The organism is Prosthecobacter sp. Pr1 (assembly GCF_057652315.1).
Window position 1 is genome coordinate 1 of the sequence record NZ_JBYFBS010000010.1, and the last position, 227,359, is coordinate 227,359.

The 227,359-nt window shown below is 60.4% G+C and carries 208 protein-coding genes, 2 tRNA genes and 1 pseudogene (1 of these 211 cut by a window edge); 108 read left to right on the plus strand and 103 right to left on the minus strand.

Translation table 11 applies throughout. The annotated features are described in order from the left end of the window. Positions 1 to 46 precede the first annotated feature (46 nt). Entirely contained in the window at positions 47 to 703 is a 657-nt protein-coding gene (locus tag AC24GY_RS16590) for a hypothetical protein (RefSeq protein WP_487685297.1), read from the plus strand. Between the two features lie 200 nt (positions 704 to 903). Beyond that, on the plus strand, positions 904 to 1,335 hold the full coding sequence (locus AC24GY_RS16595; RefSeq protein WP_487685301.1) for a hypothetical protein: 432 nt from the start codon (positions 904 to 906) through the stop codon (positions 1,333 to 1,335). 1,115 nt (positions 1,336 to 2,450) lie between these two features. On the opposite strand, the gene AC24GY_RS16600 is transcribed toward AC24GY_RS16595, so the two are convergent. From AC24GY_RS16600 to AC24GY_RS16630, 7 genes are all read right to left on the minus strand, one after another. Then, entirely contained in the window at positions 2,451 to 2,870 is a 420-nt protein-coding gene (locus AC24GY_RS16600) for an ExbD/TolR family protein (protein WP_487685304.1), read from the minus strand. 52 nt (positions 2,871 to 2,922) lie between these two features. Next, the gene (locus tag AC24GY_RS16605) at positions 2,923 to 3,669 is read right to left on the minus strand and encodes a MotA/TolQ/ExbB proton channel family protein (protein WP_487685307.1); all 747 of its coding nucleotides are present in this window, start codon (positions 3,667 to 3,669) and stop codon (positions 2,923 to 2,925) included. Continuing rightward, positions 3,650 to 4,696, minus strand: a complete 1,047-nt coding sequence (locus AC24GY_RS16610; protein WP_487685310.1) for a hypothetical protein — start codon at positions 4,694 to 4,696, stop codon at positions 3,650 to 3,652. Before AC24GY_RS16610 ends, AC24GY_RS16605 begins: the two co-directional genes overlap by 20 nt. After that, positions 4,680 to 5,195: a hypothetical protein gene (locus tag AC24GY_RS16615; RefSeq protein WP_487685313.1), complete on the minus strand. Its 516-nt coding sequence runs from the start codon at positions 5,193 to 5,195 to the stop codon at positions 4,680 to 4,682. The genes AC24GY_RS16610 and AC24GY_RS16615 overlap by 17 nt, the downstream gene beginning before the upstream one ends. A 70-nt stretch (positions 5,196 to 5,265) precedes the next feature. Then, positions 5,266 to 6,606 (minus strand): hypothetical protein, encoded by a 1,341-nt coding sequence (locus AC24GY_RS16620; protein WP_487685316.1) that lies wholly within the window; start codon positions 6,604 to 6,606, stop codon positions 5,266 to 5,268. A gap of 649 nt (positions 6,607 to 7,255) precedes the next feature. Beyond that, positions 7,256 to 9,316, minus strand: coding sequence for a sodium-translocating pyrophosphatase (locus AC24GY_RS16625; RefSeq protein WP_487685319.1), 2,061 nt, complete (start codon positions 9,314 to 9,316; stop codon positions 7,256 to 7,258). Between the two features lie 270 nt (positions 9,317 to 9,586). Further along, positions 9,587 to 10,768 (minus strand): Fic family protein, encoded by a 1,182-nt coding sequence (locus tag AC24GY_RS16630; protein ID WP_487685322.1) that lies wholly within the window; start codon positions 10,766 to 10,768, stop codon positions 9,587 to 9,589. Positions 10,769 to 11,070: 302 nt separating this feature from the next. Here AC24GY_RS16630 and AC24GY_RS16635 point away from each other — a divergent pair, with 302 nt between their 5' ends. Then, the gene (locus AC24GY_RS16635) at positions 11,071 to 11,244 is read left to right on the plus strand and encodes a hypothetical protein (protein ID WP_487685325.1); all 174 of its coding nucleotides are present in this window, start codon (positions 11,071 to 11,073) and stop codon (positions 11,242 to 11,244) included. Between the two features lie 194 nt (positions 11,245 to 11,438). On the opposite strand, the gene AC24GY_RS16640 is transcribed toward AC24GY_RS16635, so the two are convergent. From AC24GY_RS16640 to AC24GY_RS16655, 4 genes are all read right to left on the minus strand, one after another. Then, positions 11,439 to 12,119, minus strand: coding sequence for a nuclease-related domain-containing protein (locus AC24GY_RS16640; RefSeq protein WP_487685328.1), 681 nt, complete (start codon positions 12,117 to 12,119; stop codon positions 11,439 to 11,441). 137 nt (positions 12,120 to 12,256) lie between these two features. Next, positions 12,257 to 12,658 carry a Dabb family protein gene (locus AC24GY_RS16645; RefSeq protein WP_487685331.1) on the minus strand — a complete coding sequence of 134 codons (402 nt, stop codon included), beginning with the start codon at positions 12,656 to 12,658 and terminating at the stop codon, positions 12,257 to 12,259. A gap of 62 nt (positions 12,659 to 12,720) precedes the next feature. Next, a complete protein-coding gene (locus AC24GY_RS16650; protein ID WP_487685334.1) occupies positions 12,721 to 13,521 on the minus strand; it encodes an SDR family oxidoreductase in 801 nt (266 codons plus the stop codon). Next, entirely contained in the window at positions 13,518 to 13,844 is a 327-nt protein-coding gene (locus AC24GY_RS16655) for a nuclear transport factor 2 family protein (RefSeq protein WP_487685337.1), read from the minus strand. The genes AC24GY_RS16650 and AC24GY_RS16655 overlap by 4 nt, the downstream gene beginning before the upstream one ends. A gap of 68 nt (positions 13,845 to 13,912) precedes the next feature. On the opposite strand from AC24GY_RS16655, the gene AC24GY_RS16660 reads away from it, so the two are divergent. Together AC24GY_RS16660 and AC24GY_RS16665 are read left to right on the plus strand one after the other, a co-directional pair. Next, positions 13,913 to 14,287 (plus strand): winged helix-turn-helix transcriptional regulator, encoded by a 375-nt coding sequence (locus tag AC24GY_RS16660; protein WP_487685341.1) that lies wholly within the window; start codon positions 13,913 to 13,915, stop codon positions 14,285 to 14,287. Between the two features lie 170 nt (positions 14,288 to 14,457). After that, positions 14,458 to 14,907 carry a hypothetical protein gene (locus tag AC24GY_RS16665; protein ID WP_487685344.1) on the plus strand — a complete coding sequence of 150 codons (450 nt, stop codon included), beginning with the start codon at positions 14,458 to 14,460 and terminating at the stop codon, positions 14,905 to 14,907. Positions 14,908 to 14,967: 60 nt separating this feature from the next. On the opposite strand, the gene AC24GY_RS16670 is transcribed toward AC24GY_RS16665, so the two are convergent. The 6 genes from AC24GY_RS16670 to AC24GY_RS16695 form a co-directional block, all read right to left on the minus strand. Continuing rightward, positions 14,968 to 15,972, minus strand: a complete 1,005-nt coding sequence (locus tag AC24GY_RS16670) for a peptidylprolyl isomerase (RefSeq protein WP_487685346.1) — start codon at positions 15,970 to 15,972, stop codon at positions 14,968 to 14,970. A 166-nt stretch (positions 15,973 to 16,138) separates the two neighbouring features. Further along, a complete protein-coding gene (locus tag AC24GY_RS16675; RefSeq protein WP_487685349.1) occupies positions 16,139 to 16,495 on the minus strand; it encodes a SpoIIAA family protein in 357 nt (118 codons plus the stop codon). 128 nt (positions 16,496 to 16,623) lie between these two features. Next, positions 16,624 to 17,382, minus strand: a complete 759-nt coding sequence (locus AC24GY_RS16680) for a PRC-barrel domain containing protein (RefSeq protein WP_487685352.1) — start codon at positions 17,380 to 17,382, stop codon at positions 16,624 to 16,626. 565 nt (positions 17,383 to 17,947) lie between these two features. Further along, entirely contained in the window at positions 17,948 to 18,760 is an 813-nt protein-coding gene (locus tag AC24GY_RS16685; protein WP_487685355.1) for a hypothetical protein, read from the minus strand. A 290-nt stretch (positions 18,761 to 19,050) separates the two neighbouring features. After that, complete coding sequence (locus AC24GY_RS16690; protein ID WP_422317735.1) at positions 19,051 to 19,437, minus strand: DUF302 domain-containing protein; 387 nt, start codon at positions 19,435 to 19,437, stop codon at positions 19,051 to 19,053. 191 nt (positions 19,438 to 19,628) lie between these two features. Continuing rightward, entirely contained in the window at positions 19,629 to 19,805 is a 177-nt protein-coding gene (locus AC24GY_RS16695; protein WP_487685358.1) for a hypothetical protein, read from the minus strand. A gap of 245 nt (positions 19,806 to 20,050) precedes the next feature. On the opposite strand from AC24GY_RS16695, the gene AC24GY_RS16700 reads away from it, so the two are divergent. From AC24GY_RS16700 to AC24GY_RS16715, 4 genes are read left to right on the plus strand one after another with little or no spacing between them, the layout of a single operon-like run. Beyond that, positions 20,051 to 21,184 carry an MlaE family ABC transporter permease gene (locus AC24GY_RS16700; RefSeq protein WP_422317731.1) on the plus strand — a complete coding sequence of 378 codons (1,134 nt, stop codon included), beginning with the start codon at positions 20,051 to 20,053 and terminating at the stop codon, positions 21,182 to 21,184. 2 nt (positions 21,185 to 21,186) lie between these two features. Continuing rightward, positions 21,187 to 21,948, plus strand: coding sequence for an ABC transporter ATP-binding protein (locus tag AC24GY_RS16705; RefSeq protein WP_422317729.1), 762 nt, complete (start codon positions 21,187 to 21,189; stop codon positions 21,946 to 21,948). Beyond that, positions 21,945 to 22,955 (plus strand): MlaD family protein, encoded by a 1,011-nt coding sequence (locus AC24GY_RS16710; protein WP_487685363.1) that lies wholly within the window; start codon positions 21,945 to 21,947, stop codon positions 22,953 to 22,955. The genes AC24GY_RS16705 and AC24GY_RS16710 overlap by 4 nt, the downstream gene beginning before the upstream one ends. Continuing rightward, positions 22,952 to 23,527, plus strand: a complete 576-nt coding sequence (locus AC24GY_RS16715; RefSeq protein ID WP_487685367.1) for a PqiC family protein — start codon at positions 22,952 to 22,954, stop codon at positions 23,525 to 23,527. The genes AC24GY_RS16710 and AC24GY_RS16715 overlap by 4 nt, the downstream gene beginning before the upstream one ends. A gap of 72 nt (positions 23,528 to 23,599) precedes the next feature. Here the strand turns inward: AC24GY_RS16715 and AC24GY_RS16720 are convergent, their stop codons facing one another. The 17 genes from AC24GY_RS16720 to AC24GY_RS16800 form a co-directional block, all read right to left on the minus strand. Continuing rightward, the gene (locus AC24GY_RS16720) at positions 23,600 to 24,751 is read right to left on the minus strand and encodes a hypothetical protein (protein ID WP_487685370.1); all 1,152 of its coding nucleotides are present in this window, start codon (positions 24,749 to 24,751) and stop codon (positions 23,600 to 23,602) included. A gap of 84 nt (positions 24,752 to 24,835) precedes the next feature. Then, a complete protein-coding gene (locus tag AC24GY_RS16725) occupies positions 24,836 to 26,413 on the minus strand; it encodes a GMC oxidoreductase (protein WP_487685373.1) in 1,578 nt (525 codons plus the stop codon). Positions 26,414 to 26,427: 14 nt separating this feature from the next. Next, on the minus strand, positions 26,428 to 26,880 hold the full coding sequence (locus AC24GY_RS16730) for a hypothetical protein (RefSeq protein ID WP_487685376.1): 453 nt from the start codon (positions 26,878 to 26,880) through the stop codon (positions 26,428 to 26,430). A 532-nt stretch (positions 26,881 to 27,412) separates the two neighbouring features. Then, positions 27,413 to 27,667 carry a hypothetical protein gene (locus AC24GY_RS16735; RefSeq protein ID WP_487685379.1) on the minus strand — a complete coding sequence of 85 codons (255 nt, stop codon included), beginning with the start codon at positions 27,665 to 27,667 and terminating at the stop codon, positions 27,413 to 27,415. A gap of 15 nt (positions 27,668 to 27,682) precedes the next feature. Then, a complete protein-coding gene (locus tag AC24GY_RS16740) occupies positions 27,683 to 27,979 on the minus strand; it encodes a hypothetical protein (protein WP_487685382.1) in 297 nt (98 codons plus the stop codon). A gap of 82 nt (positions 27,980 to 28,061) precedes the next feature. Next, entirely contained in the window at positions 28,062 to 28,814 is a 753-nt protein-coding gene (locus tag AC24GY_RS16745) for a PRC-barrel domain containing protein (protein ID WP_487685387.1), read from the minus strand. Positions 28,815 to 29,154: 340 nt separating this feature from the next. Beyond that, positions 29,155 to 30,909 (minus strand): PAS domain-containing sensor histidine kinase, encoded by a 1,755-nt coding sequence (locus AC24GY_RS16750; RefSeq protein WP_487685390.1) that lies wholly within the window; start codon positions 30,907 to 30,909, stop codon positions 29,155 to 29,157. Then, the gene (locus tag AC24GY_RS16755; protein WP_487685393.1) at positions 30,906 to 33,620 is read right to left on the minus strand and encodes a chemotaxis protein CheB; all 2,715 of its coding nucleotides are present in this window, start codon (positions 33,618 to 33,620) and stop codon (positions 30,906 to 30,908) included. The genes AC24GY_RS16750 and AC24GY_RS16755 overlap by 4 nt, the downstream gene beginning before the upstream one ends. A 164-nt stretch (positions 33,621 to 33,784) precedes the next feature. Further along, complete coding sequence (locus tag AC24GY_RS16760) at positions 33,785 to 34,228, minus strand: DUF2383 domain-containing protein (RefSeq protein WP_487685396.1); 444 nt, start codon at positions 34,226 to 34,228, stop codon at positions 33,785 to 33,787. 177 nt (positions 34,229 to 34,405) lie between these two features. After that, a complete protein-coding gene (locus AC24GY_RS16765) occupies positions 34,406 to 34,933 on the minus strand; it encodes a DUF4142 domain-containing protein (RefSeq protein ID WP_487685399.1) in 528 nt (175 codons plus the stop codon). A 205-nt stretch (positions 34,934 to 35,138) separates the two neighbouring features. After that, positions 35,139 to 35,870: a hypothetical protein gene (locus tag AC24GY_RS16770; RefSeq protein ID WP_487685402.1), complete on the minus strand. Its 732-nt coding sequence runs from the start codon at positions 35,868 to 35,870 to the stop codon at positions 35,139 to 35,141. Positions 35,871 to 36,215: 345 nt separating this feature from the next. Next, positions 36,216 to 36,788 carry a ferritin-like domain-containing protein gene (locus AC24GY_RS16775; RefSeq protein ID WP_487685405.1) on the minus strand — a complete coding sequence of 191 codons (573 nt, stop codon included), beginning with the start codon at positions 36,786 to 36,788 and terminating at the stop codon, positions 36,216 to 36,218. Positions 36,789 to 36,867: 79 nt separating this feature from the next. Continuing rightward, positions 36,868 to 37,410 carry a DUF3341 domain-containing protein gene (locus AC24GY_RS16780; RefSeq protein WP_487685408.1) on the minus strand — a complete coding sequence of 181 codons (543 nt, stop codon included), beginning with the start codon at positions 37,408 to 37,410 and terminating at the stop codon, positions 36,868 to 36,870. Between the two features lie 62 nt (positions 37,411 to 37,472). Further along, positions 37,473 to 38,348, minus strand: coding sequence for a DUF4142 domain-containing protein (locus tag AC24GY_RS16785; RefSeq protein WP_487685410.1), 876 nt, complete (start codon positions 38,346 to 38,348; stop codon positions 37,473 to 37,475). 100 nt (positions 38,349 to 38,448) lie between these two features. Next, on the minus strand, positions 38,449 to 39,789 hold the full coding sequence (locus tag AC24GY_RS16790) for a sensor histidine kinase (protein WP_487685413.1): 1,341 nt from the start codon (positions 39,787 to 39,789) through the stop codon (positions 38,449 to 38,451). Next, positions 39,783 to 40,322, minus strand: a complete 540-nt coding sequence (locus tag AC24GY_RS16795) for an RsbRD N-terminal domain-containing protein (RefSeq protein WP_487685416.1) — start codon at positions 40,320 to 40,322, stop codon at positions 39,783 to 39,785. Before AC24GY_RS16795 ends, AC24GY_RS16790 begins: the two co-directional genes overlap by 7 nt. Before the next feature lie 140 nt (positions 40,323 to 40,462). After that, a complete protein-coding gene (locus tag AC24GY_RS16800) occupies positions 40,463 to 41,026 on the minus strand; it encodes a DUF3341 domain-containing protein (RefSeq protein ID WP_487685419.1) in 564 nt (187 codons plus the stop codon). Between the two features lie 175 nt (positions 41,027 to 41,201). Between AC24GY_RS16800 and AC24GY_RS16805 the strand changes: the two genes are divergently transcribed. From AC24GY_RS16805 to AC24GY_RS16895, 19 genes are all read left to right on the plus strand, one after another. Then, on the plus strand, positions 41,202 to 41,438 hold the full coding sequence (locus AC24GY_RS16805) for a hypothetical protein (protein ID WP_422320904.1): 237 nt from the start codon (positions 41,202 to 41,204) through the stop codon (positions 41,436 to 41,438). A gap of 125 nt (positions 41,439 to 41,563) precedes the next feature. Further along, positions 41,564 to 41,788 carry a hypothetical protein gene (locus AC24GY_RS16810; RefSeq protein ID WP_487685423.1) on the plus strand — a complete coding sequence of 75 codons (225 nt, stop codon included), beginning with the start codon at positions 41,564 to 41,566 and terminating at the stop codon, positions 41,786 to 41,788. 129 nt (positions 41,789 to 41,917) lie between these two features. Beyond that, entirely contained in the window at positions 41,918 to 42,640 is a 723-nt protein-coding gene (locus tag AC24GY_RS16815) for a histidine kinase (protein ID WP_487685426.1), read from the plus strand. Then, positions 42,630 to 43,772 (plus strand): ATP-binding protein, encoded by a 1,143-nt coding sequence (locus AC24GY_RS16820; RefSeq protein WP_487685429.1) that lies wholly within the window; start codon positions 42,630 to 42,632, stop codon positions 43,770 to 43,772. Before AC24GY_RS16815 ends, AC24GY_RS16820 begins: the two co-directional genes overlap by 11 nt. Before the next feature lie 34 nt (positions 43,773 to 43,806). Beyond that, on the plus strand, positions 43,807 to 45,552 hold the full coding sequence (locus tag AC24GY_RS16825) for a PAS domain-containing sensor histidine kinase (protein WP_487685433.1): 1,746 nt from the start codon (positions 43,807 to 43,809) through the stop codon (positions 45,550 to 45,552). Next, positions 45,524 to 45,940, plus strand: coding sequence for a response regulator (locus tag AC24GY_RS16830; protein WP_487685436.1), 417 nt, complete (start codon positions 45,524 to 45,526; stop codon positions 45,938 to 45,940). Before AC24GY_RS16825 ends, AC24GY_RS16830 begins: the two co-directional genes overlap by 29 nt. Then, positions 45,937 to 46,356, plus strand: a complete 420-nt coding sequence (locus AC24GY_RS16835) for a response regulator (RefSeq protein WP_422320911.1) — start codon at positions 45,937 to 45,939, stop codon at positions 46,354 to 46,356. Before AC24GY_RS16830 ends, AC24GY_RS16835 begins: the two co-directional genes overlap by 4 nt. An 89-nt stretch (positions 46,357 to 46,445) precedes the next feature. Beyond that, positions 46,446 to 47,123, plus strand: a complete 678-nt coding sequence (locus AC24GY_RS16840; RefSeq protein WP_487685441.1) for a response regulator — start codon at positions 46,446 to 46,448, stop codon at positions 47,121 to 47,123. A 61-nt stretch (positions 47,124 to 47,184) separates the two neighbouring features. After that, positions 47,185 to 47,409: a DUF2934 domain-containing protein gene (locus AC24GY_RS16845; RefSeq protein ID WP_487685444.1), complete on the plus strand. Its 225-nt coding sequence runs from the start codon at positions 47,185 to 47,187 to the stop codon at positions 47,407 to 47,409. 61 nt (positions 47,410 to 47,470) lie between these two features. Beyond that, on the plus strand, positions 47,471 to 48,031 hold the full coding sequence (locus AC24GY_RS16850) for a chemotaxis protein CheB (RefSeq protein WP_487685447.1): 561 nt from the start codon (positions 47,471 to 47,473) through the stop codon (positions 48,029 to 48,031). A gap of 80 nt (positions 48,032 to 48,111) precedes the next feature. Continuing rightward, positions 48,112 to 49,293, plus strand: coding sequence for a sensor histidine kinase (locus tag AC24GY_RS16855; RefSeq protein WP_487685450.1), 1,182 nt, complete (start codon positions 48,112 to 48,114; stop codon positions 49,291 to 49,293). After that, positions 49,290 to 49,736, plus strand: coding sequence for a response regulator (locus tag AC24GY_RS16860; protein ID WP_487685453.1), 447 nt, complete (start codon positions 49,290 to 49,292; stop codon positions 49,734 to 49,736). The genes AC24GY_RS16855 and AC24GY_RS16860 overlap by 4 nt, the downstream gene beginning before the upstream one ends. 448 nt (positions 49,737 to 50,184) lie before the next feature. Continuing rightward, a complete protein-coding gene (locus AC24GY_RS16865; RefSeq protein WP_487685455.1) occupies positions 50,185 to 51,750 on the plus strand; it encodes a response regulator in 1,566 nt (521 codons plus the stop codon). Between the two features lie 7 nt (positions 51,751 to 51,757). Then, positions 51,758 to 55,345, plus strand: a complete 3,588-nt coding sequence (locus AC24GY_RS16870) for a hybrid sensor histidine kinase/response regulator (protein ID WP_487685458.1) — start codon at positions 51,758 to 51,760, stop codon at positions 55,343 to 55,345. A gap of 71 nt (positions 55,346 to 55,416) precedes the next feature. Then, the gene (locus tag AC24GY_RS16875) at positions 55,417 to 57,537 is read left to right on the plus strand and encodes a hybrid sensor histidine kinase/response regulator (protein WP_487685461.1); all 2,121 of its coding nucleotides are present in this window, start codon (positions 55,417 to 55,419) and stop codon (positions 57,535 to 57,537) included. 71 nt (positions 57,538 to 57,608) lie between these two features. Then, the gene (locus tag AC24GY_RS16880; protein ID WP_487685464.1) at positions 57,609 to 57,890 is read left to right on the plus strand and encodes a DUF2934 domain-containing protein; all 282 of its coding nucleotides are present in this window, start codon (positions 57,609 to 57,611) and stop codon (positions 57,888 to 57,890) included. A 21-nt stretch (positions 57,891 to 57,911) separates the two neighbouring features. After that, on the plus strand, positions 57,912 to 58,148 hold the full coding sequence (locus tag AC24GY_RS16885) for a hypothetical protein (RefSeq protein WP_487685467.1): 237 nt from the start codon (positions 57,912 to 57,914) through the stop codon (positions 58,146 to 58,148). 47 nt (positions 58,149 to 58,195) lie between these two features. Further along, entirely contained in the window at positions 58,196 to 58,519 is a 324-nt protein-coding gene (locus AC24GY_RS16890; RefSeq protein ID WP_487685470.1) for a hypothetical protein, read from the plus strand. A 9-nt stretch (positions 58,520 to 58,528) separates the two neighbouring features. Next, positions 58,529 to 60,118 carry a Na+/H+ antiporter gene (locus AC24GY_RS16895; RefSeq protein ID WP_487685473.1) on the plus strand — a complete coding sequence of 530 codons (1,590 nt, stop codon included), beginning with the start codon at positions 58,529 to 58,531 and terminating at the stop codon, positions 60,116 to 60,118. 588 nt (positions 60,119 to 60,706) lie between these two features. Here AC24GY_RS16895 and AC24GY_RS16900 read toward each other — a convergent pair. Next, the gene (locus AC24GY_RS16900; protein ID WP_487685476.1) at positions 60,707 to 61,627 is read right to left on the minus strand and encodes a LysR family transcriptional regulator; all 921 of its coding nucleotides are present in this window, start codon (positions 61,625 to 61,627) and stop codon (positions 60,707 to 60,709) included. Between the two features lie 85 nt (positions 61,628 to 61,712). Here AC24GY_RS16900 and metE point away from each other — a divergent pair, with 85 nt between their 5' ends. The 3 genes from metE to AC24GY_RS16915 all read left to right on the plus strand — a co-directional run bounded on the left by metE (position 61,713) and on the right by AC24GY_RS16915 (position 65,583). Further along, positions 61,713 to 64,064, plus strand: a complete 2,352-nt coding sequence (metE, locus tag AC24GY_RS16905; RefSeq protein WP_487685479.1) for a 5-methyltetrahydropteroyltriglutamate--homocysteine S-methyltransferase — start codon at positions 61,713 to 61,715, stop codon at positions 64,062 to 64,064. 335 nt (positions 64,065 to 64,399) lie between these two features. After that, a complete protein-coding gene (locus AC24GY_RS16910) occupies positions 64,400 to 65,311 on the plus strand; it encodes a methylenetetrahydrofolate reductase (protein ID WP_422322426.1) in 912 nt (303 codons plus the stop codon). Positions 65,312 to 65,370: 59 nt separating this feature from the next. Further along, entirely contained in the window at positions 65,371 to 65,583 is a 213-nt protein-coding gene (locus AC24GY_RS16915) for a dodecin (protein WP_461526964.1), read from the plus strand. Positions 65,584 to 65,600: 17 nt separating this feature from the next. On the opposite strand, the gene AC24GY_RS16920 is transcribed toward AC24GY_RS16915, so the two are convergent. Next, the gene (locus AC24GY_RS16920; protein ID WP_487685483.1) at positions 65,601 to 66,023 is read right to left on the minus strand and encodes a general stress protein; all 423 of its coding nucleotides are present in this window, start codon (positions 66,021 to 66,023) and stop codon (positions 65,601 to 65,603) included. 181 nt (positions 66,024 to 66,204) lie between these two features. Here AC24GY_RS16920 and AC24GY_RS16925 point away from each other — a divergent pair, with 181 nt between their 5' ends. From AC24GY_RS16925 to AC24GY_RS16955, 7 genes are all read left to right on the plus strand, one after another. Continuing rightward, positions 66,205 to 66,915 carry a hypothetical protein gene (locus AC24GY_RS16925; protein WP_487685486.1) on the plus strand — a complete coding sequence of 237 codons (711 nt, stop codon included), beginning with the start codon at positions 66,205 to 66,207 and terminating at the stop codon, positions 66,913 to 66,915. A gap of 30 nt (positions 66,916 to 66,945) precedes the next feature. Continuing rightward, the gene (locus AC24GY_RS16930) at positions 66,946 to 67,374 is read left to right on the plus strand and encodes a hypothetical protein (protein ID WP_487685489.1); all 429 of its coding nucleotides are present in this window, start codon (positions 66,946 to 66,948) and stop codon (positions 67,372 to 67,374) included. A gap of 15 nt (positions 67,375 to 67,389) precedes the next feature. Then, positions 67,390 to 67,587, plus strand: a complete 198-nt coding sequence (locus AC24GY_RS16935) for a hypothetical protein (protein WP_422320229.1) — start codon at positions 67,390 to 67,392, stop codon at positions 67,585 to 67,587. Positions 67,588 to 67,590: 3 nt separating this feature from the next. Next, complete coding sequence (gene dps, locus AC24GY_RS16940) at positions 67,591 to 68,085, plus strand: DNA starvation/stationary phase protection protein Dps (protein WP_487685492.1); 495 nt, start codon at positions 67,591 to 67,593, stop codon at positions 68,083 to 68,085. A 15-nt stretch (positions 68,086 to 68,100) separates the two neighbouring features. Further along, a complete protein-coding gene (locus tag AC24GY_RS16945) occupies positions 68,101 to 69,141 on the plus strand; it encodes a zinc-dependent alcohol dehydrogenase family protein (protein WP_487685495.1) in 1,041 nt (346 codons plus the stop codon). Between the two features lie 94 nt (positions 69,142 to 69,235). Next, positions 69,236 to 69,379 carry a DUF3309 family protein gene (locus AC24GY_RS16950; protein WP_422320226.1) on the plus strand — a complete coding sequence of 48 codons (144 nt, stop codon included), beginning with the start codon at positions 69,236 to 69,238 and terminating at the stop codon, positions 69,377 to 69,379. A 26-nt stretch (positions 69,380 to 69,405) separates the two neighbouring features. Further along, positions 69,406 to 69,813 carry a hypothetical protein gene (locus tag AC24GY_RS16955; protein WP_487685498.1) on the plus strand — a complete coding sequence of 136 codons (408 nt, stop codon included), beginning with the start codon at positions 69,406 to 69,408 and terminating at the stop codon, positions 69,811 to 69,813. Between the two features lie 908 nt (positions 69,814 to 70,721). On the opposite strand, the gene AC24GY_RS16960 is transcribed toward AC24GY_RS16955, so the two are convergent. From AC24GY_RS16960 to AC24GY_RS16990, 7 genes are read right to left on the minus strand one after another with little or no spacing between them, the layout of a single operon-like run. Further along, positions 70,722 to 71,501 (minus strand): outer membrane lipoprotein-sorting protein, encoded by a 780-nt coding sequence (locus AC24GY_RS16960; RefSeq protein WP_487685501.1) that lies wholly within the window; start codon positions 71,499 to 71,501, stop codon positions 70,722 to 70,724. A gap of 22 nt (positions 71,502 to 71,523) precedes the next feature. Next, on the minus strand, positions 71,524 to 72,639 hold the full coding sequence (locus AC24GY_RS16965) for an ABC transporter permease (RefSeq protein ID WP_487685504.1): 1,116 nt from the start codon (positions 72,637 to 72,639) through the stop codon (positions 71,524 to 71,526). 1 nt (position 72,640) lies between these two features. Continuing rightward, complete coding sequence (locus AC24GY_RS16970) at positions 72,641 to 73,369, minus strand: ABC transporter ATP-binding protein (protein WP_487685507.1); 729 nt, start codon at positions 73,367 to 73,369, stop codon at positions 72,641 to 72,643. Positions 73,370 to 73,392: 23 nt separating this feature from the next. After that, positions 73,393 to 74,976, minus strand: a complete 1,584-nt coding sequence (locus tag AC24GY_RS16975; RefSeq protein ID WP_487685511.1) for an esterase/lipase family protein — start codon at positions 74,974 to 74,976, stop codon at positions 73,393 to 73,395. Beyond that, complete coding sequence (locus AC24GY_RS16980; protein WP_487685513.1) at positions 74,973 to 75,914, minus strand: fatty acid desaturase family protein; 942 nt, start codon at positions 75,912 to 75,914, stop codon at positions 74,973 to 74,975. Before AC24GY_RS16980 ends, AC24GY_RS16975 begins: the two co-directional genes overlap by 4 nt. After that, positions 75,911 to 77,254, minus strand: coding sequence for a condensation domain-containing protein (locus AC24GY_RS16985; protein ID WP_487685515.1), 1,344 nt, complete (start codon positions 77,252 to 77,254; stop codon positions 75,911 to 75,913). The genes AC24GY_RS16980 and AC24GY_RS16985 overlap by 4 nt, the downstream gene beginning before the upstream one ends. Next, entirely contained in the window at positions 77,254 to 84,954 is a 7,701-nt protein-coding gene (locus AC24GY_RS16990; RefSeq protein ID WP_487685518.1) for an SDR family NAD(P)-dependent oxidoreductase, read from the minus strand. The genes AC24GY_RS16985 and AC24GY_RS16990 overlap by 1 nt, the downstream gene beginning before the upstream one ends. Before the next feature lie 190 nt (positions 84,955 to 85,144). Here AC24GY_RS16990 and AC24GY_RS16995 point away from each other — a divergent pair, with 190 nt between their 5' ends. The 3 genes from AC24GY_RS16995 to asnB all read left to right on the plus strand — a co-directional run bounded on the left by AC24GY_RS16995 (position 85,145) and on the right by asnB (position 87,951). Further along, on the plus strand, positions 85,145 to 85,408 hold the full coding sequence (locus AC24GY_RS16995; protein ID WP_422321383.1) for a UPF0175 family protein: 264 nt from the start codon (positions 85,145 to 85,147) through the stop codon (positions 85,406 to 85,408). Further along, on the plus strand, positions 85,405 to 85,896 hold the full coding sequence (locus AC24GY_RS17000; RefSeq protein ID WP_487685521.1) for a PIN domain-containing protein: 492 nt from the start codon (positions 85,405 to 85,407) through the stop codon (positions 85,894 to 85,896). Before AC24GY_RS16995 ends, AC24GY_RS17000 begins: the two co-directional genes overlap by 4 nt. Before the next feature lie 93 nt (positions 85,897 to 85,989). Then, the gene (gene asnB, locus AC24GY_RS17005) at positions 85,990 to 87,951 is read left to right on the plus strand and encodes an asparagine synthase (glutamine-hydrolyzing) (protein WP_487685524.1); all 1,962 of its coding nucleotides are present in this window, start codon (positions 85,990 to 85,992) and stop codon (positions 87,949 to 87,951) included. 462 nt (positions 87,952 to 88,413) lie between these two features. Here asnB and AC24GY_RS17010 read toward each other — a convergent pair whose 3' ends face one another. Further along, positions 88,414 to 89,184, minus strand: a complete 771-nt coding sequence (locus AC24GY_RS17010) for a hypothetical protein (RefSeq protein ID WP_487685527.1) — start codon at positions 89,182 to 89,184, stop codon at positions 88,414 to 88,416. Between the two features lie 4 nt (positions 89,185 to 89,188). Continuing rightward, complete coding sequence (locus AC24GY_RS17015) at positions 89,189 to 90,472, minus strand: amidase (protein ID WP_487685530.1); 1,284 nt, start codon at positions 90,470 to 90,472, stop codon at positions 89,189 to 89,191. 332 nt (positions 90,473 to 90,804) lie between these two features. Between AC24GY_RS17015 and AC24GY_RS17020 the strand changes: the two genes are divergently transcribed. Then, positions 90,805 to 91,005, plus strand: coding sequence for a YezD family protein (locus AC24GY_RS17020; protein WP_422321377.1), 201 nt, complete (start codon positions 90,805 to 90,807; stop codon positions 91,003 to 91,005). Positions 91,006 to 91,222: 217 nt separating this feature from the next. After that, positions 91,223 to 91,999 (plus strand): M14 family metallopeptidase, encoded by a 777-nt coding sequence (locus AC24GY_RS17025; protein WP_487685532.1) that lies wholly within the window; start codon positions 91,223 to 91,225, stop codon positions 91,997 to 91,999. Between the two features lie 12 nt (positions 92,000 to 92,011). On the opposite strand, the gene AC24GY_RS17030 is transcribed toward AC24GY_RS17025, so the two are convergent. Continuing rightward, positions 92,012 to 92,341: a hypothetical protein gene (locus AC24GY_RS17030; RefSeq protein ID WP_487685535.1), complete on the minus strand. Its 330-nt coding sequence runs from the start codon at positions 92,339 to 92,341 to the stop codon at positions 92,012 to 92,014. A gap of 201 nt (positions 92,342 to 92,542) precedes the next feature. Beyond that, the gene (locus AC24GY_RS17035) at positions 92,543 to 92,950 is read right to left on the minus strand and encodes a PGPGW domain-containing protein (protein WP_487685538.1); all 408 of its coding nucleotides are present in this window, start codon (positions 92,948 to 92,950) and stop codon (positions 92,543 to 92,545) included. Positions 92,951 to 93,233: 283 nt separating this feature from the next. On the opposite strand from AC24GY_RS17035, the gene AC24GY_RS17040 reads away from it, so the two are divergent. Further along, the gene (locus tag AC24GY_RS17040; RefSeq protein WP_487685541.1) at positions 93,234 to 94,835 is read left to right on the plus strand and encodes a hypothetical protein; all 1,602 of its coding nucleotides are present in this window, start codon (positions 93,234 to 93,236) and stop codon (positions 94,833 to 94,835) included. Between the two features lie 46 nt (positions 94,836 to 94,881). Here the strand turns inward: AC24GY_RS17040 and AC24GY_RS17045 are convergent. After that, positions 94,882 to 94,966: transfer RNA gene (locus tag AC24GY_RS17045), tRNA-Leu, on the minus strand. Positions 94,967 to 95,108: 142 nt separating this feature from the next. On the opposite strand from AC24GY_RS17045, the gene AC24GY_RS17050 reads away from it, so the two are divergent. The 3 genes from AC24GY_RS17050 (at position 95,109) to AC24GY_RS17060 (ending at position 99,050) form a co-directional block, all read left to right on the plus strand. After that, positions 95,109 to 97,484 carry an alpha/beta hydrolase family protein gene (locus AC24GY_RS17050; protein WP_487685545.1) on the plus strand — a complete coding sequence of 792 codons (2,376 nt, stop codon included), beginning with the start codon at positions 95,109 to 95,111 and terminating at the stop codon, positions 97,482 to 97,484. Between the two features lie 92 nt (positions 97,485 to 97,576). After that, positions 97,577 to 98,389 (plus strand): toll/interleukin-1 receptor domain-containing protein, encoded by an 813-nt coding sequence (locus AC24GY_RS17055; RefSeq protein ID WP_487685548.1) that lies wholly within the window; start codon positions 97,577 to 97,579, stop codon positions 98,387 to 98,389. Between the two features lie 181 nt (positions 98,390 to 98,570). After that, the gene (locus AC24GY_RS17060; RefSeq protein ID WP_487685551.1) at positions 98,571 to 99,050 is read left to right on the plus strand and encodes a hypothetical protein; all 480 of its coding nucleotides are present in this window, start codon (positions 98,571 to 98,573) and stop codon (positions 99,048 to 99,050) included. A gap of 132 nt (positions 99,051 to 99,182) precedes the next feature. Here the strand turns inward: AC24GY_RS17060 and AC24GY_RS17065 are convergent. The 5 genes and pseudogenes from AC24GY_RS17065 to AC24GY_RS17085 all read right to left on the minus strand — a co-directional run. Then, positions 99,183 to 99,314, minus strand: a pseudogene (locus AC24GY_RS17065) (transposase); the annotation flags it as partial. A 31-nt stretch (positions 99,315 to 99,345) separates the two neighbouring features. After that, positions 99,346 to 99,543 carry a hypothetical protein gene (locus AC24GY_RS17070; RefSeq protein WP_487685837.1) on the minus strand — a complete coding sequence of 66 codons (198 nt, stop codon included), beginning with the start codon at positions 99,541 to 99,543 and terminating at the stop codon, positions 99,346 to 99,348. 56 nt (positions 99,544 to 99,599) lie between these two features. Further along, a complete protein-coding gene (locus AC24GY_RS17075; protein WP_487685554.1) occupies positions 99,600 to 99,833 on the minus strand; it encodes a hypothetical protein in 234 nt (77 codons plus the stop codon). Between the two features lie 105 nt (positions 99,834 to 99,938). After that, complete coding sequence (locus AC24GY_RS17080) at positions 99,939 to 101,141, minus strand: FtsW/RodA/SpoVE family cell cycle protein (protein ID WP_422317411.1); 1,203 nt, start codon at positions 101,139 to 101,141, stop codon at positions 99,939 to 99,941. A gap of 45 nt (positions 101,142 to 101,186) precedes the next feature. Next, positions 101,187 to 101,975, minus strand: coding sequence for an ABC transporter ATP-binding protein (locus tag AC24GY_RS17085; protein ID WP_487685557.1), 789 nt, complete (start codon positions 101,973 to 101,975; stop codon positions 101,187 to 101,189). 87 nt (positions 101,976 to 102,062) lie between these two features. Between AC24GY_RS17085 and AC24GY_RS17090 the strand changes: the two genes are divergently transcribed. The 4 genes from AC24GY_RS17090 to ruvC all read left to right on the plus strand — a co-directional run bounded on the left by AC24GY_RS17090 (position 102,063) and on the right by ruvC (position 104,745). Beyond that, a complete protein-coding gene (locus AC24GY_RS17090; RefSeq protein ID WP_487685560.1) occupies positions 102,063 to 102,893 on the plus strand; it encodes a serine/threonine-protein kinase in 831 nt (276 codons plus the stop codon). Between the two features lie 115 nt (positions 102,894 to 103,008). Further along, the gene (locus AC24GY_RS17095; protein WP_422317417.1) at positions 103,009 to 103,704 is read left to right on the plus strand and encodes a hypothetical protein; all 696 of its coding nucleotides are present in this window, start codon (positions 103,009 to 103,011) and stop codon (positions 103,702 to 103,704) included. Positions 103,705 to 103,714: 10 nt separating this feature from the next. After that, positions 103,715 to 104,191: a DoxX family protein gene (locus AC24GY_RS17100; protein ID WP_422317419.1), complete on the plus strand. Its 477-nt coding sequence runs from the start codon at positions 103,715 to 103,717 to the stop codon at positions 104,189 to 104,191. Further along, positions 104,191 to 104,745: a crossover junction endodeoxyribonuclease RuvC gene (ruvC, locus tag AC24GY_RS17105; protein ID WP_487685564.1), complete on the plus strand. Its 555-nt coding sequence runs from the start codon at positions 104,191 to 104,193 to the stop codon at positions 104,743 to 104,745. Before AC24GY_RS17100 ends, ruvC begins: the two co-directional genes overlap by 1 nt. 16 nt (positions 104,746 to 104,761) lie before the next feature. Here the strand turns inward: ruvC and AC24GY_RS17110 are convergent, their stop codons facing one another. Continuing rightward, positions 104,762 to 105,388: an SET domain-containing protein gene (locus AC24GY_RS17110; protein ID WP_487685566.1), complete on the minus strand. Its 627-nt coding sequence runs from the start codon at positions 105,386 to 105,388 to the stop codon at positions 104,762 to 104,764. A gap of 173 nt (positions 105,389 to 105,561) precedes the next feature. On the opposite strand from AC24GY_RS17110, the gene AC24GY_RS17115 reads away from it, so the two are divergent. The 3 genes from AC24GY_RS17115 (at position 105,562) to AC24GY_RS17125 (ending at position 108,438) form a co-directional block, all read left to right on the plus strand. Then, positions 105,562 to 107,073, plus strand: a complete 1,512-nt coding sequence (locus tag AC24GY_RS17115) for a peptidyl-prolyl cis-trans isomerase (protein WP_487685570.1) — start codon at positions 105,562 to 105,564, stop codon at positions 107,071 to 107,073. Between the two features lie 20 nt (positions 107,074 to 107,093). Beyond that, positions 107,094 to 107,435, plus strand: a complete 342-nt coding sequence (locus AC24GY_RS17120; protein ID WP_422315359.1) for a tetratricopeptide repeat protein — start codon at positions 107,094 to 107,096, stop codon at positions 107,433 to 107,435. A gap of 232 nt (positions 107,436 to 107,667) precedes the next feature. Beyond that, on the plus strand, positions 107,668 to 108,438 hold the full coding sequence (locus AC24GY_RS17125) for an SDR family NAD(P)-dependent oxidoreductase (protein WP_397379338.1): 771 nt from the start codon (positions 107,668 to 107,670) through the stop codon (positions 108,436 to 108,438). A gap of 12 nt (positions 108,439 to 108,450) precedes the next feature. Here AC24GY_RS17125 and AC24GY_RS17130 read toward each other — a convergent pair whose 3' ends face one another. After that, positions 108,451 to 109,158 (minus strand): class I SAM-dependent methyltransferase, encoded by a 708-nt coding sequence (locus AC24GY_RS17130; RefSeq protein WP_487685574.1) that lies wholly within the window; start codon positions 109,156 to 109,158, stop codon positions 108,451 to 108,453. Positions 109,159 to 109,268: 110 nt separating this feature from the next. Between AC24GY_RS17130 and AC24GY_RS17135 the strand changes: the two genes are divergently transcribed. The 5 genes from AC24GY_RS17135 to AC24GY_RS17155 all read left to right on the plus strand — a co-directional run bounded on the left by AC24GY_RS17135 (position 109,269) and on the right by AC24GY_RS17155 (position 112,462). Beyond that, on the plus strand, positions 109,269 to 110,135 hold the full coding sequence (locus tag AC24GY_RS17135; protein WP_422319971.1) for a hypothetical protein: 867 nt from the start codon (positions 109,269 to 109,271) through the stop codon (positions 110,133 to 110,135). Between the two features lie 28 nt (positions 110,136 to 110,163). Continuing rightward, positions 110,164 to 110,643: a hypothetical protein gene (locus AC24GY_RS17140; RefSeq protein ID WP_422319970.1), complete on the plus strand. Its 480-nt coding sequence runs from the start codon at positions 110,164 to 110,166 to the stop codon at positions 110,641 to 110,643. A gap of 25 nt (positions 110,644 to 110,668) precedes the next feature. Continuing rightward, positions 110,669 to 111,238: an anthranilate synthase component II gene (locus tag AC24GY_RS17145; RefSeq protein WP_422319969.1), complete on the plus strand. Its 570-nt coding sequence runs from the start codon at positions 110,669 to 110,671 to the stop codon at positions 111,236 to 111,238. 22 nt (positions 111,239 to 111,260) lie between these two features. After that, entirely contained in the window at positions 111,261 to 112,124 is an 864-nt protein-coding gene (locus AC24GY_RS17150) for a hypothetical protein (protein ID WP_422319968.1), read from the plus strand. A 95-nt stretch (positions 112,125 to 112,219) separates the two neighbouring features. Continuing rightward, positions 112,220 to 112,462, plus strand: a complete 243-nt coding sequence (locus tag AC24GY_RS17155) for a DUF6868 family protein (protein ID WP_487685579.1) — start codon at positions 112,220 to 112,222, stop codon at positions 112,460 to 112,462. Between the two features lie 91 nt (positions 112,463 to 112,553). Here AC24GY_RS17155 and AC24GY_RS17160 read toward each other — a convergent pair whose 3' ends face one another. Then, positions 112,554 to 114,335, minus strand: a complete 1,782-nt coding sequence (locus AC24GY_RS17160; protein ID WP_487685582.1) for a glycine--tRNA ligase — start codon at positions 114,333 to 114,335, stop codon at positions 112,554 to 112,556. Positions 114,336 to 114,439: 104 nt separating this feature from the next. Continuing rightward, entirely contained in the window at positions 114,440 to 115,333 is an 894-nt protein-coding gene (locus tag AC24GY_RS17165) for a LysR family transcriptional regulator (protein WP_487685585.1), read from the minus strand. A 92-nt stretch (positions 115,334 to 115,425) separates the two neighbouring features. Here AC24GY_RS17165 and AC24GY_RS17170 point away from each other — a divergent pair, with 92 nt between their 5' ends. After that, positions 115,426 to 116,715 carry a cation:proton antiporter gene (locus tag AC24GY_RS17170; RefSeq protein ID WP_487685588.1) on the plus strand — a complete coding sequence of 430 codons (1,290 nt, stop codon included), beginning with the start codon at positions 115,426 to 115,428 and terminating at the stop codon, positions 116,713 to 116,715. A gap of 19 nt (positions 116,716 to 116,734) precedes the next feature. Here the strand turns inward: AC24GY_RS17170 and AC24GY_RS17175 are convergent, their stop codons facing one another. Both AC24GY_RS17175 and AC24GY_RS17180 read right to left on the minus strand, forming a co-directional pair. Then, positions 116,735 to 118,300 carry an NAD(P)/FAD-dependent oxidoreductase gene (locus tag AC24GY_RS17175; protein ID WP_487685591.1) on the minus strand — a complete coding sequence of 522 codons (1,566 nt, stop codon included), beginning with the start codon at positions 118,298 to 118,300 and terminating at the stop codon, positions 116,735 to 116,737. A gap of 64 nt (positions 118,301 to 118,364) precedes the next feature. After that, positions 118,365 to 119,639 carry a cation:proton antiporter gene (locus AC24GY_RS17180; protein WP_487685595.1) on the minus strand — a complete coding sequence of 425 codons (1,275 nt, stop codon included), beginning with the start codon at positions 119,637 to 119,639 and terminating at the stop codon, positions 118,365 to 118,367. Between the two features lie 90 nt (positions 119,640 to 119,729). Between AC24GY_RS17180 and AC24GY_RS17185 the strand changes: the two genes are divergently transcribed. Further along, positions 119,730 to 119,948, plus strand: a complete 219-nt coding sequence (locus AC24GY_RS17185) for a hypothetical protein (RefSeq protein WP_487685597.1) — start codon at positions 119,730 to 119,732, stop codon at positions 119,946 to 119,948. After that, on the plus strand, positions 119,945 to 121,225 hold the full coding sequence (locus AC24GY_RS17190) for an NAD(P)/FAD-dependent oxidoreductase (RefSeq protein WP_487685600.1): 1,281 nt from the start codon (positions 119,945 to 119,947) through the stop codon (positions 121,223 to 121,225). Before AC24GY_RS17185 ends, AC24GY_RS17190 begins: the two co-directional genes overlap by 4 nt. Positions 121,226 to 121,243: 18 nt before the next feature. Here the strand turns inward: AC24GY_RS17190 and AC24GY_RS17195 are convergent, their stop codons facing one another. Beyond that, positions 121,244 to 122,491: an NAD(P)/FAD-dependent oxidoreductase gene (locus tag AC24GY_RS17195; protein WP_487685603.1), complete on the minus strand. Its 1,248-nt coding sequence runs from the start codon at positions 122,489 to 122,491 to the stop codon at positions 121,244 to 121,246. Between the two features lie 194 nt (positions 122,492 to 122,685). On the opposite strand from AC24GY_RS17195, the gene AC24GY_RS17200 reads away from it, so the two are divergent. The 4 genes from AC24GY_RS17200 (at position 122,686) to AC24GY_RS17215 (ending at position 127,367) form a co-directional block, all read left to right on the plus strand. Beyond that, entirely contained in the window at positions 122,686 to 123,975 is a 1,290-nt protein-coding gene (locus tag AC24GY_RS17200) for an alginate export family protein (protein ID WP_487685606.1), read from the plus strand. Between the two features lie 75 nt (positions 123,976 to 124,050). After that, the gene (hrpB, locus tag AC24GY_RS17205) at positions 124,051 to 126,594 is read left to right on the plus strand and encodes an ATP-dependent helicase HrpB (RefSeq protein WP_487685610.1); all 2,544 of its coding nucleotides are present in this window, start codon (positions 124,051 to 124,053) and stop codon (positions 126,592 to 126,594) included. 61 nt (positions 126,595 to 126,655) lie between these two features. Next, entirely contained in the window at positions 126,656 to 126,940 is a 285-nt protein-coding gene (locus tag AC24GY_RS17210; protein ID WP_487685613.1) for a hypothetical protein, read from the plus strand. Beyond that, positions 126,927 to 127,367 carry a TA system VapC family ribonuclease toxin gene (locus tag AC24GY_RS17215; protein WP_487685616.1) on the plus strand — a complete coding sequence of 147 codons (441 nt, stop codon included), beginning with the start codon at positions 126,927 to 126,929 and terminating at the stop codon, positions 127,365 to 127,367. Before AC24GY_RS17210 ends, AC24GY_RS17215 begins: the two co-directional genes overlap by 14 nt. 32 nt (positions 127,368 to 127,399) lie before the next feature. On the opposite strand, the gene AC24GY_RS17220 is transcribed toward AC24GY_RS17215, so the two are convergent. The 4 genes from AC24GY_RS17220 to AC24GY_RS17235 form a co-directional block, all read right to left on the minus strand. Continuing rightward, entirely contained in the window at positions 127,400 to 128,476 is a 1,077-nt protein-coding gene (locus tag AC24GY_RS17220; protein WP_487685619.1) for a L,D-transpeptidase family protein, read from the minus strand. A 133-nt stretch (positions 128,477 to 128,609) separates the two neighbouring features. Then, entirely contained in the window at positions 128,610 to 129,968 is a 1,359-nt protein-coding gene (locus AC24GY_RS17225) for an outer membrane protein assembly factor BamB family protein (RefSeq protein WP_487685622.1), read from the minus strand. A gap of 72 nt (positions 129,969 to 130,040) precedes the next feature. After that, positions 130,041 to 131,018 (minus strand): hypothetical protein, encoded by a 978-nt coding sequence (locus AC24GY_RS17230; protein WP_487685625.1) that lies wholly within the window; start codon positions 131,016 to 131,018, stop codon positions 130,041 to 130,043. A gap of 6 nt (positions 131,019 to 131,024) precedes the next feature. Further along, entirely contained in the window at positions 131,025 to 132,275 is a 1,251-nt protein-coding gene (locus tag AC24GY_RS17235; protein WP_487685628.1) for an OmpA family protein, read from the minus strand. 164 nt (positions 132,276 to 132,439) lie between these two features. Here AC24GY_RS17235 and AC24GY_RS17240 point away from each other — a divergent pair, with 164 nt between their 5' ends. The 4 genes from AC24GY_RS17240 to accC all read left to right on the plus strand — a co-directional run bounded on the left by AC24GY_RS17240 (position 132,440) and on the right by accC (position 136,354). Then, positions 132,440 to 133,354, plus strand: a complete 915-nt coding sequence (locus tag AC24GY_RS17240; RefSeq protein ID WP_461528096.1) for a PfkB family carbohydrate kinase — start codon at positions 132,440 to 132,442, stop codon at positions 133,352 to 133,354. Between the two features lie 73 nt (positions 133,355 to 133,427). Further along, positions 133,428 to 134,240, plus strand: coding sequence for a 1,4-dihydroxy-2-naphthoyl-CoA synthase (gene menB, locus AC24GY_RS17245; RefSeq protein ID WP_422318109.1), 813 nt, complete (start codon positions 133,428 to 133,430; stop codon positions 134,238 to 134,240). A 106-nt stretch (positions 134,241 to 134,346) separates the two neighbouring features. Next, a complete protein-coding gene (accB, locus tag AC24GY_RS17250; RefSeq protein ID WP_487685633.1) occupies positions 134,347 to 134,904 on the plus strand; it encodes an acetyl-CoA carboxylase biotin carboxyl carrier protein in 558 nt (185 codons plus the stop codon). A 94-nt stretch (positions 134,905 to 134,998) separates the two neighbouring features. Continuing rightward, on the plus strand, positions 134,999 to 136,354 hold the full coding sequence (accC, locus tag AC24GY_RS17255; RefSeq protein WP_422320607.1) for an acetyl-CoA carboxylase biotin carboxylase subunit: 1,356 nt from the start codon (positions 134,999 to 135,001) through the stop codon (positions 136,352 to 136,354). A 52-nt stretch (positions 136,355 to 136,406) separates the two neighbouring features. Here the strand turns inward: accC and lepB are convergent, their stop codons facing one another. From lepB to lepA, 5 genes are all read right to left on the minus strand, one after another. Next, positions 136,407 to 137,627, minus strand: a complete 1,221-nt coding sequence (gene lepB / locus AC24GY_RS17260) for a signal peptidase I (protein WP_487685636.1) — start codon at positions 137,625 to 137,627, stop codon at positions 136,407 to 136,409. Positions 137,628 to 137,699: 72 nt separating this feature from the next. Next, positions 137,700 to 138,104, minus strand: coding sequence for an ACT domain-containing protein (locus tag AC24GY_RS17265; RefSeq protein WP_487685639.1), 405 nt, complete (start codon positions 138,102 to 138,104; stop codon positions 137,700 to 137,702). Beyond that, positions 138,101 to 139,249 carry a histidine decarboxylase gene (locus AC24GY_RS17270; RefSeq protein WP_487685642.1) on the minus strand — a complete coding sequence of 383 codons (1,149 nt, stop codon included), beginning with the start codon at positions 139,247 to 139,249 and terminating at the stop codon, positions 138,101 to 138,103. Before AC24GY_RS17270 ends, AC24GY_RS17265 begins: the two co-directional genes overlap by 4 nt. A gap of 62 nt (positions 139,250 to 139,311) precedes the next feature. Further along, positions 139,312 to 144,468, minus strand: coding sequence for a beta strand repeat-containing protein (locus AC24GY_RS17275; protein ID WP_487685645.1), 5,157 nt, complete (start codon positions 144,466 to 144,468; stop codon positions 139,312 to 139,314). A 182-nt stretch (positions 144,469 to 144,650) separates the two neighbouring features. Then, entirely contained in the window at positions 144,651 to 146,447 is a 1,797-nt protein-coding gene (lepA, locus tag AC24GY_RS17280) for a translation elongation factor 4 (protein ID WP_487685648.1), read from the minus strand. Positions 146,448 to 146,547: 100 nt separating this feature from the next. On the opposite strand from lepA, the gene AC24GY_RS17285 reads away from it, so the two are divergent. After that, entirely contained in the window at positions 146,548 to 146,853 is a 306-nt protein-coding gene (locus tag AC24GY_RS17285) for a 4a-hydroxytetrahydrobiopterin dehydratase (protein ID WP_487685651.1), read from the plus strand. A 7-nt stretch (positions 146,854 to 146,860) separates the two neighbouring features. Here AC24GY_RS17285 and AC24GY_RS17290 read toward each other — a convergent pair whose 3' ends face one another. Continuing rightward, positions 146,861 to 149,452: an Amuc_1098 family type IV pilus outer membrane protein gene (locus tag AC24GY_RS17290; protein WP_487685654.1), complete on the minus strand. Its 2,592-nt coding sequence runs from the start codon at positions 149,450 to 149,452 to the stop codon at positions 146,861 to 146,863. 130 nt (positions 149,453 to 149,582) lie between these two features. Here AC24GY_RS17290 and AC24GY_RS17295 point away from each other — a divergent pair, with 130 nt between their 5' ends. The 6 genes from AC24GY_RS17295 (at position 149,583) to AC24GY_RS17320 (ending at position 157,368) form a co-directional block, all read left to right on the plus strand. Further along, entirely contained in the window at positions 149,583 to 150,566 is a 984-nt protein-coding gene (locus tag AC24GY_RS17295; protein WP_422320731.1) for a malate dehydrogenase, read from the plus strand. A gap of 93 nt (positions 150,567 to 150,659) precedes the next feature. Next, positions 150,660 to 152,072 carry a DUF1501 domain-containing protein gene (locus AC24GY_RS17300; RefSeq protein WP_487685657.1) on the plus strand — a complete coding sequence of 471 codons (1,413 nt, stop codon included), beginning with the start codon at positions 150,660 to 150,662 and terminating at the stop codon, positions 152,070 to 152,072. Between the two features lie 52 nt (positions 152,073 to 152,124). Further along, positions 152,125 to 152,316, plus strand: a complete 192-nt coding sequence (locus AC24GY_RS17305; protein ID WP_487685660.1) for a hypothetical protein — start codon at positions 152,125 to 152,127, stop codon at positions 152,314 to 152,316. Between the two features lie 4 nt (positions 152,317 to 152,320). Beyond that, positions 152,321 to 152,743, plus strand: coding sequence for a type II toxin-antitoxin system VapC family toxin (locus AC24GY_RS17310; RefSeq protein WP_487685663.1), 423 nt, complete (start codon positions 152,321 to 152,323; stop codon positions 152,741 to 152,743). Between the two features lie 93 nt (positions 152,744 to 152,836). After that, positions 152,837 to 155,965: a DUF1553 domain-containing protein gene (locus tag AC24GY_RS17315; RefSeq protein ID WP_487685666.1), complete on the plus strand. Its 3,129-nt coding sequence runs from the start codon at positions 152,837 to 152,839 to the stop codon at positions 155,963 to 155,965. Further along, positions 155,962 to 157,368 (plus strand): DUF1501 domain-containing protein, encoded by a 1,407-nt coding sequence (locus tag AC24GY_RS17320; protein WP_487685669.1) that lies wholly within the window; start codon positions 155,962 to 155,964, stop codon positions 157,366 to 157,368. The genes AC24GY_RS17315 and AC24GY_RS17320 overlap by 4 nt, the downstream gene beginning before the upstream one ends. A 279-nt stretch (positions 157,369 to 157,647) precedes the next feature. Here the strand turns inward: AC24GY_RS17320 and AC24GY_RS17325 are convergent, their stop codons facing one another. The 4 genes from AC24GY_RS17325 to AC24GY_RS17340 all read right to left on the minus strand — a co-directional run bounded on the left by AC24GY_RS17325 (position 157,648) and on the right by AC24GY_RS17340 (position 166,372). Continuing rightward, positions 157,648 to 159,351 (minus strand): hypothetical protein, encoded by a 1,704-nt coding sequence (locus AC24GY_RS17325; RefSeq protein WP_487685671.1) that lies wholly within the window; start codon positions 159,349 to 159,351, stop codon positions 157,648 to 157,650. 287 nt (positions 159,352 to 159,638) lie between these two features. Beyond that, a complete protein-coding gene (locus AC24GY_RS17330; RefSeq protein WP_487685673.1) occupies positions 159,639 to 164,327 on the minus strand; it encodes a DUF7133 domain-containing protein in 4,689 nt (1,562 codons plus the stop codon). A gap of 123 nt (positions 164,328 to 164,450) precedes the next feature. Beyond that, positions 164,451 to 165,299 carry a phytoene/squalene synthase family protein gene (locus AC24GY_RS17335; RefSeq protein ID WP_487685676.1) on the minus strand — a complete coding sequence of 283 codons (849 nt, stop codon included), beginning with the start codon at positions 165,297 to 165,299 and terminating at the stop codon, positions 164,451 to 164,453. Then, positions 165,296 to 166,372 (minus strand): hypothetical protein, encoded by a 1,077-nt coding sequence (locus AC24GY_RS17340; RefSeq protein ID WP_487685679.1) that lies wholly within the window; start codon positions 166,370 to 166,372, stop codon positions 165,296 to 165,298. The genes AC24GY_RS17335 and AC24GY_RS17340 overlap by 4 nt, the downstream gene beginning before the upstream one ends. Before the next feature lie 66 nt (positions 166,373 to 166,438). Between AC24GY_RS17340 and AC24GY_RS17345 the strand changes: the two genes are divergently transcribed. From AC24GY_RS17345 to AC24GY_RS17375, 7 genes are all read left to right on the plus strand, one after another. Continuing rightward, on the plus strand, positions 166,439 to 167,806 hold the full coding sequence (locus AC24GY_RS17345; protein WP_487685682.1) for an outer membrane protein assembly factor BamB family protein: 1,368 nt from the start codon (positions 166,439 to 166,441) through the stop codon (positions 167,804 to 167,806). Positions 167,807 to 167,866: 60 nt separating this feature from the next. Next, positions 167,867 to 168,238, plus strand: coding sequence for a hypothetical protein (locus tag AC24GY_RS17350; RefSeq protein ID WP_487685685.1), 372 nt, complete (start codon positions 167,867 to 167,869; stop codon positions 168,236 to 168,238). After that, a complete protein-coding gene (locus AC24GY_RS17355) occupies positions 168,235 to 168,639 on the plus strand; it encodes a hypothetical protein (protein ID WP_487685688.1) in 405 nt (134 codons plus the stop codon). Before AC24GY_RS17350 ends, AC24GY_RS17355 begins: the two co-directional genes overlap by 4 nt. Positions 168,640 to 168,641: 2 nt before the next feature. Next, entirely contained in the window at positions 168,642 to 168,899 is a 258-nt protein-coding gene (locus AC24GY_RS17360) for a hypothetical protein (RefSeq protein WP_487685690.1), read from the plus strand. An 11-nt stretch (positions 168,900 to 168,910) separates the two neighbouring features. After that, positions 168,911 to 169,090, plus strand: coding sequence for a hypothetical protein (locus AC24GY_RS17365; protein WP_487685693.1), 180 nt, complete (start codon positions 168,911 to 168,913; stop codon positions 169,088 to 169,090). A gap of 504 nt (positions 169,091 to 169,594) precedes the next feature. Then, complete coding sequence (locus AC24GY_RS17370) at positions 169,595 to 170,968, plus strand: alkaline phosphatase family protein (RefSeq protein WP_487685695.1); 1,374 nt, start codon at positions 169,595 to 169,597, stop codon at positions 170,966 to 170,968. Between the two features lie 12 nt (positions 170,969 to 170,980). Then, positions 170,981 to 171,358: a zinc-ribbon domain containing protein gene (locus tag AC24GY_RS17375; protein WP_487685698.1), complete on the plus strand. Its 378-nt coding sequence runs from the start codon at positions 170,981 to 170,983 to the stop codon at positions 171,356 to 171,358. Positions 171,359 to 171,788: 430 nt separating this feature from the next. Here the strand turns inward: AC24GY_RS17375 and AC24GY_RS17380 are convergent, their stop codons facing one another. Beyond that, on the minus strand, positions 171,789 to 172,415 hold the full coding sequence (locus tag AC24GY_RS17380) for a hypothetical protein (RefSeq protein WP_422319040.1): 627 nt from the start codon (positions 172,413 to 172,415) through the stop codon (positions 171,789 to 171,791). A gap of 179 nt (positions 172,416 to 172,594) precedes the next feature. Between AC24GY_RS17380 and AC24GY_RS17385 the strand changes: the two genes are divergently transcribed. Next, positions 172,595 to 173,371 carry a L,D-transpeptidase family protein gene (locus AC24GY_RS17385; RefSeq protein WP_487685701.1) on the plus strand — a complete coding sequence of 259 codons (777 nt, stop codon included), beginning with the start codon at positions 172,595 to 172,597 and terminating at the stop codon, positions 173,369 to 173,371. Positions 173,372 to 173,780: 409 nt separating this feature from the next. Here AC24GY_RS17385 and AC24GY_RS17390 read toward each other — a convergent pair whose 3' ends face one another. Beyond that, positions 173,781 to 175,472 carry a 4-alpha-glucanotransferase gene (locus tag AC24GY_RS17390; protein ID WP_487685704.1) on the minus strand — a complete coding sequence of 564 codons (1,692 nt, stop codon included), beginning with the start codon at positions 175,470 to 175,472 and terminating at the stop codon, positions 173,781 to 173,783. Positions 175,473 to 175,558: 86 nt separating this feature from the next. Between AC24GY_RS17390 and AC24GY_RS17395 the strand changes: the two genes are divergently transcribed. Further along, complete coding sequence (locus AC24GY_RS17395) at positions 175,559 to 176,818, plus strand: hypothetical protein (RefSeq protein ID WP_487685707.1); 1,260 nt, start codon at positions 175,559 to 175,561, stop codon at positions 176,816 to 176,818. A 73-nt stretch (positions 176,819 to 176,891) separates the two neighbouring features. Here the strand turns inward: AC24GY_RS17395 and nadA are convergent, their stop codons facing one another. Continuing rightward, positions 176,892 to 177,833, minus strand: a complete 942-nt coding sequence (nadA, locus tag AC24GY_RS17400; RefSeq protein ID WP_461527056.1) for a quinolinate synthase NadA — start codon at positions 177,831 to 177,833, stop codon at positions 176,892 to 176,894. A 358-nt stretch (positions 177,834 to 178,191) separates the two neighbouring features. Between nadA and AC24GY_RS17405 the strand changes: the two genes are divergently transcribed. Both AC24GY_RS17405 and AC24GY_RS17410 read left to right on the plus strand, forming a co-directional pair. Further along, positions 178,192 to 178,911 carry a VC0807 family protein gene (locus tag AC24GY_RS17405; RefSeq protein ID WP_487685710.1) on the plus strand — a complete coding sequence of 240 codons (720 nt, stop codon included), beginning with the start codon at positions 178,192 to 178,194 and terminating at the stop codon, positions 178,909 to 178,911. A gap of 64 nt (positions 178,912 to 178,975) precedes the next feature. Continuing rightward, positions 178,976 to 179,050, plus strand: a tRNA-Val gene (locus AC24GY_RS17410). A gap of 53 nt (positions 179,051 to 179,103) precedes the next feature. On the opposite strand, the gene AC24GY_RS17415 is transcribed toward AC24GY_RS17410, so the two are convergent. From AC24GY_RS17415 to AC24GY_RS17440, 6 genes are all read right to left on the minus strand, one after another. Then, complete coding sequence (locus AC24GY_RS17415) at positions 179,104 to 179,460, minus strand: helix-turn-helix domain-containing protein (protein WP_422323478.1); 357 nt, start codon at positions 179,458 to 179,460, stop codon at positions 179,104 to 179,106. A gap of 24 nt (positions 179,461 to 179,484) precedes the next feature. After that, on the minus strand, positions 179,485 to 179,838 hold the full coding sequence (locus AC24GY_RS17420; protein ID WP_422323476.1) for a helix-turn-helix domain-containing transcriptional regulator: 354 nt from the start codon (positions 179,836 to 179,838) through the stop codon (positions 179,485 to 179,487). Positions 179,839 to 179,879: 41 nt separating this feature from the next. Further along, on the minus strand, positions 179,880 to 180,197 hold the full coding sequence (locus AC24GY_RS17425) for a type II toxin-antitoxin system RelE/ParE family toxin (RefSeq protein WP_487685714.1): 318 nt from the start codon (positions 180,195 to 180,197) through the stop codon (positions 179,880 to 179,882). Positions 180,198 to 180,263: 66 nt separating this feature from the next. Beyond that, positions 180,264 to 181,670 (minus strand): sensor histidine kinase, encoded by a 1,407-nt coding sequence (locus AC24GY_RS17430; RefSeq protein ID WP_487685717.1) that lies wholly within the window; start codon positions 181,668 to 181,670, stop codon positions 180,264 to 180,266. Further along, positions 181,651 to 182,325 carry a response regulator transcription factor gene (locus AC24GY_RS17435; protein WP_422315716.1) on the minus strand — a complete coding sequence of 225 codons (675 nt, stop codon included), beginning with the start codon at positions 182,323 to 182,325 and terminating at the stop codon, positions 181,651 to 181,653. Before AC24GY_RS17435 ends, AC24GY_RS17430 begins: the two co-directional genes overlap by 20 nt. 293 nt (positions 182,326 to 182,618) lie before the next feature. After that, a complete protein-coding gene (locus tag AC24GY_RS17440; RefSeq protein ID WP_487685721.1) occupies positions 182,619 to 184,142 on the minus strand; it encodes a DegQ family serine endoprotease in 1,524 nt (507 codons plus the stop codon). A 217-nt stretch (positions 184,143 to 184,359) separates the two neighbouring features. Between AC24GY_RS17440 and AC24GY_RS17445 the strand changes: the two genes are divergently transcribed. Genes AC24GY_RS17445 through AC24GY_RS17455 form a run of 3 tightly spaced genes read left to right on the plus strand, consistent with a single transcriptional unit; the run spans position 184,360 to position 186,021 of the window. Further along, positions 184,360 to 184,509: a DNA cytosine methyltransferase gene (locus AC24GY_RS17445; RefSeq protein WP_487685724.1), complete on the plus strand. Its 150-nt coding sequence runs from the start codon at positions 184,360 to 184,362 to the stop codon at positions 184,507 to 184,509. Positions 184,510 to 184,515: 6 nt separating this feature from the next. Further along, entirely contained in the window at positions 184,516 to 185,277 is a 762-nt protein-coding gene (locus tag AC24GY_RS17450; protein ID WP_487685727.1) for a protein NO VEIN domain-containing protein, read from the plus strand. A gap of 15 nt (positions 185,278 to 185,292) precedes the next feature. Further along, positions 185,293 to 186,021: a DUF4928 family protein gene (locus AC24GY_RS17455; RefSeq protein ID WP_487685730.1), complete on the plus strand. Its 729-nt coding sequence runs from the start codon at positions 185,293 to 185,295 to the stop codon at positions 186,019 to 186,021. 276 nt (positions 186,022 to 186,297) lie between these two features. Here the strand turns inward: AC24GY_RS17455 and AC24GY_RS17460 are convergent, their stop codons facing one another. The 6 genes from AC24GY_RS17460 to AC24GY_RS17485 all read right to left on the minus strand — a co-directional run bounded on the left by AC24GY_RS17460 (position 186,298) and on the right by AC24GY_RS17485 (position 192,194). Continuing rightward, positions 186,298 to 187,731, minus strand: a complete 1,434-nt coding sequence (locus AC24GY_RS17460) for a DUF1501 domain-containing protein (protein WP_487685733.1) — start codon at positions 187,729 to 187,731, stop codon at positions 186,298 to 186,300. 241 nt (positions 187,732 to 187,972) lie between these two features. Next, positions 187,973 to 189,316, minus strand: coding sequence for an exodeoxyribonuclease VII large subunit (gene xseA / locus AC24GY_RS17465; protein WP_487685736.1), 1,344 nt, complete (start codon positions 189,314 to 189,316; stop codon positions 187,973 to 187,975). A 45-nt stretch (positions 189,317 to 189,361) separates the two neighbouring features. Continuing rightward, a complete protein-coding gene (locus AC24GY_RS17470; RefSeq protein ID WP_422315708.1) occupies positions 189,362 to 190,174 on the minus strand; it encodes a hypothetical protein in 813 nt (270 codons plus the stop codon). Positions 190,175 to 190,419: 245 nt separating this feature from the next. Next, positions 190,420 to 190,764 carry a DMT family protein gene (locus AC24GY_RS17475; RefSeq protein ID WP_487685739.1) on the minus strand — a complete coding sequence of 115 codons (345 nt, stop codon included), beginning with the start codon at positions 190,762 to 190,764 and terminating at the stop codon, positions 190,420 to 190,422. A gap of 158 nt (positions 190,765 to 190,922) precedes the next feature. After that, complete coding sequence (locus AC24GY_RS17480; protein ID WP_487685742.1) at positions 190,923 to 191,834, minus strand: DUF58 domain-containing protein; 912 nt, start codon at positions 191,832 to 191,834, stop codon at positions 190,923 to 190,925. Between the two features lie 117 nt (positions 191,835 to 191,951). Beyond that, a complete protein-coding gene (locus AC24GY_RS17485; RefSeq protein WP_487685745.1) occupies positions 191,952 to 192,194 on the minus strand; it encodes a hypothetical protein in 243 nt (80 codons plus the stop codon). A 53-nt stretch (positions 192,195 to 192,247) separates the two neighbouring features. Between AC24GY_RS17485 and AC24GY_RS17490 the strand changes: the two genes are divergently transcribed. Then, positions 192,248 to 192,934 (plus strand): hypothetical protein, encoded by a 687-nt coding sequence (locus AC24GY_RS17490; RefSeq protein WP_487685749.1) that lies wholly within the window; start codon positions 192,248 to 192,250, stop codon positions 192,932 to 192,934. Between the two features lie 13 nt (positions 192,935 to 192,947). Here the strand turns inward: AC24GY_RS17490 and AC24GY_RS17495 are convergent, their stop codons facing one another. Continuing rightward, positions 192,948 to 193,937: an AAA family ATPase gene (locus AC24GY_RS17495; protein WP_422315699.1), complete on the minus strand. Its 990-nt coding sequence runs from the start codon at positions 193,935 to 193,937 to the stop codon at positions 192,948 to 192,950. A 282-nt stretch (positions 193,938 to 194,219) separates the two neighbouring features. Continuing rightward, positions 194,220 to 196,868: a DNA translocase FtsK gene (locus tag AC24GY_RS17500; protein ID WP_487685753.1), complete on the minus strand. Its 2,649-nt coding sequence runs from the start codon at positions 196,866 to 196,868 to the stop codon at positions 194,220 to 194,222. 160 nt (positions 196,869 to 197,028) lie between these two features. Between AC24GY_RS17500 and AC24GY_RS17505 the strand changes: the two genes are divergently transcribed. Together AC24GY_RS17505 and AC24GY_RS17510 are read left to right on the plus strand one after the other, a co-directional pair. Beyond that, on the plus strand, positions 197,029 to 197,463 hold the full coding sequence (locus AC24GY_RS17505) for a c-type cytochrome domain-containing protein (protein ID WP_422319974.1): 435 nt from the start codon (positions 197,029 to 197,031) through the stop codon (positions 197,461 to 197,463). Positions 197,464 to 197,527: 64 nt separating this feature from the next. Then, positions 197,528 to 198,568 carry an SAM-dependent methyltransferase gene (locus AC24GY_RS17510; protein ID WP_487685756.1) on the plus strand — a complete coding sequence of 347 codons (1,041 nt, stop codon included), beginning with the start codon at positions 197,528 to 197,530 and terminating at the stop codon, positions 198,566 to 198,568. Here the strand turns inward: AC24GY_RS17510 and AC24GY_RS17515 are convergent. From AC24GY_RS17515 to AC24GY_RS17540, 6 genes are read right to left on the minus strand one after another with little or no spacing between them, the layout of a single operon-like run. Then, positions 198,565 to 199,614, minus strand: coding sequence for a class II fructose-bisphosphatase family protein (locus AC24GY_RS17515; protein WP_487685759.1), 1,050 nt, complete (start codon positions 199,612 to 199,614; stop codon positions 198,565 to 198,567). The two genes, AC24GY_RS17510 and AC24GY_RS17515, sit on opposite strands and share 4 nt — an antisense overlap. Before the next feature lie 40 nt (positions 199,615 to 199,654). After that, positions 199,655 to 200,473: a bifunctional DNA-formamidopyrimidine glycosylase/DNA-(apurinic or apyrimidinic site) lyase gene (gene mutM, locus AC24GY_RS17520; RefSeq protein ID WP_487685761.1), complete on the minus strand. Its 819-nt coding sequence runs from the start codon at positions 200,471 to 200,473 to the stop codon at positions 199,655 to 199,657. 3 nt (positions 200,474 to 200,476) lie between these two features. After that, complete coding sequence (sufU, locus tag AC24GY_RS17525; RefSeq protein WP_487685764.1) at positions 200,477 to 200,914, minus strand: Fe-S cluster assembly sulfur transfer protein SufU; 438 nt, start codon at positions 200,912 to 200,914, stop codon at positions 200,477 to 200,479. Between the two features lie 2 nt (positions 200,915 to 200,916). Beyond that, positions 200,917 to 202,134, minus strand: coding sequence for a cysteine desulfurase (locus AC24GY_RS17530; protein ID WP_487685767.1), 1,218 nt, complete (start codon positions 202,132 to 202,134; stop codon positions 200,917 to 200,919). A gap of 17 nt (positions 202,135 to 202,151) precedes the next feature. After that, positions 202,152 to 202,478: a hypothetical protein gene (locus AC24GY_RS17535; protein ID WP_487685770.1), complete on the minus strand. Its 327-nt coding sequence runs from the start codon at positions 202,476 to 202,478 to the stop codon at positions 202,152 to 202,154. Beyond that, positions 202,475 to 202,711, minus strand: coding sequence for a hypothetical protein (locus tag AC24GY_RS17540; protein ID WP_487685773.1), 237 nt, complete (start codon positions 202,709 to 202,711; stop codon positions 202,475 to 202,477). The genes AC24GY_RS17535 and AC24GY_RS17540 overlap by 4 nt, the downstream gene beginning before the upstream one ends. 140 nt (positions 202,712 to 202,851) lie before the next feature. Here AC24GY_RS17540 and AC24GY_RS17545 point away from each other — a divergent pair, with 140 nt between their 5' ends. From AC24GY_RS17545 to AC24GY_RS17555, 3 genes are all read left to right on the plus strand, one after another. Further along, complete coding sequence (locus AC24GY_RS17545; protein WP_487685775.1) at positions 202,852 to 206,799, plus strand: PVC-type heme-binding CxxCH protein; 3,948 nt, start codon at positions 202,852 to 202,854, stop codon at positions 206,797 to 206,799. A 113-nt stretch (positions 206,800 to 206,912) separates the two neighbouring features. Next, positions 206,913 to 207,143 (plus strand): hypothetical protein, encoded by a 231-nt coding sequence (locus AC24GY_RS17550; protein WP_487685778.1) that lies wholly within the window; start codon positions 206,913 to 206,915, stop codon positions 207,141 to 207,143. Further along, positions 207,140 to 207,403: a PIN domain-containing protein gene (locus AC24GY_RS17555; RefSeq protein WP_487685781.1), complete on the plus strand. Its 264-nt coding sequence runs from the start codon at positions 207,140 to 207,142 to the stop codon at positions 207,401 to 207,403. Before AC24GY_RS17550 ends, AC24GY_RS17555 begins: the two co-directional genes overlap by 4 nt. A gap of 380 nt (positions 207,404 to 207,783) precedes the next feature. Here the strand turns inward: AC24GY_RS17555 and dnaA are convergent, their stop codons facing one another. Both dnaA and AC24GY_RS17565 read right to left on the minus strand, forming a co-directional pair. Continuing rightward, positions 207,784 to 209,217: a chromosomal replication initiator protein DnaA gene (gene dnaA / locus AC24GY_RS17560; RefSeq protein ID WP_422319983.1), complete on the minus strand. Its 1,434-nt coding sequence runs from the start codon at positions 209,215 to 209,217 to the stop codon at positions 207,784 to 207,786. Positions 209,218 to 209,566: 349 nt separating this feature from the next. Then, entirely contained in the window at positions 209,567 to 210,616 is a 1,050-nt protein-coding gene (locus tag AC24GY_RS17565) for a DUF3500 domain-containing protein (protein WP_422319984.1), read from the minus strand. A 196-nt stretch (positions 210,617 to 210,812) separates the two neighbouring features. On the opposite strand from AC24GY_RS17565, the gene AC24GY_RS17570 reads away from it, so the two are divergent. The 7 genes from AC24GY_RS17570 to AC24GY_RS17600 all read left to right on the plus strand — a co-directional run bounded on the left by AC24GY_RS17570 (position 210,813) and on the right by AC24GY_RS17600 (position 218,277). After that, positions 210,813 to 212,471, plus strand: a complete 1,659-nt coding sequence (locus AC24GY_RS17570; RefSeq protein WP_422319985.1) for a GspE/PulE family protein — start codon at positions 210,813 to 210,815, stop codon at positions 212,469 to 212,471. 48 nt (positions 212,472 to 212,519) lie between these two features. Then, complete coding sequence (locus tag AC24GY_RS17575) at positions 212,520 to 214,184, plus strand: GspE/PulE family protein (protein WP_487685784.1); 1,665 nt, start codon at positions 212,520 to 212,522, stop codon at positions 214,182 to 214,184. Positions 214,185 to 214,307: 123 nt separating this feature from the next. Beyond that, the gene (locus AC24GY_RS17580) at positions 214,308 to 215,588 is read left to right on the plus strand and encodes a type II secretion system F family protein (RefSeq protein ID WP_422319987.1); all 1,281 of its coding nucleotides are present in this window, start codon (positions 214,308 to 214,310) and stop codon (positions 215,586 to 215,588) included. 33 nt (positions 215,589 to 215,621) lie between these two features. After that, positions 215,622 to 216,314, plus strand: coding sequence for a type II secretion system protein (locus AC24GY_RS17585; protein WP_487685787.1), 693 nt, complete (start codon positions 215,622 to 215,624; stop codon positions 216,312 to 216,314). A gap of 64 nt (positions 216,315 to 216,378) precedes the next feature. Next, positions 216,379 to 216,726: a hypothetical protein gene (locus AC24GY_RS17590; RefSeq protein ID WP_397383745.1), complete on the plus strand. Its 348-nt coding sequence runs from the start codon at positions 216,379 to 216,381 to the stop codon at positions 216,724 to 216,726. Between the two features lie 87 nt (positions 216,727 to 216,813). Then, a complete protein-coding gene (locus AC24GY_RS17595) occupies positions 216,814 to 217,608 on the plus strand; it encodes a class I fructose-bisphosphate aldolase (protein WP_422319989.1) in 795 nt (264 codons plus the stop codon). Positions 217,609 to 217,629: 21 nt separating this feature from the next. Then, complete coding sequence (locus tag AC24GY_RS17600) at positions 217,630 to 218,277, plus strand: hypothetical protein (protein ID WP_487685792.1); 648 nt, start codon at positions 217,630 to 217,632, stop codon at positions 218,275 to 218,277. On the opposite strand, the gene AC24GY_RS17605 is transcribed toward AC24GY_RS17600, so the two are convergent. Next, positions 218,274 to 219,137 (minus strand): DUF3108 domain-containing protein, encoded by an 864-nt coding sequence (locus AC24GY_RS17605; protein ID WP_487685796.1) that lies wholly within the window; start codon positions 219,135 to 219,137, stop codon positions 218,274 to 218,276. The two genes, AC24GY_RS17600 and AC24GY_RS17605, sit on opposite strands and share 4 nt — an antisense overlap. Positions 219,138 to 219,203: 66 nt before the next feature. Between AC24GY_RS17605 and AC24GY_RS17610 the strand changes: the two genes are divergently transcribed. Continuing rightward, positions 219,204 to 220,304 (plus strand): aminopeptidase, encoded by a 1,101-nt coding sequence (locus AC24GY_RS17610; protein ID WP_487685798.1) that lies wholly within the window; start codon positions 219,204 to 219,206, stop codon positions 220,302 to 220,304. A 184-nt stretch (positions 220,305 to 220,488) separates the two neighbouring features. On the opposite strand, the gene AC24GY_RS17615 is transcribed toward AC24GY_RS17610, so the two are convergent. The 3 genes from AC24GY_RS17615 to fbaA form a co-directional block, all read right to left on the minus strand. Then, positions 220,489 to 221,130: a histidine phosphatase family protein gene (locus AC24GY_RS17615; protein WP_487685801.1), complete on the minus strand. Its 642-nt coding sequence runs from the start codon at positions 221,128 to 221,130 to the stop codon at positions 220,489 to 220,491. Positions 221,131 to 221,240: 110 nt separating this feature from the next. Continuing rightward, positions 221,241 to 223,964, minus strand: coding sequence for an immunoglobulin domain-containing protein (locus AC24GY_RS17620; RefSeq protein WP_487685804.1), 2,724 nt, complete (start codon positions 223,962 to 223,964; stop codon positions 221,241 to 221,243). Positions 223,965 to 224,417: 453 nt separating this feature from the next. Then, positions 224,418 to 225,449: a class II fructose-bisphosphate aldolase gene (gene fbaA, locus AC24GY_RS17625; RefSeq protein WP_422314495.1), complete on the minus strand. Its 1,032-nt coding sequence runs from the start codon at positions 225,447 to 225,449 to the stop codon at positions 224,418 to 224,420. A 338-nt stretch (positions 225,450 to 225,787) separates the two neighbouring features. On the opposite strand from fbaA, the gene AC24GY_RS17630 reads away from it, so the two are divergent. The 3 genes in view from AC24GY_RS17630 to AC24GY_RS17640 are tightly spaced (each overlapping or abutting the next) and all read left to right on the plus strand, a layout consistent with a single transcriptional unit that may run on beyond the window. Next, positions 225,788 to 226,627, plus strand: coding sequence for a MotA/TolQ/ExbB proton channel family protein (locus AC24GY_RS17630; RefSeq protein ID WP_422314497.1), 840 nt, complete (start codon positions 225,788 to 225,790; stop codon positions 226,625 to 226,627). Beyond that, positions 226,624 to 227,052: an ExbD/TolR family protein gene (locus tag AC24GY_RS17635; RefSeq protein ID WP_422314499.1), complete on the plus strand. Its 429-nt coding sequence runs from the start codon at positions 226,624 to 226,626 to the stop codon at positions 227,050 to 227,052. The genes AC24GY_RS17630 and AC24GY_RS17635 overlap by 4 nt, the downstream gene beginning before the upstream one ends. Then, positions 227,053 to 227,359, plus strand: the beginning of a protein-coding gene (locus AC24GY_RS17640) for a TonB C-terminal domain-containing protein (protein ID WP_487685808.1). The gene runs 566 nt beyond the window's last position; the window shows 307 of its 873 coding nt (coding positions 1-307); it begins with the start codon at positions 227,053 to 227,055; the stop codon falls past the right edge of the window.

Here is a 227,359-nt window from a genome sequence, read left to right on the forward strand (position 1 = left end):
CCCATTCCCCACTTGCCCCCAGACAAACCCCGCGCACACTCCCCGCATGAAGATGCTGCTTCTCACCCTGCTGTTGCTCACCTCCGCCGCCCAGGCAGAGCAATGGCTCGTGAACGGCCGGACCTACAACGGCACCTTCCATAAATTCAGTGTCGACCACACCAAGGTCTATGTCACCTCAGACAGGGACAACTACAAAGGCAGCTGGATCAAAGTCACCGCGCTCGACCCTGCCACCCGCGTCCGGCTCCGTGTCGCCACACCGCAGGAGCAGGCCGCCGTGCAGGCCCAGAGGGAGCAAAAACGTCAGTTGGAAGCCCAGGCTTCAGCCCAGGCTGAGCAAAATCGTCAGTTGGACATCCAGGCCCTGGCCCAGGCCCAGACGGAGCAAAGGCGTCTGATGCAAGCCCAGTCCCAGACATCCGCCAATGCCGGGTACGCAGCCAGCGTTGCACAGCATCAGGTCAATATGCAGCACGTTGAAGACGCCCGCCGCATGGCGGCAGCATACCGCAGGTCATACTCCCCGGTCTACAGCGTCCCGCGCTATTCTCAGTACTACTACTACCCGCGAACCGGATACCGCAACTATTCATCCTACGGCTGCATTCCTCACGCCCACGTGAATCAGTTCCACATCCCCCATGTCCACTCCTCAGGGGGCTTTCACGTGGTGCAGCCCATCATCATCTGGAGCCGTTAACGGCAAAGCCGTCACACCCGCCCGCGGCTGCAACGAGACGCAAGAAGAAGCAGCAGCACGGCAGCGCCTGAGGTTCGCACCAAAAACGCCGCCACATTCTGCTACCACACGCGCCACATCCTGTGTTTAGTGCTGGCCGCGTTCCTCTCCGGCCCCGTCCGCACATGGCGCGCACCACCTCAGCGCTTCCTCCTCATCTCATGAAACACCTGCTTTCCGCCCTGCTGGCCTCCTGTCTCCTCGTCTCCTGCGCTTCCAAAGACCTTGACCGCTGCCCTCCCGGCACCCCCGCCATCAAAGTCGCCCAGGCCGTCGACTGCACTCACAAGGACGGCAAGTTCACCCTCCCCGCCGGCATCTACCAGCCCGAGGCCCAGTCCGCCAAAGGCATCTACTACGTCGCCCCGGAGCGCCTTAAAACCACCGGCATCATTCGCCAGGGCCACGAGCGTGGCGGCCTCTTCATCGCCAACGAAGGCTGGCAGTGGGCCTGGATCGGCCACCCCGGCTTTGAAGTGGACGAAAACAAAACCTCCATCCTCAAAAAGCGCGGCATCCTCATGCCCACCTGCTACAAATTCGAGCCCTACGTGAAGTACACCAAGGTGAGCACCCAAGTGAAGAGCCGCTAAGACGCGCTCCTCACTTCTCACGTCAGGTCACTCCCGGCGCCGTTCATTCTGCCGTCCCGGCTTTCGTGTCCTCCATAGCTCGGAGAGCCAGGGAGGAAGACGGCCCCTTCTTCGTTCGTAGTTCGGGATCGTAGCCCGTTCTGGCTTGCGGCATTCCAATTCGCTGTTCGCTTCGAACTCGCTCAGGATGACACAGCGCATCCAAACACTAAATCCTGCCCCCAATCACTCACCTAGTCTCATTCCCCACTTGCCCCCCCCGCCAATAACCGCACACAGTCCCGGCATGAAGCCCTTCCTCCTCACCCTGCTGCTACTCACCTCAGCCGCCCAGGCGGAACCATGGCTGTTGAATGGCCGCCCCCAACCACGCACCATCCACACATTCAATGCCGACCCAGCCCTCACCGGGGAAAGCAACGGCGGCAGTTGGGTCCAATTCAGCGAGCCAGCCCCCGCCACACAGGGCAAAAAATACAATCCCCCCGGCGTCCCCAAACTTCCCCGTGTCCCAAAGGTGCCCTCTTTACCTAAGGTGCCTCGTGTCCCCCAAGTTCCTCGTGTTCCAAAAGTGCCACGATGAGTTGCGCCGATCATCATCCGGTACAACGAAGACTGCGCGGAACACATCAAACACCGCAGCTGCGCAGCACCTAGCCACGCCCCGGATCTCCGATTCAGAAAGCATGTATCCTCCACTGCTCGAAGAGCCCAGGAGGAAGCCGGCCCGCCTTCTTCGTTCGTAGTTCGGGGTTCGCTTCGCGGCTGCGCAGCAGCCCGTTCTGGCCTGCGGCTTTCTCATTTGCTCCACACCACGAAGCTGCTCAGCCAAATAGCCCCTTAGCCACTAAGGCCTGTTCGCCGCTGCTCCGCCCACAGCACCGCGCTCCGCCACACACCAACCCCAAAGGGGTTGCGTAACATAGCGAAGGGTTGCCGAGCCTCAGCGAGGCTACCCTGGTACCCGCCATCAAATCCGGAAAGCAAACCCAGCACTCCGCCGCACGCCTCGCCCTCCAGCAGCGTCTGCCTGGCGCGCCGCCACGCCCACACACACGTGCTCAAATTGCACGCCACTCCCGCGCTCTTCCACAGCCCGCCCCGCGAAAAAAGCCTCACTTCGCCCGCTGAATCCGCGCCGGCACATCATTGATGCTGTACCCCGCCTCACGCAGCGCGTCCCACACCTTCACCAGGTTCCCCAGCGCCGCCGTCGTGTCCGCCTTCAGTTCCAGCTTCAGCTCGGGCGTCTTTTCCTTCATCGTCGTGATCGCCGCCGCCAGCTGCTCCAGCTCCACCGGCTTCCCGTCCAGAAACACATGCTGCTGCTCATCGATGGTGATCGCCACGCGCACCTCCGGCGTCGTCGCCGCACCGCCCAGCGTCTTCGACTCCGGCAGCGTGATCTTCATCTGCGTCTTGTCCTTCTCAAACGTCGTCGTCGCCACAAAGAAGATCAGCAAGATCACCATGATATCGATCAGCGACACGATGGGGATCGTCGGTACCGGGCGGCGTTTGGGGCGCAGATTCATGGCCATGGCGTGCAGCAGGTGGAGTGATGGAAAAGTTCTCGCTCACGCACACTCAGTGCGCCGGACGCTGCACTTCAAAGTGCTGGTAAAAATGCTGGATCGTCTCCTGCATGATCGACTCCACCCGCACCGCCAGCGCATCCAGCCGCCGGGAAAAATACGTGTGCGCCAGCACCGAAGGCACCGCCACAAACAAACCCGCGATCGTACACCGCAGCGCCACGCCGATCTCATGCGCGATCACCGTCGTGTCCGGCCCGCCACCCGCGCCGAACGCCGAGAACATCCCCACCAGGCCCACCGTCGTGCCCAGCAGCCCCAGCAGCGGCGCCACAGACACCATCACCTCCAGCAGCGGGATCCCGCTCTCCAGCCGGTGGATCTCCTCGCGCGCCTTGATCGCGCACGCATCATGGCACTCCTGCTTGCTCGTAAAGGCCCCGCTGATCGCCATGCTCCCCAGACGCGAAAGCATCGAGCCATCATGCACCAGAAACTCCTGCAGCGGCCGGATGTCCCCCTTCAGCGCATAGTTCGGGATCGCCCTGAGCTGGCTCACCACCGCGCTCGGCATGATCACCTGCTCCCTTAGTTGCAGCCACGCCAAAATCGACGCCCCGATGGCCGACATCGAACAGATCACGATCAGCCCCATCACAAAGCCCCCCGTCGAGAGAAACTCATAAACCAGCTGCAGCCCCGAAGGCGCAACCTTTTCAGTGGCATCCGCAGCAGTGGCGGCAGCAGCTGCAAGCATGGGCGTGGCAGTGGCGAGGAGTTCAGTAAATAAGGGCATCATATTCGATTTTCAGGCGCTCAGGATCATTCTTCGGGAGCAAAGGCATCACTTCAACAGGCATCCGCGGTATGTCCGCATCCTTGATCGCCCGCAAGGTGATTTCGGTGAGAAGCGGGTTCGAGTTCTTCGCATCCACGATCCGCAGATCCTCCACCTTGCCCCTCTTGTTTACGTAAAAAACCAGCTGCAGGAATCCTTCGGTCAGGGCTTCAGGCCGCAGTTTCAGGTAGATGTTCCACTTCTTTTCCACCTGCCCCGTCACCTGCCGGTAGTAGCGGTCCAGTGGCGTCGCGGTCAGCTTCACCGTGGTGGCCTTGCCCTTCGTCGGCGGGCTGCTGGGCACCTTGGCCGCCACCTGCCTATCGTTGCTCTCCCGGGCTTCCGGCTGCATGCCCCACCGTTTTTCCATCAGCTTTTTCGTCTCCTGTCGGATCTCGTCCGGGGCCATCTTCTCCCTGCTGGCAGCCGCACTGCCATCCTTCGTCCGCTCGGCCAGATTGAAACGCAGCCCCAATTCCATCCCCTCCTTTTCCTCCTTCTTGAGAAAAGGGAGCACATCCGCAGGCATTGGTGGGAGCTTCGCATCCTGGACCGCCTTCACGCTGAACCGGGTCAGGACGGGGTCGGTGTCCTTGTTATTTCTGACGTGGATGCGTTCCACCTTGCCCTGCGGGCTGACACAAAAGTTCACAATCAAACTCCCGTAAGCCCCTGCATTCGGAGTCTGCAGATGATAGAATTTCCACTTCTTGTAGATCACTTCTCCCACTCGTCTCACATAGCGGTCCTTCGGAGTCTCCTTGTCAGAAGCAGCCGCAGCAACATCAGCCACAACTCTCTTCGCAGGCGCACTGCACGCAGACAGCATGCCCAGCAGCACCATCACCCCCAGCAGCCGCACCGCGCCCGCCATGCCCACTCGTGCGCAATGACGTCTCATCGTCATCCCGAGCAACAACGCGGCGCCCAGCAAGCTGAGCCCCATCACATCCATTTCGGTGCTGGTGAGGTCAGTAAATGAGTACATTGTAAGTGATTTTGAAGCGCCCTAGATCGGCCTTCGGCAGCAAAGGAATAACATCCGCGGGTATGGGCGGTATCTCCGCATCCTTGATGGCACGCTTGGTGACCTCGGTGAGCATCGGAGTGGACTGTTTGTCGTTGATAACCTTCAGGCCCTCCACCTTGCCCTTCTGATTGACGTAAAAAACGAGCTGCAATTCCCCGGGGGTCCTTGCGTCCGGCCGCAGGAGCAAATAGACATGCCACTTCTTCTCCACCTGGCTGATCACCAGCTTGTTGTAGCGCGTCAGGGGTGTTTCCTCCTTCTGCGCCAGGCCGTTCTTATCCATCTCGGCCAGCTCCTTGTCCGCCTCCTCCAGCATCTTGGTCAGCGGCTTCCTTGGAAGCTCATCATCCGCCACCGGCAGCGCCTTGGGAATGGGCTTCTCCGGTGGCTCAGCGGCAGCGGACATCAGGCACACCATCGCCACGCTCAGCGCGCCTAGCATACGCAGTCTCATCATCCACACACCAGTGGCACCCAGCGCACCCGGAACCACGCCCCCACGGCCGCATCCCACACTGGCAGGCAGGTCAGTAGATGAGGACATTGTAATTGATTTTGTACCGCCCGCCGTCCTCCTCCGGCAGCAGCGGCAGCACATCGGCCGGGATCGGCGGAATCTCCGCATCCTGGATCGCCCGCACCGTCACCTCCGTGAGGATCGGATTGGACTCCTTGTCATCCACCACCCGCAGGCCCTCCACCTTGCCCTTTTTATTCACGTAAAAGACCACCTTCAGGCTCGCGTAGGTCATGCCATCCCGCCGCAGCTTCACGTAGATGTTCCACTTCCTTTCCACCATGCCGCGCACCTGCCGGTCATAGATCCCCAGCGGCGTCATTTTAGCATCCACCGCCTCCTCGTTTCCGCGATTGAAAATGGTGCCCTTCGTCTCCGACTTGCGCGTGTGCGGCGTGAAGGCGTTCGAATCCTGGTTCCTCGTCGTGCGCGTCACCGCCTCATCATCCACCACCGGCAGCGCCTTCGGGATGGGCTTCTCCTGCGGAGTCGGCGGCGGCATGTCCTCCGCCAGCTCCAGCTTCTTCGGTGCGGGCTTCGTGGTGGGCGGCGCGTCAGGCGTCTTCTCCATCGGGTCCGGTTTCTTCACCTCCAGCGGCAGCCGGTTCAGATCCACCTTCGCCAGCTCCTTGTCCGCCTCCTCCATCATCTTGGTCAGCGGCGTCTTTTCAGGCTCCACCTTCGCCATCTTCGGCGTCTCCACCGGCTTCTCCGTTTCCGGCGTGGTCGTTTCCGGTTTCGGCGTCAGCACCGTCAGCACCGTCTGCGGCATGGGCGGCTGCGGCGGTGCGGCGTCCTTCGGTTTCAGGATCGAAGGCGGGGCCTCCGGTGTGGGCGGGGCCGGCGGTTTTGGCGCCAGCATCGCCACCTCAGGCGGCTGCGTCTTCGGCCGCGCATCGTCCTTCAGATCCCCATTGTGGAAATCGCGGTCCGCCAGCTCCTGCATCTTGATCTTGATCCCGTCCATCGAAGGCAGCGGCTCCGTCGCATCCGGAGAGGGGGCCTTCTTGGTGGAAGCATTCGTGTTCCGGTCAGAGATGAACGCCGGATTCTTCGGCGCCACGTCCACGCCCTCATTCTGCGACGTGCGCATGTACATCATGCGCTCCGGCTTCGGTTTTGGCGGGGGTGGCGTCGTCAGGAACTGCTCAGGAAACAGCAGCACCTCCTCCTCCTCCTTTTTCTCCTCCTTCGGCGGCTGGTGTGCCTCCAGCCACAGCCGGTGCGCCGCCTCGCTCGCAAACACAAACGCCAGCAGCACCAGCAAAAGCGCATGCACCACCACCGTGCCGGTGATGGCAATGCGCAGGTTGCTGCTGCGTTGATGGTCGATGGGATAAAAGTCAGTCACAATGCCGGGCCAATTTAGGGAGATACGCCTCCCCCCAATATAGTGCTCTCCCAGTCTTGAGAATCAAATGCTGATTGAGCAGCCTCACACCCCACCTCCCCCTCTCATCCACAGCCCCCTACTCGATCCAATCACCCAGCCCTCCTGCCTTCCAGCCCCCACCGCCTCGCAGCCCCACCGCCTCGCAGCCCCAGCGCTGGTAGGGACGCGTTGTGCGCGTCCCTAGAATCCTTCGCCCCACCGCCCCCAGCCAGCCCACCCGCTCTCCCCCTTTCCTCAAGCCCCCGCTCTCCTCCATCCCTCCATCCACCATTGATTCGCCGCCCTCCCCCTCCGGGCTCACTTCGTTCGTCTATCTCGCCACGCTCGGTCCCCCCCCCCTCCAGTCATCCTGAAATGCTGCCATCCTGTTAATCCTGTCCATCTACACCGTCTCACACTCCACCATTGATTCGCCGCCCGCCCCCTCCGGGCTCACTTCATTCGTCTATCTCACCAAGCTCGGTGCCACCCCCGCAGTAATCCTGAAATGCTGCCATCCTGTTAATCCTGTCCATCTACACCGCCTCGCCCTCCACCGCCCCCTTCTCTGGCCATAAAAAAAAGGACCCCCATCTCTGGAGGCCCTCTCATTGGAATCTTCAGCCCATCACTTGGTGACCGCCTTGAACGCGATCGGGATGATGAGAATCGCCAGGATGTTCACCACCTTGATCATCGGGTTCACCGCAGGACCGGCAGTGTCCTTGTAAGGATCACCCACCGTGTCGCCCGTCACCGCCGCCTGATGCGCAAAGCTGCCCTTGCCGCCGTGGTTGCCTTCTTCGATGAACTTCTTCGCATTGTCCCACGCGCCACCGGCGCTCGTCATCGAAATACCCACAAACAGACCCGTCACGATCGTGCCGATCAGCACCCCGCCCAGCGCTTCCATGCCCAGGAACGACACCGCGATCACAAAGATCAGCGGCAGCAGCGCCGGCACAATCATCTGGCCCAGTGCCGCCTTCGTCACGATGTCCACGCACTGCGCATAGTCTGGCGTGTCCGCACCCGTCAGGATGCCAGGCTTCGCCGTGATCTGGCGGCGCACCTCGCGCACCACCGCACCCGCCGCATTGCCCACCGCGCTCATGCAGAAAGACGTAAACAGGAACGGCAGCAGCCCGCCGATGAACATCCCGATCACCACCCGGTGGTCCATCAGGTCAAAGCTCACCTTGTGCCCCACAAACGCCTGCAAATCTTCCACATACGAGCCAAACAGCACCATCGCCGCCAAGCCCGCGCTCGCGATCGCATAGCCCTTCGTCACCGCCTTCATCGTGTTGCCCACGGCATCCAGCTCGTCCGTGATCTTGCGCACGCCCTCGGGCAGACCCGCCATCACCGCGATGCCGCCCGCGTTGTCCGTGATCGGACCAAACGCATCCAAAGAAATCACAATGCCCGACAGCGACAGCATCGACACCACCGCGATCGCGATGCCATACAGGCCCGCCAGATCATAGCAGCCCCAGATCGCCGCAGCGATCGCCAGCACCGGCAGCAGCGTCGCCTGGTTCCCGATGCTGATCCCCGCGATGATGTTCGTCGCCGGGCCCGTTTCGGAAGCCTTCGCAATCAGCCGCACCGGCTTGTGGTGCGTGCTCGTGTAGTAGTTCGTGATCCACACCACCAGCAGCGTCATCACCAGACCCACCGCCGCGCAGTAAAACAGGTTCGTGCTCGAAACCGCCAGCTCACCGATCTTGATCCCCGCAGGGAAGATAGCCGCCGTGGACCACCAGAACAGCGCCGAAGCCACGATGCCAGACACCGCCACCCCGCACACCAGAGACGCCGTCGCCTCCTGCTTGATGAAGTTCACCCAGCCGATGCCAATGAGAGACGCAATGATCGCCAGACCGCACAGCACAAACGGGTAAACCACCGCCGCCTCCGTGCCCACCGTCAGGTGGCCCACCAGCACGCCGCCGATCAAGCTCACTGCATACGTCTCGAAAACGTCCGCCGCCATCCCAGCGCAGTCGCCCACGTTGTCGCCCACGTTATCTGCAATGGTCGCCGGATTGCGCGGATCATCCTCATTCAGATTCTGCTCATTCTTGCCCACGAGGTCAGCACCCACGTCAGCCGCCTTCGTATAGATACCGCCGCCCAGACGTGCAAACACACTGATCAGCGAGCTGCCCAGGGCCAGACCCACCAGCGAATCGATCGCGTGCTTCGCATGCGCCCCCGTGCCGCGCACCACCAGGTAAAACACACCCACAGAGAGCAGGCCCAGCGCCACGACGAGCAAACCCGTCACCGCACCGCCATTGAAAGCCACCTTCAGCGCCGAATGACTGCTCACCGAGGCCGCCTGCGCCGTGCGCACGTTCGCCCGCACCGCGATCATCATCCCGATGTAACCCGCCGCCAGCGAGCACACCGCGCCCACCACAAAACCCGCCGCCGTCAGGCCGCCGCGCAGCCACCACACCGCTGCAAAAACAACGACCGCGATCAGGCTCACCGCCATCACCTGCCGGTTCAGGTACGCCTTCGCCCCCTGCTGGATCGCGCTCGCGATCTCCGTCATCTTCTCATTCCCCGCATCCGCCCCCACGACCTTTTTGATCAGGATAAAAGCGAAAACAAGCCCCACAACAGAGAGGGCGATGGCAAGGGCGATGCCGTTGGTCAGAAGGAAGGATGGAGGCATGAGTTAAGGTGGGTCGGTTGGTTGGTCCGTGGCGGGTAAAGCCGCGCACTTTAGCAAGTCGCAAATTACAGGCAAGAACTTGCTCCGAGTTTTCTGCCCCCTCCCTTTTTTCTCACCCACCCCCTCCCAGCCCCCTCCCTAAATCCAAATCCCAGCCACCCAGCCCTGCCGTTCCCATTTTTCCTTTGGAGTTGCCATTCTTCCCTTCAACAACACCGCGCTCCTCTTGCTCAGCTCTCAAGCCCGGGCTTCATCCGTCAGACTCCACTCTCACAACCTCCCGAGCTCCACCCCGGCTGGATAAAGATGCGGAAAATAGTAACCTACATAAGAAGCTGGAAAGCCAAGGCGGACCGGGGCAGCGGGTCCGTTTGAGACAAGCACACCATCGGCTAAAAGTTGCCCGATATGCCGCCGGGCGGTTCTCTCCGGCATCTGCAAAATACGGCCCGCTTCTCCACGCGTGACCTCCCCACGCAGAAATAAATCGGGAAGAAGATGGCTTGTTTCCTTGGGTGCTTTTTTTCTGGAAATCAGCAAATCCGCAAAAGCCAGTATGCGCTCATGCATCGCATCCAGATCCAGCAGACGCGTCATGAACTCCACCTGATCAATGGCTGTGGAAAGAAAGAAACGACAGAAATGGGTGAGCCCTTTGTCCGACAAGTTACCACGGCCATCAAAGTCGCTTTGGCGGGGAAGATCAGCCGAGGCAAGCGCCGACAGATAGTCGGTGCTGTAGCGGGCCAGGCCGCGTGAGGCCATCCAGAGGCCGTGTCCTTCCATCTTCACCCGGATGAAATAGGCATTCGTGAACAAGCGGATAACGCGCCCGTTGCCGTCGAGAAACGGATGAATCCATGCCAGACGATGATGCGAAGCAGCAGCACCCAATATACGCTGAACAGGCTCCAGATTGGCCGGCTCATACCGTTGAGCAAAGCGCTCCATGAATTGGGGTAGCGCCGTGAACGTGGGGGCCACATGACGCCCCACTTCCACTTCACATTCGCGCAACTGCCCAGGCTTCACCCAATCCTCTCCGCCATTGCGTGTCTTCACACGGCGAAACTCCTCGGGCATGCGCGCGTAAAACTCCTGATGAAGCCAGCAAATAAACTCAGGAGAACAAATCTTCAGCGTCTCATCATCCCGGAGACGCTGCTCCATAAGTCGCTGCACTTCGATGTGCGCCTGGCTTTCAATTTGCAGCGCATGTTTGTGCGGGTCGGCAGAATAATCTTTTTGAAGTGCCTTCTCAATGTCGACCGGATGGGTATTATGCCCCTCGATCAAATTGGAGTAGTAGCTGTTCATTTTCCGCAGCAACTCGACCACGCTGTCACGGGTAACCGGATGCAAAGCTCCTCCAAGTTCTGCAGACCTGCGGAACAAATCGAAGGCGAGTTCCTTCAACCCACCCGCCTGATCCATCGGGAACAGCGGCTCCATGGAGGTTGTTTTGGTATAGAGCTCTCTCTGCATTTTTAACCATGGTCTTTATTGAGGCTCTTGTCGAGTCATTTGGCCGGTGACTTGGCCGACACTTTGGCCGGTTATTTAACCTTAGTAATCCCCTTATTTTGGCCGGTCGTTTGGCCGGTCGTTTGGCCGGTGCCAAAAACCGCGAATCGGAGGCAGGAACAACGCCTATTCAGAAACGGCCCCGGAGCCAATACCGGATCTGCGCGGCTGGGGCATCCTAGGGCTGTTCCTTGAGTCAGCTCACATTCATTCAAACCCCAGAAACGAACATGAGATCAAGCCGCCACTATTACCTCGAAGCCCTCATCGCTAAAATGTCCAGGGACGATGCCAGAACAAACCGGGAAATGGGCACGCCAGCCGCCCCCAAAGGCGCTCACGCCGGCAAGGAGGTCTCCAACCCCAGCAAGACCGCCGCCGGACGAGAGCCCTCCGCCCGCTAGAACCGAAACGAAAAAGAAGACCTGGCATGCCGGGCGCCCCGCGCAGGACAGGCCGCGTGGTTTTGGGGCAGTTGGTGTCACCAAAGCCACGCGGCAGCCGCGCTGGGAGCGCCGTTTTTGAAAAACAGCTCTGGCGCAGCCCCCTGAAGCACGAAGCTCCAACCTGCTTCATTCCGCGCCTTCGCGGCATTCCATCATCTCCTCCTCACCCCCGCCCGCCTCTTCACACCCGCCAGGTGGTCCCGCCTCGCCGTGCGCTTGTTCGTCCGCGCCGCCAGATGCACCAGCGCCGCATTCGCCGCCGCCACCTCCTCCGGCTGCAGCAGTACTTCTTCGATTCCCGTGATGTACCTCGTCAGGCTTGTGTCGATCACATACTCCGGCAGCTCCGTTTTAAACACCGCCCCGCCCATGAAAAAGATCACGGATCGGAACTTCGACTCCGGCAGCTTCAGCAACTGCGCCAGCGCCCGCAGGTGCAGCTTGTTTTGCCAGATCGGATTCTGAAACGAAAACTTTCCCCCGGAGCCAAACGTCTGCGTCCACTTCGCCTGATGCTCAGAGCCGTAGATCCAGCCCGTGTAGTTCTTCGTCTCGATCACAAAGATCCCAAACGGCGACACCACCACATGGTCCACCTGCGTCAGCCCATCCCCGTCCGGGCGCGGCACATACAGATCGCTGTAGCCCGTGTACAGCGCCTCATCCAGCAGCCGAAACGTCCCCTGCGTCACCAGCGCCTCCCCCAGCGATCCTTTGAAGGACGACTTGAACCGCCGGTACACAAACCTCACCGCATAAAGCACCGCCACCAGCAGAAACAGCGGCAGCGCCGGTTTGACGAGCGTGGTGAATAAAACGTTGGGGTCAGTCATCTGCCCCACTCTCCGCAGCAAACACCCCGCCACAAGCCCGGGCCCCCTCGCTCTGCCCTCATTGACCCCTCAGCTCAGCGTGCGGCCTACGTTGAGGCCGCACGCTTTTAGGCTCATCAAACCACCGCATCAGAAGCCTACTCCCCCGCAAAGCGGTAAAACAGCAGCTTGCGCGACAGCGGCAGAAAGATCTCCTTCGCCGCCTTCAGGTGCACCGGGTTCTCATTGTAGCGCAGGCGCGCGGCTTCATCCTCAAAGCTCAGGATGAAACACACATCATAGCTCGTGTCAGAGAAAGCACCGCCCACCCCGTCCGTGCGGCCCACACAGGCATGCTTCACCTCCGGGATCTTTTTCCCAAAGTCATGCACCGCCTCGATCACCCTCCGCTGGTCCTCCTGGCTTCCAGACTTCTTCAGCCAGACCAGCCCCACCTGATGCAGCCGCCCGCCACGCTGCGGAGCCGCGCAGCCCGCCACCAGCAGCAGGCTCAATGACATAAGCACGACCGCCAGAATCTTAACCCTCATTGTTTTCATGGTATTTTGTATTTCTTAGTATTAGTTTGTGGTTATGTGTTTCTGAAAAAAGACCACCTGCATCACAGCGTCGGAATCGTCCCGCCATCGATGACGTATTCCGCCCCATGGATCGCCGCCGCGCGGTCTGAGGCCAGAAAGGCCACCAGCTCCGCCACCTCCCACGGCCAGGCCGGACGCCCGATGGGGATGCCGCCCAGTGCCGAGAGAATGCCCTGCCGCGCCGTCTCCTCATCCGTGCCGCCGTTCTCCGCCAGCCGCTGCACCATCGCCTCGGCCGCCGTCGTGTAGATCCAGCCCGGGGACACAGACGTCACCCGCACACCCTTCGGCCCCAGCTCCTTGGAGAGCGCCTTGCTGTACGTCGTCAGCGCCGCCTTCGCAGCCGCATACGCCGTGGTCGAATCCGGCAGCGGCAGCTTCCGCTGGATGGATGAAATGTGAATCACCACGCCACTGCCGCGCGCCACCATGTCCGGCACCAGTGCACGGTCCAGCCGCACCGCCGCCAGCAGATTCAGATTCAGCTCCTCCAGCCACAGGTCATCCGTCAGCGCCGCAAAGCCCCCGCCCGGTGCCTGGGAGCCGCCCAGGTTGTGGATCAAAACATCCACCCCGCCGCACTCCTCCCGCAGCACACGCGCCACCACCGCCGTGCCCTCCGCCGTCGTCAGATCCGCAGTGATGAACCGCACAGGCAGCGCCGCATCCGCCGGAGCCGTGCGCGCCGCCGTGATCACCTCCGCCCCCGCCGCAGCCAGCCGGCGCACCATGGCCTCTCCCGCGCCCTTCGTGCCACCGCTGACAAACACACGCTTGCCCGCAAACTCCGTCGCATCTCCCTTGAATGTCGGTGCTTTCATTGGATCACAAGGTGAGAGATTTTGCCGCCATTCACCGTGAACGAATACTCGAGCTGCACCGGGCTGCCCGGAAACGTGCCGGACACCCGGCCCGTGGTCACAAACGCCCCGTCCGCCTCCCGCATGCCGATCACCTCCACCTGCGGCTGATACTTCTGCGTCGTCTCGGCAATCCACGTGCGGATCGCCTCGCGCCCCTGGCGGTCCTGGCTTTCATCATGCACCAGCGCATCCGGCGCAAAGCACGCGGCGGCATCTTCAATGCGGCCGTCATTCGCTGCCGCGTAGTAGTCGGAAAGGACTTGGGGAAGGATCGTTTTCATGGTCTATGTTTTCGATGTTTAGGCGGTCAAAATCTTGACCTCACTCCATCGAACCACGAACTTACAAAATGGCAAGAACCCACAAAAAAGTAAGTAGCTTACCTGAGAAGCCACCCATTCCCTGGACCCGCCTCACCGCCGCTCAGGGCGTGGAGGAGGCCCTCCGCATGCTCGAAGGACGCTGGAAGTTTCTCATCCTCTTCCAGCTCTTTGGCGGCAACGTCATGCGCTTCTCAGATCTCGATCGCGCCATCCCCGCCGTCACACAAAAGATGCTGGCCCAGCAGCTCCGCCAGTTGGAAAAAGACGGCATCGTCCAGCGCACCGTCTATCCCGTCATCCCGCCCAAGGTCGAATACTCCCTCACCCCCTGGGGCCAGTCCCTCTGCCCCGTGCTCGATGCCATCCTCAAATGGGCCGCAGCACGCGAAGAGCTGCAGTAGAAACAGCGCCGCCGAGGAACGACACCCACGCACTCCACACGGCTCGACTGCATGATGGCTCCCATCTCATCTCGGACAATGTTCGGCGAATTCCGCCGGCCCCTTTCGCGCCTCCACTTTAATCTTGCAGCTTCACCCTCCTCACGCTGTCACCTCCTCCACAGCCACCGATGAAAGCCCTCTCCCTCACCCTCCTGACCTTTCTCTGCCTCGCCCTCAGCACTCAGGCGCGCATCGGTGAAAGCTTGGACGACTGCATCAAACGCTACGGCGAGCCCGCCCAGCGCCCCCAGCCCAAGACCCTGCTCTTTCACAAGTCAGGCATCGCCATCACGTGCTTCTTTGTCGATGGCAACTGCGTGCAGATCAGCTACAAAAAACTCGAACCCGCCGCCCGCCTCAATGAACGCGAAGTGGAGATCCTCCGCATGGCCAATGGCAGCAAGTGGCAGCTGCGGCCAGACGACAGGCACAATCCCATCATCCACTGGTCCAATGAAACCTGCGAGTGCCAGTGGGACCGCAACACCGGGCTGCTGCAGTTCGAGGCGCTGGCGGAGAAGAAGCGAAAAGCAGACGAGATCCGCGCCGCTGAGAAGAAGCTCCTCGAAGGCTTCTAGCCCTCCCGCCTCCTCGCATCGCAAAGCCCCGCTTCACCCCGGTGCATCCCGCCCCACCGCTTACACCGGCCCCATCTTCTGAATGTCCGCCGCCTCGCGCAGCCGGCTCAGCCGTTGCTCGATCTTTTCCTTCGCCAGCTCCTCCATCAGCGACAATTTCACGTCCTCCTTCACGCTTTCAAACGGCTTCGGATCCGTATGCCGGATGTCATCCACACGCAGGATCATGAAAGTCCCAGGCTCCTCCAGCACCTGGCTGAGCTCTCCCTTTTGCATCTTCGCGATGACACCTGCCACCTGGTCATTGATGTCAGAAAGCTTCGTCCACGGCCAGGCACCGCCCTCATCCGCACGGCTGTCGGCGCTGTTCTCACGCGCCATCTCCGCAAAGTCTCCTCCGTTCACCATCCGCGTGCGCAGGATCTCCGCCTGACTGCGCGCATTGGGCGTCGTGCTCAGGATCGTCAGCGTGTGAATCTTCACCGACTCCGGGTCGCGCCAGCGCTGCAGGTTCTTCTCATAATGCTCCCGCACCATCGCGTCCGTCACCTCCACTTTGTTCGCGATCTTCGCCCGCACCGCGCTCACGATGATCATCCGCTCCCGCAGTTCACGGTACTTCTCCAAGGACATGCCCACGGCGTCGATCTCCGCCATCAAGGCCGCGTGATCCCCGTTGAATGAAAGCTGCGTCACCTGCTTCTCATCATTTTCGATGTCCTCCTTGTTGATGACACCTCCCAGCCTGAAAAACTCATCCTCCAGCAGCTGGAAGTCGATGAGCCCGTTCAGCGCATTGCGTCGCACATCCGCCAGCTCCTTCTTCAATCGCACCGGATCATTCACCAGCTGGACCGTCAGCATCCGCTCCTGCGCTTTGACCATCGCATCCAGGTCGGAGGCATAAATCGGCATCCCGTTCACCTTCGCCACCACACGGTCCTTCGTTTCCCGCTCCTTCGCCGCATCAGCCCCCTGCGCACCGGACTTGCCAAATCCAGCCAGTGTCAGCAGCAGCCACAGCGCCGCCACGCTCATCAGGCGTGCGTAGTTTTTCGGATCCATTCCACATCTCATGCGCCGCTTGCATCCATCACGCAAGATCACCTGCCGCAGACGATGATCCATGGGTGAGGTCATGTTCATGTGAGAGATGTATATCAGTTTCTATTTTTCCGTCGAGCCGGAATGGATAGGTCATTGCCCTACCCCATCCAAGACTCCGCTCATTTCATTCCAGCCATTTCCGGGCCTCCAGAGCGGCGCTCTGGTCGAAGTATCTGACCTCCGCCTTTGTGAACGGCTTGCAGAAAGTCGCCATGCCCTGCTCCCACTTCGAGTTTCCCACCATCGCCAGCCGCTCGATGCTGTTGAAGTGGTGCAGCGCAAACTTGGTGTCTTCCCACAGGGCGCCCGCTGTCCAGCCGTGGAAATCCGTCATGTCAAACAGCACCCGCAGCTTGCCGTGCAGAGCCGCCAGGCGGTCAAACTCCGGCACAAAGTGATCGTAGTCTTCCTTGACCAGCTTGCCAGTCACGAACACCGCCACCGTGTTCCCATCGTTTTCTTCTTTGAGTTGTATCGGCATATGAGACTCCTTTGAAAAACCTATCGGCTCTGCCCCACCTCGGAGGCTTGTCTAATTCGATTCCAGCCCCGTCCCTGGCTGATTGTTTTTGTCATGCTTTCCCGGACAGACCACCAGCCAACGGCGGTTCAAACACGTTCGTTATCATGCGCCCAGTACCCGTCGCTCCCATAATGCCGGAACAGCCCGCTCTCATACTCGCGGGTCACCAGCGCCTCGTCCGTGTACTCCGGCGATGCCTTCACCGCCTCGCGGCTCATCTTCACGAAGACCTTCATTTCACTCCAGCTCACGCGCTCCATCCATACGGGTGACACCAGCACCTTCTTGCCCGGCCACCAGTGGCCCGTGTCCACCACCAGGTAGCGGATCGCCCAGTTCTCATCATCCATGATGAAATCCACCACATGGCCGATCTCGCCATCCGTCGCCTGAATGTCATGCCCCGTCACCGCGTCCGTGCTGCGCAGGTGCGGATCCCAGGAATGCTCCGTCTCCTCCGGTGCGCTCCAGTTCTCCGGGTCGCGCACCAGGTAGGGGTACGCACCCCACATCAGCGGGCCGCCCCAGTACATCGGCCAGCCATAGTAGCCGTGGTAGTCCACCTCAAACTGGCGCGACACCGGCTTGTCGCTGTCCCAGGACGGGCTGTCCTGAATCTGCTGCCGCGTCAGATTCACCGCGATGGCTTCAGCCTCCTTCACCGCGCCCACCAGCGCATACGGCGAGATCAAAACCATCCGGCCATTGAGCCAGCCGCCCGTGTCCGCCACCAGGTAGCGGATCGTCCAGTGCTGGTCGTCGAAGTAAAATTCGCGGACACTCCCGATCTCGCCATCGAGGCAGTCCAGCTTGAATCCTTTGAGTGCGTTTGCTTTAAGTAACATAGCGTTGGAGTTGTGTGTTGCCAGCCCTTCAGGACGCCTGCGCCAAACCCATCCCTGCTGGATGAATCGTGGCTTCCTTTTCACTATCAATACGCCGCAGGAGGGGCTGTTTGGTTGTGCCAATCTCCGGCCGCGCCAACAACCGCACCATGGGGTGAAACCCCACTATGGGGATTTGCAGCACAGATTGACGTCCTTGTCTTGAAGGCCACCGGCCTTCCGTCTTTCAGCCCAGGGGTGCCGTGTGTCCTACGAGATCGATGAGCCCTGCCTTGCCCCCAATGCATCTCCCTTTCAAGATGACACGGCCTCACCCCCAGAGCGCTGCGCGTGCCTCCGATATGGACTGCGGTTGCGCAGTGAGGCACGAACGCAGCTACCGCTTTCGCCGTGCTGATCGGCCCACCCAGACCACTGGTTATTCGAAGGCGGGAGCCGGTGCACGTCCGCCAGCCCCTCACCCCTCGCACGCCACGAGACGTTCGAAAGCGGCAGCTTCACCCTTTCAGGGTTGCGCAGCCGCACTCCAAAAGCCCTCCGCTCTTCGTGTTACCTCCCACAACCCTCACCCCCGCACATCATCCACACCTTCCGGCACCTCGGCAATGAGCCGCTGCATCGCCGCCACCTTGGCCCCGATGAACAGCACATTCATCAAATCTATCTGCTCGCGCGTGGCACCCGACGTCCGGATCTTCATGTCCCCGGACCCAAAGCCCAGCAGCCAGTGGCGGAAAATATCGTCCCGATGTTTCTCCAGCCCCATGCCCTGCGCGTTGTAGCTGTTGGAGCCGCTGCCAAAGAGCATCTTGTGCGTCAGCTGCCCCGGCGTCACCTCCCAGTAGCTCAGCCGGTCAAAGACAAACACCGTCAGAAACCACGTCAGGAACATCAGCGACGAAAACCAAAAATACGCGCCCATCGAAAGGTGAATCGTCAGGTGCTCAAACCACCGGAACACCTCGTCCCACCAGCCCACATAGGCCAGCACCACCGTCAGCAGCGCAGCGCCCATGATCACCATGCCCGAGGCCAGACCGCGCACCGAAAAATTCGTGATCATGATGATCAGGAACAGCGTCAGGAAGTAGATCACCCCCAGGTTGTTGCCGGGATGCACCCACTCCAGCATCTGCCCCGTGCTCTCCGGGTGCTGCTCCTGCCCATGCAGATAAGTCAGCCCCGCCATCACATACCCCACCACCCACACCGGCCACCAGAACAGCAGCGGCGAGTGACTGTAGATGCGGATGGTCGTCTGCCCCCGGCGCAGCGCCGGATTCGCAGCCGCCGGCACCGGCTGCGTGCGGACCTCCTCCGCGCTGACCGTTTCCAGAGGCGCCGTTGCAGGGACTTCAATTGTATTGTGCTCGTTCATGGTAGTTAGATTTTGTCCTCGTATTTTTCGAAACTTTTTTCCTAAATCGCCCGTGGAGACCTCCTCAGCCATGGCGCTTGCAAGTTATAGAAACGTTCGGTTTGCCGCAGAGGAGCGGAGAGGCAGAGGGAGCAAAGAATGAAATCAATCTCTGCCACCTCTGCTCCTTTGCCCCTCTGCGGCAAACCGAACGTCCAAGACCTCGCCATATCGGAAATCAGTTTTACAACCCGCGACCAGCTCCGTCCTCAGTCCTGCTCCGGCGTTGGATGAAACGGCCTCCCGCACACTCACGCGGCCGCCGCCTCCGTCATGATCTTCACCAGGGTGTCCTCCACCTCCTGCGCCGCATCGTTGAGCTGCGGTGTGTTAAACATCCCCAGCAGAGTCGTCGGCTTCAGGGTGGCCAGCACGGTCTTGCCGCCTTCCTCATACACGGAGATCCGGCAGGGCAGCGCCGTGGAGATGCTCAGGTTTTCATCCAGCACCTTCTTCGCCTGCTCCGGCTGGCACACTTCAAAGATCAGGCACTCATGGTCAAACACCACGCCCTTCTTCCACATGGTTTCCTTGAGATCATGCACCTGCATGACGCCAAACTTGTGGGCTGGCACCGCAATCTGCAGCGCCGCCGCCGTTTCTTTCACTGACTTGTCCGTGTTGAGCTGGATGAGCATAGGGATGGTTGGTTGGTTGGTTAAGGAGTGGATCGCATGGTCGCGGAAAGCGGATTTACTTTTTCGACAGTTCCCGGATCGCCAGCAGCAGCACCACCACCAGCACCATGCCGGTGATCGCCCACGTCCACGTGCCGTCTGCCATCCATCCTTCGCTTGGGTTCATCGTCAGTCATCGGGAGCGTTGCAGCTCACCGGTCAGGGGTGAATCTTGCCGTGGCCATGAAGGCGGCGCGCTTCGCCGTTCGGAAGGAAGCCGTGGCCTCCAGCGTCTTGTTGGATCGTTTGATGGCTTTGTCCATCACATCCACCATGGACGTGGCCGGGGTGCCGGTGGGTTCCAGGAGTTTCCAGACTTGTTCTTGCATGGTCGTGTCTTGGTTGATCCATCACCAGCGCAGGGGCAGCGCCACCCCACCGGCTTTGGGAAACTGAATCTTGTTTATGTCTCCGATTTACCACGGTTCCCCCGTGCATCTCCATGGGGTGAAACCCTACCGCACATGCCACGGCCCGGTGGGTGTTCACCCCATGGCGGAATCCCCCTCTGCACGCCATGCTCGTTCTCCCCTTCCTTCATGTTTTTTGGTGATCTCTGCCTTCGTGCCCTTCATTGACTCCCTCCCCTCATCCGCCCCCCACCGCCGTCTGGCAGCAAGACGGCGAAGGCATGAGCCTGACCCTCGCCGGAGACTGGCTGCGTGAAGGCCCCGCCGTCAGCATCACAGGCACAGCCCCGGATCGCGCGCCCACCCGTTATCAAACAGACGCGCTGGGCACCCATGACTCCACACTGCCCGCATTCATCCTCGCGCATCTGCGCACGCTGAAGGCCCCCGCCGAGGGCGATCCGCAGCCCGCACCGCTGGACGGACTCCCCGACAATCTGCGCTGCCTGCTCCAGCTCGCGCTCGCCGTGCCGGAGGATGGCGGCGCCCATCCGGACACACGCCCGCAGTCTCGGCTGGAAACCATCGGCAATATCACCCTAAGCGCCTGGCAGAGCGGCATCGCGCTGCTGGACTTCATCGGGCAGGCGGTGCTTTCACTCGGCCGCTTGGCACGTGGTCGTGCGCGCTTCCGCAGCTCAGATTTCTGGATGACGCTGCAGCAGTGCGGCGTGGAGGCCCTGCCCATCGTCTCGCTCATCAGCTTCCTCATCGGCCTCATCCTCGCCTTTGTCGGCAGCGTGCAGCTCGCGCACTTCGGTGCGGATCTCTACGTCGCAGATCTTGTGGGCATCTCCATGGTCCGTGAGATGGGCGTGGTCATGACCGCCATCATCATGAGCGGCCGCACCGGCGCCGCCTTCGCCGCCCACATCGGCAGCATGAAGGCCAATGAAGAGATCGATGCCCTGCGCACCTTCGGCTTTGATCCCTTCGACTTCCTCGTCCTCCCACGCATCCTGGCCCTGGTGCTGATGATGCCCCTGCTCACCGTGTACGCAGACCTCGTGGGCATCCTCGGTGGCATGCTGGTCGGTGCCGCCTCGGGCATCCCGCCCGTGCTTTACTGGACGGAGACGGTCGCATCCTTAAACATCACCAACGCCTCCCTCGGTGTTATAAAAAGCCCCTTCTTCGGTGCGGCCATCGCCATCAGCGGCTGCATGCAGGGCATGCGCGCGGGGAATTCCTCCGCCGCTGTGGGAGAGGCCACCACGCGCGCCGTGGTCACCGCCATTACTTCCGTCATCGTGCTGGACTCCGCCTTCGCCGCCATCTTCACCCTGCTGGACATCTGACCATGGCCGCCAAAATCACCGTCCAAGATCTCACCATGGCCTACGGCGACCTCGTGGTGATGCATGACCTCAATTTCGAAATTCAAGACAAGGACATCTTCGTCATCATGGGCGGCAGCGGCTGCGGCAAGAGCACCCTCCTGCGCCACCTCATCGGCCTGCGCGAGCCCGCCAAAGGCTCCATCCTCTACGATGGCAAAGACTTCACCGCCACGCCTCTCGAAGAGCGCGGCCCCTTCTTCCAGCGCTTTGGCGTCATGTATCAGTCCGCCGCCCTGTGGTCATCCCTCACCCTCGCGGAAAACATCTCCATGCCGCTGGAGGAATCCTGCAAGCTTCCGCCCAAAACCCTGCGCGATCTCGCCTGCTACAAGCTCTCCCTCGTCGGCCTCTCAGGCTATGAAGACTTCTACCCTTCCCAGATCAGCGGCGGCATGAAGAAGCGCGCAGGCATCGCACGCGCCATGGCCTTGGACCCCGACATCCTCTTTCTCGACGAACCCAGCTCCGGCCTTGATCCCCTCAGCTCCCGCCGCCTGGACGATCTCATCCTCGGCCTGCGCGATGGCCAGGGTTCCACCATCGTCATCGTCACGCACGAGCTCGCCAGCATCTTCAGCATCGCCAACAACTCCGTGTTTCTCGACACCGCCACCCACACCCAGGGCGCCCTGGGCAATCCCTCCGATCTCCGCGATCACTCGGACAATCCCGCCGTGCGCCTCTTTTTAAATCGCGGCGACACACCTCCACCCACACCATGAGCAAAACCGCCAGCCCCACACTCATCGGCATCTTCACGCTCGTCGGCATCGTGCTCGCCGCCGGGTCCCTCATCCTCTTTGGCGCCAGCCGCTTCTTTGAAAAGACCAGCCGCATCATGCTCTACTTTGATCAGAGCGCCAATGGCCTCCTCGTCGGTTCGGAGGCCCGCTTCGGCGGCGTGCGCATCGGTCGCGTGGCCTCCATCCGTGTCCTGCTCGACTCCAAAGAGAACCGCAAGATCATCCCCGTCGTCGTCGAGCTCTCCGAGAAGGACCTCCGCTTCGTCGGCTCCACCACCGGAGACAAAATCGACTTCACCACCGATGCCGGCGTGAAGTTCGCCGTGGCCAATGGCCTGCGCGCCCGCATGAAGCAGCAGAGCCTCCTCACCGGCCAGCTCTACATCGAGTTCGACATCGCCCCGGACAAGCCCGGCTTCCTCTTCAAACCCGAGAACCCGCCGAGCTTCCCCGCCGTGCCCACCATGGGCACCGAGCTCGATGCCATCATCTCCGGCATCTCGGACGGCCTGAAAAAATTCAACGACCTCGATCTCGCCTCAATCATGAAGGATCTGCGCGATGTCCTCTCCAACACCAAGGAGCAGATCGCCGCGCTCAATCTCAAGGCCATCAACGACAACATCCTCGGCATCACCACGGACGTCCGCGCCCTCACCGGCAACAAAAAACTCGGCCTCGCCATCGACACCCTGGCGACGGCGCTCAAGAGCTTCGATGAACTCGCCAAGAAGGCCAATCTGGGCATCGATCCCCTGCTCAAGGATTTGGAAAAAGTCATGCAGCAGGCCACCGCCGGACTGGAGAAAATCAAGGAAGCCTCCGCCGACATCTCCAACGTCACCAACCCCCGCGCCCCCGTCCTCATGCGCCTGCAAAACGTCCTGGAGGAGGCCGAGCGCGCCTCACGCGCCATCAAGGAACTCGCCAACGAGCTCAAACGAAACCCCAGCACGCTCCTGCGCGGCAAAGACCTCCATCCATGAACACGCGCCTCCTCACCTGCGGCCTCCTGCTGCTGACACTCGCCGCCTGCAGCGTGCTTCAGCCCGTCAAAGACACCGCCACCCAGCACCTGCTGGAGCCTCTGGTGCCAGACCGCACCCTCACCGCTGCGCGCCCCGCCATCGCCGTGGGCCGCCCCTCCCTCCCCGGCTACCTCGACAGCCCGCAACTCGTCACCCGCTCCAAAGGGCAGCTCATGGTCAGCAAACTCGATCTCTGGGGCGAGCCCCTCGACAGCGGCATCTCCCGCGTCATCGCCAGCAATCTCAGCCGCCTCACCGGCTCCATGAACATCCAGCCCGTGGAAAGCTTCACCTCGCTCGATTACACCACCCTCCTCGAATTGAAGATCGCCCAGTTCGAGCCCGACGCTGCAAACCAAATGGTCCTGCAAGGCACCTGGAAACTCCAGCCCGTCAGCGGCGGCGAAGCCCGCACCCACTTCTTCCGCCTCCTTATCCCCGTCCCCCCAGATCCCACCTCCCTGCGCGCCCGCGTCACCGCCATGAACCAGGCCCTCGAACAGCTCTCCCGCCAGATCATTCGGCAGTAATGAGGTGGGGGACACGCATCAAAATTGACGCCATCCCCGCTTCATCAGGAACAAGCTTTTCCCAACCGGCTGCTACGGGGCAAGGAGGTTGATCACGACCACCGGCTTCCCTTCGATCATTTGGTTTTCCACGGACTGAACGACAAAACTCGTTCCGGGCGCAAAGGTGTACTCTGTCTTGTCGCTTTCGTCTGACAGCGGTGTGATGTAACTGGCAGCATCCCAGACTGTGGCCCCCCGGGGGGGATTGGCAATCAGCAGAATGCCGTTCTGATAATGCATGGCATCCGCCGCAGAGTCAGTAAAGCTCCAGATCATTTTCGTGGTGATAGTGGCACCTGGAACGACAAATGTGCTCAGCGCCTCCGCCAGAGGCATTGACAGATTGATTGACGTGGGGCCGGCATTGCCTGGGAATTGGAGAAATTCCGGCGCAAAGTGCTCTGGTCCGAGATTGGAAATGTCAACCTGGCCGCTGAAAAGCTGCGGCTTTGCAAGCACGCTGGTGCGGGGCATCGCTTGAAAAGCTGCGGCGATGAGTCTGTTCTCCGCCTCGCAACACGCCCGCAATCGCTCGGAAACATTCACCAGCTGGGAATACACCTCCTCATACGAGGTCGCTGGCGTCATCATGAACGAGTTCATGTAATCGGGGTCTCCGGGCACATAAGGCGGCCATGACGAGGTCCATATGGCATTGGCGATGCTCGGCAGGTCCAAGGGGCTGCCTGCACACTCAGTGTAGGCAAAAACACGCAGGAAAACCAGCCTGGCAAAATCGGCGGTGGTCCAGTCATAGACCGACATCGCCAGCTGGAAAAACGACGAGCTGAACGGGAAATACTGCTCCCCCAGCGCCTGAATCTGCTGATTGGTTTTGCCGCCTTCAGGTATTTTTTGATATGGCACCAGGTTCTCCACCATCATTAAATCGAGCAGTTCCACATCGTCTGGTGAGACATACGGCAGAGGCAGCAGACTGCCCGACAAGTTATTGCCGTCTCCCGTCACAGAAAAGGTGCTGTCGGCATTGAGTGTTACGCTCAACTCTCCTTGTCCGTCATACCAGTAGGCGTTGCCGTTGATGACAATCTGCCACCAATGGGGGCCTCCTGGCTGATGTCCCACGTCGGTGAAATCAAGAAATCCGAGACCGGTTGCGATCATGCGGAACGAACAGCCCTCAGGCCCGCGCATGGCATTGAGAGGCAAACCGTCGCTCATGCTGACAGCCTGCCCGCCTGGATTGTTGAGTGAAGAAATAGACCACATATGGTTTGTTGTTGGTGCCCTCTGGCCGTGGCGCTGTCACCCTTTGCGCCGCAGGCAGGAAGGGCTGGAATTGATGAATCGCAGGATCATGGCAACCATGGTCAGGGTGGGATTTGCAGCGGGAAGCGTGGGAAGCACGCTGTTGCCAAAGACGAAGAGGTTGCGTGTGCCGAAGACCGTAAAGTTTGTATCCACCACCCCCAGGCTTGGGTCCGTGGCCATTCGCGTGGTGCAGGCGGCGTGGTCGCCACGTTGTGGGTAGGAAGCCGAGGCAACACTCTCACACCCCATGTTGGTCAGCACCGTCTGCACGATGCCCTGATACTCCGCCATGACGGCAGGATCGAACATTGCGTCAGGGGTGTTGATTTGAGAAACCGGGAGATTGAATCGCGTCACGCCACTGGTTGGAGTCACCCGGTTGTTGAACTGAGGGAATGGGGACACATTCCCATACAAGACAAAGCTGGCCTGCGCCGTCGTGGCTGCCATGATCTGGGCGGTCGTCTGCCCCTGGGTCATCAATGTGGCAATGTCGAGATTGGGGGTTTCATAATCCATGGTCATGAACAATTTCCCGGCGGCCTGGCGCTCTGGGCAATCGAACTGCCGTGAATACAGGCTGGGAAAACCAAGCTCCTCCTCAAACGCGTCGGGGTTGGGGGCCATGCCCGACGATTGGAAGAACGGGGTGGCGACGAGGTAACGGCCAACAAGATCATTGTCGTTGCCTATGCCATTGGCCCAATACGGCGCTCCTGATGAATACAGCAGCTTGGGTGCTTCGATCGCCCCGTTGCACAGCATCACATACTCGGCCTGCACCTCGACGGTCTCCCCTGTGGTCATGTCGAAATAGGTGACTCCGGAAGCCACCTGCCTGCTGCTCAAGTTAATTTGTACGACGGGAGCATTGAGTTGAAGCGTGACGGTGCCTGCGCTGGCCAGCGCGTCGAGTGGCTGATCTCCAGTAAAGCGGCCCCGCACCGGGCAATAGTTGCAGGTTCCCGTCGTCCGGCATGGCCCGTTGGGGCCAGATGCAGCCCCATAGCGCGCGATCGGCAGGTGTCCGTAACTGTATTCGAGCCCCTCAAATGCGGAAATGAACGGACCCGCAGAGATCGGAAATGGCGCCGCCCCGTACGGATAAGGCTGGCTTCTGACCGGATTGTTGTCCGTGGAGTCTCCGCTCACCCCCAGATACTGCTCCGCCTGGCAATACCACGGCTCCAGATCGGAATAGGTGAAAGGCCAGTCGATTCCTTGCCCAGTGTTGGTGCAAAGAGCGAAGTCTTCAGGCATGAAGCGCGGCGTCCACCCGTCCCAGTGCAGCGTGGAACCTCCACGACCAAAGATGCGGCCGCCTTCGATTTGCCAGGGGTTGTTGCCGGTGGAGACAAAATCGCCCGCTTGATCATAGCATGCGGAATAGGGAGCCGCCTGGGTCGTGGCACCATTGGCCACAAAATGAAACCATGTTCCCGGGTCCGCCATCGGGATGTCCGGCCCGGCCTCCAGCACCAGCACGGTCATTCCATAGGCCAGCGACAGCTGACTTGCCAGGAGGCTGCCGGCCACGCCGGAGCCGACGATCACCACATCTGCGGCCGTCATTCGATTTTTTGTACTCATAGCTTTGAGCTCTGTGTTGATAGCGCGCGATACGGAGGTGGAACGCTCAGAAACGAACCGCCTCCCATCCAACCAGTGTAGTTCACGTATCCGAACGCCTTGAAACCGCCGAAGGCCACCTGCCACCGCATGAACTCAAAGAGCACATACTGGCCCACCACCGGATTTGGATTTGGCTGTGGATTTGGCTGTGGAGCCAGATTCGCCGAGTACAGAGCCACAAGAGCCTCCTGCTGATTTCCACCATACAAGGAGAGAAAGGAATTGTACTCGCTGACGGCATCCGCGTAATAACCTGTGTATCTTGGATCGAGCTGCGCCTGCCAGTTCACCACATCCACGAATTGAGCCTGCGTCATCGCGCAGGAAGAGGCGTTGTTCCAGTTGGTGCCAATGAAGCCAAAAATGGTCCAAAGTGTATCCGTGTCCAACAGACTGGGGGTGTTCATGTGCAGGTGGTTTGCTTTCATGGGAAAAATTAACAAAAATTAACCCACGCTGTTTTCGTATTTTTTAATACTTAATGTACTTATATGCAAATAACGCTTTAATGGTCAACATTTCGTTTTTATTTATATATTATTAAGCTGTTGTCCTAGCTGATTTATTCTGAATTAAAGTGTCCAAGGACCACCATAGCCCTCAGACGGGTGGTGAAGACGAGTTCGTGGATACTGGAAATGGCAGACACGGCAGGCTCCCTGTTGGGTATAGCGGATGGCAGATTCGTCGCCAAGCGGCAGCCCTTAACCCGGGCTCGTCGGCCAGGAGCACGTCGCAATGGCGCTCGACCAGACGGCCCCGGCACGCGAGATCATTCACGGCACACCTGCGGAATGAACAGAGGCGCATGTGCTTCCTTACAGTTCCCTCGTGGCGGAACTGACCGCAGCTTCACCCCCCCTCGAAGCAAACCCTAATGACCCGCCAGACTTGGTCCGTCTGGCGGGTTAACTCTCAGCATGGCATCGCAGCCCAACCTCAGGCCTTCTTCTTCCCCGCAGCTTTCTTGGCAGCCTTCTTAGCCGCATTTTTCGCCGCCTTCTTCCCATGCTTCAGCTCGCTCAGATCCACACCATTCGCAGTTTCAGCCTCGATGGCACGCTGCTCGCCAAACAACAGCGGACGCATCTCACCGCTCGCACTCAGTGTCTGACCCACGGCCAGACTGAGCGCCCGCGCACCGTGCGGCTTGAGGTGCACGAAGTCCCCCGTGTCCAGCACCGCACCGTTCACCTCGCCATGCAGCGCTTAGTTCAGCTGCTGCACCTTCCCCTTCACCTCGGTCTTCGGTGAGAGCTTCACTGTCTTTCCGCCCACCTTGATCCCCTTGAGGTGGAAGACCGGATGCGCCGCCTCGTCATGCTCATGCAAGGCATCCGCCTTGAGGCTCACCTTGCCGCCAGCCTTCAGCGTGGCAGCCAGCACGACCGCTTCATCCGGCTCAAAGTTCACCTGAACCGCCCCTTTCTTTGTGAGGATGATCAGGGCTTCATAACCTCCCTTGGGACTAAAATTGAAATGAGCGAGTGTTCCTTCGATGTTCATAGAAGCTGGGCTAATGGATGAAGACATCCATCACAAGCAATTGCGGCCCAGGCAGGGAAACACCCCATATTGCCACGCCTCCTCAGTTCGGATCACCCTCATTGCGCCACGCCGCCATCGCCTGCGCATCTGTGGGCGCATGCTGCATTCGTGTCAGCATCTCCCCTTCCCTGTATTCCGGCGAATGCTGGATCTCATCCCGCGTGAGGTTCACCGAGATGTTCGACTCTCCCCAGTTCACGCCTTCGATCGACTTCGGAGAAATCAAAAACCGTTTTCCCGGCAGCCAGTAGCGTGTGCTCACCACCACATGCGCGATCTCCCAGGTCTCATCATCCACGATGAAATCCTGCACATGCCCGATCTCGCCGTCCGTCGCCTTCACGTCGTAGTCCGTGACCTCAAACGTGCTGCGAAGGTGCGGATCCCAGGCCCACTTGCCGTCCACGGCGGAGTTCCACAGATCCCGGTCCCGCATGATGCCGGGATAATTCCCCCACAGCTCCGTGCCGGCCCAGTACGTCGGCCAGCCATGGTGGCCGTAGTAGTCCTCCTCATACTGGCGGGACACAGGCTTGTCACTGTCCAGAGAGGGGCTTTCCTCGATCTGCTGCTTCGTCAGGTTCACGGCGATTTGCTCCCTGTCCGCCCTCACGCCCACCAGGGCATGCGGAGAGATCAGCACCTGCCTGCCCGTCAGCCAGCTCCCCGTGTCCGCCACCAGGTAGCGCACCGTCCAGAAGCGGTCATCAAAGTAGAATTCGCGGACCTTCCCCATGGCGCCGTCCAGGCCTTCCAGTGAGTATCCCTTGAGTGTGGTGGCGGAAATGAGCATGGTCTTGGATAATGGCGTTGAGGATGTGAAAATCAACGCATCCTGCCTGCCCCGCAACCCCTTCGAAATGGGGTGAAACCCCACCTGCACCTTCACGCCTCCACGCTCCGCTATACCACACCTGCGCTCAGCGCTGCCCATGCTCCGGTTTGTTCAAAGCGGCGCTCAGACGCTGCGTCAAAGCGCACCTGCGTGCCGTTCTCCAAAGAAAAGTCTGTCACCACGCCCCGCATACCAGCATCCAGCATCCAGCATCCAGCATCCAGCATCCAGCATCCAGCATCCAGCATCCAGCATCCAGCATCCAGCATCCAGCATCCAGCATCCAGCATCCAGCCCCTCACTCCCCCTTCTTCACACGCCTCGCCCGGCTCACTTCATTCCCCACCGGCACCACCGCACGGATCGTCGTCCCCTTGCCGCGCTTCGACACGATGCTGAACACGCCGTTGACCATCTCCACGCGTTCGCGCATCCCGGTCAGGCCGAGGCGGCGGCTCCACTGCGGGGAGGAGAGCAGGTCCACGTCAAAGGACTTGCCATCATCCGTGATCTCCAGGCACACACCACCGCGCGCAAGATGCAGCGTCACGCCCACATGGTGCGCCTGCGCATGCTTGCCCACGTTGATCAGCGCCTCCTGCGCCACGCGGTAGAGCACCGTGCGCTTGTCGTTGTCCAGCGCCTCCACATCCGGCGATGCGGTGAATTTGATCTCCCGCCCTTTGTGCTTGGGGATTTCATCAATGTAGGTGCGCAGCGTCGGGATCAGCCCCAGCTGGTCCAGCATCGCAGGGCGCAGCTCGCGCGCATAGTCGTGGATGATGCGCACGGACTGCGCCACCAGCTCACGCACCGGAGCCATGGCCTTCTCATCGACCCCCGCCGTGCGCGTGAAGACCGCCAGCCGCACATTGATGCCGATCAGCACCTGGCTGATTTTATCATGCAGCTCATGGCTGATGTCCTTGCGCTGATTTTCCAGGGCGAGGAGGCGCTGGTGGGAGGCCTCGCGCAGCTTTTTCTGCAGCTGGCGTGACTGGTTCAGCAGGTCATGGGCATGCTGCTCGCTCATCTTCAGCGCGGCCTCCACCGCCTCACGGCGGATGATCTCCAGCTTAAGCTTCGCGTTGGAGGCGGCCAGCACTTCCATGCGGCGCTGGGTTTCCTCCGCACGTTTGCGCTCCGTGATGTTGTTGAAAAAGCACACCACGCGGTGGTCGCCGGACGGCAGCGTCACGCGCTGGATCTGCCACTCATACGCCTCCTTCACATGGGTGTCCTTGCGCCGCTCCACAAACTCGGGCGACTGATACGGCTCCCCCGTCTTCAGCGTGTGCCGGAAGCGCCTCTCCGCGGCGTCCGCCACGCGCTTCGGCCACAGCAGGCGGATCACCTCCGCAAAGCAGCGCCCGATCAGCGGCTCGATGTTGCTGAACAAAGGCATCGCCCGGGGATTCACCTGCACCATGCGCATCTGGTCATCCACCACATACACGCCGATGGGCGCCTGACTCAGCAGCGCGGAAAAGAGCGCCTCATTGCGGCGCAGGATGTCCTCCACCTTTGTGCGCGCCGTGATGTCCACCATCACAACGTGGCATTCATGCTCGTTGCTCAGGCGCTTGGCCGCTATGTTCACGATCATCGGCGGCTGGTCCTGGCGCAGCAGCTCAAAGTCGGCGGAGTGCCGCGCATCGTCTTTAAAGACTTGCGAGAGGAAGACATTGAATTCCCGGCGCACTCTGGCCTCCAGCAGCGCGCCAAAGCGCTGGCCCAGCAGGTGTGACCGCTGCACGCCCACGATGGTGGTTCCGGTGAGATTCACCTGGCTGATGGTGCCGTCCGTGCTCAGCGTGAAATATCCCACGGGTGCGAAGTCATAGAGGTTCGTGTACATCTCCAGTCCCGCATCCACCGCCGCCTTCGTGACCTTGAGCTCCTCGTTTTGCAGCTCCAGCTCGATCTGGTGAATCTGCAGCTCCTGCAGCGCGCACTGCGCATCCACTGCATTGGAGGCACGCTTGGTTTTGACAGGCATTTCCCGCAGCCGGCCTTCAGCACGGCGGCGCAGGTCGATGGCTCGTTGTTTCATGATTTGGATTTCCTTTGCGGGGCGGCCGCCCGGCGGCCCTTGGGTTTGCCGAGAGCTTTGTCCAGCGCGCGGCTCTGCTCCGCCGCATGCTGCGTCAGCCGGCGGTGTTGCTCGCGCAGTTCGGCCTCGATTTTCTTCGCTGCGGTGATGTCCGCAAAGGTGATGACCACACCGTCGATGCGGTTGTCCACCGTGCGGTAGGGCATGATGCGCACCGTGAACCAGCGCCCGTCCTGCGTGGCGATGGAGCGCTCGCTGAAGACCAGCGTGCGCAGCACCTCGTGCGCGTCCTTGACCAGCTCGGGATAGAGCAGGTCGGACGCCAGGTCCGTGATGGGACGCCCCACGTCGCTGGGGATGAATTTGATGATCGTCTTCGCCTGCAGCGTGAAGCGCCGCACATGCAGCTCGTTGTCCAGAAACACCGTCGCGATGTCCGTGCTGTTGAGCAGGTTCTTCATGTCGTTGTTCGTGCCGGAGAGCTCGTCCAGCTTCGCCTGCAGCTCCGCATTCACCGTCTGCAGCTCTTCATTGAGAGACTGCATCTCCTCCTTCGAAGTCATGAGCTCCTCGTTCGTGGACTGCAGCTCCTCATTGGTCGATTGCAGCTCCTCGTTCATGGACTTCAGCTCCTCCTGGGAGGTCTGCATCTCCTCGCGCCCCGCCTGCACTTCATCACGCGCATGCTTCAGCTCGTTTTGCAGCTCGCGCTGCCGGGCGCTGCTGCTGGCCTTGCCTTTGGAAAGGTCAGGCCGCAGCTCGGCAGGGACCACGGTTTCAGTAAACACGATGAGCAGCATGCCCGCGAGCTCCTTCGGCTCTTCAATGGCCTGCACCATGATGTCCACCGCGCGCGTGTCCGCCGAGGGGCCGATTTTGATGCCCCGCACGTTGACGCTGCCTTTTTTGCGGATGACCTTTTGCATCGCGTTGGAGAGCTCCGTGCGAAGGCCGTCATGCGCCATGGCGATGACGTTCCAGTTGGCCTTGCCGGCGGCGGGCTCCAAAAATTTTCCCGTCTTGCCGCTGATGTAGAGGATGTCTCCATGCTCGTTCACCAGCACGGCGGGCGGTGCGTAGCGCTGCTGCAGCATCTGGTCCGCGACCGCCTGCAAACTCGGCGCCGGAACTCGCGATGCGACCTGCGATTCCTGGCGGCTCGTGTGCGCCGGCATATACACGGCCGGAAAATCAAGGTGGCTGCCCTGCATGGCGGTCTCGCTGCGCTGAAACAGGCGCTCCTTCAGCGCCAGCGCGGTGAACAGGTGCGTGAAGTTTCCGATGCTTTCTGCACTGCCGAGAAACAGCACCCCGCCCGGATTCAGGCTGTAGTGAAACAATGGGAAGAGCTTCTTCTGCAGCTCCGGCGTGAGGTAAATAAGAAGGTTCCGGCAGCACAGCAGGTCCAGCTTCGTGAACGGCGGGTCCATGATCAGGTTCTGCGGGGCAAAGACCACCATGGAGCGGATCTCCTTGTTCACGCGGTAGCCGCATTCTTCCTTGATGAAAAAGCGCGCCAGCCGCGCAGGCGACACATCCGCGACGATGTTCTCCGGAAACAAACCCAGGCGCGCCTTGTCGATCGCGTCCTTGTCCAGGTCCGTGGCATAGATCTGCAGCGAGATGTTGTCCGTGATCTTGAGCTGCTTCAGCGTCTCCTTGAAAATCATGGCCAGCGAGTAGGCCTCCTCACCGGTGGAGCAGCCCGCCACCCATGCGCGCAGGGTGCTGCCCGCAGGCCGGTCTTTCAGCAGCAGCGGCAGCGCCTTGGCCGCCAGCTGCTCCCACGCGGCCTTGTCGCGGAAGAAATTCGTCACGCCGATGAGCAGCTCCTTGAAGAGGATGCCCAGCTCCTGCGGATTCTCCTGCAAGTAGCGCACATAGCCGCTGATCTTGCCCACCTGATGAATCCCCATGCGCCTCTCCACGCGGCGATAGAGCGTGCTGCGCCGGTACAGCGTGAAATCATGCCCGCAGTGCGCGCGCAGCAGGATGACGATCTTCTCCAGCGCGCTCTGCACCTTTTCCTCCAGATGCAGCTCGGACTTGTCCAGATGCGGCAGATGCCTCCGGTAGGCGATGAGTTTCTCCGGCAGCTCTTCCGCCGTGGCCACGATGTCCGCCAGCCCTGCATCGATGACACTGCGCGGCATCGCATCAAACTTCGCCGTGGCAGGATCCTGCACCAGCACGATGCCCGCCTTCTCCTTGATGGCGCGCAGCCCCAGCGTGCCATCGCTGCCCATGCCGGAAAGGATGATGCCCACGCTCTGCTCCCGCTGATCCTCCGCCAGAGAGCGGAAGAAGAAGTCGATCGGCAGCCGCAGCCCGCGCATCTCCACGGGAGCCAGCAGGTGCAGCACACCCCGCAGCACGGACATGTCGCTGTTCGGGGGGATCACATACACGCAGTTCGGCTCCGCCCGGGTGCGGTCCTTTACCTGCATCACTTTCAGCTTCGTGGCACGCTGCAGCAGCTCGGGCATCATGCCCTTCTGCGTCGGGTCCAGATGCTGCACGATCACGTAAGCCATGCCGCTGTCCTTCGGCACATGGCCCAGGAACTGCACCAGCGCCTCCAAGCCGCCCGCAGATGCACCGATGCCCACGATGGGGCACTCAACGGCTTTCTTCGGCGGTGTCTTCCGTGGTGCAGGAGCGGCTTTGCGCAGGGTGCGCTTCCGCGCTGGAGGTGGGGCTGGCTTTTTCATGAATCAATCACAAGCCCTGTCTTTTGGCCTGGGTGGCGCCTGTGCCTTCAGCAGACTCCACGAACGACTGCTTGTCGAGCACGGTTAGCAGCACTGAGAATAGGAAGTCACTCATGGCGATTAAGATGTGCGCTTAATTTCCCAAGCCGTGCGTGGCAGACTTTTCACTGCCCCAGATCCCGCCTCTGTTGCAGGTCGATGAGATGATCCGAGAGAATCGGCAGCAGCGTCCGCTTGATCAGCGTCTTCGCTGCCACGGACACGTCCTCATTGGCCAGCGCGTTTTCATACTGGCTGATGACCAGTTCCTCGCCCGCCTGCAGGCATTTCAAAATGGGAGCTTCTCCCAGCAGTACCTCCGACTCATTCAGCGCCTCTTCAATGCCGGCCCACGTGCCGCCTGCGGCTGAAGGCTCCATGGCAAGATAAGAAATAAACTGGTTCAGCTCAAAAACGTTCGCCTGATGGTCGGCGCGGATTCGCTCCAGCACCGCGTCGGCGGCTTCGGGGTCGTATTTGTCAATCACCTGGCTGTAGGTCTCAACGGCGGCGTTCTCCAGCGTCAGCAGCGCGTTGCACATGTCATAGGTCGTTTCGGTGGCGCTCATGGTATGGCAGAGTGTGGTATGGGGTGGACTCGGCGGCGTGCGGTCGCAGCGCCGATAAAAAAGAGCTGTGACAGCCGGGCGGGGGGTCGCCTCAACTGCCACAGCTTGTTGCGGTTCAAGGTGCGTCAGGAAATCAGGCAAACGGATTCGCCCTGTTCCCTGCCCCTTTGGCGCAAATTACTTGCCGGCAAGTTCCTTGGCCTGGGAAAGGTGGGCCTTCAGCGTTGGGAGCATCTTTTCAGCCCATGCTTTCAGGTCGCTGTTTTTGGCATCCTTGGCGGCTTCTTCGAAGTTGCTGACGCACTTCTTGTGGGCGCTGACCATTTCGGAGAGGAATTCCTTGTCGAAATCAGCCTTGGTGGCCTTTTCCAGCTTCTGGAATTCTTCCGCATGTTTCGGGCTCATCACGGCGGAGACTTCCACGCCCTTTTCGGTGGCCAGAGCATTGAGCTCCTTGTTCGCCTGGGTGTGGTCTTTGACCAGCATTTCAGCGAAAGCCTTGACGTCGGCACGCTCGGCTTTTTGCACGCCCAGTTCGGCAATTTTCAGTTCAGCATTGCCGGCTGCGACTTCGGTTTTGACGAACTTGACGTCTGCGGCATCGAGGGTGTCCTTCGGTGCTGCATTGCTGTTGGAAGTGAAGAGCATCGCAGCGCAAAGTGCGAGGGTGGATGCGGAGAAGAGAGAGGTTGTTTTCGATTTCATGGTGGTTGTTTTTCTTGGTTTTGAGGACGCAGTTGTTGGTGTCATCAGCAGCATGCTAGAGTTCCCGCGCCGCATTCGCCATGGGGTGAAACCCGACTCTTTTTATTTTTCACCCGGGCTTTCCGTCGCATGCCGCCGCTGCACAAAAAAGCCCTGCATCCGTGTCATGGGATGCAGGGCTGAAACTCGCGCTCTGGCCGCCTTGTTACGGCTTCACTTTGCGCTCGATCGTCGTCGTGGTGGTGGAAGTTGGTGTCGCTTCAATCACAGCCGGTATCGGCAGACCCGTACCCGTGGCCGGCTGCACCTCCACCTTGCTGGCGATGAGTGTGTCCCCCACTTTGGTGTAGAACACACGCACCGGCGTGCCTGGCTTCACGGAGGAAGGCGCCACCGGATTGCCCTGCTGATCCACATAGTTCGTGGTCTGATTATTCACATACTGCACCGGCGTTGATGAAGCACCCGCCACCTTCACCACAAGAATGCCCGGACTCACCTCCGTGAGACTGCCCGCAGAGAAAGGCGCAGGAGTGGCCGGCGCAACAGGCTGCGCCACCACTCGCGTGGCGATCAGTTGGTTCCCCGAGCGGACGTAAGTCACCGTGGCGGGCATCTGGGCGTTGAATTGTTCTCTCGGGATGATGCGCCCTTCGCTGTCGAGAAACACCGTGTTCGGCCCCATCATGAAGTTGGTCGCCGTCCCATTCGGTGCAGCCAGGAGAGAGAAGCCGTCCGCGCTAAAGGTGCTGATCGTTCCACCATACGTGGTGTCCGCCGCAACGCCACCCTGCACAATCACCATGTTCGCGGCAGTGCCGGTTGGTTGCGCCCCCGCGCCTGCGCCAGTGGAAGTTTGTGCCATGCTCGCAGCCGGGCTGGCAAGAAGCAGACTGGCAATGGCAAGGATGTGACGATGGCGAAGCTGAGGTTTCATGAGGTTGAGTCGTGGGTGGTTGGATTGAATGGTAAGCATTAAGGTGTGCATGTTAACAGGCGGCCCCTTTCGTTATCCATGGGGTGAAACCCGATTCATTGGGCGCGCTGCGTGCACGCCATGGCGGGCCGCCGCCGCACAAAAAAGCCCTGCATCCGTTTGGAGGGATGCAGGGCCGATGGATGAACCAACGCAGGTGCTCAGGTGCAGCCGCGCAGCACAAAAAACAGCAGCAGCACGGGAATGGGGATGCCCAGCAGCCACAGCAGCGCCCAGCCGATTTTACCGTCTGTTGTTTTGCGCGTGATCAGTGTTTTCATGGAGTGCCTTTGTGTTTGGGTGGAATTAGGCGCTGGCTTTCTTGCTGCCCGCAGCCGCCTTTTTCGCCGCCGGTTTTTTATCAGCGGCATCGGCTTTGGCCTCGGCGTCGGACTCGTCCAGCGCTTCGTCATTGCTGCGCTCCAGTGCCAGATCAGAGAGGGCGTCGTTCGCGGCCTTCTCCTCGTCCAGGATTTCCTGCAGGATGTCCGCCGCCGCGTCATTGCCCAGTCGCACCGCCCATGCATGCAGGCAGCCATAGGAAGCGATTTCGTAATGCTCCACCTTCTGCGCGGCGGCGATCAATGCGGCGTTGATGGACGGTGAGTCGGCATATTCCTCCGCGATCTCGTCGCCCTCCTCCAGCAGGCCCACCGTGGCCTTGCAGGTTTTGCCCTTGGCTTTTTTGTCAAAGCATTCGAAGACCTGCTCGACCTTCGTCACATGGCCTTTCGTTTCCTCCAGATGCGCAAGGATGGCATCTTTCAAATGGGTGCATGTCGCGGCCTTGGCCATCTTGGGCAAAGCTTTGACCAGCCGGTGCTCGGCGTCATAGATGTCTGCGAGTTCGCCAAGAAATAGATCTTGTAGTGTTTTCATGTTCGTTGGGGGGGATGATTTTTGAAGATTAAAAAAATCCTGCGGCCAGGCTGCCCCGGCCGCAGGAAGGGGGTTCGAATTAGGCCCGGCGATCCGCCACCTCTGGCGTGGCCGATTCACTCGTGGTGCAGATGTCTTCAGCACCAGCGTGGGTGAAGATGTCCTTGGCACGGGTGATTTCGTCGTCGTTCTCCGTGTGCACGGAGATCAGGATGTTGCCTTCCTGAAGCTTGCCTTCATAGCGCTTGGCTTCGAGCTCAGGGATGCCCATACCGATCAAACCACCAGCGATGCCGCCGGCAGCCGCACCGATGGCCGCTCCGCTGAGTGCCGCCATGATTGGACCGGCTGCAATGAACGGCCCAAGGCCGGGAATGGCCAGGGCGCCAATGCCGGCGATCCAGCCCAGCGCACCGCCGATGATGCCGCCGGTGCCCGCACCGGTGACGGCGCCTTCAGGAGCCTTGGTGTTTTTCTCGTGGGCGAAGTCGTGGCTGGTTTCTTTGTCAGCAAACAGCGCCGAGATGTCGTTGTTGGAGAAGTTCGCAGCCTTGAGTTGATCAGCGATTTGATCAGCCTGGGCGCGGGAAGTGGCAATGCAGAAGACAGATTTTTTGGACATATGGGTTGGTTTTGGGGTTGGGTTTGGTTGGGTAAAAAAGGGTGTGTTTAAAAAAGGGGGGATCAGTTGCTGTCGGCTTTCACTTCCAGCTGGTTGGTCACATTCCCGGCCTTGGCCACGCGCTCGGCGATCTCACCGATGATGCGTTTTTCCTCAGCGGAGTTCACCGGGCCACGCAGCGTCACCTTGCCGCCGTTGGTGATGATCTTGACGTTCTTCGCGTTCATCGACATGTCTTTCCCACCGACGATCTCCTTGCGGATCTGCGCCGTGGTGTCGAGGTCAGGCTGGCTGTTGCCCTGGTCCAGCGGAGTCAGTGTGCGCGCATCACGGTCACGCATGTTGCGTTCGGTGTTGTCAGCATTCTTTGTTGTGCTGGTTGTGCTGCCATCCTTCGTTGTGCGGGTGGCAGGGCTGCCATTGAGCTCCTCGGCCTGGGCCAGATGAGCTTGGAGTGCTGGCAGCATTTTGGCCGCCCACGTCTTCACATCATTGTCCTGGCTGTCCTTCGCGGCGTCTTCAAAACGACCCACGCATTTCTTGTGGCCGCTCACCGCGACATCGAGAAACTCTTTGTCGAACTCAGTGCCGCTGTACTGCTCCAGCTTCTGAAACATTTCAGCATGCTTGGCATCGATCACAGCGGACAGCTCCACGCCCTTGGTGGCCGCGAGCTTCTTCAGCTCCTCATTGGCGGCGGTGTGCTCTTTGACGATCATCTCGGCAAAGGTCTTCACTTCCGGGCGGGTGGCTTTCTTCACGCCGAGTCCGGCGATCTGCACCGTCGCCATGCCGGCGGCGGCCTCATGCTTGACGAATTCCACGTCAGCGGTGTTCAGGGTGTCTTTCTCTGCTGCCACACCATGCGGTGTGAGGAGGAACATGCCGCACAAGGCGAGCGTCGTTGTTGACAGGAGTGTGTTAGTTCTGGGTTTCATGGGGGGGTTGTTTGGTTTTCCTGCGAAGTCGTGTTGGACTCGCAGGCCAAACAATTACAGGCCATTCAACTCATATGCGATGGGGTGTTACCCTACTCTTTTATTTTACACTCTTGTTATAGTGCCGTGGCAGCACCACACGAAACGTGGAGCCCGCACCCGGACTGGTCTCCAGTTCCAGGCTCGCATCCAGCAGCTCGCACAGACGTTTCACGATGGAAAGCCCCACGCCCTCTCCGGGCAGTTGACTTGCCGGAAGTGTCGCGGACTGCGCAGGCACCGTGGGTGCGTTGGCCAGATCTCCCGCCGTGCGGTCCTGGGCATGAATGTCATCCGCCGCGTGCGCGGTTTGCGTGGCTTCATAAAGCTGCCGTGCCAGCGGTGCCCCCGGACCAGCGTCCAGTCCGGGGCCGGTGTCCTGCACACAGAACATCCAGTCATTCGTTTCACTCCCCTGGCCAGGTCCCCAGATCACGGTGACGCCGCCGCTCTGCGTGTACTTGAGCGCATTGAGCAGCAGGTTTTGCAGGATGCGCTGGATCTTGGCCCGGTCGCCATGCACCCGCAGGGAGTCCGGTCCCAGCATCTTCAGATACAGTCCGCGCGCCTGCGCCAGTGGCGTGGACGTCAGGCAGAAATCCGCCAGCAGCACTCCCGCATCAAACGCCACCACCTTGCGGGTTTCCAGCCCGGCATCCAGTCGCGCCAGACTCATCAGGTCCTTGAGCATGTCATTCAGAGATGCCACGCCCTTCTGCAGCAAACTGGCAAACTCATGCCGGATCGGCTCCGTCACATTCTTGCGGTCCAGCACGTACGTCGCGCCTGACACCACGCTCAGGCTGCCCTGCAGATCATGCGTGGCTTCACGCCATGCGGCCGCACGCGCCCGGTCCAGATCATTCAGTGTGGCCAGCGCCTGCTCCAGTTCACGCACATGTCCGTTCGCCTCCGCCTGGTGCAGCCGCCAGTACTGCGTGGCGCTGTCGCTGATGCCTTCCCAGCACAGCTGCGCCCACGCGCGCCGTGCCGTCGGCAGGACGGGCGGCTCCAGATGGGGATGCGCCGGCGCATAGGCCTCCAGCTCCTCCATCACCGCCATCTGCAGCTGGCCCCACTCCTGCGTCAGCTCGCGCAGCTGGTAGCCCTGCTGCCAGCGCTGCAGACCATGCTCGATCACCTGGTCCTTTTCATTCTGCTGCGCCTGCGCGCTCTCCACCTGCGGCCACGCGCGCAGCCTCAGGGCCAGTGAATCCAGCACGCCGGGAATGTGGTCGTTGAACTGCAGCCGCGTCAATGACGACGCGATGTCCAGTTCCGCCACATTCTCCGTCGCAGTGCGCCAGCGTTGCAGGATCACCTCCCGCTGCTTTCCCAGGTGGGCCGCCAGCGTGCTCAGCTGCTCACGCGTTCTTGCCGTTGCCTTGGCAGCGGTTACCACTTGATGCGCCCCTGGTGAATTTGATCCTGCAGGCTCAGCTGAGACCACAGATACTCCTCGGTCGCATCAATCATCATCTCATCAATGAAACGATGCATCGTCGTGGAGATGAACAGCGTGGACGCCGCGCCAAACTCCGGGTGCAGGCCTTCAAACTGACGCAGGTGGTAGATCAAAATCGCGCGCAGGTGCATCAGCTCGCGCAGCATTTCAGGCAGTTCATACCCCTGCCTCAGCCGCGTCGCACCGTGCTCCTCCGCATCTTTGAGCGACTTTTCCGCCACGACATCGCTGCCGTAAAAGCGCAGCGTCTTCACCAGGTTCTCAAAAATCTCAGGCAGGTGGTTTTTGAGCGCCACCGTGTTCAGGGTTTCGCTCGCGATAATGGCGGCGTCGCCATGCACTCGCGAAAGCCATTCATTAAGGATCACCTCCTTCTGCGCGCCGAGGTAGTCGGCGAGTTGGACGTTCACACTGGCGGGAGGGCTTTCGGGCGGTGGTATCGTGGGGGCTATCATGGGGGTTTGGCTCATGTCGTGGTTGAAAGATCTCAGGAGTGGATGGCTGGCGGCGCGGCGCCTGCCTGAGTCTCTTTAAAAAGTTAGGTCGCGCGCGCCTCATCTGCCATGGGGTATAACCCGCATCACCTCATGACAAAGCGATGCAGAAGGTCTCAGCCCTGGCCGTGAGCAGCCGGATATGCGATGATCTCCGTGGCCCGGTTTCTCTCTGGATCGGCCTCCTCTCCTCGGGTGCATATCCCCTGCCCTCCTCCGTGGGCAAAGATGACTTCTGCGCACGTGATCTCTGAAGAGTTCTCAGCATGCACGGAGATGAGGATGCTGCCCTCCTGCAGGAGCTCGGTGCCATGTCTGACATCTCGGTCATGGATGCTCCTGCCGATCCATCCGCCGCAGACCGCACCAGACACGGCTCCGATCGCCGTACCCGTCAGCGCGGCCAGCACGGGACTGGCGTCAATGAAATCGCCGAAGCCCGGAATGGCCAGCACGCCGATCCCCGCAATCCAGCCCAGTGCGCCGCCGATGCCCAGACCAGCAACGACTCCCTCAGGCATCTTGGTATGTCGCACCTGCCCAGATTTATGCCCCCCATTCTGATCCGTCAGCAGAGCCGTGATGTCATCGCTGGAGAATCTCGCAGCCTTGAGCTGATCAACGATGTGACCCGCCTGGGCGCGCGAGGAGGCGAAGCAGAAAACAGAGGTCTGAGACATGGTGGTGGAGACTTTAAAGGGTGGTGGCTGGAATGAATTCGCCGCTGAGCCTGCAGGTGGTCGGAACCAAATGCGCCCCGCTGCTCGTCAAGCCACACAATGACCCGCACCCCTCGGTTTCGCCATGGAGTGTTCACCCCATTGGCCGCAGTGGTGATCTCGCTAGTCTTTCACCATGAGTTCCTCCTCCCGATCCGGCTGCCTCCTCACCCTGCTTCAGCTTTTCGCCGTCTACCTGCTCAGCCACGGTCCGGTGATGGCCCTGTATTCCAGCCAGCGCATCCATGGCGACGTCCCTGCTGCGGTCACCACAATCTACCAGCCCCTCACATGGCTGTATGAACACACCCCGCTCGGCACCCCCATGACCGCCTACGATGCCTGGTGGAAGAACCTGCTGAAGAAGTCCTGAGCCCCACGAGGAAATGAAAAAGCGGTGGTTGCCATCCACAGCAACCGCCGACGCCACTCCAAGTGACACTTCACCTGGATTCGGGTTACCCCCCATCGCATTTTTGCATCCCCTGCCCCCAAGACATGAATCACCCACCTTCCCCGCCCCTCACTGAACCACCGCTCAGGTTCAGTGACGAGGCCGCACGCCAGCTTCTGGAGCAGGCGCTGGAAGCCGAGAAATCTGTCGAAGACGCCGAGACAGATCTCGCTCAAAAGCGCGCCATCAATGCCTACACCGGCGCCTCCGCCCTGCTGCCGCCCGAAGTCATCGCCACCGCCGCCCCCGAACAGAGACACTCTAGTTGAACGAATGTCAGCAGGTAGGGTTTCACCCCATGGTTAGTTTTTCAGCGCTGGCCGATAACTGACGCCCAGCAGCCGTACCAGCAAAGGATCAAGCCTTGCTGGCTCGAATGCTGTCCTTCCAGTACAAGCATGAGTGAATCCCTGTTGAGCCAATTGTCCGCCCATTACCTGGCGGCATTGCGCACCCATTTGGAGCAAGGCCGCCAGGCGAGCCTCCTGCCCGCCCATGCACTGGGTACGGAGGCGGTAAACATGGAACTCGAGACACTGGACCTGGCCAAAGTCCACCATCAGGCCCTGGCCGTGCTCATTCCCCCTGATGGCTCGCCCAGCACACGAAGCGAGATGACGCGGCGTGCGGAGGGCTTTTTCACCGAAGCCATCGTCCCCATCGAAAAAACCCACCGCCTGGCTCGCGAGTCCGGCGCCGACTTGCAGCAGCTCCAGGAGCGCCTGGGTCAGCGCACGCTGGATCTCGCAGATTCCCATCGTCACCTCCAGCAGGGCATCACCGAACGCATGACCGCCGAGGCCGCGCTGGAGAACAGTGAACGCACCTCCAGCCAGCTGCTCCTCGAATCCCGCCAGCTTGAGCAGCAGCTCAAGGACATGGCGCGCAAAATCATGTCCGCAGACGAAGTGGAGCGCAAAAAAATGAGCCTCCAGCTCCATGACGACATTGGCCAGTCCCTGCTTGGCATCCACATGCGGCTGCTTACCTTGAAAAAGCAGATGTCCGCCAGGCATGAAGGCATCACCCAGGAAATAGCCACCACGCAGCAGCTCGTGGAGGCTGCCGTGAAAACCATCAACCACTTCGCCCACGAGTTCGGCATTCCCCATGAAATTTAAGCGCACGGATCTTTCGCGTCTCTACCACGCAGCACTGCAGCACTTCTTAAAGGAAGGCCCGGGTGCCAGCATAGCCCCCGCTCACGAGCTCGGACGCCAGGCCATCGCCCTCGGGCTGGAGACGCTCGATCTCGCACGCATGCATGAGGTCGCCCTCGTCTCTCTCGTGCTGCCCGGTTACTCCTCCAGCACCAGCGATGGTCTCATGGGGCGCGCCGGCCTGTTTTTTGCCGAAGCCATCACACCGCTTGAGGAAACTCACCGCGGCGCGCGCGAGGCCAATATCCAGCTCAATCACATGGTCCAGACCCTCAGCCTGCGCACCCAGGAGCTCGCCGCCACCGTGGAGGAGCTCCGGCAGGAAGTCGAACAGCGCAGGGCCATGGAGGAGTCCCTCCGCATCAGCCAGCAGACCTCCAGCGACCTGCTCAAAAAATCCCGCGAATTGCAGGAGGAGCTCCGGCAGCTCTCGCGTCAGCTCCTCACCGCCCAGGAGGAGGAGCGCAAAAAAATCAGCCGCGAGCTGCACGATGTCATCGCCCAGACCCTCACAGGCATCAATGTCCGCCTCGCGGCCCTGAAGACAGACTCCACCGTCAGCAACAAGACACTGCAGGGCAAGATCTCCAGTACGCAGGAGCTCGTGGAAAAATCCGTCGACATCGTCCACCGCTTCGCGCGCGAGCTGCGCCCCTCCGTGCTGGATGATCTCGGGCTCATCCCCGCGCTGCAGTCCTTCATGACCTCCTACATGCAGGACACCGGCATCCGCGTCAGCTTGCAGGCCTTTGCCGGCATTGAGCAGGCGGACGGCGCCATCCGCACCGTCCTCTACCGCATCGCCCAGGAGGCCCTCACCAATGTGGCGCGTCATGCGCAGGCCAGCCAGGCGGACCTGAGCATCCAGAATCCCCACGGCGGCATCCGCATGAAAATCACCGACAACGGCTGCGGCTTCACCGTGAAAGGAAAAAGCAGCGCCAAGAAGAACAACCGCCTCGGCCTGCTCGGCATGCGTGAGCGCGTCGAGATGATCGGCGGCACCTTCTGCGTGGAGTCCGCCCCAGGCAAAGGCACCACCATCCTGGTCGAGATTTCATCCGAGGCCACAGCGCCAAACCCAAGTCAGTGAAACCGTCCTGCGACACCACCTCCCTGGAATGCCCATGAACACTCCGAGTGAATCACCCGCCGAAGTCCCCGCCTCGGCGCATGGCCTGCACCAGCAACGCATGCCCGACTCCGCACCGCCCCAGCTCCATCAGATCATTGCCCTGGCCGGGGAGGCCCTGCGCACCAGCGAGGCACGCTACCTCACCTTGTTTGAGCTCGGGCCCATGGCCATTTATTGCTGCGATGCAGCAGGCAGGATTCAGGAATACAATCTCCGCGCCACAGAGCTCTGGGGCCGCAAACCCGCACTGGGGGACACCGATCAAAAATTCTGCGGTTCTTTCAGGCAGCTTCACCCGGACGGCACTTGCATCCCCTTCGCTCAGTCCCCCGTCGCCGATGTTCTGCATGGCCTGCTTCCCGCCATTTGCGATGTGGAGGTGCTCATCGACCGGCCGGACGGCACTCAGGTCACCGTGATCATGAACATACGGCCGCAAAAAAACGACAGCGATCAAATCACCAGCGTCATCAACTGCTTTTACGACATCAGCGAGCGCAAGCAGACCCTCGCCGCCTTGCAGCTCGCCAACACTGCCATGGAGTCCGCGGGAAACGCCATCTTCATCACCGATCATGGCGGCATCATTCAATACATCAATCCCGCCTTCACCCTCCTCACCGGCTATCAGGCCTCTGAAGCCCTCGGTCAGAAGGCCAGTATTGTTCGCTCAGACGCCCATGACCAGGCCTTCTATCAAAACCTCTGGCAGACCGTTCTCTCCGGCCATGTCTGGAGCGGCCAGATCACCAACCGTCACAAAAACGGAGACCTGTATGTTTCCGATCAAACCATCGCCCCGGTCAAGGACGCCAAAGGCGACATCATCCACTTTGTCAGCATCCAGGAGGACATCACCGCACGCAAGCACGCCGAGGAGGTGCAGCACCGCGCCGAGGTGCTCGCCGCTTCCAATCAAAAGCTGGAGCTCGAAATCCTTCATCGCAAAACCGTGGAGGACGCCCTCCGCACCAGCCAGGCCACGTCCGACGAGCTCCTGGAAACTTCACGTCAGATGCAGCAGCAGCTCAGGCACCTCTCACACCAGGCACTGCAGGCTCAGGAAGACGAGCGCAAACGCATCAGCCGTGAGCTTCATGACGTCATCGCCCAGACTCTCACCGGCATCAACATGCGCCTCTCTCTCCTGCAAAAGGAGAACTGCACCAGCACTCAGGAGCTCCGCGAGAAAATCGCCCAGACTCAGCAGCTCGTCGCAGAGTCGGTGGACACCGTGCATCGCTTCGCCCGTGATCTCCGTCCGGCCATGCTCGATGACCTGGGCCTGATCCCCGCACTCGAGTCCTATTTGAAAGACATCACCCAGCAGACCGGCCTTGAGGTCAATCTGAAAACGGATGCAGGCGTGGAAGAGCTGGGCAGCCCCGGCCGCACCGTCCTCTACCGCGTCGCTCAGGAGGCCCTCACCAATGTCGTCCGCCATGCCAGAGCCACACGCGTTGACATCAGCATTCAGAAGCACGACGGCATCCATAGCATGGTCATCACAGACAACGGCCAGGGCTTTGCCGGAGACGACGCCTCCCCGGCCAAAGGCTCCAGCCGTCTGGGCCTCCTCGGCATGCGTGAGCGCGTCGAGATCATCGGCGGCACCTTCTGCGTCGCCTCCGTGCCCGGCCAGCACACCACCGTCCTGGTGGAGATCCCCGCAGATTCAAACGAACTCATGAAAAATCCCTCCCCCCTCCATGCTCCCCATCACTATCCTGCTGGCTGAAGACCACCGCATCATCCGCGAAGGCCTGCGCGAACTTTTGCTGACAGAATCCGACCTCCACGTCATCGGCGAAGCCGAAAACGGCCGCCAGGCCGTGTCGCTCACCCGCCAGCTCTGTCCGGACGTCGTCATCATGGATGTCTCCATGCCCCTGATCAATGGCATCGAGGCCACCCGCCTCATCATGCAGTTCACCGTCAAGCCCAAGGTCCTGGTCTTTTCCTCCCACTGTGACGACGTTTACATCGCGCAGGCCATGGCCTTCGGCGCATCGGGCTATCTCGTCAAACAAACCGACACCCTCTTCCTGCCTGAGGCGATTCGCGGAGCCCATCATGGCACCGCCTTCTTTTGCCCCAGCAAACTCACCCACGCAGTCCTCTCATGACCCCCATCACCGTTCTTCTCGCAGATGATCACACCATTGTCCGTGAAGGCCTCCGCGCACTGCTCGCCCTGGAGCCTGACATTCAGGTGGTCGGTGAAGCCGCCAACGGTCATCAGGCCGTCGCCTTCGCCAACAAGCTCGCCCCGGATGTCGTCGTCATGGATCTCGCCATGCCCCTGCTCAGCGGGCTCGACGCCATCTCCCGCATTCGCGAATGCACCCCCGCCTCCACCAAGATCATCGTGCTGACCGCCTACGACGAGGAGGCCTACATCCAGCAGGCCAGGGATCTCGGCGCCGCCGGGTACCTCGTCAAGCAAAGCGACTCGCAGATCCTCGCCCGGGCCATCCGCGAGGTTTATCAGGGGCACGATTTCTTCAAGCCCATCCATCACTCGTTGGTGCAAATCCCATGAAGCACCCCGGCTCCAGCCCCCCACCGGCACGGAAATTGAGGTAAGAATTCTCCTCTTGCCAGGCAATCCCGCTGTAAACTGAACTCATTATGAACTCCATCAACGTCCTGCTCGCCGAAGACCACCAGATCGTCCGCGAAGGCCTGCGCGCCATGCTCAATCTGGAACCCGACATCAAGGTCGTCGCCGAAGCCGAGAACGGCCGCCAGGCCGTGGAACTCGTCACCAAGGTGCGCCCGGATGTCGTCGTCATGGACATCGCCATGCCCCTGCTCAATGGCATGGAGGCCACCCGCCAGATCCTCCAGTCCTTCCCCGGCACCAAGATTCTCATCCTCTCCGCCCACAGTGATGATGCCTACGTCGCCATGGTCATGGCCATCGGCGCCTCCGGTTATCTCATCAAGCAGACCGCCGCCCATGTCCTCCCTGAGGCCATTCGCGCCGTTCACCAGGGCAAGACCTACTTCAGCCCCATCATCGCCAAACGCCGCAATCATCAAAAGCAGAAAGCCCGCGATCAGGGTGAGCTCCCCGGCAAGGCCGTCCCCACCCTCAGCGCACGTGAGATGGAAGTGCTGCAGCTCATCGCCGAAGGCAAGGCCAACAAGGAAACCGCCGATGAACTCCACATCAGCGTCAAGACCGTCGAGAAACATCGCCAGAGCCTCATGGACAAGCTCAACATCCACGACACCGCCGGCCTCACCCGCTACGCCATCTCCATGGGCATCATTGAAAACAGCGTCCAGGTGACGATCATCTGATCCCCTTTGGGGTGTAGACCCCATGGCTAAACCGGGGGCCGCATAGGATGGTGTGGATGCCATGACACTCAGCCCCGCACACACCGCGCATCTCCACCCGGCCGCCAGTCACGAGTCCCTGACCCCGCGGCAGCAGCAGGACGTCTTGCCACCCGCCGCCGAAGCGGTCGCACGCCGCGCCTTCCTCCACTTTGAAAACCACGGCGAAGCCAGCGGGCGCGATGTCCAGGACTGGCTCCAGGCCGAGGCAGAACTCAAGGCCGAGTCCCTCTGCAGCGGCAGATGAATCCCCTCCCCCGAGACTCATGACCGCGCCTCCCTGCATTCCCGCCCAGTGCGTCATAGCCATGGCCGCCTCCGCCGGTGGCCTGCATGCCCTCTCAGTCATTCTCGGCGGACTCCCGGCAGACTTCCCCGCCGCCATCGCCATCGTCATGCACCTTTCTCCCGTGCACAAAAGCCTGCTGGCCGAGATCTTGGGCAGCCGCTCCAAGTTGGAAGTACGGCAGGCCCAGACCGGCAACATTCTCTGTCATTCCAGCGTCTTTGTCGCACCGCCCAATCATCACATGTCCGTCGTCAAAGGCGGCCGCATTGCACTGTCCTCAGACGAGGCGGAAAAAATCCATTTTGCCCGCCCCTCCGCCGAGCCCCTCTTCGCCTCCGTCGCCGAAGTTTATCAATCCCATGCCATCGCCGTGGTCCTCACCGGTGGCGATGGCGACGGCTCATTCGGCGTGCAGATCATCAAGGACCGTGGCGGCAAAGTCATCGCCCAGGACCGCCCCACCTCGCAGGATTTCAGCATGCCTCAGAGCTCCATCGCCACCGGCGATGTCGACTTCATCCTCCCCCTGACGGAGATCGCCCCCATGCTCATCGAGCTGATAGTTCCTGGCAAGGCTTGAGCTCCTCTGCGGTCACGCACATTGGCATGGGTAGTACACCCCATGGTTCCTGCCCCCGGAGCAGACACCTTGCTCCCACCATGATTTCACCGACCGCAGCTTCCTCACGGCCTTCCGAGCATGAATCCGCATTGCGTGCCTCGGAGATCAGCTACCGCCGCTTGTTTGAAGCCGCGCGGGATGGCATCCTCATCCTGGAGGTGGATACGGGACGCATCACCGATGTGAACCCCTTTCTGACCGAGCTTCTCGGCTTCACACACGCTGAGATGGGCGGAAAAACCGTCGGCGAACTCAGCCCCTTCAAGGACATCGAGTCCAATCAGGCCATGCTCGAGCGGCTGCAGGAATACGGCTACGCCCGCTATGAAAACCTGCCGCTCGAAACGCGGGATGGCCGCCACATCGCCGTGGAGTTTGTCAGCAACGTCTATCAGGCCGGAGACCACAAGGTCATCCAGTGCAACATCCGCGACATCACCCAGCGCAAACACGCGGAGGATGAAATCCACCGCCTCAATGCCGAGCTGGAGCAGCGCGTCACTGAGCGCACCGCGCAGCTCCAGGCCGCCAACCGTGAGCTGGAAGCCTTCAGCTACTCCGTCTCCCATGACCTCCGCGCGCCGCTGCGGCACATCATGGGTTTTGTCGAGCTGCTGCAGCAGGACGCCGGCCCCTCCCTCTCCGAGAGCAGTCTCCGCCACCTCAGTACCGTCACGCAGGCAGCCAAGCGCATGGGTGCTTTGATCGATGACCTCCTCGCCTTCTCCCGCATCGCACAAACAGCCATGGAAAAGCAGGAATGCAGCCTCGATGACCTCGTGCGCGAGACCTTGGGAGATTTTCACAAAGAAACCATCAGACGAAACATCCACTGGCTCATCCACCCACTCCCGGCGGTGTGGGGAAACCCCGCCCTGCTCCGCCAGGTCATGGTCAATCTCATCTCCAATGCCGTGAAGTTCACCAGTGAATGCGCTGAAACCCGCATCGAGATCGGCGGCTCCAATGTCGGCGAAGATGAAACCGTCATCTTCGTCCGCGACAACGGCGCAGGCTTTGACCCCCGTTACGCCGCCAAGCTCTTCGGCGTGTTTCAGCGCCTCCACAGCCAGGACAAGTTCGAGGGCACCGGCATCGGCCTCGCCAATGTCCAGCGCATCATCCTCCGCCATGGCGGCCGCGTCTGGGCGGATGGCGCGGTGGATGGCGGCGCCACCTTTTATTTCTCCCTTCCCACCCAAACTCACTCAAAGGAATGACCTCACCCGAAACCCTCAAGAGCATTCTCCTGGTGGAGGACGATCTCCAGGATGTGCAGCTCATGCTCGCCGCTCTCGAGCAGCACCATCTCGCCGACCACGTTTTCGTGGTGCACGATGGTGCCGAGGCTTTGGACTATTTGTACCATCGGGGTGCGTATGCTTACCGTCTCCGCGGCGATCCCGTCCTCGTGCTGCTGGATCTCAAAATGCCCAGGCTCGACGGACTCGAAGTCCTCAAGACCATCAAATCCGACGCACTGCTGAAAGCCATCCCCGTCGTCGTCCTCTCCTCCTCCCGCGAAACCACCGACCTCGCCGAATGCTACCGCCATGGCGTCAACGGCTACGTTGTCAAAGCCGTGGATTACCAGGGCTTCATCACCTCCGTCCGCCAGATCGGCGCCTTCTGGGGAAAACTCAATGAACCGCCGCCAAACTGATGTGCCTATCCTTATTAAATGTGCATCTTAGTTCCACGGCTGCTTTCAAAGCAGGAGCATTTAAAGCCTCATTTATGTGCTTCGCATTCTGATTGCCCCGAACTTATCAAACACTCAGGCAACCTTCCTAATGAACCCACCCAACCCCCACCTTTGAGGATTTCCAACCCATTGTAACCAGTAACATCGCCCAGGCGCAAAACAGATGACGCTCAGGCAGGGCACAGCACGCAGACGCGGCGCTCCACGGCACGGACTTGCTGGCCGCACCTTGAGACGGCGCAGGACTTGGTGCCCGGTCTGCCAGTGCCGGACTTTTTTGCTTCCCTCCGAAGGCCCCCCTCATGTACATTGAACGACACCACCTTGTAAACATCCCGCTCGCCGGGGGCTGCCAACTTCATGCCCAGCCCGGCAGCGCGCTCACTTGTCACGAAAAGAGGTCCAAATGAGCCCCCCTCTTCGCATCCTGCACCTGGAAGACAATCCGGACGATGCCGCTCTCATTCTCTACCACCTCAAAAGCGGCGGCCTCTCCTGCTCCGTCACCTGCGTGCGTAACCGCGCTGAATTCGCGGCGGCTCTGGACGGCGGCGGCTTTGATCTGATCCTCTCAGACTACACCCTGCCTGACTTTGACGGCCTCTCCGCCACCGCCCTCGTGCGCGCCAGATGTCCCGATCTGCCCGTCATTCTCGTGTCCGGGACGATGGGGGAGGACTTCGCCATCGATTCACTCCGGAGCGGCGCCACTGATTATGTCCTGAAAATGCGGCTCTCGCGGCTCGTTCCCGCCGTGCGCCGTGCCATGCAGGAAGTCGCGGAGCGTGCCGAACGCCGGCGGCTGGAGGCCCAGTTCATCGAGGCTCAAAAAATGGAGGTCATCGGCCAGCTCGCCGCCGGTGTCGCTCATGACTTCAACAACATCCTCGGCGTCATCATGGGCTACAGCGACATCATGCTCATGAAGCTCGCCGCCACCGATCCCCTGCGCACTCCGGTCACAGAAATTAGGCGCGCCTCAGAGCGGGCTGCCGGGCTCACTCTCCAGCTCCTCGTCTTTGGCCGCAAACAAACCGTGCAGCCCGTCATCACCGATCTCAATGTCATCCTGCGCGATCTGGAGCAGATGCTGCAGCGCCTTATCGATGAAAACATCATCCTGACCCTCGTTCCCGGCACCCAGCCCGGGCACATCATGGCAGACCCCGGCTACATCGGGCAGGTGCTCATGAACCTCGCCGTCAATGCCCGCGACGCCATGCCGGACGGCGGCAGGCTCACCATCGCCACCAGCAGGGTCACGCTGGATGAAAACTTCACCCGCGAAAATCCCGGCGCCACACCCGGAGACTACATGAGGCTCAGTGTCAGTGATACCGGCAGCGGCATGCCCCCTGAAGTCAAGGAACGCATCTTCGAGGCCTTTTTCACCACCAAGCCCGCAGGCAAAGGCACCGGCCTCGGGCTCGCCACGTGTCAGACCATCGTCCAGCAGTCCGGCGGCTTCATCACGGTTCACAGTGAGCTTGGCAAAGGCACCCTTTTCCAGATTCACTTTCCCTGCGTCCAGCAGCCGCCGGCTCTCACCGCCGCAGCAGCCGCTCAATCCTCATCGTCCGCCGGCGGCCCGCTGCCACGCGGCACCGAAACCCTCCTTGTGGTGGAGGATGATCCCTCCGTGCGCCAACTCGCCGTGGAAGTGCTGAAAAACCAGGGTTATCACGTCATCCCCGCCATCAACGGCCAGGAGGGGCTCAACCTGGCGCAGACCCACCAAGGGCCGCCGATCAGCCTCGTCCTCACCGATGTCGTCATGCCCGTGATGGGCGGCAAGGTGATGTCTGAGTGGCTCAAGGTCACCTACCCCGGCCTCAAAATCCTCTTCACCTCCGGCTACACGGATGATGTCATCTCACATCATGGTGTGCTGGATGCTGGTGTGGATTTCCTGCCCAAGCCCTACACCCCCGCCACCCTGTCCCGCAAAGTACGCGATCTCCTGAACGCCTGAAGCCTTCATGCAAGCGCCCCTTTCAGCCGCCAAGCCTGACCAACACCGCTGCGAAGCCCTCGAAGCGGAACTGCGGGAAACTGCGGCCCGCCTCAGCCGGGCGCAGGAGGAGCTGAACTGGAAAAGCGCCTTTCTGGAGGCCCAGGTCAACTCCACCATCGATGGCGTCATCGTGGTGGACTCCCAGGGCCGGAAAATCCTGCAAAACCAGCGCACCGCCGATCTCTTCAAAATCCCCCGCCACATCGTGGAGGACCCCGACGACACCCGGCAAGTCCGGTGGGTGATGGACATGACCCGGCATCCGGACCAGTTCCGCGAAAAAGTGGTCCATCTCTATGCCCATCCGTCTGAAATCAGCCGTGATGAAATTGAACTGACAGACGGCACGGTGCTGGACCGCTATTCATCTCCTGTCCTCGGCAAGGATGGCGCCTTCTACGGCCGGATCTGGACGTTTCGAGACATCACCGAGCTCAAGCAGAGGGAGGCCGCCCTGCGCGAAAGTGAAGAGCGGGTGCGTGCCGCGCTGCGGGCCTCCCACACCGGCACCTTCCGGTGGGACATCCGCTCCAATGAAGTGGTCTCGGATGATGCCATGCATGCGCTCTTCGGCCTCCCTGCAGCACAGACGGTCCGCACCTTGGAAACCTTCCTCGCCACTGTGCATCCCGATGACCTCGCCGGCGTGATCGAACGCTTCCGGCGTTGCGCCAGCGATGGCGCCGATTTTGACATGGAATTCCGCGTCCTCTGGCCGGATGGCAGCCTCCACTGGCTGGATAACAAAGGCAGGACCAGCTTTGATGAAGCAGGCAAACCTGCCTGCATGACGGGCACCTGCGTGGACATCACCAGCCACAAAGTGCACGAGGAGTCCCTGCAAAAACAGCAGGCGGAGCTGCGTGTTCTCTTTGACCTGATGCCCGCGATGATCTGGTTCAAGGACACCCAAAACGGCTTCATCAGGGTCAATCAACGCGTGGCCGAGGCAACGGGCCTGCCCATCGCGGAGATCGAAGGAAAAACCGCCGAGGAGATCTTCCCCAAAGAAGCGGCCGGGTATTACGCCGACGATCTGGAGGTCATCCATTCGAAAACTGCCAAACTGGGCATCATCGAAAAGCTGCAGGGGCCGGAGGGCCAGGAACTCTGGGTGCAGACCGACAAGATGCCGGTCTGCGACAAGGATGGAAAAGTGACCGGCCTCATCGCCATGGTTCACGACATCACCGAGCGCAGACGCACGGAGGAGGCTCTCCGCGAAAGCGAATTCCGCTATCATTCGCTGTTTGAGAACATGCTGGAAGGATACGCGCATTGCCGCATGGTGCATGAGGAGGGCCAGACGCGGGACTTCATCTACCTGGAGGTCAACAGCGCTTTTGAAAAGCTCACCGGGTTGAAAAATGTGGTCGGAAAACCCATCAGCGAAGTCGTTCCCGACTTTTACGAAACCAACATGCCGCTGTTTGAGATGTATGAGCGAGTGGCCTCGACCGGCGAACCGGAGCGCTGTGAGACCCATTTGAAAGCGTTGGGGGTGTGGTTCTCCATCGCCGTTTACAGCCACCAAAAGGGGCACTTCGTCGCCGTCTTTGACGACATCACGGAGCGCAAAGTGGCCGAGGAGGCGCTGCGGGAAAGCGAGGAGCGCTTCTCCGGCGCCTTTGAGCATGCCCCCATCGGCGTCGCGCTGTCCTCTCCCACGGGGCGGTGGCTCAAGGTCAACCGCGCCCTCTGCAAGCTCGTCGGCTACACCGAGGAAGAGCTGCTCACCCGCAGCTTCCAGGACATCACCCATCCCGATGACCTCCCCGACAGCCTCGAGTGCGTGCGCCAGCTCACCTCCGGCGAAAGCCGTGTCTACCAGTCCGAGAAGCGCTACATCCATGCCGCCGGTCATCTCGTCACCGTGCTGCTCAATGTGTCGCTCGTGCGCGACAGCCAGCAGCAGCCGCGCTACTTCATCGCCCAGATTCAGGACATCAGCGAGCGCAAGCGCACGGAGGAGTCGCTGCGCCTGCTGAGCTCCGCCGTGAAGCAGTCGAAGGAGTCCATCATGATCACCGAGGCTCAACTCGACCTGCCCGGCCCGAAAATCATCTTCGTCAATCCCGCCTTCACTCAGATGACCGGCTACACGGCGGCGGAAGTCCTGGGCCTCACCCCTCGTTTGCTGCAGGGACCGCTCACCGACCGCACCGTGCTCGACCGCCTGCGGCGCAGCCTGGAAGCGGGGGACACCTTTTCCGGGGAGATCATCAACTACCGCAAAGACGGCACCGAGTTTGTGCTGGAGTGGCAGATCGCCCCCCTCCGCAATGCCAGGAGTGAAATCACGCACTTTGTGGCCATTCAGCGCGACATCACCGGACGCAAGCGCCTCGAAGCCCAGCTCGTGCAATCCCAGAAAATGGAAACCGTGGGCAAGCTGGCCGGTGGCGTGGCGCATGAATTCAACAGCATTCTGACCGCCATCATCGGCCAGAGTGAGCTGCTCCTCGAAGATCTCCCTTCAGCCAGTCCGCTGGCCGGCAAAGTCACCGCCATCAATCAGGCTGCCGGACGGGCCGCCATCCTGACGCGCCAGCTTCTCGCCTACGGTCGCAAGCAAACGCTGCAGACGGAAATGCTCAATCTCAACTCCGTCCTCGCCGGCATGGCAGGCACGGTGCGGCATCTGGCGGGGCATGACATCGACATTCGCAACATCCCCGAGCCCGGGCTCCGCCTGGTGAAGGCGGATGCGGGGCAGATCTCACAAGTCATCGTCAACATCGTCATGAATGCCTGTGATGCCATGCCCGGCGGTGGCAGGCTCACCCTCGAAACAGCCAATGTCTCATTTGATCAGGCCAGCGCGGAGCGCCATCCCGACCTCAAGCCCGGTGACTACGTGATGCTCGCCATCTCCGACACCGGCACCGGCATGAGCCCCGCAGTCCAGGCCCGCGTGTTTGAGCCCTTCTTTTCCACCAAAGGCGTGGGCGAAGGCACCGGCCTCGGCCTCGCCACCTGCTACGGCATCATCAAGCAGAGCGGCGGGCACATCTCCGTCTACAGCGAGCCCAATGTGGGCACCACCTTCAAAATTTACCTGCCGCAGGCCGCCGCCGCCTCCGGCCCGGTTCCTTTACGCACCACCGTCCCCGGTCTGCCTCATGGCACTGAAACCATCCTCCTCGTCGAGGACGACCCCGCCCTGCGGGAGATGGCCGGCGCCTTGCTCCAGCGCCTGGGCTACACCGTGCTGGCCGCCGCCAACGGCATCGAAGCCCTGGGCTTGCAGGAGGCTCACCTCCCCGGCCAGATCGATCTCTTGTTCACCGATTTCGTCATGCCGCAGATGAACGGCAGGGAGCTCGCGGAACGGGTGCACGCCACCAGTCCGCACACCCGCACCCTCTTCACTTCCGCCTTCACCGCCAACGCCATCTCCCATCAAGGCGTCTTGAACCAGGGCACGGCGCTGCTGCAAAAGCCCTTCACCCCCGCCGCTCTCGCGCAGAAGCTGCGTGAAGTGCTCGATCAGCCCCCGCCTGCATCAAAACCGGAAGCCGCAATCTCTTCCAATGGGGCAAACACCCCATAACAATTCCACTCCATCGCCCCGAGTGTGCGCCGCGACATCTCCCACACATGGGATGTCTTCACGGAATCATCATGACCACACTCCCAAGGCCCGTTCCCGCCACCGCCACACCTGCCCCCCCATCCCCCGCAAGCGTCACCGAACGCCTGCACAATGATGTCTTCTTGAAGACCGGAGCCTTGCAGGACGCCATCCTCAACAGCGCCAATTTCTCCAGCATCGCCACCGACGAAAAGGGCGTCATTCAAATCTTCAACGTGGGCGCGGAGCGCATGCTCGGCTACGCCGCCGCTGATGTGCTCAACAAAATCACCCCGGCGGAAATCTCCGATCCGCAGGAGGTCGTCGCCCGTGCTGCAGAGCTCAGCCTGGAGCTTGGCACCACCATCGCCCCCGGTTTCGAGGCCCTCGTCTTCAAGGCCTCACGCGGCATCGAGGACATCTATGAGCTCACCTACATCCGCAAGGACGGCAGCCGCTTCCCCGCCGTCGTGTCCGTCACCGCTTTGCGTGACGTGCATGACCACGGCAGCATCATCGGCTATCTCCTCATCGGCACGGACAACACCGTGCGCAAACAAGCCGAGGCCGAGCAGGAAAAGCTCGACCAGCTCCTCCGTGATCAGCAGTTCTACACCCGCTCCCTCATCGAATCCAACATCGACGCCCTGATGATGGCCGACGCCTCCGGCATCATCACCGACGTCAACAATCAGATGGAGACCCTCACCGGCCGCTCGCGCGAAGAACTCATCGGCGCCGCCTTCAAAAACTACTTCACCGATCCCGCCCACGCCGAGGCCGCCATCAAGCGCGTGCTCAGCGAAGGCAAAGTCACCGACTACGAACTCACCGCCCGTGCCAAGGACGGCACCGAAACGGACGTCTCCTACAACGCCACCACCTTTCATGATCGTGACGGCATCCTTCAGGGCGTATTTGCCGCTGCACGTGACATCACCGAGCGCAAACGCTGGGACAAGGTGCTGCAGGAAAAAACCGTCGAACTGCAAAAAGCCAAGGCCGTCGCCGAGAAGGCCAATCTCGCCAAATCCGACTTCCTCTCCAGCATGAGCCATGAGCTGCGTTCGCCGCTCAATGCCATCCTCGGCTTCACCCAGCTCATCGAGTCCGACACACCACCGCCCACCGCCTCGCAGAAGGCCAGCATCGATCAGATCCTCCACGCCGGCTGGTTTCTCCTGGAACTCATCAATGACATCCTCGACCTCGCCGTCGTCGAGTCCGGCCGCCTCTCGCTCTCGCTGGAGGCCGTCTCTCTACCCGAAGTCCTCATCGAATGCCAGGCCATGATCGAGCCCCAGGCGCAGAAGCGCGGCATCAGCATGTCCTTCCCCAAATTCGAAGCGCCCTGCTTCATCCAGGCTGACCGCACCCGCCTCAAGCAGGTCCTCATCAATCTCCTTTCCAACGCCATCAAATACAACCGCTCCGGCGGCACCGTCGTCGTGGACTGTGATCACACCCTGCCCGAGCGCCTCCGCATCAGCGTCAGAGACACCGGCGCCGGACTTTCGCCAGAACTGCTCGCGCAGCTCTTCCAGGCCTTCAATCGCCTCGGCAAAGAAGCCACCGGCGAGGAAGGCACCGGCATCGGCCTCGTCGTCAGCAAACGCTTGGTCGAACTCATGGAGGGCACCATCGGCGCGCACAGCACCGTCGGCACCGGCAGCGTGTTCTGGATCGAACTCGGCTCCGCCGTGGATCCCCACATTGATTTCATCAAATCCGTCAGCACCACGCTCACCGCCATCCCCGAGGGCGCTGGCAAGCGCACCCGCCTGATTCTCTACGTGGAGGACAATCCCGCAAACCTGAAGCTCATCGAGCAGCTCATCGCCCGCCGTTCGGATCTCCGCCTGCTCACCGCCCAGAATGGCACGGACGGCATCAGCCTCGCTCTTGGCTACATGCCGGACGTCATTCTCATGGACATCAATCTTCCCGGCATCAGCGGCATCGAGGCCATGAAGATCATCCGCCTTGATCCCACCACCGCGCACATCCCCATCGTCGCTCTCAGCGCCAATGCCATCCCGCGCGACATCGAAAAAGGCATCGAAGCCGGCTTCTTCCGCTACCTCACCAAGCCCATCAAGGTGAACGAATTCATGGAGACGCTCAATGAGACGCTGGCCTTTGCCGAGAAAAGATTGCTCCATGCCGCCTGAAAACGCGACTCACTTTTGGGGTGAAGACCCCATGGCATCTGCGTGACTGACTTTGGAACATGGGCCACCCCATGAAAACCAATAAAAGCACCCCGTCCGCCAAAGCCGCTCCAGCGGCCAAAGCTTCCAAGAGCCTCAAAGCCGCCACCAGTTCCGCAAACGTGCCAGTGCCGCAGGAGGCTCAAACCCCTCAGGCCAGCACCACACCGCCTCCCGCCCACTCCGCGGATGAAGTGGCCCTCAGGGCCTATCACAACTTCCAAAAACGCGGCTCGGCAGACGGCGATCATCATGGCGACTGGCTGCAAGCCGAAGCCGAACTCACCGCTGAACGGCTTCTCGTGCACGCATGACCTCCACCTGACTGCACCGCCATGAACAGCCGCCGTCCCAAGCTTGACTGCACCATGACGTGCTCTCTTCACAACAGTGCCCGGTGCGTGTGCAATCTCATCGCTGTCTACAACGAAAACTCGCCCATCTCTCACGGCCTGCGCATCGGCCTCGGCCACTACTATGGCAGTCGTTCCCTGCCGCCCTGCGTGCGTGGCACACTCGGCTCATCCTATTGGTCCACCACGGCAGAAAGCAGCGCCGCCATTCCGGCTTAGTCTCCCGGCAGCACAGCCGGACGGGACCTCGCATCCGTTGACAAGGCATGCCCACGCCTGCCGAATATGATGCCCAGCATGAATGGCGCTCACTTGAGGAGGAGTGCCGTCATTCGTTTTCGCAGTCTCCCGGCAGCGCCAAGCCCAGCACTCATGCGAACGCGACAGCGTCTTGGAGTGCGGTGGCAAGCCTGGGCGCGACGCCGCTTTCGCAGGCCGGATGGCAAACTCAGGCCAAAGAGCCTGCAATACCCAGCGAAAGCGGTGTCGCCGATGCAGGCTTGCGCCGTGCATCTCTGCCACCGCACTCCAAGACGCTGTCGCGTGGCTCGGGTGCCTCAGACATTCAAACCTCACGCCCCCTGACCTGAGCGCCATTCATGACCAGTGCTGACATCTTCGTGGGCCTGCTGCTGGCCATCGTCATTCTGGCGCTGGTCGCACGCAGACTGTCCCTTCCCTACCCCATCTTCTTCGTCCTCGGCGGTCTGGCTCTCAGCCTGATCCCGAAGCTCCCCGAGGTGCGGCTGGATCCCCAGATGGTGTTTGAGTTTTTTCTCCCGCCCCTGCTCTTTCCCGCCGCGCTCTTCACCTCATGGCGGGACTTCCGGGCCAATCTCCGCCCCATCACGCTCCTCGCCGTCGGACTCGTCCTCTTCACCACCGGCGCCGTCGCCTTGCTCGCGCATTACTTCATGGGCCTGCCTCTTGCCGCAGGCTTCGTGCTCGGTGCCATCATCTCACCGCCAGACGCCATCGCTGCATCCGCAATTGCGGACAACTTGAAGATCCCGCGCCGCATCGTCACCATCCTCGAAGGCGAAAGCCTCGTCAACGACGCCACCGCCCTGGTCGCCTACCGCTTCGCCGTGCTCGCCGTCATCACCGGCTCGTTTTCACTCCCGCATGCAGGCGCTCGTTTTGTCATCATGAGCCTGGGCGGCATTGCCATCGGTCTGCTCATCGGCTGGCTCGCCGAACACTTTCACAAGCACGTGGATGACGCCCCCATTGAAGTCACCGTTTCACTGCTCACGCCCTTTGTCGCCTACCTGCTCGCAGAAAAGCTGGAACTCTCCGGCGTCCTCGCCGTCGTCATTGCCGGACTGTACCTCGGCTGGCGCATGCCCGAACTGCTGAACTTCAAAACGCGCCTTCAGGGCGGCCCCGTCTGGGAGATGGTCGAGTTCCTCCTCAACGGCTTCGTCTTCATCCTCATCGGCCTGCAGCTCCCTGAAGTCATCGAGGCCCTTTCAGTCCAGGCCATCCCCACTTCCCGGCTCGTGCTCTATGCACTCACGATCAGCCTCACCATCATCCTCGTTCGCATCCTCTGGGTCTTCCCCGCCATCTATCTGCCGCGCTGGTTTTTGCAAAACCACGCCAGAAACAATCCCACGCCCCGCTGGCGGCATGTCATGATCATCGCCTGGACCGGCATGCGCGGCGTGCTCTCACTCGCCGCCGCGCTCGCCCTGCCCATCACCCGTCAGGATGGCACCCCGTTTCCAGGCCGTGATTTGATCCTCTTCCTCACCTTCACCGTCATCATCGTCACCCTCGTCGTGCAGGGCCTCAGCCTGCCCCCGCTCATTCGCTGGCTCGGCATTAAAGAAGACAGCTCCTCCGCCAGCGAGGAACGCAAAGCACGCCTGAAGGCCAATCAGGAGGCCTATGCCAGCCTCCAGGAGATCGATGAAAAAGATCCCGCCAAAGCAGATGCGCTCCAGCGTCTCCGCATGGAATACGAAGACCACATCCGCCAGGTGGAAGGCGCCGCCTCCGCCACTGCCAGCTCCCCGCTGCGCCGCTTCTCCACCGAGTACGAGCGCCTCTCTCTCGCCGCACTCCTGCACGAGCGCCAGACCATCCTCCACCTGCGCAATGAAGACGTCATCAGTGACGAAGTCCTCCGCCGCATCCAGCGCGACATCGATCTCGCCGAAGCCCGCCTTGAGCACCACCAGTGAAGCAGCAGCACATCGAACAGTTTCCGAAACATATTTCCTGAAAACGAGCGTGGAGCCCCTCTGCGGCAAACCGCCCCCCAAGCTCTCCATTCCGAAAAAATCCTGAAATTCTGTGAATCCTGTCAAAGAATTCACCGCAGGCCTTTGAGGAAAAGTGAGCAGAGAATCAACTCAATCTCTGCCACCTCTGCCACCTCTGCCTCTCCGCCCCTCTGCGGCAAACCGAACTTCCCCAAGTTCTCCATTCCGAAAAAATCCTGAAATTCTGAAATTCTGTGAATCCTGTCAAAGAATTCACCGCAGAACCTTTCAGGAACCGGGAGCAGAGAATCAACTCAATCTCTGCCACCTCTGCCTCTCCGCCCCTCTGCGGCAAATCGAACTCCCCCAAGTTCTCCATTCCGAAAAAATCCTGAAATTCTGAAATTCTGTGAATCCTGTCAAAGAATTCACCGCAGGACCTATGAGGAAAAGGAAGCAGAGAATCAACTCAATCTCTGCACCTTGACTCCTCTGCGGCAAACCGAACTTCCCCAGGCTCTCCATACCGGAAATGAGCTCTGCAAATCGCCATACCACACCGCCTCATCACACCTCATCCACCGGCGCGATCCCCTTCAGACTGTCAAAGCTCACCTTCTTCATCGTGGCGATGAACTCCCTCATATACGCCGTCCCAGCCAGCGCTCGCGTGGTCGCCGCATTGAGATTGGAAAACAGCCCGCTCTTGCGCACCGGCCGCTGCGCCACATAGCGCCGCTCCAGGTACGGCTGCACCGCCCACCCCGGCATCGCCGCGATGCCACGCTGGCTCGCCACCAGCTGCAAGATCGCCACCGTCAGCATCGCCGTGCGCCGCACCGGATTCACCCCCATCGGCCCCAGCACCTCCCGCACCACATCGATGCGATCATCCGGAATCGGATACGTAATGAGAGTCTCCTTGGCAAAATCCTGCGCGGTGAGGAATTTCTTCTTCGTCAAAGGATGCTGATGCGCCAGCAGCGCCAGCACCTCATAGCGAAACAGCGGATGATACACCACGTCCTTGCGCGGCGGTGCTTTGGAAACAATCACCAGATCCGCCTGATCCTCGATGAGCAGCCCCGTGGGATCAGGTTGAAAGCCGGACACAAGATCCATCTCCACCTCCGGCCATGCGATGCGAAACTCATCCATCGCCGGCATCAGCCAGTCAAAGCACGAATGGCACTCCACCGCGATGCGCAGCTGCCCCGCCTTCCCTTCCGCAATGCGCGCCACATCCCGCTCACACTGCCGCATCTGCTTCACGATCTCATGCGCCGTCCCCAGCAGCCGCTCACCCGCCGGGCTCAGCCGCAGCGGGCTGCTCTTCCGCTCAAACAACGGCACCCCGAGATGCGTCTCGATGCTCTTCACCTGATGCGACAGCGCAGGCTGCGACAGGTGCAGGCGCCGCCCCGCTTTGGAAAGGTTCCCCGTCTCAGCGAGGGCGATGAGGGCATGCAGATGGCGGATTTCAATCATGCCTCCATCATAACCATTTTCGATGATGATCCACAAAACTCTCTGGATTGTGAATGCTCCATCCAGCGATAGTTATTGCGTCGCTATGAGCGACAACATCATTCACACACACAATCTGGGCTACCCGCGCATCGGCGAGCAGCGCGAACTCAAGAAAGCCACCGAAGCCTTCTGGCACGACAAACTCTCACGCGAGGAACTGGAGGCCACCGGCCGCCGTCTGCGCCGCGACAACTGGGCCAAACAGAGCGCCGCAGGCATCGACCTCATCCCCTGCAACGACTTCTCGTTCTACGATCAGATGCTCGATTTCTCCTGCCTCATCGGCAACGTGCCGCCACGCTTTGGCTGGAAAGGCGAAGACGTCGACCTCGACACCCTCTTCCTCATGGCGCGCGGTTCACGCGGTGAAGGCCACGAGGGCTGCACCCATGGCTGCAGCACGCATGAGGCCGCATTTGCCTGCGAGATGACCAAGTGGTTCGACACCAACTACCACTACATCGTCCCCGAGTTCCGCGCCGACACCCAGTTCCAGCTCGTCGGCAGCAAAGTCTTCCGCGAATTCGCCGAACTCAAAGCCCTCGGCCTCCGCGCCAAGCCCGTGCTGCCCGGCCCCGTGACCTATCTTTCCCTCGGCAAAGTCCAAGACTCCCAACATCCCGACTTCGACCGCTGGTCACTGCTGGACAGATTGGTGTCAGTCTATGAAAAAATCCTCCAACGCCTAGCCGAGCAGGGCGCCGAGTGGGTGCAAATCGACGAACCCGTCTTCGCGCTCGATCTCTCCGCACAGCAACGCGATGCCGTCGTGGACGCCTGGCGTCGCCTCGCTGCCGCCGCCCCCGGTTTGAAAATCATCGTCGCCACCTACTTCGGTGCCCTGCGCGAAAATCTCCCGCTCTTCCTCTCGCTCCCCGCGCACGCCTTCCACATGGATTGCGTCCGTGCTCCGGCAGAGCTCGATGAAGTGCTGGAACATCTGCCGCAGGATAAAACCCTCTCCCTCGGCGTCGTCGATGGCCGCAACATTTGGAAAAACGATTTCACCAAATCCCTCAAGCTGCTCACCGCCGCGAAGGCCACGCTCGGCACACAGCGCCTCTGGGTCGCCCCCTCCTGCTCGCTGCTGCATTCGCCCGTCACCCTCGCCTCCGAGCCCGCGCTCGATGCGCAGATCGAAAACTGGCTGGCCTTTGCCGATGAAAAACTCACCGAAGTCGTCACCCTCAGCGCCCTGCTGCGCGGCACCTCCCGCAGCGGAGTTCTGGAGGCCAATCAAGACGCCATCCACAGCCGCGCCACCAGCCGCCGCACGCACAATCCCGAAGTCCGGGCACGCCTCGCGCTCATCACTGATCAAGATGCCCGCCGCCACTCGCCCTTCCCGCAGCGCCAGCTCTTGCAGCAGTCCCGTCTTGCCCTGCCCGAGTTCCCCACCACCACCATCGGCTCCTTCCCACAAACCGCCGAAGTCCGCTCCATGCGCGCCCGCTGGAAGAAAGGAGAGCTCACCACCGCCGAGTATGAAGTCTATCTTGAAAACGAAACCCGCGCCTGCGTCGCCTTCCAGGATGAGATCGGCCTCGACATGCCCGTGCATGGCGAGTTTGAGCGCAATGACATGGTCGAGTACTTCGGCGAGCAGCTCGACGGCTTCCTTTTCACCGCCAATGGCTGGGTGCAGAGCTACGGCACCCGCTGCGTGAAGCCCCCCGTCATCTACGGCGATGTCAGCCGCCCCGCCCCCATGACCGTGCGCTGGGCCAAATTCGCGCAATCCCTCACCCCACGCCCCATGAAAGGCATGCTCACCGGCCCCGTCACCATCCTGCAGTGGAGCTTCGTGCGCGATGACCAGCCGCGTTCCGAGACCACACGCCAGATCGCCCTCGCCATCCGCGATGAAGTCGTGGACCTCGAAGCCGCCGGCATCGCCGCCATTCAGATCGACGAGCCCGCCATCCGCGAAGGCCTGCCCCTGCGCCGCATTGACTGGGCTTGGTACCTCGACTGGGCCGTCACCGCCTTCCGCCTCAGCGCCAGCGGCGTGCGTGATGACACCCAGATCCACACCCACATGTGCTACTCCGAGTTCAACGACATCATCGCCGCCATCGCAGACATGGATGCGGATGTCATCACCATCGAAACCTCCCGCTCCAACATGGAACTCCTCGGCGCTTTTGTGGACTTCAAGTATCCCAACGAAATCGGCCCCGGCGTGTACGACATCCACTCCCCGCGCGTCCCCTCCGTCAGCGAAATGGAAAACCTCATGCGCAAAGCCGAGGCCGTCATCCCCCGGCGCAATCTCTGGGTGAATCCAGACTGCGGCCTCAAAACACGCGGCTGGGCCGAGGTGAAAACCTCCCTCATCCACATGGTGCAGACCGCCAAAAATCTGCGAGCCACACAGCCGCAACATGCCGTGTAGTACCACGATCTATTGAAAACAGGTCTGTTTTTCTCTGCCGTGATCGCCCTTCTTCGCAGCAACCCCAAAGGGGTTGCGTAGTTGAACCCAGGGTCAGCCGAGCCTCAGCGAGGCGACCCTGGGTATGTCAGACAATCCGGTCAGCAAACCCAACGCTCCTCACCACCACGCCAGGTTCCAGCAGCGTCTGCAACGCACCCCGCCGCACGTCTCTCACGCGGGCAACCATTCACACCATCGTTCGATTAGCCGCCTCTGAAAACCCACGGCAACCGCCCTCAACAAACGGCCATTCATTTCAGGCCTGTCTTCAACGACTCTGAATCTAATCCGCCATGCACATCCAAGACATCCTCTCCGCCACTCGTGGCACCACCGCGTTCTCCTTCGAGTTCTTCCCGCCACGCACCCCCGTGGCGGTGCACACGCTGCAAAGCACGCTCGATCTCCTCGCGCCGCTGCGCCCCGCCTTTGCCAGCGTGACGTACGGCGCAGGCGGCGGCACCCGCGAGCTCACTCAGAGCCTCGTGTCAGAGCTGACGCAGAGCGATGTCTTTGATCCCATCCCGCACCTCACCTGCGTGGGTCACAGCGAGTCTGAAATCATGGCTCTGCTCACACGCTACGCCGCCGCCGGAGTCAGCAACATCCTGGCTCTGCGCGGCGATCTCCCTGCGGGCAAATCAGACAGCGGCGTCTTCACCCACGCCGCCGAGCTCGTGCGCTTCATCAAGCAGTTCAACGAGCGCGGCCTGCACCCGCACCCACGCGGCTTCGGCATCGGCGTCGCCTGTTTTCCCGAAGGCCATCCCGCCACGCCCAATCGCATGACCGAGATGGATCACCTCAAAGCCAAGGTCGATGCCGGAGCCGACTGGCTCTGCACCCAGGCCTTCTTCGACAACGCCACTTTCCACGACTTCCGCGACCGCTGCACACTCGCAGGCATCACCGCGCCCATCCTCGCCGGCATCCTCCCTCTCACCACCGCCACCGGCATGCAGCGCATGGCCGCACTCGCCGGCGGCATGCACTACCCCGCCCGCCTCATCCGCGCCCTCAACCGCGCTGGCGATGATCCCGAAGCCTTCCGCCGCATCGCACTCCACCACGCCACCGAACAATGCGCCGACCTCCTCGATCACCACGCCGACGGCATCCACCTCTACACACTCAACCAAGCCCAGCCCGTCCTCGGCATCTTCTCCAGACTCGGCCTCTGCCGTAGTGCAGCCGCAATCGACTAGGACTGGAGTAGGTGTACACCCCATCGCGCCCCCGCTCTCCAGTGCCTAGTTTTGTGACCATGAAAGACCCCGTCTACAAAACCATCGAACTCACCGGCACCTCCTCCACCACCATTGAAGACGCCGTCAACAAAGCCCTCAAGCGCGCCCACAAAACCATCAAGGGCCTCCGCTGGTTCCAAGTCATCGAGACGCGCGGCAGCATCGACAAAGGCCAGGTGCACCAATGGCAGGTCTCCCTCAAAGTCGGATTCGAAATCGAGGACAAGTGATCCCGTCGTCTCAGCCCTCACGCAGCACGTCTCTTTTCAGAGCACACACGGCTTCGCTTCGGCATGACAAGACTGAACACGCAGGCCCACACGGCGCTCAGTCCGCCGCCCATGAGGCAGCCTTCCACCGCGCCCATCATCCAGGCCACCATCGGATCGGGCACCATCAGCGGGCCCGCCCCTTCGTGTTGAAAAAACGTGGAGCCCGTCAGCCAGCCCCACACCCCGCCCCAGAAAGCTCCCAGGCCTCCCCAGCACTTCACACGCCCCAGCGTGCTGAAGCCACCCACCCCCGTCTCACCCGCTTTGCGTTCACACCCGGCGAAGGAGAGCTGCTTCATCTCACACACGCAGCGCTGAAAATGCCGCGTGCTGGCTGCGTGTTCATCATGCGAATTGGAGACCGTTACAGCGGCATCTTGAGGAGGCTTGGGCTTCATACTCTTGCAGGGGGGCTTGTTTCATCGGCACAAGCCAAACTTTAAGCCTCACACGCATCTCTTTCGATGGGGTGTTCCCCCCATTTTTTGGCCTCGCCTCCGTTGCAAAGCTTACCCTTATGCAAAGTAGGTTTACACCCCATGGCAGCGATCCGCCCTCAGCGTGCAAAATGATCCTGCCATGATGACGCACAGCAAAACTCACATTCTCGCCCGTCTTGAAATCGGACTTCGCACCGACTCCAAACGTTTGACCAAACTGGAGGACGAATTGATGCAGGTGCTTCAGCGCGGCCGTGGTCTCGGCACCGAATACGGCTCTCCCGGAGACTGGAGCAATGCCTGGGGCCATCACTGGGATCTCGTGGAGCGCATTCTGTGCAGCATCCACGACCTTGTCAGTGAGGTGCAGGACGGCATCCAGAGCCACGATACAAATCGGCATGAAAAAGCCCTGCAAACCTGGACCCGGCTGCAAATCGAAGACACCCGGCTGGAGCAGACCCTTCAAGCCCTGCAAGGCCAGGCGGTCGGTCTCAATGCCGCAGCCCAGTCCGAATGGGCCGCCATAGCCCGGAGTCTTGAGGCGCATCTGCATGTCATTCACAACTGTGCCGATGCCATGCGCATCAAGCTCGAACTGCTGAAGAATAACTCCAGTGCGGAGGTCGATGCGCAGGTGCAGAAGCTCCTCCTCCGCCTCTCCCGCTCCCCTGACAAACCAGGCGGCAGCCTCATCGACAGCAACGAGGAGTACCAGCACGCCGCCGTCGAACTCCAGCAGGAGAAAAACAAATTCATGGGCTTCGTCGATCTCGTCAAATGCATGTTCCTCTGGACCGACTCCACCCAGGAGCGCGCCGACAAAAACAGTCTGCAGGAATCCTTCTGACCCGCCCCTGTTCGAAAAAAACCTCCCCTCATGAAAATGAACATCGGCCTGTGGATCGATCATCGCAAAGCAGTCATCGTGCTCGAATCCATCGCTGGAAAGGAAATCCACATCATCCAGTCAGACGCAAACCGCCAGCCGGGCCGCATCGCTGGCACACACTCCACCACCTCGTTTGAAGCTCAGAAGGTCAAGGCCGACGACGTCGCTCAGCGCAGGTTCACCGCAGATCTCCACCATTACTACCAGGAGGTGGTGGCTCTCGTGCATCATGCCACATCCCTGCTGGTTTTCGGCCCTGGAGAGGCCAAGGGTGAGCTGGTCAGGGAACTCGAACCTGCCATGCCCAAAGGCTTCCCCGTGGCCGTCGAATCCGCAGACAGAATGACCGACCGCCAGATCACCGCCCACGTCTGCGATTTTTTCAAAGAGGCAAATTCCGTCGTCCCTCTGCATTAGTTTCATCCTCTCCGCATGAATCCATTTTCTCAGCCTGAGATCACCGCATCGAGAGCTGCGGAAGTCTGGCCTCCTGAGACCGTGCTGGCCATCAATGTCTTCCTGCTGCAGCATCCTTCCTTGGACATGCAGCCCTGGTTTGAAGAGCAGGTCGTTTTACATTTGGGGTGTTCACCCCATGGCAGGCGCGTGGATTCCTCATCTATCGCTTGAGCCATGAAACTCAAGCTCAGGCACACCCGCAACAGCCTCCCGGAAAAAACTCGGATCGAAATCACCGCGCTGCTTCAGGAGCGCCTGACCGAATCCATCGACCTCATGATGCAGGCCAAGCAGGCTCACTGGAATGTGAAGGGCCACAACTTCATCGCGCTGCATGAGCTCTTCGACAAAGTCTACACCGACACCGGCACCTACGTCGATCTCATCGCCGAGCGCATCGTCCAGCTCGGCGGCATCGCCCAGGGCTCCATTCGTGTCGTCGCCAAAAAATCCAGCCTGCCCGAATACCCGCTGGACATCACCAGCGGCAAAAAACACGTCGCCGAACTCGCCCACGCCATCGCCTTCTACGGCGAGCTCATCCGCAAGGCCATCGCCACCTCCACGCAGCTCAAGGACGCCGACACCGCAGACATCTTCACCCAGGTCTCACGCGGCTCCGACATGAACCTCTGGTTCGTCGAAGCTCACGAACAGCCCGAACATTAACCCACCCCCGCTGACATGAATGCTCTCGTTTATCATGGCGTGGGAAAGAAAGCCCTGCAGGACATGCCGAAGCCGGCCCTTCAGGAGGCCTCGGATGCCATCGTCCGCATCACCAAGACCACCATCTGCGGCACCGACCTCCACATCCTCAAAGGAGACGTGCCCACGGTCACCGAAGGCCGCATCCTCGGCCATGAAGGCATCGGCATCATCGAGGAGGCAGGCACCAGCGTCACCCGCTTTCACAAAGGGGACCGCGTCATCATCTCCTGCATCACCTCCTGCGGAAAGTGCGAGTACTGCCGCCGTGGCATGTGCTCCCACTGCGAGCAGGGCGGCTGGATTCTTGGCAACACCATTGACGGCACCCAGGCCGAGTTCGTCCGCATCCCGTGGGCGGATACCAGCCTCCACCACATCCCCGAAAACGCAGACGAGGAGGCCATGGTCATGCTCAGCGACATTCTCCCCACCGGCTACGAATGCGGCGTGCTCAACGGCTGCGTCAAACCCGGAGACACCGTGGCCATCATCGGCGCCGGCCCCATCGGCCTCGCCACCCTGCTCACCGCAAAGCTCTACACACCGGCGGACATCATCATGATTGATGTGGACGAACACCGTCTCGATGTCGCCAAACGCCTCGGCGCCACCAAGCTCATCGACAGCAGCGACGGCCGCGCCATGGCCAAAATCATGACCATGACCTACGGCCGCGGCGTGGATGTCGCCATCGAGGCCGTTGGCATCCCCTCCACCTTCGAGCTCTGCCAGTCCATCATCTCCCCCGGCGGGCACATCGCCAATGTAGGCGTGCATGGTCAAAGCGCACCGCTGCATCTCGAAAGACTCTGGTCGCAAAACATCACCATCACCACCCGTCTCGTGGATGCCGTCACCACGCAGCTCCTGCTCAAGACCATCATGTCCGGCAGGCTCCTCCCCAGGCAGCTCATCTCCCACCGCTTCATGCTGGGAGATGTCATGAGCGCCTACGAGACCTTTGGCCATGCCGCGCGCGATCAGGCGCTGAAGATCATCCTCACCAGTTCCTGACCTCAGGCACGCACCGAACGGGGTGAACACCCCATGGTTCTTCATCAGCATCTGTCCCAAGATACATCTCAATCCATCCACCTCCCTTCTCCTAATGAACATCATCGTTATCCTTCTCATTCTTCTGCTTCTTGGAGGCGGTGGCTACGGCTTCAGCTCCGGCAACCATTTCATCGGCGGCGGTGCCAGCCTCATCGTCATCATTCTCATCGTCCTTCTCGTCACCGGGCGTCTTTAAAGATTAACGTCCCAATCTATCCCTTTATGAAACATCTCTCATTCCTTCTCATTCTCCCCCTTGCCCTCACCCTCGGCGTCTCCTCCTGCGTGGACACCGGCTACGCGGGCGGCGGTGGTTACGGCCGTGGTTATGGCGGCGGCTACGGTGGCGGCGGTTTCAACACCTACTCCACCCTGCCCCGCAACTACAGCGGCAGCGCCTACAACCACAACGGCCGCTACTACTCCGGCGGCCAGTATCAAACCGGCAGCTACAGCTACCAGGGAAGGCCCTACACCAGCCGCTACTCCCACAACGGCCAGCACTACTACGGCGGCAGCCATCAGCACTACACCCCGCAGCACAACAGCGGCTACAATTCCAACCTGCGCGTCAACACCCCCGTCCTGCAGACTCACTCAAACAGCCAGTTCATGCAGGGACGCCGTTAATCAACGTCCGGCATGCGTGCGTGTGTGTAATCCACACTCACCTCATTCCCTCAACAGGGGCAGGTCTAACCACCTGCCCCTTCTCGCATTCAATGCTTCGATGAATCTTCTGAAATGGGGACCATTCTTTTGAGGCTTGCATAACAAGGCTGACATCATTGCCTTGAAGGCCAGCGGCCTTCCGTATTTCAGCCCACGGCTGCCGAGCTTCAGCGAGTGCTCCCCCGGGTTCTGCCAGCCACTCCGGCAGCAAACCCAGCACGCCTCCACACGACGCCGCGTCCCAGCAGCGCCTGCTCCGCCATTGCGCCGCAGGTCGCCTCTTTTTATCACAAAGGTCAATCTCATCGCGGCCTCCCGGAGGGAGCAGAGAAATGACATCACGATCCGCTGAAAACAGGTCTGTCTCTGAGGGCTTTTGAAAAGGGGGCATGCGATGTGGCAGCAGCCCACGATGGGACGAAGGATTTCAGGGACGCGCACAGCGCATCCCTACCATCCAGAGCAGCGCGTGCCGCAGGGCTGGTAGGGAACCGCTGTGCGGGTCCGAAGTTTCGGGTCTATGGCGTCGCGGGCGCTCAAAAAGATGCGCCGTCCATGGAATGTGGAAAGGCAGTCGATGTGGGCCGTTGCCGCGATGGTTCCAAGTGTGATATAATGCCACAATCGTTGGAAAGCAGCTCAGCCTCTCAGCTTGAGGCTGCATCAAGACTCCTTTTCAACTGCTGATGGTATTAGCCGGTGGTGAAGCGAAGCGGTGCAGCGTGAACCACCTGACTCCGCCATGAAACAATCCCCCTTCAGAATCGCCTGCCGAAGGTAGGCGAGAAGCATTCCGCCTCCCAGCGCAAACGAGAATCCCTCGCACGCTTCTCTCACACCACCACGACACCTTTCCGAACTCTCAATCAATCCGCACCCGCACGCACCGCTCCTACCTCCATGAACCCAGCGGGCGTAAACTCACGGTCACTAAAACTCACCCCATGCTTCACACTCGCGCCATTCACCTCAGTCACGCTTCCCTGCCCTGCCCCGCTCACCGTGAGGTTCGCCGGCACGGCCTGCTTCTTGTCATTGCTCGCCACCCGCGTCGTCTCAATCCTCCGCACCAGCTTCCCTGACGCACTGTACTTCTCCACACGCAGCGGCACATCACGTCGGCGGTCCACCCACGTCCTCACGCTGCCATAATTTGAACGCTCCCCTTTGCCAGGCTTCGATTCCAGCACGTCACAGCTCACACGGTTCACCATTTCCGCACCCACAATCGCCTGCTGCTTCCAGAGAAAAAAGTTCTCCACCACATCCGCATAACTCAGGTCACTGCCCAGCAGCGCATCCTTCATCTGACTGCCATCGAGGCTCCGCACCGTGTTCGGCGGTATAAAAACCGTCCCCGTCGCGCCCCCATCGCCCATCTTGCGCAGCAGCACCGCCTCGCCAGCTCTCTCCTTCGGCCACAGCACCTGATACACCACTTCCGTGCCCGCACTGCTGCGTCGCTGCTTGATCTGCAGTTGCAGCGTGGACTTGCTGCCTCCCTGCACCTCCATCTTCAGCCGCACCACAGACGCGCCATCCTGCTGCATCGCTCCCAGTTTAGCAGCAAGAACACTCCCGGCTTCATCCGCATGGGCGGACACCGCCAGCAGTACCGGACAGATCAATCGAAGAAGAGTTTTCATAAATAGGTATCGTGTTAAAATTTCAGCCCTGCATCGCAAGGCTCGGTGTCAGTCGTGAACTCCGCCATGCTGGATACAGCCCGCTGATGACGCCCACCACCACGGCCAGGCCGACAGCCACCGCCATCAGTCCCGCGTTAAAATCCGGCTCCAGCATGCCGTGGATCGCCGGCAGCGTCTCCAGCACCTTCACGCCAATGGTGCCGATGATCACTCCGACGATGCCGCCCAGAAATCCCAGCAGGGCCGACTCCCACAAGATCATGCGAATCACGCGCCCCGGCTTCCAGCCGATGGCCAGCAGGATGCAGATCTCCTGCTTCCTTTCAAAGACCGTCATCAGCATCGTGTTCATCACCCCCAGCACCCCCACGATCACCGCCAGCAGCGAAGTCCCCCAGCTCATCGCGCTGATGAAACGAAACGCCTGGCTGTTGCCCAGATGCTCCCCCGCCACCATCGCTCGCGCCTCGGGCGCGGCGGCATTGATCTTGTCGCAAAGCTCCTTCATCTGCTCCTCGCTCAATCCCGGCGCGGCACGGACGTCGATCACGTTGATCCGCCCCTCGTTACCCGTGATGCTTTGAAACAGCGCCAGCGACAGAATCACCGATCCATTCTCCACCATCGCACCGCCATCCACGATCCCCGTGACGATCAGCTCCTTCGTTTCAATCTGCAGCGTGTCGCCGACTTTCTTCTTCAGCGTCTCCGCCGCCGTCTGCCCCAGCACCGCCGCCAGCTCCATACCATCATGTGGCATGCGCCCGGAGATCAGCTTCAGGTTCTGCCAGGAAAATCCGCCCCACTCACGCGCAGACACCACCATCATCGAGGCATCCTCCACGCTCGTCAGATCCGCATAGATGGAGCAGGCCTCCGCCACCTGCGGCAGCTTCGCGATGCGGTCCCGCACCTCGGAGCTGAACGGTTTCGGCGCCAGCGCGTTGCCCATGTTGCTCACCACGATGTCCGTGCCGCGCACCTTCATGCCCGTCGCCCAGCTCGCTTCAAAACCGCGCGAGATGCCGACCAGCGCCACCACGGCGCCGATCCCGACGGAGATGCCCACCAGCGTCAGCCCGGTGCGCACAGGGCGTCGCAGCAGGCCGCGCACAACAATGGAAAAAAAGTTCATATCAGGCTGCGGATTGGGGTGTTTGTTGATCAGCCACGATCAGGCCGTCCTTCATCTCGATGGTTCGGGTGGCCATGCGCGCAATGTTCAGATCATGCGTCACCAGCACCAGCGTCATGTTTTGCTCACGCCGCAGCCGGATGATCAGCTCCAGAATGTGCTTCGAGTTTTCACTGTCCAGATTCCCCGTGGGTTCATCCGCCAGCAGCACCGCAGGGCCATTTGCCAGACTGCGGGCGATCGCCACCCGCTGCTTTTCACCGCCGGAGAGCTTCGCGGGAAAATGATCCAGCCGATGCCCCAATCCCACAGACTTCAGCAGCTCCACCGCCCGCTCAGTTCGCGTGCCTGCAGGCCGGTCCGTTTCAAACATCGGCATCTGCACATTCTCCACCGCAGTGAAAGTCGGCAGCAGATGGAAGGCCTGGAAAATGATGCCGATCTCACGCGCACGGTACGCCGAAGGGTCCGGCATCTCCGCCATCGAGCTGCCGCGATAATGCAGGATGCCCGCGCTCGGCACATCCAGCGCGCCCAGCATCTGCAGCAGCGTCGTTTTGCCGCAGCCGCTCGGGCCGATGATCACCACAAACTCTCCCTGCGTGATGCGAAAGTTCACCCCGCGCAGCGCCTGCACGCTGCCCTCATCGTATTCTTTTTTCAGACCGCGCGCCTCGAAGACGTGCGCGGCTGATGCGGTTGCATGGGATTCTGTTAAAGGAGCTGTCATGATTTCTTGGGTAGGACCGTCGTTCATCGAATACCGGCCAGGATCTTCGTCACGGCCTGGACCGTTTCCGCTTTCGCCGTGCAGCGGTGTGAGTAAGGCACGAGGGTTTCCGAATCCGCTCCATCCAGATGCGCGCTCCAGTAGGGCACGATCCCGTCGCTGCTCGCGCGGCAGTCCGCCGCACGGCGTGTGGCGATGATGGAATGAAACGGCACCACCATGGGATGCCGCGCCAGCGCTCGTAAAAAAGGATGCTTCGCCGCCAGGTTTTCCACACCTCCCACGCCCCAGGCATGAAAGTCCCGTGATGCGGGATGAATGAATGATGCCGGCAGCGCCATGAGCGCCTTCACCTGCTCCGCTGCCGTCTTGGGCAGAAACAGCGCCGTCCGCACCAGCGTCCGCAGCACACTGTTGTCAGCCAGCACGCTGCCCTGATGCGGCGTGCTGATGAACACCACCGTGCCGATGTCACTCCGCCGCTTGAAAAAAAACGACTGCTGCAGCATGTGCCGCGTGGTCGCATCCACTTCTCCCTCCACGCGCTCCGGGCTCACGTCAAAAAAGGCGTGCCAGAAGTCCTCGCCTGAATCAATGACCTGCATGCGTGCCAGCAGGCCGCCCATGCTGTGCCCTACCAGCACCATGCGGCCAAACCCGGCATTCTCGTGCCGTGCATCAAACCGGCTGCGCGCCTGCGTCAGCAGCTCCCTGAGCCGTGCCGCCGAGGCAGGAATCGGCAGCTTGCTGGGATAGCTGAAACACACCGGCTGGTAACGACGGCGCAGGCCCTCATCCGCATACATCTCATTGACGCAGTTTTTCCAAACATCCGACCCCGCCAGCATGCCATGCACAAAGATCACCGGCACCTTGCCCTTGTCATAGCGGCTGAGGAAAAACAGCCGTGAAGCACGCTCACCCGAGGCGGAGACGGCCTGCTCTCCCGCCCCTTTTTCTTCCACACGCGCATCCGTCAGCGTGCCCTGCAGGGCCGCCGTGAGGTTTTCTGCCAGCGGCTGGACTTGTCCGCCCACCGCGATCTCCGACACCGCCAGCGGATTGTAAAATCGCAGCCGTGCCTCCGCTGCATGCCCCGGCACATCAGCCGGAAATTCCAGCACCGCCGTGGCGGAAAGGCATTCGCCTTGCGGCGGCTGAAACCACCGCTGCGCACGCACCGCATCATCCTGCACCAGCACCACCGGCACGCCAATGCCGTCATGCGCCACCACACGGTCAAATCCATGCAGCCTCACCTCAGCCGCAGGCCGGCAGTGCGCGAATTCCGCCAGCGCCAGCGTGCGTGTTGAATCAGATGGCACAGGCGCATCAAACGTCAGACGCCATCCTCGCATACCCGCGATGTGCATCTCCTTCCCCCATGCCGCCGTCCCTTCCCGGGCGCGCAGGCACTGCACCACCTGCGCCACCGCGTGGTCATACTTCAGCAGCGCCGTTTGCGCCTTCACTGTGCCGGGCTTTTCATGCTGCATCACCAGCCACGCCTCGTGCGCCTCCTCCAGGCTCGCACTCTGCAGCCCCTGACAGGCCGCCAGATTGAATACAGATGCAATGACAATGGCGAAGGTGAGCATGCGCGTCATGTCTGTTTGGCATTCCCATGCCATTGCGCACCCACACGCGGATCACGCAGGCTGCGGAGCACATCCAGCATCGCATGCCGGTAGCTTGGAAAAGGCGCACGCTCATCAGGTGTCTTCGGCAGGATCTCATCCTTGCGGTGCGGCAACTCAGCGTGCGGTATGCCCACATGCAGATGATGCACGCCATGATAGGGCTCATGCAGCAGCGTGAAGGCCACGAGCCGCCCAGTCCAGCCCTCGGCCACGATGTGCCGAGTCGCGCTGTTCACCGTGCTGCCCGTCAGTCCCACATGCTCCACATACTTGCGCCAGCTTTGCAGGTTCCCGGCGATGAATGCCGGAGCCAGATACATCCACACAAAGTAGCGCCACACCTGCCAGTATGAAACGGCGGCGAAGATCACGATCCACACCACCACCATCAGCGCCAGCTCCGCCCAGATACGCTTCCGCACCTTCGGGCTGCGAATCGGCGAGCCCTTTCGGAGAAAGGAACGCAGAAACAAAAACGGCGTGTACACTATTCCGCAAGTCAGCTCGAGAAATGCCACCAGCACCCGGCTCCACCGCGGTGCCTTCGTGAAAACAAACGGCCACAGCTCCTCATCACGCTCCGTGGCAAAGTACGCATGGTGCGTCTGATGCGCCGCGCGGTACAGGCTGAAGCTCATGAAGCTGAAGACCCCCAGCAGCACACCATCAAATTCATTGAAGCGCCGGTTTCTCCGCAGCAGCCCATGCGTCGCCTCATGAAAGCCCACCGCCGCCCCGTGCATGAAATGGCTCGCCACCAGCACCAGCGGCAGCGCCCACCAAAGGGATGCCCCGCTGTGCAGCACCGCCCACAGCCCGATTTCGGCAAACAAAAACAAAAACACCACGATCTGAAATGCCGAGCGGCTCACCCAGTGCGGTGTGATGGAGGGTTCAGTTTTCATCGCAATGTCGTCATCAGTGCAGCTGTTAAAATTTCCGGCGACTGGCACACTCCGGCGAGCACATCGAGATACATGCGCCCCACCTGCTCAATGTCGGCCAGTGAAAACTGGTCTGCGTGAAACAGCCACGCGACCTCCATTGCCTCCCCTTCCTCGTTGATCTCACACGCCAGGTTGAATCGCGCCGTGCCCGTGCTGCGCATGCGCAGTTGCAGCGAAAGCCCCGGCACCGCCACATCAGGAATCGGATGATTCTGCAGCGCAAACCGCACCTCAAAAATCGGGTTGTGCCCCGGAGGTGTCGATCCTCCCAAAGCACGCACCAGTTCCGCAAAGGGGATCGCATTCGCAAACGACTCCACCGTCGTCTCATGCACCGCATGCAGACTCTCGGCAAACGACCGCGTGCGATCAATCTGCCCGCGCAACGGCACAATGCCTGAGCAGTAGCCCATCGTCTCGCGCGCCGCCTGCGTGCTGCGATTCGCCACCGGCGTGCCGACGACGATGTCATCCTGCCCCGTCCACTTCGACAGCGCGATTTGAAACGCCGTCAGCAGCGTGGTGAAAAGCGTCGCGCCATTGCGTCGCGCCAGTTCGCGCACCGCGCGGCCAAGTTCGCCAGACACCTGCGTCACGCAGCGCTTCATCTCACCACTCACGGCGATGTTCCAGAGTCGTGGCGCTCCAGCCAGATGCGTCCTCCAAAACTCCAGCCGTGGTGCCAGCACCGCAGGCTGCCAGAAAGCACGCTCAGCAGCGCCCCACTGCGCATACGTCTGCGGCACTGGCGGCAGTGCCGCGTGATTTCCCCGCACCCCCTGCATGTAGGAGGCAAACAAATCTTGCACAAACACCCCCAGCGTCCAGCCATCCGCAATCGCATGATGAATCACCAGCACCAGCACATGCTCATCCGCAGAGCGCCGAAACACTTCCGCGCGATACAGCGGCCCTTGCACCAGATCAAACGGCCGGCTCGCAATCTCCCGCGTCAGTTCCTCGATGGCCTCCGGTTCTTGCTGCTCGGGTGACAGCTCGTGAAAACGCAGCGCAGGCACCGCCGTCCGGCGGATCATCTGCATCGGCTGCACCTTGCCCGGCAGGATCGAAAGCCGCAGCACCTCCTGCCGGTCCACCACTTTTTGCAGAGCCGCCTCGCTCCCTTGTGGCGTCAGCAGTCCGCGCACCTGAATCAGCGCGCAGATGTTGTTGGACACATCCCCGGCCGGCACAGGCGCCGCCTCCCACAGCTCGCGCTGCGGAAAGCTCAGTGGCTGCAGGCGGATTTCTCCGCTCGCCAGCCATTGCTTCAGGCGTGCTCGATTGTCTTCAGACATCAGGCTTGAGCCTTCAGCGCCTGGGGTTTCTCATCCTCGATGTCGGCATCATCCAGCAGCCGGTCAATCTCTTCATCACTCAGCGCCTCCAGATCCACGTCCTCCGTTGCCACGGGTTCCGCAGGCTCTGCAGGTGCTTGGGGTGCAGCCGCTGCTCCCATGTGTTCAGAAATCAAGGTCGCGATCTGCCCGATCGTGCGCGCACGCATCAGGCTCGCCGGTGGCAGCGCCACTCCGATGGAGCTCTCGATCGAGTTCTCGATCTCCACCGCCATCAGTGAATCCAGCCCCAGGTCCGTCAGCGGCTGGTCAAAGCGCAGCCCCTCAGGTTTCACCCGCAGCACAGAGCCCACCACATCACGCACCGCCTGGCCGATCACATCCGCACGCTCCGCAGGCGCGGCAGATTCAATCTTGCGCCGCCAGTCGCTCTTCGCGCCGCTCGCTTCCGGAGCGTCCACACCGGCCGCATAGATGCGCTCCAGCAAAGGACTCTCCTGGCTGCCACGGAATGACTGCCGCCACTTCGACCAGTCCACTCGCATCGCCATCGCCTGCGTGGCTCCTGAATTGAGATAAGACTCCGTCAAAAACACCACCTCACGCGGCAACAGCGGCGTCGTGCCCTGACGCGCCAAATATTCAGCCACACGTTCATTGCGCGCCACATACCCTTCCCCGCCCAGCGCACCCCAGTTGATCACCAGCGCCGGCAGCCCCATGGCCGCGCGATGATGTGCCAGTGAATCCAGGAACGCATTCGCAGACGCATAGTTCGCCTGCGCCGAATTTCCAAAGATGCTCGAGACAGACGAGAACATCACAAAGCAGTCCAGGCTCATGCCCAGCGTGCCTTCATGCAGCATCCACGCACCGTGCGCCTTCGGAGCCAGCACCGTGCGCATCCGCTCACGTGTCAGCGCCGCCATCGGCGCATCATCAATCACCATCGCCAGATGAAACACGCCCTTCAGCGGGATCTTCGTCGTGGCGATGTCCGCCAGCAGTCGCTGGATGTCCTCCGGCACACCGGCATCTGCCAGCACCACCTTCACATCCACACCACGTGCGCGCAGCTTCTTGAGGAAGTCTTCCGCCACAGGCGTGCTCGGCCCGCTGCGGCTGCTCAGCACCAGGTGCTTCGCGCCACAGTCGGCCAGCCACTCGGCCAGCACCTTGCCAAATCCACCAAACCCACCCGTGATCAGGTAGCAGCCGTCCGCCTTCACCGCAAAGGCCGGCGTCAGCGGCTCGCCACGTCTCACCACAAACGGCTCGGGGAATGACACGATCACTTTGCCCGTGTGCCTGCCCTGCGCCATCAGGCGGAAGGCCACATCAATGCGGCACGCCGGGAAGGCGCGGAACGGCAGCGCATGCAGCGCCTTCTTCTCCACCAGTTCGGCAATCGTTCCCAGCAGCTCGCGCGTCTGTTCTTCGTCATCGCTGAAGATCGCATCCATCGCCACCACGTGGAATGAAGCGTTCTTCCGCAGATGCCACAGCGGGATGCGGCTGTTTTGATAAATGTCCCGTTTGCCGATCTCAATGAACCGGCCCGACTGCGCCAGACAGGAAAGCCCCATCGGGATGGCTTCAGCAGCCAGTGCGTTCAGCACCACATGCACGCCTTTGCCATGCGTCAGCTCCATCACCGCTTCGGCAAAGTCGCCACGCCGTGAGTCGATCACATGCTTCACCCCCAGGACAGACAGCAGCGCGCGCTTCGCCGGACTCCCGGCACTCGCGATCACTTCCGCCCCCAGATGATGCGCGATCTGAATCGCCGCCATGCCCACGCCGCCCGCACCCGCATGAATCAGGATGCGTTCACCCTTCTTCAAATTCGCCGCCGTCTTCAGCGCATACCACGATGTCATGAAGACCACCGGCAGCGTCGCCGCTTCTTCAAACGACAGCCCTGCAGGAATCACACGCACATCAGCCGCACGCGCCATGGAGTACGTCGCCAGGCCAAACACCGCCAGGCCAAACACACGATCGCCCGTCTTCACATGCGTCACACCGCTGCCCACTGCCTTCACGATCCCGGCCACTTCATCTCCAAAGACCCGCGCATCCGCCGTTTCGGCAGGATACAAAGCCAGCGCCTTCAGCACATCGCGGAAATTCATCCCCGCTGCCTTCACTTCGATCACCACTTCGCCCGCACCACACGGCGGCAGCTCAAAGGGCACCAGTTTCAGCGCATCCAGCAGACCGCGCTCCCGCGACTCCAGTCGCAGCGGCACGCTCGCATCCAGCACCTGCTCACGCGGTTGCAGCCCACGGTTGATGCGTCGCACATAGCGCGCCTCACCACGGTAGGCGATCTCACGCTCCGCATCCTCCTGCTGGAGTTCCGTCCACAGCATCCCGCAGTCTGCGGCGCTTGCCTCAGGCGGCAGGTCAATGCCACGGCACGTGTAGTTGCTGTGCTCATTGGCAATCACCCGCATCAGGCCGATCGACGGCCCCTGCGCCAGCGCCACCTGGTTGTTACGGCCCACAGCTTGCGCACCACGCGTCACCACATCGATCCGCAGCTTGGCCGCCGGATTCAGCAGCTCCAGCGCCTGCGTCAGGTGAAACAATCCATCCGTGCCCATCATCGCGGCATCCTTGCCGGCCACAGGTTCCTTCTCATCCAAACTCCACAGATAGACAAACCGCTCCGGCACTTCGTCCGCGCAGGCTTTCAGCAGCAGCTGCCAGTCTTCCAGCGACTCCGCACGCAGGGCAAAGGCATCCGTGCCCTCCGGCTCAAAGGCATTGCCACGATGCGCCACCCGGCAGTTCACTCCGCTCGCACGCAGTTGCACCGCCAGCTCATCTCCCAGCCCACCCGCATCCGCCATCACCAGCCACGATTTCTCCACCGGCACTTCCGCCAGAGCAGGCTCGGCATGCACCGCCTCGCTCCACGGCTTGCGTGCCATCAGACCGATCAAGCTTTCGCCGCCTTGGGAGCGGATCAAACCGGAGAGCGAAACCGTTTCGCTGAATCCCGTTTCACCCAGCACCTTCTGCCATTGCTCACGCTCCAGCAGCGGATGATTCGGGCGCAGATCGCGGTCCGTGAAACGCCACCAGCCGCTCGTCAGTCCAAAGACCGCGTTCAGCCACAGATGCGGCGTCGCCACATCCACAAACATCAGGCTCCCGCCGGGAACCAGCAGCTCATGGAGATTACTCAGCGCGCTGCGCACATCGCTCACCGCATGGATCACATTCGTGCCAAGGATGATGTCAAACGAGCCCGCCTTGAATTCCTGCTCAATGCCGGGCTTCTCCAGATCAAAGACCTGATACTCGACTTCGGAAAAGCTGTTCAGCTTCTGCTTCGCCGCAGGAAAGAAGGCTGGTGAGACATCGCTGAACACATACGTATGCACACCACGCTCCAGACCTGGCAGGACCTGCGAGGCCAGTCCGCCCGTGCCTGCGCCGATTTCCAAGATGCGCAGCCCGCGTCCTTCCGGAAGCTGGCGTGCCGCTTCACTCACCGCACTGCCCATCGCCGCCAGCCATGGGCTTGTCACGAGTCCGTCGCCGTAAAACTGATCCAGCAGATCCGCGCCACCGCTGGCAAACAAGACCTGCACCGCCTCCTTCTCACCACGCATGATGGGGCCCAGCTCCGCACAGGTGGCCCCGCACAGCAACGCTTCCGGCAGATGCCCCGGATACAGGCCGATGCATGAACTCAGCAGCGTCACCGCCGAATCCGCCGCCTTCTTGAAGGACGGTGTCGTCTGGTACCCCGCACCTTTTTGGATCAGCAGCTTTTGCTTCACCAAGTTGTTCATCAGCTGCACAAACGAGCGCTGCATCGAGTCGCTCACGCCGAGTGATTTCGCCGTGAATTCCCCTTCCGCGCCCATCGCACGCAGACCGCTCGCCACTTGCGCGGCGGTCAGTTCATCACCTGCTGCGCTCGCCGCATCCAGGTTGTTGCGCCCGCGCATGTCCAGCACTTCATCCAGCGCGCTCTGCGCCGCTGCATGCAGCCGGCTCAGGGCCACCGGAGCCGCAGCCGCAGGTTTGTTTCCCAGCGTGCGCTCCTCCCAGGCGATGTGATACGTCACATCCCGGCCCTTGCCGTTTTTGCCTGTGCGCCGTGAACCTTCCACGCTGATCGCGCGGAATCCGTCAATGCGCACACACGGCCGACCCGCCTCGTCATACAGGTCGATGCCGCCTTCCACGAATTCATCATTCGCATCCTTCACGCCCGCACACACCCGGCTCGAAGCCCCCGGCGTGCGCAGAAACAAGATGCGTGAAAAGCGCACCGGCAGCCGCAGTCCCGCCGTGCGTCCTTCCACCGTCGCCGCACCTGCGGAGAAGATTTGCAGCGCGCCATCAAACAGCACCGGATGCAGCGGATACTCCGCCGCACGCGCAGCTATCCCAGCACTCAGCGCCACGCGTCCTGCCGATTTTCCGGCACTCGCGGACAGCTCACGAATCGGGCGAAACTCCTCACCATAGCGCAGGCCCATGTCACTCATGTGATCATAGAAAGTGTCCAGCCCCACCGCAGGCAGCTTGGAGGCCTCCCAGGTCGTTGCAGCGAAGGACGACTCGGTGCGCTCACCGCGCATCGCACCCACCACATGCGTGGACCACGAGGCCCCGCTTTCAAACTTGCTCTGAATGGAGAACGTGCGCTCCGTCAGATCATACGTCAGCTCCATCAGCAGCCCGGACGGCGGATCAGGCAGAATGAGAGGCTTGCGGATTTCAAAGTCTTCAATGACGAAGGCCTTGCCCTCAAACAACTGCACCCCGGCCTCCAGCGCCATTTCCACAAACCCCGCTGCCGGAAAGATGATGAGGTTCTCCACACGATGATCCTTCAGGAAAGCCATGTGCCGGTTGTCCAGCCGTGTGATCCACGTCGGAGTGGATCGCGCGAGGCGGATGTCCAGCAACCCCTTGCCTCCGGGAGCCAGCCGTCCTTCGCGCATCTCGGCAGATTCATTCCACCAGCGGCTCTTGTCCCACGCATAAGTTGGCAGCGTCAGATGCCGCCGCGATGGCGTTAGCGCCTTGAAGTCCAGCACCACTCCCGCCAGATGCAGATCCAGCGCCGTCTCCAGCAGAGACTCATGCTCGCGCTCACGGCGTGCCGAGGCCAGCACCGTGGCTTTGCCTCCATTTTCACCCAGGCATTCCTGCATGGAGCGCACCAGTGCGGGATGCGCGCCGATCTCCAGCCACACATCCGCTCCAAAATCCGCCACCGCAGCAATCGCCGTCGCAAACTCCACCGGCTGCCGCACACCGCGTGACCAATGGCCTGCATCACAAGAAGCACCACTCAGACGCCTGCCCGTCACCGTGCTGAAAAAAGGCAGCTTTTCAGCCTGCGGTTTCAAATCTATCAGCGCCGCCTTCAAGGCATCCGCAGCGGATTGCATCATCGCATGATGGAAGGGATGGCTCACCTGCAGGAAGCGCGCAAACACACCCTTCGTTTCCAACTCGGCCGCGATGGCCTCCAGCGATGTCTTCAAGCCCGACAACGTCAGCGAGCGCGGCCCGTTGAAGGCCGCAATGCTCACCGCACGGTCATGCTTGGCGATCACCGCCAGCGCTTCATCCGGGCTCATCCCCACCGCCAGCATCGTTCCGCCTGCTGCGGCGCATTCGTCCATGAACTTCCCGCGCAGCACGATGATCTTCGCCGCCTGCTCCAGCGTGAGGATGCCCGCGATGCACGCTGCCGCCACCTCGCCCACACTGTGCCCGACCACCGCCGCAGGCTGGATGCCCCAGGACTGCCACAGCGCCGCCAGTCCCATCTGCATGGCGAAAATCGCCGGCTGCGAGATCGCCGTCTGCTGCATCTTCGTCTCCGCCTCGGGACGATTGAGTTCATCCATCAGGGAAAACTTCACCCACGGCTTCATCGCCTTGTCACAGGCTTCGATCATCTTTTGAAACACCGGCTCATGCTTCATGAGCTCGCAGCCCATGCCCTGCCACTGCGGCCCCTGGCCGCTCATCACAAACACCACGCGTGCCGCATGCTCGGGCCGGGGCGTGAAGGAGCTGCGCATGCGCGGCCCGGGTTGACCCGACGCAAACGCGCTCAGCTCCTGCACCACTTCGCCCAGTGTCCGCGCAGTCAGCGCCAGACGGTATGAGTGATGATTGCGCCGCGCACCCAGCATGTAGGTGAGGTCTTGCAGCAGAGGCGAGCTGCCATTGAGCTTCGAGTGATCATCCACCCACGTGCTCAGCTGCCACGCGGCAGACTGCAGCGCCTTCTCAGACCGTGCGGAAAGCGTCAGCGGCCACGCGCGGTTGTTGCTGGGAGTCACATGAACACGCGCTGCCTGCTTCGGTGCCTCGGACAAAATCACATGCGCATTGGACCCGCCAAAACCAAAGGAGTTCACCCCCGCAAGGCGCAGCGCTCCAAGCTCCGGAAATTCTTCACTGGCCACCGGCACGCGCAGCTTCAGCGCGTTGAAATCAATGTGCGGATTCGGCGATTCAAAATGCAGGCTCGGTGGAATACGACCGTGCTTGAGCACCAGCGCCGCCTTGACCAATCCTGCCACACCCGAGGCGGTTTCCAAATGCCCCAGATTCGTCTTCACCGATCCAATGATCAGCGGCGAATCCTCCGCACGCTCCGCACACAGGGCCTCGGCCAGGGCATGCGCTTCGATCGGATCTCCCACCGCCGTGCCCGTGCCATGCGCTTCCACATAGCCGATCTCTGCGGGCATCACGCCCGCCAGCACACACGCATCATGCACCAGGTTGGCCTGCGCTTCCGGACTCGGCAGCGAGATGCCATTCGTATGCCCGTCTGAATTCACTGCGGAGCCAATGATCACCGCATGAATCGGATCACCATCCGCGATGGCGTCAGAAAGTTTTTTCAGCAGCACCATGCCAGCACCTTCACCGCGCACGAATCCGTTCGCCGAGGCATCGAAGGCCTTGCATTTGCCTTCAGGCGAAAGCATCCCCGCCTGTGAAAATCCGATGAATCCATCCGGTGTGATCATCACCGTCACACCGCCAGCCATCGCCGTTTTGCAGCGTCCATCCAAAATGTGCTCACACGCCACATGCACCGCCGTCAGTGCTGATGAGCAGGCCGTGTCCATCGCAATGCTCGGCCCTGTCAGATTCAAACAATACGAAATGCGGTTCGCTGCGATGCTGTGCGCGCTGCCCGTCGGCGTGTGCGCGCTGATGCCCGCGCGATCCGTCGAGGTGTGCTGCAAGCCCTGGTAATCATTGTGCGAGATGCCGACGAACACGCCGATGTCCGTGCCCTTGTCGAGATCCAGCACCAGCCCTGCATCCTCGATCGCCTCATACGCCGTTTCCAGCAGCAGCCTCTGCTGCGGATCAATGTAAGGCGCCTCACGCGGCGAGATGCCGAAGAACTGCGGGTCAAACTGGTCGATGCCATCGATGAAGCCGCCGCGCTTGGCCACGGTCTTGCCCACGATGCCCGGCTCTGCGTCATAAAAACGCTCCACATTCCAGCGGTCCGCCGGCACTTCACACACCGCATCACGCCCTTCCTCAAGCAGCTTCCAGAACGCCTCCGCATCATTCACCCCACCAGGGAACCGGCAGCCGATCCCGATGATGGCGACACTCTCCTTGTTTAAGATTGGAAGCGGGGGCGGCAGTGACGAAGCGGATTGATTGAGTGTGGGCATGTGTGTGATAAAAGGAAAAAAGTTTACGGCCCCGCTGCATGAGTCCGTCTACTCCGCTGACTTCCAGCGGCAGTGCCTTCCCTTAGTCCCTCCCACCCCATACCCACCATGGGGTAAAACCCTACCCTGACTGCTGAACGCTCGAACAAGTGCCCCCTTGCGGTCAGTTCCAAAAAAGGTAATTTCCGGCATGACCATTGTCCTCGAACTACCCGATGCATGGAAGCGTCTGCTCGGCCTCGACACGGCTGACGCCGCCGGGCGCGCGCGTGAAATGCTGATCACCGAGAGCTATCGCGAAGGCAGGCTTTCGCGCGGTCAGGCTGCAGAAATGCTGGGGCTGGGCTTTCATGAGGCGGAGACCTTTTTCAAGCGGCAGGGCGCAGAGCAGCAGCCCTCCTGGGAGGAGCTTGAAGAGAGTTCTGCAAAGTTGCGTTCATTCTTGCAGGCATGAACTCGACCGGCGTGGTCGTGGCGGACACCACCCCGCTCAACTATCTCATCCTGATCGGACGCACCGACATTCTTGGCTCGCTCTTTGGAGAAGTCTTGATCCCCTCGGCTGTGCTCGCGGAACTTCGTCACCCCAAAGCTCCTGAAGCCGTGGAGCGCTGGCTCCAGGCACCTCCGTCTTGGCTGCGGGTCATGCAGGTCCGTCATCTGGATGAGACTGTACAGCTCGGCAAAGGTGAAACGGAGGCCATCAGCCTTGCTCTGGAGCAAAGGCTGAAAGTGGTCCTGATGGACGAACGCCGCGGCAGGATGGCGGCGGAAACACGCGGCCTGCTGGCTGTTGGCACGCTCAACTTGATTGACCTCGCAGATGAACGCCGGCTCTGCAATGGCATCGAATTGCTTGAAGATCTGCGGCAAACAACCTTCCGCGCCGATGCCGAACTGCTGAAGCGCTTTGAAGCCCGGATGCAGGCGCGGTGGAAATGATCCCGGCAGGCCCCGCCCCCATATGGGGTCTATCCCTACCTGACCAGTTAACGATTGCTTCACCCCCCCATACGCAGCGATAACGTTCCACATATGTGTGGCATTGCTGGTATCATGGATCTGGCCGGAAGGCGTTCGGTGTCTGAAGGTGTCGTCGAACGCATGGCTCGCGCCTTGACTCACCGGGGCCCCGATGAAGAAGGCTTTTTCAAGCGCCCCGGCGTCTCCCTCGCTTCCCGCCGTCTCAGCATTGTCGGTCTCGCCGATGGTCAGCAGCCCATGTGCAATGAAGACCAGAGCGCTTACACCGTTTACAACGGCGAGTTCTTCGACTTCCCCGAAAAGCGCGCCGAGCTCGTTTCACGCGGCCACGTTCTTCACACCCACTGCGATACCGAGATCATCCCGCATCTCTGGGAGGAAAGTCACGAAGCCATGTTCGAGCGCATGCGCGGCCAGTTTGCCGTCGCCTTGTACGATGTCCCGCGCCATCAGCTCACCCTCGGGCGCGATCGCTTCGGCATCGCCCCCTTGTATTGGACACGCCAGGGCGACTGGCTGCTCTTTGCCTCCGAGATCAAAGGCCTGCTGGCTTCTGGTATGTTCACCCCGCAGGCTGACCGGAAGGGCATTGATCACATCTTCACCTTCGGCGCCATGCCCGGACCGACGACGTGCTTCGCCGGCATCCATCTCCTCCGTGCCGGCCACTACCTGCAGATCACCCCCGGTGAGGCAGAGCCCATCAAGGAGCACACTTATTGGGAAATGGATTTCCCCAATCAGGGCGATGAAGACCCCACGACTGATCCCACCAAGCTCGTCGATGAGTTGGAGAGCCTTCTCCTTCAAGCCGTGGACAAACGCCTCCGCGCCGATGTTCCCGTCGGCGCCTACCTCTCCGGCGGTCTCGATTCCAGCATGATCGTCGCCATGGCCTGCAAGCTCAAAGGCGAATCCATCAACACCTACACCATTCGTGTCGATGATCCGAAGCTCGATGAACTCAGCGCCGCCCAGCGTACCGCCAAGCACATCGGCACCAAGCCCCCCATCGTTCAGGACTTTCGCGCCAGCGATGCCCTGGACATGTATCCCCAGCTCATCCACGCCGCCGAAGCACCCGTCATCGACACCTCCTGCGCTGCGCTGCTCATGCTCGCACGCCGCGTCCACACCAATGGTCAAAAAGTCGTCCTCACCGGCGAAGGCGCAGACGAATGGCTCGCAGGCTATCCCTGGTACAAGATCGCCAAGATCTTCGGCGCTCTTGATGCCATCCCCGGCCTGCGCCTCAGCGACATGGCACGCCGCGCATTCCTCCGCCTCAACAAAGTCCCTCACTATCCCGCCACCAGCCGCAAGATGTGGGAGGACGCCGTCGGCGGCCCCAATGCCTGGATCGACAGCTATGGCGTGCTCGCGCTCTCCAAACTCCGCTTCTACGGTGAACCCATGCGCGAAGTCCTCGCCACCGCCCGCCCTTGGGACAGCCTCGGCATGAATCTCGAGCGCGCCAAGCACTGGACCCCGCTCAATCGCAGCCTCTGGGTCGGCGCACGCGTCACCCTCGCCGGTCATCTGCTTCAGGCCAAAGGAGATCGCGTGGCCATGCACTCCTCCGTCGAAGTCCGCTACCCCTTCCTCGACGAAGACGTCTTCGACTTCACCTCCAAGCTCGCCCCGCAGTGGAAGCTCAAGGGCTTCCGCGACAAACACCTCCTGCGCCTCGTCGCCGAACGCTGGCTCCCGAAAGAAATCGCCCGCCGGCAAAAAGTCATCTTCCGCGCTCCGCTCGACAGCTTCCACATCGACCCCGAGCCCAAGTTTGTCAGTGAACTTCTCAGCGAAGAATCCCTGCGCCGCACCGGCTACTTCGACATCGCCCAAGTCCGCCACTGGCGGAAAGCCTTCCGCGAACTCCGCGCCGGCTCCCTCCCGCGCCTCTCCGTCGAAATGGGCCTCGCCGCCGTCGTCGCCACCCAGCTCTGGCACCACACCTTCATCGACGGCACTCTCGCCGATCTCCCCACCTCCGCGCCCGGCAAGGTGTAGCAGCCATAGCAATCTGCGGAGCGCCGACCTTTCCGAGCCCGTCCCAGGCTTCGTAGCTTTGGCGAAAAAGCCAGCACTCCGCAAACACCCACAGCATGAATGGCACTCAGTTAAGGCGATTTTTTCTGCGCTTTGACCTCTTTCGACGCATCGTTTGCCGCTCCCGGATTCCCTTGGCAAACAGGCGTCATCTTCCCCCACTCCGCTCTGCCACACGCCAGCCCTGAAGGGGCTGCGGAATTTAGCCCAGGGTCAGCCGAGCCTCAGCGAGGCGACCCTGGGTTGGCTGTGCCACGACCGGGAAGCAAACCCAGCGCATCGCCGCACGCCAAGCCCACCAGCAGCGTCTGCAATGAACCCCGCCGCGCTAAGAGCGTGCGGCTGGCTCCCTAGCCCTCGCTTTCCCAAACCCTGCAAGCTACAAAGTAATATAAAGTGTCATTCAATCTCTCCCCACCCACTTCAAGGCAGCTTCGCCAGCTCCGCACGCCCCAGCGCCTTCACCTCTGCATCATCCTTCTCCATGTCGGGCATCGTCAGCCCCTTTGTGATATACTTCCGCGCCTCCGCATTCCTCCCCATGTGCGCAAACGTCCGCCCCAGCTCAATGAAATGCCGTGGGCGCCGCGGGTTGATCGCAATCGCACGCTCAAAGCACTTCACCGCCGTCTCATTCGTCGTCGTCGGCAGCTTGCCGTAGATCAGTCCGCCCAGCAGATGTTTCAGCGTACCCACATTGGCCAGCACCTGATGCCACCTCCCCAGCACATGCCAGGCCACATCATTGCGCGGATTCAGGGCGATCGCCCGGTCCGCCCCCGCTTTGATCAGCGGCGTCGCCGCCACCTGCTCCTTGTTCCCCTGATACGGCAGCATGCGTCCGTAAGTGATCGCCGGTGAGATCTGCGCGTCCGAATCATTCGGCCCCAGCTTGGCCGCACGCTTGCCATAGTCCAGCGCCACCGCGCCAATTTTGAGCTTCTCCGCCCCCGTGCCCGCGTCAGACATCAGATGCCGGTACTGCCGCGCGATGCGCACCAGCAGGGCCACATTCGCAGGCTCCAGCTTCTCCGCAGGCAGATAGTACCGCAGCGCATCATTGGCCTTAAATTGGACATCATACACATCACCGCTCTGCATCAGCTCAGTCGCGCTTTGCGCACGACTGGTTGTGCAGGTGAGCAGCAGCGCTGCGGCATAGAGAGTGGTTCGGCAGAGGGAGGATAGGTACATGGTGTTAGTTTTGGTGTTCAATCAGTCGGCCCGCATTCAGGAGTGCGGCCTCGCTCAGGCGCGGACCCACCAGTTGCAGGCTGGTCACGGGAGTCGTCTTGCCCTGGGGCGGCATCTGGATCGGAATGGCCAGCGCGGGATTGCCCGCATAGTTCACCGCCACCGTGTTCTGCATCTCAAACACCCGCAGTTCAAACACCACATCAGATCCCCAGTACGGCATCTTCGGCGGCAGTCCCTGCAGCGTCGGCACCGCGATGAAATCCACCCGCTTGAAAACCGACCTCAGTTCCCGCTGCCAGGCCGCCTTGCGCTTCACCGCCCCGGCATAGCCAAATTTGTAGTCCAGCTCGCCCTTCGCCAGCACCAGCTTCGTCAGCAGGCTCACGCCTTTTTGGTTCGCGTACTTCTGGTCGTTGTACCACGCATCCCCCAGCGCCACCACCTTGCCGTCCTTCTCCGCAGCACGCCATTTCTTCTCGAAGTCCTTGCTCAGCCTCACGATCTTGAAATGCCGCGCCGTGAGCTCTGCGTCGATCGCCTTGTCGATCGCCGAATCCGTCCCGTTCAAATACAGCCTGCCGATCGTGATCTGCCGTGCCCGTGGTTTGTCAGCCACCGCCTCCCGGTACTTCCCCGCAAACCCACGCTGCAGCAGGTCCATCCCCTGCGCCAGATCGCCAATGTTTCGTGCCAGCGGCCCCACCGTGTCCAGATGCTTCGGCGAGATCGGAAACACACCCTTCGTGGAAACCAGCCCAAAGGTTGTCTTCAGCCCATACACACCGTTGCAGGCCGCAGGCACCCGGATGGATCCGCCCGTGTCCGTGCCAAACGCCACATCCGCCATGTGCGTGGCCACGGCCACCGCCGAGCCGCTCGAAGAACCACCTGGGATCACATCGCCTTTGCCATCCAGCCGGCTTTTCGGCGTGCCAAAAAATCGGTTCTCGCCGGACACCGTCACCGCAAACTCCGTCAGATTCGTTTTGCCCACGATCTGCACATTGCGTTCCCGCGCCAGCGCCAGACACGGCGCATCACGCACCGCCGGGGCGCTGTGCTTCGCCACATACTCAGACCCCGCCGAAGTTACCCGCCCCTTCATGTCAATGTTGTCTTTCACCGCCAGCCGCAGCCCCTCGCCCTGCGCAGATGCCGGCCAGTAGCTGATGAAGGCATGCTCACGCGCCTGCTTCAGCCGCCGCTCCTGCGGCGAGACACAGCCATCGAGCACCATCATCACCAACCCGCCAAGAACAAGACCCCACACACGCTTTTTTATCATATTGACCCCCAGCATGCCCCCGCACCACCGCCCCCACAATGGGGTGAACACTCCATAGCGCGGCTGACAAACCCATCACATTCCCCGCACCTTTCATGGAAAGCATGTGCCGCAAGCAGGGCGGCACGCGCTGCATCCACAGCTTCTCAGGCGTTGTTTTCGCAAACTGCGCACACCGCTTCAAAGCGAAACCGCCGCCCTTGCCACCGATGCCCGCAAAATTTACTTATTCCTACTTGCTCGATGTATATTTAAGTATAATACTTTCCACGCATTCATCCCGCCCCCCCTCACGCAGTCATAACCCCGCACCAACCACCCATCCCCGCGCCATGTCTCAGCAAACCCCAGAAGCCGAAGTCGAGTCCTGGGTCGACATCGTCAAACAGAAGGTCTCTGCGCTGCGCTTCGGCTCCGTTCAGATCATCGTCCATGAAGGCCGCGTCACGCAGGTCGAGAGCACGGAAAAGACCCGCCTTGCAGTGGATCCCCCGGCCACTCAAGCCAGAAGATTGTTCCAAGCTGCCAGCTGACCTCAGTTCCGCTTCACGAATTCTAACCATGTCATGCCACTCCAACATCGTTGAAACTATGGGCCGCACCCCGCTCCTCAAGCTCAACCGCCTCAGCACAGGCGTGCACGCCGCGATCGCTCGGAAGATCGTCACCATGGGTTGTTGCACCGGTGAACGCCACCACTCCGCCGCCCTCGCCCACGCAGCCCGCAACCCAGTTGGATCCTAAAACGCCATGTCAGCCTTGCCTTCACCTCTTATCTACACCGGGGACAGCATCCCCCGCCCTCTCATCCGCCGCCGTCATTTCGTGCTGCGTGAGCCCACGCCCGAGATCGAGCGCGGCACCTTCATCCCAAAGATCATCTCCAAGCCGGTCAATCCCGGCTATGGCTTCAAGTTCGCCATCTTCGCCGGCATCCATGGCGATGAAGAAGCAGGCACGCTTGCCGCCTTTGATCTCATCCGCTGGGCCTCCGAGCAGCCGGTGGAGCTCCACGACTACGAGCTCCACATCTATCCCGTGTGCAATCCCACCGGCCGCCGCTCCCACACCCGGCACTCCGGCAGCGGCATTGATCTGAACCGCCAGTTCTGGAATGAATCCGACGAGCCTGAAATCCAGTACCTCGAAGGCGAGCTGCGCCGTGAAAAATACGACGGCATCATCTCCCTGCATTCAGATGCAGACAGCGATGGCGTCTACGGCTTTGTCGGCGGCTCCTTCCTCAGCGAGCATCTGCTGAAGCCCGCACTGCGCGCCGCATCCAAGATCCTGCCGCGCAATGACTCCCAGGTCATCGACGGCTTCCTCGCCGACAAGGGCATCATTCGCGAAGGCTACCTCGGCATGCTCACCGCACCTCCCGGCCAGTCCTCCTCAGCCCTGGAGATCGTCTTTGAAACCCCGTCTCTGGCGCCCATGCCCCTGCAGGTCTCCGCCACCGTCGTCGCCGTCAAAACCATCCTCGCACGCTACCGCCAGCTCCAGTCCTACGCCCCGAATCTCTAACCCTCTCTAGTTTCATTCCGCGTTTCTCACGCTTACTTCGTCAATAGGGATGCTTGCCCCTGGATTTTCCAGAGTGGCGGGGAACGCCTGGAAAAGGGCCGTGTTTGATGGGATCTTTGAGACAATCTCCTCATCAAGTGTGACCTTGGGCCGCTGGGGCTCCTCCCTGCCGACGATGTGGCTGTGATCCTTCTGCAGGTCATAGAGCAGCGGCACGCGCACGTACCACCAGCCCATGTCTTCATATCGCATACCACGCGATTTCCGCTGAGCCAGCCATTGCTGCTCGAAGGCTTTCGTCGCTTTGAAGCTGGCCACTGCCGGGATTTGCTGGCTGGCCATCTCCCATCGTTTAATGAGCTTCCTTTACTCCCAGTGAAGCATGGTCTTCATCTCCTCGGCGGTTAACCGGACCTCGAAACCCAGCCCGTCCTCGGCATCTTCTCCAGACTCGGCCGCTGCCACGGCTGACACGCCGCCAATGCCCATGGTGCAGGTCTCCCCCCCCAGCGCCCCACCCGCCTTCCCGTGCCTGGGGTGGCCTTAGGTAAACCAAATCCACATGGCCACTGCCGCAACCATGAACAACGCGGCTGCGCAGGCAGCCAGAAGCACGCACTTTACAGTTCCCGCCTTTTTGCAGATCTGCCGCATTTTCTGCATCAGCCCGGCCCGGACTCTATCTGTACGGTCCAGCACCCGGGCGACCTCCATGGATTCCGCCGCCAGCATCATCAGCCCACCGGCCAGCAGGACAGTCCCCGGCCCCGGCAAAGGCAGCGCCACCACACCCAGCAAACAGATGACGATGCCGGCGATCACAAACCCATGCTTTCTGCCCGCGCTGGAGTCACCTTGTTTGGCCTTCCGCCGCTTGTGGACCTCCTGAAACCGGCGCCCCGGAGGGCTGCTGAGAAACAAGTGCCACTGCTGTTTGAGAGTCTGGATCATTGGAGGCCTGACAGATGCCACGAATGGGAACCAATCACTGCCGCCACGGCAATCGAAGCATTTTTAGCAATGGCTGTGTTGCCCGGCACAAGGTGATGATGATTCGCATCTCACCCAAAACCCCGGATGGCATCCGCAGGCAAATGAACCACCTGTCCCGTGCACATCAGCAATGTTACGACGCGTGGAACTAGCTTCAGGCACTCAGAACGGTTCAGGCGCGTCACACTTTTTAGATTGTTGGCTTATTCAATCATAAGCACCCCACCAATCCATTACTAACATGCCTCACAATGACGTCTCCTTCCTCGCCTTCGGTCAGGATCACCGCAACGCAGATGCTCTGCGGGATATCACCGCCAGGATCAAAGAGCTGCATGCGGCAAACGTACCCGTCGTCATCTGCATTGAGCACAGTCCCGGTGTCACGGCAGAATCTGAACTCAAGTTGTTGCAGTACAGGGCCGCAGTAGGTGGCTATTTCGATCAATGCCTCAAAAATCTGCAAAGCAATCCGCCCGGCCCAGGTCCCGACAAAGCCAGTTTTAACAAGGCAACCGAACACGTCTACGGCAGCGTCCTGGAACAGGGAGCCGACTTCTACAGGTATGTCTCCAGCGTTGATTTTCAGACCAACTGGGAGGCGAATGAATTATGCGGCAGGTCAGCCGCTACGGCCGCCGAACTCGAATTGATGGAGTTTGCCATTGCCAGCGGCATCCCGGTCAAAGGGCTTGATCTCCCCAAGAAAGAGGTCCTCTACCGCACACAAGGGGCTGACGCAGCAGAATTCAGGCGCATTGACCACATGGCTGATCAAGCCCTTGAGCACATGCAGTCACTGGCCGATGACAAGGGTGGCGTAGTCATCGCCCTCAACATGGGTGCCAGCCATGTGGGAAACCTTGAGGCACGGCTGCTGGAAAAGGTCTCTGAGTCCCAGCTCTCCCAGCAGGCCAATATCCAGGTGCAGTCCTGCGTGATGCTCGATGATCCTGAAAACGGACCAGCCGTTTCCATCGTTGGCCACGAGGCAGCGCAGGGCTTGCAGCTGATGCAAGATGGGGCGCAGAGAATCGAGCGTCATGCCGAGAAGATGGCGAAAAACATGACCTTGGAAAACTTACAAAATGACCTGGGCAGGCAGGTTAACGGCGTCCAGAAATGCCAGGAAATCCTTGAGGCTCTTGAACAGGCTCAGCTCCAAAACCTCGCCGATCTCAGGGCAAACATTGAAACCATCCACGGTGAACCATTTGACGATGCAGCTGATTTTCAGGACCACCTGGCTGATATGGTGGATTCGCCGGGGTGCAGTTCGTTCGCAGCCTTGCTGAGCAACCCGCTGGGCGATGACCTCACCCAATACCCGCTGGCGGAAGAGGACGCAAAACTCATCCTCAATGATCAGAAACAGACAGTATCCAGTTGGATTAAATCCGGTAAAGAGATGCAGCAGAAAACCGGGCATCAGATCGATCGATTCAAGGCCGGTGTCCCGCACGAGGGGCGCGATGACTGGCAGTTTTCCCAGCGGGCCAAAACGCAAATAGGCAGCAAGATTTCCGCAGATCCCACCCCGTTTCTCCGGCCAGACAAAGGCAGCTACGCAGCGGGACTGAATGCACAGATGGCACCGGTGCTGCAGCGCCACGCTCCCTCCTTGCCAATCGCGGCGGACATTCTCCCCGCACCAGCGCCCCCTGTCCCAGTAGCCCCGGTAAAGCCACCTTTGGAAGATGTCCGGGCCAGCCTCCAAAAAAGCGAACTACGCCAGCGAAAAGTGTCTCACCTTCCTCACACTGTGGGTGGCGACGCTCCTGAGCTGGCTGCGCCGGCACGTGCCCCTAGAGTCATTCCCCCCGGCAAATTAAAAACAGACTGATCTGCCTTCACCAGTTCTCAATATCAACTCTTTGTACTTCAAAGAGTGGTGCTCGGGAAGGGACTCGAACCCTTAAGCCTTTCGGCACAAGATCCTTAGTCTTGCGCGTATACCAATTCCGCCACCCGAGCAGGTGTGAAAAACAGGGGCCGCGAATATAGACGCTTCAGTTTTTATGCAACCACTGTTTTGCATTTTCGTGCACTTTTATGCGCCGATGGAAAAGACGATCACTCTTGCCTTCGCACCGCGTTTTGACTGTCATCCCATCTCATGCGCACTTCCCTGCTCCTCTGCCTGCTGCCGTCCCTCCTCTTCGCGGCCTCGCCCTACCCTGAAAAGACCCCCGACACCCCGGGAAACAGGCTCATCGACCGCTACTTCGCCGAGCAGACGCGCGAGATCACCGCAGACAACGGCCTCGCGCAGATCACCACCGCTGCCGACTGGGAAGCCAAAGCCCCCGAGTACCGCCGCCAGCTCTTTGAGATGCTCGGCCTTGATCCCCTGCCGGAGAAGACCCCGCTGAATGCCACCAAAACCGGCGAGCTCAAAGGCGACGGCTACATCGTGGAAAAAATGCACTTCCAGTCCATGCCCGGACTCTACGTCACGGCGAATCTCTACCTGCCCGAGAAGGTGGACAAACCCCTGCCCACCATCCTCTACGTCTGCGGCCATGCCGTTGTGGTCAAAGACGGCGTCAGCCTCGGCAACAAGGCCGGCTACGAGCACCACGGCGTCTGGTACGCCCGCCACGGCTACGCCTGCATGATCATCGACACCGTGCAGCTCGGCGAGATCCGTGGCGAGCACCACGGCACCTACAGCAAAGGCCGCTGGTGGTGGTTCTCACGCGGCTACACCCCCGCAGGCCTCGAAGCCTGGAGTTGCATCCGCGCGCTCGACTACCTCGAAACCCGCAAGGAAGTGGACAAGACGCGCTTCGGCGTCACCGGCCGCAGCGGCGGCGGTGCCTACTCCTGGTGGATCACCGCGCTGGATGAGCGCATCAAAGCCAGCGCCCCCACCGCCGGCGTCACCGACATGCAGAATCAAGTCATCGACGGCTGCGTCGAAGGCCACTGCGACTGCATGTTCTTCGTGAACACCTACCGCTGGAATTTCGAGCGCATGGTCGCCCTCGCCGCACCCCGCCCGCTCCTCATCGTCAACACCGACAAAGACAGCATCTTCCCCATCGACGGCGTCTTCCGCATCTACCAAAACGTGCGCAAGATCTACACCCTCCTCGGCAAGGAGGGGAACATCGGCCTCCAGGTCGCCGAAGGTCCGCACAAAGACCTGCAGCCGCTGAACATGGGCGCCTTCCATTGGTTCGAGCGCTTCCTCAAAGGCGCAGATTCCATGGCCGTGCTCGATGAAGGCGCCAAAAAAACCATCCAGCCCGCCTCCCTGCGCGTCTTCACGGAGATCCCCAAGGACGAGATCAACACCAAGGCCGACGAAACCTTCGTCCCCATGGCCAAAGCCCCCGCTCCTGCCACCAATGCCGCCGATTGGTCCAAGCAGAGCGACACCTGGATGAACGACCTCAAAGACAAAGTCTTCGCGGGCTGGCCCAAAGACATCGCCTCCGTCAATCCGCAGAAGGAAAGCAGCGCCGAAGTCGATGGCATCCGCATGACCGCCTACGACTTCGACAGCCAGTCCCCCTTCCGCCTGCGCCTCTACATCGTCCATCGCGATGGCCTCCGCGCCGAAGACCTCCAGCTCGTCGCGCTCAACGTGCTCGATGAAGCCGGCTGGGATGAATTCTGCGCCACCTACCACAGCCGCTTTGGCAAGCTCATCGAAGTCTTCCCCGGTGCCCCGAAGGACGACGCCGCCTTTGAGCAGGAAAAGAAAATGTTCACGAACTTCAAATGGGGCATGGCCTACATCTGCCCGCGCGGCGTCGGCCCCACCGCCTGGACCGGCAGCCCCAAAGCCCAGACCCAGCGCCTCCGCCGCTTCTACCTCCTCGGCCAGACCCTCGATGGCATGCGCGTGTGGGACGTCCGCCGCACCCTGCAAACCATCCGCGCCATCCCCGGCTTCGGCGAAACCCCGCTGTGGATTCAGGCCCATCGCGACATGGCCGTCGATGCCCTCTACGCCTCCCTCTTTGAAGACAACATCAAGCGCCTCGACCTCCACGACATGCCCCTCACCCACAACGGCACCGTCACCGGCGATCCCAATGCCGTCGGCCCCGCCATGCTGAACGTCCTCAAATACCTCGACATCCCCCAGGCCACCGCCATGGCCGCCATGCGCAGCAAAGTCGTCGTCTACGCCCCCGACAAAGCCGCCTGGGACTACCCCGCCACATTGACCAAGAACCTCGGCAAAGAAACCCAGTTCCAAGTCCGCGTCCCCGTGAAGCCCGAGGAGGTGAAGGAAGAGCCGCAGAAGAAAGAGGAGCCCAAGAAACAGCCAGCTGATGCTCCCGAGAAATCCGGCGATGCTCCGAAAAAATCCGCCGCCCTCTCGTCCGCCCCCACTCCAGTGGTGATCTCCACCCTCCCCAACATCCCCTTCGCCAGCCCACCACCACGCCGGGACATGCCCAAGAAGGACACCATTAAAAGAGACACCATCAAGAGAGACCGCATCAAAAGGGACAGCCCCACACGGCGGAAGTGAACATGTGAAAGTGATCCTCTGTTTGCCTCACTTGCTTGCGAGGTCTAGGATATTTAGAATTTCCTCAGCCTCAATTCGCAAAACAAAATAACATGGGCAACTCCGTTTTAGTTTTCGTCAGTCACTCATCCGAAGACAAAGAGCCGTATATTGAGCCAATCGTCGCCGACTTGGAAGCTTGTTTCATCAACGTCTGGATCGACAAACGCCGAATCATGCCGGGTGATAATCTTCGCAAATCCATCTTCAGGGATGGCATAGATAAAGCCGATGTTGCATTGATTTTCTTCACAGAAAAATCTCTCAAATCATCATGGGTAGATCGAGAAATTAAGCACGTTTTGCGAGAGGAATCAAAGAAAGGAAATCAGTTTGATCTGAACAAAATCATCTCAGTTTTTGATTCCAAAACCACGTATGAAGCAATCGCAGAACGTTATCCAGAATTGACTGATGACCTGCTTCACTTGATGCCGCCCGATTATGACAAGGTTAAACTCAGCCAACTCGTATCTGCAATCTGGTCAAAGTACTTGGACCTCCAAGGAGGCGATGTTGAAACACAGCGACAACTCTTAGCAAAGGACAAAGAAATTTTTCAAAAGACGAAGGAAAACACTGACCTTGCGAACGCTTTAAAAGAAGAAAGAAGTAAATCAAAATCCTTTTCGCAGGAGGCTGAATTTGAACTGTTTTTCAAGTCGAACAAATTGAACGAATTTATAGCGAATAAGAATCTACTCCTCCAAGGATCTGACGACCAAATCGCTAGCATGTGCAATCCCGCAGAAGCTGCGGCTTTTGGGCTGGCCAAACCTATTAACGGTTATATAACCCTCACTGAAAAAGGAATCGATTTTTTTCGATGGTATATCCTAATGAAGGAAACCTCGTCAAAACGATAGAGCGATGAATCTGTGATTTCAGCAAATTTCATTTCATTAAATAAGCATGGCCTTCTTCGATTTCCTTCATCCCCGCCCACATTTACAGCGGGAGCATCGAGTCCACACCGCATCCTGAACCAACGACTGTCCCAGCGAACACGCAAAAATGATCCCATGCGCTGATCCTCCCCCTCACCGCATGAAAACCCTCCTGTCCATCCTCCTCGTCTGCACCCTCAGTTCCTGCGGCCCGACACCGCAAAAGAGGACCCGCGCCGAAATCACCGGCCCCCAATCCGAGCGCGTCACACGCGCCACCGCGATCCTTGCCAAATACGCCACACTTCCCGGCCCGCTCCTCGATGCCCACATGGCAGAAGACATCGCCGACAACAGCGGCGGCATGGTCCCCGGCCCATCTGATGTCTACCTCTCCGGCGTCATCACCTTCCCCGCCGCAGACCTCCCCAAGTGGCAGAAACTCCTGGCTCCATCCATCCCCGCCGTCGCTTCTCCCCAGTTTCACAGCATCCTCCCCGCCCCCACCTGGTGGCCCGCAGCAGCCGCCTTCAAAGACTGCGAGTATTACGAGCCAAAAAAACTCACAGGCCGCACCTTCGGCTTCGTCGCCCTCTCGCCTTCCACTGCGGCCATTTATTTTTCGACCGCCTCAAACTGAACGCCGGCCTGTTCGATCCTTCTTCCCAAACCGTGGCGTTCTAAATCAGGCGCTGCATGCACAGTCGTAGGATGGGTGTGGCGACAGCCCGCCCGTCTGCGAGCGTGTGGAAACGCCCATGGCTCGGTGCGTTCATCCGGGCTGCAGCCGGATGAACCGCCACACGGATTCCACCAGCGCATGCCGCAGCCGGGGATTGCCATGTTTATTAATGCCGCCCTGCCTGCGTTTGCCTCCGCTGCTGTGCTCGCTGGGACACAGCCCGGTGAGCCGAGCGGAGCGAGACAGCCAGCCGCTAGGCTGCCCCGAAGGGGTGAGCGCAGCGAAGCAACCTGCTGGCCTGCCGCCGGTTGTTGAACCGGGTCCAGTCGAGCACTTCGTTTTCGATGATGCGTTCGGTGAGCGCTCCGAGCCCCTTGGGCCGCGACGTCGCCGCCGTGGCCCGCGCTTCGATCTCTGCCTCGCGCTGCGCGATGAGTTCATCAAGCTTCACGAGCACCTGCACCAGCGGCTCCAGCAGATCTTTGAGATGCTGCGGCAGCCGTTTGCTCAGCGCACTCCACGCGCCCTTGCGCCACCATTTCCTGCGGCTTCATGCGCTGGGCGGGCTGCACGGTGGCGGCGTCGGTCTTGCGGCAGACCACGTGCTGGCGCAGACTGCGCGGCCGATGTTTCCGGCTTCACCGCGATGCTTGCGGCAGCCGGCTCCTTGCTGCTCAACGTCGTCTTCGCCGCTTGGCCGCTCTTGTTTGTCTTGATGCTTTGGGTGGTTTGCTTGGCCATGTGGGTGGTGTGTTCAGGGTTGCTCAACACTCCCTTCTTATCACCGATCCGCTTCGGTGACTCCGCCCACATGGTATCTACGGCCCGGAGTGCCGCGCCTGCAATTTAATCCTCGTCATCGTCATCACGGGGCCCGTTCACAGAGCGTTTCTTCTTCACAGCGGAGATGTTGCGGTGAACCCAGACGCTTTGCACCATGCCCATGAGGAAGAGCGTCACGACGACAAAGGTACCACCGTAGCTGATGAAGGGCATGGGCAGACCGATGACGGGCAGCATGACGAGATTCATCCCGGCATTCTGAAAGGTGTGCACAAAGAACATGGCCACCACGCCCACGACAATGAGCCGCCCGAGCTGATCGCGGGCGCAAAAGGCCACGAAGACGCTTTGCAGCAGCAGCAGCGCCATGCCTGAGAGCAGGAGCACCGAGCCGCGGAAGCCAAACTCCTCCGCGATGACGCCGAAGATGAAGTCATTGATGGATTCGTGCGGGAAGAAAGTACGGTGGATGGAGGCCTGATCGGGAACCTTCTTGGACTCAGGCCCCTTGCCTTCAAGGCCTCCCGTCGAAACGGCGATCTGCAGGTGCTTGGCCACCCAGCCTTCGTTTTGCAGGTCCACCTTGTCGAGCTGGTTGGTGGCCATGTACCAGGTGGAATTGATACGAGCCTGCTGGTAGGGCTTGAGTGCAAAGACATAGACCAGCGGCACCACGCTGGCGACACCGAGCAACATCGTGATCATGTAGCGAAAGGGGATGCTGCCGACGAGCATCATCGACAGGAACACGGGGCCCCAGACGAGACCGGAGCCCAAGTCTTCCTTGATCACCATCATGGCGGGAATGCCAGCCACCATCCCTGCGGCCATGATGCGCAGCCATGGACGGCGAAAGACCGGTATCATGCGCGGCAGCTCACCAAAAATGACGCCCAGAATCAAGATGCCAGACATGATGGCAAACTGCGAAGGCTGCACCATCATGCCGCCCACTTTAATCCAAGCTTTGTTACCCCCGATCTCCACCCCGAAGGCCAGCACCGCCACCAGACCACCGATACCGGCGATGTACATCGGCACACAGGCCCAGCGCACCCACTTGTAGTCCAGCAAGGAGGCGGCAAAGAAAAACGGCAGGCCGATCATCACCCAGCGGATCTGATCACGCCACTTGAGCGCCAGATCCGCCTCGTCCTTGTAGGCCGAGGCATTGAAAATGGCGTACACACCGAAGACGATGAGAGCGGCGATGTTGAGCACCAGCAGCCAGTTCATGCCGAGGAACTTTTTGAAAAGAGGAGTCATGGGGTCAGAACAGGAAAAGATTGGGTCGAGTGGACACCACTCGCGCTAGATGAGCACGGGCACGGCTTCGAGCAGCTTCTGGGTGTAGTCGTGACGCGGGTTCTCGCAGATCTCGTCCGCATTCCCCTGCTCGACGATCTTGCCGTGATGCATGACGACGATGTGATCGCTCATGTGGCGGACGACCGCAAGATCGTGTGCGATGAAGAGCAGCGTGAGATCAAGCTCCGCCTGAATGTCCTTGAGAAGATTGAGAATCTGGGCCTGCACGCTGACATCCAGAGCACTGACGGGCTCGTCACAGATGAGGAAACGCGGCTTCACCGCCAGTGCGCGTGCGATGCCGATGCGCTGGCGCTGGCCACCGCTGAACTCATGCGGGTAACGCTGCAGCGCATCTTCCGGCAGTCCGACTTTTTTGAGCAGCCCGGCAGAGACTTCACGGCGCTGATCACGGGAGAGTTCCTTGAAGTGAATCTGCAGCGGCTCGCCGAGAATGGACTCGACGGTCATGCGTGGATTGAGCGAGCCGATGGGATCCTGAAACACCATCTGCATCTCCTTGCGCAGGGGGCGGAACTCGTTCTCCGTCATCGGCAGCACTTCCATGCCGCGATAGTTCACGCTGCCCGAGGTGACCGGGGTGAGCTTGAGCAGGGCACGGGCCACGGTGGACTTGCCGCTGCCGCTCTCACCCACCAGACCGACGGTGCTGCCTTCCTCCACTTCGAAGCTGACTTTGTCCACGGCCTTGATGACATCCTTGGTACGGCCAAACCAGCCCCCGCGCACGGGGAAGTGAATTTTGAGGTCTTGAACGCGGAGCAGCTGCATGGTGGAAACCGAGATTTTAGCACAGCTGGTAAAACGCGCTAAAGTTTCATTGCGTGAAAGCTTGAAAGTGTCAGCATCCCTTCCCTGATGAACGAACGCTATGAATTGCTGGCTCCCATCGCCGAAGGAGGCCTGGGGGCTGTTTTCAGAGCACGGGACCTCCAGCAAGGCCGCGAGGTGGCGATCAAACGGATTCTAGCCAACAAGGTGGGTGGCTGCGGTACGGCCGTGGACGCCCTCATCCGCGAGGCCCGGAAGCAGTCGAAGGTGCAGCACCCGAACGTCGTGGCCGTTTACGATTTCGGCGTGGATACCGAAGGTGGGTTCATCGTGATGGAACTGGCCCAAGGCGAGACTTTGGAGGACGTCATCCTGCGCGGTGCTTTGACGGCGGATGATTTTGACACCCTGGTGCGCCAGACGCTGGACGGGATGAGCGCCGTGCACGCGAAGGGCATCCTGCACCTGGACCTGAAACCCGGAAACCTGATGATCCAGCGGCTGCGGAACGGTGGCCTGCAGGTGAAGATCCTCGATTTTGGCCTGGCGAAAAGCACCCCGCGGGTGGGAGAGCCAGATCTGAAAGCCTGCGAAGGGCTGCTCGGCTCCATTCATTTCATGGCTCCGGAGCAGTTTGAACGCGCCCCCGTGGATGCGCGCACGGACATCTATGCCCTTGGCTGCATTTATTACTATGCGCTGACGCAGAGACATCCCTTCGACGGCGAGACCAAGCCGCAGGTGATGGCGGCCCATTTGCACCCCCGGACACCGCCGCTGGGCACACTGCGGCCGGACCTTCCCGCCCGCACCGTGAAGTGGGTCGAATGGCTCATCAACCGTGCCCCTGCCAACCGGCCGGTCTCCGTTGCCGAGGCGCTGCGGGTTTATGAGGAAGTCACCAAGCCGGGTGCATGATTCCCCGCCCCGACAAAGCAGGTGGGCCATCCCGGAAGTAATCACGCCGAAGACGAAAGCCTCTTGCCATCGCACGACGTGCCGCCATCATGATGAAACCTGTTTCTTGCTCCCCATGTCGCGTGTCCTCACTGCCCTTCTTTTTGCCGCCGCCAGCTTCCTGCTCTGCTCCTGTGGCATGATCAAGAAGATCATTCCCCCGATGCCCAAGCTGCCAAAAATTGGCATGCCCAGCCTGCCGAGCCGAAACACCGTGGCCAAGCTCGTCCCGGGCATGTCTGAGACGGACAAGGTGAATTCTGAAGATCCGGATGTTCCATTCAATTCACGCGGCACCCTGGGCTTCGGCCACACCGTGCGGCTCGAAATTTATGAAGGCACCCGCAGCCCGGACCGCATCTACCGTGGCATTGAGATGATCAACACCGAAGGGCTGCTCCCACTCGGCAAGGTGGGCAGTGCGCGTGTCGGGGGCCTGACTCTGCCCAAGGCCGCAGAGGCCATCGCCACGGTGTTCCGGCTGGCCGGACGCAACACCCGGGAGATCACGGTGCAGATCATCTCCGTGGAAAACACCCCGGTCCTATTCCTCAACGGCGATGTGATGGAGCCCGAGTTTATTCCGGTCTTCAAAGACATGAGCGTGAGACAGGCCGTCACCGTCACCGGCGGTCGCAAGCCCGGCTCCACCTCCCGCGGCTTCTACATTTCACGTCACGGCCAGCGTCACTTCTTCACCTCACTGGAAGCAGCGGATAAAAACTGGCAGCCGCAGGCTGGTGACATCATCACACTTTCTCCCGACATCTGATTTTCGCATCATGCTCGAATACACCGGCAGTGGTCCTGCCACTGCACAAAGCCCCCTGAGTTCTCTTTTTCAAACCGCCGCCATCCTCCGTATCGGGACCGGATTGCTGCTCATGACCCGCTACGGCCTCAATGCCGTGCAAAACGCCTACCATTTCTTCTTTCAGGAGAAGCCCTGGGCCTGGGTGCCTGCGTTTCATGAGGCGGGCATGCCCTACGCCCATCTGCTGGCCCCGGTCGTCGCCCTCCTCATCGTCGCCGTGGCCTTGAGCTGGATCATCGGCTTTTTAACCCGGCTGTTTGCCTTCATCTTTCTGCCGGTGGTCATCACGACGCTGGTGGTGCTGCACAACACCGACTCCCCACGGGTGGAGGCTGCGTGGCTCTACCTGATCATCACCGTGACGCTGCTCCTGTTCGGATCGGGCACCGTTTCCGTGGACCAACTCTTCCGCCTCGGCCAGAGCGGGCCTAAAAAACGCCGCTGATGGCCCGCATCGTCCGCAGTTCCGACGCTGCCGCCGTGACTCCCGCTGTGGAGCGCGTCCTGGCCATCGACCCGGCGCTGCGGAAAACCGGCTGGGCGGTGGTGGAATGCGCCGCCGGGCAATTGCGCGCGATTGAATGGGGCGTCATTCACAACAAAGCGGCCCTGCTTCCCTCCGGCTGCCTCGTCGCCATCCGTGCCGGATTGCTCGATGTCATCGCCCGGCATTCACCGACGGTGTGCGCCATTGAGTCCACCATCTTTGTGCAGAGCTACAAGACGGCCATCGTGCTGGGCACCGCACGCGGAGCCTGCCTCATAGCCGCAGCCGAGCACGGCCTGCCGATCTACGAATATGCCCCGCGTGAAATCAAACAGGCCGCCGTGGGGCGTGGTGCGGCGCAGAAAGACCAGGTGGCCTTCATGATCCGCGCCCAGCTCCGCCTGCGTGAAACGCCGGAGGCCGACGCCGCCGACGCACTCGCCGCCGCCATCACCCATTTTCAAAACAGCGCCGCCGCCCGCGCAACGGAACGTGAAGCGCGGCGGGTGTGAGGGAACGGGACGCGCGCTACTTTTTCTTCTTGGTCAGCGTCTTTTTGGCCGAAGTCTTCTTCGCTGAGGTCTTTTTGGCTGACGGTTTCTTTGCAGACGCTGTGGTGTTCTTCGCCTCGGCGAGCTTCAGCCTCTTCTTTTTGATATCTTGCTCAGCCTTCTCCATCCTCTTCAGCAGCTTCGGCCACTGCTTTTCCTCCACGATGAAGCCGACACAGCGGTCGGCGCCGCAGCGGCAGGGATGCTCGTCCCAAGTGTCCACGTCAAAACCGTAGTTGTAGGTCAGCTCCTCGCCGGCCTTGATCTCGCGCAAGGAATAGATCCAGATGCGGCCGCGGATGATGTAGGCTTCGCAGTTGGGGGCGCAGGAGTGATTGATGTAGCGTGCGGGGTTTTTCCCTTTGGCGCCATCAATGTCGTAGCGCTGGTTCAGGGTGAACACATAAACGGCGGCGCCACCGGTCTTCTTGGACTTCTCGACCAGCGCCTCACCACGGCGGGTGGACTCCGCCTTGGTGATTTTTTCACCGATGTATTCGATGATCGGCGCATCATTGGGAATGTCACAACGGGCAAAAATGCCGCGGTTATGGATGGAGGAGGAGCGAACGGTCCAGTAGCGTTTCGTGGGAGCTTGGGGCATGAGGGCAGGCGATCAACAGAAAATAGGAGCGCATGAAGTGTGCCGGGTGCCTGCAATGTCAAGGGATGAGGCCGAATGTTTCCCAGAGGCGCCAAATGAGTGAGCTCCACTTTCCGGTTGCTGCCGGGGTGCGGTGGGGCTTATTGCGCGCCCTTCAACCGACCTGACTTCCCATGCTCGAATTTTTCCGCCGCCACCGTGGTGCCTTCCTCATCACCCTGACGATCTCCATCATCATCTCCATGTTTTACTATGGAGTTTCCCAGACAACCGCAACTCATGAGAAAAAGCTGCTCCCAACGGACGTCGCTCTCACGGTGTTTGGCAAGGATTACAGCGTGGCCGATGTCCAGCGTGCGCAGCGCTCCGTGCAGTTCACCCAGTATTACCTGCAGGCCGATGAGCTGTCCTCGATCCTGAGCATCATCCCTTCCTCGGGCGGTCTGGAAGCTTTCGCCAATTTCTTTGTGGCACGTCACATGATGGAAGAACTCGGCATCCGCCCCAGCAATGCCGAAGCTCGTGCCGCACTGGACAAACTCCCCGCCCTGCAAAACAACGGCAAGCTCGACGTCTCCCGTGGCCAGATGCTGGAGCAGCTCGCCTCCTCCATGGGTTTCGACAGCGAGGCCCTGCTGGACATCATGAAGGACATCGTCGGCCTGCGGAAGCTGCAGGAACTCGTGACCAAGAGCTACACCGCCTCCCCTCTGGCCGCTGAAAAGCAGTATGCCAGCAGCTATCAGACCTTCAAAGGCTCCAAGATCACCTTTGAAACAGAGACCTTCAAAAAGGGCGCCACCGTGACCGATGACGAGATCAAGAAGTACTACGAGGAAAAGAAAGAGGAATACAAGACCGTGGAAAAACGCGCAGTAAGCTACGTCTTCTTCGAAAACGCCAAGGATCTCGAGAAGAAGCCGCTGGAAGAGCGCCAGAAAGCGCAAAACGCCATCGTGCAGCGTGTGAATGCCTTCAATGATCTCACCGTGAAGGAACACAAGAGCTTTGCCGATGCGGCCAAGCAGACGAAGGAAAAAGTCGAAACCATCCCCGCTTTTGCCCAAAGCAGCCCTCCTGACGCACTCAAGTCCGAAAGCGATGTGGTCGAACAGATCTTCGCCCGCCCCAAGGATTCGAAAGCTCCTGCGGAAGCCGTCGAAGGCATCAAGGGCTGGTACGTGTTTGACGTGACCCAGATTGAAGAGCCCAAGCAGCAGACGCTGGCCGAAGTGACTGGCAAAATCAAAGAAGTCCTGCTGGGACAGAAAGCGGATGAAGCCCGCACCAAGGCTGTGAATGAAGCGCGTCTGGCTTTGAGCGAAGGCTTGAAGGCGGGCAAGAAGATCGATGAACTGGTGAAGGCTCAGAAACTCACTCTTGAGCCCCTGCCGGACATCGACATCGCCAACCCGCCGCAGGAAGTCCCCAACAGCTTCTACATCGCCCAGGAGGCCGCGAGTACCGCCGTCGGCAGCGTTTCTCACGCCGTGGATGTGGACAACGGCAAAGCCACCGTGCTCGTCTACGTCAGCGCCAAGGAACTCCGCAAGCGCCCTGACGCCGCCGAACTGCGCAAGAGCCAGGTGGACTCCCTTTCTGATCAGGAGCGCCGCAGCCTCTTCCAGGCCTGGTTCAAGAAGCAGCACGAAGCCGCCCACATCTCCTACGCCAAGCTGGGCTGAGGCACCACCTATCGACGCGCATGAGCCACACGCCATCCAGCGTCGAAGAACTTTACGATGAAGCCAGCGGGCACGTCGCCCTTGGCGAACTGCCGGAAGCCATCGCCCTGTACCGGCGCTGCGTCGCGCTGGAGCCGGACCATTTTGAGAGCTGGCACGCCCTGGGCATGGCGCTGCTGCGCAACGGTGAGGTGAAGGAAGCCATCGGTGCCGGACTCATGGCGACCACCCTCCAGCCCAACGACCTGCTGGCCTGGACCGCTCTCTCGCAGATGTATGTGACCAACAAGCAGATCGCCGAAGCTGAGGACGCCAAAGGCAAGGCACGCATCCTTTCCTTGGGCGGCAAGGTGGTGAAGTAGTCACATCGCGCACCTGCGCCTGTGATTTGAAACTTCGACCATCAAAAATCGATTGTTCGACAATCGTCAATCCTCTGGCGTCCGAGTGTCCTGGGCGTGAGCGATTGACGATTGATGAACAAGGATTGTCGGTTTTTGAAGTGTTCAGCACGCGCCAAACACAACCAACCTACGACCACCTGCCATACGCTTTCCACTCGCGCAGGGCAGGCACGCATGCTAAACCGCGCGCATGTCCTCCCCACTTTTCAATCTCTCTGGCAAAGCAGCACTCGTCACCGGCGGCAGCAAAGGTCTTGGCAAAGCCATGGCCCGTGGCTTCGCCGAAGCCGGCGCGGATGTCTTCATCTCCAGCCGCAACGCCGAGGAACTCACGGCCGCAGCCGCTGAAATCGGCGCGGGATTGAACGTCAAAGTCGAATGGATGGTGGCCGACATGGCCGACCGCGCAGCCGTGAAGGCACTGGCCGTGGAGGCAGAAAAGCGCCTCGGCAAGATCGACATCCTCGTCAACAACGCCGGCATCAACAACCCGCAGGCCATCGACGAAATCACCGACGAAGTGTGGGACCGCAATGTCGAGGTGGATCTCACCGCCGTGATGTCCCTCACCCGCGCCGTGGTGCCCGGCATGAAGGCGCGCAAGTGGGGCCGCATCATCCACATCTCCAGCGTGCTCGGCGTCGGCGGCCGTTTGAAGCGGAATGTCTACTGCGCCTGCAAGGCCGCGCTCATCGGCCTCGCCCGCGCCAGCGCGCTCGATCTTGGTCCCTTCGGCATCACCGTGAACTGCCTCTGCCCCGGCCCCTTCCTCACCGACATGCCCGGAAAGCTGCTCAATGACGAGGAGAAGCAATACTTCGCCGATCGCACGGCCGTGAAACGCTGGGCAGCACCCCGCGAACTCGCCGGCCCTGCCTTGATGCTGGCCAGCGAAGCCGGCAGCTACATCACCGGCCAGGGCATCGTGGTGGACGGTGGGGCTGCGGTGAACGTGCTTTAAGACGGCAGCCTTTTACTTCGATAGCGCGGGCGCTGCTTTGGCAGCGTCCTGCTCCGCTTTGCCAAAAAACATCAGATGCTGCCAAGGCAGGCCGTCGTATTCGCGCACGAGTTTGAAGCCGTTGGCGTTCATCTCCTTGTTGATCTGCGCCTTGGTCATTTTGTGCTCGGGCTTGATCGGCACACTGTCGTCTTCGGCGCGAAATTCCACCAGAACGAGCTGGCCGTCGGGCTTTAAGGCGGCGCGCATGCCGGCGAGCATTTGCACGGGATGGGAAAATTCGTGGTACACATCGACGAGGAGGATCATGTCGCAGGTGTTCGGGGGCAGCTTGGGATCGTGGTAGAGGCTGTTGATCGGGACGATGTTTTTCAGGCCCTTGCTTTCGATGTTCTGCTTGAGCATCTCGATCATCTCCGGCTGCACGTCCACGGCATAGACCTTTCCCTTCTCGCCGACCATTTCGGCCAGCGGCAGGGTGTGGTAGCCATTGCCACAGCCCATGTCACACACCACCATGCCGGGCTTCACGTGCAACTGCTCGCGCATCTGGGAGGGGCCTTCCTCCGCCTCCCGGACGCGGCGCATCAGCCACTCGGCGCCCTTCCAGTGCATGGTTCGCGCAATCACGCGGCCCTGGTATTCCGTCAGCGCTGGAGGAGCCTCCTGGGCGGGCAGGTGGAATGCAGTGAGGAGGAGCAGAGGGATGAGCAGGCGCATGGTGAAAGCAATGAACGGTGGAAATCGTGCAAATGTAGCGAAATGCACTCTTAAAGCTTTTCCAGACTCGCACTGGAAATACCGGGGCGACTACGTATCCTCTCCGCACCATGACTCGTCGTTTCATCGCCCGCCTGCTGCTGCCCGTGCTCGGAGCCGCTGGCATTGCTGTGCTCAACGCCCAAGATGCAGCTCCGGCCTCACCGGAACGCACGCCGGAGAAGAACCCCATCCCGGAGGATGTGGTGGGTGATGAGCATGTGCGTGAGGAATACGGGGTGAACCAGTTCACCACGCCCTCCATCCGCAAGCTCTTCGACATGCTGAACAACGTCGGCAAGCTGCGATTTGACGACCTGAAGCGCCCCTTCACCGACAAAACACCCGCCGACCGCGTCATCGTGGCCATGGGCCTGGGCACCCTGATCGCCGATGGATTCCTCATCGTGCAATGCGAACGCGTGGAAGAAATGGAGGCCGTGGGCCGCGCCATGATCAAGTACGGCAAGGCTTTGGGCGCGGGCAACCGCATGAACAAGCACACCGGCAGCCTGTTTGAATACAGCCTCAAGGGCAACTGGAAGGACCTGCGCGTGGAACTGGCCAAAACCCAGGCCGACGTGGAGGCGGAGATGGTCATGCTGCGGGATGTGGACATCGCGCATCTCATCAGCCTCGGCGGCTGGTTGCGTGCACTGGAGATCGCCACCAAGAGCATCAGCGACAACTACGCGGAGGAAAAGACCCGCCAGCTCACGCGTCGTGACATCGCCGAGTATTACATGATGAGCCTCGACAGCCTGCACCCGAGCATCATGAAAAACCCTGCGCTGCAGGAGCTCCGCAAAGGCCTGGAGTCCATGCTTCCGCTGCTGGATGTGCCGGAAGGCAAGGCCCTGACTCTGGAAGAAGTGAAGACGCTGCACAAGAAAGCCTCCACACTCTGCCACATCATCACCGACAAGATGAACGGCTGAAGCCGTTCCCGCTACGTATCCCTTTCTCATGGCCAATCTCACTCCACAGCAGCGTCAACTCGTCGAACAATGGGCCGCTGAAGGTGCCAATCTCAATCAGATCCAGGACCGCCTCCGCAGCGAATGCGACACCACGCTGACCTACATGGAGACGCGCCTGCTCATCATGGAGCTGGGTGTCAAAATCCAGGACAAGCCACGTGAAGTCCCGCCCGAGGAAAAGCCTGCCCCACCGCCGCCTGAACCTGCGGCGGATGGCGAGGCAGCCGTGGCTGACGAAGCTCCTGCGGGCGGTGCCTTGAAGGTAAGCGTGGATGAAGTCCCGCCTCCCGGCGCCGTCATCAGCGGCAGGGCCACCTTCAGCGATGGCGTCACCGTACAGTGGTTCATGGATGAGCAGGGCCGCTTTGGCATGCGAGGCCCCGCCCCCGGCTACCAGCCACCCGCCGCTGACATCCCCGCCTTCCAGGCTGAACTCGACAACATCCTCCAACTCCGCGGCTTCTGACCCGCCCTGACTGCCTGACGCTCCCATGCTTCTCATCATCGACAACTACGACTCCTTCACCTACAACCTCGTCCAATACTTCGGCGAGATGGGAGCCGTCATGGAAATCCGCCGCAACGACCAGGTGACACTGGACGAGATCGAGAAGCTCAAGCCCGACCACATCTGCATCTCTCCCGGCCCCTGCACGCCGAAGGAAGCCGGCATCAGCTGTGCGGTGATCGAGCGTTTTGGCAAATCCACCCCGCTCCTCGGCGTCTGCCTGGGGCATCAGGCCATCGGCCACGTCTTCGGCGGCGATGTCGTGCGTGCCGGACGCCTCATGCACGGCAAGACCTCGATGATCAATCACAAGGGAGAGTCCGTCTTCAAAGGTCTGCCGCAGCCCTTTGAAGCCACGCGCTACCACTCGCTGCTCGTCAAACGCGACACCCTGCCCGACTGCCTCGCCATCACCGCCACCGCCAGCGATGACGAATCCGAGATCATGGGCCTGCGCCACAAGGAGCTTCCCATTCACGGCGTGCAGTTTCATCCCGAATCTATCCTCACGCAGGAAGGCAAGAAGCTGCTGAAGAATTTCTTGGAGATGTGATTCTGGGTTGAGGTGTGAAGCCATGAACGACGAAGAACATCTCCGCCGTTTTGAGGATCACTCTCTGCCAAAGGAAGAATGGACTCACCGTGCCCACCTGAAGGTGGCCTACCTGTATCTGATCCGTTTCTCCCAGCCCGAGGCCTTGGAACGGCTTCGCGTTGGCATCCAAGCCTACAATGCCGCTCAAGGCATCCAGGACACACCCACCGGTGGCTATCATGAAACGATGACGCAGGTCTGGCTGCAGCTCGTTTACACCGCGCTGCGCCAGTTCGGCCCCGCAGACACGGCTGATGCGTTCTTTGACGCTCAAACCCAACTCTGCGACAAACGCACTCCCCTGCTCTTCTACTCGCGCAATCGCCTCATGTCGCCCGAGGCAAAACACTCCTTCGTTGCACCGGATCTCGTGCCGCTGCCCAGGCCACCAGCCCACTCATCACCTGCCACAGCCAACACTCCAACCACCCGTTCCCGCTCCGCATCACTTCCACGACCGCCATCCGTTTCCAACGCCATTCACCTGCTTTGGCTGTCACTCGCCCTTACTATTCCAAACCTCTGGATCAACTGGCCTCAAATACGGTCAACGGCACACCTTGAATTCGGTTTTTTAATTCTTTTTGTGACGCTCGTTTTTACGATCTGGTTGATCACGATGATCGATGAAGGTTATCACTGGGTGCGCGTCACTTTCTTGGTTCTCCTTGTCATCGGTCTTCCTGACGGACTGATGGATATGATTAAATGCTTCGGCGACTCCTTCATTTCTGGTATGCTCAACCTCACCCAGGCAGTCCTGCATGTGACAGGAGTGGCCTTGCTGTTTTCCGCCGGTTCCCGCCCATGGTTCGGTCGATCGGAGACTCCCCAAATGGAGTAACCGCATGTTTGACACGCAGCGTGGCAGACAGACCTCCTCCGACGCCGTCCGCCACAAAGCACCTGACAAACTTGCAGTTGGGCAGATGCTTCCGCATGAGCATCGAGACCACCCGCAGCTTTTTTTGGGGATGCCTCGGCATCAACTACGGCATCCTCATGCTGTGGTTTATTGCCTTCACCGTGGCCCACGATTCACTTTACCGCCTGCATGCCCGGTGGTTTGGGATTTCGGTGGAGCAGTTTGACGGCGCCCACTACATTGCCATGGCGATCTACAAGATTGGCATCCTTCTGCTCAACCTAACACCTTATCTCGCGCTGCGAATGGGGGCCTAGAGGAGAGGGATCACCTTGATCCCTCCACGCGCCAAATCATTCAACGCTTCCAAACTGGGGGGATCAAGATGATCCCCCTCCTGGACTTGCCTTACGAGACCAGCGGCAGAAGCTTGCCGAGGAGATCACTGATCTTCACGCGCTCTTGCTCTCCGCTGTCGCGATGGCGCAGGGTCACGGTATCCAGCAATTCGGGGCCTTTTTCGCCGAGGGAGTCGAAGTCGATCGTCACGCCAAAGGGCGTGCCGACTTCGTCCTGACGGGCGTAGCGGCGGCCGATGGAGGCGGTTTCGTCGTAGAAGCAGTTCATGTGCTTCTTGAGCAGTGCATAGACCTCACGCGCCTTGGCGACAAGTTCAGGCTTGTTCTTCAGCAGTGGGAAGACGCCGACCTTGATCGGGGCCACACGCGGATGCAGGTGCAGGACGGTGATGATCTCCTTCTTGCCCTTCTCATCCACCTTTTCGGTTTCAGAGAATGCCTTGGCAAGGACGGCGAGCGCCATGCGGTCGAGACCAGCGGAAGGCTCGATAACGTGGGGGACGTAGCTGCCTTTGAAGAGGCGCTCGAACCAAGCACGCACGGCAGGCTCGGGCATCGGCTCGCCCTTGGTCTTGGCGGCTTCAGCGGCGAGGCGCTTCTGGATGAGGGCTTCCTTCTGCTCGTCGGTGAGTTTCGCAGCGGCGGTCTTGAGTTCTTCGTCGAAGATTTCCTGGGACTTCGTGCTGGCGGTTTGATGCGCGGACAAATCGAAGTCGCCACGGGCGGCGATTCCTTCGAGTTCTTCGGTGCCGAAGGGGAACTCGCAGAGGATGTCCACGCAGGCGCGAGCGTAGTGGGCCAGATCTGCTGGCGTCTGCCAGTAGTATTCCAGAACGTCGCCGAGGCCGATGCCTTCGTAGAACTTGGTGCGCTGATCGACCCAGTAACGGTGCCACATCTGCCAGCCCCAGTTGGGCTTTGGCTCGCTGAGGTCCGCGCCTTCGCTCCAAGCGGCAACTTCGCCGCTGATGATCTCGACGGCTTCGTCGGGCTTGATGAAGAACTCGAGCTCCATCTGCTCAAACTCGCGACTGCGGAAGGTGAAGTTCTTCGGTGTGACCTCGTTGCGGAAGGCCTTGCCGATCTGGCCGATGCCGAAGGGCACCTTGACGCGGCTGGAGTCGAAGACGTTCTTGAACTGCGCGAAGATGGCCTGCGCGGTTTCGGGGCGCAGGTAGGTCACGTCAGCCTCGGTCGCTGTTGGGCCAAGGTAAGTCTTGAGCATGAGGTTGAAAGGACGCGCCTCGCCGAGAGCACCGCCGGTTTCCGGGTGGAAATCGACACTGCCGTTCACGGCGTCGATCTTCTCTTCATTGAGCAGTTCGATCTCCTCGGGCTTGCCAGCGGATTCACCGGCGTTCTGCGCGATCAGGGCGCGGATGCGTTTGCGGAAGCTTTCGATGTGCTCGCCATTTTTCAGCAAAGCGGACACCGTGCGGTCCCAGCGCCAGCCTGTCGGAGAGGTGGCGCCGCTGTATTTCATGACCACGCCGTCCTGCGGCTCCACATGGTCCGCACGCACGCGCTTGTTCGTCAGCGAGCACTCACGCATGAGGTCGGCAAAGGTGTCCACGTGGCCGCTGGCCTTCCAGATGGCCGGATTCATGAGGATGCTGGCGTCGAGGCCCAGCACGTCTTCACGTTCGCGGGTCATGGTGTTCCACCAGGCGCTGCGCAGATTGCGCTTCAGTTCGGCACCCAGCGGGCCGTAGTCCCACACGCCGCCGCAGCCGCCGTAGATTTCGCTGCTTTGATAGATGAAGCCGCGGCGCTTGCAGAGGGAAACGATCTTCTCCATTTGCGCGATAGAGTTCTTGGCGTCGGTAGACATGGTAGGTGGGACGATTGAGGGGTATGAGGTGTGCCGAATGACTGGATTGCCACCGGCGAGGGGGGCGCGAAAGGAGCACCAGCGGGGCTGTGGTGCAACGCATTTCAGCCCCACAACTCTCCTGCGCGCAGCCATTCTTTCACCAGATCCCGAAACGCCAGCACCGCCGGATCATCCCCTTCCTTGGCCCACACCATCACCAGCGGGATGGTCTGCTGCGGCTTGAGGGGGATCAGGGCGAGGCTCTTGTTCGCCGTGCTTTCCGGCACGATGCCGATGCCAGCCCCCGCTTCGACGTATTGCAAGACCGTGCCGATCAGACTTGGCGTGTGCTTCACGCGCGGGGCGAAACCCGCTTCCTCAAAGGAGGCATGAATGGCGTCATGGGAGCCCGCCCCCTCCCGCCGCGCCAGCAGGATGAGCGGCTCTCCCGCGAGCTTCTTCCAATTCAGCGAAGTCAGCTTCGCCCAGGGATGATCGAGCGGCACGGCGGCGCAGAATTTCTCCTCCCGCAGCAGCAGCGTCTGCAAACCCAGAGCATCATGCGCAAACACGGGGCGGGTCAAACCGACCGACAAGCGGCCCTTTGAAACCATTTCCCACACACGCTCCGGCGTGCGTTCCTCCAGAATCACGGTCACACGTGGGAAGCGCTTTCCATATTCTTTGAGCAGCCGCGCGAGAAAAGGCCGTGTCGGCGGGCCGATGTAGCCCAGCCGCAGCTCGCCCTCCTCTCCCTTGGCAGTGCGGCGCACGCGGCGCAGGGCATCGTCCAGGCGTTCGAGAATCAAGCCCGTCTCATGCAGCAGCACGGCCCCGGCCGGAGTCAACCGTGGCGAACGCCGCTCTCGCTCGATCAGCTGCGCGCCCAACTCGCGCTCCATCTCCTGAACCGCGCGGCTTAATGCAGGCTGGGCTATGCGGAGCCGACGTGCGGCGCGTGAGAAGCTCAGCTCCTCGGCCACGGCTTGAAAATATCGCAGATGACGCAGTTCCATAATCGGTGCTAGTTATACCGTATCGGCATCAAACACATAGCGAAAGTCTATTTTCGTTACCGGCTCACCTGCGACATATATGCTGGATATTCATGAATAACGTCTCCCTTGCCGTCCAGTTTTTCCTTCAAATTGCCGTCATCCTGCTCGCCTGCCGCGCTGTGGGGGCCATTGCGGCGCGCTTCGGCCAACCGCAGGTCGTTGCAGAGATGATCACCGGCGTATTGCTCGGCCCTTCCCTCTTTGGCGCTCTGGCCCCTGAATGGCAGCAGTGGCTCTTCCCCTGGGACAAGACGCAAAAGCTCCGTGACACCTCCTGCTATCTTTTTCCAGCGTCGCAGCTCGGGCTGGCGCTCTACATGTTCATCGTCGGCATGGAGTTCCGCGTGGACATCGTCGCCAAGCGCTTGAAAAGCAGTGTCGCTGTCTCGGTTGCCGGAATGGTCACGCCGTTTCTTCTTGGTGCCGGGCTTGCCTGGATTCTCTTCCATCATACCGAGCTGTTCCCAAAAAAGACCTCGATCATGGAGGCCATGCTCTTTTTGGGTGCCTCCATGTGCATCACGGCATTCCCGATGCTGGCCCGCATCATTCACTTCAAAGGACTCGCCGGCACCACCATGGGCACCGTGGCCATCGGGGCGGGTGCCATCGATGATGCCACGGCCTGGATTCTTCTCGCCGTCGTGCTCGCGAGTTTTGACAACAACATCGGTCACGCCCTCTACAACATCGGCGGTGCCATCGGATTCGTGAGCGTCGCGCTGCTCATCATCCGGCCATTGCTCGCGAAATTCTCCACGCTGCTGATCAAAGACGAAAAGCTCACCGATGCCGGACTGGTCATTGGCATCGCCATGATGTCCCTGGGTGCGTGGTTCACCGATATGATCGGTCTTCACGCGGTGTTCGGCGCTTTCATCATGGGCGCAGCCATGCCGCGCGGCCTTATGGTGCGCGATCTGTGCGCCCGCATTCAACCGCTGGCCGTGGCGCTGCTGCTGCCGCTGTTCTTCACCTATTCCGGCCTGAACACAAAGATCGGCCTGCTCAACACCTGGTACCTCTGGGGCATGTGCCTCGCCGTGCTCGTCGCTGCAGTGATGGGCAAATGGCTCGCCTGCACCTTGGCAGCCCGCGCCACCGGCATCTCCGCACGCGAATCGATGGGCATCGGCATCCTCATGAACGCGCGCGGATTGATGGAGCTGATCATCATCAACATCGGCCTGCAGCGCGGCATCATTTCGGAAGGCTTGTTCGCCACGCTCGTCATCATGGCCGTGGTCACCACGCTCATGGCGTCACCGATTTTTGAACGCCTCGTGGGTTCCGGCACTTACAAGCCGGAACCGGATGGAGACGAACAACTCAGCATGTAGTAGGCTGCCCCGCTGCATCTCATGCCATCGCAGGTGTGGCTTTTGTCTGCGATGGCAGATGTGATGCTGCGACATCTTCAGCAGTTTCACCCCAGCTGCGCCAGCCTTCACGGATCTCCAAAATGACCCACTCGGCCAGCATGCCAAAGAGTTTGATGGCATCGTTGCGGTGTATCTTGAAGCCGGTGATGAGGCTGCGCTTGTTGCGATTCGCCTTACCGAGCTCCTTGGTGCGCCTGCGGCGACGAGCGATCTGTGCAAAGCGCCGGTTGTAGGTGCTCATGAGCTTGAACACAAACCCCTGCCCCGTGGCGAAGGGCGGTGTGTGTAGCGCAGTGGCCCCTTGCTCAAACGGATGCCTCACCACACCCCAGTAGTAGAGCCCCAGGTCGAGGCGGTAAGCCAGATCCATGAGATCAAACTCGCCCATGTACTCATACTTGTCTTTGTACAGAGACAGGAACCAGCAGCGGTGGCTGGTGGAGAAGGTGTGATTGTACTGCGGCACCAGCTCGGCCATAGATGCCCCCTTTCGCTGCTGAGTGATCAGATTCGCCGCGCTGCTCGTGGTGTAGGAAATCCAATCCATGCCAGGGCTGTAAAACGGATCCATGAACGCGGCGGCATCCCCCGCCAGCACAAAGCCGTCTCCGGCAAAGGTGGTGCTGTAATAAGCGAGGTTTTTGCGCCAGTGCACATCGCTCTCATCATACTGCGCATCTGCCAGCAGATCGCGGGCGACGGGATGCTTCATGAGGAAGTTCTTCAACCGATCGCCCACCTTGCCGCCCTCCGTGGGGAAATCGACAATGCGCTGATCAAAGACGACGCCCACGCTCATGTCTCCACCCTTGAGAGGAATCCACCAGCTCCACCAGCCATCGCCAATGACGTGATTCGTCGCCGTGCCGCGCACACAGTAGAGCGCGGCGGACCATTCGGGGTATTTTTCTGCCAGTTCGCGGCCGTCCCAATCCTTCACCCCTTTCCAGCGCGACCATGCGGCGGTGGTGGGATGTTCGAAATTGGACTTCCACCAGCCATTCTTGCGGGAGATCAGCGCAGCCACACCTGAAGCATCCACGATCCAGCGTGCCTGCACCGTGTGAGTCATGTCTCCCTGTTTATAAGTGACGGTCTGCATACTACCCTCTGCGAGCTGCACACTGGTGATGCTGACAGGGCGCAGCAGCGTGGCTCCTGCGGCACAAGCACGGCGCAGCACCTCCTCATCAAAAGTGGAGCGGTCCAGCTGGTAAGACGGCAGCTTGACCTGATACTTGGAACCCAGTTCACTCGCCTCGGCGATGGATGCCACCTCCTTGTTGGCAAACCAGAATCGCAGCCCCTGCTTGCAAATGTGGTTCTCGTTCAAGTACTGCGTCAGTCCCAGAACTTTGCCCATGAAGAAGGCGCTGACTTCGACCGTCGCCTCGCCCACCCGCCGCCCCAGCTGCTCGTTTTTTTCCAGGATCAGGACACGGATGCCCGGATTGTGGCGCAGCAGCAGAGTGGCGGTGGCCGCTCCGGAGAGCGCGCCCCCCATGACAACCACATCGTAGGTGGCGGTGCTTTCAGAAATCATTGAATCCATGCGTGTGGTCTTTCCAAGGGCTAAGAGTGCGAGGGCAAAAGCTGAGATTGGGAATTTATGCTGGAACCGCTTCAGGCCCCAGTGCTGGCTGCCTGCTGCCGAAAAGCGTGAGCAGAGGTCCGGTCATCATCGTGGTAACCAGGGCCATGATGACCATCATGGTGAAGATGCGCGGTGAGAGGATGCCGAGGTCATAGCCCATGTTCAAAACGATGAGCTCCATCAAGCCGCGAGTGTTCATCAGCGCACCCAGTTGCAGCGATTGGCTCCAGCTCATGCCGGTCCAGCGTGCGGCGATGGCGCTGCCACCCAGCTTGCCCAGCGTGGCCACTGCAATGATGCCCAGGCACAGCAGCCAGCCCTGCCAGTCATTCAGCAGATTGATCTGCGTCCGCAGGCCCACGAATGCGAAAAACAGCGGCAGCAGAAACACAGAGCTGAAGTTTTCCACGCGCACCGCGAGCTTCTTCCGAAAGCCGCCAGCATCAGGCATGATCGCTCCCGCAAGGAAGGCACCAAAAAGAGCATGAATGCCGATGATCTCCGTGATCAGGGCTGCCGCCATCACCAAGCAAATCACAAAGGCCAGCACACCTTTGGGCGGATCTTCACACTCCAGATTTCGGGTGCCGATCATGCGGGGCAGCATGGGCCGGACGATCAGAATCATGAAGGAGATAAAGGCCGCCACCAACACAAGATTCACGATTGAAGCGGCCATGCTGGTGGCGCGTACAATCGCCACGATAAAGGCAAGCACGCTCCATGCCGTGACATCATCCACCGCGGCACAGGTGATGGCCGTGCTGCCGAGGAAGGTGTTCGTCAGGCGACGCTCCTGCAAGATGCGGGCGAGAACCGGGAAAGCTGTGACGCTCATGGAGATGCCCATGAACAGAGCGAATGCGTTAAACGTGGTGCCAGTCTGCGCCAGGCTTGTGTAAAGAAAATAGGCCAGCAGCACACCGAGAAAGAATGGAATGACCATGCTGGCATGACTCACCATCACGGCTGTGTGGGCCTTTTTGCGCACGTGTCCGGTGTCCACCTCCATGCCCACGGAGAAAAGAAACAGACAGACCCCGATCTGACTGAGCATTTTCAGCGTGCCAAGTGAGGTGGCTGGAAAAACGAACTGATAGACGTCAGGTGACAGCCAGCCAAAAAGTGACGGCCCCAGCAGGATACCAGCCGCCATCTCACCAACCACCGCAGGCTGTCCAAAGCGAGTGAACACAGCGCCCGTCAGACGAGCAGCCACAAGGACAACCAGCAATTGCACCAGCAGGCGGCTCACGGGTTCATTCGCGTTCACGCGCAGACCATCCATGACGGCTGAGAAAGTCGAACTACCAGCCGTAATCCCAGATGAAGCCGCAGGCTTGGCAGCAATGCTTTCCGCTTTCGCTTCCAATCGTGCATGCGCTGGAAACGGCAGATCGGCGCCAAAATGCAAAACGGCAAAGATTCCCAGGCCTACAATGAGCAGGGTGCAGAGATAAAAAGAGACATTTCTTTTCATGGGATGCAGTGGAGTGATGTGGCTGTGTTTTTTGGTTTGCAGATTGCTTGTGAAGTTGCGCCTTCATTGCGCTTGCGTGAGAATGGCGGTTCACCCTCAAAGTTGTTTACTGAATGAGCGCGCCTGTAACTCCGGCTTCCACAAGCCCATCCTGGGATGTCATTGTCATCGGCGGCGGCCCTGCCGGCTCCACAGCCGCCACCACGCTGGCCAAGGCTGGAAGGCGTGTGCTGGTGCTGGAGAAAATGAAGTTTCCGCGTTTTCACGTCGGTGAATCGCTTCTGCCCTACAACCGCAAGATCTTCGATGAACTCGGAGTGTGGTCGAAGATCGAATCCGGCGGCTTCATGCTGAAGCGCGGCGCGCAGTTCCTGATGGCCAATGGCAGCCGAAAGGTGCGCCTGGATTTCTCCAAGGGATCGTTCACCGAATACCCGACAGCCGTGCAGGTGGAGCGCTCGAAGTTTGACAAGATCCTGCTCGATCATTCGCAGGAGTGCGGGGCGGATGTGCGTGAAGAAAGCACCGTGATTGAGCACACGGTGCACGACACCCACGTCACCGTTCGATACAAGGACGCTGCAGGGGCCGAGCAGACCGTCAGCGCCAGTTTCCTCGTGGACGCCAGCGGCTTGTCCAACTTCACCGCCAACCGGGCCTCGATGAGGAAGTATTATCCCGGCCACAAAAAGATCGCCATTTTCAACCACTACCAAGGTGTGGACATGCCGCAGGGCGAAGAACGCGGAGACATTCTCATTGTCCGCCGTGAAAACTCCTGGTTCTGGATGATCCCGCTGGAAGACAACAAAACCAGCGTGGGCCTGGTGATGGATGCCGCCGACTTCAAGGCACTGGGCGTGGAACCACAGCAGGCCTACGACGACGCCGTGCGCACGACCAAAGTCGTGAGCGAGCGGTTCGTGAATGCGGTGCAGATGACTCAGGCTCATGTGGTGACTGACTTCTCGTATAAAAATGATGCTCTCGTCTCACACCGCGTGCTGCGTGCGGGTGATGCCTCGGGTTTTATTGATCCTATTTTCTCCAGCGGAGTTCTGCTGGCGATGACCAGCGGGCAGCAAGGCGCGCAGGTCATTGATGAAGCCCTGCGTCTGCAGAAGGGTCTGACGCCCGCCATGCACACCTACGAGAGAGACACCCGCGCCCGCATCGGCCAGTACTGGGAGTTCATCGAAAAATTCTACAAGCTGTACTTTGCCCAGATCTTTTTCCAGCCCACGCAAAAGATGAAAATCATGTGCGCCATCAACTGCGTGCTCGCAGGCCGCACCCGCCTCTCCTTTGCGGCAAAGTGGCGGCTGCGCCTGTTTTTCTTTATCGTGTGGATGCATAAGAAGGTGGGCATCACTGAGCAGATCGCGATCGAATGAGGAAACCTCGATGGCGTGTCACGCCGCCAGAGGTTCGCCATAGGGCAAGTCTTCGGGCAGAGGTACAAACTCGCGGATCTGGCTCCAGAGCACGCTGAAGTCCTTGTTCACGTCGCCAGACAAACAGTCGGTGATGGCACCGCCCGCATCAGGGAAGCGTTTGATGACTTCGCGGAAGGAGAAGTCAGGATTGTAGAAGGCATAGACCAGCTTGCGCATGTTCTCCACGCCCTGACGGATCGTCGCGCCATAGGCGGTGAAGCGTTCGGGAGAGAGATCCCCTTCGAGAATGCCTTGGTGAATCGTCTCACCGGAGAGCACGCCGCATTTCAGCGCCAGCATTACCCCGCTGCTGAAGACGGGATCAAGAAACGCAAAAGCATCTCCCACCAGCAGCAGCCCGGGACCGGCGCAGTGCCTGGCATGATGCGAGTACTCGCTGGTGAGTCGATACTCGCCATTCGAGGTGCCGGTGCTGAGGTGCTCTTTGATCCACAGATTTTCCTCCACTTCACGATTGAAAATTTCTTTCGGGTCCTTCACGCCGCCGCGTGTGAGGTATTTGCCTTCAGCCACCACGCCCACGCTCACCATGTCATCGTGCTGAGGTATGTGCCAAAACCAGCCTTTGTCAGGGATGTAGGCGACCATTGTCTGGCCTTCGTCGATGCCGGGTTCACGAGTTGATCCCTTGTAGTAGGTCCACACCGCAACCTTGTTCAGATAGGGGTCGCGCATGCGCCAGTTGTTGCGTGTCGCGCTGAAGGCTTCCTTGCCTGTGCAGTCGAGGGTGATCTTGGCGCGGTATTCAGTGACGTTGCCATCCTTGTCCTTGGCACGTGCGCCGACGACACGGCCATCCTCCTTGATCAGCTCCTGCACGGCCGTCTCCTCTTTCACCTCTGCACCTTTCTCACGTGCATGGTCCAGCAGCATCTGGTCAAACTCGGAGCGCAGCACCTGCCAGGTCTGCGCCACGCTCTCGCGATCGTAGCGATTGAAAAAATAGAAGGGCTGGGAAGCCTTGCCGCTCGGCTGCACAAAGGCCACGCTGTACTTTTTCACGAAGTGCGACTTCTTCATCTTCGGGATCAGCCCGAGGCGCTCCAGCGGCCCATAGGTGAAGGGGATCAGCGACTCGCCAATGTGGTAGCGCGGAAATTTCTCGCGCTCTAAAATGAGCACCTTGTGGCCGTATTCAGCCAGGATGGCCGCAGCGCTGGAACCCGCAGGTCCGGCACCGATGATGAGCGCGTCGTAGTTCATGAGAGTGGGAAGGCAGGATGTCCGTCACTCATGAATACCCGGATACGCGGCATAACGAAAATCCCATTTCGCTATCGTTTTGATGCCGCATCGGCATGGCAATTCAGAAGCCCGCCAACCATAACGCACCAGCATGAAAGCCATACCGAAAGTCTATTTTCGTTGCCGAAGTGTCTGCGACACAAATAGAGCTCATGCGCCTCCCACTTCTCTTTCTCAGTCTTTGCGCCTTCCCTGCTTTGGGCGAAGGCATCGCCGAACAGCTCAAGTGGAACTTCCAGGCGCGCACCCGGGGCGAGACACGCAACAACACATACGACTTCGACTCCAGCCACAACGCGGTGACTGATGACACCTACCTGCTGGCACGCATGCGTCTGGGGGTCGAGTGGCAGCCGGATGAGTTTGTCAAAATCGCCGTGCAAGGGCAGGACGTGCGCGAGGCTTTCTCAAAGCGCGCCAATGTGCCGCTGCAAAACGGCGCGGAGGGAGATGACAGCTTTGACCTGCGCCTGGCCAGCATCGAACTCGGCAACCCAAAGCACCTCAGCTTCAAAGCAGGCCGTCAGGTGCTCAGCTATGGCGATGAACGTCTCGTGGGCCCGCTGGAGTGGCAGAACTTCAGCCGCACCTTTGATGCGGTGAAGCTGCACTACCAGACCCCCACCTGGTGGCTCGACGCCTTCACCTCCAGTGTTGTGCGCATCCGCCGCTCGCAGTTCAATCAGTCCGACTGGCTCAATGATGCAGCCACGCGCAATCAGTTCTTCAGCGGCCTCTACTTCAGCAGCCAGTTCCTGCCATTTCAGACCACGGACCTGTACGCCTTTCATCTGCATGAGGAAAACCCCACGGGCGTCTCCAACTTTGTCACCTTCGGCACGCGGCACAAAGGAGACCCCGCCAAGCTGAAGGGCTGGGATTATACCGTGGAACTCGTGGGTCAGACGGGTCAGCTGAATGGCCAGCCTCTCAGCGCCTATGCCTACCATCTGGAGGGCGGCTACAACTGGCTCAAGCATTCATGGAAGCCACGTCTCGCCCTCGAGTACAGCGCGGGCAGTGGCGACAGCGATCCCAATGACGGCCGCGTGCACACCTTCCAGAATCTCTTCCCCACGAATCATCCGCCCTATGGCTTCATGGACACCTTCTCCTGGCAGAACATGCAGAACGTCGTCCTGCGCCTCGCCGCGCAGCCGCATTCGAAGGTGAAGACCACGCTCGATTTCCACTCCTTCTGGCTCACCACCACGGGGGATGCCTGGTACCGCGCCAACGGCACCACCCGCGTCCGCGCCATCAATCCGAACGCCAGCAGCCACGCTGGCTGCGAGCTCGACTTCACCATCAACACCAAGCTCACGCCGCATCTCGACATGCTGATCGGCTACTCGCACTTCTTCGCGGGCGCTTACCTCGCTGCCACCGGGCCGAGTGATGATGCTGACTTCGCCTACTGGATGATGACGCTGAACTATTGAGCGCTCACGGAAGGCGCTGATCAGGCAATTTTTTCGTGTATTTCATGGGTTTCGTGGGCCACACCATGGGTGTCCATGTCCAACCCTGCCACGCTTCCCATCTTTGAACTCCGCCAGACCTTCACCGCCGCCCTGCTGGATCCGGCGCTGCCGAATCTGCTGATCAAAGCGCCCACGGGCTCCGGCAAATCCACGCAGATCCCGCAGTTCGTGCTGGATTCCGGCCTGCTGGCCGAGGGCAAACGCTGCATTGTGCTGCAGCCACGCCGCATCGCCGCGCGAATGCTGGCACAACGTGTGGCGCGTGAGCGCAATGCACGCCTCGGTGGCGAGGTGGGTTATCAAGTGCGGTTTGAAAACATCACCAGCAAGGAGACGCGCCTGAGCTATGTGACGGAGGGCGTGATGCTGCGGCAGATGCTCGAAGATCCGCAGCTTGAGCGCGTGGGCTGCATCTGCATCGATGAATTCCACGAGCGGCATCTGGATGGTGATCTTGTGCTCGCCTTTGCGCGGCAGCTGCAACGCACGCGGCGGCCGGATTTGAAGATCATCGTCATGTCCGCCACACTGGTGCCGGGACCGCTGGTGGATTTCATGCAGCCGTCCAAGCTGCTGGAATCCGAAGGCCGCACCTTCCCTGTGGAAGTGCGCTATCAGGCCCCCTTGCAGCTCAAGACCGGCTACCCGGAGCCCATCTGGGATCAGGCCGCACGCGCCTGCGAGGACCTCGCCCTTTCACCCGGATTCTCCGGCGACATGCTTGTCTTCATGCCGGGAGGTCATGAAATTCGCAAGACCATCGCCGCGATCCAGGGCCGCAGCTTTGCGCGTGGTCGCCGCGTGGTGCCACTGCATGGCGAGCTGACACCGCAGGATCAGGACGCCGCCGTCACGCCCGGCGAGCAGCCGAAGATCATCGTCAGCACGAACGTGGCGGAAACCTCCCTCACCATCGAAGGCGTCCGAGCTGTGGTGGACGGCGGTCTGGCACGCACGGCCTCATATGATCCGCGCCGTGGCATCAACACCCTCACCGTGCAGAAAATCAGCCGCGCGTCTGCTGAGCAACGTGCCGGACGCGCGGGCCGCCTCGGCCCCGGCATCGCCGTGCGTCTGTGGACACAACGCGATCACCTGCTGCGTCCTGAAAGCGAACTTCCCGAAGTCCAGCGTCTCGATTTGAGCGAAGCCCTGCTGGCACTGCGTGTGCTTTCACGGGAGCCTTTTGATTGGTTTGAAGCGCCGACGCCCGCCTCCATGTCGCGCGCAGAGAATCTGCTGCACGATCTCGGCGCGCTCGATCACGAAGGCCGCATCACCACGCTGGGCCGGCAGATGAGCCGCTTCCCGTTGCACCCGCGCTTTGCGCGCATGCTGCTCGCCGCCGCGCAGTTTGGGTGTTTGCACGAGGCCACACTGTGCGCCGCCGCGGCGCAGGGGCGCGACATCTTGCTCGTCGGCAAAAACAACGCCTCACACAAAAACGAGGACCTGTGGGAACACGATGACGTGACGGAGTTCCAGGCCATCCTCCGCGCCTTTGCCCGCGCTGAAGCGATGAACTTCAACCCCGATGAATGCGCCCGCTACGGCATCCACGCCAATGCCTCCCGCGAAGCTGCCCGCAGCGCCGATCAGTTCCTCCAGCTCGCCAAACGCTCCGGTCTGCCCATCAACGACGAAGTCGCCGATCCCACCGCATTAGCAAAGATGCTGCTCGCTGCGTTCAGCGATCACCTCGGCGTGGAGACCAGCACCGGCAGCCGTATTTACCGGTTGGCGGGTGGCTACAGCGGCCACCTTGGCAAAGACGCGCACATCCGCCCGCCGCGCCTCATCGTCGCCGCCGAGATCGTCGAGGTGCAGGGCAAGGCGCTCACCGTGCAGCTCAACAACTGCACACGCATTGAAGAGGACTGGCTGCGCGAGCTCTTCCCCGAAGACTTCACCACCGCCTCCCGCGCCGCCTATGACGCCGTAAACCGCCGCGTCATGAATCTGGAAGAAGTCCGCTTCCGCAGCCTCGTGCTCAGCAGCCGCGAACGCGGCGAGCCCGATGAATCCACCGCCGCCAGCCTGCTCGCCGCCGAAGTCATCGCCGGACGTCTCCAACTCACCAACTGGAACGACAAAGTCGAGCAATGGATCACCCGCGTGAACTGCCTTTCCAAGTGGATGCCCGATCTCGAAATCCCCGCCATCGGAGAGGAGGACCGTCACCTCATTATCGAGCAAGTCTGCACTGGCTGCATCGCCTACCGTCAGCTCAAGGACAAAGACATCTTCCCTGCCCTGCACCAATGGCTCAGCCACGCGCAGCGCGAGATGCTCGACAAATACGCCCCCGAACGCTACCCCCTCAAAAACGGCAAGACCGCCCGCATCGTCTATGACGAAAAGCAGCCGCCGAGTGTGAGCGCCGTGCTCCAGCACATGTACGACGTGAACGAAAACCCCAAAGTGGCCGCAGGCCGCATCAGCGTCACCGTGCATCTGCTCTCACCCGCACAGCGCCCCATCCAGACCACCGGAGATATTGGAAGGTTTTGGCGCGAGGGATACCCGGCAGTGAAGGCGCAGTTGCGCGGAAGGTATCCGAAGCATGAGTGGCGGTGAGGGGCGTTGGGTGGCAATCAACGTCTTGACATTAAATTGATGGAGCTGGACAATTGCATGCATGACCAAGACACAGATCCAAGTACCTGAGGAGTTGTTTCGTGAACTCCGCAGTTTCGCCAAGCAACGCGAGTGGTCCCTGGCGGAAACCTTCCGTCGCGCTGCCGAGTTGTTGCTGCAAGTCTATCCCGAGCCACCCGAGCAGCAGACCACAGCCTGGGCCCCTCCGACTTCCGGCAAAGTCGGTTGGAAAGGCCTGAGCGCAGCCCAGCTTCGCGACGCCACCTTTGCTGACGCCGATCCACGACTGGCCAGATCACCCAAAACGCGCCATGCTCTCGATTGATACCAACCTCCTGCTTTACGCCTACAGCGAGGCGGCCCCCGAGCACGACCGGGCTCTTGCATTCATCACCTCCATGTCGGCAAGTGAAAGCGTAGCCCTGAGTGAGTTTGTTCTTACCGAGTTCTACCTTCTACTGCGCAATCCGACTGTGTTAAAGAAGCCTCTCAACGCGCCTGATGCTGTGCGTGTCATCCAGAGTTACCGTCAGCATCCTCGCTGGAAGATCCTCGGCTTTCCGCCCACCAGCCGCGAGGTGCACGCCGATCTCTGGCATCAAGTTGCAACACCTGGCACCGCCCGTCGCCGCATCTACGACACACGCACCGCCCTCTGCTTACGTGCGTTCGGCGTCACTGAATTCGCCACGGCCAATGTAAAGGACTTCGAGTGCTTTGGATTTCAGAAAGTGTGGAATCCACTGACATAAACCTGGCCCATCGCCGCAGCGCATCACTGCTATCACGGCAGGATCAAAACCCGTGCCCCTTTGCTCACCCAATCGTGAACCTGAAGCAGATCGACCTTTCGCAAACTCAGGCAGCCCCAGGTGAGGTGGTGTTTGCCGTCGGGCCAGTCGCTGATCCAGCCATGAATGCCGATGCCGCCGCCCAGTGCGGTATCGGTCGGAGCTAGAGAGCCATTGAGCGCTGCCGCGGCTATACGATCGCGCTCTTTCTTGGTGATTCGCTTTTCGATCAATGCTGTTCGGGCATCGTTGGCGTTCGGATAGTTCAGCCGCAACCATGCGGCGCCGAGATAAGCGCCGTATTCGCCATCGAATGGTCCCCTGGCCTTCTGCGTGATCCGGTATTCGCCCACCGGGGTGCGGTTGTCGCCGTCAGTTGTTTTTCGCTGCCTGCCGTCCTGCCCTAGAGCGATGGGCAGCGTGTGTTTGACTTGTCCTTTCTCGCAAAAAGAAATTTGATAGTCATGCTTCACCGCAATGAGAAGACGCTCCTCCTTCGCGGGCACCAGCAGACGTCTGTGGCTGCGAATGAACGTGGCCACACTCTGAGGCCAGGTGGCCGCTTCGGCGTAAAGGAGATGCCGCAGTGTGACCGTGAGCTGTGCCTGGGTGCCATCTGCTCCGGCAGCTATCTGAGCGATGCGCTGACGGCGCTTCACCACGTCGCCGGGCTTGAGAGTGCATGAATGGATGCCTGCATAGCCGGCCAGTACTCGCTGGGGTTGTCCATTGTCGAGAAAGCGGTGCTCCAGCCAGACCTCGCCGTCTTTCACGTCACTGACAGTACCGGCGGCCAATGCGTAAACGGGTTGATTTGCATCCGTGTCACCACCGCCACTGCCATTCCATGTTTCGTGCGCCTCAAGTCCCAGCGCATCGATTACGGACTCGCTCACGCTCCATTTCTTGTACCAGCGTTTGGTGGCCAGATCTTTGTAGCCCGCCGATCCGTCCGCTCCGCCTACGGGAAAGTCGAAGCCGTCAGCGAGGTCTGGAGCGAGGATTGAACTGAGATCCTGAGCTGAGAGTGTGCAGGCCATGAAGAGCCATGGCAGAAAACGCAGGCTCATGCGTAATGCGGGGCGCAGTGTGAGTTCAATGTCGGCGGAAGCATGCCTCGTTTTATCGAAAACGGCATTCTTCAGCAAGAGCGAACACTGGACAGCCAATCGCAAAATTCATTTCTCTGATCCTCCACAACAGTCACTCCCCAATGCAATACAGCGTCTTCGCCGACCTCAGAAACAACTGCCCATTGCTGATCGCCGGAGTGGCGCTGTGATCGGAGGTGTCGCCTTCAATTTTGTTGCGGGAGATGACTTCGAACTTGGGGCCAAGTTTGATGACGAGGACTTCGCCGCGTCGGCTCACGTGGTAGAGGTGACCGTTGGCGGCGACGGGGGAGGCGTAGTCGCCACCACCCATGCCACCACCACTGCGACGTCCACCGCCTCCGCCACCAAAGCCCTGATTGCCGCCTTGAGGTGGAGCGGCGGCGGTGGCAGCGTCGCTGGGCTCAATGCGTTCGCTGTAGACCTCAGCACCCGTTTTGGCATCGCGACAGGTGGCGATGGAACCGCTGATCCAGTAAAGGCGATTTTCCCAGAGAATGGGAGTGGCGATGCGGGAACCGTTGGAGCCGGTCCAGAGAGTGTGGGTGGCGCTGACATCGCCTTTGCCGCCGGATTTGATGGCGACGGAGCCGCCGCCGCGCTCGCTCATGGCGAAGACGGCGCTGCCGTCGGTCACGACGCTGTTGCAGACGGAGTCGCTTTGCAGCCCGGTGGCGTACCAGCGCAGCTTGCCGGTGTCGGGATTGAAGCCCCAAACCTCGCTCGGCACGGCGATGGCGAGATCGGCGCGGCCTTCGACTTCAACAACGATAGGCGTGCCCCAGGTGCCGGCAAAGCCTTCGGAGGGGGCTTTCCACAGTTGTTTGCCGGTGGTTTTATCGAAGCCAAACAGCGCCTGGCTTTCAACAAGCGCGGGAACGATCAACACATCGCCATGCAGAATCGGGCTGGAAGCAGAGCCCCAGCCACGGCGGTCATCCCAATCACCCACATCAGCCTGCCAGAGTGCCTTTCCTTCGAGATCAAAGGCGAGCACACCGGACTTGCCGAAGAAGGCGAAGACGCTTTTCCCATCCGAGACAGGCGTGTGGCTGGCGTAGCCATTCTGGGCAAACATGCCGCCGTAGCGCTCCTCCGGCTGCTTGGCGGGCACGGAGCGATCCCAGAGGATTTTGCCGGTGGTGCGATCCACGCAGATGAGATGGCGCTTCAGCGCGGTGATGTCTCCCGTGCCCTGCTGCCCATCCGTGGCGTAGCCGCTCCAGCAGGTGACGAAGATACGATCTCCCACGACAATGGGGCTGGAGGAACCCGGGCCGGGCAAAGCGGTCTGCCATTTGAGGTTTTTCGTGGCGCTCCATTCCACCGGCACCGGCTTGTCATCCGGCGCGATGCCGCTGCCATTGGGACCACGAAAACGCAGCCAGTCGGCGGCGCTGGCGGCGAGAGACGAAGACAGCAGTACCAGCAAAGAAAGGCGCGTGATCATGAGCGCATCCAACCCAGCGATGCGGAGGCGGTTGCGCAATGAATGCGCTTCATCGGCGGAATCCGAGCCAGCTCAGACAGTGGCCGGCGCAGCCACCAGCTTCCTGGCCTGCTCCACCCAGCGCTCACGGTAGATGCGGTCTTTGAAGGCGAGACGGGCGGAGAACTCTTTGACTTGATCTTCATCCCAGGCGGCGATCTGCGCATGGGTGTAGATGCCGATGTCGTGGAGACGCTGTGCGAGCACCAGTGAGATGCCTTCAATCTCGGTGAGGTTGTCCACGTTTTCAGGCTGGGTCTTGTAAATGAGGCCGAGCTTGGGATCGAGTTCGGAATCGGACTGGGGTTCGAGCTTCAGTTCGAGCTGAGGTGCCGCTTCCAGTTCAGGCAGAGCAGGCAGCAGGAGTTCGGTCAATGAGGGGAGGCTGTCGGCAAGCACCAGACCTCCAGGTGCAGCATGTGCATCCACACCGTTTTCAGCCCCTTCGCTGGCATGCGGGGCCGAAATGATGTCGGCGAGGGGCGAGGCGTGTGGTGCAGGCTGCGGCAGCTCGGAAGCGGAAGATGTGATGCCCGTTGGGGAGGATGCGGCGGGCGGCGGCTCCGTCGGCACTGCGGGAGGCGGTTCCGGCGTCAGGACACTCTCCGGAGCGGTGGCTTCCACGGGCGGCGGGTCTGACTGAGGGGCCGCGGCAGGCAGATCAATGTCGCGTTTGGCAATGGTTCCTTCTGTGACGGCCGGCACAGTTTCGGCGGCAGGCGTGCCCTCTTTTTTGGGCATGTGAATGGTCTCGGTAGCCATCGCGACAGCAGGACCGGACAGGATGGAGTGATCGCCCACTTTACGTTTCAAACTGGCAATTTCATCCTTCAGGGAAGAGGCCTCGCCGAGCAACTGACGCGTCTGGCGCTTGTAGCGGCCCCAGGTCGCATAGCCAAACAGCATGCCGATGACGAAGAAGATGAATCCCAGCACACAGACAAAGGCACCGCTGTGCATGAGCATGTAAAACAGCGGCTCGGAAGAGAGGGATTCAAAGTCGAATTTCATAGACGGCTATTTGATAAGGAGTTCGACACAACGCGGGCTGGCAGGGGCCGCAGGCGAACCGGCGGGCACAGGATCAAACACCACCGCATGAATGTCTGTGGTGGGTGCGCCCTGCTCCACAAGGAAGGACAGCACGGCTTCAGCGCGGGCTTTGCTGATGTCTTTTTCGGCCTTCTCGGGGCCGGCGGGATCTGGATGTGCGCCGATGACCAGCCCCAGACTCGGACCTGCGGCGAGCAAGCTGGACGCGAGGGTGGCGAGCTTGATCTGCTCCTGCGGTGGAATTTGCGCCGAGCCGGGATCAAACATGATCACACAGTCCCGCAAGACCTCGCGCAGTGAGTCAAGGGTGTCTGGCGGCAGCTTGGACTGAATCTGATACCCGGGAAAATGATACAAGGAGGGCACCAGCGTGAACTTCGCATCCACCTTGGCAGCGCCGGTGACGGGCCGTAACAATGCCAGCCAAACACTCTCAAGCTGCCGCGTGGCCATCCCGGTCAAATGCGGGATGCCATCGCTCTTGATGTCGAAGGTGCGCGGCGGAGGCAGGGAGAAAAAACTGTTCACAAAGGCCGTGAGCAGTTGTGGTTTGGCAAAGGCGGCGGGCAGCACATGCGGGCTGGCCTGGAGTGCGGTGGGGTCCACCACCCGCGCGCCCGCCACTTCCGCGAGCGCGGCCACCAGCTCCTCCTTCAATGCGGTGTCTGGCAGCAGTCCGCTGAGCACGATGGCATCGCCTTTGGCCCTGATGTGCAGCTCCGCAGGCACACGCAGGGTGTCGATGATCGGCTTGAGCAGCGGGCTGCTGGCCGTGAACGGCGGCCTCAGGCCCTCCGGCCAGTTCACTTCGGGGGAGGTGTGCAGATCATCGGCATTGATGACAAGATCGGGGCGCAGATCGGCGAGAAGGCGGCGCACATTGCCCGTTTCGTCCCCTTCAGGAAACCAGCCACTGAGGCGGAGGGTGCCCTGGTCCAATCTGGCGCTGAGACTGGCCTTCACGTGAATATTCTCCGCACCGGGCTTCAAACGCAGCGGCACGAGTCTGCGGATGGCCACCAGCGCCCGCTCACGGGCGGACGGGTCCGGTGCCTCGCCGCTGACAGCAATGTCGAAAAAGCGCACGTCCACGACGGGATCCCGCACCCCGGCGGCCTTCAGGCGCGCCACGGCCTCCTGGGTGAGCGGGGGGAGATTGTCACGGCAAAACAGCCATGCATGCACCCCCGTCGCCACGGGAAGGAGGATCAGCATGAAAAAGCAAAGACTGAGACGCATGAAAGAGTGTGCGGAGTGGCAATTGACACAACGGAGGTGGAACCGATAATCCGCGTCCCCGCTGGCTGCTGTACCGTTAAAGTCCACCGCCTGCGAGGCAAGGACTAACTATTACACCTTATCTAACCAAATACACGCTCATGTCAGTCGTCATCGCCGGAACCGTCGCCCTCGACAATGTCAAAACCCCGCAGGATTCGCAGGAAAACCTGCTCGGAGGTTCCGCCAGCTACGCGGCACTGGCCGCCAGCATCTTCTGCCAGCCGATCCATCTGGTGGGCGTGATTGGTCATGATTTCCCCAAACCGCATCTCGACATGCTGGCCTCCCACGGCATCACGCTGGAAGGCCTGGAGCGCAGCGATGGTGAATCCTTCACCTGGACCGGCGAATACCATGAGGACATGAACAGCCGCACCACGCACAAGGTGGGCCTCAACGTGCTGGAGCAGTGGCAGCCCAATCTGCCCGCCGCCGCCAAAGCCGCCAAGGTGGCCGTGGCCGCGAACATGAGCCCTGACAACCAGATGCAGATGCTGGACCAGATCCAGGCCGACTTCGTCACCGCCGACACGATGGACCTGTGGATCAGCATCGCCAATGAGCGCCTGCATGAAGTGCTCAAGCGCATCGACCTCCTCGTCATCAATGACGGCGAGGCCAAGGAATTCGCCGGCACCACCAACCTCGTGGAAGCCGGGCGCAAGCTGCAGGCCAAGGGCCCGCGCTTCGTCATCGTCAAGCGTGGCGAACACGGCAGCTTCCTCTTTGGTGAGAAGCCGGAGGAATTCTTCGCCTGCTCCGCCTACCCCCTGCACAGCGTGTTTGACCCGACCGGCGCCGGTGACTCCTTCCTCGGTGGTTTGTCCGGCTGGCTCGCCGCCAACGGCAAGACCAAGCCGACCTTCGAAGATCTGAAGACCGCCGTCGTCCACGGCAGCGTCACCGCCAGCTACACCTGCGAAGCCTTCAGCACGCACAAGCTGCAAACGGTCACGAAGGCTGACATCGCCGCACGCATTGCCGAACTGCGCACCTTCACGAGCTTCGCCTGAGGCTGAGTTGACGATTGTTTGCCCAACCATCGTCAACAACCGTAAACCACCGTCAACTCCCCCTCCCTTCCCCATGTGGACTTCGATCAAAACTTTCAAAGACATCAAGCTGGAGAAAACCAGCGATGGCATCGCCAAGATCACCATCAACCGTCCGAAGGTGCGCAATGCCTTCCGGCCGCTGACGGTGAAGGAGATGCTGGAAGCGTTTGAAATCGTGCATGAGGACCGGAGCGTGGGCGTGATCATCCTCTGCGGCGAAGGGCCCCTGGCCTTCTGCTCCGGTGGCGACCAGAAGGTGCGCGGAGATGCCGGTTACATCGGCGACGACGGCGTGCCTCGGCTGAACATCCTCGATGTACAGCGGAAAATCCGCACCCTGCCAAAGCCTGTGGTGGCCATGGTGGCCGGGTATGCCATCGGCGGCGGCCACGTTCTCCACATCGTGTGTGACCTGACCATCGCCGCAGACAATGCGCGTTTTGGCCAGACAGGCCCAAAGGTCGGCAGCTTCGACGGCGGCCTCGGCTCCAGCTACCTCGCCCGCATTGTAGGGCAGAAGAAGGCGCGTGAAATCTGGTATCTCTGCCGCCAGTACGATGCGAAACAGGCGCTGGAAATGGGCCTGGTGAACACGGTCGTCCCGCTGGACCAGCTGGAAGAAGAGACGCTCAAATGGTGCCGTGAGATGCTCCAGCACTCACCGCTGGCCCTGCGCTGCCTCAAATCCGCCCTCAATGCGGACTGCGACGGCCAGATGGGCCTGCTGGACCTCGCCGGAAACGCCACGCTTCTCTATTACATGAGCGAAGAAGCGAAAGAGGGCAAAAACGCCTATGTGGAGAAGCGGAAGCCTGATTTTTCCAAATTTCCGCGTGTTCCTTGAAAGTTAGGGAAAGATTCGAACTTAAAAGTCAAGGATGCCTTTGTGGTTGCCACATCTGGTGGAGTTTGTATGATCGCCTTCCGTTCGTTGACACACTCTCCCCGACATGGCCAAACGTACCACTACCAAACCAGCAGCCCCCGCCGCCCCTTCGTCCTCAGCCTACGACCTCAAACAGATCCGCGAAATCGTCGGACTCATGGCTGAGAACAACCTGACCTATTTCCACAGCGAGCAAAAAGGCGCCAAACTTGAACTCCGCCGTGGTTCTGATCTGGAGGCCGTCAAAGAACTGCTCCAGAGCATGCCTGTCTCCTCCGGTTCACACGTCTCCTATGCCTCCGCCCCGGCTCCAGCCGCTGCTGCACCCGCTCCAGCCCCTGCCGCCTCCAGCTCCCCGGCTCCAGCCGCCGCTTCCGAAGCCATGGGACCGACCATCAACTCCCCGATGGTGGGCACCTTCTACCGCAGCGCCGCTCCGGGAGAAAAACCCATCGCCAACATCGGCGACAGCGTGGGTGAAAACAGCAATGTCTGCATCATTGAGGCCATGAAGGTCATGAATGAAATCAAGGCTGACACCCGTGGCACCATTGTCCGCGTCCTCGTGGAAGACGGCAAGCCCGTCCAGTATGGCCAGCCCCTGTTCGAGTTGAAAGCCTGATTGCCCACCCTGCCCCTGTCTTGACGTCCGGGCCCGCAAATTCGGGCCTGCAGACGGTCCAGCCAAGCAGACTTCCACTACCTTCTGATCACTCATGTTCAAAAAAGTCCTCGTTGCCAATCGTGGTGAAATCGCTCTCCGCGTCATTCGTGCCTGTAAAGAACTCGACGTCAAAACCGTCGCTGTTTATTCCGAAGCCGATGTCGATTCGATGCACGTTCACCTGGCCGATGAAGCCATCTGCATTGGCCCTGGTCCTAGCTCCGAGAGCTACCTGAAAATGAGCCGCATCATCAGCGCGGCGGAAATTGCCAACGTGGACGCCATCCACCCCGGCTACGGCTTCCTCTCTGAGAAGGCTGAATTCGCCGAAGTCTGTGCGCAGTGCAAAATCAAGTTCATCGGCCCCTCCGCCCGCGTCATCAGCATGATGGGTGACAAGAACGTGGCGCGTGAAACGGCCCTGAAGGCAGGCATGCCCATCACGCCCGGCTCTGACGGCATCATTCACACAGAAGAGGAGGCCCTCGAGTGGGCCCGCAAGATCGGCTACCCCGTCATGGTCAAGGCCAGCGCCGGTGGCGGCGGCCGCGGCATGCGCCCGGTGCTCAATGAAGCCACTCTGCGGTCCAGCTTCCAGGCCGCTTCCTTGGAAGCCATGAAGTGCTTCGGTGACGGCTCCATGTACATGGAAAAGCTCGTCGAAAAGCCCCACCACATCGAGTTCCAGGTCGTGGCCGATTCCCATGGCAACGTCGTTCACCTCGGTGAGCGCGACTGCTCCATGCAGCGCCGCAATCAGAAGATCATCGAAGAGTGCCCTTCCCCAAAAATTTCCCCCGAAATGCGCAAGCGCATGGGTGAAGCCACGGTGAAGCTCTGCAAGGAGATCGGCTACGAGAACTGCGGCACCATCGAGTTCCTCGTCGATAACAAGTGCGAGAACTTCTACTTCATGGAGATGAACACCCGCATTCAGGTGGAGCATCCCATCACGGAAGAAGTGTATGGCTGTGACCTCATCAAGGAGCAGATCCGCATCGCCGCCGGCCTGCCGCTGAGCGAGCACGTGGTGGACGCCCAGCCTCGTGGCCATGCCATCGAGTGCCGCATCAATGCCGAGGATCCTGCCCGCAACTTCGCCCCCAGCCCCGGCAAGATCAATCTCTGGTACACCTCCGGTGGCCGCGGCGTCCGTGTGGACACCCACGTCTATTCCGGTTACTCCGTACCGCCGTATTATGATTCGATGATCGCCAAGCTCATCGTTACCGGTGCCACGCGTGAGATCGCCATCCGCCGCATGCGCCGTGCACTTGGAGAATTCACGGTCGAAGGCATCAAGACCACGATCCCGCTGCAAAGCCAGATCATGACCACCTCCGACTTCCAGAACGGCCAGTACGACATCACCTGGGTGGAGAACTTCCTCCGCCAGGAAGGTCTGTAAGACTAGACTGGTCTTCGACGCGGGGGGACGCCCCCCGCGTAAATCAACACGACTACCGGATCAGGCCCCAGTTACGTCCCAGCGGGAAGTAGCAGAACAATCCTGGCCCGACGAGATTGCGCTCTGGCACGGAGCCCCAGTAGCGGCTGTCGGAACTGTTGTAGCTGTTGTCGCCCATGGCCCAGTATTCGCGAGTGTTGTCACGATTGATCAACTCGCGCACGGTGCCGTCTGAGAGGAAGCCGAAGTTGCCGTAGCCTTTGTACAGGCCCTCCATGGCCCCCACGCGCTTCATGCCAAACTCCTCTGCGGGCTTGCCATTTACCCACAGCACGGGTGATTTGACTTCGAGCCGGTCTCCGGGCACACCCACGAGCCGCTTGATGTAATGCTGCGAGCCTTCTTCAACGCTCACCCGCATGTAAGGGCTGCGAATGTTCTTGGTGGTGAAGACGAACACCTCGCCGCGAGTGGGGCGGCGGAAGTTGTAGGCGAATTTGTTCACCAGCACGTGGTCCCCGGTGTCCAGAGTGCCACGCGCCAGCAGCTGCCCTTCGGTGACATAGGTCCCGCCTGATTCCCCGAGCTTTTGCTCCACCCGCGCATCCGGGGTGATGTTCTGACCATCTGCGCGCACAGGAAGATTCAGGTAACGCTGCATGCCCAGATTAAAGCCATCCGGATCGGTGGCCAGCTGCCGCATGGGCGCCCAGATCCACTGCGTGCCGCCATCTTCAAAATGCAGGCGGCAGTGCGCGAAAAAGCCGAGGTAGCTGTGCTCCGTCAGAGGAGGCCCGTCTTTACGCAGGAAACCTGAACGAGTGGCCAGGACATTGTAGTAGCTGCGACCAGCCACCCAGTCCTTGCACCGCACAAAAAGATTCGGCGTCACGTCCTGCTCCGTATGATTCGCGACCAGACCATAAAGAGTCGGCTGCATGGAGCCGGTGGGAATCTTGAACGGCTGCGCGATGTAGCTGCGGATGCCCAGCGCGATGACAATGGCGACAAAGAACACCTCCACATTTTCGCCGATGTCCGAATGCTCCACGTGTGGCAGCGCTTTTTCACAGGCCTTGTTGATCTCGTCGTTCAAGGCGCTGATGCGCGCCTTGTCCTTGGCGCGCATGGCGTCCTCCAAATTGCTGCGCAAAACCGTGATCTCCTCCAGCTTGGCCGGCGGCAGGATGTCACGCTTGTAGTTGATGAAGCGCGTCACGCCCTTGTGCAGGAGCTTGGCATGCTTGAGGTAGCGGGGGGTGAGGAAAAACATGGGGGCGGGTATGAATACTAGAAGGGGGCAGGCAATGCTCAAGTGCTGTGATCGACCCAAACCGGAATTGATTCAGCTCCGGGGCTCCACCACCAGCACGTCTCGCAGAACCTCGGCAGCCAAGGCATTGTCTGAACAAACGAGGCTGGCAGTGGTGCTGGATGCCTCGCGACGCAGGATGTGCATGGAACGCAGGTCCAGTCCAGCATCCCTCAACCGCAGGGCCACGGCGGCCAGCGCCCCCGGCTTGTCCTCCAGCCTCACCAGCAACGTGTCCTGGGTGATGACGCGGAAACCGTGATCGCTGAGCGCCCGCAGGGCCTCGTCATAACGGTCCACACTGAGCACGACGATGCCGTGGTCCGCCACGCTCTCGACATCGATCTCCTCGATGTTGATGCCTCGTTCGGCCAGGCAGGTGGTGAGTCTGGCAGCGATGCCGAGCTCATTGGGCACAAGGACGGTGAGCTGTTTCATGGCGACGGGTTCTGTTTCTCGGGTTGCAGTGCAGCGGCGAAATCGCTGACAAAATCGTCAATGATGTCACGGGTCACATGCGGCATGACGATCAGGTGGCCGATGTTTTTGCGCGGTGCGATGATCCACTTCTCCATCATGGAAGGCGGCGGCTTGGGAAACACGACGGTGACGGAATTCGGGTGCCGCCAGGATTCGATGCCATGGGCGCACAATTGCTGCACGGCATATTCGGCATTCGCCAGGCAAGCTTGTACCATATTCCGCAATCCGGCGTCTCCAAGCGTGCGCAGACGGTGCCAGAGCAGCAGCGGAGAAAACGCACTGCGGGAGCCAGCAATGGTCGTGTCCAGCGCGCCGATGTACTCGATTGAGCGGGCGATTCGGTCCACATGCGCCTTCCGGGCGATCACCACGCCGCAGGGCACCGGAGAGCCGAGCATCTTGTGGCCGCTGATGGAAATGCTGTCCGCACCATCGGCGAAGTTCCATGGCTGCGGGTTGTCCACAAAGGGCAGAATCATGCCGCTGAGCGCCGCATCGGCATGGATGTAGGCATTGGGGATAGCGAGATCGTCCAGGATGGCCCGGATCTTGGCCAGATCATCCACTGCTCCCTTCATCGTGGTGCCGATGTTGGCAAAAAGGATTGGCGGCACATCACGGTGAATGCGCAGCGTTTCCCGCAGGTCGGCGTAGTCCATCTGACCATCCGGCTGGCTCTTGATCATGATGTTGCGCGTGTGCTGGAGGCGCAGGACCTTGGCCACGCTGTAGTGCGTGTCCTCGCTGAAGTAGCAGATGCCCTCGGGGAATAGCTCACGCGCCACATAAAGGCCGTACATGTTTCCCTCCGTGCCGCCGCTGGTCACGTAGCCCCACCATTCACCCTCAGGAGCACGTGTGAAGCGGGCGAAGTCCGTCAGCACCTCGCGCTCAAACTCCATCGTGTTGAGACGGTAGTTCGTGCGGTGGAAGGGATCCCCCACGTTATTGATGCTGAATTGCAGAAAGCGGAACAGCTCCGAGTAATCAAATGCCTGGTTCGTCGGATATCCGACATTGCGGGCGCTGCACGCCCGCAGCCGCTCGTAAAGCTCATCGAGCCGCTGCTGGTCTGCGGGACTGAGGTTGGAGAGAGTCACAGCAACAGAATGGTCTCAGATTTCCCGCCGCGATGCAAGCCTTCCAGGTCCAATACGGAAGCTCAAGGCGGAGCCGTCACCTTCAGATGCATGAAGCGGTGTCCGGCGCTGCCGGCGGGCAGCGTCGCCTTTACCTGCTGCACGCTGCCGTTGTCGGACAGGATGGCTTCGCTGACTCCCGTGCTCTGCCAGTCATTGGCCAGTGTATCGCTCCACTCCACGGTGAAGACGGCACCGGCATTCAGCGCCGTCACGCTGCGAGTGTAGGTGAACTCAAGGTTCGCACCATTGCGCACCGCGCCGGCAGGCGGAGGGCTGGCGGTGGTCGGGTTGAGATTGCAGGCCCATTCGATGAGATTGGGCAGCCCGTCCTTGTCAAAGTCGAAGCTGTCCGCCGCGTTTCCGGTGTTGGTGGTGATGCCGAAGTACTGCTGCCGCCAGGTCTCGACGACAGCCAGCCCCGTTCCGCTCAGGTAAATATCAAACGGGTTCCTCGCACCGCTCACATTGCTGCTGATGCGAAGGCCCCCGCTCTTGATGCCACCGGCACCGGGTGTGAAGGTCACTGTAAAAGTCACGCTGCTGCCGCCGACGGGGACAGTCGTGCCACTTAAAGCACTGGCGACAAAATCGCTGCCACTGCTGGTGATGGTCAGGCCGGTGAGATCCGCCAGGCCTGTGTTGGTAATGGTGAAGGTCTTTGCGCTGCTGCCGCCGAGCGTCACGCTGCCAAAATCCACCGCGCCTGTCCCATCCTTGAGGACGCTGGCTTGAGTGATGACGATGTCGGGCTGTGGGAATTCATCCGAACCAATGCTGGGCGTGGCAGTATTTCGCAGTTCGCCATCATAGTCATCCGTAACTCCGGAAACAGGAATGCCGGTGGTATTGACCAAAGAATCACCGCCGGGGACCAAGTGCAGGTCACCACTCGCAGCATCCGCAAACATGGCCGAGGTGAAGCTGCCGCTGCCGGCGATGCCGCCCTGCGAGTTTTGATCTGCGCCGTAACTCTGCCAGGTGGCAAAGCTCATGGGCTGGCCGTTGAGGGCCATGAAATTGGCCGCAGTTGTCCCGGTGCCGGCATAGATATTGTTGCTGATGGCGGCGTAAATATTAGGCTTGAGGTTGAGACTGCCAGCGAGTCCGGAACGGAGATTCAGGAACACGTTGTTGCGGAGGATGCCCGAGTACGCGCCCAGGTATGAAGCCGCCCACGAACTGCGCACGCCGCTTTCGCTCCCACCGATGACGACGCTGTTGTAGTAGCAGTAGGCAAAGTAAAAATTGCTGAGGACGCCGGTCGTGTCGCAATAGAGTCCATACAGGTTAGCGCTCGTCGGAGCCGCAGGAAAGAGCGTGATCTGATTGTTCACTACATTGAGCACCCCCTGGGGGCTGCTGAGTGCGTAGATGCCATGGATGGATGTCGTGGCCGAATTCACCGTGAGAGCGGTGATGCGGTTGTGTGTGATCGTGGCACCCGTGAGGCCGGTCAAACTGATGCCTTTGCTCTGAGCTGACGTGGTCAGCAGATCGTGGATGAAGTTGCCAGTGATGGTGTAAGTGCCACCGCCCAGGATGGAAATGCCAGCGTTGTTGCTGGTTGCTGGCTTCACTTCGTGGATGTCGTTGCCGGAGATCGCCCAAGGGCCGTTCCCCGATGAGGAAAAGCGGATGCCCTGCAGGTTGAAATTGAACAGGTCATTGTTCGAAAGGGTGTTGCCCGAGTTGGCAGCGGCGGAGCTGCCGGAGGAGCCAATCAGCGTGTTCGGCACACCAGTGGCAGTGCTCAGGTCGCGCACCTGGCAGCCGGTGATGATGTTGTTGTCATTGCCCGTGACCGTGCCAGCGCCGAAACTGATGACGCCGAGCGTGGTGCTGGTGCTGGCACCTTCCACGACGCAATTGCGCACGGTGTTGCTGCTGGCGTCATTGATAAAAAGCAGCGTGCTGGCCGAGGTGCCGGCACTCAGGTTGCTAAAGGTCAGGTAGCGCCCGCTGCCCCCGAAACTTCCATCGATTGTCATGCCATCGGCTCCGTTGAGCTTGATGAGCGCTGCGTTCACATTGCCTGAGATGGTCCGCATCGTCGCGCTGTCTGGCTGCAGGGTCAGGGTGTAGCCACCTGCGCCTTCTTCCAGCCATGGGTTCAAAGCCATACTGCCGTCCTCGGTGACGTCACTCGTCAGTTTGACGATGAGATTGCCGGTGAGCACGCCGCCATTGATCGCGGCAAAGAGTCCGCCTGCACCGCTGAGGCTGGAATAATCGCCGCCACTGCCCACGGTCTTCGTACCGCCGAGGGCGGGAACGATGCTGAAAGAATTCACTCCAGCGCCGGGTTTGGCACTGAGGTTTTGGACCTGCGGATTTGCCGAGGCAGCTGCTGCCGCTGGGCCGGAGCCGAGGTTGTTCGCAGTGTCTTGCGCCACGACGAAATACTGCACCGTATCACCCGCTGTGACGCCGCCCCCCGTGATGAGGGAATAATCGATGCTGAAGCTGAAGGGACTGGTGCTGTTGGTGGCCGTGACGTACTTCCAACCATTGCCGCTGGCGTCGTTGGACACACCAAACGCATCTGCATCCGTGCTTTTTTTGAAGTATAGGCGCGGGGCATTCGCACCGCCAGAAACAGCACCGCTGTTGTCCTGAATAATGGCCCAGCCGTTGAGAACACGGTTGGCGGAAGAAGCGCTGCTGAGCAGTGGATAGCTGATGCCAGGTGAGTAGATGTCGCCGCTTGATGAGGTGAAGGTTCCGGCGTCCGCGCCGATATCAGCGGGTGTGAGCGTGCTGCGTGTCTGACCATCGAAATCATCAGTGACGCTGGCAGAGGCTTGGGTCAGGGCGTCGATGAGCGGGGTGCCGCCCCCTTCCGCTGGATTGCTGGCCTGCAGGTGCAGATTCACCGAAGCGGCATCGCCAGTGGGATTGATGAAGAGCGGGTCCAGCATGACGCTTGCACAATCCTGCCCGGTCGCGGACTGCCATAGGACGAGGGTGGCGCTGTCAGCGCCGTTGAACTGGCCAAGCATGCCGCCCGCACCCGTGGCGAGGAAGATATTGCCACCAGCCTTCAGGCCGGTGGAGTTGGCGACCATGCCACCGTAGCGGACGGCGTAGTGCCCGCCGGTGCCGCCGTTGTTGCTGCGCTTATTGGCGAAGATGTTGTTCTGATAGACGCGGGCATTCGTCACGCCAGTGGCGCCATCGAAAGCAAAGGTGCTGGCAGTGCCGGAGGTCTGGGTACCGCCGGCATAGACCGAGTTGTGGTAAAAGTTTCGGCCCGCAGTCGTGCCATTGTCATAGATGCCGCGCACGACGGATGCTCCCGCCGTTGCGGCCCCGCTCGAATCAAGACCGACGCGCACCCAATTGTTCTGCGCGGTGAAAGCTCCATCAAAGAAAGACATCCCATTCAACTGCGACGATGCACTCGTGGATGAGACCGCGAGGCTGTGCACCAGATTCCGTGAGATCATGCCGCCGTTGGCGTTGCCATCGTAGTAAATTCCGGTCACACACACTGCGGCCGAAGCTGCCGTGTTCGCCAGCGAATGCACGACATTTTGCGATACAATTTGTCCTAGAGTGCCAGTGTCAATCATGATGCCGCACACTGACTGCAAGGTGGTGGTGTCGGTGCTTTGGCTTGTCGTGGAAAAGTGGCACACCACATTCCCGGTGATGGTATTGGCTCCAGAGTAGGTTTGGACGCCGATCGTATATCCAGCACCAATGGAGTTGTTGTTGAGACCGGCCACGGTGTTGTCCGCGATAACGGCACCGTCAGTGGAACACAAGATGCCGGTGACGTGCTGCCCGTAAGTGGAAGAAGTGGCGGCGCTGAGGCTGGCCGCCGTGGTGAGGCTGCCCACGACGTTGTTGCGGATGGTTGGCGTGCCGTTGAGGGCATAGATGCCAACGAGCGAGGTGCCCACATTGCTGGCGGTGCTGTTCACCGTCATGGAGCCAATGGTGTTGTTGGAGATGCTGATGGTGTACGACTGATCTGAGGCGATGCCGAAAATGGTGCCGCCACTTCCTGCGTTCGTCACAGACACCGACCCCGTACCAGTGCCACTGCCGATGGTGTTTCCCATCACGGTGCCCACATTCACGGTACCTCCCACCACAAAAATTCCGCACCACACGCCGGGGTATGAGATCGAGGGATAAGAACTGGTCCAGACGAAATTCTGGATGGTATTTCCCTGCACGCTGCTCGACGTGCTGGAGCCGACAAACAGCCGAATGCCCTGAAACTGATATGCAGCCGCAGTGCCGGTCGTGGTCCAAGGCGTGCCACCGGCGTTCGGCGCGCTGCCGCCGATAAAGTTCCCACTCACGACGAAATTGTTGACTGACGCATCATTGAGGCCGGCGTTAACGTAGCTGAGGTAAATGGCCCGGACATTGGCCCCTACGGCCGCACGGCTGGCGGTCTGGTAGAAGCTGTTGCCGGTGAGGGTCCAGCCAGTGCTTCCGCCATCGAGACGCACGCCCGCTGCATCTACGGCGGTGGCGGCATAGAAATTGAAGATATTGCAGTTGGAGACGGTGTTGCCGTTGTTGTTCTGCGCTGCGGTGCCGGTGGAGCCGAGCGCGTAGAGGCCGTTGGTGGGAGTGGTCGCGCCGTCGCAGATGTCACAATGGTCCAATGTGTTGTTGTCGTTGCCATTCGCACCCGTGGTGGTGCTGAAGAGGACCGTGCCGCTGGTGGCGCTGGTGTTCACGCCGCGGAGCGTGATGTATTGGATGACGTTTCCGCCAGCCTCGTTGATGAAGCGCAGAGCCACGCCGGATGTGCTGGTGTTGGCGATGGTGAGCTGTTTCACCGTCCCCACGCCACCGGGCCGTCCGTCAATCGTCACAAACTGCGCGCCATTCAGATCCACCGTGGCCGCCGTGGTATCCGCGCTGGAGATGGAGAGCGCTGCAGCGCCGGCCTGCGGACGAAGGGTCAGCGTGTTTGTGGCGGTGGTGCCGAGATTGGTGAAGACAAGCGGGAAGGTCTCACCCGTGCTCACGTAGCTGGCCTGCAACTCCAGCACCATCGGCCCTGAAAGCCCGTTGGTTTGAATGGCGCTGAGAGCCTCACCGATGCTGGCATAATCCCCCCCAGGTCCAACGGCATAAGTGCCAGAGAGCATACCTGCCTGCACAGGCAGTACAAACAGCAGGGCATAAATCCATATGAAGAGCCTGGTCATGACATCATTTGAATCTTAAAAAGACGACACCGACATCATCAGATAAAGACGCGCCTGACAGTGGATCGGGTAGCTATGGATGTTTAACGATGCGATCGTCTAATCACAAGCAGATACTGATAACCAAGCTTTTCACCTATTCAATATCGTAAATATCTTTAGTTCCGCATGTTTCGAACCAATCAGTTCGTCTTCAAGACTTCAATGAAGGCCTCCTGCGGGATGTTCACCCGGCCGATGGCTTTCATCTTCTTCTTACCTTCCTTCTGCTTGTCGAGCAGCTTGCGCTTACGGGAAATGTCACCGCCGTAACACTTGGCGGTCACGTCTTTGCGCATGGCGCTGATGCTCTCACGGGCGATGATCTTGCCACCGATGGCGGCCTGAATAGCGACAACGAAGAGCTGCTGGGGAATGACTTCCTTGAGCTTGGCGCAGAGCTGGCGGCCACGGCTTTCGGCCTTGCTGCGGTGAACAATGCAGGAGAAGGCATCCACAGGCTCGCTGGCGATGAGGATGTCCATCTTGACGAGTTCCGCCGGCTGGGTGCCCGCGTGTTCATACTCCATGCTGCCGTAACCACGGGTCATGGACTTGAGCTTGTCGTTGAAGTCCACGAGGATCTCGTTCAGTGGCAGGACGGTGTGCAGAAGCACGCGACGGTCGTCGAGGGTTTCGGTGTTGTTCACCACGCCGCGCTTGTCCATGACGAGCTGCATGATGTCTCCGATGTTCTCGTTCGGGATCATGATGTTCACCTTCACGATCGGCTCACGGATCTCGTCGATCTCCGCCTGCGACGGCAGGAAGGTGGGATTGTCCACCTTGAGCTCGGTGCCGTCGGTCTTCCTCACATCATAAATGACAGACGGATAGGTGGAGATGACATCCATGTCGAACTCACGGCGCAGGCGCTCCTGGACGATCTCCATGTGCAGCAGGCCGAGGAAGCCGCAGCGGAAGCCGAAGCCGAGAGCGGCGGAGCTTTCCGCCATGAAGGTGAAGGCGGCGTCATTGATCTGGAGCTTGCCAACGGCGAGCTTCAGCGCCTCGAAGTCGTCGGTGCTGACGGGATAGATGCCGCTGAAGACGAGGGGGTGGATCTCCTTGAAGCCGGGCAGTGGCTCAGGGGCGGGTTTGCGGCTCTCGGTGAGCGTGTCGCCAATCTTCACGTCAGCGGTCGTTTTGACGTTGGCGATGATGTAGCCGACATCGCCAGCCTCCAGCTTTTCACAACTCGTCATCTTGGGCCGGAAGATGCCGACGTCCTTGATTTCGGAGTCGTTGCCTGAGGCCATCAGGCGCACCTTTTGACCACGGATGATGGTACCGGACATGACGCGGACATAACTGACAACCCCGCGATAGGGATCGAAGATCGAATCGAACACTGAAGCCCGCAGGTAGCCGTCGCCTGGATCTGTCGGCGGCGGGATGAAGGCGACGATGGCCTCCAAAATGTCCTCAATGCCAATGCCCATCTTCGCACTGGCAGGCACGGCCTCGTCGGAAGAGAGCTGCAGGATGTCCTCAAGCTGGCGCTTCACCTTTTCGACGTCGGCGCTCGGAAGGTCGATTTTGTTGATGATGGGGACGACATGCAGGTTCTGCTGCAGGGCCAGGTTCAAATTCGCGACCGTCTGCGCTTCGACACCCTGTGAAGCATCCACCAGCAGCAACGCGCCCTCACAAGCGGCGAGCGAACGGCTGACCTCGTAGCTGAAATCGACGTGTCCGGGGGTGTCGAGCAGGTTGAGCTTGTACATCTGCCCGTCCTTGGCCTTGTAGTTCATGCACACCGGGTGCGCCTTGATGGTGATGCCGCGTTCGCGCTCCAGATCCATCGAATCAAGCAGCTGATCCTGCTGCTGCCGGACGGTGATGGTTTGCGTGAACTCCAGCAGACGATCAGAGAGCGTGGTCTTCCCATGGTCGATATGGGCGATGATGGAGAAATTGCGGGTGCGGGAGATGGACATTCAGTTGGCTTGGCGGGGGGGCGGAGTATTTAATGCAGCGGCGGGAAGAAAGCAATTCCGATGCTTGATGCCATTGACCTGCCGCCGGATACTGTCGCCCATGAAACCGGAGCTTTTGAGCGAATCCGCCGTCCAGCAGCAGGTGGCTGCCCTTCCCGGCTGGCAGGTGGAAGGCACGGAACTGGTGAAAGAGTTCCGGTTTGCGAGTTACCTCGAAGGCATCGAATTCGTCCGGCGAGTCGCGGTTTTTGCCGAAAAGATGAACCACCATCCGGACCTGCTGGTCGGCTGGCGCAAAGTCACCGTGCGACTGAGCACCCACAGCGCAGGGGGATTGACCGGGCTGGATTTCGCACTGGCCGGTCAGATCGCAGCGGCCGAAGCCGCCGCCTCAAACCTCACCTGAGGCAGGTTCACTGCGCCACGGCAGCAGTGTCGCGATTGACCCTGCGGCCGGAGGGGTCCACCACTTCCACGGTGACGAAGATGATGACGTTCTTGGTGTCCGTCTGTTTGGTGTTGCTCTTGAAGAGCCTTCCCACAAAAGGAAGATCTCCCAGAATGGGAACCTTGTCTTCCACCATGGTGCGATTCTCAATCTTGACCCCACCCAGCACCACCGTTGCGCCATCGTACACCTTCACCGCCGTGGTCACTTTCTGCACTTTGAAGACGGGCTGCAGGATTTTGTTGGAAGTGATCAATTCATCAGGCGCGCTGAGAGGAACGTAGCCCGAAGAGGTATCACCGTTAGGCAACAGCACCGAGAAGGGCAGAACGCTGAGGCTTGCAGGCACATAAATCGGCGAGCCGTAATTCACAAAGCCTTCGAAAACAGTCATTTCTGGCGCGATCGTGAGTTCCACGGTGCGGCCATCTTCTGAAATCACGGGTTCGACCTCCACCAACACGCCCGTTTTTCTCATTTCAAAGGCCGTGGGCGTTGTCGGCGTGGCGATCATCTGCTGAGAACCTCCTGTTTGAATACGCCCACCGCCCTGCGGCAGTCTGGGCGGATCAAACTCCGTCGGGTAAATGAACTCCTGCGTCACCTCCGCGATCGCTTTGAGACCACTCTTAGTTGTCACGCTGGGGGAGGCATTGACATCAATTCCCTTTTTCTGCGAGAGTGCGCGCAGCACGGATTGAAACTGAGGATTGGTAAACACTCCCGCAACTGACAGAACACCAGGCGCCACGTTATTTGTACCCGTGGTAGAACCCGTCTGAAGCAGTTTATCAAGGGAATTAGCAGTCGTCGCAAAGTCGCCCGATCGGAGACCCGAGGTGAGGGGCCCGCCAGCGTAGGGGAAAGGTGCATTGGTGCCCGTAGGAACCGGGCCCGCAAAAGCCCCCGAAACTGGAATCGCAGGAAACACCTCGCTACCATTCACAACAAGAGGAGGGACGACGTAAGGCGTGTTGAATGCGTAGTTGCCTGGATTGGTCGGTGTTCCATTTCCCGAACTGCCACCGCCAACGAAAACATTATTATTGAGACCGGCACCGCCCATGAGCCAGTCAAAACCCAGTTCTTCGAGGTTTTTCTGGTTCACTTCCAGCATTCGCACATGAATCACGGCCATCTTCGGCGTGGCCTTCGTCGATTGCTCGACGATCATTTCAACCGTCTCCATGTTGCCGATCGTGTTGCGAACGGTCAGCGTGTTGTTCGCTGCGCTGTAGTTGGCGCTCGTTCCATCAGGGAAAGTAACCCCGCGTGCTTCGAGGAACTCCTTGGCCCCCAGACGCCGGATGATCAGCCCTCCGCCTGCCGGAGCCTGCTTGGCGAAAGGATCTGTCGGCGCAGCGGCAGCCGCGTCCCCCCCGGGAGAGTTCTGAATAAAATCGGGTGGCACCCGGAAGGAGCGCGTGACGATCGCATTGTTGCGCTCGCTGATGGATACAAAGATCACGGCGTGCTCATCCACCTTGTAGGCGACTCCGCACATCTCGCTGACGTAGCGCAGCAGCTCCTCCATGGGCACATTGAGAAGATTCAGGCTGACCTGCTTGTCGCGTGCCTCAGGCGGCACACTGACGACAAAACTGATGCCCTTGCCTTCGGGATCCAGGTCGCGACTGCGAACTCGCAGCAGTTCCACCACTTCGACCAGTGTGGCACCGTCAAACTCCACCTTGGGAAAAGTGATGGTGCGCAGTTTTTGTGTGATTTTGTCACTCCCGCTCAGTTGGTTGACGAGGGAAGCCGCACCGGCCCCAAACAGTGAGCTGCGATCCACGTCAGTCAGCGGCACCGGGTCTTCCCATGACCGGGTGACCTCGCCCAGCATTTTGGCACGATGCTGGTCATAAGCGCTCTTATAATACTTCTGCTTTTCCCGCTCCACACTTTCCATGCCACGCCGTGCGGCACTGTTGGTGGGATCAATCCTCAAAACGTCTTGAAAAGTCGAGATGGCCTTGTCCAGATCACCGATCTGAAGGAACGAGTTGGCCTTGATCAGCAGCGTCTGCACCGCACCCACATTGTCCACGTGCTTGGCGGTCAGCGAGGGAGGAAAGCGGTCTGGATCCGCGAGGCGTTTCTTGAGCGACAGCACCCGCTCGTCTTTCGGCGCCACATCAGGCGCGAGGAGCTTATCCAGCACTTTGCCCGCAGCGGCAAGATCACCTTTGGCCGCGTATTCCTGGGCCATCAGGCAGCCTGCCACCACGTAGCCGTTACGCGCAGCCTGCCGTGACTCCTGGGCAAGGGGAACATCTGGCAGGGCCTTGTAGGTTTCCTCAAACAAGGTCAGCGCTTCAGCCGCCTTTTGCTGATCGATCAACTGGTACCCACGCTCGATTTCAGCATTCAGCGTGTTGATTTGAGTGGCTCGGCGGCGAGTCTCGGCCTGGGCCATGGCCGAAACTGACTGCGCACTGGCTGTCATGACCGCATTTCCACCCAGAATGAGCATCAGGCAGGCAGCAGCGCCGCGAGCGATCAGGCGGCTTGGCAACACGGATTCAGGATGTTTCGGGAAGGGCTGCAGGAGCATCAAAGTTGGGGAAAATCGAATTTATAACAGGACTCCGTCTTTCGCCCAAGCATTTTCTGCCATGAATCTCAGCCCGCAGTTGCCCTCCCGCCGCATCTTGCTCTGATGACTCCCCCATCCCCAATCATCCATGGCCAAAGCACCCATCAAAGTCGCAGTCACCGGCGCCGCCGGTCAAATCGGTTACGCCCTCCTTTTCCGCATCGCCTCCGGTGCCATGTTTGGCCCGGATCAGCCGGTGATCCTCCAGCTCATTGAAGCTCCTTTTGAAAAGCCTCTGGCCGCCCTCGCTGGCGTCGCCATGGAGCTCGACGACTGCGCCTTCCCGCTGCTCAAGGGCATCGTGCAGACCTCCGACCCCGCCGTGGGTTTCAAAGACGCCAACTGGATCTTGCTCGTGGGTGCCAAGCCCCGCGGCCCGGGCATGGAGCGCGCCGATCTGCTCAAGGACAACGGCAAAATCTTCATCGAGCAGGGCAAAATCATCGACGCAGTGGCTGCGGATGACGCCCGCGTGGCCGTCGTTGGCAATCCGGCCAACACGAACTGCATGATCGCCGCCTCCCAGGCCAAGCGCCTCACGCCGGACCGTTTCACCGCCATGGTGCGCCTGGACCAGAACCGCGCCCAGACCCAGCTCGCCCAGAAGGCCGGCGTGGATCTCACCGAAGTGAAGGACATCTTCATCTACGGCAACCACAGCCCCACGATGTTCCCGTCCTTCGCGCACGCCACCATCGGTGGCAAAGCCGCCGCCGACGTCATCAATGACAAGGCCTGGCTGGAAGGTCCTTTCCTGGAAACCGTGGGCAAGCGTGGTGCGGCGATCATCGCCGCCCGTGGCGCCTCCTCCGCTGCCTCCGCCGCGAACGCCCTTGTCGATCACGTCCGCTCCCTCGTCACCCCCGGTGCGATCCACTCCATCGCGGTGAAGAGCAACGGCCTCTACGGCTTCGATCCAGAAGTCTGGGCCGGCATGCCCGTGCGCACCACCACCCCGGGTGCCTACGAGGTCATCACCAGCTACGAAATGGACGACTTCGCCAAAGCCAAGATCGCCGCCACCAACAAGGAACTCGTCGATGAGCGCTCCTTTGTGGCAGAGATGCTGTAATTGAGATTCCTCAAGCTTGAAGCGGCACCTTCGCGGGTGCCGCTTTTTTGTGCCTGCGTGAAGAATCCCCCTCCCTGCCGACGTTAAGGCAGCATGTTTACTTCCCGCCGCGACTTCCTCCAGACCACAGGCTGTGGCTTCGGCTACCTAGCTTGGCAGGCCATGGCGCAGAGTCAGGCGGCACTGGCCAATCCGCTTGCTCTCAAAAAGCCGCACCATCAGCCGAAGGCCAAGCGCGTCATCTTCCTCTTCATGCAGGGCGGCGTGAGCCACGTGGATTCATACGACTACAAGCCCCGCCTCTTTAAAGACGACGGCAAGATCATCGACGTGATGGATTCCCGCGCCATCGCCAAAACCGGCAAAGGCGCGCTGCAGCGGGTGATGAAACCGCTGTGGGACTTCAAGCAGCACGGCGAAACTGGCCGCTGGGCCTCCAATCTCTTCCCGAACATCAACCAGCATGTGGATGACCTCTGCTTCCTGCATGGGATGCACACGGAGGGCGTCGCGCACGGTCCGGCCACGCTGTTCATGCACACCGGCACCACCAGCAACATCCGCCCGAGCATGGGCTCCTGGGTGATGTACGGTCTCGGTGCGGAAAACGAAAATTTGCCCGGCTTCATGACGATCAGCCCGAGCCTGGGCAACGGTGGCCCGCGCAATTACGGCAATGCCTTCCTGCCCGCTGTTTTCCAAGGCACGCCCGTGGGCCGCTCCGGTCAGCCCGCGAAGGAATCCAGCATCAAAAACATCACCAATGCCATCTGGACGCCCGAGCAGCAGCGCAAGCAGTTCGGACTGCTCAGCGCGCTGAATGCCGAACAGGCCGCCCACGCGATGCCCGGCGATACGGACATCGACGCGGTCATCCGCAGCTACGAACTCGCCTGGCGCATGCAAAACAAAGCGCCTGGCGCCATGGACATCAGCGATGAGTCGGAAGCCACGCTCAAGCTTTACGGCATCAACGAGAAGCCCACCGACAACTTCGGCCGCCAGTGCCTCATGGCCCGTCGCATGGCCGAGCAGGGCGTGCGCTACATCCAGGTCAATTACGGCGACAACTCCAACAACCCCGCCTGGGACCAGCACTCCAACCTGCCCAAGCACGGCGACCACGCTGCCGCCGTGGACAAACCCATCGCCGGACTGCTCGCCGATCTCAAACAGCGCGGTCTGCTCGAAGACACCATCGTCTGGTGGGGCGGCGAATTTGGCCGCACGCCCTACGCCGAGAAAAACGGCACGGGGCGCGACCACAACCCGCTCGGTTTCACCGTCTGGGTCGCCGGCGGCGGCTTCAAATCCGGCTTCGCCCATGGCGTCACCGACGATCTCGGCCACATGGCAGTGGAGGACAAAGTCCACATGCACGATCTGCATGCCACCATCCTCCACCAGCTCGGCCTTGATCATGAAAAACTCACCTTCCGCCACGCTGGCCGCGACTTCCGCCTCACGGATGTGCATGGGCATGTGGTGAAGGAAGTGATCGCTTGAAGTACGGCAAAGTTTCAGTGGTCAGTTTTCACCGGTGCTTTAAATTCAAACCATGAGCACGAAGATGCTGGAACAAAAACTGGCCGAGCTGCAGCAGCGCGTGGAGACCCTGGAGGCAAAAGTAAAGCCTGCGGCGAAGTCCGATTGGAGCGAAGCATTTGGCGCAATGAAAGATGACGATCTTTCCCGCAAAGCCGCGCGGCTCGGGTCCGCATGGCGGACGCGGGAGAACAAGCGCCGCTAAGGACATGTTCGTTGTGCTTGATGCCAATCACTTCACCGAGTTCGCCAATGGCACTGCATTCGGCAAGCAGTTGATGGCACGCATTAAACAACACCATGCTGATGTCTTTTCCTGCATTGTAGCCGCCGAAGAATCATTGAGGGGTTGGATGGCCTTGGTTCGGAGCCGATCGAATGGCTTGAACCAGCTTGAGCCTTACGCGCGTTTACTCATATGCATCGAAACTTTGAACAAGTTCGCCATCCTGCCATTTGATCGCGAGGCGGCCCTGAAGTTTCATCAATTGCAGAAAGAGCATCCTCGCACCGGCACCATGGACCTCAAGATTGCCTCCATCTGCCTCGCGCATGATGCCATGCTGCTGACACGCAACCTCTCGGACTTCAAGCATATCCCCGGTTTGCGTGTCGAGAACTGGCTGGATTGAGGCTTCAGGAAACTCACCTTCCGCCACGCCGGCCGCGATTCCCGCCTCACGGATGTGCACGGGCATGTGGTGAAGGAAGTGATCGCGTGAGCCATGAGCTCTGATAAAACACTGGCCGAGGCCCGTGTATTTAGCATGTGCATTCGCCACATGCTTCCCGCTTGTTTCATCATGCTGCTCTGCGGCATGAGCGCGGCCAGGGCGGTGGAAACGAAGCTGGACTTCAACCAGGACATCCGACCGATCCTTTCCAACAAGTGCTTCCGCTGCCACGGCTTTGATGAAAAAGGCCGCAAGGGGGACCTGCGCCTGGATAAGCGCGAAGATGCCATCGCTTCCCGTGATGGAAAGTCGGCCATCGTTCCCGGCAGGCCGCAGGAGAGCGACCTGATGCAGCGCATCGCCACGTCCGACGCCGACGACCTCATGCCGCCACCGGATTCGAAGCTCTCGCTCAGCGATGAGGAGAAGAACACGCTTCGACGCTGGATTGCGGAAGGGGCCGAATACGAGGCGCACTGGTCTTTGATCCCACCTGCAAGTGCAACATCGCCGGAGGTCAAACAAGCGAACTGGCCGCGCAATGAAATCGACCGCTTCGTTCTCGCACGACTGGAGAAGGATGGCATGACGCCAAGCCCGGAGGCCTCCCACGAAACTCTGCTGCGCCGTGTCAGCTTTGATCTCACCGGACTGCCGCCCACGTTGCAGGAGATGGATGCAGCCCCAAGTGCGGAAGCCTATGAGCACACTGTGGATCGGCTGCTGGCCTCCAAACACTTCGGCGAACGCATGGCGGTGGAGTGGCTGGACGCGGCGCGCTATGCGGACACGAACGGCTACTTTGGCGACAAGACGCGCAGCCTGTGGCCGTGGCGGGACTGGGTGATCGACGCCTACAACCGCAACCTGCCGTTTGATCAATTCACCATCGAGCAGCTAGCGGGAGATTTGATTCCCCATGCCACAACGGCTCAGCGCATCGCCACAGGCTTCAATCGCAACCACATGGCGAACAACGAGAGCGGCATCATTGATGAGGAATACCGGGTGGAATATGTGGCGGATCGGCTGGAAACCACCGGCACCACCTGGCTGGGACTCACCATCGGCTGCGCGCGCTGCCATGATCACAAGTACGATCCCATCACGCAGCGTGAGTTCTACCAGCTCTTTGCCTTCTTCAACAACGTGCCCGAGTCCGGGCTGATCAAAGCTGACAACCCACCGCCTGTGCTCAGCGTGCCCTCAGCACAGCAAGAGCTGGAACTCAAACGCCTCGCCGCAGACACGCAGCAAGCAGAGCGGGAGTTTCAGCCCTTCACGGCGGCTTTGCGGCAGCAGATCACCGATTGGGAAAAAACGGCGGCGACATCCCTGCCCCCATCTCCTACTGCTCAGCTCAAAGCGCACTTCTCCTTCGATGGCCAGATCGATGCCAAGCACTTCGGCACCAGCGATGTGTTTCAAGACGGCATCCTGGGGCAATCGGCCAAGTATGATGCGACACAGCATGCGGAGTGGGTGGGAGCCTTCGACACCGACGCCGCATGGACGGTCGGCCTCTGGCTCATGGCAGACACATCGCTGAGCGGTGTCTTTTCCAAGATCGAACCCGAAGGCAGACGACGGGGCTTTGAGGTGATCTGGCAGAAGGGCCGCTTTCAGATCAATCTGGTCAGCAAGTGGGGGACGGATGCCATCGAGCTCGTCACGCAGGAACCCGCCTCTTCCAAAAAATGGCATCATCTGGTAGTCAGCCATGACGGCACCCGTCGCGCTGAGGGCGTGCGCGTCGTCATCGACGGCCAGCCTGTGGCGACGAAAACCATGAATGATACGCTGAAAGGCCCCACGGCCTGTAGCGAGCCTCTGCGCATTGGCAGGCGGGATGCGAACCTCGGATTCTACGGCCAGCTCGATGAACTGCGCCTGCTGCAACGCCCCGTGACGGCGCAAGAGGCGGAGTCATGGTTTTGGAGCGAGCGCCTGCGCGGGATCGCCACCACACCAGCGGCGAAGCGGAGCACCGCAGACGCAACGCTGTTGCAGGACTGGTTTGTCGAGCATCATGCGAACCCGCAAACGCTCGCTGCACACAAGCGAGTGCGCGAAGCCAAAGCGGCCGAAGCCCGCTTGCGCGAAAGCATCCCAACCACGCTGGTGATGCAGGAGATGCCCAGCCCGCGCAAAACGCATCTGCTCACACGCGGGCAGTATGATCATGCTGCTGAAGAGGTGCTGCCCGGGGTGCCTGCGTCATTGCCCAAGTGGCCGGCAGACGCGCCGTCCAATCGCCTGGGTTTTGCCAAGTGGCTTGTCTCGAAGGAGAATCCGCTGACGGCCCGTGTCGCGGTCAATCGTCTCTGGATGCAATGCTTTGGCGAAGGACTCGTGCGCACCGTGAACGATTTCGGATCTCAAGGTGAAGCGCCCAGCCACCCGGAGTTGATCGATTGGCTGGCGGTGCGCTTCATGCAAAGCGGATGGGATGTGAAGGCGATGCTCAAGCTGATCGTGATGAGCGCGACGTATCGGCAAAGCTCGCAGTTCTCAGCGCGTGATCCTTCGAATCGTTTGCTGGCACGCGGCCCGTCCTTCCGACTGAGCGCCGAGATGGTGCGGGATCAGGCGCTGGCTGTGTCAGGCTTGCTGGTGCCGAAGATCGGCGGACCCAGCGTGAAGCCTTACCAGCCACCCGGATTGTGGGAAGCTGTCTCCTACAATGGCGAAGAAACCTATGTGAACGACACGGACGCGGGACTGTGGCGACGCAGTCTCTACACGTTTTGGAAACGCCAGTCGCCGCCCCCTGCCCTGCTCACCTTTGATAGTCCCACGCGTGAAAAGTGCGCGGTGCGCCGCGCCCGCACCAACACGCCGTTGCAGTCGCTCGTGCTGCTCAATGACGAGACTTACATCGAAGCGGCACGAGTCCACGCTGCGTGGGTGCTGGCACAACCAGGTTCCGAGTCTGAAAAGCTCTCGCTCGCATTCCGCCGTGCCACCTCCCGCACACCGGATGCCGAGGAACTCCGGCTGCTGAGCGGCTTGCTGAACAGGCAGCGTGCCCATTTTACTGCCGACCGCGAAGCAGCAGTGAAGCTCATCGCCGCTGGCGCATCCGCCCATGGCAAAGATCTCAATCCCGTCGAACTGGCCGCGTGGACGCTCACGCTGCACGCGTTGCTCAACCTCGACGAAACCATCACCCGCCGATGAATCCCGCTTTGACCCGCCGACAGCTTTTTGGTCGTGCCTCCGCAGGCATCGGCACCGCAGCGCTGGCCTCGCTGCTGGGCGAGGGCCGGGCCTTCGCTGCGCCGCACTTTGCGCCGAAGGCCAAGCGTGTGATCTACCTCTTCATGCACGGCGGGCCTTCACAGCTCGATCTGTTTGATCACAAGCCTGGCTTGAAAAAAATGCATGGCCAGGAGTTTCCAGCCTCTGTGCTGGGAGATCAGCGCCTCACCGGCATGACGAGCGGGCAGAAGAGCAAGCCGATCACTTCCTCGCTCTTCAACTTTCAGCAGCACGGCCAGTCCGGCGCGTGGATGAGCGAGCTGCTGCCCAATCTCGGCCGCGTGGCCGATGAGATGTGCATCATCCGCTCCATGAACACGGAGGCGATCAATCATGATCCCGGCGTGACGCTGCTGCAGACGGGGCATCAGCAGCCGGGACGCCCCAGCTTTGGCGCCTGGGCCAGCTATGGGCTCGGCAGTGAGAATGCGAGCCTGCCTGCCTTCGTGGTGCTCATTTCACGTGGCAGCGCCGCGCGTCCGGCGGACCCGTTGTATGCGCGGCTGTGGGGCTCCGGCTTCCTGCCTTCGAATCATCAAGGCGTAAGCTTCCGCAGCAGCGGCGATCCCGTTTTATATCTCTCCAATCCACCGGGCATCAGCGCGGCCGCACGGCGTGATGAGCTGGATGTCATCCAGGCGCTGAACCGCAAGCAACTCACGCAGCAGCTCGATCCCGAGATCGAGACGCGCATCACGCAGTATGAAATGGCCTACCGCATGCAGACCAGCGTGCCGGATTTGATCAGCCTTAAAGACGAAAGCGCGGCCACGTTTGAAGCCTATGGGCCACAGTCACGCGTACCAGGCAGCTTTGCCGCGAACTGCCTGCTCGCGCGCCGCATGGCGGAGAGCGGCGTGCGCTTCATTCAGCTCTACCATCGCGGCTGGGACCAGCACTACAATCTGCCCAGCGATCTGCGCCTCCAATGCGGCGACATCGACCAGCCTTGCGCCGCGCTGATCAGCGATCTGAAACAGCGCGGCCTGCTCGATGACACGCTCATCGTCTGGGGCGGTGAGTTTGGCCGCACCACCTACTCCCAGGGCAAGCTGGAACCCACCAACCATGGTCGCGATCATCATGGCCGCTGCTTCACCATGTGGCTGGCAGGCGGAGGCGTGAAGCCCGGCCTGCAGTTCGGCGAAACGGATGACTTCTGCTTCAACGTGGCACGCGATCCCATGCATGTGCATGATCTCAATGCAACGCTGCTGCACCTGCTGGGTATTGATCACGAACGCCTCACCTACCGAGCTGAAGGCCGCGACTTCCGCCTCACCGACGTGCATGGGCACGTGGTGAGGAAGGTGATCGCATAGAGCATTTGAAATAATTCTAGCCTCTTAACCTTGCGCGGACATGAAGCGGATCCCCTCTCCCCACCGATGACATGGCAATACCCAAGACGTTCTTGGGGGAACCGTAGCGAAGCGGAGATAGACGAAGTCAACGGGAAGGGTGAGGGGCATTCCATGCAGGAGAAGGCGGGCTGTCGTCACCTCACCCCGGCCCTCTCCCCGGAGAGAAATATGGGTTGCCGTCCTGTGTCTGGGGCGGGGAGAGGGAGAGCCGCTTTCCTGCTCCCTCCCCTGTGGAGATCAGCGCAGGTAGTAGTCTTTGACGCGCTGAAAATCTTCTTCAGGCAGAGCCTCCGCACGGCCGTCGTTGCGAATGACCACGCGTGTCTGCTTGCCGCCGGAGCCTTTGGTCACTTCAGGGGCGGCCAGCACGATGGTGATCCCCGGGGACTGGGGCGTCAAAGTGCTGTCGTAGAGCCAGGGCTTGGGTTCAGCCCCCGGCCCGGAGGCCACGGTCAGCAGTTCCGGTTTGGTGAGGGCGCCCGAGTTGATCAACTCCTGCAGCTTCTCCGGGTATTTGCCGCCGTTGCCTGCGGCATGTGTTTTCAGGGCGATGAGCACCTGGCGGCCATTGCTGAGCGTTTTCACCTGGGCGCCGCGCTGCTGCATGGTGGTAAACACCGGGACGGCCAGGGACGAGAGCACCGCCAGGGTGGTGATGCTGGAAAAGGACCCGGGGTTCATCGTGGGGATGCTGCTGTTGCTCACGCTCAATATGCCATCCGGCTGATTGGCGAAGAAAAATGCCTGCGGATAGCGGGCATGAATTGCGATCATGTTGATCAGAGACATCGCCATTTCGCTGCTCGCCTTGTCCTTGCCGGTGGCTTTTGCAACGGAGGCTGTGCCCTCGGCCTTGATGCCATCGAACACGGCCGTCATCAGACGCTTGGAGAGAAACAGGCAGCCGTTGCCTTCCGCAGGCATCCCCTTCCACACGCGGGCAAAGTCTGGCTGGCTGCTGAGCTTTTCGCCCTTCGCCATCACGGTGTCATAGTAGCCCGGACGTGTCGCGATGATCAGGCGGTCGCCTGCCGCATCCAGCATGAAGACCGGCTGAAAATCCATCGGCGGCGGCCCCATCGGCCCGCGAAAGCGGCCCACCAGGGCGCCATTGACTTCCTGCACCTCCACGGGTGAGCCCGGCGACTGCAGCATGGGCAGCACCTGCGCTTTCAGCACGTCTTTGATCCAGCCGAGCTTGTCGATCACGATGGCGGCGTTCACCCCCGGCAGGCTCACGCGGGCTCCCGGCCCGGACAGGCTCTGCTCAGGCATCATCGTGGCAAAGAGGGCCACACGCACGGAGAGCTTTTCCGCCATCTCGCGGTAGGACATGCCCAGCGCCGGCTGCGGGGCGCTGGCCATCGCCTCCAGCATGGCCCGCTGCTCCTTCGGGGTGGATTCCAGAATCACCGGCCAGGCCTCCGCCACGAGATCCTTCAAATGCAGCGGAAACTCCAGAGCGAGATCCGTGTCCTGCGGGGCGAGGGCGGGCGCCAGCAAGGGCTCCGCCGGTCCTCCGGTCAAGGTGAGGAAGCCTTTCCGCCCTTCAGGCGTGTAGGCAAAGCTGCGGTGGTGGTTCAAGCCCTCAGACACCTTGCGCGAGCTCGTGCCGCCGGCCTTGATCGAGTCCAGCCCGGTCATGTTCATCATCTTCTTGAAAGAGAAGTTTGGCGGCAGCTTGGCCTTTTCCCCCTCGGGCATGTTCTTGAAGATCTCCTCAAAAAAGGTCCCCATCAGTCCCATCACATTTTCCTCCTCGGCATACGTGAAGGAAGCCCCACCCACATCCAGCTTGGAAGCGACGGCTTGGAAATGCGGTGAGCTCCCTTCCGTGACAAGAGTCACGCCCGGGCTTGTCGCCACAGCCACAGGAGCAGCGCTTTTGTTACACTGGGCAAGCCCCAGCACGGCAAGAATGGGAAGGATTCGGAGGTACATGCGGCAGGAGAATGGCAAGGGCATCAGCAGAATCAATTCCAGAACTGAGGCAAAAATATACTGATCCCAAACCATCAAAGCACTGATGACGAAAACTCATCGCTCATACAGGCAGCGCGGCGTTCAGGCGTAGGTTGGGTGTGTTTGGCGTCGATGGTGTTTCATGCGCCATCACCTCCTTCGCCAAACCGCCCGACTGCGAGGACTCTCCTACGCCATGGTGTTTTCAGCACGCTCACAGACGGGCGGGCTTTCGCCACAACCGTCCTACAGCACCATGCGTCGCACTACTTCTTGGCCAGCGACTCCAAGAAATCGAGCAGGCTGGCGAATTCATGGACGGTGAAGTTCGTCATCAAGCCGGGCGGCATGATGGAGATGGGGAGCTTCTGGCGGCTCTTGATGTTCTTCACGGCAAAGGTGAATTCCTGGGAGGCGACATTGCGCAGCTTCACGTTGTCAGCGGACTCCAGGGTGATGAAGCCCATCTGCTGCGTGCCGTCGTTCATCGTGATGACTTCGCTGGCGAAACCCTGCGCGATGGTCTTGTTCGGATCGAGGATGTTCTGGGCGAGATCGGGGCGCTTGTACGTTTGCGCGATGTTGCCGAGATAAGGGCCTTTCTGCGCTTCAGATTCCTTCGTCGTGTGGCAGGCGATGCAGGTGGCCTTGGTGAAAATCTGCTCACCGATGGAGACATCGCCCTTAGCTTTGATCACGGCGGCCAGAGCTTCCTCGGGCTTGAGGGTGCCGACCTTCGGCGACTTGTCCTCGCCCTTGGCCACGAGCTTGAGGCTCTTCACGGCGTTCTGCGCGGCCTTGGAAACGCTGGCATCAGCGTCCGTAGTGGCGGCCAGGATTTTTTCATCGACCACGTGGCTCTTCGTCTTCACGGCGGCGTTGATGATCTGCACGCGGCGCTTCGCATCCGCCCATCCAGCATCCAGCGCCTTCTGCGACATCTCGCGTGCCTCGGGGCTGCCGGTCTTGCGTGCCGCGAGGCTGAGCAGCGCGGCTTCCGCCCAGGCGCCGGTTGGCGTTCCCACCTTGGTGGCTTCGGTTTCAAAGGCCTGATGCACGTTCTCCAGCTTTGGTGCGCTGAGGAAGGCCGTCCTGCCAGTGTCCTGCTCTTTGCCGGAGCCCTGCTGCGCATCCAGCGTGACCAGCGCATTCAGCGCCGCCGTCCAGGCCTCGGCACTGTCGGTCTTGGCGATGGCCGTCAGCGTGTTGGCCAGCGTCGCCGCCGCGCTCTGGGGATCGAGTTCCTTGCTGTTCGCCGCAGCAATCAGCAGCGGAATGCCATCCGCAGGAATCGTCTCCGCCGTGGCAAGCTGCGCCACTGCATCCGGGATCACCTTCGCATCCTGCTTCGCCAGAACGAGGATGCGCTCCAGTGCATCGCTCGACTGGATGCGGTTGCGGTTCATTTCTTTGACGAGGAAGGCGGCTTCTTCGGGCGTGGCTTTGGCCAACGCGTCCTTCAAAGCCGCCGCGATCTTCGGCGTCTCGCTCCATGCCTCCGGTTGGTAGTAGGGCCCGCGTGTGTCTGGGCGCGTGCCCCAGGAATCGCCCTTCCATTCGCCTTCGTGGAAATGGAGGCGGCAGAGGGCGGCGAGGATGCCCTGGCGTAGTGCGGGATCGGTGGCTTTGCCGAGGCGCTCAATGAGGCCGGTGACGACTTCAGGGGTGTGCACTTTCCTCAAAGCAATCAGCATTTGAGAGTGCCTCTCCATTGATTCAAATGCTCTCTGAACTGCCAGTTCGTAAGTCTTCTGCGTTTTTGCAGTGAAGGCATTTCGATCGTTAATCGCGTACTTACGATACTGTTCATGGTTGGTGCTCAAAGAGAATCCATCATTGGTTTTGATTTGAGACATCAGCTTAACGAAACCCTCGCTTGGTTCACTTTGAGGTTCATCCAAGCTCTCTTTGGTCAATCGCTGCCCCAGCTCTCGAAACTTTGACAGCTCATTCAATAGATCGGCTGCCACGTTTGCCGCCGTGTGAGCGACAATAGGGTCGTCACTGAGCATCGCGCCAACAACAGCATTCCAAAGAGAATCTGTGATTGGCTCTAAACGTACCAATGTTGAAGCTGTTCTAAGTGCCGCGACCTGGGATCTTGGGTTTTTGCTCTTGATGCACGATTCCAAAAAGCGCTGCTCAATTTCGGAGATGGTCCACAGTTCGAGGGGTTTATAGTTATACATATTTTCGCGCATTCCATACCTGACTCGAACCCAAGTCTCATATTTGGTCCCAGCGGGAAACACGGGAGTGGGATACATTCGTTGAGCCATCCAAGGGGCTAATTCACTTTCTGCATTCAAGGCCACAGGGGGGGCCACGCGCCCCACATCATCTCCCTCGCTTCGCACAGCACCCAAGGCAGCGATTCGTGCTGTGATAGGTTTGCTAGAGTCATTGAAAACATCAGAGGCAACCTTCTGGATCACTTTATTAGGTAATGATTCAGCAAGGTTTCTTCTCAACAATTCCCGCTGCGCATCCAGCCTGCGGCGATGGCTCGCTGACTCCAGCGCCTTCACCAGCTCCGCATCACTCGCCTTCGCAAAATCCGGTAGCGGTTCTGCTTTGAAACCCTTCGGCTTCACCTGCACGATGTAGCCGACATCGGGGCCTTCCCAGTTAAACGTCGCGCCTTTCCAACTGGCGCAATAGACGCGGCTGTTGCCATCGACGTCGGCGTCGGTGGGGCGGGTCATTTTGATGAAGGGTTCGGGCGGGCGGGTTTCTTCAAAGGTCGCGCCTTTGGGCTTCACCTGATGGTGCCAGAGGGCGCCGGTGCCCCAGTCGCAGGTGAAGGGAGCGTTGTTCCATTTGCCGAAGCCGGGTTCGTCGATGTAAACGGCACCGCAGCCGCTGCCGCCGCCGTAGTCGGCGAGGGGCTGGATGCACTCGTCGTTGAAGTTTTTGTAGAGACGCGGGTAGCCGTGATCATCGAGGCCGGTGAAGTGGTGGAAGCGCACGTTCCAGCCGCCGCCGTCGTTGGTGTTGTCGCGGGCGAAGATGTCCATCAGAGGGCTGATGGCGACTTCGAGGATGTTGCGCGTGTCGGTGCTGTAGATTTCCAAACCGGTGCCGTCAGGGCGCACGCGGATGACGCCGCCGCCGCGATGCTGCAGGTGCTTCCCATCCGTGCCTTCGGCGTCCATGAAACCGAAGTCGCCCCCGGCGATGTAGAGCCAGCCGTCGATGCCGAGGCTGAGGCCGTTGGTGGTGTGGTCGGCGGGGCGGTCCTTGTAACCAAAGGCGATGTTCTTAACGAGCACCTTCTCCTCATCGGCCACGCCGTCGCCGTCTTTGTCGATGTAGGCGCTGAGGTGCGGCGGGTGCACGAGGTAGAGGCGGTCTTTGTCCCAGACGAGTCCGCGTGGAGCATCCACGTCTTTGACAAACTCCTTCACTTCATCGGCACGGCCATCGCCATCATGATCCTTCAGGCGCAGGATGCGGCCACGGTGTGGATTGCGGCCAAGCGAGCCGTTGCCATCGCTGCTGACGTAAAGCGTACCGTCCGGAGTAGCGGCGATAAAGACGGGATAGTTCGCCGACTGCGGCGGCGCGAAGAGCGAGACCTCAAAGCCTTCCTGCACCTTCACATCCTTCAAGATGGCGGCTTCCTGCTCGGGCGTGAGCTTCACGATCTTCGGTGCCACGTTGCCCTGGTCCTTCAGCGGATCGCTGGCTTTGTCGTATTCCTTCTTCTGCGCCTCGCTGAGCTTGGGGGCAACGGCTTTGATGTTGGGGCCCTTGAGCCGCACCTCACGGATGCTCGCCCAGCCGCCGCTGGTTTTGGCCAGCGCGTGGATCTTCACAAAGCGGATGCCTTCCACCTTGGCGAAGTCGTTGGAATAAGGCGCGTTCTTCGTGTTGGCGCTGCCATCCACGAGCGTGCTCCAGGCTTTGCCATCGGTGCTGCCTTCGACTTTGAACTGATAGACTCCGCCGTTTTCCCAGGTGGTCTGGATGCCGGTGAGCGTCTGCGGCTTTTCGAGCTCAAGCTGGAGCCACTGCGGGTAGGAGGCATTGGAGGCGCACCAGCGGGTGTTCTCGTCGCCATCCACGGCTTTCCAGGCGTAGTTGCCCTTGCCGCTCTCTTCACTGCTGGCGCTGGCTTTCACCGGCAGGCCGTCTTTCGGCAGCACGGGCGGCTTCGGAGCTTCCACGGGCTTCGCAGGCACAAAGGTGATCTTGTTCTGTCCCTTGAACGGCGTGAGGTAATCCGGCGTGAGCTTGTTCATGGCCCACAGCAAGCCGCGTGTGACGAGGTCCAGATAGCGTGCATCCGCCACGGTGTCGTTGTTATGGCCGATGGTGGTGCTGAAGCTGCGAGCGCCCACTTTTTCATTCGTCCAGGCCACCACGTAGTCCACGTCCTTGCCTTTGACGACCTGCTTGCCCATGGCCAGCGGATGGCCGTCGAAGATGTTCACGTTGTTGTAGAGCTCCTCTTTGATCGTGGTCCAGTCGGCGAGCGGCTTGGTGATCGGGTGCTCCTTGTCCACAAAGGTGATGGCGATCGGCTCCTGCGGGCCGTGCGAGGCGGACTGGATGCCGAGGTGCTTGAACCACGCATCCGTGCCGGTGCGGAAGCTGTGCATGGCGCAGTGCAGATGCACGGCGGGGATGGTCTGGTGCACATCCAGGATGCGCTTCACCAGCGCCATGTCCTTCACGCCGGCGGCGCATTCGTCATGGATGATGATGTCGTAGCCCTTGGCCCAGTCCGGATTGTCATACAGCGGCAGCGGCGGGGTGACAGACTTGTCGTCCGTCCACACCACATCCACCTGCACATTCGCCCGCGCCTGGATGCCCTGGCTCAGAATGATATGCTGCTTGGCATAATCATGGCAGCAACCACCGGCCACGAGGAGGGCTTTGAGCGGCTTGGTTTCGGCATGGCCAACGGAGGCTGCGGCAAGGAGGAACAGGAGGGCTAAGGAACGCATGTGAAAATGGGGAACGCAGAAGCCGCACAAAAAGCGGGATTTCTATCAGAAAAGTATTGAGAACAAAGTTGGCCAGTTGCGCCGCAACTGGTCTGGGAAAACTCCAGTTGCGGCGCAACTGGGCTACTTCCCAAACCGCGCCTTGATCAAATGACTGCCCAGGATCCACACCTTGTGCAGCTTGCTGAGGCGGCAGCGCTTGGTGAAAACGGGGTAGCGCTCGCGCTTGAGCTTTTCGAGAATGCGCGAGTAGATCGCGGCCATGATCTCGGAGGCGACCATGTTTTTACGGTCTTCCGGCGGCAGCGCCTTCTCGGCGGCGGCATAGTAGCTGCGCGCACGGGCATACTGGAAGTCCATCATCTTGATGAAGCGCTCGCTGGGGCGGGCGTCGAGGATCTCACTTTCCAGCACGCCGAACTTCCGCAGCTCGGCCTGGGGGATGTAGATGCGACCGGTGTCCCGCGCATCCTGGCCCACGTCGCGGATGATGTTCGTGAACTGCAGCGCGTAGCCCAGATTGATGGCGTAGTCCTTGGTGGCGGGATTTTGATGCCCGAAGATTTGGATGCTCACCAGCCCGACCACGCTGGCGACTTTGTAGCAGTAGCCCAGCAACTCCTCAAAGGTCTCGTAGCGCGTCTTGGTGATGTCGCTGGCCACGCCGTCGATGATCTCGCACAGCCAGGCGCGCGGGAAGCCGTACTTCTCTGGCAGCAGGAGCATCTCATCCAGCACGGGATGCCCCGGCGGCTGGCCCTGCTCCACGCAAAGCTTCCAGTGGTTGAGCTCTTTCTCCTTGTCCGCTTCGCTGACATTCGGGTCGTCGGCGATGTCATCCACCACACGGCAGAAGGCGTAAAACGCGATCATGTCGCGGCGGCGTTCCTTCGGCAGGCAGGCGAGCGCGAAAGCGAGGTTCGACTTCGCCCGCCGCACGATCTGTTCTGGAGAAAGCGTGCCGCTGGTCATGCGGAAGGGGAACGTGAAAAGCCAAAGCGCAGCATGAGAAGTAGGGCCGTTAGCAATAGCCAGCAATCGAGCATGGCAAGCACCAAAGCACTTAGGGGGTGCTCGATCATGCGCCAAAATGGCGATCCGGCACACCCGGCACGCCCCATTTCCACGGCGTAGAGCACGAGAATGAAGAGGAAAAGGGAGGTGATGGCGAGCATGACCAAAGGCACCGCCGCACGCCACAGGATGCGCAGGGCGGCGGCTCCCTGATGCCAAAACGGGCCGGAAACTGCCGCCACCGCGACCGGCAGAGCTGCAAAGAGGAGGAGAAGCTCGATCCACCACCACGCTCCTATGCTCTGCGGCGTGTTCATCTGCCACCAGCGCCAGCTCATCCACAGCAGATCAAATCCGGCGAGAAACGCCACGCCCTGCCAGCGCGCAAAGGCATGCTCCAGCGCAGCCGCGGCATCGCCACCGGCATCCGTATTCTGCGGTCTTTCCCAGGCCATGACAAAGCGCACCAGCCACACCTGCACCCCCGCAGCAGCCAGGGCGGTAAAAATGTAACGAAGCCCCAGTTTCAACATTTCCACCGACTCAGGCAGCATGCGCCGCATGCTGGAGCCCTCCAGCCCCAGCCAGGCAAACGCCAGCAGCGTGACAGCCAGCAATCCAAGCTTCTGCTCCAGGCCGGGCCTGCGCTCGCCGTAGCGATAGGGCCAGCGCCAGATGCGGATCGTCAGAAACACGAGCACCAGCGGCACCCCGCAGGCCAGCGGCCACGGCGGCATCAGCGCATGCGGCAGCACGGCCATGTGCGCCAGCGCATCACGCGCCAGCGGCAGGATGATTTCCCGCCAGTCGGTGAGCTGGGACAATGAATAGGGCACATGCGCCGCCTCGCCAAAAACCCCGGCCAGCAGCAGGGCCCCGGCGGTCAGCAAGATCAAAGCCGGCCGCAGCCGCAGGCAGTCCCAGGCATCCGACAAATGCCTGCGCAGCGGATGCCAGCGCAGATGCAGCACCAGCCCTGCGGCAAAGCCGAGGAGAGCGAGCGCTGTCGTTTGCCAGTGGTTCAGATTCAAAGTTAACGATCAATTCGCGAAAACATCTCGACATGCCAGTGCGTATTCGCTTCTCTCCCTTTCGCCATGAAATCACCCGCCGCCCTCCTGCTCGCCTGCCTGTCCTTCTCTTCTGCTGCTCTCGCCGAAAACTGGCCGAGCTGGCGCGGGCCTAATCAAGACGGCTCCTCGGGAGAAACCGGCCTGCCGGCAAAATTCAGCACCACGGAAGGCGTGCGCTGGGCTGCGGATGTGCCGGGCATCTCCGCCTCCGTCCCCGTCATCTGGGGCGACAACATCTTCATCACCGCTCCGATTGATGCGGAGAAAAAGCTCGTGGGTCTCTGCTACAACAAGCAGACCGGCCGCGAAAAATGGCGCACCACCATCAGCGAAGGCTCGGAGATTCAGTGGGATGACAAGAGCAACCTCGCCAGCCCTTCCGCCGTGACGGACGGTGACCGCGTTTACTTCCTCTTCGCCAATGCCATCGCCGCCGCGTGCGACTTCGAAGGCAAGATCGTCTGGAAGCGCGACTTCAAGGAAACACACGGCGCCTTCGCCACGCAGTGGACCTATGGCAGCAGCCCCGCGCTGGACGGTGGCAAGCTCTACATCCAGGTGCTGCAGCGCAACGAGGCCTTCAAGTTTCAGGACAAGTTTGAAAAAGGCACCGCAGGCAAGGACATGAGCAGCTACATCCTCGCCATCGATCCCGCCACCGGCAAAGACCTCTGGAAGCACATCCGCCCCAGCCTCGCCAACACGGAATCGCTGGAGGCTTTCAGCAGCCCCATTTTCGCCACGCACAAAGGCAAGCGCCTCATGCTCATCTCCGGTGGTGACACCCTGACCATCCACGACGCCGCCACCGGCAAGGAACTCTCCCGCATCGCCACCTGGAACCCGCCGGGCGAAGGCTACAACAAGTTCTTCCGCCTCGTCCCCTCCCCTGTCACTGGCGACGGCATGGCCATCGTCTGCGCTCCGAAGAACTCCCCCATCTTCGCCATGCCCCTCGATGCCAAAGGCGAAACCAAACCCGTGTGGCAGACCGAGCCGAAGGGCGTGACCAGCGACGTGCCCACGCCCGCCTTCTACAAGGGCAAATTCTACGTCCTCGACGGCGGCAAGAAGACCCTGAGCTGCCTGGAGCCCAAGACCGGCAAGGTCGTGTGGACCGGCGAACTCGGCGGCAAGACCAAATTCGAAAGCAGCCCGACCGTGGTGGATGACAAAGTGTACTGCATCAACTTCTGGGGCGAAGTCTATGTGGCCAAGGCGAACACGGACTCCTTTGAACTGCTGGGCATGAATGAAATGGGCAACGGCTCCAAGCCCAACGGCAACGCCGCCAGCGTGCGCGCCAGCGTCGCCGTGAGCGATGGCTGCCTCTTCATCCGCTCGCAGGACAAGCTGTACTGCATCGGCAAGAAGGTCGTCGCAGCGCCTTGAGTGCGGATTGAAGTACCCGCTGCTTGACGGGAGAATCTGCGGCGCAGAGAGTACCCGCGTGTGCGAAACACTGCCGTTTCGCTGCTGCTCATGATTCTGGCTCTCGACAAGCACCACGCGCTTTTTGTCTTCTCCTCCATCGCGGAGGCAGAAGTGCATCTGGAGGCGTGGGATGTGCAGCAGGAGGCCATCGAGTTTTGTGATGCTCGTGGTCAGCGCTACCTGCCCAGCTATACCATTCCACCGAGGGAGTCACACCTGGGGCCGCTCCGCACCATCGACATCGGTGCGTACCGGCTGGTGGCTGAAGGCCTGCCCGACCCAGGACGGCCCGAGGCGTTTTTGAAACGCGCGGCGCATCTTGAGCATTCGTCTATTTCTGCGATCCACAGCATCGAAGAGGCCGGGGTGGCGCTCAGCCAATACGCATGACTCTTTTTCGATCTCATCCTGTGGGGGCCACGAAAAAGCGTTCAGCGCGATTCGACGCCATCCTCTCCATCCTGTTACTGCTCGGTCTGGCGGTGCTCTTTTATACCATGCGGTACGGTCCGCTCCCCTTCACCCAGCAAATACGAAACTTGAAGGCCGCTGAGCTGCACGCCCCCGCTTTGCAATCCCGGCTCAATCAGGATGCCCGCTACGCTGGATTGAAAGCGGGGATCTGGCCCGGTGAGGGCGGATGTCTGTCCGTTCATGGCGTCTTGAACTCCGAAGCAGAGCTTCCCGAATTGAAAAAGCTCGTCATGGCGAGCAAGCCACCCGTGGGCGTTATCTATCACCTCGAACTGCCGACCGGAGAACATTTGGGCGGGTGGCAGCCTTTGAAATGAAGATGTTTGTTCGAATCATCATCGTCCTAGCTGCGGTGCTCATGCTCATATCCGTGACCGCAGGCATCTGCGTGCTGTACTTTGTCCAGCCCACGGATCTAAGGTCAGACTGGCAGAAACCGGTGGAACAGCACATGGCCAGGCACCTGCATGATTTGCAGCGTGACCGTGACGCCCTTTTGAGATCATTCCGCAGCGCCAAACCCCACACGACACTCAGGCCTGAATCCCTGCCAGAGTCCCTCCGTGTCCCGGCCTGATCTATGCGCTGGTGCAGCGAGATCACCTCACGCTCATCCTGTATCATTCCCCGGACACGGACTCAGGCTTTCGCATCTGGAAATCGGGCATGCCCGCAGATTTTGCCGATCAGGCCACGTCCATTCCCTTCGTCACACGGTTCACCTACTGTGACGACTATCCCGCCTCCCCCGGCAACAAGCTGGAATGACCTCAGGCGGGAGCCACCCCGCCGTCCGCCGCCTTGGTCCAGGATCAGGATCAAATCGTGATCCTATTGGGATCACGATCCTATCAGGATCACAGGATCAGTACCTATATATAGGTACTGATCCTGTGATCCTGACACCAGAGGGTACACCAATGGGTAAAGAAACAAAACCCCTCCGGGTGTTTTCGACTCCGCTGGAAGCATCATGTAGCATGGAGTGGTATGATGGTGCAGGTTTCCCCCACGCGTCGCCGGTCTGGTGTCAGGCTCAGCCTGGGATCAAAGCAGGCTCATGAGCCTGTGATCCTGCCGCCAGGATCACGGGCGAAGGAGGTGCCAAACCGGTGCCTTTGGGCTCTGATCCGGGTTTGGCATCATGGTATCAAACCACCCCCAGACAGGATCTCCAATGGGTTCCAAAGATCTTTCCAGCCCGCAGCCCCACGTACTTCCGCTTGGCAGACAGGATTGACGCCCACCGCCCGTAGATAAGGCTTCCTCTTTATGCTTTCCCGCGCCCTCGCCCTTCTCGTCACCGCCGCTTCCTTTGCCCACGCAGCCCCTGCGGAGCACGTCATCCTCATCAGCATTGATGGCTGGGCGCATCAGTACTTTGATGATCCCAAGTGCCACATGCCCGCCGTGAAGGCGCTGGCGGCCAAGGGCGTGCGGGCCAAGCGCATGGAGTGCTCCTTCCCCACCGTGACGTGGACGAACCACACGACGCTGGTCACCGGCGTGCATCCGGGGAAACACGGTGTGCTGGCCAATGAGTACTTTGACCGAGCCACGCGGAAGAAGGTGCCGCTGATTCCTGACCCGATCTTCAACAAGGACGAGATCGTCAAAACACCGACCATCTACGACGCAGCCAAGGCGGCCGGTTTGACCACCGCCGGAGTGATCTGGCCTGCCTCACGCGGGGCAAAGACGCTGGACTGGACGGTGCCGGATGTGTTTGATCAAGCGCTCTTCGAGAAATACGGCACCCCTTCCCTGCTGGAGGAGGCACGCGCCGCCGGCATCCCCATCGAGAAGCAGAACGAGTGGTGCAAGCTGGGCAATCCGGGCAAGGCGCAGCGGGATTACATGTACTCGCAGCTGGCCCAGCACATCATCAAGAAGCACAAGCCGAACTTCCTCGCGCTGCACCTGGTGAGCCTGGACTCCTTTGAGCATGCGCATGGCCGTCAGGTCTCGGAGGCCTACTGGGCGGCGAATGATTCGGACAACCGTGTGGCGGACATCGTGCGTGCCACGGAAGAGGCGGGCATCCGCGACAAGACGACCTTCGTCATCACCACCGATCACGGCTTCGTCACCTACACCAAATCCATCAATGCCAACGCCGCCCTGCGGAAGGATGGCTTCGTCAAAGCCGTGCTGGGCAAGAGCCTCGCGCCCGATTCCCAGGTCTTCGCCATGGCCGAAGGCGGAGCGTGCTTCGTGTATGTGCTGGATGATGCCAATCGTGACAGCATTTTGAAACAGATCACGCCAACGCTCGCGAAGCTGGAAGGCGTGGAGGGCGTGGTCGAGGCGAAGGATTTCGATGCCAAGCTGCATCACCTCACCGCCGCGAAAGATGGCCGCGAGCCGGATCTCGTGCTGCTGGCTGCCGATGGCTATACCTTCACCGATTCGCTTGCCGACACCAACGTCATCATTCCAAACGATCCGCCGAAAGGCGCCCACGGCCACTTTCAGCTCGACCCCAATCTCTACGGCGGCTTTGTCATCAGCGGTGCCGGTGTGAAGCAGGGCGTGGAGCTCGATGAGATGAAGAACATCGACGTGACCCCCACGATGGCCAAGCTCCTCGGCATCCCCTTCCCTGGCTCGGATGGCAAAGTGCTGGAGGAAGCGCTGGTGAAGTAATCGCGCGAAATCATGGACAAGACCCGCCGAACACGGTCCAATCAACGCCTGCGCAAGGTGTTGGATGACCGGCCACGGCGGATTCAAATGCTGCTGGAGCGGGGATTGATCAAAAATGCATCGGAGATTCCTGCCGATGCCATTCCGATCGATCCTGAGCTTTCAACGAAGGCCGGTCTTTGCATCCCGGCTGTTTGCTACCAAGACATCGAATTTGTCTGCACCGGGTGCGGCCGACCTGATTTTTGGTCCGCCGGTTCACAGCAGCATTATTTCGAGGTTTCGAAAGCATCCCCCTACAAGCAACCCAAGCGCTGCTATGATTGCAGACAGAAAAAGCTGGCAAGGAAGCAGCAAGCGAGAGCCGACTCCGGACATACGCCCTCTTGATCTGATGCCTGCAGATGAAAAGCAAACGAGCCGCGCGGTGCTCAAGCGGTAGGTCGGTCGTGTTTGGCGCGCAAAGCATTCGCAACCACATAAAAGGACCTCCGCCAAACCGCCCGACTGCGAGCGTTCCCACACGCCTTGGGACTTGCGTTGCGCCATGGCGTCCTACCATGAGCTAGACCGGTTCTCAAAAAGATTGTCATTTTGATCCGGCGAGCGCAGCGGCCCCAGTGGCAAGGAGAGTGCGCCGCCTGCTATTTGGAAATAACAGGCAAGCACACGACGCAGCCAATGGGGCCGCTCCGCCGCCCGGGCAATGTGACAAGATTTTTGAGAATCGGTCTAAGGGGACGTTCGCACGCCAGGGTGTTTTTCACCACGCTGATGGACGGGCGGGCTTCGCCACGACCGTCCTACCTTCCTCCTTTTCCTACAGCATGCCCGGCGTGTAGCGCGGGCGGTCATCCACACCCGCACCGATCTGCTGGCGCATGCGGGTGTCATCCAGGGCGCGGTCCACGCAGTCCTGCAGCGCGCGGGAGGTCAGTTCACGCAGGACGGGCACGGGCGAGCCGCTGCCGGGACGAAAGGCGTTGCTCTGGCGCTCGCCTTCATAGACGTGGGTGAAAAGCACGCGGCCCGAGGTGGCTTCCACGACGTTCACGCGGATGCGCGCATAGCCATAAGGATGCACCAAAAGCTGCGAGCGCAGATCCTGAATTTCCCCAGTGAGGATAAAGCGGCCCTTCACATCGGTGGCCAGCATGCCACGTGATTCCAGCGCGTAGCCAAAGGCATTGCGCACGACATCGCTGACGGGCAGGCGGGTCTGGATGGTATCGACCGACGGGCCGATGGGCAGGCGCACATGGCCGAGCGTCTGGGACTGCTCGCCGCGCTTGTCCTTGAACTCACCGACGGCAAAGTCCGGTGTGCCCCGCAGCATCCGGCCGTTCTGGGGAACGTAGTCGAGACTGATGACCGAGGAATTTCCACACGAAGTGAGGTTGAGGCAGGCTGCGAATCCGAGAATGACTGAAAAGCACCGAAAGTTCATGGAGGCCATCATTAGAACACCTTGGACGCGAATCAATGTGCTAGATTCAGCCAATGCGGGCCCGCAGGCAAAAAAACAACCCTGCCGGAACTCGGAGCTCAGGAAAAAAACCCCCAAAACCTGAATCCAATTAACCCGGCAGGGTTGATTTAATGAATATATTCGGAAACAGCTTCGCCATGCAATACCAAAAAGTTCTTCATCGAAAAAAGACACTCCTTATCACGCTGCTGGGCATCGGCATTTCCGCCCTGTGCCCTTCGGAGTCTCACGCACAGCTGGGTCGTGGGGTACGCCAGGTGATCGTTTCCCAGGCGGCCACCTGGAATTCAAACACCGCCACGATGCAGTGCTACCAGCGCGCCTCCGCCGGGGCTCCGTGGCAGGCTGTCTTTGAAAAGCCCGTGCCGGTTTTGCTGGGCAGAAAGGGACTGGCCTGGGGCCGTGGCGTCTTCAATGCCCCACGGAACGGCATTCCCGCCAAGGTGGAGAAGGACTGGCGGGCGCCCGCAGGTGTGTTTCAGCTGGGATCACTGTTTGGCTATGCCCCCACCCCGCCCGGCGGTGCCCGCTGGCCCTACATCCAGGTCGGCCCCTGGGACGCCTATGTCGATGACTCGACCCTGCCGCAGTATTACAACCGCCATATCCGCATTGATCCCCGCCAGGGCATCCCGCCGTGGTTTGAGAAACAAAAAATGCGCCTGGGAGACGCCGCCTACAAGTGGATGCTCGAAATCCGCCACAATCAGCAGCCCTCCGCCCCGGGCTATGGCAGCGCCATTTTCTTCCACGTACGCCGTGGACCCGACAAGCCCAGCGCCGGCTGCACCACCATGGCCGAGGGCGACCTGACCCGCCTCCTGCGCTGGATCGATCCCACCGCTTCACCGCATTACGTCCTGCTGCCAAAAGCGGACTACGCGGCGCTGCGTGGGGCCTGGGGACTGCCGTGAGCACAGAACGGCTAATCCCTTCTCATGCCTTAAGCCCAAGTGAATGCCAGCCAGCCGTGAACGTCATTTGATTAAACTTCCAGCAACGTCCCGGCAGGTGCCTACGCGAGCGCGACAGCGTCTTGGACTGCGTGCGGCAAGCCTAGGCGCGACGCCGCTTTCGCAAGCCGGACGGCAGGCCAGGGCCGAAGAGTACAGCTTATCCCGCGAAAGCGGTGTCGCCGATGCAGGCTTGCGCCTTGCATCTCTGCCACCGCATTGATTCGCTGCACTCACCCTTCGGGCAGCCTGCGGCTGTCTACCTCCGCTGCGCTTCGGTTCCAAGACGCTGTCGCGAGGCTGAAAGTCCAATGCCAAACAAACGCGATGGTGGATTTTCCGGAACCAGTTGCGGCGCAACTGGGCTACTTTACCGCCCCGTGCTCTTGATCGCCTTCTTGAGCCACTCGCCTTCTTCTTTCCAGGGTGAGGCGTTGCGGAGCTCTGCGACGGTCATCGGCAGGCGGGCGCTCCAGTTGCTGTCGGCGGCGATGCCAGGGACGTTGAAGCGGTCTTCGAGGCCGTAGAGGTCCGTGAGCATGAAGGCGGCGTAGCGGGCGTTGCTGGTGAGGAGGGCCTCCAGCAGAGCGTGGCGGATGTGGGCGTCGTATTCAGGCCAGCCTTCGGAGGAGAAGCGCAGGCCGGCAAACTCCGCGAGATCGCCCAGTTCCTTGTCACCCAGGGCACGCTCGGCTTCATCGCTGCTGGCGGCATCACGGCGGCGGTGCTCCCAGTGGGTACGCATCGGCTCATGGTCATGCGTGGCGTAGGTGGTGAAGGCGCAGTTGTCATAGGTGCTGCCCATGACGACGCGGCCCTGCTCGTCGTGCTCCCACTGGCAGACTTTGAAGCCGGGAATGTCGAGGCTGAGCAGGTGCGGGCGCACGTAGTCAGGCACGGTGCCCAGGTCTTCGGCCACCACCTCGGCTTTGCCAGCAGCGGCATCCAGGATCATGCGCAAATATTTGTCACCATTGGCGAGATTGGCGGCCTTGTGCTCGGGCGTGTCGTCGTCGTTTTCGATGAAGTGCGGCAGGCGCCCGTCAGTGAGAGCTTTGGCCTCCTCATCACTGAGGTAACAAAACTCCGCATTGCGCGTGGGACGCCACGGGAAGCTGTAGATGCGGTAGAAGCCCAGCACGTGATCAATGCGGAAGATGTCAAAGACCTCCGTCAGCTTCTGCGTGCGCTGCCGCCACCACTGGAAGCCGCCCTGCTCCATGACATCCCAGCGATAAAGCGGAATGCCCCAGTTCTGGCCCCAGTGCTGCACAAAGTAGTCGTCCTTGAAATAGGTCTCCGGCGGAGCGCCGCCGCACCATTCGAGGTCAAACTGCTCCGGCTTGAAAAACACATCCGCGCTGCACCAGGAGATGCCAAAGGGGATGTCCCCCATGAGCTTCACGCCCTTCCCGTTCGCATAGGCGCGGAGTTCCCCCCACTGGCTGAAGCAGAGCCACTGCACGTAGGCATGGAAGAGGATGCGGTCGTCGATCTCATCCCCCTGCGCATCGCGCCAGGCGCGGGCTTTGCCAGCCGTGTTCAGCTCCTCGGGCCAGTTCGTCCAGTCTTCATGCCCGTGCTCCTCCATCAGGACTTTGAAGAGGCAGAAATCATCCAGCCAGGAGGCTTCCTTTTCGCAAAACGCCTCAAACAGCGCCATGCGCCCGGGCTGGGATTCGATCTGGCTGAAGGCGCGGCGCAGCAGTGTGTTTTTCAGGCGGCGCACCTTGGGGTAGTTCACCGAGCCATGCCGCAGAAGATCCACCCGCAGGATGCCGGTGATGGTGCTGTAGAATTTCTCGTCCAGCTCAGGCACCACCGCCGGGGAGAGATCCAGCGTGAGGTAATCCAGCGCGACGGAGCTGATGGCATTGTAGGGGCTGCTGTCGCTGCCGGTGGCGTTGATGGGCAGAAATTGGACAAAACCGATCCCCTCATCCGAGGACCAGTCGATGAGCTGCCGCACCCCGCTGATGTCGCCAATACCAAGGTCCTCAGGTGTGCGCAGGGCGAAGACGGGGATCAAAATGCCGGCACGGCGTGGCTGTAGGGTGGGCATGAGGGAAAGATGGTTACCGGAATACGGATTGGCAATTGTTTGTGGTTGTCTGCTGCGATTTGGGTAACATCGCAAGCGTATAGAGCATGATGCGTTCCCGATTCCTGACGATGCTGCTGTTTTTAGCAATCTCCGCCGCCCCGGCAGCGGAGACGAAGGAGCCACGCATCATCGATTTCAAAGGGCCGCCGCATTCCTACCTCGAATGGAAGCCGAAGGACCGCTTTGCCGAGCTGCAGGAAAAGGCGCAGAAGGGGGAGATGAAGCTGGACACCACGAGTGACAAGGCCTTCCTCGCCAGCCTGCTGGCGGCGCTGAACATCCCGGTCAGCTCGCAGATCATGGTGTTCTCCGCGAGCTCGCTGCAAAGTGAGATCATCAATCCGCGCAACCCACGCGCCCTGTACTTCAATGAGGACACCTACATCGGCTGGGTGCCCGGCGGGCTGGTGGAGATCATCGCCGCAGACCCGGAGATGGGCCCCATGTTCTATGTCTTCGACCGCCTGCGCCCCGGCGGCCCGGTGCCGAATGTCACGCGCTCCACCAAGTGCATGAACTGCCATGCGGGCAATGCCACGCGGAGGCTGCCAGGATTGATCGCGGAATCTCTGCTGGTCTCGCGTGCAGGATCAAGCCTGGAGACTTACCGCCGGGATGTGCAGGGGCATCAGATCCCGCTGGAGGACCGCTTCGGCGGCTGGCATCTCACCGGCCAGCACAACATCGCCAACAACCGGGCGAACGTCATGGGCATCCCTAACAACGGGAAAAACGAGATCACCTCCGTGAATCCCGGGCAGTTCTCCGACCTCAGCCTGCACCTGCTGCCCACGAGCGACATCCTGCCGAACCTCACGAACGAGCACCAGATGGGCTTCGAAAACCGGCTGGTCTATGCCATCTACACCGTGCGCCAGCTCAAGAGCGAGGGCAAAGGCATGCTGGGCGCTGCGGCGAAGGCGGAGATCGAGGAACGTGCCCAGGAACTCGCGCGCTACATCACCTTTGCGGATGAAGCCAAGTTCCCCGCCAAAGGCATCGTGGGAGATCCCGCCTACGTGCAGGATTTCCTGCGCGACCGCAAAGTGTCGAAGACCGGCCTGTCGCTCAAGGATCTCGATCTGAAGACCCGCATGTTCAAACACCGCTGCAGCTACATGCTCTACACAGACACCTGGAAAGCCGCCCCCAAGGAGCTCAAGGAGCGCGTCTACTACCACATGGCCCTCTACCTCCGCGAGCAGCCCGATGCCCAGCACGCCCACCTCCCGCCTGCCGAGCGCGTGGCCATCCGCAGCATTCTCAAGGACACGATGACGGATTTGCCGAGCTGGTGGCGTTAAAGTGATGCAGGCACTCCTGCCTTGCAAAGAAGGCTCTCAACAGCGGGCAAGAGTGCCCGCATCACTTTTCCCCTTACCGGCTCAGCTCCAGCATCCGCAGAATCGGCTTCTCCGCACGCTTGCGCAGGTCTTCCGGCATCTCCACCTGCGGCGTCAGATCGCGCAGGCAATCGTGCAGTTTTTGCAGGGTGTTGAGCTTCATGTAGCGGCAGTCAGCGCAGGCACAGTGACCCGTTGGGCCGGGGATGAATTTCTTGCCGGGCACTTCTCGTTCAAGGCGGTGCAGCATGCCGCTTTCAGTGACAATGATGAAAGCACTCGCGGGGCTGTTGCGGCAGTAACCCACCATCTTCTCCGTGCTGCACACTTCATCCGCCAGAATGCGAACGGCGTAGGTGCATTCAGGGTGAGCCACGACCTTGGCATCCGGGTACTCGTCTTTGATCTGCTGGATGCTGTCGCGGGTGAACTCCACATGCACGTAGCAGGCGCCTTTCCACAGGTCCATCTTGCGGCCCGTGCGCTCCATCACCCATGAGCCGAGGTTCTGATCCGGCACAAAGAGGATCGGGCGGTCCTTTGGAGCGGCCTCCACGATCTTGTCGGCATTGCCGCTGGTGCAGATGCAGTCACTCAGCGCCTTCACGTGGCCGCTGCAGTTGATGTAGGCGATCACGTAGTAGTTCTTGGCGGCGTTCGCTTTCAGGAAAGCCTCAAGCTGCGGCCCCGGGCAGCTCTGCTCCAGCGAGCAGCCGGCATTGGCATCCGGCAGCACCACGATCTTGCCGGGGTTCACGATCTTGGCCGTTTCCGCCATGAAATGCACGCCGCAGAAGACGATCACGTCCGCCTCGGTCTCCTTCGCCTTGTAGGCCAGGCCGAGGGAATCCCCCACAAAGTCGGCGATCTCCTGGATGGCCTTGTCCTGGTAATTGTGCGCCAGGATCACGGCATTGCGTTCTTTTTTGAGACGGAGAATTTCTTCGGTAAGGCTGGGGGCGGTGGTGGCGACCATGGAAATGTGTGGAAGGAGAGCGTAAAACGGAGCGGAACGAGGTCAAGAGAGCTTCGCGCACGCTCGTCCTCGATCATGGAACGCCCGCTGGCCAATGCGGAATCGAGAAACTGAAAACTGCGAACTGGGAACTGAAAATTGCAAATTGGTCAGAGGCGGAGTGGTGTATCGTGCATTCTCTCCTTGATCGTATCTCCAGGCCATCCCCCTCCCGCTCCGCCAATTTTCAGTTTCCAATTTTCAGTTCCCAGTTTGCAGTGATTGCTCCCCGCGTTCGCCATGGCCGAGAATGGAGCGCCAAGATCGAGGACGAGCCCATTCCGTTCGACATTCCACCTTCATCATTCCACAGTTCCCCGTGACCCAAAAACAGCCTCACCCCCTTCTCGATCTCGCACTCACCGTCATCCTGCCGTCCATCGCCTTGGAAAAACTCAGCGCGCCGGACCGGCTGGGTCCGCTGTGGGCGCTGATCGTGGCGCTGCTGCTGCCGCTGGGCTTTGGCATCTGGTGCTTCATGCAGAAGCGCGGGCTGAACTTCTTCTCCGTACTCGGCCTGATCGCCGTCATCATCACCGGGGTGCTGGGCCTGTGGAATCTGAACGCCGTGTGGTTTGCCGCCAAGGAGGCCATGTTCCCCATCTTCCTCGGCATCGCCTTTCCGCTGAGCCATCGCTGGGGCAAGCCGCTGATCAATGAGATGCTGCTCAATCCGCAGGTCATCAACCAGCACGCCCTGCATCAGGCGCTCGACACCCCGGAGAAGCACCACAGTTTCGCGCAACTGCTCAAAAAAGCCTCCTGGGGCATGGCTGGCACGATGATGCTCTCCTCCATCTCCAATTTTGCCCTCGCCATCTACCTGCTTGGAGACAAAGCCCCCGGCAGCGAGGAATACACCAAGGCCATCGGCCGCCTGAACTGGAGCGGCTTCCTCGTCATCGGCATTCCCCTCATGGGCGTGACCTTCGGCCTGCTGCTCTGGCTGCTGCGTTCCATCACCCGGCTCACCGGTTTGGAGCGGGACGATTTGATGAATCAGGGCACCACGGTGCGCAAGCAGGTGAACAACAGTTGATTTCCTTGCCAAAAACCGTTTGCCCAATCCTCCGAGGCCGTTTATAGACTTCGCCCCCGGACTCGCGCGATTAGCTCAGTGGTAGAGCATTACCTTGACATGGTAGGGGTCACAGGTTCGAACCCTGTATCGCGCACCATCTTCGATTGAAGATTAAAGTCCAAAATCCCTCGGCCTCACGAGCTGATAAACTCAAGCCGCAGAACGCGAGGTTCGAACGCCAGCGGGCTTGGCATTGCGCAACGGAACAAAACGAATTTCGACGCGACGATGGAATGCTGCGGCAATGCGGTTGAGCATCGCCAGTGAATGCCCCTCGTAATCAGCGTCTTCCAAGCGGCAGATGACGGAAGCGGTGGTTCCCACCAGTTTCGCAAAAGCTCGCTGAGAAAGGCCCGCCTGAACGCGCAGATCATGGATTTTGCGTGCGACGGCATCATCGGCGCGAATCTGCTCCAGTTCGGCCATTCTTTCCGGCTTGCCCGCCACTAGACGGCGATGCAGAATTTCAACGGCATCGCTGGCGCGTTGATGTGGCTTCTTTTTCATATCGTGATTCCCGCTTTGGCAGAATCAAGCCGCAGACTTTGAGACGCGCTTTGCTGGAGTACGCATCGGTTTGACGCTCATGCGCAGGCCCATGGAGCCGAGGACATTTTGAAAGGTCCGCAGGCGTGGATTTCCCTGCGGTGAGAGTGCTTCGTGCAGGGCTTGGCGGCTGACATCGGTTTTGCGTGCCAGGGAAGCCAGACCGCCTTGGGCCTGCGCGACAAGGCGCAGCACATTGAGCAGCAGATCGACATCGTTGTCCTGCTCGAATTCTTCCAAGGCGAGTTTGATCGCGTAATTGGCGCGCTTGGGGTCGCTCAGGTGTTTTAACCACACTTCATCGTGCGGAATGTAATCAGTTTTGTTGATCGTTTTCATGGGGGTTGGCATGGGTGGTTGCTGTCGTTTGACGTGTCGGTTCATAGCAAGCTCTCCAAATGCATTCGCCAATATTCCTTGGCCTTTTTGATGTCTTTGCTTTGCGTCGATTTGTCCCCTCCCGCGAGAATGATGACAGTCTTGCCATCGTGCTCTCCAAAATAAACGCGATACCCAGGACCAAAGAACATACGCAGTTCATACAAACCTGAGGCAATCGATTTGCAGTCACCGAACTGACCTGTTCGCATGCGCTCTACTCGCAGCAGCACACGTTGCTGAATCTTCCAGTCCAACGAGTCCACCCATTCGCGGTAGGGCGGCAAAGTCAGTATTTCGTACTTTCCAGGCTTCAGCATGAAGACGACATCGTTAATTCCGCAATGTGTAAACTATACCATACACATTGTCAACCCACGTCCCCCTCACCCCAGCGGGATCTGCGGCACGGTGATGACAAACTCCGCCCCCTGCCCCGCGTCACTTGTCACTGCCACGGTTCCTTGGTGCGCTTCCACAATGGCTTTCACCAAGCTCAGCCCCAGGCCGAGGCCGCGCTGGGTGCGGCTTTTGTCACCACGATAGAGACGCTCCCAGATGTGCGGCTGATCGGTGACGGGGATGCCCATGCCGGTGTCGCGAATGGTGACCGTGACGGTGTTCTCAGCCGCCCGGCAGGCCAGATGCACCTTGCCTCCCTCGGGCGTGTACTTGAGGGCGTTGTCGAGGAGGTTGGCGAAGGCCTGGCTCATGCGGGTGGGGTCCACGGAGGCCTGGCAGTCGGGCGCGAAGTCGGTGGTGATGCTGATGTGTTTCTCCTCGATGATGAGGTCGTACATCTCGATCACCTGCTGCAGCAGCGCAGGGATGGACGTCAGCTCGCGGTGCAGCTTCATCATGCCGGCCTCGGCTTCGCTGATGTCCATGAGCGCCTTGAGCATGGTGAGCACGCGGTCGGATTCTTCGACGCAATCGGCCAGCGCCTCGCGCGCGACGGGATCAGGCGTGGTCTGCACGGCGGCCTCGGCGGTGCCGCGCAGGCGGGTCAGCGGTGTGCGCAGGTCATGCGCCACATTGTCCAGCGCATGACGCATGCCTTGAATGAGCGACTGGTTCTTGTCGAGCAGGCGGTTGAACTCGGTGGCCAGTTCCTCCAGTTCGGCCTGACTGGCGTAAGCGGTCACGCGGGCGGAGAAGTCCCCAGTGTCTGAAATGGTGCGCGCCGTGGCCACGACCTCCCGCACCGGCTGGGTGGCACGATGCGCAAAGTAGGCACCGCCCAGAACGGCGAGCAGCAGCGTGGGCGTCATCACCAGCAGGAAGTTGCGACGGAAAGGCTGCAGCACGGTCTCGCGGCTGTTGGTGCTGCGACCCACCTGCAGGATGGAGCCATCGTACAAACGGGCGGTGGCGACGGTGAGATCCCTCTCGTCATCTTTGGGAATGCGCAGCCAGTCAGAGCGCTCGTTGTCGTTCTGCGTTTGCAGTGAAGCCGCATCCGCCTGCAGCCAGTCGTTGGGAACATTCACAAACAGCACGCTACCCAGATTGCCCGTGACGCGCACAAAGAAGGACTTCGATTTGCTTTCATCCGTGCTGTTGAGTTTCACCAGATTGCGCAGCGCAGACAGTCCGCCGCTGGAATACACGGCGGCGCATTCCTTCAGCCGCGCGTCGATGACCTCGCGGTCCTTGCGCTCCAAAGCAGAGGCCAGCAGCACGTAGAGCAGCCCAAAGAGCACGACCGCGCTGAGCGTGAAAATCACCGCATAGCCGAGCGTCAGCCGCACGGCGAAGCTGCGCCCCCAGTGCTTAAACAGGTTTGAGGACATAGCCGACTCCGCGAATGGTTTGAATGAGTTTCACCTCAAAGTCCTTGTCCAGCTTGGCACGCAGGCGATGCACCAGCACGTCCACCACATTCGTCTGCGGATCGAAGCTGTAGTCCCACACATGCTCCAGAATCATCGTCTTGGTGACGACGCGGCCCGGCGTGCGCATCAGCAGCTCCAGCAGGGCAAACTCCCGGCTTTGCAGCTCGATGCTGCGTCCCTCGCGCCTGACTTCACGCGACAGCAAATCAAGGGTAACCCCCGCGGCGCTGAGTGTCGTCGGCTCGACCACATGCGTGGCGCGGCGGATGAGCGCCTGCACGCGGGCCAGCAGCTCGGAAAAAGCGAAGGGCTTCGTCAGGTAGTCATCGCCACCGGCCTGCAGGCCCTTCACGCGATCATCCACCGTGGCCTTGGCACTGAGGATGACCACCGGCGTATTGACCTTCTCTTTGCGCAGCTGCCGCAGCAGCGAGAGGCCATCGAGCTTGGGCAGCATCAGGTCCAGCACGATGCAGTCGTAGGTCACGGTGCAGGCCAGATCCAGCCCCTGCTCGCCATCGGCGGCAGCATCCACCCCGAAGCCGTTTTGCTTCAGTCCGTTCACGATGAACGAGGCGATCTTGCTGTCATCTTCGATCACTAAAATGCGCATGGCAGGCGGGGGAGTGCTTATGATTGATTAGCTGTGATGGGTGGGGTTGTCCACTGATGCGGCGCAGGCCGTACTTACTTCAACAATCAACAATCCTTGTTCGACAATCGTCAATCACGCACGCCCAACACGCCATCACCCGGAAAATTGACGATTGTCGAGCAATCGATTTTTGATTGCTGAGGTTCAGTTCTGCGCAGCATGCTACGCTGCAAATCCACGCATGTTTATTCGGAAAAAAAACCCGCCCCAGCACTTTCGCACCAGGGCGGGCTTCCTCGATTCCACACACATCAGCCGGCCTTGCTTTCATCCACGACGATGAAGCGGGTGCCTGCACGGCTCCAGACCTTCACCAGCGTGACTTTGGTCGCAGGCTTTTCGCACAGGGCGGTGGCCTGCTCGGCGTTCTTCACGGGCTGGCGATTGATCTCGAGGATCACATCGCCCTGACGGAGGCCCGCATCATAGGCCACGGAATCTTCCTCCACAGAGGCCACCACGGCGCCTTTGATGTGGGAGGGCACCTTGAGCTGCTCACGCGTGGCCTGGTCGAGGTCAGCCACACCGACACCATGCAGGGCGTCATCCTCATTGCCTGCGGCAGGAGTGGCGTCCGCCAGCTTGTCGCCGGGCAGTTCCTTGACGGTCACGGTGAGAGTCACGGTCTTGCCATCGCGCAGCACATTCATGGGCACTGCGGCACCGGGGGTGGTGGAGCCCACCTGCAGTTTCAGATGACGGCTGTCGGTGACGGGCTTGCCATTGAAGTCGGTGATCACGTCGCCGCTCTTCACACCCGCTTTTTCGGCAGGGCTGTCAGGCGAGACGCCGGACACCAGCGCACCTTTGGCAGCGTCCAGCTTGAACTGCTGCGCCAGCTGCGGAGTCAGGTCCTGAATGTTCACGCCCAGGAAACCACGCTCCACGCGGCCTGTGTTGACGAGGCTTTCCATCACCCAGCGGGCCAGGTTGGTAGGCACTGCAAAGCCGACGCCTTGGTTGCCACCGCTGCGGCTCAGGATGGCCGTGTTCATGCCGATCAGGCGGCCTTCAACGTCCACCAGCGCACCACCGGAGTTGCCGGGATTGATCGCTGCATCCGTCTGGATGAAGTCCTCATAGTCGAGGCCCAGAGTGGCGCGACCTTTGGCACTGACGATGCCGCTGGTCACCGTCTGGCCGATGCCAAACGGATGCCCCACGGCGAGCACCATGTCACCGACTTCGATCTTGTCGCTGTCGGCAAAAGCCATGGCAGGCAGGTCTTGGGCCTCCACCTTGACCACAGCCACATCGGTCTTCGGATCGCGGCCGATCACCTTGCCGTTGAACTCGCGTCCGTCGGTCAGGCTGACTTTGATCGTGCTGGCGTTATCCACCACGTGGTTGTTGGTGAGGATGTAGCCGTCCTTGGTCACGATGATGCCGGAGCCCACGCCCTGTTCTTTGGGCATGTGCCGCTGCTGCGGACCGCGCTGCTGCTGGAATTCCTCAGGCATCAGGAAGCCCGGGCCGAAGAAGCGGCGCAGGTCGAAGCCTTCGGGCATTTGCATCTGGCTGACCTTGGCCTCGCTCGAGACCGAGATCTTCACCACGCTGGGTGCTACGGCTTTCACAATGGGCGCAAAGCTCGGGAAGCCCCGGGCTGCGGTGGACAGCGGTGCATCGCTGACCTGAATGCGAAGCGGCTCCGCCTTGGTGCCCGCCCCGTCTTTCGCAGACGTGAAGGCCACCAGCGAAGCGCTCAGGACACACACAGAACCGAGTACGGCCGTGCGCTTCCAAAACGACTGGTTGGAGGATGAAGTTTTCATAGGAGTATCAATGGGGTTCATGGATTTGTGTTAGGTGGATCGATTTCCACCGCCATCAAAGCACCCCACGCATGCCCTTTGTGTTACTGGAGCATTACAAGCGTGTAAGGTTTGTGGGGGGAGGCAGGTCCGACGCCCGGACGAAGAACAGCCGACGGAAGTTGCCTAGATGCGATCCGCAGTTGTCATATGAGGCTGCCTGCGTCAGGATCAGGTCATGCCAAAACGCGCTGCTGAGTTTTTCGCCGGGATCGGCCTCATGAGAATGGGGCTGGACAAAGAGGGCTGGACTACGGTCTGGGCCAATGACCTTGATGAAAAAAAGTGGGAGATGTATCTCGATAGTTTCAACGAAGGAGTCTTCTAAGAGCAGATGATTCTGAATCCGAATCAAATTGGGTCGAGGGAAAAGCAAGTCCTAGCGGGCTTGTTCCTTTCCAAATTCGATCAAACCGCTCTCACATCCCTCGGATTCGACAACTTTACTGAAGCATTTAATGCTCTGGGCTATGGCTTGGGAGGACGCCCAGCATCCATCAAGAACTACCGTGATGAGTTTGATCCAATTTTCCCCAACGCTCGAATTGGTTGGCGAAACCGCAAACGCCGAGATTACTGCATGAAGCTGGAAGAGCAGTACCGCGACTTAGCTCTGGGGGATTTCGCTAAACTCGTGGCAACCTTTGTAGGTACGTCTGAATCAGACACCGACAGCAGCCAGCGCAATGAAGAAGACTTGACTCCAACAAGCTTCGCAAAGCGCCTGATTACAGGCAGAGCCGCCGAGCAATATTTCCAGGCAAAGCATTCAACACTGGCAGAGTTCGAAGATTGCGAACTGGAGGACACTACCACCCACGGCTGCGGTTATGACTTTCGCCTTTGGCCTAAAACGGGAGACAAGTTTAAAGCTGTTGAAGTCAAAGGCATGGCCGATCAAAGCGGCTGGCTTTCACTAACTGACAAAGAGTATGAAACCGCCATCAAATTGAAGGATCGATTCTTCCTCTTTGTAGTGAAGAACTTTCGAGAAAAGCCCTTCCACGAAATACACACCGATCCCATCGCAGGACCGCTGTCATTTGAACGCAAGGAACGGCTTGTGCCACAAGTGTCATGGGCTGCAGCCGCTTAACACCCATCTAACGCCATGTTGAACCTGCGGATCCACCTGCCCTTCGATGCAGTGACCAGCTTGTCTATGGGAGGAATTGATCGTGTTGCCAACGTGACGGCCTCAATTTTAAAGCAGCACGGGATCCATCAGTCATTGCTCAACGAGGATGAAATGCAGGCAATGCGCCGAGTGGAGGATTTGATTATCCATGGAGTAAGGTTCCAATACGACGAAGAAAAATCCGTCGCAGCCAATCTCTCCGACATCTTTGAACAGGCGGCGGATATTCAGAAAAACTCGGGTGGTGCAAACTTTGTTGGGGCAATGCTTCAGCATTTGGTCGGGGCCAAACTCGACATTGTTCTAGGCACGGGAGTGGCATCGCACCACGGTTTTTCCGTGGCCGACCATTCCACAGATCGAGTGGCAGACTTTGAAGTCAACGGTGTGGCCATCCATGTCACAACGCATCCTTCCGAGGCTCTGATTCGGAAGGCAGCCAAGAACATCCAGGCAGGGCTCAGGCCTCTCATCGTCACTCTTGCGGATGGAGTTGAAGGGGCGGCTTATCTTCTCAAGAACACTGAATGGAAAGATCGCATGGACGTGATTGATGCGACCCAGTTTCTCACGGCCAATGTTTACGAGCGCAGCTTCTTCAAAGCGGGCGAGTGCAAAGCCACGCTGGTGTCCATCCTGACGCGATACAATGAGATCGTGGCTTCATGCGAGACTGATCCTGTTTTGAACATTCGTTTCTAGCACCGGCAAGCGCTCGGAAATCTATATTGAGTCCTTTATGTCTCCGATTGACCCACCAAATTCGAAGAATCAGCCGCTTCTTCGCCTTCATGCGGAGGAGAATCAGCTTGTCGAAATGAACTCCACAGGGCCAGCCATTTTCACCAATCGCTGGACCGGAACGTTTACGCTGCCTGAAGCTGATCCCGAAGACGTTCGGCTTTCTCACATTCTGACGAAGTATGATCGGAGCAACCAGGAAGAATCCTGATTAATAGGAATAGTCTACCGCCCCCCTCACGCTAAAATCTCACTCACCACCCGCGCCTGCGGATTCTCTACGAGCACCTGCTCGGTGCCGTTGCGGCGGTAGCTGAGCTGCTTGGCGTCGAGGCCGAAAAGGTGGAGGAGGGTGGCGTGGTAGTCGTAGTGATTGACGATGTCCTTCACGGCATGGTGGCCGAAGTCGTCGGTGGCACCGTGGATGTGGCCAGCCTTGAAGCCGCCGCCGGCGACCCACATGCTGAAGCCGTAGGTATTGTGGTCGCGACCCACGGTGCTGCGGTCCTTGGAACCGGAGCGGTTTTGAATCACGGGCAGTCGGCCCATCTCACCGCCCCAGTGGACGATGGTGGTATCCAGCAAGCCGCGCTGCTTCAAATCGATAACGAGCGCGGCGGCCCCTTGATCCACATACTGGCAGGCGGCAGGCAGAGCGGTGCGGATGTTTTGATGGTTGTCCCAGGTCTGGTTCCCGGTGAAGAGCGAGACGCAGCGCACACCGCGCTCGACGAGGCGGCGGGCGATGAGGCAGCGCGTGCCGAACTCGGCGGCGGCGGGATTGTCGAGGCCGTAGAGCTTCTTGGTGGCGGCGCTTTCCTGATCGATGTCCAGCGCTTCCTTGGCCGCCGTCTGCATGCGCGCGGCGAGTTCAAAGCTCTGGATGCGCGCTTCGAGATCGGCCTCGCCGGGACGGGCTTCGAGGTGCTCCTTGTTCAGGCGCTGCACGAAATTGAGGTAACGGGCCTGGGCATCGCCCTTGAGGCTGAGGGGGGCATCAAGATTCGGAATGCGCGGCTCCTTGGGACGAATGACGGTGCCCTGATACAGCGAAGGCAGCCAGCCGTTGCTCCAGTTGTCCACGCCGAGCACAGGCAGTCCGCGAGGATCGGTGAGAGCCACGTAGGCGGGCAGGTCCTGATTTTCCGAGCCGAGTCCATACGTGAGCCAGCTCCCCAGTGTGGGCCGGCCACCTGTGACCTGGCCATTGAGCAGGGCGTAGATGGACTGGCCGTGATTGTTCACGCCCGTGTGCATCGAGCGGATGAGCGTGACGTCATCGACGATGTTGGAGAAGTGCGGCAGCAGTTCGCTGACATCCATGCCGCTCTGGCCGTACTTTTTAAACTTCCACGGGCTGCCCATGCACTCGCGGCTGGCGCCGGCGGCATCGTCGTACTTCACTTCGCCGGGAAAATCCTTGCCGTCGTACTTGGTGAGCTCGGGCTTGGGATCGAAAAGATCCATGTGGCTCGGCCCGCCCTGCATGAACATGGAGATCATGGCCTTCGCCTGACCAAAGCCGTGCGGCATCTTGGGCTTCAAATCGAAATGCTTGGGCCCGAGTTGCTCCGGACTGGCAAGCAGGTTCTGGTCCCTCAGCAACGTGGCCAGAGCGATACCGCCGATGCCGTAGGCGGAGCGGTGAAGAATGGAGCGGCGTGAGAGCATGATCTACCTACGCAGCGACTGGGGCGATTCTTCCCCGGTAAGAAGCACAGATTTTTACACCGCAGAGGCTGGAACGCCGCAGAGATCTGTTCTGAAGAAACTCTGCGGCGAAGCAAAGTACTCACGAACTTTAGTTCGTTCTGGAAGGCGCGGAGCTTCCCAAAGTGAGCTAAAGCTCACGAGTACTTTCTCTGAAGACCTCTGCGGCGTTCCTAACTCTGCGGTGGAAATCTTTTCTTCCCTACTCCTTCACCACGCTCCTCACCGTCCCCTGCGCCAGCCGCGTCAGGATCTCATCCCCCGGCTTCACCTCAGCTGCATCCTTGAGTACTTTCCCCTCCACATTCGTAGCGAAGGAAAAGCCACGGGCGAGCACGGCCTGCGGGCCGATGTGCTTCAGCAACTCGGCGCGTGATTGCAGCCGGTCCGCCAAACGGTCCAGCCGATGCTGGAGGCCCTGCTGCAGGCGGCGCCCACTCGTTTCCGCACGGTGCACGGCTTCGGTGAGCTGCACGCGGGGATGATGCGCGGCGAGAATATGCTGCTTCTGCGTGAGGTCATCGGTCCAGGATTGCAACTTCTCGCGCAGGGTTTCACGCAGGCGCGCTTCGTGGTCGTCAATGTTTTGCTCCGCCTGCTGCAGCAAACGGTCCGGCGCATGCAGCAGCGGGCCTTTGGCCGTGAGCTCGATCACGTGCTGATGATGCTCCAGCAGGGTGCCCACGCGGGCTTTCAGGGTGCGGGCGATGCTGTCGAAATGCCGCTGCAATTCGGTGCTGTCAGGCGCGAGGAGTTCCGCCGCCGCGCTGGGAGTGGGCGCACGCAGATCCGCCACGAAGTCGGCGATGGTGAAATCGATTTCATGCCCGACGGCGGAGATGACGGGGATGGGACAGTCGGCGATGGCACGGGCAAGCACCTCCTCATTGAAGCACCACAAATCCTCCAAGCTGCCGCCGCCACGGCCCACGACGATGGTGTCCGGCACCGGGAGGCCAAAGTTTTCGGCATCGCCCAGGACTTTGAGCGCCCGCACGATCTCCATCTCGGCCCCCTGCCCCTGCACGCGCACAGGAAAGACAAGCACGCGCACCCACGGTGCACGCCGGGTGAGGATGTTCAGCATGTCCTGAATGGCCGCACCCGTCGGTGAAGTGACCAGCGCGACGATGCGCGGAAAGCGCGGGATGGCACGCTTGCCCTCCGCATCAAACAGGCCCTCAGCATGCAGCTTGCGCTTCAGCGCCTCGAACCGCTCCTGCAGCGAGCCCTTGCCCTTCGCCTGCACTTGTTTGACGACCATCTGATACTGCCCTCGCGGCTCATACACGCTGATCTCGCCATGCACCTGCATGAGCGCGCCGTCCTGAATGCGGGCGCTGCTGCGTGCGGCGGCTCCGCGAAACATCACGCAGCTGAGCTGCGCGCCGGCATCCTTCAGCGTGAAGTATTGATGCCCGGAGGATTGCAGGCGGTGGTTGCTGATTTCCCCCTCCACCCACACACTGCCGATGCGGCTTTGCAGCACGTCGCGGATTTCGCGCGTGAGCTGGGTCACAGAGAGGACATCAGGATCTTCAGGCATGGGCAGCGTTCATTGACCGAAAAGCGGGCAAAGTCCAGCCGCAGCTCAGAACACCAGATGCCACAGCCAGCCGACCATCCCTGATGCCACCGACCACCAGCAGCGCGCCACTTCCATGAAACCCAGGCCGGGTGCAGGAGAGGAGGCGAGAAACAGCGCGATCAGCAGGAAGGCATTGATGAGAAAGATCAGCATCATGGAGAAGAACTCGCCATTCCGCTTGAGGTCCCCCTGCTCGGCGATCACCGTTTTGACCGTGTAGGTGGCGTGAAAGCACCACGTCAGCCCGACCAGCGCGTAGAGAAAGCGCATGGGCTTCAGGTGCACCGTCCATTTCAAGAGATGCACGTCATGCGACTGCTGCATGTCCAGCGCCAGCCCCACCAGCCCGAACACCAGCATGATGATCAGCGTGTAAAAAGGGATCAAATAGGGAGCCAGCGTGATCCAGGTGTTGGACTTGTCCGTCTCCACGTAGCCGCCCTCGGCGCTGACCTTCCAGTCAAAGATGCGCCCGCCAAACATCCGTGCCGTCATGAGGTGGCTGAGTTCATGGCCAAAGACATACGCCGTCACCGGCCGCACCCCGGCCAGATAGGCCACGGCCCAGACGATGCCGCCAAAAGTGAAAAAGATGAACTCCTCGGACTTCAGGAAGTCCATGCGGGAGACCGCGCGCCAGAGCATCATGATCAGCGTAATGGCCGTCACCAGGCAGGCCGGAGCGAGCACGGCACCACCAATCCAGCGCTTCAAAAGCAGCAGGTAGCGATCCCGCTGCACATCGCGCCGGTTGTTGATCCCGGCGGGGCGATTGCGGGTCTCATGGAGATGTCTGCGCAGGTTCGCGGTGGACATGGGAATGATGAGTTGCTTAACATTTGTTAAACATCTTCACAATTTAAATGTGAATATGTGAATAATAATGTGCCGTTCTTTTCACAATTTCCAATAAACGACAGCAGCGATTAGAACGAAAAAACCGATCCCAATCGCCTCCCATGAGTCCGAATCGGGCTTGTAAAAGCCCAAGCTGAGCAGCCGGACAGTCCAAGATCCGAGATCGCCGAGGCGTGCCCCCAAAAAGCTCTCCGTGAAGCGGGTCACTTGCGGAAAATGAAGTACACCGCCCCGCACATGCAGAGGGCCGCCCAGAGGTAATCCCACTTGAGGGACTCCTTCATGTAAAACACCACAAAGGGTACAAATACCATCAGCGTGATCACCTCCTGCATGATCTTGAGCTGCGGCAGCGTCAGCGCCGTGCTGCCGATGCGATTCGCAGGCACCTGGAGCATGTATTCAAAAAACGCGATGCCCCAGCTGATGAAGGCGGCGATGAACCAGGGCTTGGCCTTCAAATCCCGCAGGTGCGCATACCAGGCAAAAGTCATGAAAATATTCGACCCCACCAGGAGTCCCACCGCTTTGATCACAGGCCAGTTCATGCGTGCATGAGAGCATAGGAATGACGGTTGCCAAGCGCGGGAGGATAGGCCTCCGGCCTGACTACGGCCTGGGGCGTCTCGCCTCAGTTCTGATCTGAATCAAAGGCGGGACGCCTCGATCCATTGACAGGCCAGAGGCCTATCCTCCATCCATGCGATCACGCCCCGCCCGCCAGCGCCGAACCACGCACGAGCAGGTCCAGGAAGCGCTCCTCAAAGGCCTCGTCACTCGTCACCTGCATGAAATCCACACTGTGGCTGGCGCATTCACTGGCGAGGTTGCCCACGAAGGCGTCAAAAGTTTCCACATAGCGCTGCACATCGCGCTTGGTCAGCCAGAAGCGGCGGCGCTCGCCGGTTTCGACCTCGGTCAGCTCCAGTTCGCCCTCGATCCCCGGCTGCCTTTCATCGGGGTGCACGATCTGCAGAAAGTGGTTTTCCCCCGGCCATGCCGCCACGCGGGCTACAGCCTCCGTGGCGCTGCCGATCTCGCGGCCAAAGAAGTCGCTGATGATGAAGATAATGCCGTAGCGCTGCTTGCTGGGGCGGAATTCCTCAAAGCAGCGCTTCATGTCGGTGAGGCCGTCAAACTTCAGCTTCAGCACCGCCTGGATCACTTTTTCAATGTTCCCCTGCCCGCGCAGAGGCGGCAGTTCCTGATGCACACCGCTGCTCATCGAGTACAAGCTCACGCGCTGCTGCGCACTCAGCGCCAGATAGGCCAGCGCCACCGCGAAGCGCAGCGCCTGCCGCCGCTTCTCCGGAAACGGCTGCGCCATGGAGGTGCTGGTGTCCAGCATGATGTGCAGGTTCAGCTCCTGCGTTTCTTCGTAGAGACGCACAAAGAGCTTGTCGAGCCGCGCATACAAACGCCAGTCGATGGCCCTGTAGTCCTCACGCGGCGTGTAGTGGCGGTAGTCCTTGAACTCCCGCGTGAAGCCCGTGGCGGAGGTCGATTGCGAACCCCGCCGCATCAACTGCCGCCGTTTGCGCAGGCGCAGCGCCAGCACCCTCAGCCGGTCCAGAAAGGAGGCATCAAACAAGTCTTCGCGGTCGAGGGTGTCGGGCATTCGAGGGATCAGATCAGGCAATCTTAACGAGAAGTGTGCTCCACGCTCGCGATTGCTGCAAAGATACTCAACGGAATCAACAGGACAAAAATACGCAGCAACCACAGCAGAATGTCATCATGATGATAATGGAAAAATTGTAGCGGAAGATTCTGAAGCGCCTCCGCGCAGCACATCGTCCTCGATCTGCTGGATGCTCATGCCTTCCGTCCCAGACATCGGGCGTCCTTTGTCGAGCAATGGCTGGCTGAGGTAGTGATTGCTGTCTGCTTGAGTCCAGTCATTGGCCGTCGCGGGCGCTGATGAGGAGGTGTTCATGAGAAATACAGCAGCAATCTTGAAGCAGATTTTTTCAGGCATGACAAGAATATCCCTTGCACTGTCTAAGATTATTTTGGAAAGCAGATACCTGCATGAAAATCCGCTCTCTGCACCGCCCGGCGGGCTTCACCAGCCTGGGCTTCCTCGGTTACATGGCCATCCTGGCCCTGCTGATCATCGGCGGCCAGGGTGTCTATGTGGCGCTGAAGAACCCAGAACCGCTGGAGATCACGGTGGCCGACTACCTTGCCAAGAAGCCCAATGCCGAATGGATGACGCTGAAAGACGCGCAGATAAGTCTGGTGGAGGCGGCCTACAAGGCACGGCTGGGAAGAGTCGCTGAAGTTTTTATTCCCATACGGCCCATCGGAGAATCCAGGGATGCACCGGTCCACATCCTCCTGTCCACGGAGGATCAAGCCGTCGCGTCCGCCTTGAAGGCCCTGAGCAAGTCGGCGGCCCCGATAAAGAAGAAAGTCGATGTCGCTTCACAGCAGGCGGACAAACTGTTCATGCGGCAGGACATCACCGGCCTGACCCGCTACGGCATCCTCTACGACCTTTTCATGCGGGCCCGACTGGCCAAGCTGAACATGAATCTGGCCGAGGATTTTGTGATTTTGAATGACGGTGAGGCCCCCAATTTCACGGTGAATGTCTGCATGGTGGGCGCAGGTCTGCTGATCTGGTTTGTCATGCTGTGCAGCGCGATGAGTGACGCCCTGTGGCGCTGGCGCAGGCGGCGGGCGTTCTACCGCCAACAAAGATCGCAACAGTGACAACCCGCCTTCCTCACGCTGCCTGCTGAGCCGGTGTCTTCACCTGATCGAGCAGCTTGGTGATGATGTCGTCCACCTTCACCTGACCGGCTTCGCCTTCGAAGTTCAGGATGATGCGGTGGCGCAGTGAGACGTGGGCGATGGCGCGGATATCGTCCGTGGAGACGGCGGTGGCGCCTTGGATGGCGGCCCAGACGCGGGCTCCACGAATGAGGGCCTGCAGACCGCGCGGGCTGGCTCCGTAGGAGACATAGCGCTTCACTTCAGGAAGCGCATCGGGCTGCTCGGGATGGCTGCTCAAAATCAACCGCGAAGCGTAATGGGCCACAGGATCGGCCACAGGAATCTTGGAGAGCATCTGCTGCAGTTCGATGAGCTTCGGCCCGTCGGTCATCGTCGCCAGCTTCGGCTCGGTGAAGCCGGTGGTGCGGCGGGAGATTTCGACGAGCGAATCGAGATCTGGAAACGGCACCTTGATCTTGAACATGAAGCGGTCGAGCTGCGCTTCGGGCAGCGGGTAGGTCCCTTCCATCTCCATGGGGTTTTGCGTGGCCAGCACCAGGAAAGGCTCCGGCACCAGATGGCGCTCGCCACCCGTCGTCACGCAGCGCTCCTGCATCACCTCCAGCAGCGCGGCCTGCGTCTTGGGTGTGGCACGATTGATTTCATCCACCAGCAGCAGGTTCTTGAACACCGGGCCTTTTTCATACCGCAGCGTGCGGCGGCCCTTCTCGTCTTCACCGACGATGTGAGTGCCGAGAATGTCCGCCGGCATCAGGTCGGGCGTGCATTGCACACGACCGGGCTCCAAGCCGACCACCTGCGAGAGCGTACGCACGAGGTAGGTTTTGCCGAGACCCGGAACGCCTTCCAGCAGCACATGCCCACCGGAGAAGATGGCGACCAGCACATCGCTGAGGAGTTCATCGTAGCCGACGATGGCTTTTTGCATCTCGGCCTTGAGGCTGGTGAACAGGGTGCGGAAGTCTGCGTGGTCAGGCATGGGTCGATTCTCGCCAGCGGCCCGGATTGCGCAAGGGTGGTTCGCGCGATGGGCGAAAAGATTGGCCTGTAGCCATGTCGGCCGATTCAGACAGGATTAACAAGATGAACAGAATGAGACAGGATTAAGGCGCCGTGATTCGAGATCGCGTCCTCAAAGCCGAGTCGTTTAGCCGATGCAGCGGATTGGGTTAATCCTGAAATTCTGAAATCCCGTTAATCCTGTCCAAAATTCGCCCGAATCCACCCACCGCCACCCCACAGTCATTGAGGCACTCCGGCCTCAGTCCATCTGCACCAGAATCTCACGCGGCTTGGCACCTTCACCGGGGCCGATGATGCCGCGGTCTTCGAGGATGTCGATCATGCGCGCGGCTTTGCCGTAGCCGAGGCGCAGGCGGCGCTGCAGCAGGCTGGTGCTGGCTTTCTTTTCCTGACGGATGACTTCCAGGCACTTCTCCAGGCATTCCTGTTCGTCGGAGCTGACGCCGTCTTCACCCATGTCATCGTCATCACCAAATTCGCCGCTTTCGTCATCGACTTTGACATCGAAGACCGGCTTGCCCTGCGCGACGCAATGCTGCACCAGCGCGTGAATTTCATCATCCGTGACGAGCGCGCCCTGGCTGCGGATCGGCTGCGCACCGCCGGGCGGCACGTAAAGCATGTCCCCTTTACCCACGAGATTCTCCGCGCCTTTGCGGTCAAGAATGACGCGGCTGTCCAGCGCCGAGGACACCTGGAACGCGATACGAGTCGGGATGTTCGCCTTGATAACGCCGGTGATGACGTCCGCACGCGGTGTCTGTGTGGCGACGATGAGGTGAATGCCGGCGGCACGCGCCATCTGGGTGATGCGGGCGATGGCCACTTCGATGTCCGCAGGCGCGGTCTGCATCAAATCTGCCAGCTCGTCCACGATGACGACGATGTAGGGCATGGTGTCAGGAATGATGACCTCCTGCTTGCGCGGCGGTGGCGCCTGGGAGTCACCCAGCCAGGTGCCGCTGGCATCGCGCAATTCGTTGTTCTCGTTATCTCCGTCCACGGTACCGACCTCAGCGGTCTTCGGCGCTTCGTTTTCCTGCGCAGCCTCCTCGGCGAAAGCAGCGGAGACACGGGCGTCATCCACTCCGGCCTTGGTCTTCGCCTTGGCAGAAACGGTGGCTGCAGGTGGAGCTGCGGCGGCAGCGGCATTGCGCGCGGCACGGGCGGCGTCTGCCTCGGCCTTGCGTTTGATATTGCGGTTGTTGAAGGCTTCGAAGTTACGGCAGCCTTCCTGTGCAAAGATCTGGTAGCGGTTCTCCATCTCCTTGACCACCCAGCGCAGGGCCAGCAGCGCCTTCTTGGGATCTGTCACCACCGGCAGCGCCAGATGGGGCAGCTCCTCGTAGTTCTGCATTTCCACGACCTTCGGGTCGATCATGATGAAGCGCAGCTCATCCGGCGCAAAGCGGCAGATCAGGCTGGTGATGATGCTGTTGATGCACACGCTCTTACCACTGCCCGTGGCACCTGCGACGAGCAGATGCGGCATGGCCGCGAGATCGCCGATGATCGTCTTGCCATACACGTCCTTGCCAAGGGCGACGGGCAGCTTGGACTTGCCGTTGACGAACACATCGTCCTCCAGCAGTTCGCGCAGCGGCACGATGGTCTTCTCCGAGTTGGCCAGCTCGATGCCCACGGTGTCTTTGCCAGGAATTGGCGCGAGGATGTTGATGCGCTCGGCGCGTGTGGCACGGGCGATGTCCGCATCCAGATTCGCAATGCGGCTCACGCGCAGACCATCGACGGGACGCACTTCGTAGCGGGTGATGGCCGGGCCACGGGTGATGTCCCCCGGCTCCACGCTGATGCCGAAACTCGCCAGCGCTTTGACGATGGTGGCCTGGATGCCAAGCAGCTCGCTCTTGTCCGTGGGAGCACGGTGCGTCTCCTCAGGCCATTTCAGCAGCTCCATGGAGGGCAGCTTGTAGTCCTTGAACAGCTTGGTGAGATTTCCCAGCGAGCCATGCGGCGCCTGCTCCATCTTCTGCGCACGCTTCTGCTCCCACACCTCGGCCAGCTTCGGCTTGTCGCTGCGGTCCTCATGCGCACGGGACACGGAGGAGTCGATGATTTTCGGCGGTGGCGGATCAAACTTGAGCGGCAGCTCCATGTTGGTGGCCGCAGTTGCAGGAGTGTCCCCGCGCAGCTCCGTACCCTTGTCCTTTTTCTTCCGGCGCAGCCCTTCCGGCACGGGCGTCACGGTGCCAGGAATGGTGTTCGCCGCTTCCTCTGCCAGCTTTTCCTGGATCAGGCGCTGCGCCTCACGCTCAGCCTTCCAGCGTGTCAGTTCCAAACGAATGTTCTGGATCACCGTCAGCGGATGCTGGCCGGTCACAAGGAAGAGTCCGCCCATGTAAACGGTGCCGAGAACCAAGGTGGCCCCCACTTTGCCAAGCAGATGCTTCAGGAAGGTGCCGCCGATGACATAGCCCAGCCCGCCCGAACCGCCCAATGGGGTGAAATGATCCCGCTCACTGAGCAGGCTCTGCACTTCCAGCAGCGCGGCACCGCTGATGATCATGACGGCCACGCCCAGCCAGGCGGCGCGGGTGATCTTCATCTTGGAGTGCAGTTTGCACACGCCAAACCACGTCATGCTGAAGGGCAGCAGATAGGCCGAAAAGCCCATGAGCCAGAGCATGTGCCCCGCCACCAGCGCGCCAATGCGGCCGACAAAATTATGCGTCGTGTCCCCGGAAGATTCCGACAGCGCGAGGAAGGACCAGGACGGCATGTCGCGTGGATCATACGAGATCAGAGCCAGCAGCAGCATGGCCGCCAGCATCAGCAACAGGATGCCGAAAACATCATTCCACGGGCTTTCCTTCTCGTCCGTAGATCGGGCGCGAGGGGGGCGGGAGGCAGCAGCGGCACGACTCATGACAACAATCTGGTAATTGTGGCAGACGAAATTATTTAAGGCTACCGAAATATTTACCTTGCCTCACTTTTGTGAATCGGCTTCGATCCATTCCGGGTTGCTGCTTGACCGCAAAAAATCCCGCGAACATCTTTGTCCGTTGCTACGTCACACCACAATCATGAAAAACACCCTCGCCCTCACCCTTGCCGCCGTGCTTGCCCTCGGCGTCTCCGTCACCTCCACCACCAGCGCCCAGGACGCCGGCAAAGTGGACTTTGAAAAGCAAATCCTCCCCATCCTGAAGGAGAGCTGCTTCAAGTGCCATGAGAAGGAGCATGAAGACAATGGCAAGATCAAGAAGCCCAAAGGCGGCCTTCGCCTCGACAGCGCTGCAGCCATCATCAAAGGCGGCAAAGAATACCCGGATGAAAACGTCGTGGCCGGCAAGCCTGACGCCAGCTGGCTGGTGAAGACCATGGCCCTCCCTGACACCGACGACATGGCCATGCCTCCTGAAGGCAAAGGCGATCGTGTCACTCCGGCCAACATCGACCTCATCAAGAAGTGGATCACCGAAGGTGCCAGCTTCGGAGCTTGGAAAGGCGTTGAGTAAATTTTAGTCACCACATCTCACCACGAAGGGCGGAGCCTTGGCTCCGCCTTTCTTTTTCCCATTCATGAACACACCTTTTCGTTTCACCACCTGCCGGGCCGGATCTGAAGCCACGCTCAAGCGAGACATCGCCAGCCACTTCGTCGGTGAACTCACGCCTGCGTTCATGAAGCCGCAGTTCATCACTTGGAAGGTGAAGCATCCAGGCTTCAGCCCGCCCAAGAACCTGAGCCACTTTGCGCGCGTCAGCGGCATCTCCCTCGGCCTGTGCAAAACGCTGGCCGAACTGGTCGAGCACGCCCGCAGCCCCGGCAGCAAGCCCCTGCGCCTGCACGTCTTCCCGCGCATCACGGCGGAGGACGGCGTGGAAGCCGCCACCTGGCAGCGCATCGACGCACTCACCGCTGAAATCACCGCCGCACTTGCACAAGCAGGCATCGCCCTCGAAACCGCCCCTGCCATCGCTCAAGGCGATCTGATTCTCGATGTCATCGTTGGCGAGACTCCGGAAGAACCTCTTTTCCTCGGCTGCCACGAGCACCAGCCCGGCATGCACACGCATCCCGGCGGGCTGCCCCGCATCGCGCTGCCTGCCGATGTCCCCTCACGCGCCTGGCTCAAGCTCGAACAAGCCCTCGCCTGGCGTGGCTGGGATCAGCTTGATCTGAGCGGGCAGACCGCCCTCGATCTCGGCTGCGCTCCCGGCGGCGCCACCTATGCGCTGATCCAGCGCGGCATGAACGTCCTCGGCATTGATACCGGTGAAATGGACCCGCGCGTGCTCGATCTGGCCAAGGCCAAAGGCGTCCGGTTCGACCACTGGCGCACCGCCGCAGGCCGGCTCAATCTCACCGCCCTGCCACGCGAAGTGGCCCTGCTGCTGTGCGACATCAATCTCGCCCCGCCGCTGGTCATTCCCGAGATTCAACGCATTCAAGACGCGGTGCAGGCACGGCGGCTGATCCTCACGATCAAGCTCAACACCCCTGCCCTCGAAGACCGCGCCCACGAGTTCATTGACACCATCCGCGACTTCGCCCCGGCTCCCGTGTTTGCCACGCAGCTTGCTGGCAACCGCCGGGAGATTTGCATCTGCGCCGGTTAAGCGCGGAGCGGCACCACCTTGCGGTCCAGATCATGCGTGGCGTGAATGCGGCGCACCGTGCCGCTGCGTGAGCGCATCAAAATGGAATGCGTTTCCACGCGGTGCCCGACGAGACGGCAGCCGGGTAGCAAAGGGCTGTCGCTGATGCCTGTGGCGCAAAACAAGGCGCTCTCTCCCACGATGAGTTCATGCACGCGGAAGACCTGCTCCATCTCAGCGGCAGGCGTGTACGCGGCGACTTCGGCGCGGTGGGCTTCATCGTGAAACCACATGCGCAGCTGCATGTCGCCACCGAGGCATTTCAGCGCGGCAGCGGCCAGAATGCCTTCGGGAGAACCGCCCATGCCCACGTAGAGATCACAGTTGGATTCCGGCATCGAGGGCGCGACCGCCGCAGCAATGTCACCATCCGTCACCATTCTCAATGCAGCGCCTGAGCGGCGGATCTCCTCGACGATCTCATGATGACGCGGACGATCCATGGTGGAAACGACAAGGTCGCGTTCACGCTTGCCCAAGGCCTGGGCCACAAAGCTGATGACCTCATGCAGCGGCATGTCGAGGAAGCAGCGGTCTCCGCCGCCCTCCAGCGCCTTCTTCACCGCCGGCCCGTAGGCGATTTTGTGGCTGTAGAAGCTCGGAATGCTTTTCATGGCGCACGGCGCACCGTCAGGAATCTGCGCCGCTGCGATGACGGAAATGCTGTTCGGCAGGCCTTTGGCGATGTTGCTGGTGCCGTCGATGGGATCGAGGGCGATGTTGAAGCGCGGTGTGCCATCGCGCCAGGTGCCCAGGTGTTCGCCAACGAAGATGCCGGGCGCATTGTCCTTGATCCCCTCTCCGATCACCACCTCGCCACGAATGTCGAGGATGTCGAAGACGCCATAGATCGCGCTGCAGGCGGCCCCGTCCGCGAGCTCTTTTTCACCCCGGCCAAGCCAGTGAATGGCCTGCAGGGCCGCGTTTTCCGTGGCACGCACGAATTCAAATTCGAGGATGCGTTCCAGATCGTGAGTGCTGCGCAGCGGTGGTAAGGACGTGGACATGGCTGGTGGTAAGGCAGCAATGCCAGAAGGCCGCAAAAAGTCACGATCCCTTTTGGCATTTCGGGCAGAAGAACGTCGAGCGCTGCCCCTGGACGATGCGCTTGATCTCCGTTTTGCAGACGCGGCAGGGCTCGCCCGCCCGATCATAGACGCGCAGCGTCAGCTTGAAGTAGCCGGGCTCGCCGCTCTCGTTCACAAAGTCCCGCAGCGTGGTGCCTCCCATTTCGATGGAAGCCGCCAGCACCTCGCGGATGGCCTTCACGAGTTTCCCAAGCTTCGGCTTCGTCACCTTTCCGGCTGCCTGCCGTGGATTGATGCCGGCCATGAACAAGGCCTCGCTGGCGTAGATGTTGCCCACGCCCACCACGACATGCGCATCCATGATGACCTGCTTGATCGCAGCCGTCTTGCCCTTGCAGGCAGCCTGCAAATGCTCTGCCGTGAATTCATCCCCCAGTGGTTCAGGACCGAGGTCTTTAAGCAGCGGATGCTCCATGGGATCCCCCTCAATCCAGAGCGCGGCCCCAAAACGACGCGGATCATGCAGGCGCAGTTGCTTGCCGCCCTCCAGCGTGATGGCCAGATGATCGTGCTTTTTAAACGGCGTGTCCGCCGGCAGCACCCGCAGATTTCCCGACATGCCCAAATGCAGCAGCAGCGTGCCTTTGGCGGTGCCAAACAGCAGGTACTTCGCCCGGCGCGTGCCCGTCTCAATCCGGCATCCTTCCAGCTCATGAATCGTGTCCGGCACCGGCCAGCGCAACCGCTTGTCCCGCACGATCACCTCCCGAACCCGTTTGCCGATCACGTACGGCGACACCCCGCGCAGAGCGGTTTCAACTTCGGGGAGTTCAGGCATGGCCTATTTGCTTTCCAGCGCCTGCTCCAGCGCACGCCACGCCAGCATCGCGCACTTCACACGCTGCGGAAATTTTTGCACGCCTTCGAGGAGGATGAGTTCGCCGAGGGCGTCTTCATTGGCAGGGGTGCCGTCACCCATGACCACGCGGCGGAAGTCTTCGCGCACGGCGGCGGCTTCGTCCTTGGACTTGCCTTTGATCTTCTGCGTCATCATCGAGGCGCTGGCCTGGCTGATGGCGCAGCCCTGGCCGGTGAATTTGAGGTCGTCGATGTTGCCGTTGTCGGCCACCCGCACCCAGACGTCGATCTCGTCGCCGCAGGAGGGATTGTCGCCATGGGCGTGCAGGCAGGGCGGCGGGAGTTCGCCGTGATTGCGCGGATTCCGGGAGTGATCAAGGATCACCTGCTGGTAGAGGTCGCGGAGGTCGTCAGAGAGCATGGTCAGGTGAAGAACTTACGCGCGAGGAGCAGTACTTCGACGAGGCGATTGATCTCTTCGAGCGTGTTGTAAAAATAAAAGCTGGCGCGGGTGGTGCCGGGCACCTTGAAGCGCTTCATCAGCGGCTGGGTGCAGTGATGCCCGCCGCGCATGGCCACGCCGTGGCTGTTGGCGAACTCGACAAGGTCGTGCGGATGCGCAAAATCGAGATGGAAGGCAACGAGCGCGCCACGGTGGCCGTTCTGCGGGCCGAGGATGCGGATGCCGGGCACTTCGCTCATGCGCTGCACGGCGTAGTTGGCCAGATTGTGGTCGTGGCGCTGGATGTTTTCGAGGCCGATGGCCTCCAGATAATCAATGGCGGCACCGAGACCGATGACCCCGGAAATGTCGGGTGTGCCCGCCTCGAAACGATGCGGCGGCGCCTTGTAGGTGCTGCTCTCCATGGTGACCGCCAGAATCATCTCGCCACCGCCATGCCAGGGCGGCATGGTTTCCAGAAGGGCCATGCGGCCATACAGCACACCGATGCCGGTGGGGCCGCACATCTTGTGACCGGAGAAAACGAAGAAGTCGCAGCCCAGATCTTTCACATCGATGGGCATGTGCCCCGCACTTTGCGCGCCATCCAGCAGCGTCACCGCGCCGAGGGCCTTGGCCCTGGCAAGGAGTTCCTTGGCGGGATTGATGGTGCCGAGAGAATTGGAAATATGAACGAAGGCGAAGAGCTTCACCTGCTCTGTGAGCAAGGTTTCGATGGCGGCGGAATCAAGCGTGCCGTCATCCAGCACCGGGATGTATTTGAGCGTCGCGCCCGTGCGCTGGGCGAGCAGCTGCCACGGGACGATGTTGCTGTGATGCTCCATGCCGGTGATGAGGATGACATCCCCTGCCCTCAGATTCTGAGTGCCCCAGGTGTTCGCGACGAGGTTGATGCCCTCGGTGGTGCCACGGGTGAAAATGATCTCGTCCTCCGACGCCGCGCCGATGAAACGTGCCACTTTTTTCCGCGACGCCTCAAAGGCCTCGGTGGCACGGTTGCTCAGTTCGTGCAGGGCGCGGTGGACGTTCGCGTTGTCACGCTCGTAGTAACGCGAGAGCGTCTGGATGACCGCACGCGGCTTCTGGCTGCTGGCCGCACTGTCCAGATAGACAAGCGGGTGACCATTCACCTGCTGATCAAGGATGGGGAAATCAGAGCGTATGCGGTGCCAGTCCATGTCTTCCGACCCAGACACTAGCGTGCCACCACACTCTGTCGAGTCGTAACGCTGACGGGGGCCGCCTTGCGGGCTGCGTAGATGCCGCGGCTTTCGACCTTTCTCGCACGATCTTGCAATGAACCAGGTTTGCCGTCTGCTGGCAGATTGTTCTCGCCCAGCATGTTCAGCATGGAGGCTCCGGTTTGATCAAACGCTTTCACGGGAGCGCAGTTCTTTAAAGCTTCCCACGTTTGGCAACTGGTCAGACCGGTAGAAAGCAAAATGAGAAAACTGAGACGGGCGAATTTCATTAACTTCGTGTTTATCATGACGTTGCGATTCTGTAAACAAAAGATGCTCATGGCTTGAAAGCCATGTGGGAACTGGAGCTAGCAGCCGCTGGACGGATTTGGCGATCTCCCCTGGCCTGCACCTCGCGTCCGCGCATCTCCAGCGTCTTGCTGGCAGTCGTCCCCTTGCCATTCTCGTCAGCTAACATCAGGGCATAAGGAGCCAGACGCAATGCCGTGCCGATCAAACCACAATTGCTCAGCAAGAGGGTGGCGGCGAAGGCAAAAATCAGACGGGATTTCACGGGCATTTGTTGTTTTTATCACAACCGCCTGTGAGAGTAAACATATATGATGCCCTCGGCCCGGGGCGAAACTTGTGCTTTGTCTGGCAAACATTGCCGCTGCAGGCCCGTATTCCACTGCCCTTCCGTTTCCAACCCACATGAAGAAACTGCTCACCATCCTCCTCGCCCTCACCGTCTCGCTCCAGGCTGAGATCGAACTCAAGCAGGGCGACAGCATCGCCATTCTCGGCAACGCACTGCCTGACCGCTCGCAATATTCCGGCTGGCTGGAGACGATGCTGACCCAGGCCAATGCCGGCAAGGACCTCACCTTCCGCAATCTGGCCTTTTCCGGCGATGAGGTGCAGACCTGGCACCGCATCGACAACTTCGGCACACGCGACGAATGGCTCACGAAGGTGAAGGCTGACGTCATTTTCGCCTTTTACGGCTACAATGAATCCTTCAAGGGCTACGAGGGCATTGAAGACTTCAAAAAGAACCTCGCCAAGTTCATCGACGACGCGAAGGCGCAGAACTACAGCGGCAAAGGCGCGCCGCGCATCGTGCTGTTTTCGCCCATCGCCCTGCAAAAGCTGGCCAATCCAAGCCTCCCGCCGGTGGAGGAAAAGAACACCAACATCCAAAACTACGCCGCCGCGATGAATGAAGTCGCCACCGCGAAAGGCGTGACGTTTGTGGATCTCTTCCAGCCCAGCGCCAAGGGCCTGCCAGAGGGCTCCACACTCGACGGCCTCTACATTACCGACAGCGGGGAAAAGGCCATCGCGGAAGCCGCCTTCAAATCCCTCACCGGCAAGGATGCACCGCAGGTGAATGAAAAACTGCGCAAGGCCATCAACGACAAAAACTGGGAATGGCACCAGCGCTACCGCACCGTGGACGGCTACAACGTCTATGGCGGCCGCTCCGGCCTCGCCTACGCCGCTGGAGTGGGTGGTTTCAAACAGAACGAGCGCAATCCCGAGAAGCCCTACATTTCCAATTACCAGGTGATGATGGAGGAAATGGCCCAGCGCGATGTGAAGACGGCCAACCGCGACAAGCGCGTCCACGCCATCGCCAAAGGTGGCGATCTCGAAGTCAAAGACGACAACCTGCCGCCCGTGGAAAAAGTCCCCACCAACATGCCCAACCCGAAGGAGGGCAAGGAGTTCAACAAGGTGCCGATGACCGGCATGACCTTCACGCCCGAAGGGCTTGTAGCTTTCCCTGACGCCAAGGAGGCAATGAAAAACATCCAGGTCGAAGCCGGACTCAAGATCACGCTCTTTGCGGATGAAAAGAAATTCCCCGAACTCGCCAAGCCGGTGCAGATGGCCTGGGACACCCGCGGCCGCCTGTGGATCAGCGCCTGGCGGAACTACCCCGAGCGCACCCCCACCAGCACCAAGGGCGACAGCCTGCTGGTTTTTGAAGACACGGACGGTGACGGGGCAGCGGACAAGATGACCGAGTTTGCCGACAATCTGAACTGCCCCACCGGATTCAATTTCTACAAGAACGGTGTCATCGTCATGCAGTCGCCCAATCTCGTGTATCTCGAAGACACCGATGGCGACGGCAAAAGCGACAAGCGCACCATCCTGCTGATGGGCCTCTGCGCCGCCGACTCCCACCATGAAACGAATGCGCTGAGCTACGACTGCGGCGGCGCCCTGTATCCGAGTGACGGCGTCTTCCACCGCACTCAGGTTGAAACACTCTACGGCCCCGTGCGCAATACGAATGGCTGCATCTACCGCTTTGACCTCAACCGCCGCACGCTGGAGCGCTTCACCACAGACGCCACAGTGAATCCCCACGGCAAAGTTTGGGACCGCTGGGGCAACGCCTTCTTCACCGACGCCACCGGCAACGTGAACACCTTTGCCGAAGCCTCCTCCTGCTACCTGCCACGCGAAGGCGGCGGCAGCGCCAAACTGCAGGAGTTTTGGAAACGCCCCGCACGCCCCGCCGCTGGCAACAACCTCATTTCCAGCCGCCACTTTCCGGACGACTGGCAGAACAATTTCCTCAACTGCAATGTCATCAGCTTCCAGGGCATCTGGCGCGTGCCGCTCATGCCGGACGGCTCTGCCTTGAAGGGCGAAGTCAGCAACGAACTCGTCAAGGTCGATCCCGCCGTGTATCCCACCTTCCGCCCGAGCGCTGTCAGCGTGGGCCCGGATGGCGCGCTGTATTTCTGCGACTGGTCCAATGCCATCATCGGCCACATGCAGCACCACCTGCGTGATCCGAACCGCGACCACCTGCACGGCCGCATCTACAAGCTGACCTATGAAGGCCGTGCGCTGCTCAAGCCGGCCAAAATCTATGGTGAGAGCATTGAGCACCTGCTCGAAAACCTCAAAGCGTGGGAGGACAACGTGCGCATGCGCAGCAAGATCGAACTGGCCAAGCATGATCCCGCCAAGGTCGCCGCTGCAGCAAAAGCCTGGGCCGCAAAGCTCGATACGAGCGACAAAGAGTACGAGCACCATCGTCTTGAAGCGCTGTGGACGCACCAGTGGGTCGATGTCGTCGATGTGGATCTGCTCAAAGCCGTTTTGAAATCTCCCGAGCCTCGCGCCCGTGCCGCTGCAACGCGTGTGCTTTGCTACTGGAAGGACCGCGTTCCAGGCGCGCTTGATCTGCTCAAGGTTGCCGTCAACGACCCTGCCATGCCGGTGCGCATGCACGCCGTCCGTGCTCTCAGCTTCTACCAGCCCACGCCCGATGCGGAAAAGGCCCTCGAAATCGCCTACGACGTGCTCAAACAGCCCACCGACTATTACATCGACCACGTCTTCAGCGAATGCAGCAAAGGCCTGCAGTCCGTACTCAAGACCAAGGTCCTGCCGAAAGATCCCGGAGCGCTGGCCGAGTTCATCTCCAAGACCACCGATGCCGACTTGAAGGGCCTGCCCGATCTGGAACCCGTGCTCATCGAAAAACTCACGCGGCCAAAACTCACCGCCGACGTCCGCGCGAAAGCTCTCGAAGAACTCGCCAAGACCAGTGGTGACGACGCGCCCGTCGTGCTCGTGAACATGCTCAAGCGCATCGAAGCCGCCGACGGCAAACTCAACGCCACCGCAGACGACCTCGGCAAGCTCCTGCTCGCCCAATCCCCCGGTATGCTGGCCCGTCACGGCACGCTCATCAAGACCCTGGCCCAAGATGCGAAACAGGCCCCGGTGAAACGCGCCTGCTACGCCGCCTACATCGTCGGAGACAAAACGCCGGACAACCTCTGGAAGGCCGTCACCGACGGCGGCGAGCGCAACTATCTCATCGAAGCCATCGCCCTCATCCCCGCCAACGAAGCCGCCCTGCGCGCCAAGTTCCAGCCGCACCTCACCGCCCTTTTGGGAGATGCCAAGCTCGATGGCGGCCGCCTTCGCGCCGTGCTCACCGCCCTGCCCCTCATGGGTGCAGACAATGCTGCCGCGAACTTCCAGATCGTGGCACAGCACCTCATCGACGGCAAAGAGCGCAACGCCGCCGCCAAGGCCCTCATGAAATTCCCGAAAGCCAGCTGGGACGCCGCCAAAGCGAAACCCGTCACCGACGCCGTCCTCGCCTACGGCAAGACGGTGAAACCCGCCGACCGCAGCAAGCCCGAGTATGTCGAGATCATCGCCGCCGCCAAAGAAATGGCCGCGCTGCAGGGAGACGCTGGCAAAGCCACCCTCGCCGAACTGAAGACCATCAGTGTCGATGTCTTCGTCGTCCACACTGTGCACGAGCAGCTCCGCTTTGACACCACCCGGATCGAAGTCACCGCCGGCAAGCAGTTTGAAGTCATCTTTGAAAACGACGACGTCATGCCGCACAATTTCGTCATTGTCCCTCCCGGCAAGCACATGGAAATCGGCACTGCCGCCATGACCATGACGCCCGACAAGCTCGACAAGCAAGGCCGCGCCTTCATGCCCGCCGCCTTTGAGAAGCAAATTCTCGCCGCCACCAAGCTCCTCGAACCCGGCCAGAAAGAAACCATCAAACTCAAAGCCCCCTCACAACCCGGCGACTACGAATTCGTCTGCACCTTCCCCGGCCATGCCGTTCTGATGTGGGGAACGCTGAGCGTGGCGAAGTGAGGCAGCGAACTTGATTCAGCAGTTGGTTAATGCCCCACGGACGAGATGGAATGTCCGTGGGAGGTGGACATCAACATGGTTGTCAATGATCCGCCATCCATTAAACTCCCCCCATGACAGCAACCTTGGAAGCCGATCACAAGCTCTCTCTCTCTGAAGACGTTCTTGCCCAAGGACGATTCAAGGACGGCATGGAATTTCGCGTGAGCGTAACGCCTTCAGGCGCAATGATCCTGAGACCCAACCAGCCGCGCCGAAAATCTCTTGTGGAACACTTGCGTGGACTGCAAGGGCTGGAGCTTCCTCCGAACCGCGAACCTCTCGGCCCGCCTGCTGATCTATGACCTACCTGCTGGACACGAATGTCCTGTCCGAAGGCATGCGCCCACAACCTGACGTTAAGGTTATCGAGTGGCTGGATGCCCATCAGGAACAATCAGCCATCAGCGCACTAACGCTTGCAGAACTGGCCCGAGGAGCAGAGTGGGCAGTTGATGGAAAACGGAAAAACGAGCTGCTGCGACGGCTCCGCTTCATGCAGGAAGATTTCGCGGATGCCATTCTGCCTTTTGACGATGCTTCAGCCTGGGAATGGGCTCGTTAGTGCAAACGAGCCAAAGATGACGGCCATTCGGTGACCGTGATTGACAGTCTGATTGCCGCCACGGCTCTCGCGCGTATGGACTGACCATAGTCACGCGGAATGTCGCAGATTTTCCAGGGCTGGCTGTCCTTGATCCGTTCACAACGTCTTGACCAAGGGGCTGCCAGATCGGCTTCGAGGTAAAAGACGCATGAAACCCCAAGCTGTAATCACCAGTTCAAGCGGCATCAGCCTTCAACGCGCCAATGTTTAGAAATGCGCCGGTTCTCCGGCGATTGCGGTTTCGAACGTCCACCGGCCCACGCAAGGCTCCAGAGGACTGGAGCACTCCAAGACGCTGGCGCGTTCTTGAGGCTCCAGACCACGCATGGAAGCGTGGTTCAGCTCTCGCGGATTTTCCCGGCGAGTGAATCCAGCGTACGCTTGAAGTCGTTGGAACCATTGACGAGGTTCGTGACGACTTTGCAGGCGTGAATGACGGTGCCGTGGTCACGACCACCGAATTCATCGCCAATCTGCACCAGCGGAAGCTTGGTCAGGGTGCGCGTCAGATACATGGCCACCTGGCGGGCTTCGGCGATGTTTTTCGGACGACGCGGGCCGGTAAGGTCGCTCACCCGCAGATCGTAATGCGTGGCGATGATGCGCTGGATACGGTCCACGGTGACGGTCTTTGACGGATCTTCATCGATCACATCATGCAGCATCGTCGCGAGCGCAGATTCTGTGGGGACGGTGCCTTCGAGCGAGACATGAGCGGCGACGCGCATGAGCGCGCCTTCCAGCTTGCGCACGTTCACACGGATGCGCTGCGCCATGAAGTCGAGGATCCATGGGTCGAGAGACACATTGAAGTCGCTCTGCTTGCGGCGCAGGATGGCGATGCGGGTTTCAAAGTCCGGCACCTGGATCTGCGTGGCAAGGCCCCACTCAAAGCGTGAGACGAGGCGGCTTTCGAGATTTTTGATCTCGCTCGGCGGGCGGTCGCTGGCCAGGACGATCTGCTTCGCGTTGTTGAAGAGCTCGTTGAAGGTGTGGAAGAACTCCTCCTGCGTGCTGTCCTTGCCCTCGAAGAAATGCACGTCGTCGATGAGCAGCACATCCACCTTGCGGTATTTCTGGCGGAACTGGCTGAAGGTCTGGCGCTTGATGGCGTCCACGAACTCGTTGGTGAACTGCTCGGAGGTGACGTAGCGCACGTTCGCACGTGGTTTGCGCGCCAGCACTTCCTGGCCGATGGCCTGAAGAAGGTGCGTCTTTCCAAGCCCCGTGGGGCCGTAGAAGAACAGCGGATTGTAGATGCGGCCCGGCTTTTCAGCCACCGCCTTGGCAACAGCCACGGAGTAGCTGCTGTTGGGGCCGATGACGTAGCTGTCGAAGTTAAACTTGGCGTTCAGTCCCGCTTCGCTGAAGAAACGGATCGGAGCCTGGTCACCGGCGTTGACACGCGCCGCCTTGAGTTCGGGCATGGGCGCGTAGGAAACGGGGGTCGGTTCCGTCGCCACATGAAACTCAATGACTGCAGGCACTCCAGTGACTTCAGCCACGGCATCGGCAACGGCCACCGTGTGATTGCTCTCGATCCAGAGCTGATGGATCGGATTCGGCACGGTGATGATGAACCTGCCGTCATCTGCCAGACGACCCGAGGTGCCGCTGAAGCAGCGCTGAAAATTATCCCCGCCCAGACGCTTCACCAAAACTTCGCAGACCTGGTCCCAAACCGTGGGAACAGGTGTGAACAATTCGGTGTGTGCATGGTGAGCCGAGCCATTGAGGGAAGAGTGATTCGAGTTTTCATCGTTGCGCGCCATGATGAGTGTTTCTGGGAGAATGAGGTCGGGATTAGGTTGGTAAGATGCGTCGGCAGGTATTCAATTGGGAACAATCAGGAGGCCATCGAATATCTTTTTAAACGACCATGCTTTGTATGTCGAAACCGACACATGAAACAAGCTCTTCTTCGATATATTTTTTGAAGTTTCCATCCAAACGAACAAAACATTCAAAATTAATTTGCATTAAAATGTGAAGATCTGTGCAAACAGCAGCGAACAAGCTGTGAACAGTTTGCGAATAGCTGTGCGCAACCAAAACAGGCACACAAAATGCGTGCCTGATCTCATGCGGGAAAAGATCATTCCCGCATGGAGCAAGCCGGCATCAATGAGCCTTCTTCACATGCTCGCCGAGGAGATCACGGCCAAAGTCGCCGTCAAAGCTGCGCCAGACACTATGCACATGGTTGGCATCGTTCTGGGTGTTGTCATACTCGAGCAGGAAGGTCTTGCCCTGCACACGGTAGTAGTGCGGTTCGCCGCGCTCCTTGCCACCAGCCCAGGCGAAATAAATCGGACCGCTCTCTTTAAACTCGGCGCGGGCGGCTTCAGCAATTTCGGGACGCATCCGGTCAATGTACTCCGAAATGATGCGCGTGAGCATGTCCTTCTGCTTCGCGTTGAGTTCCGAATCAACAAGACCGGCAGGTGACAGCGGGTTCACCTTGTGCTCCGCTGCAGTGATCATTTCCTTGGGGGCTTCCGTGGCGACAAAGGCCGTCTTGAACTGCTCAGGCGTCAGCGACTTGACCAGTTCACGGCCCAGTTCTTCCTCGACTCCCAGCACACGCAGTCCGGTGAGCGGCCCCTGGCGGATTTCACCTGGATTCGTGCCCATGAAAGCGGGAGTGGCACGGAGCATCTGGCCGTCTTTGATGGTGAAATTCAAGGACAGGTGATGTCCTTCCACACGCCAGCCCCAGGCACCCTTGTCAGCGGGTTCACCGAAAATTGAGACAAAGTATTTTTCTGGATCGCGTTTTTCGCGGACGGCGGCGCGCTTGGATTCATCGGCACCTTCCATCTGATAGAGCACTTCTTCGAGACTCATGATCGTCACCGCCTTGGCGGAGCCACGGAAGCTGAGACCGGTATTTAAGAGAGCATGGGCGAGAAGGCGCTGCTGCGGCGTCATTTCCTTGAGGGGCAGCCCCTTGCGCTCACGCGGGATGAAGTGCCAGTTTTCGCGCTCCTCGGCGGCAAACTCGAAGCAAGCCTTCGCTTTTTGTTCCGGAGTCAGCGCAGCCAGAAAGACCTTGGCAATGGCGGACATCTGCGTGCCCGCATCGTGCGCCCCCACCTTGCTGGGAGTGAAGCTAGAAAGGGCAAGGCAGATGCCGAGAAACGGGACAGAAAGGCGCTGAGCGAGGTGCATGATGGTGGTTGTGAGTCGTCTTGATTGGTTGGCAGGGCAAGTCGAACGCTCATTCTGGGAGAGGTTTGTCATTCATTGTCATCATTTTTCACGTTGCGAGCGCCGAGACGTTGACACTTTCCTGCGCGAGGTTGTAGTCTGATGATTATCGTAAAATACCGTTTTCACGCATCACCCGCCAAGCAGATCCGAATTCATGTACTCCAATGAAGCATACCTCCTCGAACAGCTCCTGGAAACCGGCCAGCTGTCCGAGCGTGACATCCAGCATGCAAAAACAGGTCTGAAGCCTGGAGAGAGCGCCGTTGCCATCCTGGTTAAAACAGGCACGATCACAGACGAGCAGATCGCACGCACGGTTGCCGTCAGCTCCGGCATGGAATACGTCGATTTGAATGGCTTTGAAGCCCATCCAGGCCTGAAGGGACTCGTTCCTGTGGATGTGGCCAAGAAATATAAAATTGCGCCGCTGGGGATAAACGGGAGCACCTTGCAGATTGCAGTATCCGACCCGTTTGACTTCGAAACGCTGGATGCTCTGCCACATGTGCTGCAGCCGGACATCGAATACTACTGCTCCACCCCGGGTCTGATCAAGACAGTGCAGTCCAATATCTATGGCAATGAAGCCATTCTTGGCATTGAAACGAAGGGTGCAGACGCTGGCACTTCCTCAGACGCTGACGCCCCGGTCATCAGGCTGGTGCAGAACATGCTGATGGAGGCCTTCAAGCAGAAGGCGTCTGATATTCACGTGGAGCCGCTGGAGAAGGACATCCGCATCCGCTACCGCATGGATGGTGTCCTCGTGGACGTGGAGCATCACCCCAAACGCCTGCATTCCGCGATCATCGGGCGTCTCAAAATCATGACCGGCTCCATGCAGCTGGATGAAAAGCGCATCCCGCAGGACGGCCGCATCCAGATGAACTTCAATGACAAGGAGATCGACATGCGTGTGTCGATCATCCCCACCAACAATGGCGAAAGCGTCGTCATGCGTGTGCTCGACAAGAGCAGCCTGAAGCTCGGCCTCGTGGACTTGGGATTCCTGAGTGATGACCAGGCCTCCTTTGAGCAGCTCATCACCCTGCCTGACGGCATCATTCTGGTGACCGGCCCCACGGGCTCCGGCAAAACGACCACACTGTACGCCTGCCTCAATTTCATCAACCGTCCTGACCGCAAGATCATCACAGTGGAAGACCCGGTCGAATACGAACTCGCGGGGATCAACCAGGTCATGGTGAAGGAAGATGTCGGCATGACTTTCGCCGCTGCACTGCGCGCCATGCTGCGTCAGGCGCCCAACATCATCATGCTGGGGGAAATTCGAGATTTGGAGACGGCCTCCATCGCCATCCAGGCATCACTCACGGGTCACTTGGTCTTCAGTACGCTGCATACCAACGACGCACCGAGCGCCGTGGCTCGTCTCACGGACATCGGGGTCAAGCCCTTCCTCACCGCCTCCGCCGTTCGCGCGATCGAAGCTCAGCGACTCGTCCGCAAGCTCTGCCCTGACTGCAAACAACCCGGCAAACTCTCCAATCACGAACTGCGCTCCCTCGGCCTCGAAGCCGCCCAGATGGCGGAAGCCACCATCATGAGCGCCGTCGGCTGCTCCAAATGCCGCCAGCGCGGCTTCCGCGGTCGTATGTCCCTTGTGGAGATTTTCAAAATCAACGACGAAGTGCGCAGCATGATCAACCAGCAGCTCACCACTCCCCAGCTGCGCAAACGAGCACGCGAACTGGGCATGCGCACCCTGCGTGAAGACGGCATCCGCAAGGTGCTTTCCGGCCTGACCACCGCCGACGAAGTGATCGAAGCCACCATGTCTGACGCCGATTGATCCTCACTCCCAGACTTCCCCAACGAACTTCATTTCTTACAGACGACTATGACTCCCCATAATGTGGTAGAGATGCTCAAAAGCCGGGGCGTGATCGACAAAGGTCTCGCCTACGACATCGAGCAGGATTCCGTGCAAAACGGCAAAGACATTGTCCAGGTGCTGCTGGCCTACGGCATCTACACCAATGAGGATGAATTCTGGGCGCAGGTGGCCGATGAACTCGGCGCCGACCACTTCGACCTCGACAATTTCGAACCACCGCCCTCCGTCATCGCGTTGATTCCGGCAGGCATGGCACGTCTCTACGGCGCGTTTCCGATCACGCTGGATGCGCAGGGACTGCACGTCGCCTTCACCGATCCGCTCAATCCCCAGCTGGTGGAAGACCTGCGCTTTGGACTCGAAAAAACGATTGTGCCGGTGGTCGCCCGCCGCAGCCAGGTGCTGACCTTGATCGAGAAGTTTTATGGCGCTGGCGCACCCAGCATTGAGGAAATCTTCGGCCAGCTCGGCAAGAGCGGCAAAGACGGCATCACCGCTGAAGCAGAAGCGAATTCCGCGCCCATCGTCAAGTTCGTCGACCTGGTGATGCAGCAGGCCATCAAGGAGCGAGCGAGCGACATTCACTTCGAGCCCTTTGAGCGCGAGTTTAAAATCCGCTATCGTGTGGACGGCGCGCTGTATGAAATGGCGCCGCCGCCCATTCACCTGGCCACTTCGATCATCTCCCGTATCAAGGTGATGTCGAACATGAACATCGCCGAGCGCCGCATCCCGCAGGACGGACGCATCATGACCAACGTCGGCGGCAAGCCGGTGGACATGCGCGTCAATTCCCTGCCCACGCAGCACGGTGAGTCTGTGGTGCTTCGTGTTCTTGACCGCTCCTCGATCAACATCGAGCTCGATGCGCTGGGCATGCAGCCCTTCCTTCAAGACTACATCGTCGAGACCATTCACAAGCCCAACGGCATCTTCATCGTCACCGGTCCGACCGGCGCTGGCAAGACCACCACCCTCTACGCCTGCCTGCGCAAGATCAACACCATCGACTGCAAGCTGATCACCGCCGAAGACCCGGTGGAATACGAACTCGACGGCGTCATGCAGGTGCCGATCAATGACGCGGTGGGTCTGACCTTTGCCAAGGCCCTGCGCTCCTTCCTGCGTCAGGACCCTGACCGCATCATGGTGGGAGAAATGCGTGACCTTGAAACCGCCCAGATCGCGATCCAGGCCTCCCTCACCGGCCACTTGGTGCTCAGCACCCTGCACACCAACGACTCCGCCGGGGCCGTCACCCGTCTGGTGGACATGGGGGTGGAGCCCTTCCTCGTCTCTGCCACGCTGGAGGGAGTGCTCGCCCAGCGCCTTCTGCGTACCATCTGCAAAAGCTGCCGTTCACCGTATGAACCGAGCCTGAGCATTCTCAATCAGCTGGGCCTCACACCGGAAGATCTCGGTGGCAAGCAGTTCTACACCGGCTCGGGCTGCTCTGTCTGCGGCAACAGCGGCTACAAAGGCCGAAAGGGCCTCTACGAGCTGCTGGATGTCACCGATCCCATCCGCGAGCTCATCACCGGCCGCGCGCCCTCCATTGTCTTGAAGCAGAAAGCCATCGAACTCGGCATGGTCACCCTGCGTGAAGACGGTCTGCGCGGCATTTACGATGGATCAACGACCATCGAGGAAGTGCTGAAATACACCTGATCTCCGCAACGCCAGACGGCGCCCCCTGCCGAGTGCAACCCTGTACATTATTTGATGGACAGAACACCCGCCGTCCCGGTATTCTAAAATTACCCTGAACAAACGCCGCCACGATACGCCCCTATGCCCACGTTTCATTACATCGCCCTGGATCAGAACGGACAGGAAACCGCCGGAGATCTTGACGCTGCCTCCGAGGCAGATGCCATCAATCAACTGCGCCAGACCGGCCTCTATCCGACCAGCGTCGCCGCCGAAGGCCAGGGCCAGGCGGCTGCCATCAAGAAACGCGTCAAATCCACCTCCAAGGGCAAGGCAAAGACCGTCAAAGTCGGCGCAAACGCCAAGGTCAAGAGCAAGAGCCTGATGATTTTCACACGTCAGCTCGCCACGCTCATCGATTCCGGCCTCCCCCTGCTGCGCGGTCTCACCGTGCTGGGCCGTCAGGAGCCCAATCTGGTGATGAAAGGAACGATCACCACGCTGGCGGACAATGTTCAGACCGGCAGCACCTTCTCCGAAAGCCTCCAGCAGTACCCGCGCATCTTCAACAAGCTCTACATCAACATGGTGAAAGCCGGTGAACTCGGCGGTGTGCTTGAGCTCGTGCTCAACCGTCTGGCCGAGTACCAGGAAAAGGCCCAGAAGCTCAAGAACAAGATTGTCGCGGCGATGGTTTACCCGATCATCGTCATGTTCATTGCCGCAGCCATCATGGTCTTCCTCATGCTGGTCATCGTTCCACGATTTGAGTCCATCTTTGATGACATGATCCCTGGCGGCAAAGAAAAGCTGCCGGCGTTGACGAAATTCGTCATCGGCTTCAGCCGCACCATGTACGACTACATCTGGTATCAGGTGGCCGGTCTGGCAGCGATCATCGCCGGCTGGCGCATGATGGCCGCCACCAAAGGCGGACGCCGGTGGATTGACCGTACCAAGCTCAAGCTCCCGCTCTTCGGCGATGTGCAGAGCAAAACCGCCATCTCACGTTTTACCCGCACTCTGGGAACGCTGGTGACCTCCGGCGTGCCCATCTTGCAGGCCCTGAACATCACCCGCGACACCGCCGGCAACACAATCATTTCCGACGCCATCACCAAGGTGCATGACGCAGTGAAAGAAGGTGAGTCCATGGTGGCGCCTCTGGAGTCCAGCGGAGTCTTCCCCCCGATGGTGATCTCCATGGTCGACGTGGGTGAGGAAACCGGCCAGCTTCCTGAGATGCTTCTCAAAATCGCTGACGTCTATGAAGACGAAGTGGACAATTCCGTCTCCGCCCTCACCTCCATGCTGGAGCCCCTGATGATCGTCGTGCTCGCCCTCGTCGTGGGTGTGATCGTCATGGCCCTCTTCCTCCCACTCATCGACGTGATCAAAAACCTCAGCGGCGCTGGCGGCTAGGACAGGACACCACCCCCAACCAACCTTGGAGTCATGAAATCAACCCGCTTGTCATTCCATTCACGTACGCGTGCCTTCACCCTGGTGGAGATGCTCATCGTGGTCACCATCATCTCGCTGCTTGCCGCCCTGACCATGGGCGGGTACACCTTTGCCATGCGCTCCTCGAAACGGCGCCTGACCACAGGAACGTTTGAGGCGATCAAACTCGCGCTTGAACGCTACAACACGGAATTTGGTGAATACCCGGAGCCGGCCAACAGCAATCAAATGGTGCAGTTTCCTCCCGGCCTGGCCACCTATGACACCTCCGGGGCTTCATGCCTCTATCAAGCGCTGACAGGTGACGGTTACGACCAAATCAAAGGGGTCACTGGCGATCCTGCAGGAGGCGGATCAGGCGGCACGTCAGATGGCAAAGTGGAAGGCGCGGCCGAACTCAAAAACAAGATGTTCGTCGAAATCCCACAGACCATCTACACCCGAAAAGGCAGCACTTACATGCTGATTGACGGCTTTGGCCACCCCTTTCAGTACCTCAAAGCAGCCATCCCCACCACCACGACGACCGGTGCTGGAAGCGGGGGCAGCACCACCACTCCCACCACCATCAACACAACGTATGATCTCTGGTCATACTCAGAAGATGAGCAAAACACCACCAAGCAAAGCATCAGCACTTTGACGGACCCAACCGTGTCCGCAAAATGGATCAAAAACTGGTAAATTGCGGCGGCTGCTTCTTCTGAAAACGACATCTTGCGTGTTTCCGGGCAAAGTTTGATACAGTATGCCCATCGGTCTCGCCATCGCCTCCATTCTTGCGTTGTTCGTCAGTTTCTGGGCATTGAACATCGCACGTGACCCGAGCGTCTGGCGACTCTGGTGGATGGATTTGCTCGGAGTGCTCGATGTGGATTCCAATCGGGATCAGCGGCGCAGCCAGGAGCGCCAGATGTCCTTCATCTGCTTCACGCTGTTCCTGCTCCTGCTCTCCACCGGCCTCAGCGGAGCCTTCTGGACGGTCGACTTGGTGCGGGATCACAAACGTGACAAAACACGCTTTGAGCGCGCAGAGGAGAGCTCCAACCGAGAAATTGAGAAGGTCAAAAGTCAGCCTCAGAGAATTGCCCGCTGAGGATGCGGCCGGCCTGATGGGGTGGATTTTGGTTTGCACGGGGCGTGCATCGCTGCGAAGAAACGTCTCATTCCCCATCCCGACCCCATGAACCGCCAGGAAAATCTCGAATCCCTCTTTCGCAACGGCAAGACCGTCATCCTTCCCATTGACCACGGTTGCGCCATTCCAGTGCCTGGCTTGGAAAACCCCTTTCAGCTCATCGATCAGGTCAATGAATTCGTCGATGGCTACGTCATGAACCTCGGTGTCGCCCTGCGCGCTGCCGACAGCCTCGCCGGCAAGGGCATCATCCTCCGCACGGACGTCTACAACACACGCACCACAGGTGAAGGCGCCGGCAGCATCGGCGTCTTCGGCGTCGAAGAAGCGGAAATGGTCGGCGCCAATGCCGTCATGAACATGCTCTACCCCTTCTCCGCCTATGAGAAGGCCAATTTCCAGGAGTGCGCCGACCTCATCCGCCTCAGCCTCGACACAGACATTCCCGTCATCCTGGAATCCCTGCCCTACGCACTGGGCGCTCCGGAAAAATACACCGTGGAAAATGTCAGCTTCGCAGTCCGCCTCGCAGCCGAACTCGGCTCGGATGTCGTGAAGTGCCCGTACCCGACCAATGGCACGGTGGACGACTTCCGCCGCATCATCGGCCAGAGCTTCGTCCCTGTCATCATCCTCGGCGGTGCCGCCATGGGAGACGACGCCGGCCTCCTGAAGATGGTCGAAGACGCCATGGATGCCGGTGCCGCCGGCGTGGCGATCGGCCGGAACGTCTGGCAGCACAAAAACCCTGCCGCCATCGCCCGCAGCATCGCGGCCGTCGTGCATGAAGACGCCTCCGCGCTTGAAGCCCTCGCACTGCTGAAAGAACCGGTGCGCTGAGTCAGTTTCGTTTTCCCCGCCATGAAACGACTGCTTCTTGCCGCCAGCCTGTTCGCCACCTGCTCTCTTCACGCCCAGCAGCTGCAATCTTTCGAGATCAAGGCTGACGACTGGGCCGATGGCGAGCCGCCAAAGGAAGTCTTCATCGTGGATGGCACCATCAAGATCGCCGCGCGCGATGGCAGCAAGGCCATCGTCATCGATCCCAATCCCGTCACCGACGCCAGCGCCCAGCTGGCCGTCTCCGCCAGCGGCAATGCCAGCATCGAAGCCAAAATCCTCGCCATCAAGCGTGGCCGCAGCACTCCGCGCTTCGGCGTCAGCGTGCATGGCATGAGCGGCCACCGGCTCATCGTCAATCCCGCCAAAAAATCTCTCGATCTCGTCAAAGGCGACCAGACGCTTGTCACCGTCCCCTTTGCCTGGACCAGCGAAGCTTGGGTAAAGGTCAAACTCGAAGCCAAAAAAGGCGCTGGAGACGCCTGGACCATCACCGGCAAAGCCTGGCCTGCCGATGCCGCAGAGCCTGCCGAGCCCCTCATCAAGCACGAGGACACCAAGCTCAAAGGCCAGGGCAAATGCGCCATCTGGGCCACCCCCTTTTCAGGCGAGCCCGTGTTCTTTGACGACATCAAAATCAGCGTCGAAGCAGCTGCCGCCGCTCCTTAAGGCGCAGGCGGTGCTTTGACCGTGATTCGGTGAGGCAATGAAGCCGTCGCTTCTTTGCCGCTGAGCGTTTCGAACTTCGTCAGCCGGGCAAACATGAAGCCGACAAAGACGCTGGCATTCATCTCAATGGGAATGCGCAGCTCATCATCGGAAACCCAGATGGTCGCCGTCTTCATCTTCTTGTAGGCGCTGAGGGCCAGCGTGGTGCGGTCGATTTTTCGAATCTTCAGCCCCAGCTTGATGCAGGGGCGCTTCTGCCCGCCATATGTGATGGTCTCGCGTCCCTGCACCTCAAAGGTGGTCAGGTAGGGCGTATCCCAGGGCTGCACCACCCGTGTGATTTTTTGCCCGTTCTTCAGTTCCAGGCTGCGCACATACAGGATCACGGAAAGAATGTCATCCATGGGGCCATAGGCGCACACGGCGGTGGAGGTGGACGGGGATCCCTTCACCGGCTGCACCTGCGTCTGCGTGATCACACGGTGCCGCTCAAATGCCACGCGGTAGCGGCAGGTCTCTTCACTGTCCGTCTCACGATGCTGTAGAAAGTGCGCCCGCAGATCCCCCCGATGCATGATGGAGGACATCTCACAGTCGTACTTCCATAGCGTGCGGGCCAGCCCTGTGCTCGCGGCGGAGGCATCGGCACGCCAGTACTCACCCGCTTCACGCACGGTCAGCGTGGCCTGTCCCGCCGTCATCACATGGCTCCAGCCGATGTCAAAAGTCAGCTTGCAGGGCGGCACCTTCCTGTGAGTTCCTGCCGTGCCAGGCGTCAGCTCTTTGACCCACTCCGGCGTCTGCGCACAGGTCATAGAATGGCTCAGCACACCCAGGAGGAAAACGAGTAGAAAGCGCATGCGCCCACTATTCCCTCAATTTTCCCTTTTGCCAGTCTGTGTCTTTTCCGCCACAGTCCCCTCATCATGCACGACCCCCGAATTGACGCCCTCTCACGCCAGCTTGTCCGCTACTCCACCAAGGTTAAAAAAGGTGACCTGGTCTGGATCGACCTCTTCGACGTGCCGAACACCGTCGGCCAGAGCCTCATCCGTGAGGTCGTCGCCGTCGGCGGTCTGCCCATGGTGCGCATCAATGACGCCGTGCTCACCCGCGAGCAGATGATTCATGCCAATGAAAAGCAGTACGACATCATCGCGGAAAACAACCTCGCCTTGATGAAGCAGACCGACTGCTACATCGCCGTGCGCGGCAGCCACAACATCACCGAAGCCGCCGACGTTCCGCCGGAGAAAATGAAGCTCGTCATGGCCAAGCTGCGCCCCGTGCAAAACGAACGCGTCAACAACAGCCGCTGGGTCGTCCTGCGCTGGCCCACCGCCTCCATGGCCCAGCAGGCGGGCATGAGCACCCAGGCCTTTGAAGACTTCTTCTTCCGCGTCTGCCTGCTGGACTACGCCGCCCTGCTGCCGGCCATGAAAGCCTTGAAGCAGCTCATGGACAAAACCAAGCACGTCCACATCACCGGGCCTGGCACCGATCTCAGCTTCAGCCTCAAAGGCCTCAAGGCCATCGCCTGCGGCGGCAATCACAACATCCCCGACGGCGAGGTCTTCAGCGCCCCCGTCAAAGACAGCGTCGAAGGCGTCATCAGCTACAACGCCCCCACGATCTACCAGGGCATCGCCTTCGACACCGTGAAGCTCGAGTTCAACAAGGGCAAAATCGTCAACGCCACCGCCAACAACACCCCTGCCATCAACAAGATCCTCGACAGCGACGAAGGCGCCCGCTACATCGGCGAGTTCGCCATTGGCTTTAACCGCGAAATCAAAGAGCCGATGCGCGACATCCTGTTCGACGAAAAAATCGCCGGCAGCTTCCACTTCACCCCCGGCCAGGCCTACGAAGGCGTCGCCGACAACGGCAACCGCAGCCAGGTGCACTGGGACCTCGTCAACATCCAGCGCCCGGAATACGGCGGCGGCGAAATCCGCTTCGACGGCAAAGTCATCCGCAAAGACGGCAAGTTCCTCCTGCCCGAGCTGAAGCCGTTGAATTACTAACGGCTCGGCAATGGAGCGCGGAATTTATTCCGCAGCACGTCGCTCGTGCTCGGCGTGGGTAATCCACGCTGAGGGTCGCAATCAGAGAGAATCTTGGGTTTCAAGAAAACGGCAGAACAACATCGGCACTTGGGGTGTCCGCGGAGTGCTGCGGAATAAATTCCGCGCTCCGCGTAGCTTCCATTCAAGCAACCGGCGGCTGAAAGTTCAGCAGCTCGATCTCCACCGCGTGCTTCCGCTCCGGCAGCAGTTCCACCAGGCTGATGCTGCCGTACTCGATGTTGAAAAAGGCCATGTGCTTCAGCGGCATGTCCAGCAGGAGCGCGATGATCGCGCGGATGATGCCGCCGTGGCAGTAGATGGCCACCTGCTGATGTGGGTGCGCATGGATGATCTGCAGCAGGCACTCGCGCACGCGTGACATCAAAGCGTCGATGCTCTCGCCGTTCATGATGCCGTTGTTCTCGATGATCTCCAGCCAGTCAAAGGCGCTCTGACCAAAATTCGACTGCACCTCGTCCCAGCGGTGTCCAGTCCAGTCGCCAAAGTCGATCTCGCGCAGTCCGGGCAGCAGTTCCGCCTGCAGGCCGCGCTGTCTGGCCAGCGGTGCCAGCGTCTGCTGCACCCGCAGCATGGGGCTGGCATACAGCGCATCGATCTTCGTGTCCTTCAGCCACGCCGCCACCGCCTCTCCATGCTTCAAGCCCAGAGGTGAAAGCCCCATGTCGATGCGCGAGCCGCCAAACACCTTGTGATACTTCTCCTCCACCTCGCCGTGGCGGATGAGATAGATCTGCATGGGATGATTCGGAAGATGAGATTTCACAAACCGTCTATGATGCAGTCCGCAGGTGGCCGCAAGCCAGGAAAAAGGAAGGGGCGTCAGAGGGCGCGTGCAGGCGGGCGGCGCATTCCATTTCAGCTAGGTCCGCCGCATCATCCGCCGGGCATCGACACCCTTAGACGCAGGAAAACCTGATTGGAGGCGGTGGGCGTGCAGGTGGCGGTGCAGTCGATGCCGTTGTACTTCGTGGTGACTCCGGTACCGCTCCACGTCTTGAGATCGGTGCTGGCCTCGACCATGTAGCTGACGTCAGTGCGCAGCGCGCGGAAGGTCATCATTAAAGTGCCGCCGGAGAATGTGGGCTGCAGCGGCCATGGAGAACTCGGAATCGAAGGGCCTCCAGCGCTGGCCACCGGTTCGAGATTGAGGGCGTATTTGATCAGGTTGGGCGTACCTTTGCCGGTGGGGTCGGCCAGCGGGCCGGCGACGCCGGGGTCGGCCAGTTCCGTTTCGGTGAAACGGTTTTGCTGCCAAAGGGTGAAGGTGGTGGCGGGCAAAACCGTGAGATTGGCATAGCCGGTGGCGGTGCCAAACGCATTGCTCACGACCACCGCGTAGCTGCCACTGTCGGAGGCCTGCACACTGCGCAATGTGAGCGTGCTGTCAGTGGCTCCGCTGATATCGCTGCTGCCGGCGACGGACTGCCGTCTCCATTGGAGGCTGATGGGCCCGGTGCCATCCACATCGACATGGAAGATCACATCGTGGTTCAGGTTGGTGTAGGCACTGTAAGGGCCGCCGAGGATGATGGCCGGCCGGCCGGCGATGACCACAGTGTGCATCCAGCCCGCAGCGAGCGCGAGTGTGCGGCCCTGCACGGTGGTGGGGATGGTGGACTGCCCGACGCTGTCGTCGCCCCAGGCGACCAGGGTCTTGTCGTTTTTTCTGACCACGGTGTGGTAGCGGCCACCGGCGGCGGCAACGGTATCCGAGAGGCCGGAGGGAACGCTCGACTGGCCGTAGCTGTCGTCACCCCAGGCAATCACGGTGCCGTCGGCCTTCACAGCAATGCTGTGGTAAAAGCCTGCCGCGATGGCAATCACATCGGTGAGACCCGCCGGGACCGTGGACTGACCGTGACTGTCATCCCCCCAGGTGGCGACGGTGCCATCGCTTTTGAGAGCAAGGGCGTGGTACATGCCGGCGGCGATCGCAGTGACGCCCGTCAGCCCAGAGGGCAGGCTCGAACTGTTGTTGCCCCAGACCACGACGGTTCCATCGTTTTTGAGGGCCAGGCTTTGAGCCCCGCCTCCGGCGATGGCGACGACGCCGGAGAGGCCGACGGGGAGATTGGTCTGGCCGTCGGCACCGTTGCCCCAGGCGAGCACCGTGCCGTCTGACTTCAATGCGAGGCTATGCCCCTGACCGGCCGAGATGCCGATGACTCCGGAGCCGGCATCAGCCGGGACGGTGGTCTGGCCGGAGGTATTCCAACCCCAGGCGAGAACGGAGCCATTGGTTTTCAGCGCAAGGGTATGTCCCTGACCAGCGGCAATGGCGATCACGCCGCTTTTGGCGGCCTGTGGCACGTTGGATTGGCCGAAAGTGTCATCGCCCCAGGCGATCACCACACCGGGAGGTATCACCGGGGTGACGGTGAGGTGGCCGGGGGCGCTCAATGTCATGTCAGTACAGTTGCCCAGCTCGACCGTGTAGTCTCCAGCGTCGGCCACAGTGAGGCTGGACACCGTGAGCGTGGCGGTAGTGACGCCGGAGATTCGGACACCATTGGCAAGAAGAACTCCGTCCTTGTACCATTGATAGCTGTAGGGTGGAGTGCCAGAGGCGGAGACGGTGAAGGCCGCAGTCTGGCTGGTGAGGCGCGTCTGGTCGGCGGGCGGGATGAGAACGGTGGGCGGAACGGTGACCACCGCCAGCGAATGGCGCAAGCCACCGCCGACGGCCAGCACACAGCTCTGTGCGGACGTGGAAATGGTGGTCTGACCGTCTGAGTTGCTGCCCCAGGCGACGATCGTGGCATCGCTTTTCAGGGCAAGCGCGTGGTGTCTGGCAGCCGCGATTTGGACTGCATCGTTCAGACCGGCGGGCACGTTGAGCTGGCCCTGACTGTTGTCACCCCACGCCACGACGGTGCCGTCGCTCTTCAGCGCCATCGAGTAATACTCGCCCGCCGACACCTGCACCACGTCGGTCAGGCCGGCCGGCACGTTAATTTCCCCGTAGGTGTTCTGTCCGCCCCAAGCCACAACGGTCCCGTCAGACTTCAAGGCGAGGCTGTGATACATGCCGCCTGCGGCTGCAACAACGTCCGTCAGCCCGGCGGGCACGTTGAGCTGGCCGAAGTAGTTGCTGCCCCACACAACGACAGTGCCATCGTTCTTGACCGCAATCGAGTGGACTGTTCCACACGCAACGCCGACGACATTGCTCAGGACTTGCCCGCCGAGAGTGACAGGATTCGCCGAGGTAATCCCTCCCCCGGGCATGCCCGTCACCTCTCCGCCAATGTTGTAGCCCCAGGCGGCAACCTTGCCATCGCTCCGGAGAGCCACGATGTGCTCGACGCCAGCAGCGATGGCGGTGATATTGTTCACGCCTGACGGAACCGCGATCTCGGCGGGGTTATAGCTGTCCCCCCATGTGACAACGGTGCCATTGTCCTTCAGTGCGGCGGAAAAAGAATCACCTGCGGCAATGGCGATCACACCATCCGTCGCGCTGACAGGTACACTGATCTGTCCGGCGTTGTTGCTGCCCCAGGCCACGACCTGCCCCGGTGCGGTGGCACGGGCGGCGTGGGGAAAGAAAGCGGCGAGCAGGCCGAAAAGGAGACCGAGGCAGGAGCGAAATGTCACGAAGCGCATCGGCAGGAGCGGTGGAGGGGGGGGCTGGGAGAGAACGGCGATCAAAGATGGAATGATGACCGCGGCGGGAAGAAAGAAAATGCACCGGGATGTCTTGCAAACGGCCATCCCGGGCGATGATGGCAGCTCAATGCGCGGTTGATGGCGGATTGGAGATGCGCCTGAGCATAGTTCCGCCGCGCGCTATGCCAAGAGTTTTCGGCGGCGGGTGTTTGCGCCAGATGCCAGGGATTGAAGCTGCCTTGGAAGGGGAAATGGCATCCGGCGAAAGCGTCAGTTTGAAAACATCTCAAGGAACTCAGCGAAAACGGCACCCTGAAAACTTCGTGACACACATCAGGCAACCATGCCATGCGCCCTTTCAGGATCGAAAAAAGGGCCATGCATCGCATGGCCCTCATGGAGATTCAGTGATTGCTGAACGGACGGATAAAAATGTCCGTCTTACACCGTCCCAAAAATCGTCTTCCCAGTGCTCAGCAAATCATTGCAGGCTTCCTTCATGCGGTCGCAGAGGCCCTGTTCGCCCTTCTTGAGGTAGGAGCGCGGGTCGTAGGTCTTCTTGTCGCCCACTTCGCCGTCGATCTTGAGGACGCCGGCGTAGTTCTTCATCATGTGGTCCACGATCGGACGGGTGAAGGCATACTGGGTGTCGGTGTCGATGTTCATCTTCACCACGCCGTAGCCGAGGGTTTCGCGGATTTCTTCAAGGAGGGAGCCAGAACCGCCGTGGAAGACGAGATCCATCTCAGCCTTGGCGCCATGCTTGGCGGTCACTGCGGCCTGACCATCACGCAGGATGGTGGGCTTGAGCTTCACAGCGCCGGGCTTGTAGCTGCCATGCACGTTGCCAAAGGTGGCGGCGAACATGAAGCGGCCGATGCCGCTGAGGGTCTCGTACACTTCCACCATGTCTTCGGGGGTGGTGTAGAGCTTGTCGGCGGCGACACCGCTGGTGTCGTGGCCGTCTTCTTCACCACCGACGACGCCGGCTTCAACTTCGAGGATGATCTCGTGCTTCACGCACTCGGCCAGGAGCTCCTTGGAGAGGCGCATGTTTTCAGCCAGCGGCAGTTCCGAGGCGTCGAGCATGTGGCTCTGGAAAAGGTTGTTCAGACCGGCGGCACGGCGCTTGGCGGTTTCGGCGATGAGGGGCTTGAGGAAGCTGTCCACCTTCTTCGGCTGGCAGTGGTCAGTGTGCAGACCGACGAGGATGTTGTACTTTTCTGCCAGACGGTGCGCGGCCTCAGCGAGGACGATGGCACCAAAGGCCTGATCTTTGAGAGCGGTGCCGGAGGCGAATTCACCGCCGCCCGTGGAAACCTGGATGATGCCGTCAGACTTGGACTCTGCGAAGGCCTTCAGCGCGCCGTTGATGGTCGTAATGGAGGTGACGTTGATCGCCGGATAGGCATAACCACCCTTCTGGGCGGCATCAAGCATGGCACGGTACTGGGCGGGTGTGGCTACGGGCATCTTAGGAGTGTGTTTTTGAGTTGAGAGGTTGAGGGAAGCAAGAAACGGGCCGGGTGCAAGAAGCGCTTCATATCTGGCGGGGGTGGCCGAGGAGCGAGCTTAGCTGATGGTTCCCATCCTCATTCGCCTGGATGCGAACTGAGACGGCTGTCAGCAGGCTTCCCGCCGATGTACACTTGGGACCGCCGGGAGGACACTGGCGCACGAAATAGAAGATCAGGCCTGGGCCCCCCACGTTCTTGCAGCTGATTCCCCGCCATTCTCCTCTCACTCCCCGGTTGACGCCCGACTATTAAGGTCTTTTAACTAGCAGCAACTCCTTCTACGCAATGCCGCCCATGGAATCCTTTCTCTCGCCCGGCCTGCAATACGGCCTCGAACACAGCACTCTGACCTGCTGGATCATCTGCGGCTTCCTCGCGCTTTTCTCCATTACCAGCTGGGCGGTGATCCTCAGCAAGCACTTCCTGCTCTCCCGGGTGCACAAGGCCAACCTGTCTTTTCTGCGCGAATACCGCGAGAGCAATCATGCCCTGGAACTGTATCAACAGCGCGAGCCCCATGAGTTTTCCTCCTTCTACCACATCTACCACGCAGCCTGCCGCGAGATGTCCTGGTACCTTCTGGGTGAGGACGAGCCTGGCACCACCTTTGCCGCACGGCTGCAAGGCGCGGGCCGCATCACGCCTTCCCAGATGAATGCAGTGCAGGTGGCCATGGAACGCAGCGTGGCCGAGGCGGCGCTGCGTCTCGAAGCGCGCATGAGCTGGGTGGCCACCACCCTGAGCAGCGCTCCGTTTCTCGGACTGCTGGGCACCGTGTGGGGCATTCTGGACACCTTCAGCACGATGACGTCTGCCAGCAGCACCGCCACTCTCGCCACCCTGGCACCGGGCATCACCACCGCGCTGGTCACCACCGTGCTGGGCCTGCTGGTCGCCATCCCGAGCATGATCGGTTACAATGCGCTGGTGAACCGCATCCGCGGCATGGTGGTGCGGCTGGACAACTTCGCCAGTGAGCTCAACGCGGGCTTTGACCGCACCTTTGTGGACCATCGTTTCACCAATGAAGCCCTGCCCAGCATGAGCGCCCTCGGCAGTCCGTCCATGCCCGCCTTCAGCGGCAGCTCCTCCCCCCTGCCCTCGTCGATGCACGCCTTCCACGCCCGCGCATGAAACGCCACTCCAACAGGCATCAGCTCCGCCTCATCACCGAAATCAGCCTCACTCCGCTGATGGATTTGGTGCTGGTGCTGCTGTTTGTCTTTCTGCTGGCAGCTCCCCTGCTCAAGGCAGACAAGACCATGCTGACCGCGACAGCCCCCACACCTGCGCCCGCCCCCGCCAGCGCTTCTGCTCCGACTGAAACCATCACGCTGCTGGTGAACAGCGACCAGTCCGTCACGCTGAACGGAGCCATGCTCGCGCGTGCGGATCTGCCCGTCTCTTTGAAACAACTCGCCCAGCGCAAACCCGGCATCGGCATCGAGGTGCGCATGCATCGCGACCTGCCGGTCCAGCAGCTGGTGGAAACGATGCAGCTGCTTGAAGCAGCGGGCATCCAGAAGACCGCCGTCACGACTCATGCCGAGGCCCCCTGATTGAAGACGAACCGTAAACGTCCCACGACGCTGGAGCCCATTTCAGCAGCGGTGTTTGTCATCGTTTCGCTGCATCTGGGTGCTGCCTTTGGTGTCTGGTGGTGGTGGCAGAATGTCGGCAGCCTCAAGCGCGACGCCAGAATCTCCCAGCTCGCCTGGATGAATCCCGGTGATTTCAAATCCCAGGTGACAGCGTCCTCCGCTGTGCCTCGGACCAAATCGATGGCCTCCTCCCCCAAGGCTGACAAAAAGCCCCCGGCGGCCCCACCCAAGCCAGCGGCAGAGCCCCCGGTGCAGAAAGCCACTC

What these genes read in the sequence shown, in the direction of transcription:
- AC24GY_RS17225 (WP_487685622.1), bottom strand. Translation starts at nt 129,968, where the DNA reads ATGATCACGCGCCTTTCTTTGCTGGTACTGCTGTCTTCGTCTCTCGCC.
- AC24GY_RS17080 (WP_422317411.1), bottom strand. Translation starts at nt 101,141, where the DNA reads ATGACTCCTCTTTTCAAAAAGTTCCTCGGCATGAACTGGCTGCTGGTG.
- AC24GY_RS17230 (WP_487685625.1), bottom strand. Translation starts at nt 131,018, where the DNA reads ATGAAATTCGACTTTGAATCCCTCTCTTCCGAGCCGCTGTTTTACATG.
- AC24GY_RS16745 (WP_487685387.1), bottom strand. Translation starts at nt 28,814, where the DNA reads ATGCTCATTTCCGCCACCACACTCAAGGGATACTCACTGGAAGGCCTG.
- AC24GY_RS16995 (WP_422321383.1), top strand. Translation starts at nt 85,145, where the DNA reads ATGACCATTGTCCTCGAACTACCCGATGCATGGAAGCGTCTGCTCGGC.
- AC24GY_RS17430 (WP_487685717.1), bottom strand. Translation starts at nt 181,670, where the DNA reads ATGTCCTCAAACCTGTTTAAGCACTGGGGGCGCAGCTTCGCCGTGCGG.
- AC24GY_RS17175 (WP_487685591.1), bottom strand. Translation starts at nt 118,300, where the DNA reads ATGATTTCTGAAAGCACCGCCACCTACGATGTGGTTGTCATGGGGGGC.
- AC24GY_RS17185 (WP_487685597.1), top strand. Translation starts at nt 119,730, where the DNA reads ATGCGCTGGAAACGGCAGATCGGCGCCAAAATGCAAAACGGCAAAGAT.
- AC24GY_RS16845 (WP_487685444.1), top strand. Translation starts at nt 47,185, where the DNA reads ATGACACTCAGCCCCGCACACACCGCGCATCTCCACCCGGCCGCCAGT.
- AC24GY_RS16675 (WP_487685349.1), bottom strand. Translation starts at nt 16,495, where the DNA reads ATGCCGATACAACTCAAAGAAGAAAACGATGGGAACACGGTGGCGGTG.
- AC24GY_RS16630 (WP_487685322.1), bottom strand. Translation starts at nt 10,768, where the DNA reads ATGGAGCCGCTGTTCCCGATGGATCAGGCGGGTGGGTTGAAGGAACTC.
- AC24GY_RS16785 (WP_487685410.1), bottom strand. Translation starts at nt 38,348, where the DNA reads ATGAAACCCAGAACTAACACACTCCTGTCAACAACGACGCTCGCCTTG.
- AC24GY_RS17190 (WP_487685600.1), top strand. Translation starts at nt 119,945, where the DNA reads ATGAGCGCGCCTGTAACTCCGGCTTCCACAAGCCCATCCTGGGATGTC.
- AC24GY_RS17025 (WP_487685532.1), top strand. Translation starts at nt 91,223, where the DNA reads ATGTCAGCCTTGCCTTCACCTCTTATCTACACCGGGGACAGCATCCCC.
- AC24GY_RS16650 (WP_487685334.1), bottom strand. Translation starts at nt 13,521, where the DNA reads ATGAAAGCACCGACATTCAAGGGAGATGCGACGGAGTTTGCGGGCAAG.
- AC24GY_RS17495 (WP_422315699.1), bottom strand. Translation starts at nt 193,937, where the DNA reads ATGCCTGACCACGCAGACTTCCGCACCCTGTTCACCAGCCTCAAGGCC.
- AC24GY_RS17130 (WP_487685574.1), bottom strand. Translation starts at nt 109,158, where the DNA reads ATGCGCCTGCTCATCCCTCTGCTCCTCCTCACTGCATTCCACCTGCCC.
- AC24GY_RS16990 (WP_487685518.1), bottom strand. Translation starts at nt 84,954, where the DNA reads ATGCCCACACTCAATCAATCCGCTTCGTCACTGCCGCCCCCGCTTCCA.
- AC24GY_RS17535 (WP_487685770.1), bottom strand. Translation starts at nt 202,478, where the DNA reads ATGAGCATCTTTTGTTTACAGAATCGCAACGTCATGATAAACACGAAG.
- AC24GY_RS16750 (WP_487685390.1), bottom strand. Translation starts at nt 30,909, where the DNA reads ATGAAACAACGAGCCATCGACCTGCGCCGCCGTGCTGAAGGCCGGCTG.
- AC24GY_RS17550 (WP_487685778.1), top strand. Translation starts at nt 206,913, where the DNA reads ATGACAGCAACCTTGGAAGCCGATCACAAGCTCTCTCTCTCTGAAGAC.
- AC24GY_RS17295 (WP_422320731.1), top strand. Translation starts at nt 149,583, where the DNA reads ATGGCCAAAGCACCCATCAAAGTCGCAGTCACCGGCGCCGCCGGTCAA.
- AC24GY_RS16820 (WP_487685429.1), top strand. Translation starts at nt 42,630, where the DNA reads ATGAAATTTAAGCGCACGGATCTTTCGCGTCTCTACCACGCAGCACTG.
- AC24GY_RS16900 (WP_487685476.1), bottom strand. Translation starts at nt 61,627, where the DNA reads ATGATTGAAATCCGCCATCTGCATGCCCTCATCGCCCTCGCTGAGACG.
- AC24GY_RS17000 (WP_487685521.1), top strand. Translation starts at nt 85,405, where the DNA reads ATGAACTCGACCGGCGTGGTCGTGGCGGACACCACCCCGCTCAACTAT.
- AC24GY_RS17050 (WP_487685545.1), top strand. Translation starts at nt 95,109, where the DNA reads ATGCGCACTTCCCTGCTCCTCTGCCTGCTGCCGTCCCTCCTCTTCGCG.
- AC24GY_RS16825 (WP_487685433.1), top strand. Translation starts at nt 43,807, where the DNA reads ATGAACACTCCGAGTGAATCACCCGCCGAAGTCCCCGCCTCGGCGCAT.
- AC24GY_RS16800 (WP_487685419.1), bottom strand. Translation starts at nt 41,026, where the DNA reads ATGTCTCAGACCTCTGTTTTCTGCTTCGCCTCCTCGCGCGCCCAGGCG.
- AC24GY_RS16805 (WP_422320904.1), top strand. Translation starts at nt 41,202, where the DNA reads ATGAGTTCCTCCTCCCGATCCGGCTGCCTCCTCACCCTGCTTCAGCTT.
- AC24GY_RS17055 (WP_487685548.1), top strand. Translation starts at nt 97,577, where the DNA reads ATGGGCAACTCCGTTTTAGTTTTCGTCAGTCACTCATCCGAAGACAAA.
- lepB (WP_487685636.1), bottom strand. Translation starts at nt 137,627, where the DNA reads ATGTTTTTCCTCACCCCCCGCTACCTCAAGCATGCCAAGCTCCTGCAC.
- AC24GY_RS16975 (WP_487685511.1), bottom strand. Translation starts at nt 74,976, where the DNA reads ATGACGCGCATGCTCACCTTCGCCATTGTCATTGCATCTGTATTCAAT.
- mutM (WP_487685761.1), bottom strand. Translation starts at nt 200,473, where the DNA reads ATGCCTGAACTCCCCGAAGTTGAAACCGCTCTGCGCGGGGTGTCGCCG.
- AC24GY_RS16710 (WP_487685363.1), top strand. Translation starts at nt 21,945, where the DNA reads ATGAGCAAAACCGCCAGCCCCACACTCATCGGCATCTTCACGCTCGTC.
- AC24GY_RS17135 (WP_422319971.1), top strand. Translation starts at nt 109,269, where the DNA reads ATGACTCGTCGTTTCATCGCCCGCCTGCTGCTGCCCGTGCTCGGAGCC.
- AC24GY_RS17095 (WP_422317417.1), top strand. Translation starts at nt 103,009, where the DNA reads ATGTCGCGTGTCCTCACTGCCCTTCTTTTTGCCGCCGCCAGCTTCCTG.
- AC24GY_RS16850 (WP_487685447.1), top strand. Translation starts at nt 47,471, where the DNA reads ATGGCCGCCTCCGCCGGTGGCCTGCATGCCCTCTCAGTCATTCTCGGC.
- AC24GY_RS16870 (WP_487685458.1), top strand. Translation starts at nt 51,758, where the DNA reads ATGCAAGCGCCCCTTTCAGCCGCCAAGCCTGACCAACACCGCTGCGAA.
- AC24GY_RS16770 (WP_487685402.1), bottom strand. Translation starts at nt 35,870, where the DNA reads ATGAAACCTCAGCTTCGCCATCGTCACATCCTTGCCATTGCCAGTCTG.
- AC24GY_RS16760 (WP_487685396.1), bottom strand. Translation starts at nt 34,228, where the DNA reads ATGAGCGCCACCGAAACGACCTATGACATGTGCAACGCGCTGCTGACG.
- AC24GY_RS16590 (WP_487685297.1), top strand. Translation starts at nt 47, where the DNA reads ATGAAGATGCTGCTTCTCACCCTGCTGTTGCTCACCTCCGCCGCCCAG.
- AC24GY_RS17090 (WP_487685560.1), top strand. Translation starts at nt 102,063, where the DNA reads ATGAACGAACGCTATGAATTGCTGGCTCCCATCGCCGAAGGAGGCCTG.
- AC24GY_RS17165 (WP_487685585.1), bottom strand. Translation starts at nt 115,333, where the DNA reads ATGGAACTGCGTCATCTGCGATATTTTCAAGCCGTGGCCGAGGAGCTG.
- AC24GY_RS17425 (WP_487685714.1), bottom strand. Translation starts at nt 180,197, where the DNA reads ATGCTGAAGCCTGGAAAGTACGAAATACTGACTTTGCCGCCCTACCGC.
- AC24GY_RS16890 (WP_487685470.1), top strand. Translation starts at nt 58,196, where the DNA reads ATGCCCACGCCTGCCGAATATGATGCCCAGCATGAATGGCGCTCACTT.
- AC24GY_RS17020 (WP_422321377.1), top strand. Translation starts at nt 90,805, where the DNA reads ATGTCTCAGCAAACCCCAGAAGCCGAAGTCGAGTCCTGGGTCGACATC.
- AC24GY_RS17145 (WP_422319969.1), top strand. Translation starts at nt 110,669, where the DNA reads ATGCTTCTCATCATCGACAACTACGACTCCTTCACCTACAACCTCGTC.
- AC24GY_RS17605 (WP_487685796.1), bottom strand. Translation starts at nt 219,137, where the DNA reads ATGCGCTTTCTACTCGTTTTCCTCCTGGGTGTGCTGAGCCATTCTATG.
- AC24GY_RS17440 (WP_487685721.1), bottom strand. Translation starts at nt 184,142, where the DNA reads ATGAAAACTTCATCCTCCAACCAGTCGTTTTGGAAGCGCACGGCCGTA.
- AC24GY_RS16615 (WP_487685313.1), bottom strand. Translation starts at nt 5,195, where the DNA reads ATGATGAGACTGCGTATGCTAGGCGCGCTGAGCGTGGCGATGGTGTGC.
- AC24GY_RS16865 (WP_487685455.1), top strand. Translation starts at nt 50,185, where the DNA reads ATGAGCCCCCCTCTTCGCATCCTGCACCTGGAAGACAATCCGGACGAT.
- asnB (WP_487685524.1), top strand. Translation starts at nt 85,990, where the DNA reads ATGTGTGGCATTGCTGGTATCATGGATCTGGCCGGAAGGCGTTCGGTG.
- metE (WP_487685479.1), top strand. Translation starts at nt 61,713, where the DNA reads ATGAGCGACAACATCATTCACACACACAATCTGGGCTACCCGCGCATC.
- AC24GY_RS16680 (WP_487685352.1), bottom strand. Translation starts at nt 17,382, where the DNA reads ATGTTACTTAAAGCAAACGCACTCAAAGGATTCAAGCTGGACTGCCTC.
- AC24GY_RS16780 (WP_487685408.1), bottom strand. Translation starts at nt 37,410, where the DNA reads ATGTCCAAAAAATCTGTCTTCTGCATTGCCACTTCCCGCGCCCAGGCT.
- AC24GY_RS16885 (WP_487685467.1), top strand. Translation starts at nt 57,912, where the DNA reads ATGAACAGCCGCCGTCCCAAGCTTGACTGCACCATGACGTGCTCTCTT.
- AC24GY_RS17140 (WP_422319970.1), top strand. Translation starts at nt 110,164, where the DNA reads ATGGCCAATCTCACTCCACAGCAGCGTCAACTCGTCGAACAATGGGCC.
- AC24GY_RS16960 (WP_487685501.1), bottom strand. Translation starts at nt 71,501, where the DNA reads ATGAAAACTCTTCTTCGATTGATCTGTCCGGTACTGCTGGCGGTGTCC.
- xseA (WP_487685736.1), bottom strand. Translation starts at nt 189,316, where the DNA reads ATGCCTGAAGATCCTGATGTCCTCTCTGTGACCCAGCTCACGCGCGAA.
- AC24GY_RS17200 (WP_487685606.1), top strand. Translation starts at nt 122,686, where the DNA reads ATGCGCCTCCCACTTCTCTTTCTCAGTCTTTGCGCCTTCCCTGCTTTG.
- AC24GY_RS17565 (WP_422319984.1), bottom strand. Translation starts at nt 210,616, where the DNA reads ATGCACCTCGCTCAGCGCCTTTCTGTCCCGTTTCTCGGCATCTGCCTT.
- AC24GY_RS17290 (WP_487685654.1), bottom strand. Translation starts at nt 149,452, where the DNA reads ATGCTCCTGCAGCCCTTCCCGAAACATCCTGAATCCGTGTTGCCAAGC.
- AC24GY_RS17120 (WP_422315359.1), top strand. Translation starts at nt 107,094, where the DNA reads ATGAGCCACACGCCATCCAGCGTCGAAGAACTTTACGATGAAGCCAGC.
- AC24GY_RS17475 (WP_487685739.1), bottom strand. Translation starts at nt 190,764, where the DNA reads ATGAACTGGCCTGTGATCAAAGCGGTGGGACTCCTGGTGGGGTCGAAT.
- AC24GY_RS17485 (WP_487685745.1), bottom strand. Translation starts at nt 192,194, where the DNA reads ATGCCTGAAAAAATCTGCTTCAAGATTGCTGCTGTATTTCTCATGAAC.
- AC24GY_RS16705 (WP_422317729.1), top strand. Translation starts at nt 21,187, where the DNA reads ATGGCCGCCAAAATCACCGTCCAAGATCTCACCATGGCCTACGGCGAC.
- AC24GY_RS17125 (WP_397379338.1), top strand. Translation starts at nt 107,668, where the DNA reads ATGTCCTCCCCACTTTTCAATCTCTCTGGCAAAGCAGCACTCGTCACC.
- AC24GY_RS16690 (WP_422317735.1), bottom strand. Translation starts at nt 19,437, where the DNA reads ATGCTCATCCAGCTCAACACGGACAAGTCAGTGAAAGAAACGGCGGCG.
- AC24GY_RS17595 (WP_422319989.1), top strand. Translation starts at nt 216,814, where the DNA reads ATGAACCGCCAGGAAAATCTCGAATCCCTCTTTCGCAACGGCAAGACC.
- AC24GY_RS16670 (WP_487685346.1), bottom strand. Translation starts at nt 15,972, where the DNA reads ATGGATCCGAAAAACTACGCACGCCTGATGAGCGTGGCGGCGCTGTGG.
- dps (WP_487685492.1), top strand. Translation starts at nt 67,591, where the DNA reads ATGAAACTCAAGCTCAGGCACACCCGCAACAGCCTCCCGGAAAAAACT.
- accB (WP_487685633.1), top strand. Translation starts at nt 134,347, where the DNA reads ATGGCCAAACGTACCACTACCAAACCAGCAGCCCCCGCCGCCCCTTCG.
- AC24GY_RS17240 (WP_461528096.1), top strand. Translation starts at nt 132,440, where the DNA reads ATGTCAGTCGTCATCGCCGGAACCGTCGCCCTCGACAATGTCAAAACC.
- AC24GY_RS17470 (WP_422315708.1), bottom strand. Translation starts at nt 190,174, where the DNA reads ATGTCCACCGCGAACCTGCGCAGACATCTCCATGAGACCCGCAATCGC.
- AC24GY_RS17635 (WP_422314499.1), top strand. Translation starts at nt 226,624, where the DNA reads ATGAAACGCCACTCCAACAGGCATCAGCTCCGCCTCATCACCGAAATC.
- AC24GY_RS17530 (WP_487685767.1), bottom strand. Translation starts at nt 202,134, where the DNA reads ATGGACTGGCACCGCATACGCTCTGATTTCCCCATCCTTGATCAGCAG.
- AC24GY_RS17375 (WP_487685698.1), top strand. Translation starts at nt 170,981, where the DNA reads ATGGACAAGACCCGCCGAACACGGTCCAATCAACGCCTGCGCAAGGTG.
- AC24GY_RS17600 (WP_487685792.1), top strand. Translation starts at nt 217,630, where the DNA reads ATGAAACGACTGCTTCTTGCCGCCAGCCTGTTCGCCACCTGCTCTCTT.
- AC24GY_RS16810 (WP_487685423.1), top strand. Translation starts at nt 41,564, where the DNA reads ATGAATCACCCACCTTCCCCGCCCCTCACTGAACCACCGCTCAGGTTC.
- AC24GY_RS16915 (WP_461526964.1), top strand. Translation starts at nt 65,371, where the DNA reads ATGAAAGACCCCGTCTACAAAACCATCGAACTCACCGGCACCTCCTCC.
- AC24GY_RS17075 (WP_487685554.1), bottom strand. Translation starts at nt 99,833, where the DNA reads ATGGCCAAGCAAACCACCCAAAGCATCAAGACAAACAAGAGCGGCCAA.
- AC24GY_RS16685 (WP_487685355.1), bottom strand. Translation starts at nt 18,760, where the DNA reads ATGAACGAGCACAATACAATTGAAGTCCCTGCAACGGCGCCTCTGGAA.
- AC24GY_RS17160 (WP_487685582.1), bottom strand. Translation starts at nt 114,335, where the DNA reads ATGTCTACCGACGCCAAGAACTCTATCGCGCAAATGGAGAAGATCGTT.
- AC24GY_RS16835 (WP_422320911.1), top strand. Translation starts at nt 45,937, where the DNA reads ATGACCCCCATCACCGTTCTTCTCGCAGATGATCACACCATTGTCCGT.
- AC24GY_RS17590 (WP_397383745.1), top strand. Translation starts at nt 216,379, where the DNA reads ATGCCCATCGGTCTCGCCATCGCCTCCATTCTTGCGTTGTTCGTCAGT.
- AC24GY_RS17220 (WP_487685619.1), bottom strand. Translation starts at nt 128,476, where the DNA reads ATGAGCCTGCGTTTTCTGCCATGGCTCTTCATGGCCTGCACACTCTCA.
- AC24GY_RS17030 (WP_487685535.1), bottom strand. Translation starts at nt 92,341, where the DNA reads ATGGCCAGCCAGCAAATCCCGGCAGTGGCCAGCTTCAAAGCGACGAAA.
- AC24GY_RS16640 (WP_487685328.1), bottom strand. Translation starts at nt 12,119, where the DNA reads ATGACTGACCCCAACGTTTTATTCACCACGCTCGTCAAACCGGCGCTG.
- AC24GY_RS17325 (WP_487685671.1), bottom strand. Translation starts at nt 159,351, where the DNA reads ATGTACCTCCGAATCCTTCCCATTCTTGCCGTGCTGGGGCTTGCCCAG.
- AC24GY_RS17010 (WP_487685527.1), bottom strand. Translation starts at nt 89,184, where the DNA reads ATGTACCTATCCTCCCTCTGCCGAACCACTCTCTATGCCGCAGCGCTG.
- AC24GY_RS17330 (WP_487685673.1), bottom strand. Translation starts at nt 164,327, where the DNA reads ATGCGTTCCTTAGCCCTCCTGTTCCTCCTTGCCGCAGCCTCCGTTGGC.
- AC24GY_RS17040 (WP_487685541.1), top strand. Translation starts at nt 93,234, where the DNA reads ATGCCTCACAATGACGTCTCCTTCCTCGCCTTCGGTCAGGATCACCGC.
- sufU (WP_487685764.1), bottom strand. Translation starts at nt 200,914, where the DNA reads ATGCTCTCTGACGACCTCCGCGACCTCTACCAGCAGGTGATCCTTGAT.
- AC24GY_RS17455 (WP_487685730.1), top strand. Translation starts at nt 185,293, where the DNA reads ATGTTGAACCTGCGGATCCACCTGCCCTTCGATGCAGTGACCAGCTTG.
- AC24GY_RS16910 (WP_422322426.1), top strand. Translation starts at nt 64,400, where the DNA reads ATGCACATCCAAGACATCCTCTCCGCCACTCGTGGCACCACCGCGTTC.
- AC24GY_RS16755 (WP_487685393.1), bottom strand. Translation starts at nt 33,620, where the DNA reads ATGAAAAAGCCAGCCCCACCTCCAGCGCGGAAGCGCACCCTGCGCAAA.
- AC24GY_RS17545 (WP_487685775.1), top strand. Translation starts at nt 202,852, where the DNA reads ATGAAGAAACTGCTCACCATCCTCCTCGCCCTCACCGTCTCGCTCCAG.
- AC24GY_RS17345 (WP_487685682.1), top strand. Translation starts at nt 166,439, where the DNA reads ATGAAATCACCCGCCGCCCTCCTGCTCGCCTGCCTGTCCTTCTCTTCT.
- AC24GY_RS17480 (WP_487685742.1), bottom strand. Translation starts at nt 191,834, where the DNA reads ATGCCCGACACCCTCGACCGCGAAGACTTGTTTGATGCCTCCTTTCTG.
- AC24GY_RS16830 (WP_487685436.1), top strand. Translation starts at nt 45,524, where the DNA reads ATGCTCCCCATCACTATCCTGCTGGCTGAAGACCACCGCATCATCCGC.
- AC24GY_RS16935 (WP_422320229.1), top strand. Translation starts at nt 67,390, where the DNA reads ATGAATCCATTTTCTCAGCCTGAGATCACCGCATCGAGAGCTGCGGAA.
- menB (WP_422318109.1), top strand. Translation starts at nt 133,428, where the DNA reads ATGTGGACTTCGATCAAAACTTTCAAAGACATCAAGCTGGAGAAAACC.
- AC24GY_RS17380 (WP_422319040.1), bottom strand. Translation starts at nt 172,415, where the DNA reads ATGAACTTTCGGTGCTTTTCAGTCATTCTCGGATTCGCAGCCTGCCTC.
- AC24GY_RS16645 (WP_487685331.1), bottom strand. Translation starts at nt 12,658, where the DNA reads ATGAAAACAATGAGGGTTAAGATTCTGGCGGTCGTGCTTATGTCATTG.
- AC24GY_RS17450 (WP_487685727.1), top strand. Translation starts at nt 184,516, where the DNA reads ATGATTCTGAATCCGAATCAAATTGGGTCGAGGGAAAAGCAAGTCCTA.
- AC24GY_RS17320 (WP_487685669.1), top strand. Translation starts at nt 155,962, where the DNA reads ATGAATCCCGCTTTGACCCGCCGACAGCTTTTTGGTCGTGCCTCCGCA.
- AC24GY_RS17360 (WP_487685690.1), top strand. Translation starts at nt 168,642, where the DNA reads ATGTTTGTTCGAATCATCATCGTCCTAGCTGCGGTGCTCATGCTCATA.
- AC24GY_RS16840 (WP_487685441.1), top strand. Translation starts at nt 46,446, where the DNA reads ATGAACTCCATCAACGTCCTGCTCGCCGAAGACCACCAGATCGTCCGC.
- AC24GY_RS17510 (WP_487685756.1), top strand. Translation starts at nt 197,528, where the DNA reads ATGAACACACCTTTTCGTTTCACCACCTGCCGGGCCGGATCTGAAGCC.
- AC24GY_RS17235 (WP_487685628.1), bottom strand. Translation starts at nt 132,275, where the DNA reads ATGCTGATCCTCCTTCCCGTGGCGACGGGGGTGCATGCATGGCTGTTT.
- nadA (WP_461527056.1), bottom strand. Translation starts at nt 177,833, where the DNA reads ATGGTCGCCACCACCGCCCCCAGCCTTACCGAAGAAATTCTCCGTCTC.
- AC24GY_RS16860 (WP_487685453.1), top strand. Translation starts at nt 49,290, where the DNA reads ATGACCTCACCCGAAACCCTCAAGAGCATTCTCCTGGTGGAGGACGAT.
- AC24GY_RS16875 (WP_487685461.1), top strand. Translation starts at nt 55,417, where the DNA reads ATGACCACACTCCCAAGGCCCGTTCCCGCCACCGCCACACCTGCCCCC.
- AC24GY_RS17305 (WP_487685660.1), top strand. Translation starts at nt 152,125, where the DNA reads ATGAGCACGAAGATGCTGGAACAAAAACTGGCCGAGCTGCAGCAGCGC.
- AC24GY_RS16815 (WP_487685426.1), top strand. Translation starts at nt 41,918, where the DNA reads ATGAGTGAATCCCTGTTGAGCCAATTGTCCGCCCATTACCTGGCGGCA.
- AC24GY_RS17505 (WP_422319974.1), top strand. Translation starts at nt 197,029, where the DNA reads ATGAAAAACACCCTCGCCCTCACCCTTGCCGCCGTGCTTGCCCTCGGC.
- AC24GY_RS16880 (WP_487685464.1), top strand. Translation starts at nt 57,609, where the DNA reads ATGAAAACCAATAAAAGCACCCCGTCCGCCAAAGCCGCTCCAGCGGCC.
- AC24GY_RS17575 (WP_487685784.1), top strand. Translation starts at nt 212,520, where the DNA reads ATGACTCCCCATAATGTGGTAGAGATGCTCAAAAGCCGGGGCGTGATC.
- AC24GY_RS17060 (WP_487685551.1), top strand. Translation starts at nt 98,571, where the DNA reads ATGAAAACCCTCCTGTCCATCCTCCTCGTCTGCACCCTCAGTTCCTGC.
- AC24GY_RS16725 (WP_487685373.1), bottom strand. Translation starts at nt 26,413, where the DNA reads ATGACGGCCGCAGATGTGGTGATCGTCGGCTCCGGCGTGGCCGGCAGC.
- AC24GY_RS16730 (WP_487685376.1), bottom strand. Translation starts at nt 26,880, where the DNA reads ATGAACACCCCCAGTCTGTTGGACACGGATACACTTTGGACCATTTTT.
- AC24GY_RS17300 (WP_487685657.1), top strand. Translation starts at nt 150,660, where the DNA reads ATGTTTACTTCCCGCCGCGACTTCCTCCAGACCACAGGCTGTGGCTTC.
- AC24GY_RS16955 (WP_487685498.1), top strand. Translation starts at nt 69,406, where the DNA reads ATGAAACATCTCTCATTCCTTCTCATTCTCCCCCTTGCCCTCACCCTC.
- AC24GY_RS16775 (WP_487685405.1), bottom strand. Translation starts at nt 36,788, where the DNA reads ATGAAAACACTACAAGATCTATTTCTTGGCGAACTCGCAGACATCTAT.
- AC24GY_RS16605 (WP_487685307.1), bottom strand. Translation starts at nt 3,669, where the DNA reads ATGATGCCCTTATTTACTGAACTCCTCGCCACTGCCACGCCCATGCTT.
- AC24GY_RS16655 (WP_487685337.1), bottom strand. Translation starts at nt 13,844, where the DNA reads ATGAAAACGATCCTTCCCCAAGTCCTTTCCGACTACTACGCGGCAGCG.
- AC24GY_RS17115 (WP_487685570.1), top strand. Translation starts at nt 105,562, where the DNA reads ATGCTCGAATTTTTCCGCCGCCACCGTGGTGCCTTCCTCATCACCCTG.
- AC24GY_RS16765 (WP_487685399.1), bottom strand. Translation starts at nt 34,933, where the DNA reads ATGAAATCGAAAACAACCTCTCTCTTCTCCGCATCCACCCTCGCACTT.
- AC24GY_RS17435 (WP_422315716.1), bottom strand. Translation starts at nt 182,325, where the DNA reads ATGCGCATTTTAGTGATCGAAGATGACAGCAAGATCGCCTCGTTCATC.
- AC24GY_RS16795 (WP_487685416.1), bottom strand. Translation starts at nt 40,322, where the DNA reads ATGAGCCAAACCCCCATGATAGCCCCCACGATACCACCGCCCGAAAGC.
- AC24GY_RS16660 (WP_487685341.1), top strand. Translation starts at nt 13,913, where the DNA reads ATGGCAAGAACCCACAAAAAAGTAAGTAGCTTACCTGAGAAGCCACCC.
- AC24GY_RS16930 (WP_487685489.1), top strand. Translation starts at nt 66,946, where the DNA reads ATGAAAATGAACATCGGCCTGTGGATCGATCATCGCAAAGCAGTCATC.
- AC24GY_RS17100 (WP_422317419.1), top strand. Translation starts at nt 103,715, where the DNA reads ATGCTCGAATACACCGGCAGTGGTCCTGCCACTGCACAAAGCCCCCTG.
- AC24GY_RS17110 (WP_487685566.1), bottom strand. Translation starts at nt 105,388, where the DNA reads ATGCCCCAAGCTCCCACGAAACGCTACTGGACCGTTCGCTCCTCCTCC.
- AC24GY_RS17155 (WP_487685579.1), top strand. Translation starts at nt 112,220, where the DNA reads ATGAGCATCGAGACCACCCGCAGCTTTTTTTGGGGATGCCTCGGCATC.
- AC24GY_RS17570 (WP_422319985.1), top strand. Translation starts at nt 210,813, where the DNA reads ATGTACTCCAATGAAGCATACCTCCTCGAACAGCTCCTGGAAACCGGC.
- AC24GY_RS17395 (WP_487685707.1), top strand. Translation starts at nt 175,559, where the DNA reads ATGATGCGTTCCCGATTCCTGACGATGCTGCTGTTTTTAGCAATCTCC.
- AC24GY_RS17630 (WP_422314497.1), top strand. Translation starts at nt 225,788, where the DNA reads ATGGAATCCTTTCTCTCGCCCGGCCTGCAATACGGCCTCGAACACAGC.
- accC (WP_422320607.1), top strand. Translation starts at nt 134,999, where the DNA reads ATGTTCAAAAAAGTCCTCGTTGCCAATCGTGGTGAAATCGCTCTCCGC.
- AC24GY_RS16945 (WP_487685495.1), top strand. Translation starts at nt 68,101, where the DNA reads ATGAATGCTCTCGTTTATCATGGCGTGGGAAAGAAAGCCCTGCAGGAC.
- AC24GY_RS17170 (WP_487685588.1), top strand. Translation starts at nt 115,426, where the DNA reads ATGAATAACGTCTCCCTTGCCGTCCAGTTTTTCCTTCAAATTGCCGTC.
- AC24GY_RS17515 (WP_487685759.1), bottom strand. Translation starts at nt 199,614, where the DNA reads ATGTCCACGTCCTTACCACCGCTGCGCAGCACTCACGATCTGGAACGC.
- AC24GY_RS16665 (WP_487685344.1), top strand. Translation starts at nt 14,458, where the DNA reads ATGAAAGCCCTCTCCCTCACCCTCCTGACCTTTCTCTGCCTCGCCCTC.
- AC24GY_RS17150 (WP_422319968.1), top strand. Translation starts at nt 111,261, where the DNA reads ATGAACGACGAAGAACATCTCCGCCGTTTTGAGGATCACTCTCTGCCA.
- AC24GY_RS17310 (WP_487685663.1), top strand. Translation starts at nt 152,321, where the DNA reads ATGTTCGTTGTGCTTGATGCCAATCACTTCACCGAGTTCGCCAATGGC.
- AC24GY_RS16635 (WP_487685325.1), top strand. Translation starts at nt 11,071, where the DNA reads ATGAGATCAAGCCGCCACTATTACCTCGAAGCCCTCATCGCTAAAATG.
- AC24GY_RS17355 (WP_487685688.1), top strand. Translation starts at nt 168,235, where the DNA reads ATGACTCTTTTTCGATCTCATCCTGTGGGGGCCACGAAAAAGCGTTCA.
- AC24GY_RS17500 (WP_487685753.1), bottom strand. Translation starts at nt 196,868, where the DNA reads ATGAGTCGTGCCGCTGCTGCCTCCCGCCCCCCTCGCGCCCGATCTACG.
- AC24GY_RS17420 (WP_422323476.1), bottom strand. Translation starts at nt 179,838, where the DNA reads ATGAAAACGATCAACAAAACTGATTACATTCCGCACGATGAAGTGTGG.
- AC24GY_RS17285 (WP_487685651.1), top strand. Translation starts at nt 146,548, where the DNA reads ATGAAACCGGAGCTTTTGAGCGAATCCGCCGTCCAGCAGCAGGTGGCT.
- AC24GY_RS16720 (WP_487685370.1), bottom strand. Translation starts at nt 24,751, where the DNA reads ATGAGCGACGGTTTGCCTCTCAATGCCATGCGCGGGCCTGAGGGCTGT.
- AC24GY_RS17555 (WP_487685781.1), top strand. Translation starts at nt 207,140, where the DNA reads ATGACCTACCTGCTGGACACGAATGTCCTGTCCGAAGGCATGCGCCCA.
- AC24GY_RS17390 (WP_487685704.1), bottom strand. Translation starts at nt 175,472, where the DNA reads ATGCCCACCCTACAGCCACGCCGTGCCGGCATTTTGATCCCCGTCTTC.
- AC24GY_RS17385 (WP_487685701.1), top strand. Translation starts at nt 172,595, where the DNA reads ATGCAATACCAAAAAGTTCTTCATCGAAAAAAGACACTCCTTATCACG.
- AC24GY_RS17180 (WP_487685595.1), bottom strand. Translation starts at nt 119,639, where the DNA reads ATGGATGGTCTGCGCGTGAACGCGAATGAACCCGTGAGCCGCCTGCTG.
- AC24GY_RS16970 (WP_487685507.1), bottom strand. Translation starts at nt 73,369, where the DNA reads ATGACAGCTCCTTTAACAGAATCCCATGCAACCGCATCAGCCGCGCAC.
- AC24GY_RS16965 (WP_487685504.1), bottom strand. Translation starts at nt 72,639, where the DNA reads ATGAACTTTTTTTCCATTGTTGTGCGCGGCCTGCTGCGACGCCCTGTG.
- AC24GY_RS17015 (WP_487685530.1), bottom strand. Translation starts at nt 90,472, where the DNA reads ATGATAAAAAAGCGTGTGTGGGGTCTTGTTCTTGGCGGGTTGGTGATG.
- AC24GY_RS17265 (WP_487685639.1), bottom strand. Translation starts at nt 138,104, where the DNA reads ATGAAACAGCTCACCGTCCTTGTGCCCAATGAGCTCGGCATCGCTGCC.
- AC24GY_RS17275 (WP_487685645.1), bottom strand. Translation starts at nt 144,468, where the DNA reads ATGACCAGGCTCTTCATATGGATTTATGCCCTGCTGTTTGTACTGCCT.
- AC24GY_RS17610 (WP_487685798.1), top strand. Translation starts at nt 219,204, where the DNA reads ATGCACGACCCCCGAATTGACGCCCTCTCACGCCAGCTTGTCCGCTAC.
- ruvC (WP_487685564.1), top strand. Translation starts at nt 104,191, where the DNA reads ATGGCCCGCATCGTCCGCAGTTCCGACGCTGCCGCCGTGACTCCCGCT.
- AC24GY_RS17210 (WP_487685613.1), top strand. Translation starts at nt 126,656, where the DNA reads ATGACCAAGACACAGATCCAAGTACCTGAGGAGTTGTTTCGTGAACTC.
- AC24GY_RS16895 (WP_487685473.1), top strand. Translation starts at nt 58,529, where the DNA reads ATGACCAGTGCTGACATCTTCGTGGGCCTGCTGCTGGCCATCGTCATT.
- AC24GY_RS16625 (WP_487685319.1), bottom strand. Translation starts at nt 9,316, where the DNA reads ATGCCTCCATCCTTCCTTCTGACCAACGGCATCGCCCTTGCCATCGCC.
- AC24GY_RS17085 (WP_487685557.1), bottom strand. Translation starts at nt 101,975, where the DNA reads ATGCAGCTGCTCCGCGTTCAAGACCTCAAAATTCACTTCCCCGTGCGC.
- AC24GY_RS17195 (WP_487685603.1), bottom strand. Translation starts at nt 122,491, where the DNA reads ATGAACTACGACGCGCTCATCATCGGTGCCGGACCTGCGGGTTCCAGC.
- AC24GY_RS16715 (WP_487685367.1), top strand. Translation starts at nt 22,952, where the DNA reads ATGAACACGCGCCTCCTCACCTGCGGCCTCCTGCTGCTGACACTCGCC.
- AC24GY_RS16925 (WP_487685486.1), top strand. Translation starts at nt 66,205, where the DNA reads ATGATGACGCACAGCAAAACTCACATTCTCGCCCGTCTTGAAATCGGA.
- AC24GY_RS16855 (WP_487685450.1), top strand. Translation starts at nt 48,112, where the DNA reads ATGATTTCACCGACCGCAGCTTCCTCACGGCCTTCCGAGCATGAATCC.
- AC24GY_RS17335 (WP_487685676.1), bottom strand. Translation starts at nt 165,299, where the DNA reads ATGACCAGCGGCACGCTTTCTCCAGAACAGATCGTGCGGCGGGCGAAG.
- AC24GY_RS17445 (WP_487685724.1), top strand. Translation starts at nt 184,360, where the DNA reads ATGCCAAAACGCGCTGCTGAGTTTTTCGCCGGGATCGGCCTCATGAGA.
- lepA (WP_487685648.1), bottom strand. Translation starts at nt 146,447, where the DNA reads ATGTCCATCTCCCGCACCCGCAATTTCTCCATCATCGCCCATATCGAC.
- AC24GY_RS17490 (WP_487685749.1), top strand. Translation starts at nt 192,248, where the DNA reads ATGAAAATCCGCTCTCTGCACCGCCCGGCGGGCTTCACCAGCCTGGGC.
- dnaA (WP_422319983.1), bottom strand. Translation starts at nt 209,217, where the DNA reads ATGGCGCGCAACGATGAAAACTCGAATCACTCTTCCCTCAATGGCTCG.
- AC24GY_RS16595 (WP_487685301.1), top strand. Translation starts at nt 904, where the DNA reads ATGAAACACCTGCTTTCCGCCCTGCTGGCCTCCTGTCTCCTCGTCTCC.
- AC24GY_RS17370 (WP_487685695.1), top strand. Translation starts at nt 169,595, where the DNA reads ATGCTTTCCCGCGCCCTCGCCCTTCTCGTCACCGCCGCTTCCTTTGCC.
- hrpB (WP_487685610.1), top strand. Translation starts at nt 124,051, where the DNA reads ATGTCCAACCCTGCCACGCTTCCCATCTTTGAACTCCGCCAGACCTTC.
- AC24GY_RS17585 (WP_487685787.1), top strand. Translation starts at nt 215,622, where the DNA reads ATGAAATCAACCCGCTTGTCATTCCATTCACGTACGCGTGCCTTCACC.
- AC24GY_RS17215 (WP_487685616.1), top strand. Translation starts at nt 126,927, where the DNA reads ATGCTCTCGATTGATACCAACCTCCTGCTTTACGCCTACAGCGAGGCG.
- AC24GY_RS16920 (WP_487685483.1), bottom strand. Translation starts at nt 66,023, where the DNA reads ATGAAGCCCAAGCCTCCTCAAGATGCCGCTGTAACGGTCTCCAATTCG.
- AC24GY_RS16610 (WP_487685310.1), bottom strand. Translation starts at nt 4,696, where the DNA reads ATGTACTCATTTACTGACCTCACCAGCACCGAAATGGATGTGATGGGG.
- AC24GY_RS17315 (WP_487685666.1), top strand. Translation starts at nt 152,837, where the DNA reads ATGAGCTCTGATAAAACACTGGCCGAGGCCCGTGTATTTAGCATGTGC.
- AC24GY_RS17035 (WP_487685538.1), bottom strand. Translation starts at nt 92,950, where the DNA reads ATGATCCAGACTCTCAAACAGCAGTGGCACTTGTTTCTCAGCAGCCCT.
- AC24GY_RS16980 (WP_487685513.1), bottom strand. Translation starts at nt 75,914, where the DNA reads ATGAAAACTGAACCCTCCATCACACCGCACTGGGTGAGCCGCTCGGCA.
- AC24GY_RS17580 (WP_422319987.1), top strand. Translation starts at nt 214,308, where the DNA reads ATGCCCACGTTTCATTACATCGCCCTGGATCAGAACGGACAGGAAACC.
- AC24GY_RS17415 (WP_422323478.1), bottom strand. Translation starts at nt 179,460, where the DNA reads ATGAAAAAGAAGCCACATCAACGCGCCAGCGATGCCGTTGAAATTCTG.
- AC24GY_RS16950 (WP_422320226.1), top strand. Translation starts at nt 69,236, where the DNA reads ATGAACATCATCGTTATCCTTCTCATTCTTCTGCTTCTTGGAGGCGGT.
- fbaA (WP_422314495.1), bottom strand. Translation starts at nt 225,449, where the DNA reads ATGCCCGTAGCCACACCCGCCCAGTACCGTGCCATGCTTGATGCCGCC.
- AC24GY_RS16740 (WP_487685382.1), bottom strand. Translation starts at nt 27,979, where the DNA reads ATGAACATCGAAGGAACACTCGCTCATTTCAATTTTAGTCCCAAGGGA.
- AC24GY_RS16695 (WP_487685358.1), bottom strand. Translation starts at nt 19,805, where the DNA reads ATGCAAGAACAAGTCTGGAAACTCCTGGAACCCACCGGCACCCCGGCC.
- AC24GY_RS16985 (WP_487685515.1), bottom strand. Translation starts at nt 77,254, where the DNA reads ATGTCTGAAGACAATCGAGCACGCCTGAAGCAATGGCTGGCGAGCGGA.
- AC24GY_RS17460 (WP_487685733.1), bottom strand. Translation starts at nt 187,731, where the DNA reads ATGCTCTCACGCCGCTCCATTCTTCACCGCTCCGCCTACGGCATCGGC.
- AC24GY_RS16600 (WP_487685304.1), bottom strand. Translation starts at nt 2,870, where the DNA reads ATGAATCTGCGCCCCAAACGCCGCCCGGTACCGACGATCCCCATCGTG.